The sequence below is a fragment of the Pseudoprimorskyibacter insulae genome (assembly GCF_900302505.1).
GTDB classification, from domain to species: Bacteria; Pseudomonadota; Alphaproteobacteria; order Rhodobacterales; family Rhodobacteraceae; genus Pseudoprimorskyibacter; species Pseudoprimorskyibacter insulae.
Genome location: NZ_OMOJ01000005.1, coordinates 112,652 through 298,126 on the forward strand (window position 1 = coordinate 112,652; position 185,475 = coordinate 298,126).

General features: G+C 60.6%; 179 protein-coding genes, 1 tRNA gene and 1 pseudogene (1 of these 181 running past the window's edge). 77 read left to right on the plus strand and 104 right to left on the minus strand.

Annotated features, from left to right (window positions below; genetic code table 11):
• The 3 genes from mmsB to PRI8871_RS12815 form a co-directional block, all read left to right on the plus strand.
• Window positions 1-474 carry the 3' portion of a 3-hydroxyisobutyrate dehydrogenase gene (mmsB, locus tag PRI8871_RS20180; RefSeq protein ID WP_306418460.1) on the plus strand. Its footprint begins 399 nt before the window's first position, so the window shows 474 of its 873 coding nt (coding positions 400-873); its start codon lies beyond the left edge, outside the window; it ends in the stop codon at window positions 472-474.
• The gene (locus PRI8871_RS12810; RefSeq protein ID WP_108886629.1) at window positions 474-1,121 is read left to right on the plus strand and encodes a Crp/Fnr family transcriptional regulator; all 648 of its coding nucleotides are present in this window, start codon (window positions 474-476) and stop codon (window positions 1,119-1,121) included. Before mmsB ends, PRI8871_RS12810 begins: the two co-directional genes overlap by 1 nt.
• A gap of 93 nt (window positions 1,122-1,214) precedes the next feature.
• Window positions 1,215-1,418, plus strand: coding sequence for a YgaP family membrane protein (locus tag PRI8871_RS12815; protein ID WP_108886630.1), 204 nt, complete (start codon window positions 1,215-1,217; stop codon window positions 1,416-1,418).
• On the opposite strand, the gene PRI8871_RS12820 is transcribed toward PRI8871_RS12815, so the two are convergent.
• Both PRI8871_RS12820 and uvrA read right to left on the minus strand, forming a co-directional pair.
• Entirely contained in the window at window positions 1,419-2,366 is a 948-nt protein-coding gene (locus PRI8871_RS12820) for a hypothetical protein (RefSeq protein WP_108886631.1), read from the minus strand. It abuts the gene before it with no gap.
• Between the two features lie 116 nt (window positions 2,367-2,482).
• Window positions 2,483-5,341 carry an excinuclease ABC subunit UvrA gene (gene uvrA, locus PRI8871_RS12825; protein WP_108886632.1) on the minus strand — a complete coding sequence of 953 codons (2,859 nt, stop codon included), beginning with the start codon at window positions 5,339-5,341 and terminating at the stop codon, window positions 2,483-2,485.
• 154 nt (window positions 5,342-5,495) lie between these two features.
• Here uvrA and PRI8871_RS12830 point away from each other — a divergent pair, with 154 nt between their 5' ends.
• Entirely contained in the window at window positions 5,496-5,855 is a 360-nt protein-coding gene (locus tag PRI8871_RS12830; RefSeq protein WP_245897862.1) for a rhodanese-like domain-containing protein, read from the plus strand.
• Window positions 5,856-5,981: 126 nt separating this feature from the next.
• Window positions 5,982-7,664: a VWA domain-containing protein gene (locus tag PRI8871_RS12835; RefSeq protein WP_181389463.1), complete on the plus strand. Its 1,683-nt coding sequence runs from the start codon at window positions 5,982-5,984 to the stop codon at window positions 7,662-7,664.
• Window positions 7,665-7,721: 57 nt separating this feature from the next.
• Here PRI8871_RS12835 and PRI8871_RS12840 read toward each other — a convergent pair whose 3' ends face one another.
• From PRI8871_RS12840 to PRI8871_RS12860, 5 genes are all read right to left on the minus strand, one after another.
• The gene (locus PRI8871_RS12840; RefSeq protein WP_108886634.1) at window positions 7,722-8,804 is read right to left on the minus strand and encodes an ABC transporter ATP-binding protein; all 1,083 of its coding nucleotides are present in this window, start codon (window positions 8,802-8,804) and stop codon (window positions 7,722-7,724) included.
• 20 nt (window positions 8,805-8,824) lie between these two features.
• The gene (locus PRI8871_RS12845; RefSeq protein WP_219929023.1) at window positions 8,825-10,456 is read right to left on the minus strand and encodes an alpha-glucosidase; all 1,632 of its coding nucleotides are present in this window, start codon (window positions 10,454-10,456) and stop codon (window positions 8,825-8,827) included.
• 69 nt (window positions 10,457-10,525) lie between these two features.
• Window positions 10,526-11,671 carry a carbohydrate ABC transporter permease gene (locus tag PRI8871_RS12850; protein WP_108886635.1) on the minus strand — a complete coding sequence of 382 codons (1,146 nt, stop codon included), beginning with the start codon at window positions 11,669-11,671 and terminating at the stop codon, window positions 10,526-10,528.
• Window positions 11,672-11,698: 27 nt separating this feature from the next.
• Window positions 11,699-12,700 carry a carbohydrate ABC transporter permease gene (locus PRI8871_RS12855; RefSeq protein ID WP_108886636.1) on the minus strand — a complete coding sequence of 334 codons (1,002 nt, stop codon included), beginning with the start codon at window positions 12,698-12,700 and terminating at the stop codon, window positions 11,699-11,701.
• 80 nt (window positions 12,701-12,780) lie between these two features.
• Window positions 12,781-14,049 (minus strand): ABC transporter substrate-binding protein, encoded by a 1,269-nt coding sequence (locus PRI8871_RS12860; protein WP_108886637.1) that lies wholly within the window; start codon window positions 14,047-14,049, stop codon window positions 12,781-12,783.
• Window positions 14,050-14,288: 239 nt separating this feature from the next.
• On the opposite strand from PRI8871_RS12860, the gene PRI8871_RS12865 reads away from it, so the two are divergent.
• From PRI8871_RS12865 to mnmH, 4 genes are read left to right on the plus strand one after another with little or no spacing between them, the layout of a single operon-like run.
• A complete protein-coding gene (locus tag PRI8871_RS12865) occupies window positions 14,289-15,320 on the plus strand; it encodes a LacI family DNA-binding transcriptional regulator (protein WP_108886638.1) in 1,032 nt (343 codons plus the stop codon).
• A 10-nt stretch (window positions 15,321-15,330) separates the two neighbouring features.
• A complete protein-coding gene (locus tag PRI8871_RS12870; RefSeq protein ID WP_108886639.1) occupies window positions 15,331-16,653 on the plus strand; it encodes a GH1 family beta-glucosidase in 1,323 nt (440 codons plus the stop codon).
• A 3-nt stretch (window positions 16,654-16,656) separates the two neighbouring features.
• A complete protein-coding gene (locus PRI8871_RS12875; protein WP_245897863.1) occupies window positions 16,657-17,655 on the plus strand; it encodes a glucokinase in 999 nt (332 codons plus the stop codon).
• An 8-nt stretch (window positions 17,656-17,663) separates the two neighbouring features.
• A complete protein-coding gene (gene mnmH, locus PRI8871_RS12880) occupies window positions 17,664-18,704 on the plus strand; it encodes a tRNA 2-selenouridine(34) synthase MnmH (RefSeq protein ID WP_108886640.1) in 1,041 nt (346 codons plus the stop codon).
• On the opposite strand, the gene selD is transcribed toward mnmH, so the two are convergent.
• A complete protein-coding gene (gene selD / locus PRI8871_RS12885; protein WP_370742039.1) occupies window positions 18,701-20,851 on the minus strand; it encodes a selenide, water dikinase SelD in 2,151 nt (716 codons plus the stop codon). The two genes, mnmH and selD, sit on opposite strands and share 4 nt — an antisense overlap.
• Window positions 20,852-20,961: 110 nt before the next feature.
• Between selD and PRI8871_RS12890 the strand changes: the two genes are divergently transcribed.
• Entirely contained in the window at window positions 20,962-21,831 is an 870-nt protein-coding gene (locus PRI8871_RS12890; RefSeq protein WP_108886641.1) for a DMT family transporter, read from the plus strand.
• Between the two features lie 146 nt (window positions 21,832-21,977).
• Window positions 21,978-23,252, plus strand: coding sequence for a phosphopyruvate hydratase (gene eno / locus PRI8871_RS12895; protein ID WP_108886642.1), 1,275 nt, complete (start codon window positions 21,978-21,980; stop codon window positions 23,250-23,252).
• Window positions 23,253-23,303: 51 nt separating this feature from the next.
• Here eno and PRI8871_RS12900 read toward each other — a convergent pair whose 3' ends face one another.
• Window positions 23,304-24,011, minus strand: a complete 708-nt coding sequence (locus PRI8871_RS12900; RefSeq protein WP_146188687.1) for a hypothetical protein — start codon at window positions 24,009-24,011, stop codon at window positions 23,304-23,306.
• 219 nt (window positions 24,012-24,230) lie between these two features.
• On the opposite strand from PRI8871_RS12900, the gene PRI8871_RS12905 reads away from it, so the two are divergent.
• From PRI8871_RS12905 to PRI8871_RS12915, 3 genes are all read left to right on the plus strand, one after another.
• A complete protein-coding gene (locus tag PRI8871_RS12905) occupies window positions 24,231-25,220 on the plus strand; it encodes an alpha/beta fold hydrolase (RefSeq protein ID WP_108886644.1) in 990 nt (329 codons plus the stop codon).
• A 15-nt stretch (window positions 25,221-25,235) separates the two neighbouring features.
• Window positions 25,236-25,658, plus strand: a complete 423-nt coding sequence (locus tag PRI8871_RS12910; protein WP_108886645.1) for a cupin domain-containing protein — start codon at window positions 25,236-25,238, stop codon at window positions 25,656-25,658.
• Between the two features lie 111 nt (window positions 25,659-25,769).
• The gene (locus tag PRI8871_RS12915) at window positions 25,770-26,270 is read left to right on the plus strand and encodes a DUF1097 domain-containing protein (RefSeq protein ID WP_108886646.1); all 501 of its coding nucleotides are present in this window, start codon (window positions 25,770-25,772) and stop codon (window positions 26,268-26,270) included.
• A gap of 59 nt (window positions 26,271-26,329) precedes the next feature.
• Here PRI8871_RS12915 and pgi read toward each other — a convergent pair whose 3' ends face one another.
• From pgi to zwf, 3 genes are read right to left on the minus strand one after another with little or no spacing between them, the layout of a single operon-like run.
• On the minus strand, window positions 26,330-27,907 hold the full coding sequence (gene pgi / locus PRI8871_RS12920; protein ID WP_108886647.1) for a glucose-6-phosphate isomerase: 1,578 nt from the start codon (window positions 27,905-27,907) through the stop codon (window positions 26,330-26,332).
• A gap of 4 nt (window positions 27,908-27,911) precedes the next feature.
• Window positions 27,912-28,589, minus strand: a complete 678-nt coding sequence (pgl, locus tag PRI8871_RS12925; RefSeq protein ID WP_108886648.1) for a 6-phosphogluconolactonase — start codon at window positions 28,587-28,589, stop codon at window positions 27,912-27,914.
• Complete coding sequence (zwf, locus tag PRI8871_RS12930) at window positions 28,586-30,040, minus strand: glucose-6-phosphate dehydrogenase (RefSeq protein ID WP_108886649.1); 1,455 nt, start codon at window positions 30,038-30,040, stop codon at window positions 28,586-28,588. The genes pgl and zwf overlap by 4 nt, the downstream gene beginning before the upstream one ends.
• Before the next feature lie 189 nt (window positions 30,041-30,229).
• On the opposite strand from zwf, the gene PRI8871_RS12935 reads away from it, so the two are divergent.
• The gene (locus tag PRI8871_RS12935) at window positions 30,230-31,180 is read left to right on the plus strand and encodes a radical SAM protein (protein ID WP_108886650.1); all 951 of its coding nucleotides are present in this window, start codon (window positions 30,230-30,232) and stop codon (window positions 31,178-31,180) included.
• A gap of 30 nt (window positions 31,181-31,210) precedes the next feature.
• On the opposite strand, the gene PRI8871_RS12940 is transcribed toward PRI8871_RS12935, so the two are convergent.
• Window positions 31,211-32,305, minus strand: coding sequence for an anhydro-N-acetylmuramic acid kinase (locus tag PRI8871_RS12940; RefSeq protein ID WP_108886651.1), 1,095 nt, complete (start codon window positions 32,303-32,305; stop codon window positions 31,211-31,213).
• 62 nt (window positions 32,306-32,367) lie between these two features.
• Here PRI8871_RS12940 and tyrS point away from each other — a divergent pair, with 62 nt between their 5' ends.
• A complete protein-coding gene (gene tyrS / locus PRI8871_RS12945) occupies window positions 32,368-33,618 on the plus strand; it encodes a tyrosine--tRNA ligase (RefSeq protein ID WP_108886652.1) in 1,251 nt (416 codons plus the stop codon).
• A 553-nt stretch (window positions 33,619-34,171) separates the two neighbouring features.
• Window positions 34,172-34,555, plus strand: a pseudogene (locus PRI8871_RS20220) (GNAT family N-acetyltransferase); the annotation flags it as partial.
• A gap of 131 nt (window positions 34,556-34,686) precedes the next feature.
• On the opposite strand, the gene PRI8871_RS12960 reads toward PRI8871_RS20220, so the two are convergent.
• Window positions 34,687-35,649 carry a DUF3179 domain-containing protein gene (locus PRI8871_RS12960; protein ID WP_108886654.1) on the minus strand — a complete coding sequence of 321 codons (963 nt, stop codon included), beginning with the start codon at window positions 35,647-35,649 and terminating at the stop codon, window positions 34,687-34,689.
• 87 nt (window positions 35,650-35,736) lie between these two features.
• Window positions 35,737-36,159 (minus strand): PaaI family thioesterase, encoded by a 423-nt coding sequence (locus PRI8871_RS12965; protein WP_108886655.1) that lies wholly within the window; start codon window positions 36,157-36,159, stop codon window positions 35,737-35,739.
• Between the two features lie 20 nt (window positions 36,160-36,179).
• On the opposite strand from PRI8871_RS12965, the gene PRI8871_RS12970 reads away from it, so the two are divergent.
• From PRI8871_RS12970 to gluQRS, 4 genes are read left to right on the plus strand one after another with little or no spacing between them, the layout of a single operon-like run.
• Window positions 36,180-37,004, plus strand: a complete 825-nt coding sequence (locus PRI8871_RS12970) for an enoyl-CoA hydratase (protein WP_281258635.1) — start codon at window positions 36,180-36,182, stop codon at window positions 37,002-37,004.
• A 32-nt stretch (window positions 37,005-37,036) separates the two neighbouring features.
• Window positions 37,037-38,398, plus strand: coding sequence for a methylenetetrahydrofolate--tRNA-(uracil(54)-C(5))-methyltransferase (FADH(2)-oxidizing) TrmFO (gene trmFO, locus PRI8871_RS12975; protein WP_108886657.1), 1,362 nt, complete (start codon window positions 37,037-37,039; stop codon window positions 38,396-38,398).
• Window positions 38,395-38,592 carry a hypothetical protein gene (locus PRI8871_RS12980; RefSeq protein WP_108886658.1) on the plus strand — a complete coding sequence of 66 codons (198 nt, stop codon included), beginning with the start codon at window positions 38,395-38,397 and terminating at the stop codon, window positions 38,590-38,592. The genes trmFO and PRI8871_RS12980 overlap by 4 nt, the downstream gene beginning before the upstream one ends.
• Entirely contained in the window at window positions 38,589-39,500 is a 912-nt protein-coding gene (gluQRS, locus tag PRI8871_RS12985) for a tRNA glutamyl-Q(34) synthetase GluQRS (RefSeq protein ID WP_108886659.1), read from the plus strand. Before PRI8871_RS12980 ends, gluQRS begins: the two co-directional genes overlap by 4 nt.
• Before the next feature lie 92 nt (window positions 39,501-39,592).
• On the opposite strand, the gene hisI is transcribed toward gluQRS, so the two are convergent.
• Window positions 39,593-39,952 (minus strand): phosphoribosyl-AMP cyclohydrolase, encoded by a 360-nt coding sequence (gene hisI, locus PRI8871_RS12990; protein ID WP_108886660.1) that lies wholly within the window; start codon window positions 39,950-39,952, stop codon window positions 39,593-39,595.
• 67 nt (window positions 39,953-40,019) lie between these two features.
• Between hisI and PRI8871_RS12995 the strand changes: the two genes are divergently transcribed.
• The gene (locus PRI8871_RS12995; protein WP_108886661.1) at window positions 40,020-40,472 is read left to right on the plus strand and encodes an iron-sulfur cluster assembly scaffold protein; all 453 of its coding nucleotides are present in this window, start codon (window positions 40,020-40,022) and stop codon (window positions 40,470-40,472) included.
• 54 nt (window positions 40,473-40,526) lie between these two features.
• Window positions 40,527-41,933, plus strand: coding sequence for a methyl-accepting chemotaxis protein (locus PRI8871_RS13000; RefSeq protein WP_108886662.1), 1,407 nt, complete (start codon window positions 40,527-40,529; stop codon window positions 41,931-41,933).
• A 171-nt stretch (window positions 41,934-42,104) separates the two neighbouring features.
• Here the strand turns inward: PRI8871_RS13000 and PRI8871_RS20135 are convergent, their stop codons facing one another.
• From PRI8871_RS20135 to sciP, 5 genes are all read right to left on the minus strand, one after another.
• Window positions 42,105-42,227 carry a hypothetical protein gene (locus tag PRI8871_RS20135; RefSeq protein WP_281258636.1) on the minus strand — a complete coding sequence of 41 codons (123 nt, stop codon included), beginning with the start codon at window positions 42,225-42,227 and terminating at the stop codon, window positions 42,105-42,107.
• Between the two features lie 95 nt (window positions 42,228-42,322).
• Window positions 42,323-44,413, minus strand: a complete 2,091-nt coding sequence (recG, locus tag PRI8871_RS13005) for an ATP-dependent DNA helicase RecG (protein WP_108886663.1) — start codon at window positions 44,411-44,413, stop codon at window positions 42,323-42,325.
• On the minus strand, window positions 44,410-46,530 hold the full coding sequence (gene ligA / locus PRI8871_RS13010; RefSeq protein WP_108886664.1) for an NAD-dependent DNA ligase LigA: 2,121 nt from the start codon (window positions 46,528-46,530) through the stop codon (window positions 44,410-44,412). Before ligA ends, recG begins: the two co-directional genes overlap by 4 nt.
• 80 nt (window positions 46,531-46,610) lie before the next feature.
• Window positions 46,611-47,327, minus strand: coding sequence for a response regulator transcription factor CtrA (gene ctrA / locus PRI8871_RS13015; protein ID WP_108886665.1), 717 nt, complete (start codon window positions 47,325-47,327; stop codon window positions 46,611-46,613).
• Window positions 47,328-47,420: 93 nt separating this feature from the next.
• On the minus strand, window positions 47,421-47,696 hold the full coding sequence (gene sciP, locus PRI8871_RS13020) for a CtrA inhibitor SciP (RefSeq protein ID WP_108886666.1): 276 nt from the start codon (window positions 47,694-47,696) through the stop codon (window positions 47,421-47,423).
• 118 nt (window positions 47,697-47,814) lie between these two features.
• Between sciP and mnmA the strand changes: the two genes are divergently transcribed.
• Window positions 47,815-48,957 (plus strand): tRNA 2-thiouridine(34) synthase MnmA, encoded by a 1,143-nt coding sequence (gene mnmA / locus PRI8871_RS13025; RefSeq protein ID WP_108886667.1) that lies wholly within the window; start codon window positions 47,815-47,817, stop codon window positions 48,955-48,957.
• Between the two features lie 189 nt (window positions 48,958-49,146).
• On the opposite strand, the gene PRI8871_RS13030 is transcribed toward mnmA, so the two are convergent.
• Both PRI8871_RS13030 and PRI8871_RS13035 read right to left on the minus strand, forming a co-directional pair.
• Window positions 49,147-49,704 carry a peptidylprolyl isomerase gene (locus PRI8871_RS13030; protein ID WP_108886668.1) on the minus strand — a complete coding sequence of 186 codons (558 nt, stop codon included), beginning with the start codon at window positions 49,702-49,704 and terminating at the stop codon, window positions 49,147-49,149.
• Window positions 49,697-50,203, minus strand: a complete 507-nt coding sequence (locus tag PRI8871_RS13035) for a peptidylprolyl isomerase (RefSeq protein ID WP_108886669.1) — start codon at window positions 50,201-50,203, stop codon at window positions 49,697-49,699. Before PRI8871_RS13035 ends, PRI8871_RS13030 begins: the two co-directional genes overlap by 8 nt.
• 128 nt (window positions 50,204-50,331) lie before the next feature.
• Here PRI8871_RS13035 and PRI8871_RS13040 point away from each other — a divergent pair, with 128 nt between their 5' ends.
• The 3 genes from PRI8871_RS13040 to PRI8871_RS13050 all read left to right on the plus strand — a co-directional run bounded on the left by PRI8871_RS13040 (window position 50,332) and on the right by PRI8871_RS13050 (window position 52,756).
• Window positions 50,332-51,507, plus strand: a complete 1,176-nt coding sequence (locus PRI8871_RS13040; protein WP_108886670.1) for a phosphoglycerate kinase — start codon at window positions 50,332-50,334, stop codon at window positions 51,505-51,507.
• Window positions 51,508-51,696: 189 nt separating this feature from the next.
• On the plus strand, window positions 51,697-52,239 hold the full coding sequence (locus tag PRI8871_RS13045; RefSeq protein WP_108886671.1) for a chloramphenicol phosphotransferase CPT family protein: 543 nt from the start codon (window positions 51,697-51,699) through the stop codon (window positions 52,237-52,239).
• A 214-nt stretch (window positions 52,240-52,453) separates the two neighbouring features.
• Window positions 52,454-52,756 (plus strand): FtsB family cell division protein, encoded by a 303-nt coding sequence (locus PRI8871_RS13050; RefSeq protein ID WP_108886672.1) that lies wholly within the window; start codon window positions 52,454-52,456, stop codon window positions 52,754-52,756.
• 8 nt (window positions 52,757-52,764) lie between these two features.
• Here PRI8871_RS13050 and PRI8871_RS13055 read toward each other — a convergent pair whose 3' ends face one another.
• On the minus strand, window positions 52,765-53,151 hold the full coding sequence (locus tag PRI8871_RS13055) for a DUF6924 domain-containing protein (RefSeq protein WP_108886673.1): 387 nt from the start codon (window positions 53,149-53,151) through the stop codon (window positions 52,765-52,767).
• A 165-nt stretch (window positions 53,152-53,316) separates the two neighbouring features.
• Between PRI8871_RS13055 and pdhA the strand changes: the two genes are divergently transcribed.
• The 3 genes from pdhA (at window position 53,317) to PRI8871_RS13070 (ending at window position 57,076) form a co-directional block, all read left to right on the plus strand.
• Window positions 53,317-54,312 carry a pyruvate dehydrogenase (acetyl-transferring) E1 component subunit alpha gene (gene pdhA, locus PRI8871_RS13060; protein ID WP_108886674.1) on the plus strand — a complete coding sequence of 332 codons (996 nt, stop codon included), beginning with the start codon at window positions 53,317-53,319 and terminating at the stop codon, window positions 54,310-54,312.
• 27 nt (window positions 54,313-54,339) lie between these two features.
• The gene (locus tag PRI8871_RS13065; RefSeq protein WP_108886675.1) at window positions 54,340-55,716 is read left to right on the plus strand and encodes a pyruvate dehydrogenase complex E1 component subunit beta; all 1,377 of its coding nucleotides are present in this window, start codon (window positions 54,340-54,342) and stop codon (window positions 55,714-55,716) included.
• A gap of 76 nt (window positions 55,717-55,792) precedes the next feature.
• Window positions 55,793-57,076 (plus strand): pyruvate dehydrogenase complex dihydrolipoamide acetyltransferase, encoded by a 1,284-nt coding sequence (locus PRI8871_RS13070; protein WP_108886676.1) that lies wholly within the window; start codon window positions 55,793-55,795, stop codon window positions 57,074-57,076.
• A 172-nt stretch (window positions 57,077-57,248) separates the two neighbouring features.
• Here the strand turns inward: PRI8871_RS13070 and cysE are convergent, their stop codons facing one another.
• The 23 genes from cysE to fabD all read right to left on the minus strand — a co-directional run bounded on the left by cysE (window position 57,249) and on the right by fabD (window position 77,128).
• Window positions 57,249-58,064: a serine O-acetyltransferase gene (gene cysE / locus PRI8871_RS13075; RefSeq protein WP_108886677.1), complete on the minus strand. Its 816-nt coding sequence runs from the start codon at window positions 58,062-58,064 to the stop codon at window positions 57,249-57,251.
• A 110-nt stretch (window positions 58,065-58,174) separates the two neighbouring features.
• Entirely contained in the window at window positions 58,175-62,071 is a 3,897-nt protein-coding gene (locus tag PRI8871_RS13080; protein ID WP_108886678.1) for a baseplate multidomain protein megatron, read from the minus strand.
• Window positions 62,071-62,502 (minus strand): C40 family peptidase, encoded by a 432-nt coding sequence (locus PRI8871_RS13085; RefSeq protein WP_108886679.1) that lies wholly within the window; start codon window positions 62,500-62,502, stop codon window positions 62,071-62,073. Before PRI8871_RS13085 ends, PRI8871_RS13080 begins: the two co-directional genes overlap by 1 nt.
• Window positions 62,499-63,383, minus strand: a complete 885-nt coding sequence (locus tag PRI8871_RS13090) for a phage/gene transfer agent baseplate hub protein (protein ID WP_108886680.1) — start codon at window positions 63,381-63,383, stop codon at window positions 62,499-62,501. Before PRI8871_RS13090 ends, PRI8871_RS13085 begins: the two co-directional genes overlap by 4 nt.
• A 2-nt stretch (window positions 63,384-63,385) precedes the next feature.
• Window positions 63,386-64,018, minus strand: coding sequence for a DUF2460 domain-containing protein (locus tag PRI8871_RS13095; protein WP_108886681.1), 633 nt, complete (start codon window positions 64,016-64,018; stop codon window positions 63,386-63,388).
• 10 nt (window positions 64,019-64,028) lie between these two features.
• Complete coding sequence (locus PRI8871_RS13100) at window positions 64,029-64,682, minus strand: RcGTA-type gene transfer agent tail tape measure protein (protein ID WP_108886682.1); 654 nt, start codon at window positions 64,680-64,682, stop codon at window positions 64,029-64,031.
• Entirely contained in the window at window positions 64,669-64,875 is a 207-nt protein-coding gene (locus PRI8871_RS13105; protein ID WP_108886683.1) for a rcc01693 family protein, read from the minus strand. Before PRI8871_RS13105 ends, PRI8871_RS13100 begins: the two co-directional genes overlap by 14 nt.
• On the minus strand, window positions 64,865-65,194 hold the full coding sequence (locus PRI8871_RS13110; RefSeq protein ID WP_108886803.1) for a gene transfer agent family protein: 330 nt from the start codon (window positions 65,192-65,194) through the stop codon (window positions 64,865-64,867). The genes PRI8871_RS13105 and PRI8871_RS13110 overlap by 11 nt, the downstream gene beginning before the upstream one ends.
• Window positions 65,194-65,607, minus strand: a complete 414-nt coding sequence (locus PRI8871_RS13115; RefSeq protein ID WP_108886684.1) for a phage major tail protein, TP901-1 family — start codon at window positions 65,605-65,607, stop codon at window positions 65,194-65,196. Before PRI8871_RS13115 ends, PRI8871_RS13110 begins: the two co-directional genes overlap by 1 nt.
• A gap of 17 nt (window positions 65,608-65,624) precedes the next feature.
• On the minus strand, window positions 65,625-66,023 hold the full coding sequence (locus PRI8871_RS13120; protein ID WP_108886685.1) for a DUF3168 domain-containing protein: 399 nt from the start codon (window positions 66,021-66,023) through the stop codon (window positions 65,625-65,627).
• Window positions 66,020-66,358: a head-tail adaptor protein gene (locus PRI8871_RS13125; RefSeq protein ID WP_108886686.1), complete on the minus strand. Its 339-nt coding sequence runs from the start codon at window positions 66,356-66,358 to the stop codon at window positions 66,020-66,022. The genes PRI8871_RS13120 and PRI8871_RS13125 overlap by 4 nt, the downstream gene beginning before the upstream one ends.
• Window positions 66,355-66,948, minus strand: a complete 594-nt coding sequence (locus tag PRI8871_RS13130; protein WP_108886687.1) for a head-tail connector protein — start codon at window positions 66,946-66,948, stop codon at window positions 66,355-66,357. The genes PRI8871_RS13125 and PRI8871_RS13130 overlap by 4 nt, the downstream gene beginning before the upstream one ends.
• Before the next feature lie 154 nt (window positions 66,949-67,102).
• Window positions 67,103-68,281 carry a phage major capsid protein gene (locus PRI8871_RS13135; protein ID WP_108886688.1) on the minus strand — a complete coding sequence of 393 codons (1,179 nt, stop codon included), beginning with the start codon at window positions 68,279-68,281 and terminating at the stop codon, window positions 67,103-67,105.
• 38 nt (window positions 68,282-68,319) lie between these two features.
• On the minus strand, window positions 68,320-68,868 hold the full coding sequence (locus PRI8871_RS13140) for an HK97 family phage prohead protease (protein WP_181389464.1): 549 nt from the start codon (window positions 68,866-68,868) through the stop codon (window positions 68,320-68,322).
• Window positions 68,869-68,887: 19 nt separating this feature from the next.
• Entirely contained in the window at window positions 68,888-69,112 is a 225-nt protein-coding gene (locus PRI8871_RS13145; protein WP_108886689.1) for a GTA head formation protein, RCAP_rcc01685 family, read from the minus strand.
• Window positions 69,105-70,292: a phage portal protein gene (locus PRI8871_RS13150; RefSeq protein ID WP_108886690.1), complete on the minus strand. Its 1,188-nt coding sequence runs from the start codon at window positions 70,290-70,292 to the stop codon at window positions 69,105-69,107. Before PRI8871_RS13150 ends, PRI8871_RS13145 begins: the two co-directional genes overlap by 8 nt.
• 100 nt (window positions 70,293-70,392) lie before the next feature.
• Complete coding sequence (locus PRI8871_RS13155; RefSeq protein ID WP_442439592.1) at window positions 70,393-71,736, minus strand: DNA-packaging protein; 1,344 nt, start codon at window positions 71,734-71,736, stop codon at window positions 70,393-70,395.
• Window positions 71,684-72,013 carry a hypothetical protein gene (locus PRI8871_RS19620; RefSeq protein WP_181389470.1) on the minus strand — a complete coding sequence of 110 codons (330 nt, stop codon included), beginning with the start codon at window positions 72,011-72,013 and terminating at the stop codon, window positions 71,684-71,686. The genes PRI8871_RS13155 and PRI8871_RS19620 overlap by 53 nt, the downstream gene beginning before the upstream one ends.
• Window positions 72,014-72,222: 209 nt before the next feature.
• Window positions 72,223-73,374: an endolytic transglycosylase MltG gene (mltG, locus tag PRI8871_RS13160; protein WP_108886692.1), complete on the minus strand. Its 1,152-nt coding sequence runs from the start codon at window positions 73,372-73,374 to the stop codon at window positions 72,223-72,225.
• Window positions 73,374-74,633 carry a beta-ketoacyl-ACP synthase II gene (gene fabF, locus PRI8871_RS13165; RefSeq protein ID WP_108886693.1) on the minus strand — a complete coding sequence of 420 codons (1,260 nt, stop codon included), beginning with the start codon at window positions 74,631-74,633 and terminating at the stop codon, window positions 73,374-73,376. Before fabF ends, mltG begins: the two co-directional genes overlap by 1 nt.
• Window positions 74,634-74,976: 343 nt before the next feature.
• Window positions 74,977-75,210, minus strand: coding sequence for an acyl carrier protein (locus PRI8871_RS13170; protein WP_108886694.1), 234 nt, complete (start codon window positions 75,208-75,210; stop codon window positions 74,977-74,979).
• A gap of 214 nt (window positions 75,211-75,424) precedes the next feature.
• The gene (gene fabG / locus PRI8871_RS13175) at window positions 75,425-76,162 is read right to left on the minus strand and encodes a 3-oxoacyl-[acyl-carrier-protein] reductase (protein ID WP_108886695.1); all 738 of its coding nucleotides are present in this window, start codon (window positions 76,160-76,162) and stop codon (window positions 75,425-75,427) included.
• 24 nt (window positions 76,163-76,186) lie between these two features.
• Window positions 76,187-77,128, minus strand: coding sequence for an ACP S-malonyltransferase (fabD, locus tag PRI8871_RS13180; RefSeq protein WP_108886696.1), 942 nt, complete (start codon window positions 77,126-77,128; stop codon window positions 76,187-76,189).
• 145 nt (window positions 77,129-77,273) lie between these two features.
• Between fabD and PRI8871_RS13185 the strand changes: the two genes are divergently transcribed.
• A complete protein-coding gene (locus PRI8871_RS13185) occupies window positions 77,274-78,461 on the plus strand; it encodes a cytochrome b/b6 domain-containing protein (RefSeq protein WP_108886697.1) in 1,188 nt (395 codons plus the stop codon).
• 63 nt (window positions 78,462-78,524) lie between these two features.
• On the opposite strand, the gene PRI8871_RS13190 is transcribed toward PRI8871_RS13185, so the two are convergent.
• Window positions 78,525-79,103, minus strand: coding sequence for a YceI family protein (locus PRI8871_RS13190; protein WP_108886698.1), 579 nt, complete (start codon window positions 79,101-79,103; stop codon window positions 78,525-78,527).
• A 510-nt stretch (window positions 79,104-79,613) separates the two neighbouring features.
• On the opposite strand from PRI8871_RS13190, the gene rpsF reads away from it, so the two are divergent.
• The 4 genes from rpsF (at window position 79,614) to PRI8871_RS13210 (ending at window position 81,412) form a co-directional block, all read left to right on the plus strand.
• Window positions 79,614-79,970 carry a 30S ribosomal protein S6 gene (gene rpsF / locus PRI8871_RS13195; RefSeq protein WP_108886699.1) on the plus strand — a complete coding sequence of 119 codons (357 nt, stop codon included), beginning with the start codon at window positions 79,614-79,616 and terminating at the stop codon, window positions 79,968-79,970.
• 25 nt (window positions 79,971-79,995) lie between these two features.
• On the plus strand, window positions 79,996-80,223 hold the full coding sequence (gene rpsR, locus PRI8871_RS13200; RefSeq protein ID WP_009805008.1) for a 30S ribosomal protein S18: 228 nt from the start codon (window positions 79,996-79,998) through the stop codon (window positions 80,221-80,223).
• 12 nt (window positions 80,224-80,235) lie between these two features.
• The gene (gene rplI / locus PRI8871_RS13205; protein WP_108886700.1) at window positions 80,236-80,844 is read left to right on the plus strand and encodes a 50S ribosomal protein L9; all 609 of its coding nucleotides are present in this window, start codon (window positions 80,236-80,238) and stop codon (window positions 80,842-80,844) included.
• Between the two features lie 133 nt (window positions 80,845-80,977).
• Window positions 80,978-81,412, plus strand: coding sequence for an acyl-CoA thioesterase (locus PRI8871_RS13210; RefSeq protein WP_108886701.1), 435 nt, complete (start codon window positions 80,978-80,980; stop codon window positions 81,410-81,412).
• 68 nt (window positions 81,413-81,480) lie between these two features.
• On the opposite strand, the gene tig is transcribed toward PRI8871_RS13210, so the two are convergent.
• From tig to PRI8871_RS13235, 5 genes are all read right to left on the minus strand, one after another.
• Window positions 81,481-82,812 carry a trigger factor gene (gene tig / locus PRI8871_RS13215; protein ID WP_108886702.1) on the minus strand — a complete coding sequence of 444 codons (1,332 nt, stop codon included), beginning with the start codon at window positions 82,810-82,812 and terminating at the stop codon, window positions 81,481-81,483.
• Window positions 82,813-82,986: 174 nt separating this feature from the next.
• A complete protein-coding gene (locus tag PRI8871_RS13220) occupies window positions 82,987-83,937 on the minus strand; it encodes a class I SAM-dependent methyltransferase (RefSeq protein WP_108886805.1) in 951 nt (316 codons plus the stop codon).
• A gap of 188 nt (window positions 83,938-84,125) precedes the next feature.
• Window positions 84,126-84,210: transfer RNA gene (locus PRI8871_RS13225), tRNA-Leu, on the minus strand.
• 70 nt (window positions 84,211-84,280) lie between these two features.
• The gene (locus PRI8871_RS13230; RefSeq protein ID WP_108886703.1) at window positions 84,281-85,984 is read right to left on the minus strand and encodes an NAD(P)H-hydrate epimerase; all 1,704 of its coding nucleotides are present in this window, start codon (window positions 85,982-85,984) and stop codon (window positions 84,281-84,283) included.
• A gap of 56 nt (window positions 85,985-86,040) precedes the next feature.
• Window positions 86,041-86,583, minus strand: a complete 543-nt coding sequence (locus tag PRI8871_RS13235; RefSeq protein ID WP_108886704.1) for a DUF2314 domain-containing protein — start codon at window positions 86,581-86,583, stop codon at window positions 86,041-86,043.
• 321 nt (window positions 86,584-86,904) lie between these two features.
• On the opposite strand from PRI8871_RS13235, the gene PRI8871_RS13240 reads away from it, so the two are divergent.
• From PRI8871_RS13240 to PRI8871_RS13260, 5 genes are all read left to right on the plus strand, one after another.
• Window positions 86,905-87,243: a P-II family nitrogen regulator gene (locus PRI8871_RS13240; RefSeq protein ID WP_108886705.1), complete on the plus strand. Its 339-nt coding sequence runs from the start codon at window positions 86,905-86,907 to the stop codon at window positions 87,241-87,243.
• 64 nt (window positions 87,244-87,307) lie between these two features.
• Window positions 87,308-88,714: a type I glutamate--ammonia ligase gene (gene glnA, locus PRI8871_RS13245; protein ID WP_108886706.1), complete on the plus strand. Its 1,407-nt coding sequence runs from the start codon at window positions 87,308-87,310 to the stop codon at window positions 88,712-88,714.
• Window positions 88,715-89,445: 731 nt separating this feature from the next.
• Window positions 89,446-90,954 carry a hypothetical protein gene (locus tag PRI8871_RS13250; RefSeq protein WP_108886707.1) on the plus strand — a complete coding sequence of 503 codons (1,509 nt, stop codon included), beginning with the start codon at window positions 89,446-89,448 and terminating at the stop codon, window positions 90,952-90,954.
• 258 nt (window positions 90,955-91,212) lie between these two features.
• On the plus strand, window positions 91,213-91,971 hold the full coding sequence (locus PRI8871_RS13255) for a hypothetical protein (RefSeq protein ID WP_108886708.1): 759 nt from the start codon (window positions 91,213-91,215) through the stop codon (window positions 91,969-91,971).
• Window positions 91,972-92,069: 98 nt separating this feature from the next.
• Complete coding sequence (locus PRI8871_RS13260) at window positions 92,070-92,912, plus strand: hypothetical protein (RefSeq protein ID WP_108886709.1); 843 nt, start codon at window positions 92,070-92,072, stop codon at window positions 92,910-92,912.
• On the opposite strand, the gene PRI8871_RS13265 is transcribed toward PRI8871_RS13260, so the two are convergent.
• The 3 genes from PRI8871_RS13265 to PRI8871_RS13275 form a co-directional block, all read right to left on the minus strand.
• Window positions 92,896-93,636 carry a heme-dependent oxidative N-demethylase family protein gene (locus PRI8871_RS13265; protein WP_108886710.1) on the minus strand — a complete coding sequence of 247 codons (741 nt, stop codon included), beginning with the start codon at window positions 93,634-93,636 and terminating at the stop codon, window positions 92,896-92,898. The two genes, PRI8871_RS13260 and PRI8871_RS13265, sit on opposite strands and share 17 nt — an antisense overlap.
• A gap of 89 nt (window positions 93,637-93,725) precedes the next feature.
• Window positions 93,726-94,325: a biotin transporter BioY gene (locus PRI8871_RS13270; protein ID WP_108886711.1), complete on the minus strand. Its 600-nt coding sequence runs from the start codon at window positions 94,323-94,325 to the stop codon at window positions 93,726-93,728.
• A gap of 132 nt (window positions 94,326-94,457) precedes the next feature.
• Window positions 94,458-94,889 (minus strand): DUF6314 family protein, encoded by a 432-nt coding sequence (locus tag PRI8871_RS13275; RefSeq protein WP_108886712.1) that lies wholly within the window; start codon window positions 94,887-94,889, stop codon window positions 94,458-94,460.
• 143 nt (window positions 94,890-95,032) lie between these two features.
• Between PRI8871_RS13275 and purB the strand changes: the two genes are divergently transcribed.
• The 4 genes from purB to PRI8871_RS13295 all read left to right on the plus strand — a co-directional run bounded on the left by purB (window position 95,033) and on the right by PRI8871_RS13295 (window position 98,679).
• Window positions 95,033-96,340 carry an adenylosuccinate lyase gene (purB, locus tag PRI8871_RS13280; RefSeq protein ID WP_108886713.1) on the plus strand — a complete coding sequence of 436 codons (1,308 nt, stop codon included), beginning with the start codon at window positions 95,033-95,035 and terminating at the stop codon, window positions 96,338-96,340.
• A 108-nt stretch (window positions 96,341-96,448) separates the two neighbouring features.
• On the plus strand, window positions 96,449-96,601 hold the full coding sequence (locus PRI8871_RS13285) for an adenylosuccinate lyase (protein ID WP_108886714.1): 153 nt from the start codon (window positions 96,449-96,451) through the stop codon (window positions 96,599-96,601).
• Window positions 96,602-96,663: 62 nt separating this feature from the next.
• Window positions 96,664-97,725, plus strand: coding sequence for a flagellar motor switch protein FliG (locus tag PRI8871_RS13290; RefSeq protein WP_108886715.1), 1,062 nt, complete (start codon window positions 96,664-96,666; stop codon window positions 97,723-97,725).
• 66 nt (window positions 97,726-97,791) lie between these two features.
• Complete coding sequence (locus PRI8871_RS13295; RefSeq protein ID WP_108886716.1) at window positions 97,792-98,679, plus strand: lysophospholipid acyltransferase family protein; 888 nt, start codon at window positions 97,792-97,794, stop codon at window positions 98,677-98,679.
• 2 nt (window positions 98,680-98,681) lie between these two features.
• Here PRI8871_RS13295 and PRI8871_RS13300 read toward each other — a convergent pair whose 3' ends face one another.
• Window positions 98,682-99,350: a DUF1223 domain-containing protein gene (locus tag PRI8871_RS13300; RefSeq protein ID WP_245897866.1), complete on the minus strand. Its 669-nt coding sequence runs from the start codon at window positions 99,348-99,350 to the stop codon at window positions 98,682-98,684.
• A gap of 277 nt (window positions 99,351-99,627) precedes the next feature.
• Here PRI8871_RS13300 and acnA point away from each other — a divergent pair, with 277 nt between their 5' ends.
• Window positions 99,628-102,315 carry an aconitate hydratase AcnA gene (acnA, locus tag PRI8871_RS13305; protein WP_108886718.1) on the plus strand — a complete coding sequence of 896 codons (2,688 nt, stop codon included), beginning with the start codon at window positions 99,628-99,630 and terminating at the stop codon, window positions 102,313-102,315.
• Between the two features lie 315 nt (window positions 102,316-102,630).
• Here the strand turns inward: acnA and PRI8871_RS13310 are convergent, their stop codons facing one another.
• The 10 genes from PRI8871_RS13310 to yajC form a co-directional block, all read right to left on the minus strand.
• Window positions 102,631-103,170 (minus strand): DsbE family thiol:disulfide interchange protein, encoded by a 540-nt coding sequence (locus PRI8871_RS13310; RefSeq protein ID WP_108886719.1) that lies wholly within the window; start codon window positions 103,168-103,170, stop codon window positions 102,631-102,633.
• The gene (gene ccmD / locus PRI8871_RS13315) at window positions 103,163-103,309 is read right to left on the minus strand and encodes a heme exporter protein CcmD (RefSeq protein ID WP_108886806.1); all 147 of its coding nucleotides are present in this window, start codon (window positions 103,307-103,309) and stop codon (window positions 103,163-103,165) included. Before ccmD ends, PRI8871_RS13310 begins: the two co-directional genes overlap by 8 nt.
• Window positions 103,309-104,055, minus strand: coding sequence for a heme ABC transporter permease (locus PRI8871_RS13320; RefSeq protein WP_108886720.1), 747 nt, complete (start codon window positions 104,053-104,055; stop codon window positions 103,309-103,311). The genes ccmD and PRI8871_RS13320 overlap by 1 nt, the downstream gene beginning before the upstream one ends.
• 36 nt (window positions 104,056-104,091) lie before the next feature.
• On the minus strand, window positions 104,092-105,180 hold the full coding sequence (gene amrS, locus PRI8871_RS13325) for an AmmeMemoRadiSam system radical SAM enzyme (protein ID WP_108886721.1): 1,089 nt from the start codon (window positions 105,178-105,180) through the stop codon (window positions 104,092-104,094).
• Window positions 105,177-105,833, minus strand: coding sequence for a heme exporter protein CcmB (gene ccmB, locus PRI8871_RS13330; protein WP_108886722.1), 657 nt, complete (start codon window positions 105,831-105,833; stop codon window positions 105,177-105,179). The genes amrS and ccmB overlap by 4 nt, the downstream gene beginning before the upstream one ends.
• A complete protein-coding gene (ccmA, locus tag PRI8871_RS13335) occupies window positions 105,830-106,441 on the minus strand; it encodes a heme ABC exporter ATP-binding protein CcmA (protein WP_108886723.1) in 612 nt (203 codons plus the stop codon). The genes ccmB and ccmA overlap by 4 nt, the downstream gene beginning before the upstream one ends.
• Before the next feature lie 73 nt (window positions 106,442-106,514).
• Window positions 106,515-106,868 (minus strand): Mth938-like domain-containing protein, encoded by a 354-nt coding sequence (locus PRI8871_RS13340; RefSeq protein ID WP_108886724.1) that lies wholly within the window; start codon window positions 106,866-106,868, stop codon window positions 106,515-106,517.
• Between the two features lie 19 nt (window positions 106,869-106,887).
• A complete protein-coding gene (locus PRI8871_RS13345) occupies window positions 106,888-107,625 on the minus strand; it encodes a sulfite exporter TauE/SafE family protein (protein WP_245897868.1) in 738 nt (245 codons plus the stop codon).
• Window positions 107,626-107,632: 7 nt separating this feature from the next.
• Window positions 107,633-110,251, minus strand: coding sequence for a protein translocase subunit SecD (secD, locus tag PRI8871_RS13350; RefSeq protein ID WP_108886726.1), 2,619 nt, complete (start codon window positions 110,249-110,251; stop codon window positions 107,633-107,635).
• 20 nt (window positions 110,252-110,271) lie between these two features.
• Window positions 110,272-110,559: a preprotein translocase subunit YajC gene (gene yajC, locus PRI8871_RS13355; RefSeq protein ID WP_108886727.1), complete on the minus strand. Its 288-nt coding sequence runs from the start codon at window positions 110,557-110,559 to the stop codon at window positions 110,272-110,274.
• Window positions 110,560-110,723: 164 nt separating this feature from the next.
• On the opposite strand from yajC, the gene PRI8871_RS13360 reads away from it, so the two are divergent.
• The 3 genes from PRI8871_RS13360 (at window position 110,724) to serS (ending at window position 114,230) form a co-directional block, all read left to right on the plus strand.
• On the plus strand, window positions 110,724-112,223 hold the full coding sequence (locus tag PRI8871_RS13360; protein ID WP_108886807.1) for a pentapeptide repeat-containing protein: 1,500 nt from the start codon (window positions 110,724-110,726) through the stop codon (window positions 112,221-112,223).
• A complete protein-coding gene (locus PRI8871_RS13365; protein WP_181389465.1) occupies window positions 112,220-112,861 on the plus strand; it encodes a trypsin-like serine peptidase in 642 nt (213 codons plus the stop codon). The genes PRI8871_RS13360 and PRI8871_RS13365 overlap by 4 nt, the downstream gene beginning before the upstream one ends.
• Before the next feature lie 76 nt (window positions 112,862-112,937).
• Window positions 112,938-114,230 (plus strand): serine--tRNA ligase, encoded by a 1,293-nt coding sequence (gene serS, locus PRI8871_RS13370; protein WP_108886729.1) that lies wholly within the window; start codon window positions 112,938-112,940, stop codon window positions 114,228-114,230.
• Window positions 114,231-114,272: 42 nt separating this feature from the next.
• On the opposite strand, the gene PRI8871_RS13375 is transcribed toward serS, so the two are convergent.
• On the minus strand, window positions 114,273-114,458 hold the full coding sequence (locus PRI8871_RS13375) for a hypothetical protein (protein WP_108886730.1): 186 nt from the start codon (window positions 114,456-114,458) through the stop codon (window positions 114,273-114,275).
• Window positions 114,459-114,500: 42 nt separating this feature from the next.
• Here PRI8871_RS13375 and PRI8871_RS13380 point away from each other — a divergent pair, with 42 nt between their 5' ends.
• Window positions 114,501-115,202: a TspO-related membrane protein gene (locus PRI8871_RS13380; protein WP_108886731.1), complete on the plus strand. Its 702-nt coding sequence runs from the start codon at window positions 114,501-114,503 to the stop codon at window positions 115,200-115,202.
• A gap of 76 nt (window positions 115,203-115,278) precedes the next feature.
• Here PRI8871_RS13380 and der read toward each other — a convergent pair whose 3' ends face one another.
• From der to PRI8871_RS13395, 3 genes are all read right to left on the minus strand, one after another.
• The gene (der, locus tag PRI8871_RS13385; protein ID WP_108886732.1) at window positions 115,279-116,733 is read right to left on the minus strand and encodes a ribosome biogenesis GTPase Der; all 1,455 of its coding nucleotides are present in this window, start codon (window positions 116,731-116,733) and stop codon (window positions 115,279-115,281) included.
• Between the two features lie 84 nt (window positions 116,734-116,817).
• Window positions 116,818-118,152, minus strand: coding sequence for a PQQ-like beta-propeller repeat protein (locus PRI8871_RS13390; RefSeq protein ID WP_108886733.1), 1,335 nt, complete (start codon window positions 118,150-118,152; stop codon window positions 116,818-116,820).
• Window positions 118,153-118,182: 30 nt separating this feature from the next.
• Window positions 118,183-118,839: a tetratricopeptide repeat protein gene (locus tag PRI8871_RS13395; protein ID WP_108886734.1), complete on the minus strand. Its 657-nt coding sequence runs from the start codon at window positions 118,837-118,839 to the stop codon at window positions 118,183-118,185.
• 283 nt (window positions 118,840-119,122) lie between these two features.
• Here PRI8871_RS13395 and PRI8871_RS13400 point away from each other — a divergent pair, with 283 nt between their 5' ends.
• The gene (locus tag PRI8871_RS13400; RefSeq protein WP_108886735.1) at window positions 119,123-120,427 is read left to right on the plus strand and encodes an efflux RND transporter periplasmic adaptor subunit; all 1,305 of its coding nucleotides are present in this window, start codon (window positions 119,123-119,125) and stop codon (window positions 120,425-120,427) included.
• Window positions 120,424-124,113 carry an efflux RND transporter permease subunit gene (locus PRI8871_RS13405; RefSeq protein WP_108886736.1) on the plus strand — a complete coding sequence of 1,230 codons (3,690 nt, stop codon included), beginning with the start codon at window positions 120,424-120,426 and terminating at the stop codon, window positions 124,111-124,113. Before PRI8871_RS13400 ends, PRI8871_RS13405 begins: the two co-directional genes overlap by 4 nt.
• A 357-nt stretch (window positions 124,114-124,470) precedes the next feature.
• Here PRI8871_RS13405 and PRI8871_RS13415 read toward each other — a convergent pair whose 3' ends face one another.
• Complete coding sequence (locus PRI8871_RS13415) at window positions 124,471-126,276, minus strand: ABCB family ABC transporter ATP-binding protein/permease (RefSeq protein ID WP_245897869.1); 1,806 nt, start codon at window positions 126,274-126,276, stop codon at window positions 124,471-124,473.
• A gap of 78 nt (window positions 126,277-126,354) precedes the next feature.
• Here PRI8871_RS13415 and PRI8871_RS13420 point away from each other — a divergent pair, with 78 nt between their 5' ends.
• Window positions 126,355-126,705: an ArsR/SmtB family transcription factor gene (locus PRI8871_RS13420; RefSeq protein WP_181389466.1), complete on the plus strand. Its 351-nt coding sequence runs from the start codon at window positions 126,355-126,357 to the stop codon at window positions 126,703-126,705.
• Here the strand turns inward: PRI8871_RS13420 and PRI8871_RS13425 are convergent.
• Window positions 126,681-128,216 (minus strand): LysM peptidoglycan-binding domain-containing protein, encoded by a 1,536-nt coding sequence (locus tag PRI8871_RS13425; RefSeq protein WP_245897870.1) that lies wholly within the window; start codon window positions 128,214-128,216, stop codon window positions 126,681-126,683. The genes PRI8871_RS13420 and PRI8871_RS13425 overlap by 25 nt on opposite strands.
• 292 nt (window positions 128,217-128,508) lie before the next feature.
• On the opposite strand from PRI8871_RS13425, the gene PRI8871_RS13430 reads away from it, so the two are divergent.
• Window positions 128,509-129,060 carry an LOG family protein gene (locus PRI8871_RS13430; RefSeq protein WP_108886740.1) on the plus strand — a complete coding sequence of 184 codons (552 nt, stop codon included), beginning with the start codon at window positions 128,509-128,511 and terminating at the stop codon, window positions 129,058-129,060.
• On the opposite strand, the gene PRI8871_RS20185 is transcribed toward PRI8871_RS13430, so the two are convergent.
• From PRI8871_RS20185 to PRI8871_RS13475, 11 genes are all read right to left on the minus strand, one after another.
• A complete protein-coding gene (locus PRI8871_RS20185) occupies window positions 129,003-129,218 on the minus strand; it encodes an EamA family transporter (protein ID WP_306418457.1) in 216 nt (71 codons plus the stop codon). The two genes, PRI8871_RS13430 and PRI8871_RS20185, sit on opposite strands and share 58 nt — an antisense overlap.
• Window positions 129,219-129,221: 3 nt before the next feature.
• Window positions 129,222-129,542, minus strand: a complete 321-nt coding sequence (locus PRI8871_RS20190) for an EamA family transporter (protein WP_306418458.1) — start codon at window positions 129,540-129,542, stop codon at window positions 129,222-129,224.
• A complete protein-coding gene (locus tag PRI8871_RS20195; RefSeq protein ID WP_306418459.1) occupies window positions 129,494-129,907 on the minus strand; it encodes an EamA family transporter in 414 nt (137 codons plus the stop codon). The genes PRI8871_RS20190 and PRI8871_RS20195 overlap by 49 nt, the downstream gene beginning before the upstream one ends.
• Before the next feature lie 22 nt (window positions 129,908-129,929).
• Window positions 129,930-130,799: a metallophosphoesterase gene (locus PRI8871_RS13440; protein WP_219929024.1), complete on the minus strand. Its 870-nt coding sequence runs from the start codon at window positions 130,797-130,799 to the stop codon at window positions 129,930-129,932.
• A gap of 18 nt (window positions 130,800-130,817) precedes the next feature.
• Complete coding sequence (locus tag PRI8871_RS13445; RefSeq protein WP_108886742.1) at window positions 130,818-131,417, minus strand: superoxide dismutase; 600 nt, start codon at window positions 131,415-131,417, stop codon at window positions 130,818-130,820.
• A gap of 127 nt (window positions 131,418-131,544) precedes the next feature.
• On the minus strand, window positions 131,545-131,925 hold the full coding sequence (locus PRI8871_RS13450) for a hypothetical protein (RefSeq protein ID WP_108886743.1): 381 nt from the start codon (window positions 131,923-131,925) through the stop codon (window positions 131,545-131,547).
• A gap of 74 nt (window positions 131,926-131,999) precedes the next feature.
• Window positions 132,000-132,569, minus strand: coding sequence for a sarcosine oxidase subunit gamma (locus tag PRI8871_RS13455; RefSeq protein ID WP_108886744.1), 570 nt, complete (start codon window positions 132,567-132,569; stop codon window positions 132,000-132,002).
• Window positions 132,562-135,579, minus strand: a complete 3,018-nt coding sequence (locus tag PRI8871_RS13460) for a sarcosine oxidase subunit alpha family protein (protein ID WP_108886745.1) — start codon at window positions 135,577-135,579, stop codon at window positions 132,562-132,564. Before PRI8871_RS13460 ends, PRI8871_RS13455 begins: the two co-directional genes overlap by 8 nt.
• A gap of 85 nt (window positions 135,580-135,664) precedes the next feature.
• Window positions 135,665-135,994 carry a sarcosine oxidase subunit delta gene (locus PRI8871_RS13465; RefSeq protein ID WP_108886746.1) on the minus strand — a complete coding sequence of 110 codons (330 nt, stop codon included), beginning with the start codon at window positions 135,992-135,994 and terminating at the stop codon, window positions 135,665-135,667.
• Window positions 135,988-136,707 carry a hypothetical protein gene (locus PRI8871_RS13470; protein WP_108886747.1) on the minus strand — a complete coding sequence of 240 codons (720 nt, stop codon included), beginning with the start codon at window positions 136,705-136,707 and terminating at the stop codon, window positions 135,988-135,990. Before PRI8871_RS13470 ends, PRI8871_RS13465 begins: the two co-directional genes overlap by 7 nt.
• A complete protein-coding gene (locus tag PRI8871_RS13475) occupies window positions 136,707-137,951 on the minus strand; it encodes a sarcosine oxidase subunit beta family protein (protein ID WP_108886748.1) in 1,245 nt (414 codons plus the stop codon). The genes PRI8871_RS13470 and PRI8871_RS13475 overlap by 1 nt, the downstream gene beginning before the upstream one ends.
• A 180-nt stretch (window positions 137,952-138,131) precedes the next feature.
• Between PRI8871_RS13475 and ccmI the strand changes: the two genes are divergently transcribed.
• From ccmI to PRI8871_RS13490, 3 genes are all read left to right on the plus strand, one after another.
• The gene (gene ccmI / locus PRI8871_RS13480) at window positions 138,132-139,367 is read left to right on the plus strand and encodes a c-type cytochrome biogenesis protein CcmI (RefSeq protein WP_108886749.1); all 1,236 of its coding nucleotides are present in this window, start codon (window positions 138,132-138,134) and stop codon (window positions 139,365-139,367) included.
• Window positions 139,368-139,491: 124 nt separating this feature from the next.
• Complete coding sequence (gene ruvX, locus PRI8871_RS13485; protein WP_108886809.1) at window positions 139,492-139,968, plus strand: Holliday junction resolvase RuvX; 477 nt, start codon at window positions 139,492-139,494, stop codon at window positions 139,966-139,968.
• The gene (locus PRI8871_RS13490; RefSeq protein WP_108886750.1) at window positions 139,965-140,210 is read left to right on the plus strand and encodes a DUF1289 domain-containing protein; all 246 of its coding nucleotides are present in this window, start codon (window positions 139,965-139,967) and stop codon (window positions 140,208-140,210) included. Before ruvX ends, PRI8871_RS13490 begins: the two co-directional genes overlap by 4 nt.
• Before the next feature lie 64 nt (window positions 140,211-140,274).
• On the opposite strand, the gene PRI8871_RS20140 is transcribed toward PRI8871_RS13490, so the two are convergent.
• The 4 genes from PRI8871_RS20140 to dusA all read right to left on the minus strand — a co-directional run bounded on the left by PRI8871_RS20140 (window position 140,275) and on the right by dusA (window position 144,370).
• Window positions 140,275-141,513, minus strand: coding sequence for a calcium-binding protein (locus tag PRI8871_RS20140; protein WP_181389467.1), 1,239 nt, complete (start codon window positions 141,511-141,513; stop codon window positions 140,275-140,277).
• Between the two features lie 158 nt (window positions 141,514-141,671).
• Complete coding sequence (locus tag PRI8871_RS13500; protein WP_108886752.1) at window positions 141,672-142,442, minus strand: phytanoyl-CoA dioxygenase family protein; 771 nt, start codon at window positions 142,440-142,442, stop codon at window positions 141,672-141,674.
• Window position 142,443: 1 nt separating this feature from the next.
• Window positions 142,444-143,268: a sulfite exporter TauE/SafE family protein gene (locus tag PRI8871_RS13505; RefSeq protein ID WP_108886753.1), complete on the minus strand. Its 825-nt coding sequence runs from the start codon at window positions 143,266-143,268 to the stop codon at window positions 142,444-142,446.
• 79 nt (window positions 143,269-143,347) lie between these two features.
• Window positions 143,348-144,370 (minus strand): tRNA dihydrouridine(20/20a) synthase DusA, encoded by a 1,023-nt coding sequence (dusA, locus tag PRI8871_RS13510; RefSeq protein ID WP_108886754.1) that lies wholly within the window; start codon window positions 144,368-144,370, stop codon window positions 143,348-143,350.
• 509 nt (window positions 144,371-144,879) lie between these two features.
• Here dusA and PRI8871_RS13515 point away from each other — a divergent pair.
• Entirely contained in the window at window positions 144,880-145,524 is a 645-nt protein-coding gene (locus PRI8871_RS13515) for an exopolysaccharide biosynthesis protein (protein ID WP_108886755.1), read from the plus strand.
• Entirely contained in the window at window positions 145,524-147,392 is a 1,869-nt protein-coding gene (locus tag PRI8871_RS13520) for a potassium transporter Kup (RefSeq protein ID WP_108886756.1), read from the plus strand. The genes PRI8871_RS13515 and PRI8871_RS13520 overlap by 1 nt, the downstream gene beginning before the upstream one ends.
• A gap of 58 nt (window positions 147,393-147,450) precedes the next feature.
• Here the strand turns inward: PRI8871_RS13520 and PRI8871_RS13525 are convergent, their stop codons facing one another.
• Genes PRI8871_RS13525 through PRI8871_RS13540 form a run of 4 tightly spaced genes read right to left on the minus strand, consistent with a single transcriptional unit; the run spans window position 147,451 to window position 151,389 of the window.
• Window positions 147,451-148,260, minus strand: a complete 810-nt coding sequence (locus tag PRI8871_RS13525) for a sugar phosphate isomerase/epimerase family protein (protein WP_108886757.1) — start codon at window positions 148,258-148,260, stop codon at window positions 147,451-147,453.
• Window positions 148,261-148,269: 9 nt separating this feature from the next.
• Window positions 148,270-148,881, minus strand: a complete 612-nt coding sequence (locus PRI8871_RS13530) for an NIPSNAP family protein (protein WP_108886758.1) — start codon at window positions 148,879-148,881, stop codon at window positions 148,270-148,272.
• Window positions 148,868-150,574: an FAD-dependent oxidoreductase gene (locus PRI8871_RS13535; protein ID WP_108886759.1), complete on the minus strand. Its 1,707-nt coding sequence runs from the start codon at window positions 150,572-150,574 to the stop codon at window positions 148,868-148,870. Before PRI8871_RS13535 ends, PRI8871_RS13530 begins: the two co-directional genes overlap by 14 nt.
• A complete protein-coding gene (locus tag PRI8871_RS13540) occupies window positions 150,571-151,389 on the minus strand; it encodes an IclR family transcriptional regulator (protein WP_108886760.1) in 819 nt (272 codons plus the stop codon). The genes PRI8871_RS13535 and PRI8871_RS13540 overlap by 4 nt, the downstream gene beginning before the upstream one ends.
• Window positions 151,390-151,537: 148 nt before the next feature.
• Here PRI8871_RS13540 and PRI8871_RS13545 point away from each other — a divergent pair, with 148 nt between their 5' ends.
• From PRI8871_RS13545 to PRI8871_RS13590, 10 genes are all read left to right on the plus strand, one after another.
• Window positions 151,538-153,205: an FAD-dependent oxidoreductase gene (locus tag PRI8871_RS13545; protein ID WP_108886761.1), complete on the plus strand. Its 1,668-nt coding sequence runs from the start codon at window positions 151,538-151,540 to the stop codon at window positions 153,203-153,205.
• Entirely contained in the window at window positions 153,202-154,101 is a 900-nt protein-coding gene (locus tag PRI8871_RS13550) for an NAD-dependent epimerase/dehydratase family protein (RefSeq protein WP_108886762.1), read from the plus strand. The genes PRI8871_RS13545 and PRI8871_RS13550 overlap by 4 nt, the downstream gene beginning before the upstream one ends.
• A gap of 205 nt (window positions 154,102-154,306) precedes the next feature.
• Window positions 154,307-155,107, plus strand: coding sequence for a shikimate dehydrogenase family protein (locus PRI8871_RS13555; protein WP_108886763.1), 801 nt, complete (start codon window positions 154,307-154,309; stop codon window positions 155,105-155,107).
• 36 nt (window positions 155,108-155,143) lie between these two features.
• Entirely contained in the window at window positions 155,144-156,271 is a 1,128-nt protein-coding gene (locus tag PRI8871_RS13560) for an ABC transporter substrate-binding protein (protein WP_108886764.1), read from the plus strand.
• Window positions 156,272-156,354: 83 nt separating this feature from the next.
• Window positions 156,355-157,233 carry a branched-chain amino acid ABC transporter permease gene (locus tag PRI8871_RS13565; protein WP_108886765.1) on the plus strand — a complete coding sequence of 293 codons (879 nt, stop codon included), beginning with the start codon at window positions 156,355-156,357 and terminating at the stop codon, window positions 157,231-157,233.
• Entirely contained in the window at window positions 157,230-158,204 is a 975-nt protein-coding gene (locus PRI8871_RS13570; protein ID WP_108886766.1) for a branched-chain amino acid ABC transporter permease, read from the plus strand. Before PRI8871_RS13565 ends, PRI8871_RS13570 begins: the two co-directional genes overlap by 4 nt.
• Window positions 158,201-158,947 (plus strand): ABC transporter ATP-binding protein, encoded by a 747-nt coding sequence (locus PRI8871_RS13575; protein WP_108886767.1) that lies wholly within the window; start codon window positions 158,201-158,203, stop codon window positions 158,945-158,947. Before PRI8871_RS13570 ends, PRI8871_RS13575 begins: the two co-directional genes overlap by 4 nt.
• Window positions 158,948-158,950: 3 nt before the next feature.
• On the plus strand, window positions 158,951-159,679 hold the full coding sequence (locus PRI8871_RS13580; protein ID WP_108886768.1) for an ABC transporter ATP-binding protein: 729 nt from the start codon (window positions 158,951-158,953) through the stop codon (window positions 159,677-159,679).
• Window positions 159,679-160,110 carry a type II 3-dehydroquinate dehydratase gene (locus PRI8871_RS13585; RefSeq protein WP_108886769.1) on the plus strand — a complete coding sequence of 144 codons (432 nt, stop codon included), beginning with the start codon at window positions 159,679-159,681 and terminating at the stop codon, window positions 160,108-160,110. Before PRI8871_RS13580 ends, PRI8871_RS13585 begins: the two co-directional genes overlap by 1 nt.
• A gap of 67 nt (window positions 160,111-160,177) precedes the next feature.
• Complete coding sequence (locus tag PRI8871_RS13590) at window positions 160,178-160,585, plus strand: hypothetical protein (protein ID WP_108886770.1); 408 nt, start codon at window positions 160,178-160,180, stop codon at window positions 160,583-160,585.
• 42 nt (window positions 160,586-160,627) lie between these two features.
• Here the strand turns inward: PRI8871_RS13590 and PRI8871_RS13595 are convergent, their stop codons facing one another.
• Window positions 160,628-161,404, minus strand: a complete 777-nt coding sequence (locus tag PRI8871_RS13595; protein WP_108886771.1) for an SDR family NAD(P)-dependent oxidoreductase — start codon at window positions 161,402-161,404, stop codon at window positions 160,628-160,630.
• Complete coding sequence (locus tag PRI8871_RS13600; RefSeq protein ID WP_108886810.1) at window positions 161,401-163,122, minus strand: FAD-dependent oxidoreductase; 1,722 nt, start codon at window positions 163,120-163,122, stop codon at window positions 161,401-161,403. Before PRI8871_RS13600 ends, PRI8871_RS13595 begins: the two co-directional genes overlap by 4 nt.
• Window positions 163,123-163,235: 113 nt before the next feature.
• On the opposite strand from PRI8871_RS13600, the gene PRI8871_RS13605 reads away from it, so the two are divergent.
• The 4 genes from PRI8871_RS13605 to PRI8871_RS13620 all read left to right on the plus strand — a co-directional run bounded on the left by PRI8871_RS13605 (window position 163,236) and on the right by PRI8871_RS13620 (window position 167,529).
• Complete coding sequence (locus PRI8871_RS13605; protein WP_108886772.1) at window positions 163,236-164,141, plus strand: helix-turn-helix domain-containing protein; 906 nt, start codon at window positions 163,236-163,238, stop codon at window positions 164,139-164,141.
• 90 nt (window positions 164,142-164,231) lie between these two features.
• Window positions 164,232-164,810 carry an NIPSNAP family protein gene (locus PRI8871_RS13610; RefSeq protein WP_108886773.1) on the plus strand — a complete coding sequence of 193 codons (579 nt, stop codon included), beginning with the start codon at window positions 164,232-164,234 and terminating at the stop codon, window positions 164,808-164,810.
• Between the two features lie 20 nt (window positions 164,811-164,830).
• Entirely contained in the window at window positions 164,831-166,006 is a 1,176-nt protein-coding gene (locus PRI8871_RS13615) for an acyl-CoA dehydrogenase family protein (protein WP_108886774.1), read from the plus strand.
• On the plus strand, window positions 166,003-167,529 hold the full coding sequence (locus tag PRI8871_RS13620) for an acyl CoA:acetate/3-ketoacid CoA transferase (RefSeq protein WP_108886775.1): 1,527 nt from the start codon (window positions 166,003-166,005) through the stop codon (window positions 167,527-167,529). The genes PRI8871_RS13615 and PRI8871_RS13620 overlap by 4 nt, the downstream gene beginning before the upstream one ends.
• Here the strand turns inward: PRI8871_RS13620 and PRI8871_RS13625 are convergent.
• Complete coding sequence (locus PRI8871_RS13625) at window positions 167,526-168,287, minus strand: IclR family transcriptional regulator domain-containing protein (protein WP_108886776.1); 762 nt, start codon at window positions 168,285-168,287, stop codon at window positions 167,526-167,528. The two genes, PRI8871_RS13620 and PRI8871_RS13625, sit on opposite strands and share 4 nt — an antisense overlap.
• Before the next feature lie 111 nt (window positions 168,288-168,398).
• On the opposite strand from PRI8871_RS13625, the gene PRI8871_RS13630 reads away from it, so the two are divergent.
• Genes PRI8871_RS13630 through pcaF form a run of 3 tightly spaced genes read left to right on the plus strand, consistent with a single transcriptional unit; the run spans window position 168,399 to window position 171,000 of the window.
• Complete coding sequence (locus tag PRI8871_RS13630) at window positions 168,399-169,118, plus strand: 3-oxoacid CoA-transferase subunit A (protein ID WP_108886777.1); 720 nt, start codon at window positions 168,399-168,401, stop codon at window positions 169,116-169,118.
• The gene (locus PRI8871_RS13635; RefSeq protein ID WP_108886778.1) at window positions 169,118-169,795 is read left to right on the plus strand and encodes a 3-oxoacid CoA-transferase subunit B; all 678 of its coding nucleotides are present in this window, start codon (window positions 169,118-169,120) and stop codon (window positions 169,793-169,795) included. Before PRI8871_RS13630 ends, PRI8871_RS13635 begins: the two co-directional genes overlap by 1 nt.
• Entirely contained in the window at window positions 169,795-171,000 is a 1,206-nt protein-coding gene (gene pcaF / locus PRI8871_RS13640; protein ID WP_108886779.1) for a 3-oxoadipyl-CoA thiolase, read from the plus strand. The genes PRI8871_RS13635 and pcaF overlap by 1 nt, the downstream gene beginning before the upstream one ends.
• 17 nt (window positions 171,001-171,017) lie before the next feature.
• Here pcaF and PRI8871_RS13645 read toward each other — a convergent pair whose 3' ends face one another.
• The 8 genes from PRI8871_RS13645 to PRI8871_RS13680 all read right to left on the minus strand — a co-directional run bounded on the left by PRI8871_RS13645 (window position 171,018) and on the right by PRI8871_RS13680 (window position 177,589).
• Window positions 171,018-171,500, minus strand: a complete 483-nt coding sequence (locus PRI8871_RS13645) for a MarR family winged helix-turn-helix transcriptional regulator (RefSeq protein ID WP_108886780.1) — start codon at window positions 171,498-171,500, stop codon at window positions 171,018-171,020.
• 78 nt (window positions 171,501-171,578) lie between these two features.
• Window positions 171,579-171,902, minus strand: a complete 324-nt coding sequence (locus tag PRI8871_RS13650) for a 2Fe-2S iron-sulfur cluster-binding protein (protein ID WP_108886781.1) — start codon at window positions 171,900-171,902, stop codon at window positions 171,579-171,581.
• A gap of 9 nt (window positions 171,903-171,911) precedes the next feature.
• Window positions 171,912-173,144: a cytochrome P450 gene (locus PRI8871_RS13655; protein WP_108886782.1), complete on the minus strand. Its 1,233-nt coding sequence runs from the start codon at window positions 173,142-173,144 to the stop codon at window positions 171,912-171,914.
• Window positions 173,141-173,854: an ABC transporter ATP-binding protein gene (locus PRI8871_RS13660; RefSeq protein WP_108886783.1), complete on the minus strand. Its 714-nt coding sequence runs from the start codon at window positions 173,852-173,854 to the stop codon at window positions 173,141-173,143. Before PRI8871_RS13660 ends, PRI8871_RS13655 begins: the two co-directional genes overlap by 4 nt.
• Window positions 173,847-174,593, minus strand: a complete 747-nt coding sequence (locus tag PRI8871_RS13665; protein ID WP_108886784.1) for an ABC transporter ATP-binding protein — start codon at window positions 174,591-174,593, stop codon at window positions 173,847-173,849. The genes PRI8871_RS13660 and PRI8871_RS13665 overlap by 8 nt, the downstream gene beginning before the upstream one ends.
• Window positions 174,590-175,516 (minus strand): branched-chain amino acid ABC transporter permease, encoded by a 927-nt coding sequence (locus tag PRI8871_RS13670; RefSeq protein ID WP_108886785.1) that lies wholly within the window; start codon window positions 175,514-175,516, stop codon window positions 174,590-174,592. The genes PRI8871_RS13665 and PRI8871_RS13670 overlap by 4 nt, the downstream gene beginning before the upstream one ends.
• Window positions 175,516-176,376 carry a branched-chain amino acid ABC transporter permease gene (locus PRI8871_RS13675; RefSeq protein ID WP_108886786.1) on the minus strand — a complete coding sequence of 287 codons (861 nt, stop codon included), beginning with the start codon at window positions 176,374-176,376 and terminating at the stop codon, window positions 175,516-175,518. Before PRI8871_RS13675 ends, PRI8871_RS13670 begins: the two co-directional genes overlap by 1 nt.
• 49 nt (window positions 176,377-176,425) lie before the next feature.
• Window positions 176,426-177,589 (minus strand): ABC transporter substrate-binding protein, encoded by a 1,164-nt coding sequence (locus PRI8871_RS13680; protein ID WP_245897871.1) that lies wholly within the window; start codon window positions 177,587-177,589, stop codon window positions 176,426-176,428.
• 368 nt (window positions 177,590-177,957) lie between these two features.
• Here PRI8871_RS13680 and PRI8871_RS13685 point away from each other — a divergent pair, with 368 nt between their 5' ends.
• Both PRI8871_RS13685 and PRI8871_RS20225 read left to right on the plus strand, forming a co-directional pair.
• Complete coding sequence (locus PRI8871_RS13685) at window positions 177,958-178,875, plus strand: substrate-binding domain-containing protein (RefSeq protein WP_108886788.1); 918 nt, start codon at window positions 177,958-177,960, stop codon at window positions 178,873-178,875.
• Between the two features lie 4,204 nt (window positions 178,876-183,079).
• On the plus strand, window positions 183,080-184,282 hold the full coding sequence (locus PRI8871_RS20225; protein WP_370742058.1) for a calcium-binding protein: 1,203 nt from the start codon (window positions 183,080-183,082) through the stop codon (window positions 184,280-184,282).
• A gap of 126 nt (window positions 184,283-184,408) precedes the next feature.
• Here the strand turns inward: PRI8871_RS20225 and PRI8871_RS13695 are convergent.
• On the minus strand, window positions 184,409-185,475 hold a 1,067-nt coding region (locus tag PRI8871_RS13695), incomplete at its 5' end, for an IS3 family transposase (RefSeq protein WP_245897872.1).

Below are 185,475 nucleotides of genomic sequence, written 5' to 3' on the forward strand. Positions count from 1 at the left end.
GCCTTCGCCATCGCCAAGCCCCTGTTCGATATCATGGGCCAAAAGGCCGTGCATTGCGGCCCCTCGGGCAATGGTCAGGCGGCCAAGATCTGCAACAATATGATCCTTGGTGTCACCATGATCGCCACCTGCGAAGCCTTTGCTTTGGCGGACAAATTGGGCCTCGACCGCCAATCGATGTTCGACGTGGTCAGCACCTCGTCGGGCTATAGTTGGACGATGAACGCCTATTGCCCCGCCCCCGGCGTTGGCCCCAACAGCCCCGCCGACAATGGCTATAAACCGGGCTTCGCGTCTGAATTGATGCTGAAGGATCTGGGCCTCAGCCAACAAGCCGCCGAAGCCGCCGACGCGGATACCCCCATGGGCCAACGCGCGCTGGAGCTGTACAAGCAGTTCGTCGAGGCCGAAGACGGCAAAGGCATGGACTTCAGCGCCATGCTGCCCCGCTTCGAAAAACGCGGACGCGGTTGATGACCTGGCTCGCCGAGGCTCCGCAATTGTCCGGCCTCGGCGCCGAGGCGAAGGCCGTTCTGGCTCGCCTCAGCCCTGTACAGGTGCCTCAGGGCACCGCGCTGTTTCACCCCGGCGATGTGGCGCAGGGCTTTGTGGTTGTGCTGCAAGGCCGGGTCGATGTGTTCATGACCGGATCAACGGGGCGCGATATCTTGCTGTATTCGGTCGAACCCGGTCAAAGCTGCATCCAATCCACGCTGGGCCTTCTGGGCGGTGAGGCCTATTCCGGCGAGGCGATCACCTGTTCAGACTGCCGCCTTGTTCTGGTGCCGCGCCCGCAGTTCATGAGCCTGATGAATTCTAGCGCGGAATTTCGCGGCATCGTCTTTGCCGCCTTCGCGCAACGAATGCAGTCGATGATGACATTGCTTGATCGGCTGGCATTTCAGAAGGTCGAAAGCCGCCTCGCCCGCCTATTGCTGGAACGCGCCGAGCATGGCCATCTGCACGCCACCCAAGCCGAAATCGCCGTGATGATCGGCAGCGCCCGCGAGGTGGTGACCCGCCGCCTTGACGCCATGGCCAAACGCGGGCTGGTTCGGCTGGAACGTGGCACCGTGCATCTTGTGGCTTTGGAAGACCTTCAGGCGCTGGCCGAAGAGTAATTCCGCCCCCATGTGACCACGTCACAGACAGACCCCTATCTGACGTGGCATTCTGTATCCATCGACACCACTGGAACAGAATCGGGGGTTCCCATGTTCGCAAAGAATGAAGGCGGTCTAGACCGCGCACTTCGCATTATCGTTGGCCTTGCCCTGCTGGCGGGCTTCTTCATGAATACCGGCGCCACCTATGGCTGGCTCTACCTGATCGGCATCGTGCCGCTGGCCACTGGCTTGCTTGGTTCCTGCCCGCTGTATTCCATTCTGGGCATCAACACCTGCCCGATGAAGAAATAACTAGCGGACTTCGCAATTGTCGAACCATTCAAACCGGCTCCATCGCCCGGTGAGAGAGGCCACGACAGGCGCGAAAACCACAGGAATTTCAAGCTCCTGTATCAGGTAATCAAAATAGCTGTTGCGGTGTTCGCGGCAGCTAATCACCGCGCGGTTGGTGCTGGGATCATAGGGATACGCGCGGGCCTCATAGCGGCCCGGTTCGATCCGAATGGGCGCAGCGCCATTGATCGACACCGACACGTCATAGGGGTGCGGCTGGCGTTCCCATCCGCAGGGGCGACGGTCGATGATTTCGATGGTGCGGCCTGCGCCTTCCTCCATGAAGAAACTGCGCGTCAGCTCGTATCCAGCGCGGATCGGCAACAAAGACCCCGCGTTCGGCTGCGGCACCTGCGCGGCCTCAATTCCCAGCCCCGGCTTGGCCTCAAGCACCAGCATTTCGTCATCGCGGATATTGCGGGCGCGATTGCACGCCTGCGTCGTCGGCAGGTACGCGCCCCGATCATTGGCCAATGACAGCAGACGCGGCGCGGTCTCAATCAACGCTTTGGCGCGGCCCACTTCATCAGAATACATGTCCTCTTCCCACTGAAGACGGTGGGTCCGAATGAAGGCCCAATAGCCCCCGTCTGACAGAACCAGAACGCGACTGGGATCGCCCGAAGGGTGCAGATCGGGGAAGGCGGCAAAATAGGTGCCGGGTTTAAAGAATATCCCCGCGCCGAAATAGATCACTTCGCGCTGCTGATTGGCCAGAAAACCGGGCGCACCTTCGGGGGCATAGGCCAGCTTGGCCAACAACCGGCCTTTGTCCAGAATTTCGAAAAGCTCTGTTTCCGGCTGCACAGAATGATCTGACGACCAGTAAATCCGGGTGCTGTCGGCATGGGCCATGCCAGTGGCTGCGCCCAGCAGAACAGCGAATAAAAACAATTTCTTAAGCATAAAGCCAAAACCTATCTCACGATGCGCGTGACAGGCGTAGCCTACACCAGTGCGGGGCAATCTGCCAAGGCAGAGCCTGCCACGCCAACGGGCGGCGTGACAGTTGCGCCATGGGCCTATTCGGCCGCCTGTCGGCGCGCGTCCAACATGGGTTTCAGATAGCGGCCCGTGTGGCTGCCCTCGACCGCGGCCACCTCCTCGGGGGTGCCGGTGGCGACAATCTCGCCGCCACCATCGCCGCCTTCCGGGCCAATATCAATGATCCAGTCGGCGGTTTTGATGACGTCAAGGTTATGTTCGATTACCACGACAGAATTGCCCTGCTCGACCAGTTCGTGCAGCACTTCCAGCAGCTTGCGAACGTCTTCGAAGTGCAGGCCCGTGGTCGGCTCGTCAAGGATATAGAGCGTGCGGCCCGTGGACCGACGCGCCAGTTCCTTGGACAGTTTCACCCGCTGCGCCTCGCCACCCGACAGGGTCGTCGCCTGCTGGCCGACCTTGATATAGCCAAGGCCCACCCGCACCAGAGCGTCCATCTTTTCGCGGATGCTGGGCACGGCTTTGAAGAACTCTTGCGCGTCCTCGACCGTCATATCCAGCACATCGGCGATGGAATTGCCCTTGAACTTGATCTCAAGCGTTTCGCGGTTGTAGCGCTGACCTTTGCAGGTCTCGCAAGTGACATACACGTCGGGCAGGAAGTGCATCTCGATCTTGATCACGCCGTCGCCCTGACACGCCTCACAGCGCCCGCCCTTGACGTTAAAGCTGAAGCGGCCGGGCTTGTAGCCGCGCGCTTTGGCCTCGGGCAGACCGGCGAACCAGTCGCGGATCGGGGTAAACGCGCCAGTATAGGTCGCGGGGTTTGATCGCGGCGTGCGGCCAATCGGACGCTGGTCAATGTCGATGACTTTATCGAGCAGTTCCAACCCCTTGATCGTATCGCAGGGCGCAGGCGTCTGCCGCGCGCCGTTCAGCCGCATTGAGGCCGTTTTGAACAGCGTTTCAATCGTCAGCGTAGATTTCCCGCCGCCCGACACGCCCGCCACGCAGACGAACTTGCCCAGCGGGAATTCCGCCGTCACATTTTTCAGGTTGTTGCCGCAAGCGCCCTCAACGCGGATCACCTTGCCATTGCCCGCCCGCCGTTCCGCCGGAACGCTGATTTCGCGTGACCCAGACAGGTACTGACCGGTCAGCGAGGCCGGATCATCCGAAATCTCATCCGGGGTGCCTTTGCTGACGACCTGCCCGCCATGCACGCCCGCACCGGGGCCGATGTCGAACACATAGTCGGCTTGGCGGATCATATCCTCGTCATGTTCGACCACGATCACAGTATTGCCTTGATCACGCAGGTTTTTCAGCGTTCCGATCAAGCGGTCGTTGTCGCGCTGGTGCAGGCCGATGCTGGGTTCATCGAGTACATACAGAACCCCCGTCAGGCCCGAGCCGATCTGGCTGGCCAGACGGATACGTTGGCTTTCCCCGCCCGACAGAGTGCCCGCATTGCGGCTGAGGGTCAGGTAATCAAGGCCGACGTTATTGAGGAACCCCAGACGTTCGCGGATTTCCTTCAGGATCGCTTTGGCAATCTCGTTCTTTTGGTTCGTCAGGCTGGCAGGCACGGTTTCGCACCATGCATAAGCCTCTTTGATCGACATCTGAACGACTTGGCCCACATGCAAGCCCGCGATCTTCACCGCCAACGCCTCGTCCCGCAGACGGAATCCGCCGCACGATCCGCAGGGGCGGTCATTCTGATAGCGTTCGAATTCTTCGCGGATCCAGTTGCTGTCGGTTTCGCGATAGCGGCGTTCCATGTTGGGGATCACACCCTCGAAGACGCGGCTGACCTGATAGACGCGCCCGCCTTCGTCATAGCGGAATTCGATCTCTTCCTCGCCCGACCCATAAAGGAAGATCTTCTGGATCTTCTCATCCAGGTTCTTCCACGGGGTCGAAGGTTTGAAGCCGTAATGCTTGGCAATCGACTGGATGGTTTGCAGGAAATAGGGCGATTTGCCCTTGCGCCACGGGGCCAGCGCGCCATCGGCGATCTTAAGCGTCACATCGGGCACGACCAGACGTTCGTCAAAAAACAGCTCTTTGCCAAGGCCGTCGCAGACCGGACAAGCGCCAAAGGGCGCGTTGAACGAAAACAGCCGCGGTTCGATCTCGGGGATGGTGAAACCACTGACCGGACAGGCGAAATTCTCGCTGAAGGTGATACGCTCGGGCTCGCCCTCGCTGGGCGCGGTTTCCAAAATGGCAATGCCATCGGCCAGATCCAGCGCGGTTCGGAAACTGTCGGCAAGGCGCGTTTCCAACCCGTCGCGGACCACAAGACGATCGACCACCACGTCGATATCGTGGCGGAATTTCTTATCAAGGCTGGGCGGCTCATCAAGTTCGTAGAACTGCCCATCGACCTTGACGCGCTGGAAGCCCTGCTTGCGCAGCTCCAGCATTTCCTTTTTGTACTCGCCCTTGCGGTCGCGCACGATGGGGGCCAGCAGATAGGCGCGGGTGCCCTCCTCCATGCCCATCACGCGATCGACCATGTCCTGCACCTGCTGCGCCTCGATCGGCAGGCCGGTGGCGGGGCTATATGGCGTGCCCACTCGCGCGAACAACAGGCGCATGTAGTCGTAAATCTCGGTCACGGTGCCAACGGTCGAGCGCGGGTTCTTGCTGGTGGTCTTCTGCTCAATCGAGATGGCGGGCGACAAGCCGCTTATGTGATCCACATCGGGCTTTTCCATCATATCGAGGAACTGCCGCGCATAGGCCGAGAGCGATTCCACATAGCGCCGCTGCCCTTCGGCATAGATCGTATCGAACGCGAGGCTGGACTTGCCCGAACCGGAAAGCCCCGTAATCACAACCAGTTCATCGCGCGGAATGTCCACGTCGATGTTCTTGAGGTTATGTTCGCGCGCGCCGCGCACTTCGATATGCTTTAGCTCAGGCATGATGACCCTTTCTGGCAACGGTTAAGACATAGTTTACCCGTGCGCCAAGGCCAACCGAAAAATGAGAACAAGAGGCGAACATTCAACGCACCCCTTTACATTCTACTTTTAGAATGTATATTCCTCTCAAACCCCTCAGACTCAGGTGAACCCAATGTTCGCAATGTTCTCAAATACCCCCGCCCGCCCGACCTACACCGCTGCCGACGCCGTTCGTGACGCAGCAGACGGCAAAATCGAGCTGATCGACATCCGTGACCCGATGGAACTGGCCGGTGGCCGCGCCGAAGGGTCGGTCAATGTGCCTCTGGCCACACTGTCCATGCGCGCCGATCCGCGCAGCCCCGAATGTATGGCCGCGTTCAAATCTGGTAAGCCGATTGTTCTGTACTGTGCCTCGGGCGGTCGCGCCTCGATGGCGCAGGGCATGCTTGAACAGATGGGCCATGCTGAAGTTCATAATATCGGCGGGCTGGCCCACTGGTATCAGGCTGGCGGCCAGATCGCCCGCTAACCCTTCGTCCCTGTCGTCACCAGTATGCGGGTCCGGTTTTCCGGACCCGTTTGTTTTTGCGCTGGAACGGTGCAGAGCCTTGTGGAAGACTTGGGCCAACAGGTTTTGATTACTCGGATTTTCCACATGAAACGCACCGCTATTTCCGCGTTGGCCTTTGCCGTGGCCACCCTGCCCGCCTTTGCCCAAGAGGCCCCGAACACCATGCTGGTTCTGGATGCCTCGGGCTCGATGTGGGGGCAGATCGACGGGGTGAACAAGATCACCATCGCCCGCACGGTGCTGGATGATCTGCTGGCCACCCTGCCCGAAAACCAGAACCTCGGGCTAACGGTCTATGGCCACCGCACCAAGGGCGATTGCAGTGATATTGAAACGCTGGTCATGCCCGCGCCCGGCAACCGGGCCGATATTGCGGCCAAGGTGGCGGGCCTGAACCCCAAGGGCAAAACGCCCCTGTCGGCCGCGGTGATCGAAGCCGCCCGCGCCCTGCGCCACACCGAAGAGGCGGCCACCGTGATCCTGATTTCCGACGGGATCGAAACCTGCGAGGCCGATCCCTGCGCTGTCGGGGCCGAGCTTGAGGCCTCGGGCGTGAACTTTACCGCCCATGTGGTGGGCTTTGACGTGGCCGATCCGGTGGCGCAGGCGCAATTGCAGTGCTTGGCGCGCAACACCGGCGGCACCTATCTGCCCGCCAAGAACGCCCGCGAACTCTCGGATGCTTTGGCCACAGTGACAAAGGTGGTGGAGCCTACGCCAGTCAAGATCGGCTTTTCGGCTTCCGAGACCTTCGGCACCGCCACCCGCGCGGTCGATGTGGTGTGGGAGATATACGCCGATAGCGGTGATATCGTGATGGACGCCACGCAAACCGACAGCGGCACAATCACCCTGCCCGCTGGCAGCTATGTGGTGAAGGCCCTGCGGCTGAGTGATGAGACGCAATTGGAAAAGGCCGTCACCCTGACCGACACGGATAAAACCGTGCATCTGGACTTTGACGAACCTCTGCCGGAGGTCACGCTGGGCGCGCCCGATAGCGGCCCTGCGGGAACCGTGGTTCAAGTTACATGGGACGGGCCGAACGGCGATGGCGACTATCTGGACACCGCCGTTCCGGGGGCCGAAAGCGGCCAGTATCTGACCTATACTTACACGATGGATGGCAACCCTGCCGCGTTGCGCCTGCCCGCCCAGCCCGGCATCTATGACATCCGCTATATCGCCGCCGATGGCTTGCAGGTTCTGGCAACGCGCCCTGTGACCGTGACAGAGCATCAAGCCGCGCTCTCGGCCCCTGCCTCGGTGCAGATCGGCGCGGTGTTTGCGGTGGTATGGCAAGGTGCGGGTCAGGCTGGCGATTATCTGGATATCGCCCTGCCCGGTGCTGCCCCGCTGGATTATGTCAGCTATGCCTATGTGGCCGATGGCAACCCGTTGCAAATAAAGGCACCTGTCACGCCGGGCGAGTACCAGATCCGTTATATCGTCGATCAGGACAGCAGCGTGTTTGCCTCGATCCCGCTGACCATCACCGATGTGCCCGCCACCCTGATCGCCCCGGCCGAGGCCACCGCTGGCCAACCCGTGACGATCGCTTGGACAGGCCCCGGCAATGCGGGCGATTGGCTGACGATCACCACGCCCGATGACGGCCCGCTGGGCTATGTGACCTATGGCTATACCAACGATGGCAACCCGCTGACCTTCAACGCCCCGGACACGCCCGGCAGCTATGTGATCCGCTATATCGCTGACGGACCGGAAAGCCGGGTGCTGACCGAAGTGCCGCTGGTGGTGAAGTAATCAAAAAGGGCCGGTCATCGCGACCGGCCCAAACTCGTTACCTCCCCCACGTTCCGCTTAGCGATAGAGCAGCGATACCCCATCGGCGAACAGATGCACCTTGGACGGATCGGCCGTCAGGCGCACGGTCTGGCCGCGCATACCCTGATGGATGCCCGCCAGCTTGGCGATCACCTGCCCGTCGCCGTGACCGAAATAGAGCAGTGTCACTTCGCCCAAAGCCTCAGTAATCGACACCGCGCCCGTATAAATCGCATCGCCCTTGGCCGCGACCATATCTTCGGGACGGACGCCGACATTAACCTTCAGGCCCATATCCGCATCGGTCGTGGGATAGTCGGACACGGCGACACAACCATCCGCCAGCTTGACCTTGGTCTGCGCCCCGGTTTCCACCACCTCACCGGGCAACAGGTTCATCGCGGGCGAGCCAATGAATTGCGCCACGAATTCACTGTTAGGCCGCTCGTAAAGCTCTAGCGGAGTGCCGACCTGCGCGATGCCCTTGTTGGCCAGAACCACAATCCGGCTGGCCAGCGTCATCGCTTCGACCTGATCGTGGGTGACGTAGATCATCGTGCTGTCGGGCATCTGTTCCTTCAGCTGGGCGATCTCGATCCGGGTGGCCACGCGCAGCGCTGCGTCAAGGTTCGAAAGCGGCTCATCGAACAGATAGACCTTGGGGTCGCGCACGATGGAGCGGCCAATCGCCACCCGCTGACGCTGCCCGCCCGACAGGGCCTTGGGCAGACGGTCCAGATAAGGTTCTAGCTGAAGGATACGCGCGGCCTTTTCGACGGCGGCGTCAATCTCGGCTTGCGATTTTTTGGCGATCTTCAGCGCAAAGCTCATGTTATCGCGCACCGTCATATGCGGATAAAGCGCATAGGACTGGAACACCATGGCGATGCCACGCTTGGACGGCGGTACATCGTTCATCCGTTCGCCGTCGATGTCCAGCGTGCCGCCGGTGATCTTTTCCAGACCCGCGATCATCCGCAGCAGCGTGGATTTCCCGCAGCCCGAAGGCCCGACGAACACAATCAGTTCGCCGGTTTTGATGTCGAGGTTGATGTTCTTCAGAACATCGACCGTCCCGCCATAGGTCTTGGCGACATCCGTCAGTTTCAGATCGGCCATATCCTCCCCCTTCGCTTTGCTTATGCCTTGAGTTTCAGGCTGGGCTGCCACGGGCCCAGATGCAGTTTGCCGTCGGGCGCGACGGGCGCGCTGCCCAGCTCCAGCCCGATGTCGTGCCATGTGCCCGCGGGCATATCCATCACCGCCGGTTCGGCGCTTAGGTTAAACGCGCAGAAGATCACCTCATCCCCTTCAGTGCGGGTGAAATACAGGATCGAGCCTTCGGCCTGAACCGCGTCATGTGCCCCGCGCACCAGCGCAGCATGCGACCGGCGGAAGGCAATGGCGCGGCGGTAGTGATGGACCAGCGCAGTCGGGTCGTTTTCCTGCACGGCGACGGACCGGTTCACATGGTCATGGCTGACCGGCAACCACGGCTGGCCGGTGGTGAACCCGCCGCTTTGGTTGGACTTTTCCCAAACCATCGGCGTGCGGCATCCATCGCGGCCTTTGAATTCGGGCCAAAATTCGATGCCATAGGGGTCTTGTAGATCGTCAAAGCCGACCTCAGCCTCGGGCAGGCCCAGTTCCTCGCCCTGATAGAGGCAAACCGACCCCGGCAGGCACAGAAGCATCGTGGTGAACAGGCGCTGCGCGGCAGGCGTCAGATCCCAGCGCGAGGTGTGGCGCACCACGTCATGGTTCGAAAACGCCCAGCAGGCCCAGCCTTCGCTGGCCACGCGGTCTACATGGTCGAACACTTCGGACACGAACTGCGCCGTAGGCCGTTCGCCCGACAGCAGTTCAAACGCATAGCACATGTGCATCAGATCATCACCGGCGGTGTATTCGCCCATGATCTCAAGCCCGCGCTGCGCATCGCCCACTTCGCCCACGGCAGCGGCGCCATAAGGCTCCATCACCGCGCGCAATTTGCGCAGGAACGCAAAGTTCTCGGGGCGGTTCTTGTCGTAGAGGTGTTCTTGGTGGTTATAGGGGTTCACGCTGGGCGCGATTGTGGCATTGCGCAGCTCGGGCGCCAGGGGCGGGTTCGATCGGAGCTGTTGATCGTGGACGTAGAAGTTGATGGTATCGAGCCGGAACCCGTCGACACCCCGGTCCAGCCAGAACTTCGCCACGTCCAAAAGCGATGCCTGCACATCCGGGCAATGGAAGTTCAGGTCGGGTTGCGACACCAAGAAATTGTGCAGGTAATACTGTTCGCGTCTTGCGTCCCACTGCCAAGCCGAGCCGCCAAAGATCGACAGCCAATTGTTCGGCGGTGTGCCATCAGGCTTGGCATCGGCCCAGACGTACCAATCGGCCTTGTCGTTTGTCTTGTTGCTGCGCGATTGCTGGAACCATGCGTGCTGATCCGAGGTGTGCGACAGAACGAGGTCGATCATCACCTTCAGGCCCAGCTTATGCGCGGTCTGGATCAACACGTCGAAATCGGCCAGCGATCCGAACATCGGATCAACGTCGCAATAATCGCTGACGTCATAGCCGAAGTCCTTCATCGGCGAGGTAAAGAACGGCGAGATCCAGATCGCATCAACACCAAGCGAGGCCACATGCGGCAGGCGCTGTGCGATGCCCAGCAGATCGCCGATGCCATCGCCATTGCTATCCTGAAAGCTGCGCGGATAGATCTGATAGATCACCGCACCGCGCCACCAATCTTTTTGCCGGGACTCGATCGCTTCACTCATCTTGTTGTTTACCATATTCATACGCGTTTCCTTTATGGGGCCGGAGGGAGGCCCCGCTCGTATTCGTTGTTATTTCACCGAGCCGGCCAACAGACCGCGCACCAAGTAGCGTTGCATTGCAAAGAACACCACCAGCGGCACCGAGATCGACACGAAGGCCGCCGTGGCAAGGATTTCCCAGTTGCCGCCGCGCGTGCCCAGCAGTTCGACGATTTGCTTGGTCATCACCGTGGTCTGGCCGGTGGAATCGATCAGGAACACCAGCGCCACCAGCAGATCGTTCCACGTCCAGAGGAACTGAAAGATTGCAAAGCTGGCCAGTGCCGGGAAGGACAGCGGCAGGATGATCTTGACGAAGATCTGGAAATCCGTCGCGCCGTCCACACGGGCGTTCTCGATGATGTCGCGCGGCAGACCGACCATGTAGTTGCGCAGCAGATAGATCGCCAAGGGCAAACCAAAGCCGGTATGCGCCAGCCAGACGCCGAGATACCCTTTGCCGATGCCAATGCCCAAGTGCAGCTTGAGCAGCGGGATCAGCGCCAGTTGCAGCGGCACCACCAGCAGGGCAACCACAAAGGCCACCAGCAGCGCACGGCCCGGAAAATCCATCCACGCCAGCGCATAGGCGGCGAAGGCAGCGATCACGATAGGAATGATCGTGGCAGGGATCGTCACGGTCAGCGTGTTGAAGAACGCCTTGGCCAAGCTGTCAGTATTGTCGCCTGAAAACAGCACCTTGCTGTAGTTTTCAAAAGTGAATTCAGGCGGCAATTCGGCGGTGACAAACACCCGCTGGCCGCGCGATCCGGTCATCTCGGTCGGGCTTTCCATACGGTAGGCCCCATCTGCCTGCACGGTGATGGTGCCCTCTTTCAGCTCAGCCGTTTGGCCGGGCGTATAGGCGTCGATCTCTCGCGATGAGGTGCCCCAGACGCTGATCACGGCGGGGCTGCCCTCTTCGAACAATTCGCCTTCGATCACAAACATCCCGCCCGTCTGCACCTGTATTGCCGGGTCGGCGGTGCGCAGCGTCAGGTTCTGTTCCGACGGGAACATCGACTTCCACCAGCCACTTGTCGCGATCTGGTCGGCGGTGCGGAAGGACGACACCAACAGGCCCACGGTTGGGAACAACCACAGCGCCACCAGCACAGCCACCGAGATATGAACGGCCCATGTCAGCGAAGATTTGGTTCCGGCGATATTATCCATGACGTGCTCCTTCATAGTCGCGGGCCATCAGCGCATCTCCTTGCGGGCGTTGTAGACGTTCCAGACAAGGATCGGCGTCACCAGCAGCATGATCACAATCGCCGCAGCCGACCCGACGCCCCAGTCATTGGCGCGGAACAGTTTGTCGTACATGTAATTGGCCAGAACTTGCGTTTCCCACTGGCCGTTGGTCATGGCGAAGACGATGTCAAAGACCTTCAGAACCACGATGGTGATCGTCGTCCAGACCACCACGATGGTGCCCATGATCTGCGGCACCTTGATCTTAAAGAAGATCTGGAACGGGTTCGCGCCATCGACGATGGCCGCCTCGACCGTTTCTTCGGGAATACCGCGCAGGGCGGCGGACAGGATCACCATGGCAAAGCCGGTCTGGATCCAGATCAGCACCGCCATCAGGAAGAAGTTGTTCCAGATCGGCAGGGTCAGCCATTGTTGTGGGTCATTGCCGGTCAGGCCCACATAGATCGCGTTCAGAATGCCGATCTGTTCGGTGCCCGGCGGACGGGCGTCATAGACCAGTTTCCAAATCACCGCCGCCCCGACGAAGGAAATCGCCATCGGCATAAAGATCAGCGACTTGGCGATATTGCCCCAACGGATGCGGTCGGTCAGCTGCGCAGCCAGCAGGCCAAACGCGGTCGAGGCCGCAGGCACCACAACCAGCCACATCATGTTGTTGCGCATGGCTTCCCAGAACTTCGGCTCGCTCAGCATCTGGCTGTAGTTCGCCAGCCCGACAAAAGCGCCGTCCTGATCGCGGTCGGTTACGGACATGCGCAGCGTCTCAAACACGGGATAGGCCAGATAGAGGCACAGCGCGAACAGCGCCGGAAACAGGAACAGCCAAGGGCGAATGATATTGGCGCGGTTGATATTGCGCCCCGCATGCGGGCCTTTGGCCGGGAAAAGAACTTTGTCGAGGAACTGATTTGACAGGTAGAAATATCCCACACAGGCCCCAACGCCTATGACAATGGTCAGCAGCCCCTGAATGGCCGGATGCATGGTGTCCCCTCCCTGACAACAGATCGTTTAGAAACAGTTGGGGCGACCGGTTTGCACAGGTCGCCCCGAAAGGTGGCTGATTATTTCAGCGCATCCCAGGATGCTTGGATCGCTTGGCCAACTTCTTCGGCCGATTTGCCGCCAGCATAGTCAACCATGCCGGTCCAGAACGACCCTGCGCCAACGCCGCCCGGCATCAGGTCAGAGCCGTCAAAGCGGAAGGTGGTCGCGCCCAGCAGGATTTCGTTCATCTTGCGCAGGGTCGGATCGCTGAACGCATCGGGGTTCACGCCCTTGTGCGGGGTCAGGAAGCCCTTCTGAGCCATCCACGCTTCATGCGCTTCGGTGGTCTTCAGGAATTCGATGAACTGATGCGCTGCGGGCGAGTCGTTGGTGATCGCCCAAAGGGTGCCAGCGCCCAGAACCGGTGCGCCCAGATCCTTTTCAGCATAGGCCGGGAAGTAGAAGAAATCTGCATCTTCACCAACCGAAGTGCCTTCGGGGAAGAACGCCGGAATGAACGAGGCCTGACGGTGCATGTAGCACTGCGGCGGCGAGGCAAACAGACCCTTGGGGCTGTCGCGGAAGTCGGTCGAGGCCACAGCACCAGCGCCGCCCGCAACATAGGCGTCGTTGCGCGCGAACCAGCCAAATTCATCAATGGCGGCGGTGACTTTGGGATCGTCGAACTTCAGGTCGTTCTTGACCCACGCGTCGTAGTCGGCGGGCGACTGCGTGCGCAGCATCATGTCTTCAACCCAGTCGGTTGCCGGCCAGCCGGTCGCGCCGCCTGATCCCAGACCGATACACCACGGGGTGCCGCCATCGGCGACGATCTGTTCGGTCAGGGCCTTCAGTTCCTCCATCGAGGACGGGATTTCATAACCCGCATCTTCGAAGTTTTCAGGCACGAACCACACAAGCGACTTCAGGTCGACTTTGTAGAAGAAGCCATAGAGGTTATCGGCACCGTCTTTGCCAGCATAAGTGCCCAGATCGACCCAGGACTGACCAGCGGCGTAGTTTTCGCGTACCCAATCACCCGTGCCATCGGCCAGCGGGGTCAGGAAACCGCGCTTGGCCATATCGGCGGCAAGGCCAGGCTGCGGGAAGACGGCGATGTTCGGGGCCGAACCGGCCTCGGCGTCGATGACGATCTGCTGCTCAAAGCTGTCGGAACCGACGTAAGCCACATCAAGGCCCGACTGCGTGCGGAACACGTCCAGCACCTTTTGAACCATCGCTTCATCCGCACCCAACCACGGGCCAGCGATCGTCAGATCGGCTGCATTGGCCCCACCCGCGATCAGCGCGGACAGTGCCACACTCAAAGTAAACGATTTCTTCATGAGATTTCCTCCCCAAGCCGCGCTGATGCGCGTGTTGACTACCATACACTTTGAGAATCAAATCAAAGCGCTTTGGATGCTTTAAAAATACGCAAGCGGATCGTTCTGTCAACAAGGCATCCGTATATTTTATTGGAGATTTCGCTGCAGTGCAGCTAAAATCATGCCGCCAAAAAACTACTTTCCAAACCCCGCTCAATGTGGATTATGGAGGGAATATTAAAGCGCTTTGGGACCACATGGCTGTAAATCTTAAACAACTCTCTGAGCACTTGAAGCTCTCTCAAACCACGGTCAGCCGCGCCTTGAACGGCTATCCCGAGGTCAATGAAGAGACGCGCAAACGTGTTCAGGCCGCCGCCAAAGCGATGAATTACAGCCCCAACATCCGCGCCAAAGGTTTGGCCACGGGCCGCGCCATGGCGATTGGCCATGTGATCCCAGTGTCAAACAAACATGAGATGGTGAACCCGGTTTTCGGCGACTTTATCGCAGGCGCAGGCGAGGCTTATTCGCAAGCTGGCTACGAAATGGTTCTGACGCTTGTGGCCGATGACAACGAAGAACGCGCCTACCGCAAGATCAAAGCCAAGGGCAATGTGGACGGGCTGATCGTACATGGCCCGCGCATGATCGAACCCCGCATTCCCCTGCTGACCGATCTAGAGATCCCATTTGTCGTGCATGGCCGCGCATCTCAGGCCGACACGGGCTATGCTTGGGTCGACATCAACAACAAGCGTGCCTTTCAACGGGCCACCGCCTATTTGGCCGATCTGGGCCATCGCCGCATTGCGCTGATCAATGGGCTTGAGGACATGGATTTCGCCTATCGCCGCCGCGCGGGCTATACCGACGCCATGGCCAAAGCGGGGCTGGAGGTGGATCCCGCCCTGCTCTTCTCAGAGGAAATGACCGAGATTTACGGCTATCGCACGGCGCAGGATCTGCTGGCCCGTGACAACCCGCCGACCGCTTTTCTAGTGTCCTCGATGATCACCGCCATCGGCGTGCGCCGCGCCATTGATGCCGCCGGGCTGAAAATGGGGCGCGATGTGTCGATCATCACCCATGACGACGATCTGAGCTACCTGCAAAACGGCGATTCCGTTCCGATCTTCACCGCCACCCGGTCCTCGGTACGCGAAGCCGGGTATCTGTCGGCCAAAATGCTTCTGGGCATGATTGACCAAAAGCCCGAAACTCCCCCAACCCGAATGCTGGAGGCCGAGTTGATCATCGGCGATTCCACGGGCCGCGCGCCCAGCTAAGGACCATTCTATGCAGTTCAAACGCAGCGATTTTCCCGAAGGCTTCCTCTTCGGGACCGCCACTTCCAGTTATCAAATCGAAGGCCACGGGTTCGGCGGCGCAGGCCCCACCCATTGGGACAGCTTTGCCGCCACACCCGGCAACGTCGTTCGCGCCGAAAACGGCAGCCGCGCCTGTGACCACTATCACCGCTACGAAGAAGACCTTGATCTGGTCGCGGCGGCGGGCTTTGATTGTTACCGGTTTTCAACCTCTTGGGCGCGGGTTCTGCCCGAAGGACGCGGCACGCCCAACCCCGAGGGCCTTGATTTCTATGACCGCCTGACTGATGCCATGCTAGAACGCGGGATCAAGCCCTGCGCCACGCTCTACCACTGGGAATTGCCGCAGCCGCTGGCCGATCTTGGCGGCTGGCGCAACCGCGATATCACCAATTGGTTCGCCGATTACGCCGAGGTCATCATGGGCAGGATCGGCGACCGGATGCATTCCGTCGCCCCCATCAACGAACCGTGGTGCGTGGCCTGGCTCAGCCATTTCCTAGGCCATCACGCCCCCGGCCTACGCGACATCCGCGCCACCGCCCGCGCCATGCATCACGTCCTGCTGGGCCATGGCCGCGCGATTGAGGCGATGCGCGGCTTGGGGATGAAAAACCTTGGCGCGGTGTTCAACTTCGAATGGGCCACCCCCGCCGATGACACCCCCGAGGCGATCCGCGCCGCTGAGTTGTATGATGGGTATTACAACCGTTGGTATCTGGGCGGCGTGTTCAACGGGGCCTATCCGCAGATCGTTCTGGACGGTCTGGAACAGCATTTGCCAAAGAACTGGCAAGACGATTTCCCGACCATCTCGACCCAGGTAGATTGGTGCGGGCTGAATTACTACACGCGCAAAGTCATCAAACCCAACAATCAGCCATGGCCCAGCCACGAAGAGGTCGAAGGCCCCCTGCCTAAAACCTTGATGGGATGGGAAATTTATCCCGAAGGACTGTACAACTTCCTGAAACGCACGCAGGCCGAATACACCCGCGATCTGCCGCTGATAGTGACGGAAAACGGCTTGGCCAGCCCGGATGTGGTGGCAAATGGCGTGGTCGATGACCCTGCCCGCATTGACTACATCAACCGGCATCTGGCCAAAGTTCGGCAAGCGATCGACGAAGGCGTGCCGGTCGATGGCTATTTTGTCTGGTCGCTTTTGGACAATTACGAATGGGCCTTGGGCTACGAAAAACGCTTCGGCCTGGTGCATGTTCACTTCGAAACACTGGAACGCACACCGAAAAACTCTTATCACGCGCTAACATCAGCGCTCAAAGGGTGAATCATGCAACAGGCGACCGACACGATCAGCAGCGACAAAGTTAGCGCTATCGTTGCCGATATCGGCGGCACGAACACTCGTGTTGCGCTGACTCGCGGCGGTGAGGTCTTGATCGACACGGTGCAGCGCTATCGCAATGCCGATCATTCCAGCATCTACGAGGTGCTGACCGACTACTTGTCTGACAAGGATGTCCGTCCTGATGCGGCCTGCGTTGACATGGCCGGGCCGGTGTTCAATGGGGTTGGCACGCTGACCAACCTCAACTGGCAAGTCTGCCGCGATGAGATCGCCGCCTGCACGGGCGCCCATACGGTCGCGGTGCTGAACGACTTGCAGGCGCAGGGCCATTCCTTGGCGCATGTGCCCGCCGAAAACCTGCACACGGTGCGCACCGGCAACGCTTCCGGCGATCATGCCGCGCGTCTGGTGCTGAATGTCGGCACAGGGCTGAACGCGGCACTGGTGTATCGGATAGACGGGCAAACCCTTGTTCCTCCGTCGGAATCCGGTCACGTCACCCTGCCCGTCCATACGGATGCCGACCTGCGCCTGATGCGTTATCTGGCGGGTGATCATGGCATGGCGGGTTGCGAAGAGGCGATCTCGGGGCGTGGGATCGGCAAGATTTACGATTGGCTACATGTGGAAGATGGCCTGCCTGCCCCGCAGGCGGAAATCCCGACGATTGTTGAGGCCGCCACCGCTGGCACCGATGCCCTAGCCGTGGCCACCATGCAGACTTTCATCCGCATCATGGCGCATTGGGCGAGCGATCTGGCGCTGATTCAACTTCCCTTCGGCGGGATTTATTTCGTCGGCGGCGTCGCGCGCCACATCACGCCCTTCCTTGATCCGATGGGGTTTGAGCAGCACTTCCTCGACAAGGGCCGTTTTTCGGCCTTCCTGGCGCAATTCCCCGTGCATGTGGTCGATGATGACTATGCCCCGCTGCGCGGATCGGCCAGCCACCTAATGGACTTGCTTGCGCAACGCGGATAAACGGGGCCATGGCCCTAGAGTTCAAAACCCTTCCCGACTTATATTCCCACGGATTTGACACGATCATCGACGTGCGCAGTCCTGCAGAGTTTGCCGAGGATCGCATCCCCGGTGCGATGTCCTGCCCGGTTTTGAACAACGAAGAACGGGCGCGTGTTGGCACGATCTACAAACAGCAAAGCCCGTTTCTGGCCCGCAAGCTGGGCGCAGCTTTGGTGTTCCGCAATGCGGCCGACCATGTGGAAAAGCGCCTGTCGCATCACGAAGGCGCATGGCGGCCCTTGGTCTATTGCTGGCGCGGCGGGCAGCGGTCTGGGTCGTTCACATGGATGCTGCAACAGATCGGCTGGCGGGCCGAGGTCATCAAGGGCGGCTATCAGACCTATCGCCGCTTGGTCTTCGCCTACCTCTATGAAACGCCCCTGCCGCATCAGGTGATCCTGCTGGATGGCTACACCGGCACCGCGAAAACCGATGTGCTGCGCAAGCTGGCGGGTTTGGGCGTGCAGGTGCTGGATCTTGAGGGGCTGGCCAATCATCGCGGCTCGCTTCTGGGGACAATGGGCGACCAGCCCAGCCAGAAGGCGTTCGAAAGCGATCTGGCCCACGCGCTATGTGCGCTGGACCCAACCCGCCCGGTGATTGTTGAGGCTGAAAGCTCCAAAATCGGGCAGCGGATCGTGCCGCCCATGCTGTGGGACTTGATGAAAAAAGCCCCCCGGTTTGAGATTGAGGCCCCGATTGAGGCCCGCACCGATTATCTGGTGACGGCCTATAACGACATCCTGTCCGACACCGTTGGACTGCGCGATAAGCTCAGCCCGCTGAAGGCGCATCGCGGCGGCGCGGTGATTGACGGCTGGATGGCGCAGATTGATGCGGGTGACAAACCCGGCCTGACCCGCGCCTTGATGGAACAGCATTACGATCTGGCCTATGCCAAATCGCGCCAGTCCATCGGCTCGGACACGCAAGCGGTGTTCGCCACCGATACGCTGGATGAGGCCGGGATCGCCGATCTGGCGATGCGCATCAAAGCCGCGCTTTAATCCAGCCCGTACCAGCCCGGTTGATCGGTGATCCGGCCAATGATCGCCGCCTGATATCCGCTTTTCTTTAAATCACTTAGAAGGCGCTTCGCATCTGCCGCATCAACCGCCGCCAAAAGCCCGCCGCAGGTTTGCGGATCGAACAACAGCCGCGCTCTTTTCTTGTCCGGCAGGCCCGGAACCAAGGCGCGGTTGTCTTCGAACAGGCTGCTTTCGATGCCCTGCGCCAACAGCTCCACCGCCCCGTCCAGCACTGGAATATCGGCCAGCCTCAGCACCGCGCCCGTGCCCGACGCCTCGCAAATCCCGGCCAGATGGCCCGCAAGGCCAAAGCCGGTGACATCGGTCATGGCATGCGCCTCGGCCAAGATGCGCGCCGCATCCGACTGCGGGCGCACCATACTGGCAAAGGCATTGGCCACCCAAGCGCCCTTGGCCTTGCCCGCCATTTCAGCCGCCATCAGCACACCGGTGCCAATCGGCTTGGTCAGGATCAGCGCATCCCCCGGCTGCGCCCCGCTCAGGGCAATCGGCTGACGATCCAGCAGGCCAGTGACGGTAAAGCCGATGGTCATGCCCGCGCCCATGGTGGAATGGCCGCCGATGATCTCGGCCCCAGCGGCCTGCATGACGCGGCCCGCGACCTCCATGATTTCGCTCAGCGTGCGTTCCTGCAACGCAGGCGACATGCGCGGCACCACGATCTGGGCCAAGGCGGCTTGTGGTTGCGCGCCCATCGCCCAGACATCACCCAGCGCGTGGATCGCCGCGATCTCGGTCATCAGGGCCGGATCATCGGTCAAGGCGCTTAGATGGTCGACGGTGACAACCTGCCGAATGCCCTCCATCCACAGCATCGCAGCATCGTCCCCCGGCAAAGGATGCACATCGTGCCGCCATTTGGGCAGGCCCGCCACCGCATTGGACAGCGCCGCTTTCCCCAGCTTCGAGCCGCACCCAGCGCAAAGCGGCTTGGCCAGCGCCTCGCCCCCGGCGGCACGGATCTTGGGCAGCGTGGGCGCGTGCATCGAAGGATAGTCGCGGAACATGCGCATGAACTTCTGGTCGATATGGTTCTTCCACGTCCACATCAGCGGCCCAGCCAGCGGCAGGCCCTTCTTTTCGGCCAGCGCCTCTCGTCCGCCAAGCGAGATCAGCTTGAGGTAGTCCTTTTGCGGGCGATACGGTTTCATCCGCCCGGCCCCCAGCGCGGCTTTCAGGTTGTTCAACAAAACCGGCGCTTGACGCACGGCAAAGACGCCCGCCTTGGGGCGGGGGCTTTCGGTCAGATGCGCACAATCGCCCGCCGCAAAAACGCGCGGGTCCGAGCTGCGAAGCTGGGCATCGACCTTGATGAACCCCTCATGCAGATCAAGCCCCGTGCCGCCGATCCAATCCCAAGGCCGCGCTCCGGCGGCGCCATTGATAAACTCGCCCTCAATCCGGCGACCATCGGCCAGCAGAACCGCGCCCGGCTCAATCGCCTGCACCTCGGCATTTTCGATCACGTTGACCCGCAGCCGCGCCAGCGCCGCCAGCGCCTTGGCCCTTGGCCCCGCCCCAAGCACCGACAGCACCTTGCCTTGATCAATCAGCGTCACCGCCTCAAACCGCCCGCGATGGTGCAGCGCATGGGCCATCGCCATCGCCAGCTCGGCCCCCGCCACACCGCCGCCTATGACCGCCACCCGCGCCGGACCTTTGCCTTGGCGGAACGCATCCCACTTGGCCGCGAACGGGCCCAAGGGCTTGGCCGGAATGGCGTGATCCATGAACCCCGGCATGCTGGGCATTTCCGACGAAATCCCCACATCAACCGAGGCCACATCGAACCCGATCGGAGGCCGCCCCAGCACATGCACCGTGCCAGCGGACAGGTCGATCCCATCCACCGCGCCCAAAATCACCCGCGCCCCGGCAAACCGCGCCAGCCGCACCAGATCAATGTCCAGATCATCGCGGCCGTAGTGCCCCGCCACGAACCCCGGCAGCATCCCCGAATAGGGCGCGGATGGACCGGGGTTGATCACCGTCACCCGCGCACCGGGCAAGGGGTTCATCCCCCACATCCGCAGCACCAGCGCATGGGCATGGCCGCCGCCTATCAGGACAAGATCTTTGGTCAGGGGAAGTGTTTGCATCGTCATAGCAAATAGATACCGCGCCGCCGCGACCAGCGCCACGCTTTGTTGCGGTACAATTCAACGCTGGCACAGCACGGCCCGACCCCATACCACTACCCCTAGGAGGACCGGCAATGGATAACGTCAAAGGCATCTTGTTCATGGTGCTGGCCATGGCCAGTTTCTCGGTCGAGGATTTCGCGATCAAACTGGCCACCCAGCATGTGCCCTATTCGCAGATCACGCTGGCCTTGGGCGGTGTGGCGACCCTGCTGTTCGGGCTGATGTGCTGGCGGTATCGGGTCAAGATCCTCTCACCTATCCTGCGCCACCCCGCCATGCTGATCCGCATCGGGGCCGAGGCCGTGGGCTTTTCAAGCTTCATCGTCGCGCTGTCGCTGGTGCCTTTGGCGGTGGCCTCGGCCATTGTGCAGGCGACGCCTTTGCTGATCGCTGCCGGGGCCGCGCTGGTCTACGGCGAACGGGTCGGGCCGCGCCGCTGGTTTGCGGTGATTGCGGGGTTCGTCGGCGTGTTGATCGTGCTGCGCCCCGGAACCGATGGGTTTGACCCCAATGCCATGTTTGCCGTGGTCGCCGCCATCGGGCTTGCGGTGCGCGATCTGTGCACCCGGTCCGTCCCGCGTGAGGCGCATACCCTGTTCCTGTCGTTCTGGGGGTTTGCCGCGATGCTGCCCTCGGCGCTGATGTTCATGGTGATTGGCGCCCCGCCGATCTGGCCATCAGCCCAGGCCACAGGCCTTTTGGCGCTGATCGTGGCGACGGGCATGGCCGGGTACGGCGCGATCACCATTTCGCTGCGCAGCGGAGAGATGTCAGCCATCGCCCCCTATCGCTATTTGCGGCTGGTCTTCACGCTGATCATTGCGGCAGTCATCTTGGGCGAACGCCCTGACGGTCCGGTGCTATTGGGCGCGATTTTGATCGTCGGATCGGGGCTTTATTCCATCTGGCGCGAATCTTTGCGCCGCACGGCCCGCCGCTGATTCCGCATCCGCAGCATTTTGGCGTAACGACCCCGAATGATGACGCTCACATTGGCACTGTTAGCGATAACAATCGCACGTTTACTTTCCCGCCCAACCTGCTATGACAAGCCCGAAATATATTGGCCATCCGAGGGACCTGCCCCATGAGCACCATTATCGACATTCACGCACGCGAAATTCTGGACAGCCGGGGCAACCCGACCGTCGAAGTTGACGTCATTCTGGACGACGGCACCATGGGCCGCGCCGCGGTTCCTTCGGGCGCATCGACCGGCGCGCACGAAGCCGTGGAAAAGCGCGACGGCGACAAGTCGCGCTATATGGGCAAAGGCGTGCTGGAAGCCGTCGCCGCCGTGAATGGCGAAATCGCCGAAGCACTGGTTGGCTTTGACGTGACCGAACAGGTTGCCATCGACATGGCGATGATCGAACTGGACGGCACTCCGAACAAGGCCCGCCTTGGCGCAAACGCCATCTTGGGCGTGTCGCTGGCCGTGGCCAAAGCCGCCGCCGATTTCACCGCGCAGCCGCTCTACCGTTATGTTGGCGGCACCTCGGCCCGCGTTCTGCCGGTTCCGATGATGAACATCATCAACGGCGGCGAACATGCAGACAATCCTATCGACATTCAGGAATTCATGATCATGCCCGTGTCGGCCGCGAACATCCGCGACGCCGTGCGCATGGGCTCAGAGGTGTTCCACACGCTGAAAAAAGAACTGACCGCTGCGGGCCTGTCGACCGGTCTGGGCGATGAAGGCGGCTTTGCCCCCAACATCGAAAGCACCCGCGCCGCGCTGGATCTGATCCTGTCGTCGATTGAAAAGGCAGGCTACAAGCCGGGCGAAGACATCTATCTGGCCCTCGATTGCGCCTCGACCGAATATTACAAGAACGGCAAGTACGAAATGGTTGGCGAAGGCAAGTCGCTGACTTCGGAAGAAAACGCCGACTATCTGGCCCAGCTCTGCGCCGACTACCCGATCATCTCGATCGAAGACGGCATGAGCGAAGATGACTGGGAAGGCTGGAAGATCCTGACCGACAAACTGGGCGACAAGGTGCAGCTGGTCGGTGACGATCTATTCGTGACCAACCCCGCCCGTCTGGCCGATGGCATTGCCCAAGGCGTTGCCAACTCGATGCTGGTGAAGGTCAACCAGATCGGCTCGCTGACGGAAACGCTGCGCGCCGTCGATATGGCGCACCGCGCCCGCTACACCAACGTGATGTCGCACCGCTCGGGCGAAACCGAGGATGCCACCATTGCCGATCTGGCGGTGGCCACCAACTGCGGTCAGATCAAGACCGGCTCGCTGGCCCGTTCGGACCGGCTTGCCAAGTACAACCAGCTGATCCGCATCGAAGAGCAGCTGGGCGAAACCGCTGAATACGCAGGCCGCTCCATCCTCAAGTGATCGTGGCGCTTGCCGACATACCAAAGCCCCGCCGATCTGGCGGGGCTTTTTTCATTTCAGGTCAATCCTTGTGTAAGGATCGCAAGATGGCGCGGACATATCATTGAAACAGGCCCGCAAGGCCCGTGCATAGACGCGGAACCTATCCGCCCCCTCGCCCTTATACCTATCGGTAAAGGCCAACAAACGGCGCGCCTTCTCAACCTCGCCCGAGCGGGCCTGAATATACGCCGCCGAGGCAACAAACCACGGCTGTTGATCTTTGGGAAAATCCTTAAGCACCGCATTGGCGGCGTCTTTGAACAGCTTCAGATAGGCGGGGTCAGAGTAGGTCTTGTTGCCCTCGTGGAAATACCCGTCGCGCAGCATAATGAACCGCTGCTCAGGGTTCAGGCGCTGCAATGTGTCGTCGATATAGGCGGCCCGTTCAAAACGCGTTTTGTTCAACAGGGCCTTGTAGCCTTCGGTTTTCACGATCTGCCGCAGCAGTTTGGCATCGCCCTTTTTGAACGAAGTATAAAGCGGCACCCCGTGTTTGGAGCACAGCGGCAGCACCGTCACGAATTCGCAGCTAGAAGGCTGTTTGCCGCTGATATAGATTCTTCCCCCAAATGACGAGCAGGACAACGTCGCAGTATAGGTGGCTTTGCCGAACCCGAACGGGCATTGGCGCGTCACCTTTTCCGGAATGCCGGCCTGTACCGCTGAGGTCAAACCAAGACCCAAGGCCAAGGACGCTAGAATTGTCTTGAGTTTCAAAATGCCCTCCTGAAAATATCAGGAGGATATGCAACTTATGCGGGAATCTCAAGCCCCGGTCAGATCCACCCGCACGCGGGCCGAGCCTTCCATGCGCATGATCGCTGAGACGCTGACTCTATCGCGGGCGCCCTTACCCTTTCTGTTTGGCCCGGCGCGGTTGCACCATCGGCTTTGCTTTCCTAACTTGAGCCTGTTTGGTTCAGTTGGATTGATTTGATGCGACTTTTGAAATGGGCCGCTATTGGCCTTGGCGGACTTGTTGGCGTGGCGGTGGTTCTGGTGGCAGGGATCTGGCTTGTCTCTGACCCCGCGCCGGTGCCGCCGACGGTTTCAAACGACAAAACCCTTCCCCGGCGCAGCGTGGACGGTATTGCGCTTCACCTGACCACCTCCGGCGCGGCAGAGGCCCCGCCGATCATCGTGTTGCATGGCGGTCCGGGCGGCGATCATCGGTCGCTGCTGCCCTTGTCGGCGTTGTCGGGCACGCATCACGTTCTATTCTATGACCAACGCGGCGCGGGCCTGTCGGAACGGGTGCCTGCCGAGCGTTTGACCCTGCAAGGCTACATGGAGGAGCTGGACGCGCTGGCCTCAAGCTTTGACCAGCCGGTCACGCTGATCGGCCATAGCTGGGGTGCTATGCTGGCGCATGCGTACCTAGGGGCGCACCCCGAAAAGGTCGCCAGCGCCGTGCTGATCGAACCGGGGTTCCTGAACGCGGCTGAGGCCGCAGCATGGCAGGCCCGCGCCAAGAGCTATATGTCAGGCCCTAGTTTTCTATGGGATGCCCTGACCGCCGGGATCGAAGCGTTCAAGCTGACTCCGGTCGATCATGACACCCAGAAAGACCATATCTGGGGCCAAATGGTGCATCGTTTCGCCAATGCCCCCGGCAACCCATATCACTGCAAAGGCGATCCCTTTGACAGCCCCGCGTGGCGCTTCGGGGCCGTGGCCAGCCAGACCGCATCGCAGGCCCCCCCGGCAGATTTTGACACCCTCGCCAAAGGCACTGCCTATCAAGGCCCGATCCTATTTATGACCGGAGCCTGTGACACTTGGATCGGCGCCGCGCTGCAACGCACCCGCCTGCCCCAATACGCCGATGCGCGACTTGTCGATATTCCCGGCGCGGGCCATGATGTGATCGACGATCAACCCGAGGCCGCGCTTACCGCGATCCGGGCCTTTCTTGCCGCGCCCTAGCCCACAGGACAGCCCATGACCGCAGATGAGTTAATCGCCCATTTCGACCTGAGCCCTCATCCAGAGGGAGGGCATTACCGCCAGACGTGGATCGCCGATGAGGATGGCCGCCCCTCAGGCACTTGCATCTACTTTTTGTTGAAGAAGGGCGAGCGGAGCCATTGGCATAAAGTCGATGCGACCGAGATCTGGCACTACTATGCAGGCGCCCCGCTGATCCTGCACATTGCCCCGCCCGAAGGCGGCAAGGCCCATCAACACCGGCTGGGAATCGGCTTTGGGCAGGGCGAGGCACCGCAGGCGATCGTTCCCCTAAGCCACTGGCAAGCGGCTGAAACCACAGGGGAATTCACTCTGGTCGGCTGTACCGTTTCGCCCGGATTTCAGTTTAGCGGCTTCACCCTCGCCCAGCCAGACTTTGATCCTACGGTCTTATAGACTGCGCCACCAAAGTTTCAGAAACCATGGTCTAGTTCTCAGATTTCGCGCCTCAGCCTAACGTTTCAGCGTCGCGGTCCTCATCTGCCGCGACCGAAAAGGGAGGAGTAGATGAATCTGATTAACGCATTGGCCATCTCAATCGGCGCATTGGCGGCCGTGGCCACTTGGCTGTGTCTTGGCACCTCGTTCGGGCTTCAGGTCTGGGCCTTGTTCATTGCATGGGGGAGTTTTTACCACACCGGCGGCGGGGCCGACGGTTTGACGAAATCAGCCATCAACCACGTTTGGGGCGCAGTTGTCGCCACTGTCGCGCTGGTGATCGTTGGCATGGTTGGCGGGTCGGTCATCGTGACCTCGGCGCTGGTTGGCGCATCGGTGGTCGTGCTGGTTCTGGGCGCGCATCTGCCGTTTCTGGCCACCATCCCGGCGGCGGTCTACGGCTATGCCTCAACAGCGGCCTTCTGCCTGCTGACCGGCGTTGCGATTGGTGACTTTGCCGCCGTGGCCAAAGCGGCAGGGGTGGTCGTGATCTCGATGATCCTTGGCAATATCTTTGGCTTTGTCAGCGAAAAGATCGCAGGCGCACTGGCGGCGAAATCGGACGCCTGACCTGCGCAAAAAAAAGGCGACGGCCATCACTGGCCGCCGCCTATAGCACCTTGGAACACTTAGAGGAACGAACGGACGTACTGAACGAGTTGCGCAGTCGATCCGTCTTTGCCATCGGTGCCGGTTTCACCCGTCACCAGTGGCCCCAGAGCGGTTGCAAGTTCCTTGCCAAGCTCAACCCCCCACTGATCGTAGCTGTTGATGCCAAGGATCACCCCCTCAACAAACACGCGGTGTTCATAGAGCGCGATGATCTGGCCAAGCATCTGCGGCGTCAGCTTTTGGTAGGCCAAAGTCGTTGTGGGCCGGTTGCCGGGGAAGACGCGGTGACGGGCCTGACGCTCCAACTCATCGCCTTCGAACTTATCCGCCACTTTGCCGCGCGCCTCATCCAGATCGCGGCCACGCAGCAGCGCTTCGGACTGGGCCAGACAGTTGGCGACCAACAGCGCGTGATGATGCGCCAGATCGGGTTCATGCCCTTCGGCGGCAACAAGGAATTCGCAAGGCACAACACGAGTGCCTTGGTGGATCAGCTGGTAAAACGCGTGCTGGCCATTGGTGCCGGGTTCGCCCCAGACCACCGGGCCGGATTGACAGGTCAGATCCGCGCCGTCCATGCTGACACCTTTGCCGTTGCTCTCCATCTCAAGCTGTTGAAGATAGGCAGGCAGACGCGCCAGACGGTTGTCATAGGGCAGCACCGCGCGGGTGGCATAATCCAACACTTGGTTGTGCCACATGCCGACAAGCGCCAGCATTACCGGCATGTTCTGGTCAAACGGCGCGTTGCGAAAATGCAGGTCCATCGCCTGACCGCCCACAAGGAAATCACGGAAATTGTCCGGGCCGATGCCGATCATCAGCGACAGGCCAATCGGCCCCCACATCGAATAGCGCCCGCCGACCCAGTCTTCGAAGCCCAGAACGCGGTCTTCGGGGATGCCCCACTCCGCCGCCTTTTCCTTATTCGAGGACAGCGCAATAAAGCGCCCGTCCGCCGACAGCCCGGCCTTTTCCAGCCACGCCAGCGCGGTGCGGGCGTTGGTCATGGTTTCAATCGTGGTGAAGGTCTTGGAGGCGACAATAAACAGCGTCTTGGCCGGGTCCAGCCCCGCCAGTGTGTCGGCAATATCCGCCCCGTCGACGTTGGATACGAAATGGCAGCGCGGGCCGGAATGATACGGCGACAGCGCGATATAGGCCATGGCCGGACCAAGGTCAGACCCGCCGATCCCGATGTTCACCACATCGGTAAAATCGCTGGCACGCACATTTTCGGCGACGGCAGACATCTTGTCCAAGGTGGCCAGCACCTCGGGCATGACGTCTTGCCCGTCCACCCCGACCGGGGTGCCGTTCAGATTGCGCAGGGCGGTGTGCAGCACGGCGCGGCCTTCGGTTTCGTTGATCTTGGCGCCACCGAACATGGCATCGCGGCGCGTCGCCAGATCGGCCTTTTCCGCCACAGCGATCAGACCTGCGCGGATCTCATCATCAATCTGCGTCTTCGAATAGTCGAACAACATGTTGCAATCTTTGACAGAAAACGCCTCTGCCCGATTGCCGTTTTGAAAAAGATCGAGGATGTGGCGGTCGCCATATGCGTCCGCCAATGCCTTCAATTCAGTCCACATCAAATTACTCCGCCCAATGAACGGTCGCGCCAGACAGGACAGACGCAACCGGTGCCTGTTGTTTGTCGAACCGCGCAGCGGCTTCCAGTGCATTACGCTTTTCGGACCCGAAGATCACGATATGTTTTTGTAACGCTTGGTCCAATACACGCGCGGTCAGGGTGATGCGCGGCTCAGGCGCGCCGGGGGCACGCATCGGCATCAGGACCGGCGCATGTGCATCCAACGCCTCAGCCAGCTTATCCGCGCCGGGAAACAGCGACGCAGTGTGCATATCCGCGCCCATTCCCAGCAGAACCACCGTCAGCGGCAATTGTGGCACGATCAGGCTTTCAAGCTCGGCCAGCACCTCTTCGGGTTCGTCCGCCTTGGCGTAAAGCGGCAGGTATCGCGCCGCCGCCGCCCGGTTGACCAAAAGCCGTTGCCGCAACAGCCGTGTGTTCGACCGCTCGCTATCTTCGGGCACCCAGCGTTCATCGGTCAGCAGCACATCCACCCGAGACCAATCCAGATCGGCGGCGCAAAGATCGTCAAAGATCGGCCCAGGCGTCGTGCCGCCCGGCACTGCCAGTGTGACCCGATCTTCGTGATCCAGCGCCGAGGTCAATTCCCCCGCCAGTTTGTTCGCCAGATCAATCGCCAGCATTTCGCGGTCGGCGTATTCAATCAGCGTATAACTCATGAGCGGATCTCTCTCCATTTGCGGCCATCGCGGTGCATTAGCATCAGGGCATCATCCGGCCCGGTGCTGCCCGAGTCATAAGGTTTCGGCACTTCGCCGCGACGGGTCCAGCCTTCGATGATCGGATCGGTCCAGGCCCATGCCGCCTCAACCTCATCGCCGCGCATGAACAGCGTCTGGTTGCCGCGGATCACATCCATGATCAGCCGCTCATAGGCGTCCGGCACTTCCTCGGCCTCGGGGCCAAGCGCATCGGCAAAGGTCATATCAAGCGGCACGTCGATCAGGCGCATCCCGCCCGGCCCCGGCTCTTTGATGGTCACGCCCAGCGTGATTCCTTCGTTCGGCTGCAACTGAATGGCCAGCACGTTGCGATGGCGGCCCGCGTCCTCTTCAAAGATCGAATGCGGCGTGTCCTTGAACACCACCACGATTTCCGAGCTGCGCGATTTCAGCCGCTTGCCCGTCCGCAGGTAAAACGGTGTCCCTGCCCAACGCCAGTTTGAGATATGGCATTTCAGCGCCACGAAGCTTTCCGTGGTCGAACGCGGGTTTTCCACGTGGTCACGATAGCCCGGTTGCGTGTCGGTCGCGCCATATTGGCCGCGCACGATGTGATGATAATCCACCGGCTCCAACGCACGGATGACTTTGAGCTTTTCATCGCGCACTGCGTCCGGTTCGAACCGTGCGGGCGGCTCCATCGCGATCAGGCACAGCAGCTGCATCAGGTGGTTCTGCACCATATCGCGCATCGCACCCGAAGTGTCATAATACCCGCCGCGTCCGCCAACGCCCACGGTTTCGGCCACGGTGATCTGAATGTGATCGACGTATTGGCTATTCCATAGCGGCTCAAACAACATATTGCCAAAGCGCACCGCCATCAGGTTCTGAACGGTTTCTTTGCCAAGATAATGGTCAATCCGGTAGATCTGCGTCTCGTCGAAATGCTGCGCCAATGTTTTGTTCAGGGCGCGGGCAGTCTCAAGGTTCTTGCCGAACGGCTTTTCCACCACGATCCGGCTTTCGGGGGTCGCCAGCCCATAATTGTGCAGCCGTTCCGCAATATCGCCAAACAGCGCCGGTGCGACCGAGAAATAGAAGGCCCGCACGATGCCATCGCGCATCCGACCGGCCAGATCATCCCACCCGCCAGTGCCACGCGCATCAATCGTGACATAGCCAATGTGCTTAAGGAATTCGTCCAGCGTGCCATCTTCGCAATGACGCCCGCCCCCAAATTCCACGATCGCCTCGCGCACGAAGGTGCGATAGCTGTCGTCGTCCATTTCGGACCGGGCCGCGCCAACAATCGTGGCTTCCCCCGGCATTTGCCCAGAACAGAAACGCCGGAACAGCCCCGGCAGAATTTTTCGCCGCGCCAGATCGCCAGTGCCGCCAAAAATCACAAGGTCGAACGGATCGACAGGAATAACGCGTGAGACCATGGACCAAATGCTCCGTATTGTGTGATCTGCGCCCGTTAGCGCTAACGAGTGTTGCTTTAAACCAAGCCGATCCGAATGTCTAACACTGATGCCATCATCACAATGGCGTTTTGCCAAGGCATCAGCACTGGTTGGGCAGGACAGGCCGCGCTAATTATCTCTCGCAGAGACGGCAAAGGCAAAACTTTGATGAAAGATTCGACGCAGCACACCGCGAATGCGGGTAAATTTCGGGATCCGCTGAAAACCGCAGCAGGCGAAGACCGCGCCCGCGTGGCCTTGACCCGGCCTGAAACGCTTTGGTTCAACACCGGCACGCTGTGCAACATCGAATGCAGCAACTGCTATATTGAAAGTTCGCCCGAAAACGATCGTCTTGTTTATCTGACCGCAGATGAGGTGGTGGGCTATCTGGATCAAATCGCCGAACGTGGCTGGCCGATCCGCGAAATCGCCTTCACCGGGGGCGAGCCGTTCATGAACCCCGACATTATCGCCATGCTGCGCGACGCCTTGCAGCGCGGCTTTGAGGTGTTGGTGCTGACCAATGCCATGCGCCCGATGATGCGGCCCCGCGTACAGGCCGGGCTTGCGCAATTGGCCGCCGAATTTGGGCAGCACCTGACGCTGCGCGTCTCGCTCGACCATTGGCGGCGCGACTTTCACGACAAAGAACGCGGCGCGGGCAGCTTTGACAAAACCCTTCGCGGCATGCGCTGGCTGAAGGAAACCGGACTTCAAATGACGGTGGCGGGCCGCAGCCTTTGGCACGAGGATGAGGCCGAAACCCGCGCCGGATTTGCCGAGTTGTTCATGGCCGAAGACTTTGCCATCGACGCCCTAAACCCTGCGCAAACGGTGATTTTCCCCGAGATGGATTTGACCGTTGAAGTGCCGGAAATCACCACGGCCTGTTGGGGCATTCTTGGCAAAACGCCCGACAGCGTGATGTGCGCCTCCTCGCGGATGGTGGTCAAACGCAAAGGGGCCGCTCCATCGGTCGTGGCCTGCACCTTGCTGCCCTACGACACCGCGTTTGATCTTGGCGCCACCTTGGCTGAGGCCGAAGCCGACGTGCCACTCAACCATCCCCATTGCGCCAAGTTCTGCGTGCTTGGCGGGGCAAGTTGTTCTGCCTAGATGGTCCTGCTCCACCAGCCGTGCGCGTTTTTAACTCGGACGACTGATTGTGCCCCCCGCAACGGCAGCCCGAACTCCGGTCGTGCTGGGTGCAGAAGTCGGAAGCCCCCGCGCCACACGCACCGCCAGATAGGCAAACGCCTGCGCCTCAAGCATATCGCCGTCCAGCCCGATCGCCTCAACCGGTTCCACCGGGCAATCCAGCCCGGCGGCCAGCATTTGCATCATCACCGGGTTGTGCCGCCCGCCGCCCGTGACCAGAACGCGTTCCGGCTCGCTCGGGCAATGTTCAATCCCGATCATGACGGCGGTCGCGGCCATTGCCGTCATGGTCGCGGCGGCGTCGGCATCGCTCAACTCTCGCACCAGATCCAGCATCAACGCGAAATCGTCCCGGTCGAGCGATTTCGGCGGAAGTTTGCGAAAATAGGCATCGTCCAAGAACAGCTCCAACGCGCCTTCTTCTACCTTGCCCTTTGCCGCCAAAGCCCCGTCCTTGTCATAGGCCCGCCCCAGCCGTTCCTGAAGCAGATCATTCAGCGGCGCATTCGCCGGCCCTGTGTCAAAGGCCAGCAAGGCATCGGGTTTTTCCGGCCTATCAATGCTCGGGTCGACCCAGGTCAGGTTTCCAACGCCGCCAAGGTTCAAAAATACGACCGGTGCGCGCAGCTTGGCCCAACGGGCGCAGGCGTGATGAAAGAATGGTGCAAGCGGCGCCCCTTCCCCACCAAGCGCGACATCCGCACTGCGAAAATCCCAAACCACTGGTTTTTGCAGTGTTTCGGCCAAGGCCTGCCCATCGCCCAATTGATGCGTTCCCCTGCCCTTTGGGTCATGCGCCAATGTCTGACCGTGGAACCCGACGATCTGCGCCGCCTCAAATGGGTTTAAAACCTCAGCGTGGACGGAATGGGTGACATCCAGCGCGGCGTCCAAATCATCGCCCGGCCATTTGCCCAAAGCAGCCCGTAAAATTGCCCGCTCCTCTGGCCGATATTCGCGATAAGCCGTCGCGCCGAAGGTCAGAACATCGCGCCCGTCGGTCTGCACCATAGCAGCATCGACACCATCCAACGAAGTACCGGACATCGCGCCCACCGCCCAAACAGGATCTGGCCCCAACATTCTCTTCCCCTTAGCGGTCAGCCACCTTATAGGTGCGGACGCAATCATAAAGGGGAACGCCCATGACCTACCATCCCAAATCGGACTTCCTGCATGTCATGATGGAACGCGGCTATCTGGCCGATTGTACCGACTATCAAGGCCTGGACGATGCGCTGACCAATGGGGTGGTAACGGCTTATATCGGGTATGATGCCACGGCCAAATCCCTGCATGTCGGGCATTTGCTGAACATCATGATGCTGCGCTGGTTGCAAAAGACCGGTCATCGCCCGATTACCTTGATGGGCGGCGGCACCACAAAGGTCGGTGACCCGTCGTTCCGATCGGACGAACGCCCCTTGTTGGGCCCAGAGCAGATCGACGCGAACATTGATGGCATGAAACAGGTTTTTGCCAAATACCTAGCCTATGGCGATGGGCCGTCCGACGCCCTGATGCTGAACAATGCTGAGTGGTTGGATGGTTTGAACTACCTCGAATTCCTACGCGACATCGGGCGCCATTTCAGCGTCAATCGCATGTTGTCGTTTGAGTCGGTCAAGTCGCGTCTGGATCGCGAGCAATCGCTTAGTTTTCTTGAATTTAACTATATGATCCTCCAGGCATATGATTTCCTTGAACTCAATCGCCGTTACAGCTGTGTCTTGCAGATGGGCGGCTCCGATCAATGGGGCAATATCGTTAACGGCATTGACCTGACACGCCGCGTTTTGGATCATCAGATCTTTGGTCTAACCTCGCCATTGCTTACCACAAGCGACGGGCGCAAAATGGGCAAAAGTCAGGGCGGAGCAATGTGGCTGAATGCCGATATGCTGAGCCCATACGAGTTTTGGCAATTCTGGCGAAATTCAACGGACGCCGATGTCGGGCGTTTCCTGAAACTGTACACGGAATTGCCGGTCGATGAATGTGATCGCCTTGGCGCTCTTGCCGGTTCGGAAATCAACGACGCTAAGATCATATTGGCCAATGAAGTCACCGCGCTCTGCCATGGTGCCGATGCCGCTAGAACGGCCGAAGCCACGGCGCGCGAGGTGTTTGAAAAGGGCGGCGTTGGAGATGATTTGCCGACGCTAGAACTAACCGCCGACGAAATTGGTGACGGCATTTCAATCGTGCAGTTGATTGTTCGCACGGGCCTTGCAAAGTCCGGTAAAGATGCCAAGCGCCTGATCGCCGAAAGTGGTGCACGTATCGACGACGCTCCGCTGACAGACTCTGGCATGATGATTGACCAAGCGACGCTAGCCTCTCCGATAAAGCTGAGTGCGGGTAAAAAACGGCATGCGCTTGTAAAGATTGTGTGATTTCTTGGCACAACTTGCAACTGCAAACCAATTCGGGCCCGCGTGCTGAGCTGGCCCGATTTTCGCTGCCCCTTTTCAACCGGGCAAACAAGCAGCCATACCAGCGACGCGAACGATATGAAAAGCAAAAAGATCATGCACAAAATATCAACGCGACTCGTTTCCAAACTGTAAACGCACAAAATTAATTTCGTTTACTTGGTGTTAATGTAGCGCCCGTCATCATGCTGACATGTCGCAGTCTTTGTTTCAGTCTAACGAATTTGCGCGCAGCATGGCGCATTGTGGGGCGCAGCCATTATGGCTCCCTCACCCGCAAACAGGTTCCTGTCTCGCTATTCAACGGCGGTTTCCGCTATTGGGGCACGTCACGCTAATTTCCAGAATCCACTCTATTTCAGATGACTGGATCACTGACGCACAAGATTCAATCGATGGGACAATCATTTTGAACCCAATTGGAGACGGCGCAGTAAGATCACTCTCTGATCGATGGCTGCGCATTAAAGGGCCTCAAAAAATTGCGACACTTCGCCTAGATAGACCCCAAACAATGCGATCAAATTTGCACCAAAAATGGCGCAACCGACTAAACAAAGCCACGCGAAACGGGCTTTCGATACAGGTCTGCAAAATCAAAGACCCCGAAAATATTTGGTTGATGGAACAAGAAAAAAAGCAACAAAAACGTCGCCGATACAGCAATCTGCCAAATGCTTTTCTAACCCTATTCGATCAAATCAATCCCGGATCCGCATGGCAAATAACAGCCCATGACAAAACCGGCCCTGTTGCGGGAATGGTGTTTCTATCACACGGAAACGGCGCAACATATCAAGTTGGCTACACTTCTGCGGAAGGGCGCAAATTAAACGCACATAACCTGATCCTATGGTCAGCAATGCGAAGCTTAGCCGGTGCCGGCATCGAATCCATAGATCTGGGAATGGTGAACCTGAAATCAAATCGAGGCCTTGCACGGTTCAAACTGGGCACTGGCGCAGATATTCATGCTACCAGCGGATCCTGGGTATATGTTCCATTTCTCTCCAAGCTGCGAAGATCTTCTCAATCGCCCAGCATCCAAACGCCGCCTGGCCAAAACGCATGGAAGGCGAAGGCAAACAGCACATCATGCGGCACGTCCTTTCCGTCAGGGCCTTGCACACGAATGGAACCGACATCTCGACCCTTTGCTATCTCGGCCGTATCCAGAGCAGAAGATTGGCCGCCTGTCCAAGTAATGCGCCAGCCCGCTTCTTCTATACTGCCCAGATTTCTCAAGCGCTCCAAAGGCCAAGCTCGCCCATCAATGGCGACCACACGCTCCAATGGCGCAATGCCATGTGGCGGCAGATCACCGTTGTACAAAAATGGACGATGCGAGCTGTCGTATTTTGCATAAGGGTTTTGACCATATGGGCGGTCATGTTGCGGCGTTTGCATAACCAATCCATCAGCGTGTGCGGCGGAAAATTGAGCAAAGCTTTCCGTCCACACAGGCAATTGTTCAAGCCGTTGGCCAGTCATTTCGCCGACTATGCCCACGCCCAAGGCCTGTTGCCACCAGCTTTCTGTCTGGTGATCGTACATGATCATGTCCGAATTTCTAAGCTTACCCGTGACGCCAAACGTCAGGGCGCGGCCGCCTACCACCCCTTTGAAAACTATCACGGAATTGCACAAAGGGCAGAACGTTACTGTAACGGGAGTGTTTGCCACAACATCGTTCACGATTTCGTGCCAGATCAAGTAGCGGATTGGATAGGCCCGCGCTGGATAGTCAGTGATCTTAAGCACTATCACCGGTTCAGACGGCTTGATCTCTGCCGCCTCTTGTACCGTTCGAAAACGTGGGTTGGTCAGTGCAGGAATGCCATCTTTTGGCGGCCCGCCCGACAGAATTTCGACCCAGCTCGCGATGGATTTGTTCGAAAACTCGGTATTTGGCCATTCGTGTCGCCAAAAAGAGGGATCCGCCGAAGACGTATAGGGCAATATCATAGCGATCAAAATGGCAAACAGGCGCATGTGACGTCCTCCTACTTGGGATCGTGTACCGGAAAGCGCCGGGAACCAACCCAAAAGGATGTGATCAGCCGTTCGTCAAAACCGCACCTACCGTTTTGGCGGCAAGGAATAGGTCAAGCTGGCACGGGCGACTGGGGCATCCATCCCTTCGGAAAAGAGCAAGACATCCGTCACGCTCAGCGCGCGCCCAAGTTTCAACAGACGTGCATGGGCCAAAAGATCGCGGCCAGATTTGGGTTTGCGCATAAAATCGATGGAACAATTGGTTGTTACGGCCAAAGCCTCTCGTCCGATGCGCGACATGGTCACAACATAGGCCGCGACATCGGCCAAGGAAAACATCGCCGGGCCAGAGACGGTCCCGCCAGGGCGCAAGTGCCGATCGTCCGCAAACAGGCGCATGACCAACATGTCTTCGTCCAATCTGTCGATCCCGAACATGCCTTTCACCTGTGGAAAGACCTCATCCAGAAAGGGTTCCATCTCTTCTTTTGGCAAAACGATCTGCATGCTTTCCTCCGCTTTCGACGATGGCTAGAGTTGCCTCAGCCAGTCGGGAGGACAAGATGGGAATTCTGGAACGTTGCGACACAAATGCGGTGGCACATTTGCACTTGAACAGCCCCGAAAGGCTGAACGCGCTATCCGATGAAATGCTTGCGGCTCTGCAGTCAGAATTTGACAAGGTGAAAGACGACCGCAGCATTCGCGCCATCGTTCTTTCCGGCGCAGGCAAGGCATTTTGCGCAGGGCACGACTTGAAACAGATGACAGCCGGCCGGCAGACAGAAGATGCTGGCAAGGCCTATTTCAAGGATCTGTTCGACCGATGCGCCAAAATGATGCTGACAATCCGGGCGTTGCCGCAACCGGTGATCGCTCAGGTCCATGGGATCGCGACCGCAGCGGGCTGCCAGTTGGTGGCATCATGCGACATGGCGGTTGCGGCGCAGGGCACGCGGTTTGGGGTAAACGGGGTGAACATCGGACTATTTTGTTCAACACCTATGGTCGCGCTCAGCCGCAACATCCCGCGCAAACAAGCGTTTGAGATGCTAACAACAGGCCATTTCATATCAGCCGAAAAGGCCGAGGCGCTGGGGCTAATCAACAAGGTTGTCACGCCCGAAGAATTGGCTGGGGCAGCGACCGAACTGGCCGAAACCGTTGCCGCGAAATTGGGCGCCGCCGTCGCCATCGGCAAAGAGGCGTTCTATAACCAGATCGAGATGCCCATGGCGCAGGCCTATGATTATGCGGGCGATGTGATGGTGCAGAATATGCTTTATCGCGACACTGCCGAGGGCATCGCGGCATTTCTGGAAAAACGCCCGCCGGATTGGCAACAGTCGTGACAAAGCCGTGAAGGCGGATTAAATGCCGCCTCATGACACAAGAGCTTCATATCGTCGGCGGCGGCATGGCCGGATCCGAGGCAGCCTGGCAGGCGGCCAACATGGGGGTGCGCGTGGTGATCCACGAGATGCGCCCCAAAGTCGAAACCTTTGCCCACAAGACCGGCAATCTGGGCGAGATGGTGTGCTCCAACTCGTTCCGCTCGGACGATAGCGAGCAAAATGCCGTTGGGCTGCTGCATTGGGAAATGCGCCGCGCGGGCGGGATCATCATCACCACCGCGCATGAACACCGCCTGCCCGCAGGGGGCGCATTGGCGGTGGACCGAGATCCGTTCGCCGAAACGATCACGCGCAAGCTGACCAGCCATCCGAATATCTCGGTCAGTTATGAAGAAGTCACCGAACTGCCAACCGAGGGCCAGTGGATCATCGCCACCGGGCCGCTCACTTCGTCCAAACTTGGGTCGGCCATTCAGGCCGAAACCGGGTCAGATGCGCTGGCGTTCTTCGATGCGATTGCGCCCATCGTCTACACCGAGTCGATCAATATGGATGTGGCGTGGCTGCAGTCGCGCTATGACAAGGGCGAGACGGAGGCCGAGCAAAAGGCCTATCTCAACTGCCCGATGACCAAGCCACAGTATGAGGCTTTCATCGACGCGTTGCTGGCCGCCGACAAGACCGAATTCCATGAGGGCGAAACAGCCGGCTATTTCGACGGCTGCCTGCCGATCGAGGTGATGGCAGAGCGGGGCCGCGAAACCCTGCGCCATGGCCCGATGAAGCCCGTTGGCCTGACCAACGCCAATGACCCCGAGAATAAGCCCTATGCGGTGGTTCAGCTGCGCCGCGATAACGCGTTGGGAACGCTCTATAATATTGTCGGTTTCCAGACCAAGATGAAATACGGCGCCCAGACCGAGGTGTTCAAGATGATCCCCGGCCTGGAGGATGCCAGCTTTGCCCGTCTGGGCGGCATTCACCGCAACACCTTCATCAACTCGCCCACGTTGTTGGACAACCGTTTGCGCATGAAATCGCGCCCAAATGTGCGGTTTGCTGGCCAGATTACCGGTGTTGAAGGCTATGTGGAAAGCGCCTCAATGGGGCTCGTGGCGGGCCGGATGGCGGCGGCAGAGATGCTGGGCCTTGATCTGCCCGACGTGCCACAAGACACCGCCCATGGCGCGTTGATCCATCACATCACCGGCGGGGCCGAGGCCAAGACCTTCCAACCGATGAACGTAAACTTCGGCCTGTTCCGCCCGCTCGAAGGGCTGCGCGGGGGCCGCCGTGGCCGCAAGGATCGCTACAAGGGCTACACCGACCGCGCGAAATCCGATTGGCAGGGCTGGCTAGAGGCGCAATCGCTCCCCATATCTGAGGCATGAATTACGTCCTTGCCCTCTTCCTGCCGCCGCTCTCGATCCTGCTGACGGGGCGGATTGTCGTTGCCATTGTCACGTTCTTTATCTGGGTGCCCGCGATCATTTTCTCGGGCGGCCTAACCCATCCGATGTTCATCCTTCTGGCGTGGATCTTGATTTTTCAGGCCCGCGAAGATCGCCTGCGCCGCGAAGGATGATCACGCGCTTTGCCCCTTCGCCGACAGGGCCGTTGCATCTGGGCCACGCCTATTCGGCTCTGCTGGCCTTTGATGCGGCCATGGCAGCGGGCGGCACGTTTCACCTTCGCATTGACGATCTGGACCACACCCGCAGCCGACCCGCGTGGGAGGCGCAGCTGAAGGACGATTTACGCTGGCTGGGTATTGATTGGCCCGAGCCCTGCCGTCGCGAGTCGGACCATATGTCCGAGTATGACGCCGCACTGGATCGGCTCTGGCAAATGGGCCTGCTGTACCCCTGCACCTGCACCCGCCGCGACATCCGCGAGGCTGTCTCGGCCCCGCAAGAAGGCGCGCCGATCCACGGGCCGGACGGCTTGATCTACCCCGGCACCTGCCGCGCGAACCGCCCGTTTGAGACCATTTTTGCCGGTGCCCACCCGCGCCCGCGCGATGTGACCCTACGGCTCGATATGCAAATGGCCATGGGTCACCGCGATCTTTTCCGCCGCCAGATCGATGAAACCGGCAGCCATGACTTGGCCGAGTTCACGGAAACCGGTGCAGGGCCGACCGGGCAAACCGGCCTCGTCACTTTCACCCCAGACGACATGATCGAAACGGTGGGTGATGTGGTGCTGGCCCGCAAGGATTTCGGCGCGTCCTATCATCTGGCCGTGGTCGTTGACGACGCCGCCCAAGGCGTGACCCATGTCATTCGCGGCCAAGATCTTTTCGAAGCGACGAAAATCCACGTCCTGCTGCAACGCCTGCTAAAACTACCGACGCCAGAATACCATCACCATGCACTGATCCGCGACGATCAAGGCAAACGCCTCGCCAAACGCGACGATGCCCGCGCCATCGCAACGTACCGCGAAGACGGCGCGGCCCCGCAAGACATCCGCGCGATGGTCGGCATTTAACCTTACTCTTTCATCTTTCCGGCAAATACTCGGGGGTGAATTGGGCCAAAGGCACAAGAGGGGGCAAAGCCCCCTTCCCTGCACCGCCCCGATCAAACCTCGGGCGCCATCAACTCGACCTCACCGCCATCCCGAACCGCCGTGTAAAAACACGTCCGCCGATTGGTGTGGCAGGCCGGCCCCGTTTGATCGACCAGAACCAGCAAACAATCCCGATCACAATCAAGACGGAAATCCACCAACCGCTGCGCATGGCCCGAGCTTTCGCCCTTCACCCAAAACGCCTGACGCGACCGCGACCAATAGGTGACTTTGCCCGTCTCCAACGTCCGGGCAACGGCTTCGGCATTCATCCAAGCCATCATCAAGACGTCACCGCTTTGATGATCCTGCGCAATCGCAGGGATCAGACCGGCGTCGTTATAGACCAAAGTCGAAGGATCGAAGGGCATGGACAAAAACCTTTTGCAGTGCGGGCAGCAGGCCCTAAATATGAGGAACACGGCCAAAGGAAAACCCATGTCCACCGACAATGATCTCATCAAGCTCTATTCGTCCCGCATTCTGGCGCTGACCGCCGATATTCCGCGGCTCGAACGGCTTGAGGCACCGGATGCGACGGTCAAGAAACGCTCGCCCCTCTGTGGCTCGACCGTGACCGTCGATTTGGTTGTCACCGATGGGAAGGTTTCGGACTACGGCCAGGACGTCAAAGCCTGCGCCTTGGGTCAGGCTGCGGCCTCGGTGGTGGGCGGCGCAATTGTTGGCTGCACCCCCGATCAGATTCGCACCGCGCGGGATCAGCTCAAAGCCATGCTAAAAGAAGACGGCCCAACCCCGGACGCCCCCTTCGACGGACTTGAGGTGCTGCGCCCCGCCGCCAGCTACAAAAACCGCCATGCCTCGATCCTGTTGACGCTTGAGGCCTCGGTTGAAGCGCTGGAAAACATCCAGAAGACAGAAACAGCTTAACCAAGCCTTGGGGAATCGACCGCTATAACACCTCCCATATGCCCGGAGGTGCCAATGCAAATCGATCCAAACCTGACTGCCCCGAAACAAGAAAACGAAGTTGGCCTTCTCAACGCCGCCGCGTCTGAGATGAGCAAGGAAGTCGTTGATGTTGGCGGGTTTCTTGATTCGCTGAAGTCAGAATGCGACGAACAGATCATCGCGCTTGAGGCGGTCAAATTCGGCGCGCAGTCAATCAACGAATCCAACAGCGCCGTTTTGGCCAATGTCGAAGAGGTCGCGCGCACGGCCGAAGAAACTCTCAAAAGCGTGAATGCCTCGGTCGGGTTCATATCTGAGACTTCGGAACATTCGGTGGAATTGGCGGGCTGGGTTCGCGCGATCCATGAAAAAAGTTCTGAGATTGAGGAAATGCTCAGCGAGGTGCGCAAATCCAACGATCAGATCGCTTCGATCGCGGCGCAGGTCAACGTCTTGGCGATGAACGCCAAGATTGAGGCTGCGCGCGCCGGTGTGGCAGGCAAAGGCTTTGCCATCGTCGCCGAAGCGATCAACGATCTGTCGCAGAAAACCACCAACGCGGCAGAAGATATTTCAAGTTCTATCCAAAACATGGCCAATTGGATGAGCCAGCTTCAGCAAGGGGCCGAAATTTCGGCGCAACGTGCGACAGCCCTGCTGGAACGCAGCGCCGAAAGTGACCGGGCGCTGATGTCGATCGAAAACCAAGTTGCCGAAACCCATACCGCCACACAGGAAATCAACCGCCGCGTCGCCGATGCCGACCAGACAATCGAACGTTTCGCGCCCTCGATCCTTGAAATTGAAACATCGGTCAGCGAAATCACCGAAGGCGTCAAAACCGCATCTGACCGTTTGCAGAACCTCATCGACCGCTCCGAAACTGTTGTCCAAATTAGTGTTGGTTTTGGGGGCGGCAATGCCGATGACAATCGCATGATCACTTACGTGCAAGACCTGGCCGGGCGCATTTCGCAAGCGTTCACGGCGGCCGTTGAGTCGGGCAAAATCCACATGGATGACCTGTTCGACACCCATTATGAACCGCTGCTCAACACCGACCCGCGCCAAGTGGTTACGAAATTCACCCGCTTTGCCGACCGCATCTTGCCCACCTATCAAGAAGAGGCGCTGACCTTTGACAAACGCGTGGTGTTTTGCGCCGCGATTGACAGGAACGGCTATCTGCCCACCCACAACCTGAAATTCTCAAAGCCGCAGTCGGTTGATCCGATTTGGAATGCCGCCAACTGCCGGAACCGCCGGATCTTCGACGACCGTGTTGGTCTAAAGGCCGGGCGTAGCGAACGTCCTTTCCTATTGCAGGTGTACCGCCGCGATATGGGGGCCGGAAAATTCTCAATCATGAAAGACCTGTCGGCCCCGATTCACGTCAAAGACCGTCACTGGGGCGGGCTTCGACTGGCCTACGCCTTCTAAAGAAAAAGCCGCCGCTCATATGAGCGGCGGCAAGTGGCGCGTTTGATAGGTGCAAGGCTGGCCATCTGGTTGGGGACAAGATCGCCGGGGACAGAACAGGCAGTGTTCTTGATGGGATGTGCCAGTTGGGACAGGGCACATCCGGCCTTAGAAAAACGCGCAGGCAGGTCGTCAGAAGAATGCGGGCATGTGCAGGGACACGACAAAAATCACTCCAAGCGCAATGGCACCAACGGCATCTTGTACCAGCGTGTCACTACAACGGGCGGCGGTTTTTGCAATGTCTCGGATCATGGCGTTGCCTCACTGCTTAATGTTTTGTTACCCTTTTGTTCTCATGAGTCGCGACCAAAATCAAGAACTTTATGAGAACAAAAGAGAACAAAATATTAACCGACCGACAAATACCGGAACGCAACATCCTGACGCATCAACCAAAGCAGGCTTCGCGCCGCCTGCCCTCTCGGCGATTTCAGTTCAGGATCAAGGGTCAAAAGCGCCCTTGCATCAGACTGTGCCAGCGCCATCAATCCCGCCTGGGTTTCTAAATCGGCAACCAGAAACTTGGGCAGGCCAGATTGCGCCGTACCGATCAGATCGCCAGCCCCGCGCATTTCCAAATCGACCTCAGCGATGCGGAAACCATCCTCGGTATCACGCAACGTCACCAACCGTTTGCGTCCCGTCTCCGACAACGGCGGCTGATAAATCATTAGGCAAGTGGATTCCACCGATCCACGCCCGACCCTTCCGCGCAGTTGATGCAATTGCGCAAGCCCAAAACTCTCAGCCCGTTCAATCACCATGATCGTCGCGTTGGGCACATTCACCCCGACCTCAATGACGGTCGTTGCAACAAGAACCTTGGTTCGACCGGCAACAAAATCAGCCATAGCCGCATCTTTTTCGGCAGCGGGCAATTGACCATGCACCAGCCCAACCACCCCTTCGCCCAAAGCCGCGCGAAGAAACTCAAACCGTTGTGATGCCGCCGTCAGATCGACCGCTTCGCTTTCCTCAACCAAGGGGCAAACCCAATAGGCTTGCCGCCCTTCACTCACGGCAGACCGCAAATGCTCGACAACGTCCTCCAACCGCTCTGCCGAAAGAACTGCAGTTTTGATCGGCTTTCGACCCGGCGGTTTTTCATCCAAGATCGAAACATCCATGTCGCCGTACTGCGCCAGCGACAGGGACCGGGGAATCGGAGTTGCTGTCATGACCAAAACGTCGCTGGCCGCCCCCTTTTTCCCCAACTCCAACCGCTGCCGCACACCAAATCGGTGCTGTTCGTCCACTACGGCCAGACGAAGATCTCGGAAAACCACGTCATTTTGGAAGACAGCATGAGTGCCAACCAAGATCTGGATCCGGCCTTCTGCCAAGTCCGACAGTTTTTTCCGCCGATCCGCACCGTGATCCCGTCCGGTCAACAATGCTAGATTAACGCCAGCCATTGCCGCAAGATCCGACAATGCTTCATGATGCTGGCGCGCCAAAATCTCCGTGGGGGCCATCATTACCCCTTGGCCTCCCGCCTCAACGGCGATCAACAACGCCATGAACGCAACCAACGTCTTACCAGCTCCGACATCCCCCTGTAGCAACCGGTTCATTCGCTGCGCAGACCCCATATCTGCAGCGATCTCTTGAACCGCCCGCGTTTGCGCAGCAGTCGGCTGATATGGTAATGTGTCCAGAACCTTAGCCCGCAACCGCCCATTGCCAGACGACGCGACACCTGCCGCAGCTTTCCGGTTTTGCCGCGCCAAGGCCAATGTCAACTGATGGGCAAACACTTCATCATAAGCCAATCGACGCCGCGCCGGTGCAGTCGGGGTCAAATCAGCGGCCGATTTCGGAGAATGCGCTTCTTTGAGCGCCGACAACCAACCCGGCCACGCTTCGGCCTCCTTCAAAGGGGGATCGATCCATTCGGCCAAATCCGGTGCCAATTTCAACGCCGATGTAACCGCCTTCTGCATCGTCTTTCGGGCAATTCCGCCGTGAAGCGAATAAACCGGTTCATACTCCGGGATATGTGCCGCATCGCCTGAGGCGACCACATGGTCAGGATGCAACAGCTGAACCATTCCGTCAAAATACTCTGCTTTGCCAGACACGATTCGCCGTTCACCCATTGGCAAAAGCCGCTTCAAATAGTCAGGCCGCGCGTGAAAAAACACCACCTGGAAGGTCGTCCGACTGTCTTGGACGGTGATCCTATAGGCTCCGCCGCGTCGCGATGGAGCCCGATGTTCCAAGACCAAAACGTCAACCGTTACAACGCCAGGCAAATCTGCGCCCTGGACGCTATCCAAAACCCGGCGGTCTATGCCAGAATATGGCAATGAAAACAACATATCCCGGGGGGCTACCAACCCTGCCTGCGCAAGGCTTTCCGCGATCTTGGGGCCGACCCCGTCAAGCGTGGTCATCTCCGCAAACAGCGGAAATAATGCTTCGGGCCGCCCTGTCATGACTGTTCAATTAAGCTGAGCCAGCCATCCTCATCCAAAACAGTCAGGCCAAGATCTCGGGCCTTTTTCTCTTTCGAGCCAGCCCCCGGTCCGGCAACGACGATATCCGTTTTGGCCGATACCGAGCCCGATACTTTCGCGCCGAGCGCCTCGGCCCGCGCCTTGGCTTCGGCCCTTGTCATTTTTTCAAGCGTCCCTGTGAAAACCACTGTTTTCCCGGCGACAAGGCTGCCTTCTGTAGAAGGTGCAGCGACATCTTGCACGTCCAAGTGTTTCAAAAGACTTAAAATCGACGCCGTTTCAGCGTCTTGCGAAATACTTGTCACCAATGAACGGGCCATGACCTGGCCAACACCGTCTATGGCGTTCAGCTCTTCCCAAGCCGGGCCATCGAAGGTTTTCGCCTGGTTCATTGCATCGAAAAATGCCGTCCAAGATCCATAGTGACGGGCCAACAAATTGGACGCCGCCTCTCCGACATGTCGCAGCCCAAGCGCGAATATCAATCGATTTAACGGAACGGCACGCCGTGCGTCGATTGCATCAAACAATTTCGAAGCAGATTTTTCGCCCCAGCCTTCACGGTTTTTCAACTGTTGCAAGCCACTGCCAAATTTTTCTTTAAGGGTAAAAATGTCGGCTGGCCCCTTGACCCAACCATCTGCGTAAAACTGTTCGACTTGTTTGGCACCCAAACCATCAATATCGAAGGCAGCCCTACCGACGAAATGCTTCAATTTTTCAACGGCCTGCGCGGGGCACGCCATACCGCCAGTACAGCGCCGAACTGCATCTCCTTCTTCGCGGATCGCGTCGCTTTCGCAGGCCGGACAGACCGTTGGAAAGACGAACGGCACAGCATCTGGTAAACGCTTGGACAGATCGACATCAGCGATTTTCGGGATCACGTCGCCTGCGCGGTAAACCTGAACCCAGTCGCCAACGCGGATATCGCGCCCACCGCGGATTTCATGGCCCGATGCATCACGGCCCGCGATATAATCTTCGTTGTGAAGTGTCGCATTCGACACGACGACCCCACCGACCGTAACTGGTGCCAAACGCGCCACTGGAGACAGCGCACCCGTGCGCCCGACTTGAATGTCGATTCCTTCAAGCCACGTCCAAGCCAATTCAGCCGGGAATTTGTGGGCGATGGCCCATCGCGGTGTCGTGGACCGAAACCCAAGCCGTGTCTGTAGCGCAAGATCGTTCACCTTGTAGACGACACCATCAATGTCATAATCCAAAGTCGAGCGCTGCGCTTCAATCGACCGATAATGCGCAAGCATATCTTCCGTCGATTTGCACAATTTCATCAATGGGTTGACGGAAAATCCGAATTTCCGAAACCGCTCTATCGCCAATGCTTGTGTCTCGGCCAACGGCTCCGACAAATCCCCCCAAGCATAGGCGAAGAACCGCAGAGGACGGGCTTTAGTAATCGCCGCATCCAATTGACGAAGCGATCCTGCCGCCGCGTTGCGCGGGTTGGCAAACAATTTTCCCCCGACAGCCGCCTGACGTTCATTCAAAGCCAAGAAGTCAGACCGGCTCATATAAACTTCGCCGCGCACCTCCAACACATCGGGCGCACCAGCGACTTCGCCGGGGATATCCTCAATGCAACGTGCGTTATCCGTTACATTTTCCCCAACCGCGCCATCACCGCGCGTCGCAGCCTGTACCAATTTGCCGTTTTCGTAGCGCAGACTTAGCGACAGGCCATCAATCTTTGGCTCCGCCGTGAAGTCCAACTCCGCATCATCCGCGAGACCGATATATCTGCGAACCTGACCAACGAAGTCCGAGATATCTTCGTCCTCGAACCCGTTCGACAGGGACAACATCCGCACCTTATGGGTGACTTTGCCAAACCCGTCCGTAGGTGCGGCCCCGACCTGCGCTGACGGGCTATCGTCGCGAACCAGTTGGGGAAACAACGTCTCAAGCTCAGAATTGCGGGCCTTCAGCCCATCGAACTCCGAATCCGACATGACCGGCGCGTCATCACGATGATAGGCATCATTCGCCTGAGACAAAATTTGCGCCAAACGCGCAAGCTCTGCCTTTGCTTCCTGCTCTGACAGGTCCTTCACAGGTTTTTCTGACGCCACCGTCCGCTCCGTTCATCAGTTGCGCAATGCTGGTGACCGAAGTGATAGGGCGCAGGCCGCCCGCCGTCCAGTGCAGGCGATCAGGCGCCGACCGCAACCTGATCCGCTGGCTCTTCCTGCGGCTCCGGGTCACGTAAAACATATCCGCGCCCCCAAACGGTTTCGATGTAGCTGGTATCCCCCGTCGCTTCGCACAATTTCTTACGCAATTTGCAAATGAAAACGTCGATGATCTTCAACTCTGGTTCATCCATTCCACCATAAAGGTGGTTTAGGAACATTTCCTTGGTCAGCGTCGTCCCCTTGCGCAACGACAGCAATTCCAACATCTGATATTCCTTACCAGTCAGATGGACCGAGCTTCCGCCCGCTTCCACCGTTTTAGCATCCAGATTGACCGAGATTTTGCCCGTCGTGATGATGGATTGCGAATGCCCCTTGGACCGCCGAATGATGGCATGGATTCGGGCAACCAATTCGTCCCGGTGAAACGGTTTGGTCAGATAGTCATCCGCGCCAAAGCCAAAGCCTTTGATTTTATTATCAGTATCGTCGGCACCCGACAGGATCAAAATAGGCGTTTCAATCCGTGCCAACCGCAGTTGGCGCAGCACCTCATGACCTGACACATCGGGCAAGTTCAAATCAAGTAGCACCAAATCATAGTCATATAGTTTTGCCAGTTCGATCGCCTCTTCCCCTTGGTCGGTGGAATAGACGTTCAGGTTGGCATGCGACAGCATCATTTCGATGCTTTTGGCGGTTGTTGGATCGTCTTCGACCAAAAGAATACGCATGGATTACATCCCCAGTTAGCCTCTGTTCACTGCACAATGACGCCACAATGGTTAATTACATCTTACCATATTCAATTCTATCGATTCCGCAACTCAAGGTTGTTTTCGATTTCGAGCCGTAACTTTCAAGGCCTCAACCCCATTGGTCGACATCGCAGACACCCATTCCGTCAGTTCCTCGGCGCTCAGCGCATAGACCTCCCGCGCTTGATGGTTTGAAATCAAACCATAGGCCACGGCCCGCACCACCGCCGCCTTACGTGACGCAACCCAGCGTCGCGTTTCGGGAGGCGGCAAATCCGCACGTGTCATTATGGTTCCATCTGGCAGCGTGACGGCCCTTGGCCCGTCGATTTTTTTGAGATACATGGCGTCTTCCGATCTGGTCTGCCGCCAAGGTTGCCCCTGCGTCTTAATCCTGCGTGAACCCACGCCTTGTGAGTATTTCGGATTTTCCTATATTCCTTGGCAAATGAAGGAACCCGCCATGGCCCTCGACACTCATCCGCTGAACTCCCTCGGCTTTGCCAAGCCCCCGTCCGAAACCCGCGTTGTCGTTGCCATGTCCGGCGGCGTAGACAGTTCGGTCGTGGCCGCGCAGCTGGCAGAAGAAGGCTATGATGTGGTCGGCGTGACGCTGCAACTTTATGACCATGGCGCGGCTTTGGCCAAGAAAGGCGCGTGTTGCGCAGGCATCGACATTCACGATGCCCGCCGCGTTGCTGAGGACATGGGTTTCCCCCACTATGTGCTTGATTACGAAAATATTTTCCAAGACGCCGTGATCAACGAATTCGCCGAAAGCTATCTGGCGGGGGCGACCCCCGTTCCCTGCATCCGCTGCAACGAACGGGTGAAATTCAAGGATCTTCTGGAAACCGCGAAAGACCTAGAGGCCGACTGCATGGCCACCGGCCATTACATTCAACGCAAGATTGGCGCGAACGGGCCGGAACTGCATTGCGCCACCGATGCGAACCGCGACCAAAGCTACTTCCTGTTCTCAACCACGCCCGAGCAACTGTCTTTCCTGCGCTTCCCCTTGGGGCATCTCGCCTCCAAGGCAGAAACACGTAAACTTGCGCAGAAATACGGGCTTCCAGTGGCGGATAAGCCCGACAGCCAGGACATCTGCTTTGTGCCGAACGGCAATTATGCCAGCGTGATCGAAAAACTGCGCCCCGGCGCGGCGGAACCCGGCCAGATCGTGCATGCCGATGGCCGCGTGCTGGGCGAGCACAGCGGCGTGATCCATTACACCATCGGTCAGCGGCGCGGGCTCGGCATCGGCGGGCTTGCAGATCCGCTTTATGTCGTGCGCCTCGACGTGGATGCCAAACAGGTGATCGTCGGCCCGAAAGAGATGCTCGCCACCCGCACCATCCCGGTGCGCGAAATCAACTGGCTGGGTGATACCCCCCTCACCAGCAGACCTGAATGGCATGTCTCGGTCAAGGTCCGCTCCACCCGCCCCCCGCGTGAAGCGATCATCCGCCCCATCTCGGCCACTGAGGCCGAGGTTGAACTCCTCACCCCCGAAGAAGGCGTTTCACCAGGTCAGGCCTGCGTTTTCTATGAAAGCGAAGGCAGCCGCATCTTGGGCGGCGGCTGGATCTGGCGCGGCTATTGACGGCACCTACTGAGCCCTCTTTTTGAGTATTTACAAGAAAGATGAAAGGCATGGCGCGCCCTGCCGCTTCTTCTCTTTTTAAATATGCCGGGGGAATGCGCCGCAGGCGCAGGGGGCAGCGCCCCAAACTGGCAGGCCGCAGGGCCTGCAAAACAAGCGTGCCGCCCCGAAGGGCGGCACTCAATTGGATCACTCGATCACTGTGACCTTGGTCATCCGGTCAGGCTCGCCGTGAACCTCACCGTTCCGGCCTTGCCCGCGCTTGATCGCATCCACAACGTCCATCCCGCCGGTCACACGTCCAACAACGGTGTATTGTCCGTTTAGGAAATAGCCTTCGTTGAACATAATGAAGAACTGCGAATTGGCACTGTCGGGGTTCTGCGACCGCGCCATCCCCACGATCCCGCGATCAAACGGCACATCCGAAAACTCGGCCTTAAGATCCGGCTTATCCGAGCCACCGCGGCCCGCCATGCGCATATCGAAATCCGGCTTGTTCGAGTTGCCGAACATCACATCACCGGTCTGCGCCATGAAGCCCTCGATCACGCGGTGAAACACCACGCCATCATAGGCGCCCTCATTGGCCAGCGCGGTGATCTGCGCCACATGGCCCGGTGCGACATCGTTCAGCAGCTCAATCGTGATGGTGCCATTGGCCCCTTCGCCGGCAACCTCGATCTGCAAATCGGTGGCCAGCGCAGGGGTGGCCATCAGGCTAAGCGCCAGCGCCAACTTACGCATCTGCGGCCACTTTCACGCTGATCATGCGGTCCGGCTGCGCAGGCGGCTCGCCGCGTGTGATCGCATCCACGTGCTCCATCCCTTCGATCACGCGGCCATAGACCGTGTACTGACCGTTGAGGAAGCTGTTGTCCTTGAAGTTGATGAAGAACTGCGAGTTGGCCGAGTTCGGGTTCATCGAACGGGCAGCCCCCAGCGTGCCACGGTCATGCGGCAGCTTGGAGAATTCCGCCGGCAGATCCGGCAGGCTCGACCCGCCCGTACCAGCACGGCGCAGGTTGAAGCCATCTTCCATATCGCCATGCTCTACATCGCCGGTCTGGGCCATGAAGCCGTCGATCACGCGGTGGAACGCAACATTGTCATACTCGCCCGCACGCGCCAGCTCTTTCATCCGCTCGGTGTGCTTGGGGGCCACGTCCGCCAGAAGCTCGATGACAACGGTGCCACCTTTCAGTTCCATCAGGATCGTGTTCTCGGGGTCTTTGATCTCAGCCATGGGCTATCCTTCCTGTGTCGTTGCATCGACATGTAAAAGCCAACTGCCCAATTGCCAAGAGAGCGCATTGACCTGAGCGGGCCGGACCGTCATGAACGGGGCAAAATGCATTTCTTTCGGAGGACAGCATGGCCTGGAAAACGCTTGACGCAATGGATTTGAACGGCAAGCGCGTGCTTACGCGCGTCGATATCAACGTGCCGGTCGAAAACGGCACCGTGACCGACGCCACCCGGATCGAACGGATCGTGCCCACCATCACCGATATTCTGGCCAAGGGCGGCACGCCGATCCTGCTGGCCCATTTCGGCCGCCCCAAGGGCCAACCGAATCCGGACATGAGCCTACGCATCACCCTGCCCGCGCTTGAGGCCGCGCTTGGCCGCCCCGTCACCTTCATCGATCGCCCCGACCGCGCGCAAATCGACGCGCTGCCGATGGATGCCGTGGTGCTGGTGGAAAACACCCGCTTCACCCCGATGGAAGAAAAGAACGACCCGCAGATGGCGCAGTTCCTCGCCTCACTGGGCGATGTCTATTGCAACGATGCCTTCTCGGCCGCCCACCGCGCCCATGCTTCCACCGAAGGCGTCGCGCATCTGCTGCCCTCCTGTGCAGGCCGCCTGATGGAAGCCGAACTCAAGGCGCTCGAAGCCGCCCTAGGCGCCCCCCAGCGCCCCGTGGTCGCCGTGGTTGGTGGCGCCAAGGTCTCGACCAAGCTCGACCTGCTGGGCAACCTTGTCGATAAAGTCGACATCCTGGTGATCGGCGGCGGCATGGCCAACACCTTCCTTGCCGCCCAAGGCATCGATGTGGGCAAATCACTGTGCGAACACGACATGACCCCGACCGCCAAGAAAATCGCCGAAAAAGCCGCCGCCAAAGGCTGCGAAATTCTGCTCCCCACCGATGTGGTCGTCGCCCGCGAATTCAAGGCCAATGCCGCCAATGAAACCGTGGCGGCGGACACTTGCCCGGCTGACGCAATGATCCTTGACGCAGGCCCCGCCTCGGTTGAGGCCATCACAGCGGCCTTCGCCCGTGCAAAAACCCTGATCTGGAACGGCCCCCTTGGTGCGTTCGAGATCGAGCCCTTCGACACCGCCACCAACGCCGCAGCCGCCGCCGCCGCCGAGGCCACCAAGGCCGGCACGCTGATCTCGGTCGCCGGTGGCGGCGATACCGTGGCCGCCCTCAACAAAGCAGGCGCCGCCGAAAGCTTTACCTATATCTCGACCGCAGGCGGCGCATTCCTTGAGTGGATGGAAGGCAAAACCCTACCCGGCGTCGCCGCCCTCGGCTAACCAAACGACCATGGCCCCCGCCTTGTTGCGCGGGGGCTTCCCCTTCGGTGCCCCGCGCTACCCCAAAGCGCATAGCGCTGCCCCAACCCCTTTCATCTTTCCATAAATCCTCCGGGGAGCGCGAGGGGCAGCGCCCCTCACCACCACCTAAAGCCCCTCCCCGCACATCGCCCGACAGGAAAGCCCGCCATGCCCGGACAGATCATCTTCCTGCACGGCCCCTCCTCCAGCGGCAAAACGACCCTTGCCCGCGCCCTCCAAAACCGCATCGAAGCGCCCTTCTGGCACGTCTCCATCGACCATTTGCGCGATAGCGACACCTTGCCATTGGCCCGCGTCAAAGCGGGTGATTTCCAATGGAAAACGATGCGCGCCGCAGTCTTTGATGGCTTTCACGCCTCGCTGGCCGCCTACGCGCGCACTGGCAACAACCTGATTGTCGAACACATCCTCGACACCCCCGGCTGGGCGGACGACCTACACCGCCTCCTCGCGCCGTTCGATGTCTTGTTCATCGGCCTTCACTGCCCACTGACAACGCTCAAACAACGCGAAAAAACCCGCAGAGACTGGCCATTGGGCAGCCCAGAACAGGATTTCAACACAGTCCATGAAGCGCGTATCTACGATCTCACCCTCGACAGCACGCAACCCGCCACCGAAAACGCGGAAAAAATCTTGACCCTTTGGCGGTCCGGGAAGCGTCAGTCGGAATTCGCGCCAAACGTCTGACAACCGCACCGCCTTCCCCCTTCATCTTTCCGTAAATCCTCCGGGGAGCGCGAGGGGCAGCGCCCCTCGCACCGCCGCCAGACGCTTGCGCAGACATCGAATCATACATGTCACAGTCGCGAAAAAATCCTCTCGAAAGTCTCCTGCCCCTTTTCCGCAGCCCGCCAAGCATGCATAGTACTCTCAAAGGCCCGCAGAGGTCAGAGAGGCAGTCATGAGCAAACCTTCCAGAAAACCGGCCTTCAGTGGCCTGCTGTTTTTCGCGATCGTGTTCAGCGCATCGGTGTATTTCACCTTTGCCGCCGTTCAAGGCAATTACGGCGTCTTCCGCCGTGCCGAGATCGAATTGGAAGCCAAGAAACTGCGCACCGAACTGGCGGAGCTGACCGCCGAGGCCGAGCGGATGGAGAACCTCACCCGCCGCCTGTCCGATGACTATCTGGACATTGACCTGCTGGACCAACAGGCCCGCGACATTCTGGGTGCGATCCGCCCCGATGAAATCGTCGTCAACTAAGCCGCGCGTCAAGGCGCGGGCTTGAACCGGCCATCTTCACCCACCATTGCCAGCGCTTCGTCAAAGTTGATCTCGCCCAAGGTCAGGTTCAATTCGGCATACCACGCCACGCTGATCGGCAGGCGAAAACTCTCGCCCGTTTCAGGATCGGCGCACAGGATCGGATGATCCGCCCCCTGATGGGTCGCCTCGTCGACGATATACAGGATCGGTTCAGATCCGAAAATCTCGGCCAATTCTTCGATGCTGGCCCCGTCCAAGACCGGATCGGAATGCGGAGTGAACTCAGCCGCCTCGCCCTCGGGGCTTTCCGCGCAGGCCAGTTCGCTGATCTTCACCCAAAGCGCATCATCGCCAAAATAGGTGCGGATCAATTTTGCGGTATCGTCGCTCATCTCGGCCTCCTGCCATTTGCCCACCGATGCGCCGCGCTACGGTCGGCGTCAACCACCTATTGCCCATAGGTCGCCCAAAGCGCAGGCTTTACGGCCCGCATTACGCGCGTTACGCTGGTTGAAAACAAGTTCAACGCTAAACTACCTGTCAGGGAGGAGCCCGCAATGGCAGCCAGAAAAGGCGCTGCTCCGGCGAATATATCCGCCGATGAGCTGACCAAGTATTACCGCGACATGCTTTTGATCCGCCGTTTCGAAGAAAAAGCGGGCCAGCTTTACGGCATGGGCCTGATTGGCGGGTTCTGTCACCTCTATATCGGCCAAGAGGCCGTTGTGGTCGGCCTTGAAGCCGCCGCAGAGGAGGGCGACAAGCGCATCACCTCCTACCGCGACCACGGCCATATGCTGGCCTGCGGCATGGATCCGAACGGTGTAATGGCTGAATTGACCGGGCGCATTGGCGGCTATTCCAAGGGGAAAGGCGGCTCGATGCATATGTTCTCCAAGGAAAAGCATTTCTACGGCGGGCATGGCATCGTCGGCGCACAGGTGCCGCTGGGCGCGGGTTTGGCCTTTTCGGACAAGTACAAAGACAATGGCCGCGTGACCTTCACCTATTTCGGCGATGGCGCGGCGAACCAAGGCCAGGTCTATGAGACCTTCAACATGGCCGCCCTCTGGCAGCTTCCGGTGATTTTCGTCATTGAAAACAACCAATACGCCATGGGCACCGCGCAGTTCCGCTCCACCTCAACCCCTGATCTGCACACCCGTGGCACGGCCTTTGGCATCAAAGGCGAAGCGGTCGACGGCATGGATGTGCTGGCCGTCAAGGCGGCCGGGGAAAAGGCCGTGGCCCACTGCCGCGCGGGCAAAGGCCCCTATATCCTTGAGATCAAGACCTATCGCTATCGCGGCCATTCCATGTCGGACCCGGCCAAGTACCGCACCCGCGAAGAGGTGCAGAAGATGCGCGAAGAACGCGATCCCATCGACCATGTGCGCGACCTGCTGCTGCAAGGCAAACACGCCACCGAGGAAGATCTGAAGGCCATCGACAAGGAAATCAAAGCGGTCGTCAATGCCAGCGCCGATTTCGCCCGTGAAAGCCCTGAGCCGCCGCTGGATGAGCTGTGGACCGACATTTACGCTGACGCATAACCCACCGGGACTCTGGGAGAAAACACAATGGCAACCGAAATTCTCATGCCCGCCCTGTCCCCCACGATGGAGGAAGGCACGCTGGCCAAATGGCTGGTCAAGGAAGGCGACACCGTGCAATCGGGCGATGTCATCGCCGAGATCGAAACCGACAAGGCGACGATGGAATTCGAAGCTGTCGATGAAGGCATCGTCGGCAAGATCCTGATCGCGGAAGGCACCGAAGCGGTGCAGGTCAACACGCCCATCGCGATCCTGCTCGAAGAAGGCGAATCCGTGGATGCGCCCGTTGACACCTCGATGTCGCAACAGCCCGTCCCGGTGAACAAGGCGCAAAGCTCCGAAGACAGCCCCGCCGCCGCGATCCACCATCCCGCGCCCGCCGCCGCTAAGCCCGAACCGGCATGGCCCGAAGGCACCAAGACCAAAAAGCAGACCGTGCGCGAAGCGCTGCGCGATGCCATGGCCGAAGAAATGCGCGCCAACCCCGATGTCTTCCTGATGGGCGAAGAGGTGGCCGAATACCAAGGCGCCTATAAGATCAGCCAAGGCCTGCTGGACGAATTCGGCTCTAAGCGCGTGATCGACACGCCAATCACCGAACACGGGTTTGCCGGCATCGCAGTCGGCGCAGCCTTTGGCGGCCTGCGCCCGATTGTCGAGTTCATGACCTTCAACTTTGCCATGCAGGCGATTGACCACATCATCAACTCGGCGGCCAAAACGCTCTATTTGTCGGGCGGCCAGATGGGTGCGCCCATGGTCTTCCGAGGCCCCAACGGCGCGGCAGCCCGCGTCGGCGCGCAGCACAGCCAGGATTACGCCGCGTGGTATGCGCATATTCCCGGCCTGAAGGTCGTGATGCCCTACTCGGCCTCGGACGCCAAAGGCCTGCTGAAATCGGCCATTCGCGACCCCAACCCGGTGATCTTCCTCGAAAACGAAATCCTCTATGGCCGCAGCTTCGACGTGCCGGTTCTCGATGACTACACCGTGCCCTTCGGCAAAGCCCGCGTCTGGCGCGAAGGCACGGATGTCACGCTCATCAGCTTTGGCATCGGCATGACCTATGCGCTGGAAGCGGCGGAAAAGCTCGCGGCCGAGGGCATCGAGGCCGAGGTGATCGACCTGCGCTCGCTGCGCCCGATCGATTATCCGGCGATCCTGGCCAGCGTGCAGAAAACCAACCGCTGCGTCACAATCGAAGAAGGCTTCCCTGTGGGCGCCATCGGCAACCACCTCAGCGCCTATATCATGGAACATGCCTTCGACTACCTCGACGCGCCCGTGATCAACTGCACCGGCAAGGACGTGCCCATGCCCTACGCGGCCAACCTTGAACGCCACGCGCTGATCACAACCGCCGAAGTCGTCGCTGCCGCCAAAAAGGTCTGTTACCGCTAAGCCTTTCATCTTTCTTCAAATACTCCGGGGAGCGCGAGGGGCGACGCCCCTCGCACCCGGATCAAGGAGACACCCGATGCCGATAGAAATCCTGATGCCCGCCCTCTCGCCCACGATGGAGGAAGGCACGCTGGCCAAATGGCTGGTCAAGGAAGGGGACACCGTCCAATCCGGCGACGTCATTGCCGAAATTGAAACCGACAAAGCCACGATGGAATTCGAAGCCGTCGACGAAGGGATCATGGGCAAGATCCTGATCGCCGAAGGCACAGAGGCCGTCAAGGTCAACACTCCCATCGCGGTCCTGCTCGAAGATGGTGAAAGCGCCGATGGTATCGCGGCGCCCTCTGCCGCCGCTCCGGCGGCGCAGCCCGCCGTGGCGGCTGAAACGGCCCCGAACGGGGCCTCTGAGGCCGCCACCCCAGCCCCTGCCAAATCCGGCGCGCGCATTTTCGCCACGCCCCTGGCCCGCCGCATCGCCGAACAAAAAGGCCTCGACCTCAGCACCATAGCAGGCTCTGGCCCGCATGGCCGCATCGTCAAAGCCGATGTGGAAAACGCAACTGCGGCCCCAAAACCCGCCGCGGCGCCAGCCCCCGCACCTGCCGCAACCGCACCCGCCCCGGCCCCTATGGCCCCCAGCGCTGTGGCGAAACTCTACGAAGGCCGCGAGGTCACGGAAATCCCGCTCGACGGCATGCGCAAAACCATCGCAGCACGCCTGACCGAGGCCAAGTCGACCATCCCGCATTTCTACCTGCGCCGATCGGTCAACCTCGATGCGCTGCTCGCCTTCCGCGCCCAACTCAACAAACAACTCGAAAGCCGCAGCATCAAACTGAGCGTCAATGACTTCATCATCAAAGCCTGCGCAAATGCCCTGCAACAGGTGCCCGCCGCCAATGCAGTCTGGGCAGGCGACCGCATCCTGCAGCTTACCCCGTCAGATGTGGCTGTGGCTGTCGCCATCGAAGGCGGGCTCTTCACCCCGGTCCTCAAAGATGCGCACACCAAAACCCTGTCGGCCCTGTCGGCTGAAATGAAAGACCTTGCCACCCGCGCCCGCAACAAAAAGCTCGCCCCGCATGAATACCAAGGCGGAAGCTTTGCCATTTCCAACCTTGGCATGTTCGGCATTGAAAACTTCGACGCAGTCATCAACCCCCCCCACGGTGCCATTCTGGCCGTCGGCGCGGGCGTGAAAAAGCCAATCGTGAACGCCGCAGGCGATATCGAGGCGGCCACAGTCATGTCCCTAACTCTCAGCGTGGATCACCGTGTGATCGACGGGGCCTTGGGCGCAGAGCTCCTCTCGGCCATCGTGGACGGCTTGGAAAACCCCATCGCCCTCCTCGCCTAATATGCAGTAGCCCCGCCAAGATCCAAGGCGGGGCCATTTCGTAACTGCAATCCACAACACAGTATTTTCTGACCGAAAATATCCCGGGGGTTTGGGGGCAGCGCCCCCAACAAACAAAAACGGCGCGCCGAAGGCGCACCGCTCAAATCCTTGAAACCCTGACCTTTAACGATCAATCCGGGACACGGGCCGAAAAGCAATGGTCCATTTTGACCGCTGGCTGATCGCAGCCCGCTTCTCCAACCACCTTGGCCGGAATGCCCGCAACAGTGGTGCAGGGCGGGACATCTTTCAACACGACGGAACCCGCAGCGATCCGGGAACAATGGCCAACCTTGATGTTGCCCAACACCTTGGCCCCGGCCCCGATCAAGACACCATCCGCAATCTTCGGGTGACGGTCCTCATCTTCCTTGCCAGTCCCGCCAAGCGTCACCGAATGCAGCATAGACACGTTGTCGCCAACAATCGCCGTCTCGCCGATTACGATGGCATGGGCGTGGTCAACCATGATGCCCTTCCCGATCCGGGCCGCCGGGTGAATGTCCACCCCGAACATCTCGGACGTTCGCATCTGAAAGAAATACGCCAAATCCCTGCGCCCGGTTTTCCAAAGCCAATGGGCGACGCGATAGGCCTGGATCGCTTGATAACCTTTAAAGAACAGCAGCGGCTGCAAGAAGCGGTGGCAGGCCGGATCACGTTCATTCACCGCGACGATATCAGCGCGGGCCGACATGGCAATCTCGGGCGAGGCCGCAATCGCTTCGTCGCAGATTTCGCGCAATATCTGCTCTGTCATCTCGGCATTGGCCAGCTTCAGCGAAATCCGATAGCTCAGTGCCCGCTCAAAGCTGGGATGATGCAGAACAGAGTAGTGAATCATCCCACCAAGCAACGGCTCATCAGAAACAGCGCTTTCGGCTTCCTTTAGAATACGGGCCCAAACGGGATCAAGCTCAGCGATTTTCGCGCGGGTCTCGGCCATGTCGTGTCTCCTTTGAGAGCTTTTATAGCAGATAGTGCCCGCAAGAAAAAACGCAATTCCGTGAACCGGTCCATTTGCAAACGCGATCAATGGACCGGCAGGCTGATTTATCAGATCGTTAACGTCATCTGCGCTACAGGCCCGGCCCCGACCGTGGCCGAGATTTGCGCCACCTCGACAAGAACGATCCCGGGTCCGTCTTGCGAAATATCTGCCGCCGAATAAAGCCATTCCGGCGCCCCGACAATCGTTTCGCGCAAGAGCACGCCGCCCCGAGTGACCCGGATCAAATACCGCTCATCCTGTTCGCCAAGCGGCACTTCCAAGCCATCCCAGCCATCACCTTCAATCCGGGTGCGCCGCATCCAGCGAAGCTGTTCGCCCCCATTGTCACGCATCGCCCGCAAATGCACCGGTCGGTATGGGCGCAATCCAACCCCTGAAAACACCTCAGATCGGTGTCGATAGACCGGATCATCATAGCTCAGCGCTGCGGGACCAATTCGGAAATGGCGTTCCACCCCGCGCAGCACGTCGCCCTCGGGCAATTGACGCGGCACCCCGTTCAGCGCGACAACAATCGAACCTGCTGGCCAGACGTCTGGCATATCGGCATCTGTGCCAAGCTGACCACGCAGAAAATGGCTCAGACGCCAGGTGCGCGGGGCGATCAGTTCTGCATCACGGGCCTGAAACACCTCCCATCCCTCAGCCGAGCCTGAGCCAATGGCAAACAGGTTCCCACCGCTTAGAAACGCTGTGTCAGTGACCGATTCAAGCTGACCGCTGGTCAGTTTAACCTCCAACACGCTACCCCGGTCGATCCGCCCCATGGGCGCGCGCAGCATCTCGGACTGGGTCACACCGATGGTCGATTGCGCCGTGACGGTCGAGGACAACGTATAGCCGCCGTCCTCGGACGCCGAATAGGCCGCAACGCGCCCCGGCCAGGGCCGCGCCGTCACCGCAAGATGCGGCGCAACCGGATCATCCCCTTCGGACATCAGAGGCAGACCCATCAGAACTGGAAAAACCGGGCCTGCCGGGCTGACGGGGGCGACCGATGCCGCATCATCTGGGAAGTCGGCAGGCGTATAAAGCCCGGTCTCCACCCGAACGGCCTCAACCTGCAGATGGTCCGAAAGCTCCACCCGGTCGACCCGCGCTAGAACCTGTTCGCCCTCGTGCGGCAGGCGCACCAGATCCCCGGCACCCAAATCCATCCGCGACGCGGGCAACGCGAAACGCAGCGTGTCACGTGCAACGCGGGCCTCACTCAGCCAGCGTTCTGCAGTCTGCCGCGCCTCAGCCCGTGTCAGCGTCAATGGCACCTCACGCGCGGAGACCGCATGCGTGCCTTCATCCGGCAAGACCGCCTCTTGGGTGGCAACGGCGTGATCGCCGTCCGCCTCGACATAGCCAATGCGCACGCGGCCCGACAGATCGACATCGCCCGCACGGCGCAGCTCCAGATCGCCCTTGATTTCGGAATCAACGGCCAAATCGGCAAGCGCCAGTACCGTCGGAGCCTGACCGGGGCGCATACGGAACACCAACGTGCCGTCACGCTCAATTGCCTCAAACCCATAGGTCATCATCAGCGGCTGAAGGGCGGCGCGGGCATCGGCCATATCCGGCAGGACATAGCCCCGCACAACGCCGTATAGCCCGCTGACGTCAATTGATGTCAAACCCGAAGCCTCGCAAATCTCGCGCACCACAGAGGCAAGGCTACGCGCCCCCATCCGGCCCGAAATCCAGTGCCCACGTCGATAATTGTCCCCGTCCGTCCAAGCGCCGCTGCTGGGGAACCAAGGATAGGGCCGTGCATCCCAGGCCCAAACGAACGCCTTGGACATGTCAACCATCGCCCCGCCGAACACATCCGAGACCGGGTTATTTCCTTCTTCCGACCAATGCGCATGCATCGCCCTTAGGTACTGCCACTGGATGAAATCATCCCGCAACCCGTTAGAATAAATCGGCAATCCACCTTCGGAGGAGGTATCGTCGACGAAGATGTTCGGCTGGTTCGTCGCCTTGTCGACCGCAGCACAGCCGAGTTCGGTAAACCAGAAGGGCTTGGATTGCGGCACCCAATCGGTCGGCTGCCCTTGTCGCACACCTGCAATTCTGTCGTGATGCGGCTGGCTCCACCAGTTGCGCAAATCCTTGTAACGAAAGACCCAGTCTTCGCCATGGGCCAGGTCTTCAATCGGAACTCGGCGCTGTGCAGCGCGGGCTTCAGGGCTGGGATAATACCAGTCATGCCCCTCACCGCCTGCAATATTGGCGCGCAGATAATCCAGATCGTAAACCGCGCCCGCCGCAGCATCAGCATGATCATCGCCATCACGCCAATCGGACAGGGGCATGTAGTTGTCGATGCCCATGAAATCGATGTTCGGATCAGCCCAAAGCGGATCAAGATGGAACAGCACATCGCCCGATCCGTCTTGCGGATGATAGCCGAAATATTCCGACCAATCAGCGGCATAACCGATCTTGGTGGACGGGCCCAAGAGGCTGCGCACCTCTGCCGCCAGATCGAGCAGCGCTGCAACCGCAGGAAAGCCATTCGCTCCCCGAATTTGCGTCACACCGCGCATTTCAGACCCGATGCAAAAGGCATCAACCCCGCCCGCCGCAACGCACAGCGCCGCCTGATGCAGAATGAACCGCCGAAAGCCCCAGTCCGCCGGACCGGAGTAACTGACCTGACCATCGACAACCGAAAAATCCGACGCGCTGGCCGTGCCATAGAACTGCGCGACCTCGGCATCGGCGCTCGCGCTTTGATCCGGGCTGCCGTTTTGCCCCGGCGCTTTCGACAGCGTGATCCGCCCACGCCACGGAAGCACCGGCTGCCCGACATCACCGCTATAGGGATCGGGCAAACTATTCCCATCCATTTGATCCATCAGGATAAACGGATACATCATCACCGATTTTCCACGATCGCGCATCCGCGCAATCGCCTGAATGACCGAAGCATCGGCGGGCGTTCCGCCATAGACCGGCCCCTTGTCACCCGTTGGCACCAGCGCCGCCGTGCTACGGGTCTGACCGCAGACAGACCACGGCATTGTCGCGGCGTCCTCCTCGGCCTGTTCGACCTTGGGCTGGATCTGGCACGACCCGCAGCGCAAATCATCGCCGAACCAGCTGACCACCAAGGACACCGAACCGCAATTGGGCAACTCATCGTCCAGCGCCTCAAGCGAGGTCACGAAATCGGCCAGGCCAGACGGGCTGTGCACATTGGCCAAGGCGGTATCACCCGCGCCGCGATCGAATTGAACCGGATCCGTCGCCAAGGCATATTCGCCGCTCCCCGGCAGCATCGCCACACCGCGCACGGCGCGCGGCAGATCATCGTCATTTCGGAAATTCCGAACCACTTCGAAACTGAACTGCGGAACACGATTGCCAAACTTGGCAAGCGACAGGTCTTCAATGACCACGTAGGCGGTGCCGCGATAGGCTGGCACCATCCCCGGCCCTTCGATTGCCTCCATCTTGGGGTCGGGCAACTGGGTGTGATCGCCTTTGTAAATGCGGATATTCAGATCACGCATCGCAACCTCGGCCCCGTCCGCCCAAACGCGGCGCACCCCGGCGATTTCGCCCTCGCACAGGGCCAGCGCAAGGCTGACCGAATAGCTGTAGCTATGCACCTCAGGCCCGCGCGGCGCGCCTTTGCCGCCGCCACCAGACACCGTGACATGTTCTTCGAAGTTGCTGGCCCAGATCACCTGCCCGCCAACCCGCACGCGTCCGAACAGCCGTGGCACCGCTTTGCCCTCGCCCGCGCCCGACACCCGCAGACGGTCGAGCCGCCCAGCCTCAACCGCGTCCGATCCGCGCCCCATGATACGCTGATCCAGCGCCCGGCCCAGCGTCGCCCCAGCGAATTGCCCGATGGCAGCCGCCGACAGGCCCAGAACCGTACCGCCAACCGCGCCGCCAATGGCCGCCCCGGCGGCAGACAACAAAATCGTAGCCATTATGCAATCTCCTCTGGAAAGGCAAAACGGGCGACGATCCTGCGTCGCCACGGCAGGCTTAGGGGGCTCTCGACCACGCCATGCCCGCTATAGGCGTGGATGAAACTGTCACCGGGCTTGGCCTCGATCCCTAGGTGTTTGGCAATCGCGCCATCGCGCATTCGAAACAGCAGAACGGACCCAGCCTCGGCCTCTGACACAGGCCGCGCAATCAAATGACGCTGGCCGGCGGCCCAAAGCCGTTCATCGCCCTGCGGCTCGGCCCAATCACGGCTGTAATTCGGCGGCACTTCTGGAATCGCGCCAAAAGCGTCACGCCAAATTCCGATCAACAGGCCCAGACAATCGCACCCCGCCCCCCGAACCGAGGCTTGATGCACATAGGGCGTGCCGATCCAACGACGCGCCAGTGCAACAATTTCATCGCTCATCGTCTGCTGCCCCCGTCACGAACTGCGGTACTGGAAGGCGAAACCGCCACCCAATCGTCGGATGGAATGTCCGGGAAACCCTGAAAGTTCAGCGTATTGGCAAACTTCAGGCGGCACGTTTCGAACCGCTTGTCGCAACCTGCGGTCACGCGCACACTGTCACCCGCCGTCAAAGGCGCGCGCAACTCTTCCCAAAGCTGAACGCGCCGCAGCCCATCGCCAAGCGGCTCATCACGCTTGATCGCCCGCGTCAGCCCTTCGGCCGCACCGCTCAGAACCGCGCAGGCCCCACGCTGAAACCACTGTGGAGGCTGCGCACTGACCGACTGGATGACGAAACGATCGGCGCTTTCGATCTCCATCACCACGCCATCGGCAAAGAAACCGTCCCCCGACAGATCAAATCCGCATGACGCATCGCCAAGCACCGCTGAACAAGGGGCCTGAAACACTCGCCCGACAGGCCGGTTCAGAAATTCGGTCAGCCCGCGCAATTCCGCACGAAAGGCCGCGCCTTCGCGGATGATTTCACCGATATGCCCGCGGAACAGGATCTTGCGCTCTGACGTATCGGCCCAATTGACCAACCACGCCACAACCTCGGCGCCATCATAGCGCCCTGCGGCGATATCGGCTTCGGTGATGGCGGTGGCGCTCAGGGCACCGACGGCTTCGGAATTGTCCACCGAAAGCCCCGTGCCTTGCTGAAGCGCCGCCGCACTCAGACCGCTATCCGCCCGGAACAGCATGTCATCAAAGCGCAAATCCCGGTCGTGATCGGTGAACCCCTGTGCCACGCCATCCTTACGCACAACGGCCCAAGCATGGGACACCGTCGTCAACCCGGTTTTCATATGCTGGTGAAACCCATCCACATTCATCGTCACAGGCGCACCTCCACCACAGGTACATCTGGCGCCTGCCCGGCCTGAAAGCTGGCGACGCTGGTTTGAATGCGGTTGGTGTCAAACCGAACCGGCACATCAAATTCGAACCCAGCCGTCACCACCGATCCTTCGGGCGGCGCGGTGTCCAGGCTCACCAAACCCGTCGACGTGTCGATCTCAAAATGGACACCTTCGCGCATCGGGGTCGATTGCACGGCAACAATCACAGTGCCTGCGACGGGCTTCACGATGGGCCGGGCGTATTCCGCCGGACCAGACCGATACCGTTTCACCAGCTGGAACTGCGTTTTCTGCCCGTCGCCGGTACCGATCACCTGATCGTCTTCGCCCGGCTTTTTGGACGGCCGGCAAGATTTGAAATCCGACCAATCTTTCCAGCGAAACCCATAAAGCTGACCCTGACGCGCCTCAAAGAACGCCACCAACGCCTCTAGATCATCAAGCGAGCGCATGCCGACACCCGCGTCATAACGGCGGCGCGAATGGGCCCAAGGGGTGTTGCGCTCTTCGTGGCCGCTGGTCAGAGAAACAATATCTGTGCGCCGTTCCGGGCCACCGACCGATCCAAAGCTCAGATTGGCGGGAAAGCGAATGTCGTGAAAACTCATGATCTTATCCTCAGCGGTTGCGTTGGCCTTGTGCCAAGGCACGGCTCATCTGCGCGGCAATCTGGCTTTGGGAACGGCGGAAACTGTCGGCATCAGGCGTGCTGATATTCATCACCACATTGACAGACGCCCCCGTCCCGGATCGCACGCCCAACTTGCCATCAGGCCCGCGCGCCAAGGGCATAATCGCTTCCGGCCCGGCCTCGCCCATCAACCCGGTCGCCCCGCGCATTGGAAAGGTCGTCGGGCCGCTGACGATGCCGCCATTGGCAAAGGGCATCACACGGCCTTGCGAAAACGCCGCCCCATCCGCAAAGGCCCCGCCAAACAGCGATCCGACGCCTTCGGCAATCATTGTGCCGAAATGATCGGTAACCGGCTTGACCGCCGCCTTGTAGGACGCCGAAATCATCGACTGCGCCACGACTTTCAACGCGTCCGACAGGCGCATTCCTTCAAACACCACACCATCAATCGCCTTGCCCAATCCACGGCTCATCGACCGTTCCAGCCGCGCCATACCGGCATCGGACACCGCCAGACTGGAACTGACGCGGCGCAGCTCGGCATCAAAGCCCGCCGCCATGCCCGCCGCCCCGGCAAGGCTGGTTTCCAGCGCATCTACCTGCGCCTCAAAGGCGCTTAGGTCTTCATACTCCGCCATCTGGCGATCCTTTCTTCGTATCAGGATAGGCCCGCATCAGGTCGGCCAGCCGGTCCCGGTTCATCCCGGCATCACCGCCCTGCTGACCCAGCATCACCCGCAGCTCTGCCGGGGTCAGCGACCAGAACACCTCTGGCGTCAGTCCCAGCCCATGCAGCCCCAGCCGCATCAGCATCGGCCAATCAAACCCCATGGCCGTCCTCAGGCAGGGCAAAAGACCGGGCCAGCAATTCGGCCGCGGCGCGGCTGGCCTCCATCGGCCCGCCGCCAATTTCGGCCGAGGCCAGATCGACCGCCGACCCTGCCCAGCCACCACCGCGCAGACCCGCAACCAATAGCGCCAGAACGTCCCGCGCCCGAAACCGGCCCGCTTCGAACCGCTCGACCAAGGCCACCAGCGAATCCTCGCGCAGCCCGGCCTCAAGTTCGGCCAAAGCGCCAAGCGTCAGGCGCATGACCCGCCGCTGACCATTTAGGACAATGGCCACATCCCCCCGCCAAGGATTGCCCATCATGCCGCGATAAAGCTCAGCTGCCCCGCCGAGGCGAGCGACACCTCATAGGTCGCCTCGCCATTGTGCGACCCCGCATATTCCAGCGCCGTCACCATGAACGCGCCTTCGACAGTGCCAAAATCGGGAATAATCACCTGAAATTCCGGCGTTTCACCGTCGAAAAAGATCTGCCGCGCGCGTTCATCGGTGGTGTCATCACGGAACACACCCGATCCCGAGATGTTGGCCGATTTCACCCCGGCCCCGCCAAGCAATTCACGCCAGCCGCCCGCGCTTTCCAGCGAGGTCACGTCCACGCTTTCGGCGTTAAAGCTGATCCGCGTGGCACGCAGCCCCGCCATGGTCTGAAACGACCCGCTTCCGGTCAGATCCACCTTGATCAAAAGGTCTTTGCCGTTCTGAGCACCCATAGTCTCACTCCTTCAGGTTATTGGCTGTCCACGCGTGCGCGGAATGTCAGGTCGATGCGGCGCAAACCGCCGGTTTCACGTCTGGCGCGGGCGCGGCGAAAGTTCAGGCTGACAAGCCGGCCCGCACTGAGCGAAAGCCCCGGCGCCTCAAGCGCGGCGCCAACATCGGCGGCCACCTGCTTGGCCCCGGAAAACCCCGCACCATCCGTGACAATTGAAATTTCCAGATCGTGCCACGCACCCAAGGCCGTCTGATCCGACGCGTCCTTGACCGTTTCCGCGCCGATCATCACGTAAAGCCCCGGCAAAGTGCCTTGCGGCGCAGCATCGAACACGGGAACCGTCGACAAGGCCGACCAGGCGCTCAGCCGGTCATAAATGGCCGTTTGCAACGCCAATGATTGCGCATAGCTCATGCCGAGACCTCCTCATTTGCGAAACACGTCAGGTATCGTCCGGCCCGATCCGCCTCGGATACGGCAATGATGCGAAACAGCCGCGCACCTTCGCGAAACCGCTGCCCCGGCTTGGGCCGGTTGGTTGCACCCGCAGGCGCTGCGCGAACGGTGATCCGGTAGCTCGACAAGGCCAATAGCCCCGCGTCCGTACTCCGCTCGCGGCCAGAACCGGGCCGCAGCTCGGCCCACATCGTCCCAAGAACGCCCCAAGCCTCAGTCGCGCCGCCCGCGCCGTCCGGCACTTGGCTTGCCGCCTCAAGCACCAGCTTGCGGTTCAAAACCGGCGCGCTCATCGTGCCAGCCCCAGACGCATTGGCCGATACCGCGCCAAAAGCGATGTCACACCGAACGGCATGCAACCATCCCCAAGGGCGGTCTCATCCCGGTATTCGTAGTAATGCGCCGCCAAAAGCAAAACTGACTGCTGAAGATCGGCGGGCAATCCACTGAAATCGGTCGAAAAACCTGCGGCAAATGTAACCTCGATTGCGCCGCCAGATACCGGCTCAGGCAGGCGGCCAGCGCGCGCGGCGATCTTGGGCTGATGGGCATCCGGCACCAAACGATAAACCGTGTCAGCCACCGTTGACGCCGCACCGTCCCCATCCAGCAACACGACCGATGTCACCGATTGCACCGGGGCCAACGGCAGGATTTCCGCCACACCATCGCGCCACGCTTCAAGCCGCAGCGTAAAGCCGCGCTCGATCAAAACCTTGCCGGTTCGCCCCTCTACCGCCGCCAGGGCCGCACGCAGAAAAGACGCCAGAACCTCGTCCTGAACCGCATCCTCCGCAAACCCCGAGCCCATCCGCAAATGCGCCTTCAACGCATCGACCGGCAGGGCCAACAGGGGAACCTGGCTATCCTCGTTCACCATCATCGACTGTCTCCGAAATCCAGAAATTCGACCCGCGGGCCCGAAGTCGGGCGCGCACCACTCACGTTGCTCGGACGGAGGGGAGCAGCTAGACAACGCAAGCTCTCAACCCGGTGCGCGCCCTATGAAGGCGGGTCGCCCCGCCCTCATCCCGCGCTTAGCTGACCGCGCATTTCAGCAGTTTGATCGCGGCAAAGTCGCTCACATCGCCGCCAACGCGCTTGGTCGCATAGAATAGAACATGCGGCTTGGCGCTGAACGGGTCGCGCAGAACACGCAGGTCGGGGCGTTCGGCAATGGTGTAGCCCGCACCGAAATCACCAAAGGCAATCGGCGTGGCATCGGCAGCCACATCCGGCATGTCCTCGCAGATCATCACCGGATAGCCCAGCAAACGCGCAGGCTCGCCCGCCGAAAGACCATCCGACCACAGATGACGGCCATCGGCATCCTTCAGCTTGCGCACGGCACCGGCGGTTTTCGAATTCATCACGAAGGTGCCATTGGCGCGGTACTGCGCCCCCAGCGCATAGACCAGATCAATGATCGCATCGCCCGACGCATCCAGCGCCGCCGCCGCGCCCGAGGCCACATAGCCAAGGCTGCCCCAGCTCCAGCTGTCATTGGCAACCGCCGAATAGGTCAGGAAACCCGTCGGTTTATCGGTGCCATCACCACTCACAAAAGCTGCCGCTTCGGCGCGGGCGAACTTGTCGGCGATACGGCCCGCCAGCCAACCCTCAATATCAAACGCCGCATCATCCAGCAGGCGCTGCGAGGCTTTCGGCAGCGCGTTCAGCTCATAGAGCGGGATCGAAATGCGGTCGATGCTGGGCGTGCCGGTCTCAGCGGTCGAACCGGTCTCAGTGGCCCAGCCCGCACCGGCATCGGTGTGGTCGATCAGCACGTCAAACGACGTGGCCTCGACCTGCACCACATTAGCCACGGCACGCAGCGATGCAGTCGACGACAGAACCGACTGAATACGGTCCGAGGTCACCGGATCCACCAGAAACCCGCCATCTGAATTGACAGCCGTGGACATCGACTTGGTGTCCAGTTCCAGCCCGCGCAGGGCATCATCATCGCCCGAACGCAGGTAGGCGTTAAACGCCTTCTGATGTGGCGCGAAACCTTCCGCAGCGGCGGCAAGCGCGGGGCGCGAAGCAATGGCAGTTTTACGATCAAGCATGGTCAGTCGCTCTTCCTGTTTGTGAAGTTTTGCATCCAATTCAGCCCGCAGGCCTTTGATATCGCCAACCAAACCGGCAAAGGCCGCAGTCAGACGAGAGGCCGAAGACAGATCTTCTCCGGCCCGAGAACGGATCTCGGTCATGTGATTTTCCCTTGGTTCAATGGTCCTTGCGGCGCGCGTCAGCCGCTCGCCAAATCGCGGCGCGCCGCTTCTACGGCCTCCGCAAGATCGCGCAGCACAGCGTCCTGGGGCTGCTCGCCCTTGGCAGACACCCGCGCACTGGGCAGCATCGGAAAGGTCACCAGCGACACCTCCCAAAGCTCCAGTTCCGTCAAAAGCCGCTGGCCTTTGTCATTCTTCGCCGCCTTGATGGTGCGATACCCAATCGACAGCCCGTCAATCGCCCCGGCGGCAATCAGCTCTGCCGCCTCGCGCCCCTTGGCCACTGTATCGAGCAGTCGCCCCTTCACGAACAGCCCGCGGGCGTCCTCTCGCACCTCGTCCCAGACGCCGATGGGCTGGGCCGGATCGTGCTGCCACAGCATCTTGACCGCACGGCCCTCTGCCGTCAGCCGCGCCAAGGACGCCGCATAAGCCCCGGCAGACACCACATCGCCGCCCTGATCGCAGGCCCCGAAAATCGAAGCATAGCCCGCAATTACGCCGCCTTCTTTGACCGACAATTCCGCCTCAAACCGGCAGAATTTCTGTTCCAATCCTGAAGTCATCCTGATCCCTTTCTTCGCGCTACGGCGCGACCCGCAAAAGCCCCTCAAAGGCCTGTGCCAAAACGGTCGCGACGACGCCATAAACCGTCAGCCAAAGACGCCGCTCCAGCCGTTCAATCAACGCCTCGATCCGCTCAAGCCGGTCCGTCAGACCCGCGATTTGCAGACCGGCCACCCGCTCATGCGCTTCCAGCCGCAACCCCGGCGCACATTCGAACCCGTCAAATCTGGGCCGCTCACTCATCGGCCATGCTCCCGGTCAGGGGCGGCAGGCCCAGCAGCCCGCGCTTTTCAGCATCCGTCAGAAAGCCCGCATCCGAAACGCGCCGCCATTGCGCGTCACGCTCCGAACTCAGGGCGGGCACTTGGTCCAGATCGGGGCGCAGCTCCAGCGCCTCACCCGAAAAGCGCCCAAGCCAGGCCGCAATCGCTGTGGCGACGCGAGTCACCAGTGGCAGCACCGTTAGGCGATAAAACGCACGGTTGGCCTCTTGGTAATTGGCATAGGTCGCCTCGCCGGGAATCCCCAGCAGCATGGGCGGCACGCCAAAGGCGATGGCAATCTCACGCGCGGCGGCATCCTTGGTCTTGTGGAACTCCATGTCCGACGGGCTGAAACCCATCGGCTTCCAATCCAGCCCCCCTTCCAGCAACATCGGCCGCCCGGCATTGCGCGCGCCCTGATGATAAGTCTCCATTTCATGGCTCAAACGCTCAAATTGCTCAGCGCTCATGCTGCCCGACCCATCGGCACCCTTATAGACAATGGCCCCGGACGGACGCGCCGCATTGTCCAGCAAGCCCTTGCTCCAGCGGCTGGCGCTGTTGTGCACATCCACCGCCCGCGCCGCCGCCTGAAGCGGCGACAGGCCGTAGTGATCGTCCTGTGGGTGGAACATGCGGATATGGCAGATCGGCGGCAGAGGCCCCGTCATGTCAAACCGATGCTTGCGCCCGCCCACGGCATATTCATAGGCAACCGGCCACCCATCGGCCCCAGGCACAATGCGCATCCGATCGGATCGCAGCACATGCAACTCAAGCGGCATAGCGTCCGTGCCGACCGCCTCCAAATAGGCGTCACCCGACAACAAAAGCTGACCAAACAGCGCTTCCAGCAATTCGGCCCGCCCCTGCGCCGGGTTCGGCGCGGCCAGCAAGGACAGCACGGGGTGCGATTTGTAGCGCGTGTCGTCGTCTTGCAGAACCAATGGCATGGCAGCCGCCGCCTCAGCAATCAGCTTGACCGCGCGAAACCCAACCGGATTTCCGGTGAACCCCGCCTTGGTCAGCGACACGGTATCCCGCGCCGTCCAGGCCACCCGGCCTTGCGTGGTATATCCCACCAGAGGCCCGGTGGCGCTGGCTTTGGCCTCGGGGGCCGGGCCGTTGTCTTGTCGGCGTAGAAACTCGAACACCCGCATCTCCTCATTCAGTCAGCCGGAGCATCCCGGCGCTTGAGAGGAATTTGCCGTATCAAAGTTAACAGCCGTTAAGGCCAGCGCCCGCCCCCGCGCAACACCCCTAGAGCGACCGAACGCGCGGCCTGCGCCACGCGGCGGCAGGCACCAATAGCGCCTCGGTCAAAGCCCAGACCAGCGCATCCACCCGGTCGGGGCTGCCTTTGCCCGCAAAGCCCTGCAAGGTCATCGCGCCCATCTGGTCCTCAAGCTCGGACAACCCCGGCAAATGCCCGACCCGGCCCTGTTCGTACAGCGCCGCCACCGGCTCGGCCCGCGCCGCCTTGCCGCGCGTGGCCCGCACCTTGGTGACCGGAATCAACGGATCGACCTGTCGCAAAACGGTCTCCACCAGATCACCGCCCTGATTGACCTCGGCGACGATCCTGTCGCCGCCCCATCGCTCCATCGCGGCAATCGCCGCCTCGGCCCAGCCCACGGGGCTCGCCCCCTGCACGCTGGCATCCTCTAACACAACGGCACGCCAATCCTGCGGCGGCCCCTCCATATAGGCCCCGACCACGACGATCCCGCAGGCGTCAGACCCAGAATGACCCGTGACCGGCGGATCAATCGCCACCAAGACACGGTCCAGCCCATCCGCCGCCTCGACCCGCGCCGCCTCGATCAAGGCCGCAGGCCAAAGCGCGCCATCGACCTCAGTCAACAACTCACCGTCCAATTCTTGTCGGCCAAGCCGCGTCCCGGCATAGCGGGCGCGAACCTCGGCCAAAAACGACTCCGCCAGATTGGCGCGGTTGGCTTCGGTCGGGGCATGGGTCGCTGCCGTAGACGGCAGCTCCAACAAGCGTTTCAGCGCCCCCACATTGCGCGGTGTCGTCGTCACGCAAACGCGCGGATCTTCCCCGAGGCGCAGCGCGAATTGCAGCATGTCCCACGTGTCCTGCGCCCGCTTCCACTTGGCCAGTTCATCCACCCAAGCGGCATCGAATTGCGGCCCGCGCAACCCCTCGGGATCATGCGCCGAAAAGGCCATCGCTTCGGCCCCATTCGGCCACACCAAACACTTGCGCGTCGCCTGCCACACCGGCCTGCGATCCGGCGGCGAGCAGGCCATAATCCCGCTATCGCCAAAAATCATCACTTCGCGCACCTGATCAAAGGTCTCGCCCACCAGCGCCACGCGCTTGGCCCGGCCCGCATCCAGCGGCCGCGCGCCTTCGACCATCGATCGCACCCATTCGGCCCCGGCCCGCGTTTTACCAGCCCCGCGACCGCCCAGAATGACCCAAGACCGCCAATCGCCATCCGGCGGCAACTGGTGCGGCATGGCCCAAAACTCGAACAAAAAAGGGAGAGCCAGAAGCTCTCCCTCAGTCAGTGTATCCAGGAACTCAGTCCTGATCGTAGCATCGGCGGAGGCGAGCCAATCGGCACCCGACCTCAAATCTGGCTTGCTCAAGATCGAGCCCGTAGCCTCCGACAATGCCGCATCGTTTGCGACGTTCCGCATGTAATTGCGCCTCCGTTTCCCGCGCCGTTTTCAACCAGGCACGCATTTCAAGAAGTTTCTTTCCCACATCATCCTTTGAGCACCCCTCCCCGGTCCGGACCCGTTGCATCAGGTCGCGTAGTTCAATGGAAATATCCGCCAATTGCTGCTCACAATCTGCGGCGATGGCCTCCAGCGAAGAAGGCCCCGTATCCGGGGTAATCAAAGTCATGACTGCTCGTTGCCTTTCCCGAGTTTCTCCGTCCGGGTGAGCGACATGAAAAAACGGCCATCGGGTCGCCCCGTGGCCGTTCAGACATCTCGTCTAGCATGACACAATCTATACGTGCATCCGTTCGGCCTGTCAAGGACACACGCAACGGGACGCACCGTTAACCATCTGGCAATAAAAGAAAAAGCCGGATTAACCCCGGCTTCCCCTCAATTCCCTTGATCGGCTTCGATCTTGCGCCACTTGGCAACGTTGGCGTTATGCTCGGCCAAAGTCTCGGCAAAGGCATGGCCGCCCGTTCCATCTGCCACGAAGAACACATAGTTCGTGTTGGCCGGATCAAGCGCCGCTTCAATCGAGGCTTTACCGGGGTTGGCGATGGGGGTCGGCGGCAACCCGTCGATCACATAGGTGTTCCAAGGTGTCTCGCGGCGCAGCTCGCTCTGACGCAGACCGCGGCCCAAAACGCCCTCACCCTTGGTGATGCCATAAATCACCGTCGGGTCCGTTTGCAGGCGCATGCCCCGCTCAAGGCGGTTCACAAACACGCTGGCCACCTGACGCCGTTCTTCTGCAACGCCGGTTTCCTTCTCGATGATCGAGGCCAAGATCAACGCTTCATCCGGCGTTTGCAGCGGCAAGCCATCAACACGGTTCGCCCATGCCTCAGACAGAATACGCTCTTGCGACGACTGCATCCGATCAAGGACCGAAGCCACAGTATCCCCCACACGCACCTCATAGCTGTCGGGCGCGAGCGAGCCTTCGGCCGGAATGGCATCTGCCGTGCCAGTCAGCACATCAACGGCCTTCAAGCCGTCAACAACGTGCCAGCTGGTCACGCCTTCGGCCAGTGCAATCCGATACCGCGTGTCGTTCTGCGAACGGACACGGGTGTAATCCTCAGGCACCTCGTCGACACCCGGCACAAACTCGGCCTTCTCGACAAAGCGCTCCGTCGCCGGATCCAGTTCGCGCACCTGAATGCTCGCCCGGTTGATCCCGATGCGGTAAACCACTTCGGTCCCGCAGGTGCTGGCCCCGCCGCGCGTGACGATATCCACGATATCGGCCATCGACGCGCCTTCCGGCACCAGATAGCTGCCCGCCTTCAGATCCTGCGTCTTACCCGCGTAATCCGCACCCACGCGGAAAATGGCACCGTTCGAAACGGCCCCCTGATCGGCCAGATCATTGGAAACCTTACGGAAGTTCGTCCCGCGCTCCACCTTTACGCAGATCGCGCCGGTCAATGGCCCCTGCCCGGTGTATTGGTTCTTCGCCCAGATCAGCGCACCGCCGAACAGGAAAACCAGCACCACCAGAAAGGTCAGCGCATTAGAGGCGATATGACGCCACATCAATCGACCTTTCCAAAGATCACACTGGCATTGGTCCCGCCAAAGCCAAAGCTGTTGGACAGCGCATAGTCGATCTTGCGTTCGCGCTTGGCATTGGGTGCCAGATCAAGCGACGTTTCCACCGCAGGCGTATCAAGGTTGATCGTCGGCGGTGCCACCTGATCGCGAATCGCCAGGATCGAGAAGATCGCCTCAATCGCGCCGGCCGCGCCCAGCAGGTGACCGGTCATCGATTTGGTCGAGGACATGGTCGCCGTTTTCGCTGCATCGCCCAGCAACCGCTCAACCGCGCCAAGCTCAATCGTATCGGCCATGGTCGAGGTGCCATGCGCGTTGATGTAATCAATCTGACCCGCCGTGATGCCCGCGCGGTTCAGCGCTGCGGTCATCGACCGGAACCCGCCATCGCCATCTTCGGACGGCGCGGTGATGTGATAGGCATCGCCCGACAGGCCATAGCCACAAACCTCGGCATAGATCTTGGCGCCGCGCGCCATGGCGTGATCGTAGTCCTCAAGAACCACAACGCCCGCGCCCTCGCCCATGACAAACCCATCACGGTCCGCATCATAGGGGCGGCTGGCCGATTTCGGATCATCGCCGCGCTTGGTCGACAGAGCCTTGCACGCGTTAAAGCCTGCAATCCCGATCTCAGAAATCGCCGCTTCCGCGCCACCCGCAACCATCACATCGGCATCGCCAATGGCAATCAAACGGGCCGCATCGCCAATCGCATGCGCACCGGTCGAACAGGCGGTCACGACCGCATGGTTCGGCCCCTTGAAGCCAAAACGGATAGACACCTGACCCGAGATCAGGTTGATCAAAGCGCCCGGAATAAAGAACGGCGACACACGGCGCGGGCCCTTTTCCTTGATCAGGATCGCTGTCTCGGCGATCGAGTTCAGACCGCCAATGCCCGATCCGATCATAACGCCGGTGCGCAAACGACTTTCTTCATCCTCGGGCTTCCAGCCCGCGTCGGTGACAGCCTGCTCAGCCGCGGCAATCCCATACAGGATAAAATCATCCACCTTGCGGCGCTCTTTCGGGGCCATCCAGTCATCGGAATTGAACGTCCCATCCGTGCCGTCGCCATGCGGCACTTCGCAGGCATAGGTGGTTGCCAAATGGCTGGCGTCGAACCGGGTGATGGTTCCAGCACCAGATTGCCCGTCCAGAATACGTTTCCAGGTTTCCTCGACCCCGCAGGCCAGAGGGGTGACCAGTCCAAGACCTGTGACCACAACGCGACGCATACTGCTGCCCTTCCTCGGTTTCATTCTGTGCTGCTCTTACCCCGCGACAGGCCCAAGGGGCAAGAGGGCGAGGCACCGAGGCATCCACAAACCGGGCGCAACCTGCGCCAGTTTCGGCCCGCGCCCCTGCTTCTTCTCTTTCCAAATACGCAAATTTTCGCCGCCTGCCGCCTTCCAGCGACCGGGCGAAAGGCCATCCCCAGCCACCCGCGCCGGGGCGAGCGCGGCCGGAACGGTCGCGCTCGCCCCCTCGGGCGACGCAGGCAAAGCCTGCGGCGCAATACCTCAAACGCAAAACGGCGCCCCTAGGGGCGCCGTCCGAATTTCGCGATACTCGCAGAAATTACTGAGCTTCGGTGATGAACTTAACTGCGTCACCAAAGGTCTGGATGGTTTCGGCCGCGTCGTCCGGGATCTCGATGCCGAACTCTTCTTCGAAAGCCATCACCAGCTCAACGGTGTCCAGGCTGTCTGCGCCCAGATCGTCGATGAACGAGGCGTTTTCAACAACCTTGTCCTCTTCAACACCCAGGTGCTCAACCACAATTTTCTTCACGCGATCTGCGACGTCGCTCATATCTCTTCCTCACAGTTGCCTCGGGCCGCTCGACCCGGTTCTTGCCCTCGCCCCAGCCGAGAGGCGTTCTAGATGCCCCTAAGGGCGGCTCTTTGCCCCAGTACGGGGGGCTGACCAATCAACGTCACCGACGCCCAGAGGCCAAAAATCTTGATGGGCCTATATCACAGGCTCAAGGGATAGCAAGCGCTTTCCCGCCACCGGCCCACCTCGATCACAACATGGCCATGCCACCGTTGACGTGCAAGGTCGCGCCCGTCACGTAGCCAGCCTCGGGGCTGGCCAAATACAGCACAGCCGCCGCGATTTCCTCGGGCGTGCCCATACGGCCCGCCGGGATCTGGCCCATGATCGCGCCTTTCTGATCGTCGTTCAGCTTGTCGGTCATGGCCGTGGCAATAAAGCCCGGCGCCACGGCATTCACCGTCACACCCCGGCTTGCCACTTCATAGGCCAGCGATTTCGACATGCCGATCATTCCCGCCTTGGCGGCGGCATAGTTGCCCTGACCGGGGTTGCCCGTGGCCCCCACGATCGAGCTGATGTTCACAATCCGGCCCCAGCGCGATTTCATCATCCCGCGCAGCGCCCCTTTACACAGCTTGAACGTCGCGGTCAGGTTCACGTTCAAAACCTGCTCCCATTCCTCATCGGACATGCGCATGAACAGGTTGTCACGGGTGATCCCGGCATTGTTCACCAGAATGTCCATCGACCCCATCGCGGCGATGGCCTGTTTCGGCAAGGCCTCAACGGCTGCGGCATCGCTCAGGTTGCACGGCAGAACATGCACCCGGTCGCCCAGCTCGGCGGCCAGCGCCTCAAGCGGCTCTACCCGCGTGCCGGAAATGCCAACCGTCGCGCCCGCGCCGTGCAGTGCCTTGGCAATCGCGCCGCCAATGCCGCCCGACGCACCAGTGATAAGGGCCGTTTTGCCCGTCAAATCAAACATCTGAATGTCCTTCCTGAACCTGGATCAACCTGCCAGCGCTTCGGCGGCAGCGGCCACATCGGCCGCCGTGCCAACGGCGCGGGTGGCCATGGATTTCTCGATACGGCGCACCATGCCAATCAGGGCCTTGCCTGCGCCAAGCTCCCAAACTTCGGTCACGCCGCGGCTGGCCATAAACTCAACGGATTCGCGCCAGCGCACCGACCCGGTCACCTGATCCACCAACAGCGAACGAATGGTAGCCGGATCGTCAATCGCCTCGGCGACAACATTGGCAATCAGCGGCACGCTTGGGGCGTTGATATCAACTTGATTGAGCGCCTCTGCCATGGCTTCTGCCGCAGGGGTCATCAGTGTGCAATGGAACGGTGCGCTGACCGGCAGCATCAGCGCTCGCTTTGCACCCGCTTCCTTGGCCAGAACCGTCGCCCGCTCAACCGCGTCCTTGTGGCCTGACACAACAACCTGCGCCGGGTCGTTGTCATTGGCGGCAGCGCACACCTCGCCCTGTGCGGCTTCAGCGGCGATCTTGCGAACCGTCGCCAGATCCAGCCCCAGAACGGCGGCCATCGCGCCCACGCCTACCGGAACCGCGTCTTGCATCGCGCGGCCACGGATGCGCAGCAAACGCGCGGCATCTGCCACCGACAAGCTGCCCGCAGCCGTCAGCGCCGAATACTCGCCTAGCGAATGGCCCGCCACGAAACCCGCAGCGTCCATGCCAACGCCTTCCGAGGCCAGCGCCCGAACAACCGCCATCGAGGTCGCCATCAACGCAGGCTGCGCATTTGCGGTCAGGGTCAGATCGGCAATGTCGCCTTCCCAGATCAACTGCGACAGCTTTTCGCCCAAGGCCTCATCAACCTCATCAAAGACGGCACGAGCATCGGGATAGGCCTCCGCCAGATCCTTGCCCATCCCAATGGTTTGGGCACCTTGGCCGGGGAAAACGAAAGCGCGGGTCATGCGGGTCTCCTGTGAAAACTGTTGCGCTTCCTTAGCGATACTGACCGCTTCGCGCAACGGCGCACTGGCTCTGTGCATTGAGTGAGGTTGAATCAGGGGCCCGCATATCGCTTCTCTGGTCATGTCCCACTATCAGGAGTCGCACATGCCCCTCTCCAACACGCAGGCCCGGTTCGGATCTGTGTCCAAGGTCTTTCACTGGATTGTCGCGCTTGGCATTTTCATTGCCTTCCCGCTTGGCATCCTTGCCACTGACGCACCCTATGACACGGCCGAGGCACTGGCCCACAAAGCGCAGCTGTTTTCCTTCCATAAAACGCTTGGCGTGATCGTGTTCTTTGTCGCGCTTCTGCGCATTTCTTGGGCGCTGTCCCAGCCAAAGCCCGCCCCGCTTCATCCCGAACGTCGGCTTGAAACTTTCGTGGCCGAGGTGGTGCATTGGGCGCTTTATGGCGCGATGGTTCTGGTTCCGCTGTCCGGGTGGGTGCACCATGCCGCAACCGTCGGCTTTGCCCCGATCCTTTGGCATTTCGGTCAGGGCCTGCCGTTTGTGCCGACCTCTGATCTGGTGGCCGAAGCCGCATCGGCGGTGCACGATACGTTCAAGACGGTTCTGCTGATCACGGTGGTTCTGCATGTCGCTGGGGCCATCAAGCACCATGTCATCGACAAAGACGCCACCCTGCGCCGCATGCTGCCGGGCCGGACCGAGGCCGGACAGCACACCGCCACCTCGCACGCCCTGCCCGCACTGCTGGCCGCCGCGATCTGGGCCGTGGCCGGTGTCGGCACTTTGGCAACCCAAGACCACAGCGCCGCCGCCAACGCCCCAACACTCGCCGCCGCGCCCAGTGATTGGACGGTCCAAAGCGGCACGCTCGGCATCTCTGTGCAACAATTCGGCAAGCCCGTGACCGGCAGCTTTGCGGACTGGACCGCCGCAATCGCGTTTGCGCCGCGCGACACGCCCGGCAAAGCAGGCGAAGTCACCGTCACCGTATCAATCCCGTCTTTGACGCTTGGGTCGGTCACGTCGCAGGCACTTGGCGCGGATTTCCTGAACGCCGAGGCAAACCCAACCGCAATCTTCACAGCCGATATCATGGCAACCGAAACCGGCTATCAAGCCCCCGGAACGCTAACCCTGCGCGGTGTCGAAGTGCCTGCAACCCTGCCCTTTGACCTGACAATGGACGGGGACACGGCCACAGTCAGCGGCCAACTCATCCTAGACCGCCGCGCCTTCAACGTCGGAGACAGCATGACCGACGAAGGCCAGCTTGGATTTGCCGTGCCTGTGACGGTCGATCTGACGGCCAGTAAGTCGCAATAAGCCAAACAAAAACCCCGCCAGCCATTAGGCTGACGGGGTTACTTTTTAACGAACGACTTAAGATCAGTCGGCTTTCATCGCCTCGATCGAAATCATCACATTCACTTCGTCGCTGACGTAGGGGGCGAACATACCCAAACCATAGTCAGACCGGATCAGCGTGGTGGACGCATTGAAACCGGCCCAGGGCTTGCCCGCCATCGGGTGATCGCCCTTCTGGTTCATCACAGCATCCAGTACGACCGATTTGGTCACGCCGTTCAGGCTCAGATCGCCGGTGATTTTGGCGGTGGTCTCACCGGTTACTTCGATCGCGGTCGAGGTAAAGGTCACCATTTCTTCGTCAGTGGCGTCAAAGAAGTCAGCCGACATAAAGTGGCCAAAACGCTCTTCCCAGCCGGTCAGCATGGTTTTTACCGGGAAGGACACGGTCACGGACGAATTCGCCGGATCTTCCTGATCGAACTGGATCTGGCCGTCAAAGCCCGAAAACATGCCATAGGTCGTCGAGAACCCAAGGTGGTTATAGGTGAAAACAACCTGCGAATGGCTGGCGTCCAGCACGTAGGCTTCGGGGGCGGCAAAGGCAGCAGCGGGGCTCAGGGCAAGGGCAAGCGCTGCTACGCGGGCAAATTTGGTCATGGAAGGCTCCATAGAGTTTGAACTGATCGCCCTTTAGGTGTGACAGAACTTTGGCGCGCTCAATTGCCGTTCTGCCAACAGCCACTGTTGGAAAATGAACATACCCCGGCCCTAGAACAGACAAAGGCGCCGGACCACGCGCCGACGCCTTCAGTGAAGCCTTTGAAACATATAAACTAATTACTCGTCGTTTCTCTCCCTCGATACCTGATACAAAACCGCGTCACTTGTTACATACTCGTTACAAGCGCAGCATTTGCCCGCCGGTCATGTCCAAATTTTAGCCAAAATGTGGCGACAAAGTGAAAAATACCCCAAAGGAATAGGTTTCTTCATATTGTACAATATTTACGCATCCAAACAGCCTCCCCTCAATGCTTGCATCACCGGTCAATCCGTGTATACGAGGCCATCCTTCCGCAAACGGTTGAACTGCGCGGACTCTCGTGAATAGGGGCGGAAGGACTTTGCCCTGTTCGTTGAAACGCGCCAAACATGAACGGAGAGCACATGCCGCTATATGAGCATGTTTTCATCTCGCGCCAGGATTTGTCCAACGCGCAAGCCGAAGGCCTCATCGAACATTTCAGCACCGTCCTCGCGGACAACGGCGGCAAAGTCGTTGAGCACGAGTACTGGGGCGTCAAAACGATGGCCTACAAGATCAACAAAAATCGCAAGGGCCATTACGCCTTCCTGAAGACCGACGCACCGTCGGCCGCCGTCCAGGAAATGGAACGTCTGATGCGCCTGCATGACGACGTCATGCGCGTGATGACGATCAAGGTCGAAGAACACGAGGAAGGCCCCTCGGTTCAGATGCAAAAGCGTGACGACCGCGAAGGCCGTCGTGAACGCCGCAACTAATCACCTGAACAGAGGACGCTAACCAATGGCTGCAAAACCGTTTTTCCGCCGTCGCAAAGTGTGCCCCTTCTCGGGAGAGAACGCACCGAAGATCGACTACAAAGACACCAAGCTGCTGCAGCGCTATATCTCGGAACGTGGTAAAATCGTTCCGTCGCGCATCACCGCAGTGTCGGCCAAGAAACAGCGTGAACTGGCCCGTGCCATCAAACGCGCCCGTTTCCTGGCTCTGCTGCCATACGCTGTGAAGTAAGGAGACCGAGCAATGCAAGTTATCCTTCTCGAACGTGTGGCCAAGCTGGGCCAAATGGGTGACGTCGTAGACGTCAAGCCGGGCTACGCTCGCAACTACCTGCTGCTGCAAGGCAAAGCACTGACCGCCTCGAAAGAGAACATCGCTCAGTTCGAAGCCCAGAAAGCACAGCTGGAAGCGCGCAACCTGGAAACCAAAAAAGAAGCCGAAGCTATGGGCGATCGCCTCGATGGACAGCAGTTCATCGTGATTCGTCAGGCATCCGACGGCGGCAGCCTCTACGGTTCGGTCACCCCGCGTGACGCCGCAGACGCAGCAACCGAAGCTGGCTTCACCGTGGACCGCAAGCAGGTCGTCATCCCGCACCCGATCAAAGAACTGGGTCTGCACAAGGTTGACATCACGCTGCACCCCGAAGTTCAGATCCAGATCGAACTGAACGTTGCTCGCTCGCCCGAAGAGGCCGAGCTTCAGGCATCGGGCAAGTCCATCCAGGAACTGGCCGCAGAAGAAGAAGCCGCAGCAGAATACGAAATCGCCGAACTGTTCGACGATCTCGGTGGTGCGGCGTCGGACGACGACGACGACGCTCCTGCCGCTGCAGAGGCAGACGAGCAGTAAGCTCGCCTTCCGTTACAAATTGGAAAGCCGCGTGGATCCCACGCGGCTTTTCTTTTGTCCGGCATTCGCGCGGCGATGTTCATTCCGCCCACGGCTGGTATGATCGCGGCACAGTTCACCGCAGGACACCGCCATGACCAATACCCCCGACGACAGCCTAAAACGCGCCACAGAACGTGCCTCTCATGGCCGCCAGCAGCCCGAAGGCGTTCTGGTCATCCGCACCATCGCCATGCCCGCCGACACCAACCCCGCAGGCGATATTTTCGGCGGCTGGCTGATGTCACAGATGGATCTGGCGGCAGGCAATATCGCGGGCCGCGTGTCCCAAGGCCGCAGCGCCACAGTCGCCGTTGAAGGCATGCAATTCCTCCGCCCCGTCAAAGTCGGCGACGAGGTCACGCTCTACGGCACGCTGAAAAAAGTGGGCCGCACGTCCATGCACATCCACGTAGACGTCTGGGCCCGCGCCCGCTTCGCCAAATCCGGCGCCAAAGTGACAGCGGCCGATTTCGTGTTCGTGGCGCTGGATGAGGACGGCAACCCGAGGCCGATTGAGGAGGAGTGAAAGCGCCTCCGCCCAAACCAAAAAGCCCCGCCAAACTGGCGGGGCTTTTCGTTAACCTTGGGTGAAGATTACTCTTCGTCCAGTGCGTCCACGGCCGCTTGCAGATCGTCTTTCGAGATTTCTTTCTCGGTGACGGTGGCCTGCTCGGCGATGTGGTCCACGACCTTGTCTTCGAAGATCGGCGCGCGCAGCTGCTGTTGCATCTGCTGGTTCTGCTGGACGAACTCAAAGAACTGGCGTTCCTGACCCGGATACTGGCGGGCTTGGTTCATTACGGCCTGAGTGAACTCGGCATCCGAGACCTGAACTTCGGCCTTCTGGCCCAGTTCGGCCAGCAGCAGGCCCAGCTTCACGCGGCGGTTGGCCAGACGGGTGGCTTCTTCCGAAACTTCGATCTCACCGTGGTTGTGATCGTGCACTTCGGGGTTTTCCTCGTGCCACAGCTGGTGGGCGATCTGCTTGGCTTCAGCGTCAACCAGCGACGGCGGCAGCTCAAACGTCACCTGCTCGTCCAGAACGTCCAGCAGGCCGCGCTTCATGACCTGACGGGCCGCACCAGCGTATTCGCCTTCCAGACGGTCACGGATCTGCGCTTTCAGCGCGTCCAGATCGTCCGAGCCGAATTTCTTGGCCAGTTCGTCGTCCAGCTCAGCCGCTTTGGCCTTCTTGACGGCTTTGATCTTGCACTCGAACACAGCGTCTTTGCCAGCCAGATTCTCTGCGCCGTACTCATCGGGGAATTTCACCTCGACGTTCTTTTCGTCGCCGGCTTTCACGCCGACCAGCTGATCTTCGAAGCCCGGAATGAACGAGCCCGAACCCAGAACCAGCGGGTAATCTTCTGCTGCGCCGCCTTCGAAGGCCTCGCCATCAACTTTGCCCAGGAAGTCGAACACAACCTGATCGCCATCTTCGGCTGCGGTGCCTTCGTCGGTGTCTTCGAACGACTTGGCGGTTTCGGCCAGGTTGGCCAGCGCCTCATCGACATCGGCGTCGTCAGCTTTGACAACCAGACGCTCCAGCGCGATGCCTGCCAGATCCACTTCGGGGATCTCGGGCAGCTTTTCGTAGGACATTTCGACGTTTACGTCGTCGCCTTCTTTCCAGTCTTCGTTGGTCATTTTGACCTCAGGCTGGAGCGCCGGACGGTCGCCCGACGTTTCGAAGTGCGAGTTCATTGCGCCGTCGATGGCTTCCTGCATCGCTTCGCCCAGCACGCGCTGGCCGAACTGCTTCTTGAGCAGCGCCATCGGCACCTTGCCCTTGCGGAAGCCCTTCATTTCGATCTCAGGCTGCGCTTCAACCAACTTTTCGTTGACCTTCGCGTCCAGCTCAGCGGCCGTCACGGTGATCGCATAGGCGCGCTTCAGACCTTCGTTCAGGGTTTCGGTAACTTGCATTCTTCCCTCATCATCTCGGGCAGGGCCTAGGCCCGCTATATCGAATTTGCGCCCTTCTAAGCATCGTGTCCGGCCCGTGCAAGACGAATCCGCCATTCATGGCCCATTGAGCAAGCCATACGCAGCGTTTCCGTGTCGCCCTTGCCCGTTCGGGCGGGTTCGGGCCGGGTTCCGTCAGGCTGGAATGGCGTCTTCGCCGTCGCCCATCCGGTCCAGCATGCCGCCGCTCCGCGACGCGATCACACATAGCCCGACCACGTCCTGCCCCCGGTCGCGCCGCAACACAACGCGGCTGAGCGAAGCGCGGGCGAACCCAGCATCGCGCAACAACGTGCGCACATAGGATTCGGAATGGGTAAAGCGGCGGCAGTCTTGCAGCATCACGCCATCATCGCCCAGCTCCACCGTAAAGATCAGCTGCCCTAGCGGCGCAATCGCCCCGGCGCACCAGCCAATCACCTGTTCGAGCGCGCCAATATAATTGAACACGTCGGATGCGATGATCAGGTCATAGGGGCGATCCGGGATATCCAGCGTCGCGATATCGACCTTTTCCAGCCAGTCATAGACTTGTTTCACCGATGCCTCAGCCAGCATGCCCGACGAAATATCGACCCCTTCCAGCCAGCCGCACAACGGCCGCAAGACATCGCCCAGCAAGCCAGTGCCACAGCCCAGATCCATCGCCCGCGCCACATGGCCCACATCGCAACGCGCCAGCGCGTCCGCTACGATGGACGGGCCGCGATACTCCAGCTTGTTCAGTAGCGAGGTTTCAAACCGCGGCGCGTATTGATCGAACAGCAATTCCACAAAGGCAGGCGGCAGCGTTTCCACGATCGACACTTTGCGCAGCAAATCGCGCTTCACGCCCGCGCCGAACGGATCGGCCGGATCAATCTCAACCGCGCGGGTCCACGCCTCGACGGCGGCTGCCTCATCGCCAGCGGCCTCATGCAATTCGCCCAGGCGGAACCAACCCGCGCCCCAGTCAGGCACCAGATCCAGCGCCCCGCGCAGCACTTCGGTGGCCGCAGGCGCATCGCCCGACAACATCAAGGTTTCGGCAAAATCCGCACGACGATCAGCCGCTGGATACCCCGAGGAAAAACGGTGTCCCGCCATATCCGTCTCATTGTTCTGGGGTCCGCTCATTTGCCACAAGAAGGCCACGCGGCGGACAGCACGCTGCGCCCGAAATTGACGCATCAGCGGCGCGATTAGTGCGGAAATCGCGTTCCGTCAACGGCAAGCATCACCACCCCATGCAATAATGCACGCGCCGTTTCGCCAACCAAACCTGAAGGATTAAGTGGTGCGGGTAGAGGGACTTGAACCCCCACGCCTTGCGGCGCCAGAACCTAAATCTGGTGCGTCTACCAATTTCGCCATACCCGCGACCGCTCTGCCGTAGCAGAGTGCGGCGTATCTAGCAAACCTCTCGCGGGGATGCGAGAGGGAAATTCAACTATTTTACAAGCGCCTTCACGACGGTCGGAATCTGCTCGGGCAAGTCTTCGGCGATCAGTCCGGGGCCAAAGGCGCGGGCGCATTCGGTATGCATCCATACGGCCCCTGCGGCGGCCTGAACCGATGTCTGCCCCATAGCCAGTAGCCCGGTCATAATCCCAGCCAACACATCCCCCGACCCGGCAGTTGCCAGCCACGGCGCGGCCCGGTCATAGACGGCTGCATGGACCACCGCCGCGCCCTCTGGTCTGGCAATCACCGTATCGGCCCCTTTCAACAGAACCGTGCACCCTGCCCGCTTGGCGGCCTCGCGCACAGCATCGACCTTGGAATAGGCTGGGCCGGTTTGCGCGGCCAAGGCCGACCGATAGGCGTTATGCGCGGCCAAATCGGCGCTTTGACTGTCCGAAGGTTTGGGCAAACGCGGCGCGGTCAGTTTGGCCGCGATATCTGGGAACAATCGGGCGAATTCACCGCCATGCGGGGTCAGAATACATCCATCGTGCAGCAGATCCCGCAGCTCCTCATGCTCGGCCAGCAAGGTCAGCGCGTCGGCATCCAGCACCGTTGGCCGCTTTGCCTGAAGAACGGCGCGCACCAGATCGGCCCGCGCAGGCCCAAAGCCAAGCCCCGGCCCGATGCACAGCGCGTTCAGCCGCTCATCCTCTAGCACCGTGTCCAAAGCGCGGGCGTCGCTGATCTCGCGCATCATCACCGCAGTGATCTGCGCGGCAACCTCGGGCATGGCAGGCCCCGGAACGGCCAGTGTCACCAGCCCCGCCCCGATCCGCAGCGCCCCCCGCGCCGCCAACCGCGCAGCGCCGGTGTGCCCTTCGCCGCCGGTCACAACCATGGCATGCCCATGCGAATATTTATGCGTCTGACCGTGATGCGCGTGCCAAGCCTGTTTGACCGGCAGTGTCACGGCCCGCGCGCCCAGATCATCCGGGGTCATTTCGGCCAGCCAAACGCTCTGCGCGGCTTTGCCCACCACATACTGGCCGCGCCATTTCTGGATGCCGATGTCCACCACGGCCAAGCGCCCACACAGCCCCGGCCCATCCGCCAGATAATGCCCGACCTTGGGGCAATCGAATGTCACCGTCAGCGCTGCGAATTGATTGAGACCCCAGGCATAGGCCCCTTCGGCCCCGAGCAATCGCCCGCTGTCCATGCACAGACCCGACGGCGCATCAACCGCGACGACGGGACCAACGCCCATGCCCTGCCCCATGCCAACCAAACGGCCCAGCACCTCCCACGCGTCACCAGTGACGGGCCGCGTGATGCCCGTGCCGAACAGGGCGTCTATATACAGGTCCGCAGGGCCATGCGCGTCAGAATACGCATCGTAATTGGCAAGGGTCAGCGGCGCCACCCGGCCCGTCTCAACCCAGCGATTGTAGTTGGTCAGAGCGTCGGGCGGCAGGCGCTCGGGATCGCCCAATGCGAAAACCGTCACATCCCAATTCAGATCGCGCAGCAACCGCGCCACAACATAGCCGTCGCCGCCATTATTGCCCGGTCCGCACAGGATCACGGCCCGATGCGGGCGCTGACGGTAGGTCCACCAATGTTCGAAGATCGCATCGACCACCCCGCGCCCGGCGCGCTCCATCAGCTCAAGCCCTGTCACCTCGCCCGAGGCAATCGCGGCATGTTCATTGGCACGCATCTGCGCGGATGTCAGAAGCTCAGTCATAAGGGCACTCCGGCGCGGTCTGGAACACGCCGGAGTGTGTCATGCCAAGGGCCGGATCACCAGCCCCGTGGCAAGGGTTGATCGGCCAGAAAGCCGCGCATGATATCAGCCCGCGCCGATGTCATGCTGGGCAATTCAGCCCGCACAGAAAAGTACCCATAGGCCCGGCCATTTTGCTGGAACGACCAGTCATAGACCTGACCCTGACGAAAGGTGACAACCCGGCCTTGGGCCATTTCGTCGATGGTTGCGCCATCCGACACCAGCGTTCCGCGGAACAGATCGCCCTGAACGCGGGTGAACTGCTCCACCCAGATCCGTTCGACATCCGGCCCGTCAGCGAATTCGACCTGCAGGGCCATATTGTTCCAACCATCGGGGCGCTGTTCGGCTTGCGCCACAAAGGCATTCAAGTGCTGCCGCGCCATGGCTTCGGCCTCTGCGAATGTACCGTCTTGCACCTCCACCTGGCCGCTAGCCTGTGCTGGGGAGTCGAGCCCCAGAAGCGAGTCGAGTACACCAACCTGATTCAACACCAACACAGTCGCAGCCAACCCGCCCCAAACCAATGAGCGGGTCGGCGAAAGGGAATAAACCATTCGCTCTTTGACCTCATTTTATAATTTTGACCTACACGCAGGACGTGCAGCTGCCCATTTGCCTAGGCTCAAAAGGCGAGAACGTGGCGCTTCAGGGCTAAAATTTTGACGTTTCCGCTATCGGTCGGTATGCCGAGGGGCGAAAAACATGCCCGACCAACAGGCTTTCTTCAAACTGCACAAATTTCAGGCGAATTGACTAAATTTTGCACGCGACCGCTTGGATTCCCGACCCTCCCCGCGCTATGAGAGACGAGAATATTGTCCAGACTGCCGATAAGTGGTCTGAGCGGACCGACACCGAACGTGAGGAGACAGGGCGTGAAAAAGATCGAAGCGATCATCAAGCCATTCAAGCTCGACGAAGTTAAAGAAGCACTTCAGGACGCTGGCATTCAGGGTCTGAGCGTTGTGGAAGTAAAAGGGTTCGGCCGCCAGAAGGGTCACACCGAACTCTACCGCGGCGCAGAATATGTCGTAGACTTCCTGCCCAAGGTCAAAATCGAAGTTGTTCTGGACGACGATCAGGTTGATGGCGCGATTGCTGCCATTGTTGACGCGGCCAAGACCGACAAGATCGGCGACGGCAAAATCTTCGTCAGCCCCATCGAACAAGCCATCCGCATCCGTACCGGCGAATCCGGTTCCGACGCGCTGTAAAATTCTGTGTCCCGCCTTCGGGCAGTGACGCAAGACAACCCCAACACAGAAAGGGATGAAGGGAATGAGCAAGGACGCAGTTCTCAAGACAATCAAGGACGAGGATATCGATTACGTCGACATCCGTTTCACCGACCCGCGCGGCAAGTTGCAGCACGTGACGGTCGTGTCCGACCTGGTCGATGAGGATTTCCTCGAGGAAGGCTTCATGTTCGACGGTTCGTCCATCGCAGGCTGGAAATCGATCGAAGCATCGGACATGAAACTGATGCCCGACACCGAAAGCGCCTATATCGATCCGTTCTATGCCGAGAAAACCCTCTGCATTCACTGCTCGGTTGTGGAACCGGACACCGGCGAAGCCTACGATCGTGACCCGCGCGGCACCGCAGCCAAGGCAGAAGCCTACCTGAAGTCCTCGGGCATCGGCGATGTGGCCTATTTTGGCCCGGAAGCAGAATTCTTCCTGTTCGACGACGTGAAATACGCTGTTAAGCCGAACAAAGTATCGTTCGAAGTTGACGCCGATCACGCCGCTTGGAACACCGACGCCGAATTCGAAATGGGCAACCTGGGCCACCGTCCGGGCTACAAAGGCGGCTATTTCCCGGTGAACCCGTCGGACGACGGCCAGGACATCCGTTCGGAAATGCTCTCGACCATGAAGCGTCTGGGCATGAAGGTCGACAAGCACCACCACGAAGTTGCGACCTCGCAGCACGAACTGGGCCTGATCTTCGGAACGCTGGTTAAGCAAGCCGACGAGCTGCAGAAGTACAAGTACGTGATCCACAACGTGGCTCAGGCGTATGGCCGTTCGGCAACCTTCATGCCGAAGCCGATCAAAGGCGACAACGGCTCGGGTATGCACGTGAACATGTCGATCTGGAAAGACGGCAAGCCCCTGTTCGCTGGCGACAAATACGCAGATCTGTCCGACGAAGCCCTGTACTTCATCGGCGGCATCCTGACCCACGCCAAGGCTCTGAACGCCTTCACCAACCCGGCGACCAACAGCTACAAGCGTCTGGTTCCGGGCTTCGAAGCCCCCGTTCTGCGCGCCTACTCGGCACGCAACCGCTCGGGCTGCGTTCGTATTCCGTGGACCGAATCGCCGAAGGCAAAGCGCGTCGAAGCTCGCTTCCCCGATCCGGCAGCAAACCCCTACCTGTGCTTCGCGGCCCTGCTGATGGCTGGCCTCGACGGCATCAAGAACAAGATCCACCCGGGCGAAGCGTCGGACAAGAACCTGTACGACCTTCCCGCAGAAGAGCTGGCCGGCATTCCGACCGTCTGTGGCTCGCTGCGCGAAGCGCTGGACGAACTGAAGGCCGATATGGACTTCCTGCTGGCCGGTGACGTGTTCACCAAAGACCAGATCGAAGGCTACATCGACCTGAAGATGGAAGAAGTCATCGACTTCGAAACCACGCCGCACCCGGTTGAGTTCGTGAACTACTACAGCTGCTGATCTTAGCACTGTGTAAAAATAGAAACGGCGCCCCCTTCGGGCGCCGTTTTTCTTTGGCCTGAATCCTTGGTCAGACGATGCCGAAAACACGCATGATTCCGGCAGGCAGGACGCCTCCAAAAGATATCTCTTTGGTTAGCGCTAAATCCCCTTAGATAGTCCAGATTGTTTCTACCCAAGGTCGATTGCGTTAACCAATTCTAAACTTCCACGAAGTTTCGACACATTCCAAACATGATTCCCCCCGAGATTGGCCACGAAATGCTAAAGGGGACAGGGCATTGTACGACACCGCCACAGCACAAACAGCTGACCAGACGGGGCCTGCACATCGTTGCAGCCATGTCGCTCAGCTGACGCGGCAATCGGTTCACCGCGTCCCCCGACAGGTTTCCCATCCACTCCTCCAGATGCGGTCACAGCGGCTCCAGACGCTGTTGGCCCCCTCTTATTCATCCTGTCGGCCCAGACGCATTCAAACGCATCGTGCACACGGGATGAATAGGCGCCGGTCTTCCTTTTGTTTCGGGAAGTCGGCCCAACCGGGCTGTGTATCAGGCCCGGTTCGGTGTCTCCTCACCGGTGCATTCGCTCACGTGCAGTGGCGAAAGTTAGCTAAAACGCGCCTTTCGCCACTGCATTAACACAATTTTCGACGTCCGAGCCTGATTGTTGCCAGAATCGAGGGTTAACAATTGATCAACGTCACACATCCCGAAGGAACAGAGGCAATGGACGTACAGGCAACACTTCTTTATCGCAGCTTGCGGTCGCTGGACTTCGCCGCAATGGTCGCAGCCGTGAACGAATTGATCGGTGCGCCGGACATGCAGCTTCAGATGACCCAGCCGGGCGCGGACGGATCAATCCTGTTCACGAACCCGCAGTTCCATGTGCTGGTCACGGCTCGCAACGAAAAATTCCCGTCTTCCTTGCTGCAAAGCGCACTGGACGCGCCGATCACGCAGATCAAGGACTATGACTTCCCGGATGCCATTCAGGCCCACCGCCAGTTCCTGACTGTCACGGTCGGCAACGGCCCGGTTCAGGTGAACAACAACATCCGCGAATGGATGGGCCGTATGGGCACCGCCGCGGCGGACGCCCCCTATCCGATTGAAAACAAGCTGGTCATGCTGAATGCATTCGTTCAGTTCCTGGTCGATCATGACACCCCCGAATGCGTCCACTGGGCCCAGTCCGATATGATTTTCTCACCGCAGGAAATCATGGAAGCCCGCGACATGCCATTCCCGCTGCCACTGGTGGTCCGTCCGACCCCGATCATCGACACCGACGACATGGGCCTCGACATCATCGGCCTGCGTCTGGAACAGTCCGAGGTCTTCCTTGGCCGCACCATGGTGTGCGAACCCAGCACCCTGCCCTTCGGCGAGGTCATGGGCATCACCATGTGGCTGATGAGCGAACGCATTCAGGATCGTTTGTCGCTGCACCACGGCGCCACGCTGGAAACCCCCGGTTTCCCGACCCTGTACCTGCGCCACGAAGCGCCCGACGCCGCTGACGCGCAAGGCCGTGTGGTTCTGACCCAGGTTCAGCCGATCAGCGAACGCGAAAACACCAAGTTCAACTTTGCTGGCGCCCGCTGGAACACCCCGCGCCCGTCCGAGCAAGGCCACGAACATATTCCGGCCCGTGTGATCCATGCGCACCCGGCACCGGTTGCCACATCCGCCCCCGACTTTGTGTCGGACCGGGTTCAACAGGCCCCGGCCTATGCGGCACCGGCAGCACCTGCTGCTCCGGCGCTGGAAGTTGTCGAAGCCAAGGCTGAACCTGCCCCGGCAGAGGCTGCGCCCGTCGAAGCGGCAGTCGAAGTCGTCGCCGAAGCACCGAAACCGGCGGCACCCCAGGCTGGCAATTCGATCGCATCGGCCCTGAGCAAAGCCGCAGCCACCCCGCCGCGCACCGCAGTCGCCGCCGCACCGGCACAGCCTTTTGCCAAACCTGCCGCGCAACCGAGTGCTGCAAGTCTGACCGCTCCGGCCGCATTGACCGCCGCAGCCGAAGACAAGACCAAGCGCAAGTCCGGCATCGCGGGTCTGATCCCGATGCGCGCGATTGCCAGCGTGGCCGCAGTCTGTCTGGTACTGGCCGCAAGCCTGACCATGCTTCCCAAGATCATCGGCGACGACGTAACCGTCGCCGATATCACCAAGCTGAAAAGCAACAGCAGCCTCACCGTTCTGGCGGGGCCGCGCAGCGCCGGCAACTAAGTCTCTTATTTATTATCCGGCACGTAAGCCCATTGGCGCAGATCGCATCTGATTGATGTGGCTGCGCCTGATCTTTTTTAAGCACCCAATTTTTGGTATCGACATATCCTCAAGGAATAGTGCGTCACAAACAATTAACCATATGAGCGTATTTCTGCCGCATTAACCTATTGGATACCATTTTCCGCCCCATTTGCCACAATTTTACCAAACTTCAACTTTAGATCACCGATACCCCCTTCGATATCGGTTGAAGCAATGCGAAACGCCAAAGCAATATATGCCTCTATTATTTTCCCATCAGCTGGGGAAATGGATCCCAATGCCTATCGCGCAACGGTCCGCAATGCTTTGATCCGCAATGACATGCGTCTTGGCGCTTTGCCCATCGGCTCAGAAGACGGAAAAATTTGGAAATCCGACAGCCTTGCCGTACACATCCAGCCTGACCCGTTCAGCGACTACGGCCCAAAGGTCACCTTCCGCGTTTGCCAGTTGGACGAATCAGAACTGGCAATGTCCAAAAAAGCCCTGAAAACGCTTAAACAAATCATCCTGACCGCAATCGTGCGCACAGATGCCGACCTGGTTGAGTGGCTAAGGCCGCGGACATTGCTACTTAAAGATGAACTTTCGGGCCTTGAAATATTCAAGTCGGCAGAGTCCGAACACCAAAAGGAAACAAAGCGGGCGTCACTGCCCGATTTATCAAACATATTTGAAACAGAAGATGTTGACGCTACTTCGCATAACAATTATCAAAAGATAGTTGACTTTAACGTCAACGAGCGTCATAAGAAGGCCGAGAGTCGAATAAAAGCGGCAGCTTGGTTAATTACTGGGACAACCAGTTTTCTTTCCCCCGCTGTCGCTGGCGCACTTGCCGTTACAAACGCGCGCAGTGCTGATTTCAGACTTTCAACCCAGGCGTTAAGCTTGGCCGGGACATATTCGGCACTACAATCCCATGGCTACATGGACGTTGTTACCAATCTGTTACTTCACGGCCATGTTTAATCCTTAATATTTTCTTTAAAACGTCCTTTCGACGCGCATTTTGCGCCCCAATTGCACCTCATGGTAGAGCGTACTAGAAATGCAATCGGAGTGAGAAAATGACTTCAGGTCTACAGTCCGGTAACGAGGTTGCAATTTTGTTTAACGGTGACGCTGGGCAGGCACGTGGTCTGTTTGACGTCAAAGAAATGCTCTGCGAGCTGCGCCGCGATCTGGCGCTGCTGAAACGCCCCCTGCGTATCCTGCGCCACATTCCCGGCTGCTATGTCGAGTTTGCGAGCGGTGCGCTGCGCGGTTCGGTCGTCTATATGGATGCCAAGGCACCCACACGTCTGTTCGACGTTCAGATGATCGTTGGTCGCGGCCAGATGACTCAGGCAAAGCGCCAGATGGTGCAAAGCCACAAGTCGCATCTGTCGGTGACCGTGGATGTCGATCGTGATGACGATGACAAGCGCCCCCCAATGAGCGCCCTGTCCGCCCTAAAGCGGATTGCGCAATCGGTCCTTGGCCGCATGACCCACAAAGATCCGGCGATTGTGTACTGGGGCCCGTCTGTCGAAACCTTCGACCGCCCCCAGGCCTTGGCCTTCTTCGGTAGCAAAAGCATGATAACCGCCAGCCGCTTTGCCGATCTTGCCCCCGCGCAGGAACCGCGCCGCAACAAGCCGCTCCATGCACGCCCCAATGGTGACGGCCCGCTGATGGATGACATTGCCAAGCAAATGCGCGAACGTCCTGCGCCGATCTATCGCCGCGACCCGTCGCAGCTGATCAAGCAGGCTTGGTTCGGGTCGATGGAACTGGCCAATAGCGGCTATGGCAAAGTCGCCGCAGGTCTGGCGCTTGGCATTCTGCTGCACGCATCACTCAGTGAAACGGTCCGCGTCGAAGAAGCCATGGCAGAACCCGCGCAAGCGCAGTTCATCGCAACGGAGTAACGCTCCAACCCGGCCGCAGCACATAGCTGTGGATTGAAAAGACGACGGCCCCGCTTTTGGGAAGCCGCTTTAGCACCTGTCGTTCTGAACGCATGTATTTCGTGCCTTCAACTGCAGGCCGTCTGGGGGCTGCTTCCAACCGGGGCTGGAACAAGGAAGGATCGCTGTACCACATCGCGTTGTACCGCCACAGCGGCGCATCATCGCGAAGGCAATCGAACAGCCGCCCCACCCGGCGCGCCATGGTAGGATCGTATTCGTCCACCGGCGCGTGGATGGCCGTCATCGGCCGCCCTATTTTCTCAGCCAGCGTCCAGCTCGCCGGAAAACAAAGTATTGCCGCCACCAGATTATATTCGCCGTCCGACGTCGGACGCAAAAGGCACAGGTCTTCTTGTACCAGTCTTCCCGCTGTCTCTAGGGGGGACGTGTTGGTCAGGTCGATCCAAGCGCCATCGGGTCGCTGGCACCGCTCATCAGCGACCCGATAGCCTTTTGGCAAATGCGTCAGGACGTGCTGTAAAAGCTCCGCGGCGGCGTCTTCGGCGCCCGGTTGCTGCGCTTTGACCAAGTCCGGCGTTTCGGTCAGCAGGCTATCGCGCAGGGCCATCTGGCCCGCGTGCGCCTCATCCGCGATCAACCACGGCAAATTGCCCAAAGGGCGGATACCGGGCAACCGGTGCCGTGTCAGCGGGTCGTAGGGGATGTTGGTTTGTAGGATCATACGCCGGTTCTAGGCCCGCGCCGCCCTGCCGCCAACGAAAAAGGCGCGAGCCGAAGCCCGCGCCCTTAGGTCAATCAGATCGATTTCAATCAGCCGCGTGCGCGACCGACGAATTTCCATGCCATCGGCAGAACCAGTGCGGCCAGCGCCAGCTTGATCACGTCGCCAACCAGGAACGGGGTCAGACCCCACTGAAGGATCGGCTTGTCCCAGCCATACAGCATGCCCAGCCAGATCAGGCCCGGAACGTAAATGATGACGTTGCCCAGCAGCATCGCACCGGCCATTTTCACCGGCGACCGGTCCCAGCCCTTGCTGGCCAGAACGCCCAAGGCAACGGTGGCCAGAACGTAGCCAACCAGATAGCCGCCCGTGCCGCCCATCATGTACTCAAGGCCAAACTTTTCAGCCGACGATCCGGCGAAGACGTCAAAGCCAAGCGCACCAACCAGCATGTAACCAAGGATGGTTGCCAGACCAAGGCGCGCGCCATAGGCGGCGCCAATGCTCAGAACGGCGAAGGTGCCCATCGTGATCGGGACCGGCCACATCGGCACTTTGATCTTTGCGGCAACGGCCAGCGCCAGAATGCCGAACACGACCAGAGCGACCTGCTTGATACGCAGCGCGGCGCCTTCATTGGCGCCAAAGGCGTCTACTAGAACACCACGGTTAAGAGCCAAGCTCATCGGGAGATCCCCTTTCACATATGTTGCGTTAGAAGCTGTTTTGCCCCAACTGCCCCTGTCTCGCAAGGTGCATCTGCGGTGCAGCATCGGCTTTCGCGCAAAGCTGCATAGTGCGCGACCCACTTTGCAAAGTCATTTCTCCAAAAACTTTGCAAACTTTGTAGCCATGACATAATCCTTGCGCGGGCCTTTCACCGTCCAAGTTGCCGACCAGTTTGGCCAGTCCTCAAAGTCATATGACACCGCATATTGATCGGGGTCGCACCAGTGATCGGCGCTGACTGACGGCTCTAGCGCGAAGTCATGGAAGAACCGGCCATCCTCAAAGAACACCGCAATCGTTTGGCCAACCTGCCGCCAAAGATATTGCCGTGTGCCCGCCATCCGCCCCCCATCCGGCAGGGTCATATGCCCCTCTTCGCGGTAAAGCCAATCACCGCCGTCCTTAGTTTGGGCAATCTCGCACAGCCCGTCGAAAGTCAGAACCTGCCCCGCCTGCGCATCGTCAATCCTGCGCGACAACTGCCAGCGCCCTGCGAAGTCGGCGATATGCTCAGGCGTCATGCGATTTCCCCCAGTTTGGCTTGCCGCGCTGTTACCGCGCAGGCCCCCGCGATGACAAGCGGCGCAACGCCGCCTTGAGCATACGCCGCGTAAGGTATAAAGCCCGCGCTCAAAGCTCCTTCCGATGATAAAAAGGTCCGCCGATGATCCCTCGTTATGCCCGCCCCGATATGGTTGCCATCTGGTCGCCCGAGACCAAGTTCAAGATCTGGTACGAGATCGAGGCCCATGCCTGTGACGCGCAGGCCGATCTGGGCGTGATCCCGCGCGAAAACGCCGACGCGGTCTGGAAAGCCAAGGACGTGGAATTCGACGTCGCCCGCATCGACGAAATCGAAGCCGTCACCAAGCATGACGTCATCGCCTTCCTTACGCACCTTGCCGAACATGTCGGCAGCGAAGAGGCGCGATTTGTGCACCAGGGCATGACCAGCTCGGACGTGCTGGACACCTGCCTGAACGTGCAGCTTGTCCGCGCCGCTGACATCCTGATCACCGACATGGAAAACCTTCTGGCCGCGCTGAAAAAACGCGCGCTGGAACACAAGATGACCGTTCGCGTTGGCCGCAGCCACGGCATCCACGCAGAACCCACCACAATGGGTCTGACCTTTGCCCGCTTCTACGCCGAGATGGACCGCAACCTGACCCGCCTGAAACTGGCGCGCGAAGAAGTGGCCACCGGCGCGATCTCGGGCGCGGTTGGCACCTTTGCCAACATTGACCCGCGCGTCGAAGAACATGTCTGCGCCAAGTTGGGCCTCAGCCCCGAGCCAATTAGCACGCAGGTCATCCCGCGCGACCGTCACGCGATGTTCTTTGCCACGCTGGGCGTGATCGCATCGTCGATCGAGAACGTCGCGATTGAGATTCGCCACATGCAGCGCACCGAGGTTCTGGAAGGCGCGGAATTCTTCTCGATGGGCCAAAAGGGCTCGTCGGCGATGCCGCACAAAAAGAACCCGGTTCTGACCGAAAACCTGACCGGTCTGGCCCGTCTTGTCCGCATGACCGTGATCCCGGCGATGGAAAACGTCGCGCTTTGGCACGAACGTGACATTTCGCACAGCTCGGTTGAACGTGGCATCGGCCCGGACGCGACCATCACGCTGGACTTCGCGCTGAACCGTCTGACCGGCGTGATCGACAAGATGCTGGTGTTCCCGCAGAACATGCTGGACAACATGAACAAATTCCCCGGTCTGGTGATGTCGCAGCGCGTGCTTCTGGCCCTGACCCAAGCGGGTGTGTCGCGCGAAGACGCCTATTCGATGGTGCAGCGCAACGCGCTGAAGGTCTGGGAAGACCGCGTCGATTTCCGCGAGCTGCTTCTGGCCGATGCCGAGGTTGTGGCCGCATTGGGCGAAGAGGCGATCAACGCCAAGTTTGACATGGAATACCACACCAAACACGTCGACACGATTTTTGCCCGCGTTTTCGGCGAAAGCTGATTGCTTGCACAGTAAGTTTAGGGGGCCGTCCATCTGGGCGGCCCTTCTTTTTTGGTTTGGCCCATTTTTGTGGTAGATTGATCGGATCACACTGGGAAAGGGCCCGCTATGACACTTGCCAGACTGCTTCTGTTAGCCGCCGTTTTGACCCCCGGCGCAACGCTTGCCCAAGAAACGCAATGTTCCGACCATACGCCCACCTGCGCAGCGGGGTCGGTCTATGACGCGGAAACCAATAGCTGCAAGATGGTGACCGGTTAAGTTTAACCGACTGGAAACCTTGGGACGCTATCCGTTGAGGAAACTTGAACGGAGCGTCCGGTATGGAACACTTGCACTCACTCGCGGCCCTGCCCGCGCCTGCCGCCGCTCCGGCGACGCGGAAACCCTTGTCGCGCAAGGCCAAGGCCGCGATTGTCGTGCAGTTTTTGCTAAACGAAGGCGCCGAAATCCCGCTGACCACCCTTCCGGATGATTTACAGGCCGAACTGACCTTTCAAATGGGCGCGATGCGCTATGTGGACCGCGACACGCTCAACGCCGTCATCGCCGAATTCACGGCTGAGCTTGAGGCGGTGGGCCTGCGCTTTCCCGGTGGGATGGCCGGGGCACTACATGCGCTGGATGGCAAGATCAGCCCAAAAACCGCCCGCCGCCTGCGCAAAGAGGCCGGGGTGCGCCAAGCAGGCGATCCTTGGGTGCGCATTGGCGGCTTGCCCCAGGAAAAACTGTTGCATTTCGCCTCCGCCGAAAGCATCGAAGTTGCCGCCGTGATGGTGTCCAAGCTGGATGTGGCCAAGGCCGCGCAACTGCTGGGCCAATTGCCCGGCGAACGGGCGCGGCGGATCACCTATGCCATGTCCCTGACCGGCAATATCACCCCCGACGCGGTGGACCGCATCGGCCTTAGCCTTGCCGCGCAACTGGATGCCGAACCCAGCCGCGCCTTCGATGCCGCCCCCGTGCAGCGCCTTGGCGCGATCCTGAACTTCTCCAACACCGACACGCGCGAAGATGTCCTGACGGGGCTGGACGAATCTGACGCCGAATTTGCCGATGCGGTGCGCCGGGCCATCTTTACCTTCGCCAATATCCCCGACCGTCTGCGCCCGCAGGACGCGCCCAAGATCACCCGCGACGTCGATCAGGCGGATATCGTCAACGCCTTCGCCGGCGCCGCCACGCCCGAAGAACAAGCCGCGGTGGAATTCCTGCTGCGCAACATGTCCAAACGCATGGCCCAAACCCTTCAGGACGAAGTGGCCGACCGGGGCAAAGTGCGCCCCCGCGATGCCGAGGCCGGGATGTCCGCCATCGTCGCTGCCATCCGCGATATGGAAAAATCCGGCGAGATTGAGCTGAAGCAGACTGACGAAGACGAATGACACGCTTGAGCTTTGCAGCCCATCCGCCTATCTCGGCACGGCAACAGATGCTGCCAAGCGGAACCGATGACCGACACGCCCGACACAGACGCCCCGAAAGGCACCCGCGCCCAATGGCTGACGGACCGCGTTTTGCGCGGGCTGATCGGTCTTGCGCTGGCGCTGCCGTACCGGATGCGCGTGCCCATGATGGGCTGGGTTGTGTCGCGCGTGGTGTCGCCATTGGCCGGATGGCCAAAACGCATCCGCGCCAATCTGGCCCATGCCTGCCCCGACCTGCCCGAGGCCGAGGTCAAGCGGCTGTGCCGCGCCGTGCCCAACAACGTTGGCCGCACCATGATCGAGATTTACTCGGGCCAAGAATTCAAGGACCGCGCGATTGCCGCACCGATTTCCGGGCCGGGGCTCGACGCGCTCGAATCCGCCCGCGCCGAGGGTCGCCCGGTGATCCTTGTGACCGCGCATTTCGGCAATTACGACGCGGCCCGCGCCAATCTGATCGCGCGGGGGCACCATATGGGCGCGCTCTATCGGCGTGCCTCAAACCCGTGGTTCAACGACCATTACGTGCGCGCGATTTCCGCCATTGGCACGCCGATGTTCGAACAGGGCCGCAAAGGCATGGCGCAGATGGTGCGCCACATCAAATCGGGCGGCGTGCTGGGCATTCTGACCGATCTGAACGCCTATGGCGGCGAACGGCTGGATTTCTTTGGCCAGCCTGCGCTGACCTCCACCATCACGGCGGAATTGGCGCTGAAATACGATGCGGAACTGATCCCGGTCTATTCTGTGCGCCAACCCGACGGGCTTGGCTTTCAGATCTTGGTGAATGCCCCGATCCCGCACACCGATGCCGTCACCATGACCCAAGCCGTCAACCACGACCTAGAGGCGCTGGTGCGCGAAAACATGGGCCAGTGGTTCTGGATTCATCGCCGCTGGAAGGCGTAAGCCTATTCGATACGGGCCGCCGCCAGCATCGGACCATAGCCTTCGGCCTGAATCAAAACGACGACCGGCGCGTCCCCATTCGCAGGCACCGACGCCGTGTAGGCACCCTGCCCGCCCCAATGGCCAACCAACTGCCAATCGGTGACAATATGCGAATAGGTCAGGGTTTTCCCGGCATTTTCGCCGCGCAGAATATTGACCACTTCGCTGGGCGAATAGCGCACAAGATAGACATCGGCCCCCGTCGGCAAGGGCTGCGCAGCCTCGGCCGAAATCGACACGATACCGCCCGTCCGCCCGATGGTCAGATCCACCGGATCCCGCCCCGGCGCTTTGGCGCGTTTGGCAATCAGATCGGCCACATCCATGGGCCGGTTGCCGACAACTTCGTCCATACCGTCAATGATCATCTGCGGGGTATAGACCATGTTGCGCCCACCGCTGCGGGCATAGGCCTTCTGACGATGGGTATAGACCGGATCGGCAAAGGCATCCTTCCAGCCGATGTAATCCCAGTAATCAATGTGCAGCGCCAGCGGGATCACATCATCGCGGTCCGCAAGCATCGCAAGCAGCTCATCCGCGGCGGGGCAAGACGAACACCCCTGCGAGGTGAACAATTCGACCACAACCGGGTCGGCCTTGGCCGCACCAAATGACGCTGCCGCCATACACGCGGCTCCGACCCACTTCATACCCTTGTTCATCTTGCGGTGATCCTGAATTTCGCTGTTGCCTCCAACATGTAATGAAACCCTTATGAAATAACCAATCAACCATTTGCGAGACTTGGTGAGACGTGTCCATTTGGCCATGTTCGCGCAGGGCATTAAAATTTGTGTACATCGGTATACAAATTCACCCTCTCCCCTTGAACGGTAGACTGGAAAACAACAGATAACGGATCAGCTATACCTTAGACCCGTATTTCATAAGAAAGGTACGCCCATGCCCATTTCCGTTGGCCAGGACACCGCCAAAACCCGCAAAACCCTGTCGGTGAACGGCCAGTCCATCAATTATTATTCCATCCCCGCCGCGCAGGAGGCAGGACTTGGTGATTTTTCCAAGCTGCCCGCCGCCTTGAAGGTGGTGCTGGAAAACATGCTGCGCTTCGAAGACGGCAAGACCGTTTCGGTGGACGACATCAAAGCCTTTGCCGAATGGGGCGCGAATGGCGGGCAGAATCCGCGCGAAATCGCCTACCGCCCTGCCCGCGTGCTGATGCAGGATTTCACCGGCGTGCCTGCCGTGGTGGATCTTGCCGCCATGCGCGACGGGATCAAGGGCTTGGGCGGCGACGTGCAAAAGATCAACCCGCTGAACCCGGTGGATCTGGTCATTGACCATTCGGTCATGATTGACGAATTCGGCAATCCGCGCGCCTTCCAGATGAACGTGGACCGCGAATATGAACGGAATATGGAACGGTATGAGTTCCTCAAATGGGGTCAGACCGCGTTCAACAACTTCCGCGTTGTCCCACCCGGCACGGGCATTTGCCATCAGGTGAACGTGGAATATCTTGCCCAGACCGTCTGGACCGACACCGACCAAACCGGTGCAACCGTCGCATATCCTGACACGCTGGTCGGCACTGACAGCCACACCACCATGGTCAACGGTCTGGCCGTTCTGGGCTGGGGCGTCGGCGGGATTGAGGCCGAAGCCGCGATGCTGGGGCAGCCGATCTCGATGCTGATCCCCGAAGTCGTTGGCTTCAAGCTGACCGGCGAAATGGTCGAAGGCACCACCGCGACCGACCTTGTTCTGAAGGTCGTCGAAATGCTGCGCGCCCATGGCGTGGTTGGCAAATTCGTTGAATTCTATGGCGAAGGTCTGGACAAACTGCCGTTGGCCGACCGCGCGACCATTGCCAATATGGCACCGGAATACGGCGCGACATGCGGCTTTTTCCCGATTGACGATGAAACCCTGCGCTACCTGCGCCAAACCGGCCGCGATGAGGACCGCATCGCGCTGGTCGAAGCCTACGCCAAGGAAAACGGGTTCTGGCGCACCGCCGATTACGATCCGGTCTATAGCTCGACGCTGGAGCTTGACATGGGGTCAATCGTGCCTGCCATTTCAGGCCCGAAGCGCCCGCAGGATTACCTGCCGCTGACCAATGCCAAATCGGCCTTTGCCCATGAAATGGAATCCACCTTCAAGCGCGATATGGGCAAAGAGGTGGCCGTGGCTGGCGAAGATTACACCATGTCCTCCGGCAAGGTTGTGATTGCCTCGATCACCTCCTGCACCAACACCTCGAACCCCTATGTGATGGTTGGCGCAGGCCTCGTGGCGCGCAAAGCCCGCGCGCTGGGTCTGGATCGTAAGCCATGGGTGAAAACCTCGCTCGCGCCGGGATCGCAGGTCGTGACCGAATATCTTGAGGCTGCGGGCCTGCAAGAGGATCTGGACGCCATCGGCTTCAACCTTGTTGGCTATGGCTGCACCACCTGCATCGGCAACTCTGGCCCGCTCCAGAAGGAAATTTCGGACGCGATTGCCGAGGGCGATCTGGTGGCCACGGCGGTTCTGTCGGGCAACCGCAACTTCGAAGGCCGCATTTCGCCGGACGTCCGCGCCAACTATCTGGCCTCGCCGCCGCTGGTTGTAGCGTACGCGCTGGCCGGGGACATGAACATCGACCTGACGACCGAACCACTGGGCCAAGACAAAGACGGCAAGGACGTCTTCCTGAAAGACATCTGGCCGACCAATCAGGAAATCGCGGAACTGGTCGATCAGACCGTGACGCGCGACGCCTTCCAAAAGAAATACGCCGATGTGTTCAAAGGCGATGAGAAATGGCAGGCCGTGCAGGTGAACGGCGGCGAAACCTACGATTGGCCCGCAGGATCGACCTATATCCAGAACCCGCCCTATTTCCGTGGCATGGGCAAGGACGCGGGTAAGATCACCAACATAGACGGTGCCAAGGTCTTGGCGATCCTCGGCGATATGGTCACCACGGACCACATCTCGCCCGCTGGGTCGTTCAAGGCCGAAACCCCCGCCGGTCAATACCTGACCTCGCATCAGGTGCCTGTGCGCGAATTCAACTCTTATGGCTCGCGCCGTGGCAACCACGAAGTGATGATGCGCGGCACCTTCGCCAATATCCGCATCAAGAACGAAATGCTGGACGGTGTTGAAGGCGGCTATACCAAAGGCCCCGATGGCGAGCAGACTTCGATCTATGACGCCTCGATGGCCTACCAAGAGGCGGGCACGCCGCTGGTTGTGTTCGGCGGCGAACAGTATGGCGCGGGGTCTTCGCGTGACTGGGCGGCCAAAGGCACCAACCTGCTGGGCGTCAAAGCCGTGATCGCCGAATCGTTTGAACGAATTCACCGCTCGAACCTGGTTGGCATGGGTGTGATCCCGTTTGAATTCACCGCCGGCGACACGCGCAAGTCGCTGGGCCTGAAAGGGGATGAGACGATCGCAATCAGCGGCCTGGACACGATCCAACCCCTGCAAGAGGTGCCCTGCACCATCACCTTTGGCGACGGGTCCGAAAAGACGATCCAGCTGAAGTGCCGGATCGATACCGCGATTGAGATCGAATATATCGAACACGGCGGCGTTCTGCATTACGTGCTGCGCAATCTGGCCGCAGGAACCTAAGCCCGGCGCATCGCTGACAAAACGGCCCTCCGCCTTGGCGGGGGGCTTTTGCATTTCAAGAGGGGCCAAGCGTCAGGAATTCATGACCTATCCACAGGAGGCGACCTGTGGCACCTTTATATCATTGATTTGACCTGACCTTTTGAGTGCAAAATGACAAAGATGACCCTTTTTCAGGCGGGTATCCTGATCGCATTGGCGATTGCGGGTGTCGCCACGCAGGCCCCCGGCGATGCCGAGGCGCCGATGTCCATCGCTTACAGGAACTAAAAAGCGCCCCTTGGGGCGCTTTTTACATTGTCCTATCTGGTGAACTTACTTGGCCTGTGCCTTTTGCAGTTCCGGCAAGAACCGCTGTTCATAGTCCGACCCGACCAGCGGCCCGGCAAAACGGTACAGCACCGTGCCTTCGCCATCCAGAATGAAGGTCTCTGGCGGGGCGGTCACGCCCCATTCAATCGCCGTGCGGCCCTGCGGATCAAAGGCGACCGCGTCAAAGGGGTTGCCTTCGTCGGTCAGGTATTTGGTGGCGTTCGCCTCGTCGTCTTTGAAGTTCACACCGATCAAATGCACGCCTTGTTCCTGCATTTGCAGCAGGATCGGATGCTCGGCCCGGCAAGGCGGGCACCAGCTGGCCCAGAAGTTCACCACCGTCACTTCATCCGCCGCAAGATCGGCAGGCGTGATCGCCGCAAAGCCCGGCAGCGCGACCTCAGTCACCGCAGGCGCAGGCTGGCCAATGCGGGTGGACGGCAGGCTATCGGGGTCTTCGCGGAACATGCCGACATAGAACAGCCCCGCCAGCCCGGCAAAAATCAACGGCGGCAGAACCATCAGCGGGGATACTTTAGCCATCGGGGTTCTCCACCTTCGCAAGCGCGGCTTTCACCTTTCGGGCCCGGCGCCAACTGGCCGCCACAAGCACGACCAACAACACAATCGACGCCCCATAGGCCGACAAAACCGTGCCTGCATATTTCCCAAGTTCGGGCATCATGCCTGACGCTCCCGTGCCAATAGCGCACGCATCCGGCGCGCGCGAATTTCGGTTTGAGTGCGCAGGAACACCAGCGCGATGAACAGCAGGGCAAACCCAGCAATCGAGATGAACAGCGGCACGGCAAAGACATTGCTGACCCGTTCGGTCGTATCGCCGGTAGCAGCGCCTGCCCGCATCACGGACGACCCTTGGTGCAGCCCTTGATTCCAGAAGTTCACGGCATAGCGGCTCAGCAGCGCAAAGACCGACCCGACCAAACACAGGATCGAGGTCAGATCAGCGGCGGTGTCGTCATTCTCAATCGCTTCCCACAGGGCCATATAGCCCAGATAGAACAGAAACAGGATCAGGAACGAGGTCAGGCGCGGATCCCATTCCCACCATGTGCCCCACATCGGCTGGCCCCAGATCGCCCCGGTGATCAGCGCGATCAGCGTCATCACCGCGCCCACAGGCGCCGCCGCCCGCGCGGCCAACGCACTGACATGGTGCCGCCGCACAATCCAGATCAGCGAGGCGACAAGCATCATCAGCCAAGCATTGATCGCCAGAAAGGCGCTTGGCACGTGGATGTAGATGATCTTGACGGTCGAGCCCTGACGGTAATCATCGGGCGTGAAAAAGAACCCCCAGCCAAGCCCGATAACCAAGGCCACGGCGGCGAGACCAGCAATCCAAGGCAGCACCTTATCGGTGGTGCGAATGAATTTCACCGGGTTTGCATATTCCCAAATCGACATGTCTGTTCGTTATCCCGCTTGGTGGTTCGGTTCAAATCAAATATCGGTTTCCAACTGGATCCGCAGTGAGACCGGTTGACGCTTGCGCCCCCAATCGCCCGGCGGGCCATCAAACCGCCCCGGAAAGCGTGTCTTGCAGGCAGTGCAATGGCCCGTGTCATCCAACGCCCAGCCGGTCAGTTGATGCCAATCGCGCTCGATCACCCGCGCGCCGCAACCGTGGCAATAGCTCGACTGTGCCTCAACATGGTTCACATTGCCGACATAGACATGCCGCAGCCCCCTGCCCTTGGCGATGTCGCGCGCGGCCAGAAGCGATTCAAGCGTGGTCTTGGGCCGGTCCATCAGGCGGTAATGCGGGGTGAAGGCGGTGAAGTGCAGCGGCACATCCGGCCCGCAATTGGCCAAAATCCAATCGGCCATACCGGTCAGTTCCTCGGGGCTGTCGTTTTCGCCGGGGATGATCAGTGTCGTCAACTCGACCCAGCAATCGGCCTCATTCACCGCATAGGCGATGCTGTCCAGAACGGGGCCAAGCTCGGACCCGGTCAGTTTGCGATAGAAGATTTCGGAGAACGCCTTGAGGTCGATATTGACCGCATCCATCGCCCCAAAGAATTCAGCCCGCGCGCAGTCGCTGATATAGCCCGCCGTCACGCCGACATTCTTCAGCCCGCGCTTGCGGCACTCATCGGCGGTGTCCAGCGCGTATTCCAGAAAGATGACTGGATCGTTGTAGGTATAGGCCACTGACAGCGCCCCTGCGCAGGCAGAGGCCGCCGCAATCAGCGCAGGCGGCGCGGGTTCGGCGCTGCGGTCCATGTCCTTGGATTTGGAAATGTCGTGGTTCTGGCAGAACTTACAGGCCAGATTGCAACCAGCAGTGCCAAAGCTCAGAACCGGGGTGCCGGGGTAGAAGTGGTTCAGCGGCTTCTTTTCAATCGGGTCGATGCAAAACCCAGACGACCGCCCATAGGTGTCCAGCACCAGCGCATCGCCCTGCCGCATCCGGACGAAGCACATGCCCCGTTGCCCATCGCGCAGGGCACACAAACGCGGGCACAGGTCGCAGACAACGCGCCCGTCCTCGGCCATGTGCCAATGGCGTGCAAGATGCGCGGTCATCGGATGTTGATACGCAGAACAGCGGCGGATGCGAAGGGCAATAGCGCGATCACGCCAAAGCTGATTCCCGCCTCCATCAGCAACGCTGTTTTCACCGCCAGACCATCGGCCCCGCGCCGCGCCACCTCGGCCCCGAAAATCAGCGTTGGCACATAAAGCGGTAGAACCAGCAGCGACATCAGCAGCCCGCCGCGTTTCAGCCCCACGGTCAGCGCCGCGCCAAAGGTGCCGATCACGCTCAGCGCCGGGGTGCCAATGGCCAGCGACACCACCAGCCAGCCATAGCCCTGCACCGGCAGGTTCAGCAAAACGCCCAGCAGCGGCGCAACCAGCACCAAAGGCAAGCCGGTGGTCAGCCAATGCGCCAGCGCCTTGACCGACACGACCCCCTCCATCGGCAGGGGCGCTGTGGCCAGCAGATCAAGCGATCCGTCCTCCCAATCCAGTGCAAAGATCCGGTCCAGCGACAACAGGCACGCCAGCAGCGCCCCGATCCACAGAACGCCCGGCGAAATCGCCGCCAATAGCTGCGTCTGCGGGCCAACAGCAAAGGGCACCAGAACCACGACAATCAGAAAGAACGCCAGCCCTAGGCCAAAGCCCCCGCCTGCACGCACCGCAAGCCGCAAGTCACGGATCAACAGCGCAATCACAGGAACGCCTCATCCATTGCGGCCGCGCGGGGTTTCGCCTTGAAGGGGCCAACGTCGAACACCTCGGCCTCGGGGATGCCCAGATCGATATGGGTGGCCATCAGGGCCGAACCGCCCTGCGCCAGATGCCCGCGCACCGCATCAGCGAACAGCGCGACCGAAGCCGCATCCAGCGATACCGTCGGTTCATCAAGCACCCAAATCGGACGGCCCGTCACCATCAGCCGCGCCAGACCCAAGCGGCGCTTTTGCCCCGCCGACAGGGTGCCGGCCATCCGGTCCTGAAGGGTGACAAGATCGAACGCCTTCAACGCGTCATCCACCCCGCCCGCATCGAAGACCGAGGCCCAGAAGGCCAGGTTTTCGCGCACGCTCAGCATCGCTTTCAAACCGTCGGAATGGCCCGCATATGCGATCGCTTCGCCGCCGCCCGAAATCTCTCCGGCCTCGGCAGGTTGCAATCCGGCAACCGTGCGCAGCAGCGTGGTCTTGCCCGCGCCATTTGGCCCGCGCAGCACCAAGGCCCGCCCCGCCGCCAATTCGAACGACACGCCCTCAAGGATGGCCAGCCCGCCACGGGCCACGCAAAGATCGGTAACAGTCAACATAAGCAAAGCCTTACCGCAGGACGCCCCATCGCAAAAGGACTATTGCCGCGGCATTTCCAACCGCAGGCCCGCATCACACCGGCAAAGCCGCCAAAGCAACGCGCCGCCCTTCGGACAACAGGATGTTATAGGTCCGGCAGGCCGAGGGCGTGTTCATAGCCTCAACCCCGATGCCCGCCGCCTCAAGCGCGTCGCGCAGGGCACGCGGCGCATAGGCGGTTTCGGCCCCGGTGCCAAAGAACAGCACATCAACTGACCCCGCCAAGGCCAAAAGCGGCGCGGGATCGTCGCTGCCCGCCCAAGGCTTGGCCCCCGTGGCGGTCATCAGCAGCGGCCCTTCCAGAGCCTCGCCCGCGACGCGGAAAAATCCGGGACCATAGCCATCGACAGGCTTTGCATCGGTGAACTGGATCTCATTCAGGCGCATGGCCCCGCTCCTTTTTCGTTTAATGCCAGATCGGCAGGCCAAGCAAAATGGCGCAACCGATCAAACCGTAAGCCACGGTGCGATACAGATATTCCCGGTCAGGGCGGAACATCCGCGCCCCGATCCAACAGCCCAAAGCATAGGGCGGCAACAGCAGAAGGCCAAGCGCGACCGCATGGCCGGGCAAGGCCCCTTGCACCGCCATCAGCGGGATCATCAGGATCGACAGCAGTGTCAGAAAGGTCGCCAGCGTGGCGCGGCTGCGTTCGACACTGTCACGGCTGGACAATTGGAACAGCACCAGCACCGGACCGGTTAGCCCCGTCGTGCCGCCAACGAACCCGGTCGCCGCCCCCAGCAAGGCGCGGTTGCGCGACGTCGGCGGTGTGGCATGACGCCAGCCGCTGACAAGCGCAATCAGGGTGATCGTGCAGACCGCAATAACCGCCCAACGCAGCGCGACAACATCGCTATGGCGCAGCACCAAGATGCCAAGCGAGACGGATACAATCGCCGCGCCCAGCATAATCGCCATGGGCCTGCGTTGGACCAAAGGCAGTGTCTTGGGCAGCACCGTCGCCGCCGAGGCCAGCCCGCCAAGCGCAAATGCGCCAATGGCCATCTCAACCGGGATGAACCGGCTGGCGACAGGCATAAAAATTAAGGCCGCCCCGAAACCGGCGAAGCCATAAACGACCCCGGCTGCGAAGACGGCCAATAGAATGAATGCCAGCCCCTCAATTTGAAGGGCCAGCATAAAGGTTTCAGTCATTTGGGACGGTCGGATCAGAGGCCGAAGCCTTCGACCAGTCACGTTTTACACCCAGCATAAGCACGATGTTCTTGGCCACATAGACCGACGAATAGGTGCCGACGATGATGCCCCACGTGATTGCAAAGACGAACCCGCGGATCACGTCGCCGCCCAATGCCAGCAAGGCAATCAGCGCCAGAAGCGTGGTGCCCGAAGTCATCAAGGTCCGGCTCAGGGTCTCGTTGACTGTCAGGTTCATCAATTCGCGCAGGTCCATCTGCTTGTATTTGCGCAGGTTTTCGCGAAGGCGGTCAAAGATAACCACGGTATCGTTGATCGAATAGCCGACGATGGTCAGAAGCGCCGCAATCGTGCTGAGGTCAAACCTGATCCCGGCGATGGCGAAGATGCCGATGGTGATCGCAACGTCATGCACCAGCGCCGCCACAGCGCCCACGGCGAACTGCCATTCGAACCGCAGCCAGATATAGACCAGGATCGCCGCGACAGCCGCCGCCAGCGAATAGATCGCCGTCATGATCAATTCGCCCGAGACCTTCGGCCCAACGCTTTCAACGCTGGTGAATTTGACATCGGGCGATGCCGCCTGCAACGCGGACTCTACCTGCGCGATGGCTTCGGGCGACATGGCCTCATCGCCGTCCTGCGCCTGAATGCGGATCATCGCCACGTTCTGATCCGGCCCAAAGGTCGGGTCAAAGACTTCGGTGATGGTCACATCGCCAAGGCCCAGCGGCGCGATCGAGTCGCGATAGGCGCCCACATCAATCGCCTGCGCGCTTTCGGTTCGCAGGGTCGTGCCGCCGCGGAAGTCGATCCCGAAGTTCAGGCCGATCGTCCCCCACGCCGCAAGCGACATGACAACCGCCACCGCAGATGCGCCGAAGGTGAATTTGATCCAGCGGAAGAAGTTGATCTTGGTGTCATCGCGCACAATCCGCATGCCGCGAATGGTGAACTGACGCGGACGCGCCCGTTCAAACCACATCACGATCATCAGACGGGTCAGCCAGATCGCCGCAAAGACCGAGGTCAGAATACCAAGGCCCAGCGTGATCGCGAAGCCCCGCACCGGGCCAGAGCCAAGCGCGAACAGGATCACTGCAATGATGAAAGTGGTGATGTTGGCATCCAAAATGGCCGACAGCGCCTTGTCATACCCCAGCGCAATCGCGCGCGACGGGCCTTTGGCGGTCCGCAGCTCTTCTCGGATACGTTCAAACACCAGCACGTTGGCATCGACCGCCATACCGATGGTCAAAACGATACCGGCAATCCCCGGCAAGGTCAGCGTGCCGCCAATGGCCGACAGAACGCCAAAGATCAGGCCGATGTTCAGACCCAGCGCGATGGTCGCGAAAACGCCAAACAGCCCGTAGCTGAGGATCATGTAGACAACCACCAGACCCAGACCAACAAGGCTGGCAACTTTGCCCGCCGCGATGCTGTCTGCGCCCAGTTCCGGCCCAATGGTCCGTTCTTCAAGGAAGTTCAGACCAGCCGGAAGTGCACCAGCCCGCAGCAGAACCGCCAGATTGGTGCTTTCTTCGACGGTGAAGCTGCCGGTGATGATGCCCGACCCGCCCGCGATATGGCTTTGGATGACCGGGTCGCTGATGACCTCGTCATCCAGAACGATGGCAAAAGGGCTACCGATGTTTTCAGCGGTGTAATCGCCAAATTTCCGCGCGCCCGAAGCGTTGAACCGGAAGCTGACCGCCGGGCGGCCGTTCTGGTCAAACGACGGCTGCGCATCCACCAGTTCCTCGCCCGTCACAACAGGCGCGGATTCCAGAATGTCATAGCTGCCCTCACGGCCCACAACCGGCAGAACCTCTTGGCCCGATTGCACGGATTGGTCGGGGTTGTCGGTGCGCCCAACAACCGGCTGGAAGGTCAGTTGCGCCGTGGTGCCTATGATCGCCTTCAGTTCAGATGCCGATCCAATGCCCGGCACCTGAATCAAAATGCGGTCTTCGCCCTGACGCTGGATCGTGGGTTCGCGCGTGCCAACCTCATCGATCCGGCGGCGGATGATCTCAAGCGACTGGCGCACGGTGCGGTCGTCCATCGCCTGACGCTCGGCCTCGGACAAGGTCACCACCAGCGTATCGGCCTCGGCCCGCACTTCCAGATCGGTCGAACCTGCCCCGGTGAGCGACGCAACGGGCTGCGCCAGACCGCGCACCAGTTCCACCGCACGCGGCATGCCTTCGGGCTGAGAAATCTTGACCCGCAATTCCAGCGGATCGCTGTCTTGCAGGCGGATCGTGCCGACCGTCGCGCGTTCCGGGCGCAGCAGGTCACGCACTTCGGGCCACAGGGCCTCCATCCGCGAGGCATAGACATCGGCGACCTTCACTTCGGCCAGCAGATGCGCACCGCCGCGCAGGTCAAGCCCTAGATTAACCAGAGTTGACGGCAAGTAAGACGGCCAATCGGCCGCCTTTGCCTGATTTTCGGGTGTATCGGCACCCGCCTCAATCGCGGCGACGGCATCATTGTGCCCTTCAACGCGACTGTAAAAGGCGTTCGGCACCGCAAAGGCCAACCCCGCCACCACCAGCATCCAGACAAGGATGCGCTTCCATAGCTCGATTTGCAGCATCAGGGGGCCTTTCGACTGGATCAGGCGCTTGCCGGTTCGGACTTCGACAAGACCTGAGCGATGGTCGACTGCACGACGCGCACTTTCACGCCTTCTGCAATCTCGACCTCTACCTCGTTGTCTTCACGGACTTTTACGACTTTGCCGATCAGACCGCCCTGGGTCACGACACGGTCGCCGCGGGTCAGGGCCTGCACCATTTTCTGGTGGTCTTTCATTTTCTTCTGCTGCGGACGGATCAGCAGGAAATACATGATCGCGAAGATCAGGATCAGCGGGACGAATTGGGCAAAGGCGTTGCCTTCCATGGGATGCTCCTTGAGTGATTGCGGGGCACCCCCGCAGATGTCGCGCGGAACCTATGCGCCGCAAGGCCGATTTGCAAGCCACGCCAGCCCATTCGCCCCACCCCGATTGAAGCGCCCCACGATGCGGGTTAGCGTCATGGGCAAGTGATTTGGATGAGTGATTGATGATGCAGACGACGATTACCATTCCGGTGGCCCCAGAAACCCTTATCACGGCGGCAGGATTGGCCACGCTTTGCCTTATCCTGTGGTTTGCCCTACGCGCCCAACCCGAGGGCGAGGACCTAGACGCGCCATGGCTCGGCCGCGTGCAGGCCACGATGGGCATGGACAAACTTGGCAGCGGCGTCTTTTTGCCCGTCGCTATGCTGTGGCTTGTGGTCTTCTTGCTGTTGTCGCTGGGCCTCTTCTACCTGATCGCCGATACGATCACCCGCCCCCTTCCGGTCGGCAGTAATGTCGAGGACGGCGACCGTGCCTTCCGCTTTCACATCACCCAGCTTGCCGCGCTGACAACTGTTCTGGGCGCGGTCATCGCCTTGCCGGTTACGCTCCTAAGGCTCGGACATTCCTCTCGCCAAACCGACGCAACCGAACAACGCCTGATCACAGAACAGATCAATAAGGCAGTTGAGGGATTGGGGGCAGAGAAAAAAGTAGACCGTATCGGGCGGATTGTTAGCTACATAATGCCAGAAACCGTCCGCTTTGATGCAATTAACGAAAGAGACGCCCTGCAAGATTTGGAACGACACTTGGAAGGAACCGAGCAACACTGGGGTTATCGCTTCAATGGAGTAAAAAGCGCCCGCGAAGACCAAGACACCGGCGAAATGTACTTGGGCTATGACTATGACATATGGAATGTAACCAACTCAGAAATTCAATGGTTTCAGGAAGATGCAAATATTCCACGAAATGCCAAAAATCCTAAGCACAAAGAATGGCAAGTGTTTTCAGAAACCGTTCCGAACCTCGAAGTGCGGATTGGAGCGATTTATGCTCTCGAACGTATCAGCCAAGCAAGCGACCGAGACCATGTCCGAGTTATGGAAATACTGTGCGCTTATGTCCGCGAGACGTCGCCGAAAGCGTCAACAAGACTTCAAAGGCTTAAAAACCGCAATAAGATGGAAGCTAGAGCTGATATTCAAGCGGCAATTGACGTAATTGGCCGAAGAGGGCGGAAAAGCATCAGCTTAGAGCGTCAAAACAATACCCGGTCCGAACATGGTTATCGCCTCGATCTAAGATTTGCAAATCTACAAAATTATGACCTTAGCAAACTCAATTTAAGCAACGCTCGTTTCAATGGCGCAAACTTGAATGGAGTCGACCTATTCCAAACAAATTTGGATTCGGCGGACTTCCGAAAAGCAACATTTGGCCTAACAACTAAGATGATGGACACCTCGATTTACGGAGCAGCTTTTCCTGAAACCGACCTTGTCTTGCTCAAGCTGACACATGATCAAATCGAAAAAGCATTCGGCGATCGAACCACATTGTTATCGGACGACACACGCGCGGCGTTTGGTGAATACGGCCAACCTGCCCATTGGCTCGACAAGAAAGCTGGCTGGAAAGAATTTGACGCCGCATGGCGCAAATGGCAGCGCGAGGTGCTCAAGATGAACCCCAACGGCACCAAACCAGACGAATGACCCGCCTTCTCGCCCTCCTCCTCGCCCTCGCAGGCCCGGCCTTTGCCGATCCTTTGCCGCCGCTGGACCCTGAGGCACGGGGGGAGTGGCTGGCCGTGGGGCGGGTGAATATTGCCGGCTACAGCCAAACGGGCATGTGTACCGGCACGCTGATTGCGCCGGATCTGGTGTTGACGGCGGCGCATTGTGTGATGCGCGGGGGCGCGATGGCGCGGCTGAGCGATCTGCACTTTGTCGCCGGATGGTTTGGCGGGCGCTATGCCGGGCATGGGCTGGTGCGCGAGGTCACGCTCCACCCCGAGGCGGGCGATCCGCCGCGCCTGCCCTATGATCTGGCGCTGATCCATTTGGCCGCGCCGCTGGACATCGCGCCCCTGCCCGTCGCCGCCCCTGCGGACGGCCCCTGTGCCATCGTTGGCTATTTCGACCTGCGCCCCAATCGTTTGTCGGCCCGGTTCGACTGTGCGGGCATGGCGGCGCGGGGCGGCTGGCAGATCACCTGCCCGACCCGCTGGGGCAATTCCGGCGGGCCGATTTTGCAGCGGGGACCGGATGGCTGGCAGGTGATTGCCGTGGTCTCAGAGGGAAATACCACCTTCACCGTGGGCGCCTTGGCCGCAGAGTTCGTCAATCGGTAAGTCGAGCCTACACTCGCCCGCAGATCTGGTGCATAAGGCCCGCGACGTTTCAACGACTCGAAGAAGGATCAGTCCGATGCATGACATTCGTGCCATCCGCGAAAACCCCGCCGCGTTCGACGCAGCCCTTGCGCGCCGTGGGGCCTCGTCGGTATCGCCCGAGATCCTAAAGCTGGACGAAGCGCGCCGCGCCGCGATCCACGCCGCCGAAACCGCGCAGGCCGATCAGAACAAGGCCAGCAAGGAAGTGGGCCGCGCCAAGGCCAGCGGCGACGAGGCCGAGTTTGAGCGCCTGCGCGCGCTTGTGGCCACCAAGAAGGCCGAAGTGGCCGAGATGCAGGCCAAGGCCAAGGATCTGGACGCCCAGCTCGAGGCGCTGCTGATGGGCATCCCGAACCTGCCGTTCGACGATGTGCCCGAAGGCGCGGATGAGGCGGACAACGTGGAAATCCACCGCTGGGGCACGCCCAAGGATTTGGATTTTGCGCCGAAAGAGCATTACGAACTGGCGGGCGTCATCCCGGGCATGGATTTTGAAACCGCGGCCAAACTGTCGGGATCGCGCTTTGTGGTGCTGTCTGGCGCCGTGGCCCGCATTCACCGTGCGCTGGCTCAGTTCATGATCGACACCCATGTCGAGGAAAACGGCCTGACCGAGACCTGGACGCCGGTTCTGGTCAAAGAAGAAATGATGTACGGCACGGGCCAGCTGCCCAAGTTCGGCGAAGACAGCTATCAGACCACCAATGGCTGGTGGCTGGTGCCGACGGCCGAGGTGCCGCTGACCAATATCGTCAACGGCATGACGGTGGAAGAAAGCTATCTGCCCCGCCGTTATGTTGCACATACCCAGTGTTTCCGGTCCGAGGCCGGCAGCGCAGGCCGCGACACCGCCGGGATGCTGCGCCAGCACCAGTTCGAAAAGGTCGAAATGGTCTCGGTCACGCATCCTGACAAATCGCGCGACGAATTGGACCGCATGACCGGTTGCGCCCAAGGCATTCTGGAGCGTTTGGGCCTGCCTTATCGCACCGTGGTTCTGTGCACCGGCGATATGGGCTTTGGCGCGCGCCGCACCCATGACATCGAGGTCTGGCTGCCCGGTCAGAACATGTACCGTGAGATCAGCTCGGTCTCGGTCTGTGGTGATTTCCAGGCCCGCCGGATGAACGCCCGGTTCAAACCCGCCGAGGGTGGCAAGCCCGAGTTCCTGCATACGCTGAACGGGTCGGGTCTGGCCGTGGGCCGTTGCCTGATCGCTGTGTTGGAGAACGGCCAGCAAGCCGATGGGTCGGTTATTCTGCCCGAGGTGCTGCACCCCTACCTGCGCGGCCGCACCACGCTGACCGCAGACGGCACATTGGCATGAGCATTCCCCCGCGCGGCACTGCCTCGCGGGGATTTCTTTGCCTCATTCTTGACCCGTGCCGGATCGCAGCACGCCAGAAATCAGCGTCGCGCGGATTGCCGCACCACTATCTGCCCCTTTGGTGCTTGATTCATCCCGCTCAAGGCTTTGATTATGCCTGAGCCTTTCGTTGAACCAATCCGCCGCACCGCACGTTGACCCATAGCCGAACAGATTTGCCAGCCCCATGATCCGCCCGTCCCAGACCCCTTCCCGCGCCGAGGCCCAAGAATGAATAAACTCCTATCGGGCCTAGTGTTGATCGCCGCGATCGCCTTTGCCGCCTCGCCGATCTTTTCGACAGGGTTCAGCGGGTTCACCGCCGATCAATTCCCGGTGCCGCAAGAAAACCCGCCGGTGCAGCCTGCGGGCTATGCCTTTGCGATCTGGGGTCTGATATATCTGTGGCTGATCGCCGGGGCCGCCTTTGGGCTGATCAAACGGGGCGATGATCCCGATTGGCAGCCGATGCGCCTGCCCTTGCTGGTCAGTCTGGGCGTCGGCATCACATGGATTCCGGTCGCCAATCTTAGCCCGGTTGCGGCGACGGTGTTGATCTGGCTGATGCTGGGCTCGGCCCTCTTTAGCCTGTTCAAGGTCGGCGACACTGACCGTTGGTGGCAATTGTCGCCGGTAGCGGTCTATGCCGGCTGGCTAACGGCGGCCAGTTCGGTGTCCATTGGCCTTCTGTTGGGCGGGTACGGTTATCTGAATGGCACGCTGTCGGCGCTGGTTGGCCTTGGTATTGCGCTGGCGATTGCGATGGTCGTGCAATACCGCCTGCACCGCGCGCCGCTATATGGGGTCACCGTGATCTGGGCGCTGGTCGGGGTGATCGTTGCCAATTGGCAGCCGTTCAACGTGGCGGTGGCAGGGCTTGCCGGGGTCGGGATCTTTGCCATTCTGGCGCTGCGCGGCACCGATACCGAATGACGCCGTAGGGTGGGTTTTCAACCCACCGCCCCATCGGCCCAAAACAAAAACGCCGCCTCAACCGGGCGGCGTTTTCTTATTTCTTGTGGCCTTTTCCAAGGTGCTTGGTCAGCGCCCCGGCATTGGTCTTGCGACGCCCCTTAAAGGGGTTCTTGTCGCTATTGCCGCGCATCGTCAGGCGGATCGGCGTGCCGGGCATGTCAAAGTCGGCGCGCAAGCCATTCACCAGATAACGCGAATAGGCCTCGGGCAGTTTGTCGGGGTGCGAACACATAACCACGAATCCCGGTGGGCGGGTCTTGGCTTGGGTCATGTAGCGCAGCTTGATCCGCTTGCCGTTCGGCGCGGGCGGCGGGTGCTGTTCCAGCATCCCAATCAACCAACGGTTCAACTGCGCGGTCGGCACACGGCGGTTCCAGACGTCATAGGCCTTGAGGATCGCGTCATGCAACTTATCAAGGTTCTTGCCCGTCTTGGCCGAGACCATGATCAGCGGCGCGCCACGAAGCTGCGGCAGCAAGCGTTCAAAGGACTCGCGCAGCGCCTTTGCCTTGTCGTTCTTTTCTTCTTCGATGTCCCACTTGTTCACCGCCACCACAACGGCGCGGCCTTCACGTTCAGCCAGATCGGCGATGCGCAGATCCTGCTGTTCGAACGGGATAGCGGCATCAAGCAGAACCACCACGACCTCGGCAAACTTGACCGCGCGCAGACCGTCCGAGACCGACAGTTTTTCCAGCTTTTCCTGCACCTTGGCGCGTTTGCGCATCCCGGCGGTGTCAAAGATGCGGACGGGCGTGCCGTCCCATTCGGTCCGAACCGAGATCGAATCGCGGGTGATCCCGGCCTCGGGGCCTGTCAGAAGGCGGTCCTCGCCCAAGATCTTGTTGATCAGCGTGGATTTGCCCGCGTTCGGGCGGCCCACCACGGCGATTTGCAACGGCTTGGCAGCGGTGGGAACGGGAACCGCGTCCTCATCTTCATCGCCGACATCGGCCTCAATCTCGGGGGCTTCGGCGGCGGCACGTTCGGCATATTCATCGGCCAGCGGCATCAGCGCCAGATAGAGATCGTGCATGCCTTCGCCATGTTCGGCGGACAGGCGCACAGGTTCCCCCAGCCCAAGCGAGAAGGATTCCAAATACCCCGCCTCGCCCGCGTGGCCTTCGGATTTGTTCGCCGCCAGAAAGACGTTCTTGGCCCGCTTGCGCAGGATCTCGGCGAACATTTCGTCCAGCGGCGTCACGCCTGCACGGGCGTCGATCATGAACAGACAAATGTCGGCCATGTCCACAGCGCGTTCCGTAAGGCGGCGCATCCGGCCTTGCAGGGATTCGTCGGTGGCCTCTTCCAGACCAGCGGTGTCGATGACGGTAAAGCGCAGATCGCCAAGACGCCCTTCGCCTTCACGCAAGTCGCGCGTCACCCCCGGCTGGTCATCGACCAGCGCGAGTTTCTTGCCGACAAGGCGGTTGAACAGCGTGGACTTGCCCACATTGGGCCGCCCCACGATGGCGATAGAGAACGTCATATCAGTCTCCGAACGGGATCAAGCCGCCCAGATACAAGATTTCACCGCCGCATGAAAGGGGGCATTACGCTGCCCCACAATGGCTTAGCGGAAGGCGTGCAAAACGCCCTTGGACGAGACCACATAAAGCGTGCCATCCACAACGATCGGCGCAGTGGTCGCCCCGCCCGCGATTGGCACGGATGCGGTCAAAGCGCCGGTTTCCGGGTCAAACAGTCGGATCAGCCCATCGGAGGAGGCCACGACAACACGCCCGCCCGCCACAATCGGCCCCAGATTGGTATAGCTGGTTTCGCGGCGCGCATGTGGGCGGCGCTTGGGCACATAGCCCGGCAGATCCGTCGACCACAGCGTCGCGCCGGTTTTGGCGTCCATTCGGACCAGCTCATTCAGATCGGTGACCATGTAGATCGAATCGCCTGCGGGCCATGCCGGGCCTGCGGCACCATGATTGGCTGTCCAGATCCGTTCGCCGTTGGCCGCATCGAATGCGGCCGAGCGGCCCGCGAAGTTGCCCGCATAGACCACATCGCCCACCACGACCGGATCGCCGGTGATGTCATCGACCACAGACAAGGCGCGACCAGTCCGTTCCCCCGCCAGCGACGAGGTCCAAAGCGTCAGGCCGCCCCGGCGGAAGGCCGCCTGAACATCGGCTGACCCGAATGAGAAATAGACGCGCTGGTCGGTGATCGCAGGCGATGCGCCCCCTGCCACGTTATGCACATCGGCCACGCCGTCGATCTGCCAGCGGACACGGCCATCCTTGGCCTCGATCGCCCAAGCGGTCGTGTCGCCTGCCACCAGATAGACCAGACCGTCGTAATAGGCCGGGGCCCCGGTGCCGGTTGCGCCCAGATCCTGTTGCCAGATCTGCTGGCCCGTGGCCGGGTCCAGTGCGGTGACGGTGCCAAAGGCCGAGGTGACAAACAGTTTGCCATCGCCAATCGCCAGACCGCCGCCCGCGGTATCATCAGACCGGTCGCGCACCGGAGTCAGGTCGGCCTGCCAAAGCGTTTCGCCATTGGTGGCCGTCGCGGTGACCGTCGCGGCGCTGTCCATGGTGAAGATGCGCCCGTTTGAGGCCACCGGATCTGCAATCAGACGCGCCCGGCGTTTGTCGCCCTGCCCGATATTCGCCGCCCAGATCTGGGTCGGCTGCACCGACAGCATCGGATGGGCCACACGGGTCGTCGGGGTCACGTGGCTTTGAAGCCAAGCGCCATTGCGCTGCGCCGGGGCCAGACCAGCCGCACGGGGGCCAATCGCCTCGGCCGACATGGGCGGCACCTGTTCGGGCTGTTGACCCAGAACTTCGCGCAGGCCTTCACGCTGGCCCGGTAGGATCAGGTCATCCTTTTCGCACGCGGTCAGTGCGACCAAAGCGGCCAGTGCGGCTAGGCGGATGGTAGTCTGCATGGCGTCCCCCCGGTTCGGTGCAGTCGCGGCTTAACCCTGTTCGGGTGTGCCACCAAGTGCAACAATCAACTGTGTCACGCGGCGACGCAACCCATTGGAAACCTCAGCATCTGCAAGAATGGCTTGCAAGCGGGTGATTGCCGCCTCGCCGTTGCCTGCTTCGATCTCAATCAGGGCCAATTGTTCCTCGGCCAACAGGCGCAGCGCCGATCCGGGCGCGGCCAGCGCCTCCAGCTCAATCCGGCGTTCGTCAACCGTCAGGGCGTCGCCCGCGCGGGACAGAGCCTTATAGTTGGCGATCTGGCGATAGATCTTCGGCGCATCGGGCGAGGCCGCGATCTGGCGCAGGGTCGCAACCGCCGTTTCGTTCTGATCATTCGACGCCTGTTCCGAGGCGACCAACATATCCAAAACCGCCTGACCGCCCGCATTCGGGGCCGACAAAGCATCAAGCGCCGCGATCCGCTCTTGCGGTTCCTTGCCGGTCAAGGCGTCAAGAATGGAATCGCCAAAGGCCTGCGCAGCGGCGGCATCGCGGGCTTGGCTGTATTCGCGCCACGCCGTTCCGCCGACGATCACCAGAACCACAACGCCCCCGATCCAGCCGTATTTGCGCAACTTCTGGAACAACCGGTCACGGCGGACTTCTTCGGTTACTTCGTCGATGAAACTGTCGGTATCGCTCACGCCGCTCTCCGGGATATTGATTTCAGCCTGTCATATCGTGACCATCCAAGGCTGCCAAGGCGTGATCTTTAGGCGACAGCTGTCAGAATGCGTCACCAGAGCGCACATTTTCCCAAACTAAACGATCCAGTTTACCTTGAATGACGTAAACTGGATGCCTATTAACTGAACCAATCAGTTCACCGCCCCGGTCAAAACACGCCGATGCCATATTCAAAGCGCCTCGGACAGCTAACGGGACAGCGGACCCATAACGGGACAGACAAGGAATAAAGGGTTAACGATGCGCATCATTCCGGTGATTACCGCCATTCTGGTTGCAGCGCTGCTGTACGGGTTGATTATTGAGCGCGACAAGGTTCTGACCTTCGCCAAAGAGCTCAGCCCGGTTCAGACCGAAGGTGCCGATGCCCCCGACACCCCCGTGGCCGAGGTGGCCCCCCCCGCCGAAGCACCTGCCATCGACGGCGTGCGCGTCTTTGCTGTCCATTCCGAGGCGCAGGAGATCGACAGCGCGGTTGTTCTGCGCGGCGAAACCGAAGCCATGCGTCAGGTTGATGTACAGGCCGAAACCTCGGGCAGCGTGATTTCCGACCCGATCCGCCGCGGCTCGTTCGTTGAGGCCGGTCAGGTGCTGTGTCAGATCGACCCCGGCACCCGCACCGCCACCTTGGACGAAGTGCTGGCCCGTCTGGCCGAAGCCGAGGCGCAGCGCCCGCAGTTTGAAGCCCGCATCCCCGAGGCGCAGGCCCAACTTGCCGGAGCGAGCGCGGCTTTGGAAGAAGCGCAGATCAACGCCAACGCGGCCAAGCAACTGTCAGCAGATGGCTATGCCAGTGAAACCCGCGTCAAGGCCACCCAAGCCGCCGTGCGCAGCGCCGAAGCCAGTGTCAGCAGCGCCGAGGCCGGTTTGAAATCGGCCGCCGCCGGTCTGGATAGCCTTGAGGCCAGCATTCAAAGCGCCCGCGCCGCCGTGCTGCGGGCCGAAACCGATATCGAACGTCTGACCATCCGCGCGCCTTTCGCGGGCGTTCTGGAAAGCGACACCGCCGAACTGGGCAGCCTGCTGCAAAGCGGTATGGGCAGCGCAACCTGCGCCACGATCATCCAGCTCGACCCGATCAAGCTGGTGGGCTACGTGCCGGAAACCGAAATTGGCCGCGTCACCCTTGGTGCCCGCGCCGGGGCGCGGATGACCGATGGGACGACCGTTGTGGGTGATGTGACCTTCGTGTCGCGCAGCGCCGATCCCCTGACCCGCACCTTCCGCGTCGATATCACCGTGGACAATTCCGATCTGGCCATTCGTGACGGCCAAACCGCCGAAATCGCCATCGCCGCCGCCGGTGCCAAGGCGCATCTGCTGCCGCAGTCGTCCCTGACGCTGAACGACGAAGGCGAATTGGGTGTGCGGACGCTTGAGGCCAACAACACGGTGAAATTCATCCCTGTCAACCTTCTGCGCGACACGCGTCAGGGGGTGTTCGTGTCGGGCTTGCCCGACCGGGTCAATATCATCACCGTGGGCCAGGAATATGTGATCGACGGCGTGACCGTCGCCCCGACCTATGAGGAGGTCACACAATGACCGGAATAGTCGATTGGGCCGCCGAACGCGCGCGGATGGTCCTGGCATTCATTGTATTGTCGATTGCCGTTGGCTGGGTCGCCTATACCGGCCTGCCCAAAGAAGGAGAGCCGGATATCGAAATTCCGGCTCTGTTCGTTTCAGTGCCCTTCCCCGGCATTTCGGCCAGCGATTCCGAAACGCTGCTGGTCAAACCGATGGAAACCGAACTGGCCGATATCGACGGGCTGAAGACCATGTCTTCGACCGCCGCCGAAAACTACGCCGGTGTTGCGCTTGAGTTCGAATTTGGCTGGGACAAAACCAAGGTCATGGCCGATGTGCGGGACGCCATGACCAAGGCCGAAGGCCAGTTCCCCGATGGCGCTGATCAGTATTCGATCAACGAAATCAACTTCTCGGAATTCCCGATCATCATCGTCAACCTGTCCGGCCCTGTGCCGGAACGGACCATGGCGCGGGTGGCCAAAGACCTACAGGACAAGCTGGAATCGCTGGATGCGATCCTAGAGGCAGGCATCGCAGGCAACCGCGATGAAATGCTTGAGGTGGTGATCGATCCGCTGCGGCTTGAATCCTACAACGTCACCGCGGGCGAGCTGATCAATGTTGTGCGCAACAACAACCAGTTGATCGCGGCGGGCGAAGTGGAATCGAGCCAAGGTTCGTTCAGCGTCAAGATCCCCTCGTCCTTTGACGATCCGCAAGACGTCTATAACCTGCCGGTCAAAACCAACGGCGACCGCGTGGTCACGCTGGGCGATCTGGCCACGATCAACCTGACCTTCGAAGACCGCACCGGCACCGCACGCTTCAACGGTGAAAACACCGTTGCCCTGCAAGTGGTCAAGCGCAAAGGCTTTAACGTCATCGACACAGCCGAACTGGTCCGCGCAACCGTGCAAGAAGCCGAGGCCGAATGGCCCGCCGAACTGCGTGCCGTGGTCAATGTGGGCGCGTCCAACGACCAGTCGAAACAGGTCGCCTCGATGGTGGAACAGCTTCAGGGCTCGGTTCTGACGGCCATCGCACTGGTGATGATCGTGGTTCTGGCCTCACTGGGCCTGCGGCCTGCGCTGCTGGTGGGCTTTGCGATTCCGACCTCGTTCCTGCTGTGTTTTGCCTTCCTTGCGCTGATGGGCGTGTCCATTTCCAACATCGTCATGTTCGGCCTGATCTTGGCCGTGGGGATGCTGGTGGACGGGGCCATCGTTGTTGTGGAATACGCCGACAAGCGCATCTCTGAAGGCTCTGGCCCGATGCACGCCTATGTTGAGGCCGCCAAGCGGATGTTCTGGCCGGTCGTGTCCTCGACCGCGACGACGCTTTGCGCCTTCCTGCCGATGCTGTTCTGGCCGGGCGTTCCGGGCCAGTTCATGGGCATGCTGCCGGTCACACTGATCTTCGTTCTGTCCGCATCGCTTCTGGTTGCGCTGGTCTATTTGCCGGTGATGGGCGGGGTCTCGGGGCGGTTTTCCCGCATTCTGGACCGTGCCACCGCACGGCTGCGCGCCCGCACCCCTTGGCTGGTCCGTCTGGCCTTAGCGGGCGTTGCGCTGGTTGGGCTTTATGTCGGCGCGATGATGCTGCTGAACCCCAACTTCCTGTTCGTGAACCCGGCATCTGGCCTTGGGGCCTTCCTGCCCGGCGTTGTGGTGTTCCTGCTGTTTTCGGTCATGGCCTCGATTGTGCTTGATTCCGTCAAGATCCAGCGCCGCCGCGATCACATCGACACCCGCAACCGCCGCACTCTGTTCGGCTGGGTGATCTATCTTATCGCAGGCAACCCGATCATGCCGATCGTCACCGTTGCCGCCGTCATCGCCTTTGTCGGGACCGTCTTTGTGACCTTCCAAAGCAACAACAACGGCGTCGACTTCTTTGTTGAGACCGAACCGGAACAGGCCATTGTCTATGTCCGCGCGCGCGGCAACCTCAGCCTTGAGGAAAAAAACGCGCTGGTACAGCGGGCCGAGGAAATCGTGCTGGCCCATCCCGGCATCGACAATGCCTTTGCCTTTGCCGGTGAAGGCGGGCTTGGCAACAACACCGGCGGCGCGCAGCCGCCCAAGGACACCATCGGCCAAATCCAGATCGAAACCATCGCTTGGGAAGACCGCAAGGACGACCCGGCGCTGGACGGCGATGTTGTGCTGGCCGATCTGACCCGCAGTCTGGAACAGATCCCCGGCATCAAGATCGAGATCCTGAACCTTGCCATGGGCCCCGCCAATGGCAAGCCGGTGCACCTGCGCCTGAAGGGCAACAACTGGGATGCCCTGCTGGCCGCGACAGATGCCGCGCGCCAGAAGTTCGAAGACACCCCCGGCCTGACCCTGATTGAAGACACCCGCCCCCTGCCCGGCATCGACTGGCAGATCGACGTGGATGTCGAAAAGGCGGGCCGGTACGGGGCGGACGTGGCCACCGTTGGCGCCATGGTGCAGCTGGTCACGCGCGGCATTTTGCTCGATACAATGCGGGTCGACAGCTCGGACGAGGAAATTGAAATCCGCGTCCGCCTGCCCGAAGAATACCGCGTCCTCAGCACGCTTGATACGCTCAAGCTGCGCACCGCCGATGGGCTGGTGCCGCTGGCCAACTTCGTCACCCGCGAACCCGTCGCCAAACTGGCCGAAATCAACCGCGTGGACCAAAGCCGTTATTTCGACGTCAAAGCCGATTTCCTTCCGGGGCTGATCAGCTTTGTGAAAGGCGCAGGCGAAGCGGCTGAAATCGTTGGCTATGGCCATGCCGAGCAGACCGGCGACCAAGCGGCCTTTACCCTGAACGCCAAGACCTATGGCGTGGCCCCCGCCGATCTGGCCGCTCTTCAAGCCGAAGACGGTCTGCGGGCCGTGCCGGTCAATGGCAACGAACGGATCGCGCTGCTGACCCAGTGGTTGAACACCAGCCCCCTGCCCTCGGATATCGCGTGGGAATGGACCGGCGACCAAGAGGATCAGGCCGAAAGCCAGGCCTTCCTTGGCCAAGCCTTCCTTGGGGCGCTGTTCTTGATGTTCATCATCCTGCTGGCGCAGTTCAACAGCTTCTATAACTCGCTGCTGGTTCTGCTGGCGGTGGTCCTGTCGACCACCGGCGTTCTGATCGGGATGATGGTCATGGGCCAAAGCTTCTCGGTCATTATGACGGGCACCGGGATCGTGGCCTTGGCCGGGATCGTGGTGAACAACAACATCGTTCTGATCGACACCTATCAGGAATATTCACAATACATGCCGCGCGTCGAAGCCATCGTCCGCACCGCCGAAAGCCGCATCCGTCCGGTGCTGTTGACGACGATCACCACGATGGCGGGTCTTGCGCCGATGATGTTTGGCCTCAGCCTCGATTTCTTTGGCGGCGGCTACACCATCGACAGCCCGACCGCCCTGTGGTGGAAACAGCTGGCAACGGCGGTGGTCTTTGGCCTTGGCATCGCGACCGTCCTGACGCTGATCCTGACCCCCGCCATGCTGGCCATGCGGATCTGGTTCATGACCTACGTGGGCCGCATCCTCAGCCTCGTGGCCATCCTGTTCGGCGGACGCGGCAGCCGCATCGCCCGCGACTGGGCCCTGCGCCGCGCGGCCCGCAAGGTCAAATCGCCCGAGATCATCTGGACCGATGACGCCAACGGCGCCGAGCCAAACTCAGGCCCCAGCCATCTACGCGCTGCCGAATAAGCCGCCGAATAAGCGACAAAAAATGACCGCCCCCACAGTCACCTGCGGGGGCGGTTTTCTTTTGCGCAAAGGTCAGCCGTGGCTACAGCCCTTGGCCCCTTTCAACTGCGCTTGCGCCGCTGGAGACAGCGAAACGCTGTCCGCCCCGCGATTTGATGCACCAGCAGGCTCGACCGCTGGAGCCGCAGGGTTGACCCCGGCCGCCGCTGCGATTTTCGCCGCAGGGGTGCTTGCTGAAATGGCGTTTGACATTAAGGCTCCTCTTGCTGAAACGGACAGCCCCCGGCACGTTTCCGTGACCGGGGGCAATGCCCTTATCCAAGGGAACGGAGCAATTCAGGCGATGTTTACATCGCGCTAGGCTGCATCCTCCTCCGCCTGTTGGCGGGTCCAGAGGTGGTGGTATCGGCCTTTGGCGGCCAATAGCGCCTCGTGCGTGCCTTCTTCGACCACATGGCCGTCTTGCAGCACGACGATCCGGTCGGCGTCGGCGATGGTGCTTAGGCGGTGGGCGATGGTGATGACGGTGCGCCCCTCGCCCGCGCGGGCCAGTGCGTCTTGGATCGAGGCTTCGGTATCGGTATCGAGCGCCGAGGTCGCCTCATCCAGCAGAAGGATCGGCGGGTTCTTCAGCAAGGTCCGGGCGATGCCCACGCGCTGCTTTTCGCCGCCCGACAGTTTCAGCCCGCGTTCGCCTACCATGGTGTCATAGCCTTCGGGCAAGGACTGAATGAAGTCATGGATCTGGGCAGAGCGCGCGGCCTCTTCGATCTCGGCCTGAGAGGCGCCATCGCGGCCATAGGCGATGTTGTAGCGGATCGTGTCGTTGAACAGCACCGTGTCCTGCGGCACCACCCCGATGGAGGCATGCAGGCTGGTTTGCGTCACATCGCGCACGTCCTGACCGTCGATCAGCACCGCGCCATCCTGCACATCGTAGAACCGGAACAGCAGCCGCCCGATGGTCGACTTGCCCGACCCGGACGGGCCAACCAGCGCGATGTTCTGACCGGCAGGGACATGGACCGACACGCCCTTCAGGATCGGACGCTCGGCCTCATAGCCGAAGGCGACATTGCGCAGCTCAACCTCGCCCTTGCGGACCTCAAGGGCCTTCGCGCCGGGCTTGTCCGAAATCTCGGCGGGTTGGTCCAGCAGGTTGAACATTTCGCCCATGTCCACAAGGCTTTGACGGATTTCGCGATAAACCGAACCAAGGAAGTTCAGCGGCATGGTGATCTGGATCATATAGGCGTTGACCATGACGAAATCGCCCACGGTCAAGGTGCCGTTCTCAACGCCCATGGCTGCCATGGCCATTACGATCACAAGACCCGTCGTGATGATAAAGGACTGCCCGGCATTAAGGAACGCCAGCGAGGTGCCGGTTTTCACCGCCGCCGCCTCATAATTGGCCATGGATGTATCGTAGCGCTTGGCCTCACGTGCCTCAGCGCCGAAGTATTTGACCGTCTCAAAGTTCAACAGACTGTCGATGGCCTTTTGATTGGCATCGGTGTCTTGTCTGTTCATCTCGCGGCGCAGTTTCACCCGCCACTCGGTCACGGCAAAGGTAAACCAGACGTAAATGGCGATGGTGACGACCACCACGATCATATACCAAATGTCGAACAAATAGGCCAAGACCACCGAGGTCAGGATCAGGCTCAGGAACAGCGGCCCGATGCTGAACAGCATAAAGCGCAGCAGGAAATCCACGCCCTTCACACCACGCTCAACGATCCGGCTTAGGCCCCCGGTCTTGCGCGAGATATGGTAGCGCATCGACAGGCGGTGAATATGGCGGAAGGTTTCCAGCGCCAGTTTGCGCAGCGCCCGCTGGCCCACCTTGGCAAAGACCGCATCGCGCCCTTGGTTCATCGCCACGGTCATGAACCGCGCCATACCATAGGCCACAGTCAGGCCAATCGCTCCAAGCGCCATCGCAGGCACATCGCCATCCAGCGCGTCGACGGCCTTTTTGTACAGGATCGGCGTGTAGATCTCGACCACGCGGGCCAGAAATAGAAAGGCCATGGCGATGACCACACGCCGCTTCACCCAGCCTTCACCTTCGGGCCAAAGATAGGGCCAGACCCGACGAATGATGCCCCAACTGTTTTCGGGCATATCGGTGGTGGTTATGGTGCGATGTCTGCTCATAATGGCCTCAGATTGCTGGCTTGCCGTATGCGGGCTTGGGCGCTAAAAACATTTCAACGATGCTTGAATAGTAGAGCCATGGAACAGAGTCGAGTCCTTGCCGCGCTTTCCGCGATGGCCCATGACAAACGCCTTGAGATCGTGCGGCTTCTGGCCTCGCACGCGCCGGTTGGTCTGCATGCAGGCGACATCGCGGCGCAAACGGGTTTGGGGGCCTCGGCCCTGTCGTTTCACCTAACGGCCCTCACCGATGCGGCGCTGGTCAAGCCTAGCCGCGAAGGGCGGCACATCCGGTATCGGCTGTGCCTTGGCCATGTGGGCGCGGTGTTTGCCTATCTGCTGAACGATTGCTGCGGCGCGGCCCCGGAAATCCGGGACCGGTGCCTGCATCACGGCTGCGCCGATCAATCGGGGATCGCAAAGACCTGACCGGGATAGATCAGATCGGGATTGCGGATCTGATCTTTGTTGGCTTCAAACACTTTCACGTAAAGAACGCCTTCGCCATAGCGGTCCCGCGCGATGGCCCACAGCGTATTGCCCGGCTGAACCGTCAACGCCTTGACCGGAGCGCTGGCCACAGCGGAATCCGCCGCCGCAATTTGTGCCGGATCTTCGCGTTTGAACGGGCTTTCCACGCGGGATGTCACGGCCCCGCCCGCATCGACCTGATCGACGCGCAGGGTGAAAACGCCGGTGTCCACTTCGGGCAGATCCGCGCGCCAGCTTCCGTCGGCTGCGATCCGCGACGTGGTGACAGGTTTGTTGTCCAAGTAGACGCGCACAAACCCTTCGGTGCTGCCGCGTCCGCTTAAGGCGACCTCGCCCTCATCGTCATAGGCTATGGTGTCCAGCGCGATCGACGACACCACAGAAGGCGCGGCCCCGCCTTGGATCACCTTCACCCCGTCGCGGTTGGCAAGGATGACCGTCGGCAATGCAGGTTCCTGCGCGGGCTCGGGCGCGGCTGTCGGGGCCTTGGCGACCGATGCCACCTGTTCGCCGCCCGCGGGCGGGGTGACGGCATTGGGGGTGTCTTGGCTGGCTTGCGGCTTGGCCCCTGCCAGATCGACCGAAGGCTGCGGCGCGGCGGTTGCCGCCTCAGCCAAAGCGGCGGCAGGTTTTTGCGTCTGCGGGGCCTCGGCGGTTTCCGCCGCCGGGGCGACGGGCGTGTCTTGGGCGGAAGGTTCTGCCGGTGCGGCAGCAACTTCCGTCGTGGGCGCTTGCGGCGCTTCTGCCGGGGCCTCAGCGACGGTGTCTTCGGCGGGCGCTTCTTCGGTGGCCGGGGCGTCGGCAACCGGCTCAGCCGCTGGGGGTTCAACCGCGGCCACTTCGGCAACGGGGTCTTCCGCAGGGGTTTCCGCAACAGCGGTCTCTGTCGCAGGTTCTTCAACCGGCGCCTTGGCAACTGGTTCAGAAACCAGCTCCTCAGCTGCGGGGGCCGGTGTGGCGGCAAGGATCACCTGATCTTCGGAATCGATCGTGTCATCCCCTGCAAACATCCGCAGGGTCAGAATGCGCGGCGCGGCACTGCTGCCAAGCTCTAGAAAGCTGACGAACCGGCCACTGTTGTCCGCCTCGGTCGACGACTGTTCCGCGCCGTCCAGCAAAATCGCCACGCGGGCGCCCGATGCAGCCGACCCGGCGACCAGCGTCGCGCCATTGGGTTCCAACCGGACCACGTCAAAACTGGGCGGTTTGGGCAGATAGGCAGGCACCTCCGCCGGGGCGGGTTTGGCCGTGGCTACCGGCGCAGGTTCGGCCTTGGCCGCAGGCTCTGGCGCGGCCACAACGGGCGTGACCGACGCGTCTTGCACGGCGGTCTGATCCTTGGGGCCAAAGGTGCCGGACACATAAAGCCCAGCCACCACAGCCCCCGCCACTGCGACGCCTGCAACAACAATACCGTTCGATCCGGCCAAGCCAGCGAGTTTGCTCATTCTTTGTTCACATCCCTTGGCACGCCGCATTCAGAATGCGGCAGCCACCCCCATAGACAGCAGACAGTCAGATGACTGTGTATAACAACAGCCCCTAGTTCGGTCAAAACGGCAAATCACCCCCGTTTTTCATTCAGATGTGGCAAATTTAGCAGTTGTGGCCGCATAAGCGCAACTTTTTGGGTGCTTGGACTAAAGTCGCGACCCTCGTGGCAATACCGCGCATCCGGTGGCCATGGCCCCCGCAAAGGCTTACCGCTAGGGTGTGGCCGACCAACAAACGGACAGTCCCATGACCAAACATTCGATCTGCGTCTATTGCGGCGCACGACCCGGCAACGACCCGATCTACATGGAAACCGCCGCCGAAATGGGCCAAGCCATCGCCGCCGAACAATGGCGTCTGGTCTATGGCGCGGGCGATGTGGGGCTGATGGGCGGCGTGGCACGGGCCGCGCAATCAGCCGGGGCCGAGACCTTTGGCGTGATCCCCCAGCACCTTCTGGATTGGGAGGTCGGCAAACGCGACCTGACCCGCTTTGTCGTCACCGAAACCATGCATGAACGTAAGAAAGTCATGGTGATGAACTCTGACGCGATTGTCGTGTTGCCGGGCGGTGCGGGCACGCTGGACGAATTCTTCGAGGTGCTGACATGGCGCCAGTTGGGCCTGCACAACAAGCCGATCGTGCTGATCAATGTCGGCGGCTATTGGGACCCGCTGCGCGCCCTGCTGGCCAATGTCATCGACACCGGCTTTGCCGCCGAGGACACCGCCAGCTACATTCAGTGCATGCCGGATGTGCCAAGCGCGGTCACGTTCTTGCGCCGCGCCCTGTCCTGACGCAGGGCGGCGGCAGAGTAAATCGCCAAGGCCGCCCAGATCAGTCCAAAGGCCACCGCATGCAGCAGGCCAAAGGGTTCGCGGAACACCACAACCGCCAGCAAGAATTGCAGCGTTGGGTTCAGGTATTGCACCAATCCCAGCTTTGCCAAGGTCACGCACTACGAGGCGTAGCTGAACAGCACCAGCGGCAAAGCGGTCAGCAGACCCGACATCGCCAACAGCAAATCGGTTTCACCGTCCCGCCCCCAGGCGCCCTGCCCTTGGGCCTGCGCTATGGCCAGCCACACCACCGCAGGCGGCACCAACAGCAGACATTCTGCCGTGACTGAAACCACCGGATCGGCGGGCAGCCGTTTCTTGATCGGCCCATAAAGCCCGAAGGTCGTCGCCAAAACCAAAGACAGCCACGGGAACAGCCCAAGCCCCAGCATCAGCACGCCAACCGCCACCGTTGCCAGCGCAACCGCCAGCGCTTGCAACGGCTCAGGCCTTCTTTCAGCACGAAGACACCCAGCAGAACCGACACCAGCGGAAAGATGTAATACCCCAGCGACGTTTCGGTGGTGCGGTCATTCTGAATGGCGAAGATGAACAAAAACCAGTTGGCCGAAACCATCAGCGCGGCAATCGCCACCCGGCCCAGCATCGGCGTGTTGCGCAACAGCCGCCACAACGCGGGCAGCTTGCCCTGCATCGCCGTCAGCGCAAAGAAGGTCACGAAAGACCAAAAGGTCCGATGCGCCAAAAGCTGTTCGGCAGGCACCATCGACAGATGTTTGTAATACAGCGGCGACAGCCCCCAAATGGTGCAAGCCGCGACAATCGCAGCAACGCCCGAATTCACTATTTGCGCAGCCCCTCGGTCACTACGAAAGCTCAACCACGGTGATTTCTGGCACCATGCCAAACCGCACCGGATAATCCGAACAGCCGATGCCGCCGGACACGATCAATACCTGCCCCGCATCGCGGTCATAGCGGCCCCAAGAATAGGTCTCGGTCTCGGCGACCATGATGACGGGATGAAACCCGAAGGTGCGGATTTGTCCGCCATGGGTATGCCCCGACAAGGTCACCAGAACGTTGTCAGGCACCTTGGGGAAAATGTCAGGCTCATGCGCCAACAGAACAACCGGCGTGTCTGACGCAACGCCGTTCAGCGCCGCATCCAGATCGTCAAAACCGGGAACCTCTGGATCAAGGCTTTGTGGCCGTTGGTCGGCCAAACCGGCCAGAACAAACGCATCAGCCCCGTCCCGCAACCGGACATTGGCGTTTTCCAAAAGTGGGATTCCATGCTGATCCAGTGCTTTCGCAGCCTCCGGCAAGGTTTTGTTTTTCAGCGACTTTTCGTCCTGCCACCAGTCATGGTTTCCCAACACGGCATAGCAGCCCAAAGGCGCAGTAAAGGCCTTGAGGCGTTCGATGATCTGGAACTTGTCGGTGCCACCCGTGGTAAAGCGGTGGGCCGCGCTATAGTCGCCCAGCAACACTGCCACATCAGGATTTAGCGCATTGGCCCGTCGCACGATCCGGGACACCCGGCGCAGCGGAATATGCGGCGCACCGGCATGAAGATCTGAAATAATGACGATCCGCAGCGGCGCCCGATCCCCCCAACCGGGGTGCCGGACCTGATGGCGCACCACGCGCAAACGCATGGCCGGTTCGATCCAAAAGGCGTAAACCAAAAGGGCCAGCAGCAGCGCTGCCAGCCCAATTGCAAGTATGGCCAAAACTGCCATATCCGTCGATCAGAGACGCGACGCGACGTTGTCCCAGTTTACCAGGTTGTCCAGGAAGTTGGTCAGGTAGGCGGGGCGCTTGTTGCGGAAGTCGATGTAGTACGAGTGTTCCCAAACGTCACAGCCCAGCAGCGCGGTCTGACCAAAGCACAGCGGGTTCACGCCGTTTTCGGTCTTGGTGACTTTCAGGCCGCCATCGGTGTCTTTGACCAGCCATGCCCAGCCCGAGCCGAACTGACCTGCGCCAGCGGCGGCGAAATCGTCCTTGAACTTCTGAACGCTGCCAAAGCTTTCTTTGATCGCAGCTTCCAGCTCGCCCGGCATTGCCGCGCCGCCCGGCCCCATCATTTCCCAGAACTGGGTGTGGTTCCAATGCTGCGATGCGTTGTTGAAGATACCGTTCTGCGCAACCGCGCCGGCCTGATAGGTGCCTTTTACGATCTCTTCGACCGACTTGCCTTCCCACTCGGTGCCAGCGATCAGCTTGTTGCCGTTGTCGACATAGGCCTTGTGGTGGATGTCGTGGTGATATTCCATCGTCTCTTGGCTCATGCCTTTGCCGGCCAGAGCGTCATGTGCGTAAGGAAGATCGGGAAGTTCAAAAGCCATTGCAGTTACCCCTTGTTGGTGTGGCAAAATCTCTGCTTTCTTAACTGAGGCGAGACCCGTGAAACGTCAAGCCTACGATGCGTTTTTCCCTGCACATACGATACATCATTTCATGACGGCCCGTGCTTTAGGGCGTTTCTGTGCACCGGCCCAAGACCACCTGCTCGCGGGATGCCCAAAATGCCGTCAGCTCGGCGATGCCGTCGCCGCGCATGATTTGGGCGACATATTGCACGTCTTGCCCGCCCGCAGCGGCAACGCCCGGAATGATCCACTGGAACACCGCCTCGGACTCGCTGGGGTTGGTCATAAATGCATAGCTGGGGCTGCCATGATCGGCCACCAACCCGCCGCCCACGCTGACCTGCCGCGCGGCGCGGTCCACCGACACCGAGACAGAGGGCGACATTGGCGCAGAGGCCCCATCGAAGGCGCATTGATAGGTTTCTGCAAGTGCAGGCCCGGAAAACAGGGCAAACCCAAGGCAAAAATGTCCGAATTTTGACATAGCAATATCTCCTCACGAAAGACAGGCAGCGCCCCCTTTCGTGAATATTGCACGATTTGCCCTAGGATTTCGCGTCAGTAATACCCGACCTCACCGCCCAGTTCGGCGGACGTGGTCAACAGGCCGTAGACATACTCAGACACCGACCGGAAACACATGATCTGCACGGTGCTGCTATCCGTCATCCAGATCGCCGCAGGCACCTGCGCAAGCCGCGACCGGCGCACCATGCCCGGACCAAAGGCGCTCGGTGCCATATCCACCGGGGCCAGCTTGGCGATGATTTCGCGGGCATTGCGACCCTGCACCTGAAATAAGCTGCGCGCGTCCGAGACATTGGCCACCAGCGCGTGCTGGCCCTTCAGTGCCTCGGCCAATTGATGCGCGGTGCGATCCGCCGCGCTATAGGCGCAGATCAACAACAGCTCATCCGGCGACATCCACAGCAGGCCCTTGCCCCCCGTCAAACGGGTTTCGCGCACGCCCGGCAATGCCTCAACGCCCGCAGCGGCGCAAACGGCCTTGCCAAAACCAGCATCGCTGAAAGTGCCGCGAATGGTGATCATGCCGGTTGCGGGCAAAGCCTCGACCTTGGCGATGCCTTCGAATTGGGCTGCGCCCATGGCGGTTTTCACATCAGACATTCTGCTTCTCCCCTTCGGGATCATAGAAAACGGGGCTGACGATCTTGGCCGCGATCGGCTCGCCCTCGGTGTTGGTGAAATGCAGCACCTCGCCCATGCGATCCGGCCCGTTCAGCACAAGGCCCATGGCAATACCACGGCCTAGGGTCGGCGAATGGTAGGTCGAGGTGACGCGCCCTTGGGTGTTGCGCTGACCATTGGCGTTCTTGCCCGAGGCATAGGCCAAGGCCCCATCCGGCAGAACCGAGCCATCGACCGTTTCCAGCCCGACAAGCTGCCAGCGGTTCGGGTCGGTCATGTGGGTGCGTTCCTGCGCGCGTTTGCCCAGATAGTCGGCCTTCTTCTTCGAGATCGCCCAGCCCAGCCCTAGATCCTGCGGGATCACGGTACCGTCGGTTTCATCGCCGATCATGATAAAGCCCTTCTCGGCGCGCATGACGTGCAGCGCCTCGGTGCCATAGGGGGTGATGCCGAACTCGGCCCCAGCGTCAATCAGCGCCTCCCACAGGGCAAGGCCCTGATTGGCGGGCACGGCGATTTCATAGCTCAGCTCGCCCGAGAACGAGATGCGATAGACCCGCGCTTTGATGCCGCCCAAGGTGCCGTCGGCCCAGGTCATGAACGGCAGCGCTTCCTTGCTGACATCCATCCCGCCCAGCTTCTCCAGCACCTTGCGGGCATTTGGGCCAACCACGGCGATCTGGGCAAATTGCTCGGTCACGTTGGCGGTATAGACCTTCCAGTCCCACCATTCGCACTGAAGCCAGTCTTCCATATGGGCATGGATGCGATCCGCGCCGCCGGTGGTGGTGTGGCACAGGAACGTATCTTCGTCGATCCGCGCGACCACACCGTCATCCGACAAGAAGCCGTTTTCGTTGCACATCAGCCCGTAGCGACATTTGCCGGGGGCCAGAGTGCTCATCATGTTGGTATAGAGCATATCAAGGAATTTGCCCGCATCAGGCCCCTTGACGATGATCTTACCAAGCGTGGAAGCATCAAGCATTCCAATACTTTGCCGGGTTGCGTTAATCTCGCGCGCGACGGCGGCGTGCTTGTCTTCGCCCGCCTTGGGGAAGCAATACGGACGGCGCCAATGGCCAACGGGTTCCCATTCGGCACCGTGCGCCTCATGCCAGCCGTGCATCGGTGTGCGGCGCAGCGGTTGGAAAATCTCGCCCCGCGCTTCACCTGCAATCGCGCCCATGGAAATGGGCGTATACGGCGGGCGGAAGGTGGTGGTGCCAACCTGTGGGATCGGCTCTCCGAGCGCATCAGAAAGGATCGCCAAACCGTTGATGTTGCTAAGTTTACCCTGATCTGTCGCCATGCCAAGCGTGGTATAGCGCTTGGTGTGCTCAACGCTTTCATAGCCCTCGCGCGCGGCAAGCTGCACGTCCGAGACCTTGACGTCGTTCTGATAGTCGAGCCATGCCTTCATACGCAGGCCGTAATGGGCGCTTTGCGGCATCAGCCAAACGGGCATCAGCGGTTTGACGGCGGCATCCTCGCCCATGGGCGGCGCGTCTTTCGGCGCGTCGAACCCAAGCGCATGGGCAGCCATTTTTCCTGCCACATCAGCATCTTGCAGAACATTCTGCAAGCGGCCAAAGCCGTTCGCGGCCCCGGCAGCCAGAACATTTGCCTGACCATCGGCCCCAATCGGTGCACGGGTGGCATCAGGGCGGAAAGCGGCCTGATCGGCATCCCACGTCAGTTTGCCCCCGCAATGCGACCACAGGTGCACGACAGGCGACCAGCCGCCCGACATGGCGACGGCCTCGCAGGCGATCTCTTCGACCAAAGCGCCTTCGCCGACCATGTTGCACAGCACCACGCCCGTCACCCGCTTGCCGCCCAGAACCTTGGCAATGCCCCGGCCCGTTTCAACGCGGATACCGAGCGCCTTGGCTTCCTCCATCAACGCGCCGCCGCCCAAGGGACGCGCGTCGATGATACACGGCACCGACAGGCCAGCCTTGGCCAGCACAATCGCGGTGCGGTAAGCATCGTCATTGTTGGTGACAACCACGGTACGGTCGCCAACGCTGACGCCGTAGTTGACCACATAGTCGCGCACGGCCCCGGCCAGCATCACACCGGGAATATCGTTGCCCGCAAAGCTGATCGGACGCTCAATCGCCCCCGTCGCGGTGATGACGCGGCCAGCGCGGATCTTCCACAGGCGGTGACGCGGGCCGTCGGTGCCGGGGCGTTCATCGGCCACACGTTCATAGCCCAGCACATAGCCGTGGTCATAGATCCCGGCGCCCATGGTGCGGGCGCGGATCGTGACGTTCGGCATGGCGTTCAGCGCGGCAAGGGTCTGATCGACCCAAGCGCCCGGTTCCTGCCCGTCGATCGTGCCGCCATCGACCGGCGCACGGCCACCCAAATGGGCGGTCTGTTCGATCAGCATTACCTTCGCGCCCGAGCGGCCAGCGGCCAGCGCCGCCTGAAGCCCCGCCACACCGCCGCCGATCACCAGCACATCGGTGAAGGCGTAGAAATGTTCGTACCGGTCGGAGTCTTTGGTTTCGGCGTCGGGCGCTTTGCCAAGGCCCGCCGATTGGCGGATGAACGGCTCATAGACATGTTTCCACAGAGGGCGCGGATGGATGAACATCTTGTAGTAAAAGCCCGCCGTCAGGAACCGCGCGAAATGGGTGTTCACCGCACCGATGTCGAAATCGAGGCTGGGCCAGTGGTTCTGGCTCTGGGCGGTCAGACCTTCAAACAGCTCGGTCGTGGTGGCGCGTTGGTTCGGTTCAAACCGCGCGCCCTCGCCCAGCCCGACCAGCGCGTTGGGTTCCTCCGCGCCCGAGGCCACGATGCCGCGCGGGCGGTGGTATTTGAACGACCGGCCCACCAACATCTGGTCCGACGCCAGCAAAGCCGAAGCGAGCGTATCGCCCGCATGGCCCTTCAGGCGCTTGCCGTTGAAGCGAAAGGTGATCGGTTTGGTACGGTCGATCAGACGACCGCCAGAGACAAGACGGGTGCTCATGTGGTTTGGCCTTTCACATGTGGCAGGCGGTGGGGGGCTGTCTGCCCCCCACACCCCCCGAGGATATTTCGGGTCAGAAAATACATCAGGCGAGGTCTCGCCATTGGAAGCCGGGGCGCTTGGCGCGGATCGCCTCAAGGATCGGTTCGGGCGGGCGCGTGGTTTGCGCAGGATACGTACCGAAAACCTCAAGCGTGTTGGTACAGCGGGCCGCCAAGAACCACTTACCGCAGCCATTGGCATGGCGCCAGCGTTCAAAATGCACGCCTTTGGGGTTTTCGCGGTGGAAGAGATAGGTCTCGAAGTCCTCGTCCGACGATCCGGGGCCGAAACGCTTTACATGCGCCTCGCCGCCAGCGGTCAGTTCGGTTTCTTCGGCCATGACGCCGCAATAGGGGCATTCAAAGATCAGCATTTTCCGGCCCGCTCCATTTTGAAAGATGGGAAATCGTCGCCGAAGTAGTCTTCAGCGGCCTGCTTAAGGGAAATCATCACCTTCCAACAAACATCAACGTCCGTTTCAAGAAACTCTAATATCGTACCCAACACACTTTGAGCTGCGCCGGCCTTTGCACTGATGATAAACTCGTCCTTAGGATCGAATCCGGCTTGAACCAAGTTCCCTTCAATAACTTCACCTTTTGATTGTTTTTGCTCCATGTAAGACAGCAGATCTGAACGTAGTGAGTTGTAGGCTACGACTGCTTCGGACAAGTTTAGAACGCGAGATTGAACGTATTTGACTTCGCTAAGAAGAGGAGCCTTCTTTGCGTCGATGAGGAAAGAAATCTGCGAAACGCTCACAATAGCTTGCTGATAGTCGCTGTGGATAATTCCTAGAACTTTTTGCCATGGCTCAAAATCAGCATGACCTTCATTGGCGGCACGCGTAAATTGTTCGTTAAGGTTGATTTGTATGTTTGCGAGATACTCAAAGTCAGAAAACAAGGTCCACACAGCCTCAAGAGCCCGCTGAGCTTCATTCTTTTTTTGTGCCCTTTGTTCGCGCGACAATTCATGTGCCAACTGGGCCTTCATTACCAACATCGCCCCACCTGAGGCAATTAACCCACCAACCACCGCTGACACCAAGGGAATAACAATTTCTTGCACGGTAGCTGTTTCCATCAATGCGCCACCCCTGCCGCGACGCTTTCGTCGATGAAGCGGCCTTCGACAAAGCGGTTCAGGCCGAAATCCTCGGCCAGCGGGGAATGGCCCTTGGCCATCAGCTCGGCCATGGCCCAGCCGCTGCCGGGGATGGCCTTGAAGCCGCCGGTGCCCCAGCCGCAGTTGATGAAGATCCCGCCGACGGGCGTGGATGAGATGATGGGCGAGCGGTCGCCAGTCATATCGACGATACCGCCCCACTGGCGCAGCATTTTCAGGCGCGACAGCATCGGGAAGGTCTCGATCAGGGCGCGGACGGTTTCCTCGATATGGTGGAAACTGCCGCGCTGGGTGTAGTTGTTGAACCCGTCGGTGCCGCCGCCGATGACCATCTCGCCCTTGTCGGACTGGCTCATATAGCCGTGTACGGTGTTGGCCATCACGACCACATCCATGCAGGGCTTGATCGGTTCGGACACCAGCGCCTGAAGCGCAAGGCTCTCGATCGGCAGGCGGAAGCCGGCCTGCTCGGCCAGCACGCTGGAATGACCCGCGACGACCAAGCCTAGCTTGTCGCAGTCAATCGGGCCAAGCGTGGTTTCCACGCCCTGTACCTTGCCGCCTTCGGTGCGCACGCCGGTCACTTCGCATTTCTGCAAGATATCCATGCCCATTTCCGAGCATTTGCGCGCATAGCCCCAAGCCACCGCATCATGGCGGGCTGTGCCGCCGCGTGGCTGCCACAGCGCGCCCAGCACCGGATAGCGCGGCCCGTCGATGTTCATGATCGGGCAGAGTTCCTTGACCTGTTTGGGCGAAATGAACTCAGTCTCAACGCCTTGCAGGCTATTGGCATGGGCGGTGCGCTGATAGCCGCGCACCTCGTGTTCCGTCTGCGCCAGCATCATCACGCCGCGCGGGCTGAACATCACGTTGTAGTTCAGATCCTGACTCAGCGTTTCATACAGGCCGCGGGCCTTTTCATAGATCGCCGCGGACGGGTCTTGCAGATAGTTCGAGCGGATGATCGTGGTGTTGCGGCCCGTGTTGCCGCCACCCAGCCAGCCTTTTTCAAGGATCGCGACATTGGTGATGCCGAAGTTCTTGCCAAGGTAATAGGCGGTGGCCAACCCATGCCCCCCGGCCCCGACGATGATCACGTCATAGCGTTTCTTCGGCTGGGCCTTGTGCCAGGCACGGCCCCATCCGGTGTGATCGCGCAGCGCCTCTCGGGCAACGGCAAAGGCAGAATAGCGTTTCATGCGTATCGAATCCCAATCTCTGGCCTGCTGGTTTTCTGAACTGCAACATGAGGTAAGCCCCGACTACAACCGTCACAATGCCGTGCAGTTGCGACATCGCGACCCGTGCGCGGGGATTTGCCCTTTTTTCACCCTCGCACAAGAGATACATCCAAGGTCAACCATAACCTCGGAGAGCCTATGACCCTGTTCTGGATCCTGACCGGCGCGCTGACCTTGGCCCTTGGGCTGCTTTTCACGCTGGCCATGCTGCGTGGGCGCACCGATGCCGCCCCGGCCGAAAGCTTTGACCTGAAGGTCTATCGCGACCAATTGGCCGAGGTTGACCGCGATGTTGCGCGCGGCGTGATCTCTGAGGGCGATGCCGAACGGGTCCGGGTTGAGGTGTCGCGCCGCATTCTGGCCGCCGATGCCAAGGCCGCGCAGGCCGCCAAGGGCGGCAGCCAGCCGCGCCGCGTGACGCTGGCCATGGCCGCGATCCTGACGCTTGCCCTTCTGGGCGGCGGCGCCGCGCTCTATTGGCAGCTTGGCGCGCCGGGCTACGGCGATCTGGCGCTGAAAGACCGGATTGCCATGGCCAAACAGGCCCGTGACACGCGCCCCAGCCAGGCCGATGCCGAAGCACAAACCCCGGCCTTCACCGCCACCGACGTCAGCCCCGAATACCAGCAACTGGTTGAACGGCTGCGCGGCGCGATCAAGGACCGCCCCGAAGATCTGCAAGGCCAACAACTGCTGGCCCGATCCGAGGCCGCGCTTGGCAATTACAAGGCCGCCTATCAGGCCCACCAGCGCATTGTCGCGATCAAAGGCGATGCTGCCAGTGCCGAAGACTATGCCGATCTGGCAGGCACAATGGTGCTGGCGGCAGGCGGTTACGTTTCGCCCGAGGCGCAGGTCGCGCTAGAGGCCGCCCTGACCCGCGACCGCGACAATGGCGCGGCCCGCTACTATGGCGGATTGATGATGGCCCAGACCGGACGCCCGGACATTGCCTTCCGCATGTGGCGCGAATTGCTGAGCGACAGCACCCCCGACGATCCCTGGACCATGCCGATCCGCGCCCAGATCGAAGAACTGGCCTTCCGCGCCGGGGTGAATAACTTCACCCTGCCGCCGCTTGACACGCCCGCCCTGCCCGGCCCCAGCCAGGAAGACATGGCCAATGCCGCCGAGATGTCCGAAGGCGACCGCGCTTCAATGATCCAAGGCATGGTCGAACGCCTGTCCGACCGGCTCGCCACCGAAGGCGGCACGCCCGACGAATGGGCCCGCCTGATCAATGCGCTTGGGGTTCTGGGTGATGCGGACCGCGCCCGCGCCATCTACCTCGAAAGCCAGACGGTGTTCGCCGGAAACGCCGCCGCGCTGGCCGCGCTCGCTGCTGCTGCGCAAAACGCCGGAGTGGCTGAATGACCCCCCTGCTTCTTCTCTTTCCAAATACCGCCGGGGGTGAATGGGCGCGCAGCGACCAGAGGGGGCAGCGCCCCCTTCCCGCGCGATGCGCAGCATCGCGCGCCCCCACCGCCGGAGCAAACGCATGATCCACGAAGACGTCGCCGGTTTTGCAACCGACCTGCCTTTTGGCCGGGCAATCATGGGGCTGGACCTGGGCACCAAGACCATTGGCGTTGCCGTCTCGGACGGGCTGCGCAGCGTGGCCACCCCGCTGGAAACCGTCAAGCGCACCAAGTTCACCGCCGATGCCGACCGTCTGCTGTTCCTGATCAAACAGCGCGACATTGCCGGGCTGGTGCTGGGCCTGCCGCGCAATATGGACGGCTCTGAAGGCCCGCGTTGCCAATCCACGCGCGCCTTTGCCCGCAACCTCAGCCGTCTTTGGGATGGCCCGATCACCTTCTGGGATGAACGCCTGTCGACCGTGGCCGCCGAACGGGCGCTGCTAGAGGCGGATACGTCTCGCAAACGTCGCGCCGAGGTGATCGACCACGTCGCCGCCTCCTATATCCTGCAAGGGGCGCTGGACCGGTTGCGCCATATCGGAGACACCGCATGACCGACAGCGTTTGGAAACGGGACGAAGTTGAATCGCCCTGCGTAAAACTATGCGTCGTGCATCCCGAGGCGCGGATTTGCACAGGCTGTTATCGGTCGATCGACGAAATCACCGCATGGTCGCGAATGACGCCAGAGGTCCGGCGCCAGATCATGGCCGACCTGCCCAGCCGCAAACCGCTACTGACCCAGCGGCGCGGCGGACGTGCGGCCCGCCTGGCCCGAGGCGATACCAGCCAATAATCCAGACATGAAAAAGGCCGCGTCCCCCGCGGCCTTCTTTATTTTCAAGGGCTTGGTGCTTGGATCAAGCCGCTTGCGTTTCCGCCGCGATCACCATGGCCACGTTATCAACGGTGAACCCGTTGGTGATGCCGTTCTTGATCAGCGCCACATCAAACGTGCCATTGGCCGTCTGAACCTGCACCATGGCATCCGCCGCATTGGTTCCAGGCGTGATCACAACCGAGGTCGTATCCGCATTCGGATCAATGCCAGCCGGCAAGGTCACACCCAGAATTTCAGCACCTGCACCCGTCGGAACGAAATCTTCGATCGTCGGAATGAAGGTCGAATTCTCGCCACTCAGGAAGATCTCAAACCCGTCAACACCGTCGCCGCCAACCAGAGTCGCATTGGCGGGCAGTTGGTCCAGCAGCCAAAGAACATCATTCCCGGCACCGCCGTTCATGTAAACGCCATTGATCAGACCGTCGTCGCCTTCGCCACCGCGCAAGGAATCCGCCCCCGCTTGACCGTCCAGCGTGTCGTTTCCAGTGCCACCATACAGCGTGTCATTGCCTTCGCCGCCTAGCAACACATCGGCACCATCACCACCGCCCATGCTATCATTGCCTTCGCCGCCGATCAGCCCGTCATCGCCGTCATCGCCCGACATGGTGTCATTGCCACTTCCCCCGAGCATCAAGTCATCGCCCGGACCGCCCGACATGCTGTCATCGTTCTGGCCTCCGTCCATGCTATCGTTGCCGAAGTTGCCTTCCATGCTGTCGTTGCCAAAGCTGCCCAACATGGTGTCGTCGCCGTCTTGGCCAAACATATCGTCGTCGTTGGAACCACCGTCCATGAAATCGCCGTCAGCGGCACCGATCAGTGTGTCTTCACCATTGCCGCCGTACATTTCATCGCTGCCGGACCCACCGTTCAGCGCGTCGAACCCATCACTGCCGTACATGGTATCATTGCCATCACGGCCCAACAGCACGTCGTTGCCGGTATCGCCGATCATGTGATCAGACCCGGTCGAACCAATCAAACGGTCCGCCCCTGCACCGCCGCGCAGCACATCGTCGCCCGCGCCGCCATCCAGCGTATCGTCGCCCGACAGGCCGCGCAGCACGTCGTCGCCCTTCAGACCGTTGATCAGGTCATTGGCCGCTGTGCCCAGCAAATCATCATTGCCGTCGGTGGGAATGTTCTCTTCTTCGGGATTGGGTTCGGGGTTAGGTTCCCCGGTTGAATCGTCGCTATCGCCGTCGAACAGGCCAATCAGTCCGCCCAACAGCCCGAGCGTGAGTAATGCCATTAATGCAAACATGACGTCCCCCAGAACTTTTTGCAAATTTAGACTAGATTGCATCTAAAAAGTGGCAAAAACCAGACAAATCTTAACTTTTGTGAAATCTGGGTCGCTAATTTTCTGTTTTAAATCAAACTGTTTCGCTTATGCGAACAGTAAAAGGGTTAAAGCCACTCTTTCCACTGGCCGGATCCAAACATCGGACGAAAATAGGCGACCATCCGCCCCCGCGGCAGGTCATCTGGCCCCGTCCATGGGGCGATTCCATGCAGCAGGTGACGGTGAATCAACGCCGCCTCGCCGCGTTTCAGGGGCAGTTCAACGCGGGGACATTGGTCGAACGCGATGCGCCGCGCCTCAGTATAGGGCGCTGTCAGATCAACGTCTTTCCAACGCTCTGGCGGATGGTCTTGCAGCGCTTCGGCCAAGGCTGCGCCGATGATCCGGTGACTGCCCGGCCAAACCACCAAGGGGCTGGCTCCGGGGGGCGGCGTGTCGAGCGCGATGCCCAGAATGAAGGCGTGCGGTTCATCCAAGTGGCGGCGGTTGTCCGGCCCGGCCTTCAGCCCGTCCACATGCGCGGCGTCCCGTTTCAGGCGATAGCGGAAAGCGGCCTCGGTCTCGCCGTCGCGCGGCTGCGGATAGCCCGGCCACACGGCCGACACCTGCGCAGGGTGCAGCGCCATCGCGCGGCCCATATGGTCGAAAGCCGCTGTGATTGCAGCGCCCAAAGGCACGCCCCCAACCGCCCCGGCGGCATCATTGGCCAGCGCATCGACCCCAACGAACCACGTGCCTCGGCAGGTCAGCCACCGCGCGCGCATCGCAGGATCGGCAATCGCCGCGCGGGCCATGGGCGCCGCGGCAGCGGCCCAATCCAGCATTGTGGGATCGGCGGGAAACAGGCGATAGCCGTCCCGCTCCATCCCGGTCATGTCAGAGACCCATCGCCTTGCGCAGCATGTTCAGCGCGACCAGCGTCAGGAAGACCGCAAACACCCGCTTCAGCGGTTTGGGATCCATCGCATGGGCCAGTTTCACGCCCCAAGGCGCGGTTGTCAGCGTCATGGCGATCACCACGAAGAACGCTGGCAGGTTCACCGCCCCGATCGAATACGGCGGGCGCGACGACGGATCGACATCCAGCAGCAAAAAGCCCATGACCGACGGCACAGCGATAATTACGCCAAACCCCGCAGCCGTCGCGACCGCGCGGTGAATGGGCGTGTTGTACAGGCTCATCAGCGGCACGCCAAAGCTGCCGCCGCCAATGCCCATCAGCACCGACAGAAAGCCGACGATGGGCGAAATCACGGCGCGGCGCAGACCGCCCGGCATCGCCTCGCCCAAACGCCATTCGCTGCGGCCAAAGCCCATGTACAGGCCGATCACAATGCCAAGGCAGCCAAAGATCCCCTGCAGCACGGTCGAGCGCAATTGCGATGCGACCGACACGCCAATCACCGCGCCGATGGCAATGCCAATGGCCCAGCCGCGCAGAATATGCCAATCGACCGCGCCTTTGCGGTTGTGGCTAAGAACCGACCGGATCGAGGTCACGATGATCGTCGCCAAAGACGTGGCCAGACAGACCTGCATCAACTGCGGCCCTTCATAGCCAAGCGTTGAAAAGGCATAGAAAAACGATGGCACCAGAACGATGCCCCCGCCCACGCCAAGAAGGCCCGCCAAGACCCCGGCGATCCCGCCGATGACAATCAAAAGGGCAAGCATTTGCACCAGCAACGCGGTTTCGGGCATGGGACCTCCTGTCTTTGTTGGGCGGAGCGTTACACAGCCGCCGCACAAAGGGAAAGAGCGCATTCGCGTGCCGCTGCGGTCAGGCGGCGCGCAGAACGCCCTCTAGGGCGGTGTCGATCAGGTCAGGCCCGGCATCGGGTTTATGAGCGTTTTCCGACAGAACCCGCCGCCAGTGCCGCGCCCCGGCCTGCCCGGCGAACAGCCCCAACATATGCCGCGTGACCTGCGCCAGCTTGCCGCCGCCGCTCAGGTGCGCCTCAATATAGGGCTGCATGGCGCGGGCAATTGCCACCGGATCGGCATCAGCCGCGTCTTGGGCATAGATCACCCGGTCTGCCCCGCAGAGCACGTCCATCGGCTGGTGATAGGCCGCGCGGCCAATCATCACCCCGTCAAGCCCTTCGTCCAGCAGGGCCTTGGCCTGCGCCAGCGTCATGATCCCGCCGTTGATCGACAGATGCAGATGCGGGAACCTGGCCTTCATCGCATGGACCAGCGGATAATCCAGCGGCGGGATATCGCGGTTTTCCTTGGGGCTGAGCCCCTGTAGCCATGCCTTGCGCGCATGGATGGTGAACCGCTGGCAACCCGTGGCAGAAACTGTTTCCAGAAACGCGGGCAGGATGTCTTCTGGCACTTGGTCGTCCACGCCGATCCGGCATTTGACCGTCACCTCGACATCCACCGCGTCCTGCATCGCCTTGATGCAATCGGCCACCAGATCCGGCGAGCGCATTAGTACCGCGCCGAAAGTGCCGGATTGCACCCGATCCGACGGACAGCCGACATTGAGGTTGATCTCATCATAGCCCGCCTGCGCGCCGAACTTAGCCGCCTGCGCCAGTTCATCCGGGTCCGATCCGCCAAGTTGAAGCGCGACGGGATGCTCCTCGGGGCTGTAATCCAGTAAATGCAGCGCCCCGCCCCGCACCAAGGCGGGCGAGGTCACCATTTCTGTGTAAAGCAGCGTCTGACCACTGATAAGCCGATGAAAATACCGACAATGCCGATCCGTCCAATCCATCATCGGTGCAACGGACAGGCGGGCAGCCCGGTGCAGGTTGGACCGGGTCGTGTTTGCTGGCACTGCGCGATCGGGCATCGGGGCTGTCTTTCTTGACGATTGGGGCCTGCAACAGGATGCGGCACTGTCTTTGCGACGTCTTCAGGATCATCGCACCTTCACACGTGGGGCGGCGGGGGACTTTGCCCACGGCAAGAAGATACGGGCTGTGGACATACAAGAAGTCTTGGGCAAGTCCAAGACCGTAGATCCCACCATCACGCCACGGCGCAAGACAGGCCCCTGCCATTGGCGAAAATTATTTTCGCCGGGGCTTGTCCTTTGGTGGCAAATGCACATCTGAGCCAAGCCGGTCCCTCGATCCATCACTCCCTTCGGCGTGACGAGCCTTTTCCGGCATAGGCCGGAGCTACTCCCACAATGGTTTCCACGCAGTTCTTAGCCAAGCCCCACTGGGCCGGGTGCGCTCTGCTGTCTTGGGCATGGGCACGAGGTTCGGACATCCGGCACAGCGGCAACCAATGCCATGGCCCTGCGTGCCAAGCCCATCACGCCCCGTCTTATTTTGTGCAAGGACGGCATCTGATATGACCGCCCTTAACCGCCCCGCACCCTTGCTGGCGGCCATTCCGGGGCGACGTTTAAGTCAGGTTCTGCGTGACCTGTCCAGCGCCGCACCCGCCCAATGCAGCGAACGGGTGTCCGTCGGCTACATCGTCTCGGCCTTGGGCAACCGCAGCTTTGCGCCATTGATGGTGATCTTTGCCGCGCCGAACGTGTTTCTGTTCATCCCCGGATCATCGGTCATGACCGCGATTCCACTGATCATGTTGGCGGTCCAGTTGCAGGCCGGGCGCCCAAGGGTCTGGCTGCCGGGCCTGATCACCAACCGATCCATGACCCGCGCCGATTTTGACCGGCTGGTCGCCGTGACCATCCCGTATGTCGAACGGATCGAAACATTGGCCAAGCCGCGCATCTGGCCGGGGTCTGGCCTTTTGACCGAACAGGTGATCGGCCTGTCTACGCTGGTTCTGGCCACGATCCTTTTGCTGCCCATTCCCTTTGCCAATGGTCTGCCTGCGGCGGCCATTGTGATGCTGGCCATGGGCCTGTCCGAACGCGACGGTATCTGGTTGATCGCCGGTCTGTCACTGGCGCTGATCTCGGTCGCGTTTGTTTGCGGCATGGCCTTCGCCGGAGGGCTTGCCATTCTCAATTTGGTGTTCTGATGAGCCATTTCGAAACCCCGAACTCTGGTCGCCTTGCCCTGACGGTGGGGGCCGTTGGCGTTGTGTATGGCGATATCGGCACCAGCCCGCTGTATGCTTTCCGCGAAGCGCTGCGCCCGGCCATGGCCGATGGGCTGGACCGGGCCGAGGTGCTGGGCGTTGTGTCCTTGCTGCTTTGGGCGCTGGTGCTGGTGGTGACGTTGAAATACGTGCTGTTTCTGCTGAGGGCCGACAACCGCGGCGAAGGCGGCATTCTGGCCCTCTATGCGCTGGTCTTGGGCTATTCAGGCCGCACGACTGCGGTGTTCTTTCTGGGGATCATCGGGGCTGCGCTGTTCTTTGGCGATGCGATCATCACCCCCGCGATCTCGGTTCTGTCGGCGGTCGAAGGGCTAAAGCTGATCACGCCGATCTTTAACCCCTACGTCGAGGGAATCTCGATCGGGATTCTGTTTGCGCTGTTCATCGTGCAAAATCGTGGCACCGGCCCGTTGGCGCGTTATTTTGGGCCGATCACGGTTGTCTGGTTTCTGGCCATGGCCATCGCCGGACTGGTGCAGATCATTGCCCTGCCCGAGGTGCTGGCCGCACTTCACCCCGGTTATGCGCTGGGGTTTCTGGCCGGGCATGGGGTGACCGCCTTTATCGTGCTTGGCGCGGTGTTCCTTGCCGTAACCGGGGCCGAGGCGCTTTATGCCGATCTGGGGCATTTCGGGCGCGGCCCGATCCAACTGGCGTGGTTTTCCCTGGTGCTGCCCGCGCTGACGCTGAACTACCTTGGTCAGGGGGCCTTGGTGCTACAACACCCAGAGGCAATTTCCCACCCGTTCTTTTTGCTGGTCCCCGAATGGATCCTGCCCGGAATGGTCGCGCTGGCCACGCTGGCCACTGTGATCGCCAGCCAAGCGGTGATCACCGGGGCGTTTTCCATGACCCGGCAGGCGGTTCAACTGGGCCTGATGCCCCGGTTTGAAATCCGCCACACCTCCGAGACCGAGACCGGGCAGATCTTTTTGCCGGTCATCAATATCCTGCTACTGACGGGCGTTCTGATCCTTGTGACCGAATTCCACTCCTCCGAAGAATTGGCCGCCGCCTATGGCATCGCGGTTTGCGGCACCATGGTTGTGACGACCCTTCTGGCGTACCGGATGCTGCATCGCGCATGGCGCTGGCCGCGCGGACTGGCCATTCTGGTCACCTTGCCGCTGCTGACAGTTGAGACCGCATTCCTTTCGGCCAACCTGTTGAAGATCCCCGATGGCGGCTATGTGCCGTTGCTCATGGGGGCGACGCTGGTTGTCATGATGTGGACCTGGCACAAGGGCACGAAGCAGCTTCAGGAACGGACCCGCAAACTGGTGGTGCCATTGGCCGAATTCATCCCGCGCATCGAACGTGGATCGGCGCTGCGGGTGTCTGGCACGGCGGTCTTTCTGACCAGCGACCGCGAAGCGACCCCGCCCGCGCTGCTGCACAACCTCAAACACAATGGCGTTCTGCACGAACATATCATCGTCGTGACGGTCGAAACCACCGACACGCCGCGCGTGCCCGAGGCCGAACGCGCCACGATTGAACATCTGTGCGACCGGTTCCAAAGCGTGCAACTGCGCTTTGGCTTTATGGAGACGCCAAACGTCAACCGAACCCTTGGATCGCTGCGCCGTCACGGGTTGAATTTTGAAGGCCGCCGGACCTCGTTCTTCCTCGGGCGGCGGAAACTGGTGTCGAACCCGCAGGTGGGAATGCCCGTCTGGCAGGATCGGCTGTACATCCTGCTGGCGCGTCTTGCGGCCGATCCCAGTGATTTCTACCACCTGCCCCGCGACCGCGTTGTTGAGCTGGGCGCGCAGGTATCGGTCTAGGGACCATTCGCGCTGGGTGGCATCTGCCCACGCGGGCGGCGGGCAGATGCAGCCGGGGTTATTGACCGTCCAACACAGCGCGTGTTGCCGCCAAGGACCGCCCAGCCACGGCCTCGGCCCCGAGTTCCGCGGTCATGGCGTGGTTCGGCACTTCGACGCTGATCGGCACATCGCCGGGCAGCGCCGCCAAGAACCCCGCCAGATCAATGTCGCCCTCACCGGGGATCATCCGGGCCGTCCGGGCGATGGCGATCAAGCCTTCGACCGACCGATCATAGGGCTTGGGACCGTCGCACAGCTGGACATAGTTCAGCATCTCGCGCGGCAGGGCGGCCAGTTCTTCATGCGTGCTGCCGCAGCGGTCAAAATGCAGCGCATCGACCAAGATCGCCGCCGCCGGATGGGCGACCGCCTCAACCAGATACCGTGCCTCGGAGATGTTGCGCACGGCGGTCCATGGCATAAACTCCAGATCCGCAGTCAGATCATAGCTGTGCAGAAGATCGCACAAACGCCCGTAAGTATCTGTGATTCGTGCCAGATCCGTGTCATCGCCTGCCACCAGAACATGTTCTGCCCCCAAGGCGCGGCTGCGGTCCAGGAACGGGCGCAGCGCCTCAAGGTCGGTGTCGGCGTTCATGCGGATCATCTCGGCATCGGCGACGCGCATATCATGATCGGCCAGCGCCGCTTTGACCTGCGCATATAGCGCGTCATCACCCAGTAGATCGGGCGGCACATCGCCGGGGCCTGCGGGCAGCATCCGAAAGCTGATCCGGTCATAGCCCAGCCGGGCGGCCATCTCGACCGCTTGAACAGGCGACGTGCCATTGGCTGTCAGATAGGCCATTGAGAAATATCGGCTCATGTCTGTACCTCAGGTTAGCGGGGAAAAGCCCATGGGCATGGCGATGGTCGACCGCATATCGGGGTCAAGCCAATCCGGCCCGCCCTTTGGCGGCCATTTGCCATCAGCCACCGATTGGCCCCGCGCCTTGCTACGCGCCTCAAGCGTGGGATAGGGCCAGATCTGCGTCAGGCGCGGTGCCCCATCAATGCCGTACATCGCCAGAATACAGGGCGAATAGGCATCGCGATCAGGCAATGCGGACTGCCATTTTTCCATCGTCGGCATCAGCCCGTTCAGCTTCATCTTATAGGTGCGGATTTCATAGACCGGGCCAAGCTGCCCGCTTGGCACCGCGCCCATGAAATCCAAGGGACGGTAGCTTTGGACATCGTAGGATTTCAGCACATCCGAACAGCCAAAAGGATCGGCGGCGCGGATCAGGCGCTCCCGCTCGGCCAACATGGCATCGGCGTCGTCGTATTCACGCAGCAGATACACCTCGTTCAAGGCCCCTATGTCGGAGAACCACGCGCCCCGCAGCGTTCCCGCCCCGGCGTCGATCCAAGCCTCTAGCCCGTCGGCGGCCTTGCCCGCGCCGAAAATCTCGGTGTGCAATGTGGTCAGTTCATAAAACGGCATCTGATCCCTCCTGATCGTCAATCCCGGTGACGGGACGCCCTGCCAGCACGAGGCCGGCGATATATCCAAATGTCATTGCAGGCCCCAGCGTGATCCCGCCGGATGGGTAATTGCCCCCCATGATCGAGGCCGCATCATTGCCCACGGCAAATAGCCCCTCGATCGGCATCTCGTCCGCGCCCAGCACCCGCGCCTGCGCATCGGTGCGCAGCCCGTCGAAGGTGCCGAGCGAGCCCGGCACCAATTTCACCGCGTAGAACGGCGCTTTGGTCAGTGCGCCCAGCGTCGGGTTTGGCCGGTTGCGCGGTTCGCCCAACACGCGATTGTAGGCGCTGTCGCCACGGCCAAAGTCCGGGTCTTTGCCTTCAGCCGCATGGGTGTTGAACCGCCGAATGGTTCGCTGCAACGCATCCGCAGGCACGCCAATCTTGGCGGCCAGTTCGGCGATGGTTCGGGCTTTGACCAGATAGCCAGACCGCAGATGCGCCGCGTCGGGAAAGGGGAACGGCTTGACCGCGCCAATCCCGAACCGCGACCGCGCCCGCGCGTCGGCAATCATCCAGGCATGGGGCGCTTTGGGGCAGAGACGGAACAGGCCGCGCATGAAATCGTGATAGCTGTTCGCTTCATTGGCAAAGCGCTGGCCATCGGGGCCGACGGCGATGAAGCCGGGCTTGCCACGATCCACCAGATGCGGGAAATGCGCCCCGCCCTTGCCATCGGGCACCACCGACACAGGCGCCCAAGCGCCGGGATCCATCAGATCACCCGCTATCGCGCCGCCGACGCTTTCGCCCAATCGCAACCCGTCGCCGGTGTTTTCGCGCGGCGCGGCTGACCGGTGCGGCGCATCCTCAGTCACATGGTCAAAGCTACGGGCAATACGGGCCACGTCATGCGGGAAACCGCCCGCTGCCAAAACCACACCGCGTGTGGCGTGAATATCGCGCCCGGCGACCTGCGCGCCGACGACGCGCCCATCGCGAACAATCAACCCGGTCGCGGGGGTATCCACCAGAACGGTTACCCCCAGATCAAGCGCCGACCGCAGCAGCCGCGCCACCAGCGCATTGCCATTGACCAGTTGCGCCCCGCGCCCTGATCGCAACAGATCAAGCCCGTGCCGCCCCAGCCGCCGCGCCGCATAAAGCGCATCGCGCGGGCTGGATTTTGCGTTGAAAAACCGGGCCATATCCTGCCCAGCCGCAACGCCCATCCCCCAGACCGAAGCGACGGGCAACGGCCCGCGCAGCTTGCCCGCCCACTCGCCCAGCAAGCGCCCGTCAAATGGTGCCGCGCAAACGGACCGCCCGCCCGTCGCCGCGCCGGGTGTTTCGTGAAAATCGGGCATGCGATTGCCGTCGATCCAGTCCATCGCCGTATGATCGCGGAAAAAGCCGACCATTTCAGGCCCGTTGGCCAGAAAGGCCCCGATGCGTGGATCATTGATGCGATTGCCGATCTCGCTACGCAGATACTCCAACGGCGCATCAGGCGCTTCGCAAATCCCGGCCTCAATCGCCAAGGGATTGCGCGGAATCCACAGCCACCCGCCAGACCATGCCGAAGTGCCGCCCAGTTGGTGGTGCTTTTCCACGACGGTCACGCGGCAGCCGAAATGCGCCGCTGTCACCGCCGTCGCCAGCCCCCCAGCGCCTGAGCCGACGACAAGGACATCGCAGCTGTCCGTCATGCCATCTCGGGCTCGCTCAGAATACCGGCGAAATAGTGCGAGGCCGGGGCCGCCGCGCCAATTTCCGCCGCTGCATCGAACAAGGCCGGGGCCAGTTCCTCCATCCGTTGTTCGGGGAAACGCACAGCGGGACCAGCGATAGACAAACAGCCCAGCACCTGCCCATCTGCCGTGCCGCCCGCGCGCACGGCCACCGCCATCGCGCCCATGCCTTCGATGTAGGAATTGACCGCCACCGAATAGCCGCGCACCCGTGTCGCCTTTAGGGCGTTCATCAAATCCTCAATGCTTTTGGGGGCTTGCGAAGTGGCGGGCATGCCTTCGGGCTTCAGCCCGGTGCGCCCGACCAGCGCCAGAACCTCTTCGTCGCGCATCGCGGCCAGCAGCGCATGGCCGCCCGCGGTCGAGGCCGGATGCACCCGCATCCCCTGTTCCCGGCCCGGATCATAGCGCAGGCCAACCGTCGCGCCCTGCGCCACGGCGACCCATGTCAAACCATCGTCATCCAGCACCGACAGACGGATCAGTTCGCCCGACATGCTGGCCAGGCGGTCCAGAATGGGCTGGGCAATATCGGTCACCCCGGACAGGCCCAGAAACCCAAGGCCCAGCGCCGCAAGTCGGATGGTCAGGGCATAGTCCCCCTGATCGCGCAACTGACGCACATAGCCAAGCCGCGCCAATTCCCGCAATTGCCGATGCACCCCCGATACGGGCTGATCAAGCAGCCGCGCCATGGTCGAAACCTGCATCCCGCTGGGGTGTTCCACCAGCAATTCCAGAAGGGTCAGGGCTTTTTCGACTGCGCTCGACATGGGGGCCTCATCTTGTGACTCGGGGGGAAGCTATGTCAGCGGATCAAAAATTGAAAGTATTTTTAAAAGTTGAAAGTTTTTCCATTTTTGAGATGATGCCTGCAAGAATCGGGTTACACACCATCCCGAAACAGGGGGACGCCGCCGCATGTCAGAGGTTCAGGACTATGATGTCGCCGTTATCGGCTCTGGCGCGGCGGGGCTGTCTGCTGCAATCTTTGCCGCATTGGCGGGCGCACGGACGGTTCTGATTGAGCGGACAGACTATATCGGCGGAACAACGGCTTATTCGGCAGGCACCACATGGGCACCGAACACCCGGCTTGCCGCAACGGTTGGGGCGACGGATAACCCAGATAAAGTGCTGGGCTTTCTAGATCGTGCCGTTGGCAACCGATCCCCGCGTGCCATGCGCGAGGCGTTCGTTGAAAATGCGCCCAAAGCCATCCATACGCTGATGGACAGGACCGAGGCGCAATTCCGCGCCTGCCCCCGCCATCCCGACTATCTGTCCGAGATCGAGGGAAGCACGCTCAATGGCCGCGCATTGGAGCCTGTGCCGTTCAACGGATCGGCGCTTGGGGCCGATCTGGCCTTGGTGCGCCCCCCTATCCCTGAATTCACCATTCTGGGCGGGCTGATGGTCGACCGCACGGATATCGCCCATCTGCTGGGTATGACCAAATCGCTGAAGTCCTTGGCCTATTCGATCAAACTGGTGTCAGGGTTTCTGCGCGACAAGCTGCGGCACGGTCGTTCGGCCCGGCTGGTGATGGGCAACGCGCTGATCGGGCGGCTGTTGTTATCGGCGCGTCAGGCAGGCGTGACGATCCGCACCCAGACCACTGTGACCGATATACAGACTGGCAGTGAAACGTTGCTGAGCCTGAAAAGCGGCGAGACGCTGCGCATCAAAGGCGGCGTCATTCTTGCGACAGGCGGGTTTGGCCGCCATCCAACCCGCCGGGCCGAGATGTTGCCCACCCCTACGGCTGAACATAGCCCTGCGGCCCCCGGCCATACCGGCGAATTGCATGATATTGCCCTACGGCTTGGGGCCACTTACGGCGACGGGGCGCAGACCAATGCCTTTTGGGCGCCTGTATCGACACGTCAGCGCCCGGATGGCACTTGGGCCGTCTTCCCGCACTTCGTCTTTGACCGGTCCAAGCCGGGGATCATCGCGGTGGGCAAGGATGGCAAGCGCTTTACCAATGAAAGCCGGTCCTACCACGAATTCGCCCAAGCGCAGCAGGCCACCGGCACCCTGCCCGCCTATCTGGTGACCGATGCCAATGGGCTAAAGACCTACGGGCTTGGCATGGTGCGCCCCGGCGGCATGGGGGCCAAGGCCCTATTGAAAGATGGATATCTGACCGAGGCCCCGACGCTGGATGCGCTCGCCCAGCGCCTTGGGATTGATGCAGCCGGCCTGAAAGACACCGCCCAGCGCATGAACCGCTTTGCCGAAACCGGCGTGGATCAGGATTTCCACCGGGGCGAAACCGACTATGAGCGACACAATGGCGATGCCAACCACGGGCCGAACCCGACTTTGGGCAAGATCGGCACCGGGCCGTTCTATGCGGTCAAGCTGATGCCGGGCGATATTGGCGCGGCGACGGGTCTGCGCACTGATGAAACCGCGCGACTGCTGGATAAAGACGGAACGCCCATTCCCGGCCTCTACGCAGCAGGCAATGACATGCAGTCCATCATGGGCGGCGTCTATCCCGGCCCGGGCATCACCATCGGCCCGGCAATCACCTTCGGCTTCATCGCCGCAACCCACGCATCCGAAAGGGCAAAGGCATGAGCCGTTATCTGATCACCGGTGGTACGGGTTTTATCGGCCGTTGGGTCGCCGCCATGTTGCTAGAGCTTGGGCATGAGGTGCGGATCTTTGATGCGCGGCCCAACCCGGCCAATCTGGATGAGATCACCCCCGGCCTATCCGCCAAGGTCGACTTCGTGACCGGCGATATCGCGGATGGGTCCGTTGTTGAGGCGGCCAAGGGCTGTGACGGGATCATCCATCTGGCGGGCGTTATGACGGTCGATGCCGCGCGTGATCCGCTGCGGGCCGCGCAGATCAACGTCATCGGCTCGCTTCATGTGTTTGACGCCGCGCGCCTGCACGGCATTGGGCAAGTGGCCTATCTGTCCAGTGCGGGCGTCTTTGGCCCTGACGATGCCATCAACCCCCGGCCTGCCACCCATTACGGCACCCATAAGCTTGCCATTGAAGGCACAGCACGCGCCTATCTGCGCGATCATGGGATCGGGTCTGTCGGGTTCCGGCCCTATATCGTCTATGGGGCGGGTCAAAGCTCGGGCATTGCGTCGGGACCGTCCGTGGCGATCTATAGCGCGGTACAGAACACGCCTGCCACCATCCGCTTCTCGGGGCGGGTTGGTTTTGTTCTGGTGCAGGATGTGGCCGACCTTTTGGTGCAATCGATCCTGACGCCCATGCAAGGGGCCGAGGCCTATACCCTATGTGGCGAGACGGCAGATATGACCGATTTCGTGGATGCCCTGAGCGCCCGCATCCCACAGGCGCAGATTACCATCGAGGGCGCACCTATGCTTATTCCCGGCGATCTGGCCACCAGCGCCCTGCCCCCGCATCTGGCACAGCGTCCCGTTACCTCGATGCAGGACGGCATTGACCGAACTTTGCAATTCTATCGCGAAAGGATGCCGGGATGAGCGCCCTGTCCCGAATGAATTGTCCAATCTTTACTCTGATACATCCATTTCCAAACGGCGCCCCTTTGCGCACTAAATTTACCCAAGGACATCCGGTGCAAGCCGCGTTTGTCGGTAACGTGGGCCAACGGAAGGAACAGCGCAGCGCATGGCAACCACGACCCAGAAAGTGCAATCAATCGCCCAAGGTGCAGGAGGACCGTCAATGACCCCGGCACTGAATGGTGAAACGCAGGTCGTGTTCATCATCGGCGATCCGATTGCGCAGGTAAAATCCCCCAGCCTGCTGTCGGCCCGCTTTGCGCGGCAAGGCCAGAACACGCTTGTCGTGCCGGGGCATGTGGCCCCTGCCGATATCCCTGCCTTTATGGCCGGGCTGGACACGCTTCAGAACGCGCCGGGGCTGGTGATCACTGTTCCCCACAAACAGGCTATGGTTCCCTATTGCGCCAAGATGACCGACCGGGCGCGCTATGCCGGGTCGGTCAACGTGATGCGCCGCACCGCAGCGGGTTGGATGGGCGACAACACCGACGGGATGGGCTACGTTGAGGGGATGAAAGAACGCGGCGCTCAGATTGAAGGCAAGCGCGTACTGCTGGTCGGGGCTGGCGGGGCCGGATCTGCCATTGCCTATGAGTTTCTGGCCCAAGGTGCATCAATGCTGGCCGTGCACGATGTGGATGCATCCCGCCGCGACGGGCTGATTGACCGCCTAGGCGCGGCCTTCCCCGGACAGCTGGCCATTGGATCCGGCGATCCAACCGGGTTCGACATCATCGCCAATGCCACGCCCTTGGGCATGCGCGATGGCGATCCCCTGCCCGTACAGGTGGACAATTTGCAACCAGAGATGTTTGCCGCCTGCCCGATCACCAAACCTGAAATTTCGCCCTTCATCGCCGCAGCTATGGCGCGCGGCTGTGACACCATGCCGGGCATCGGCATGTTCACCGCCCAAGAAGGGCTACTGGTTGAGGCATTGAACACGCTCTCGGCTGACTAAGAACGACCCAAGGACATCAAATCAGGGAGGATAAAGATGATCCGTAAAGCTACACTACTCACAGCAAGTGCTCTGTCGCTGATGGCAGGTCTGGCCAGCGCCGATGTGCGTATCGCCAGCGTTGCCGAACTGTCGGGCGCAGGCGCGGCCGCCGGTGCCGTATGGCATGACGGCATCAAGATGGCCGTGGAAGAAATCAACGCAGCAGGCGGCATTCTGGGCGAGCAGATCGATCTGGTCGAATACGACAGCCAGACCGACCCGCAGAACAGCCGCGCCATGGTGCAAAAGGCCATCGACGAAGAAGCCTTTGTTCTGATGGGCACCGTCTATTCGTCCTCAACCGTGGTGAACATGCTGGTCGCCATGCAGAACGGCGTGCCGCAGATCACCGGTTCGGAAAGCCCGACCATCACCGCCAAGGGCAACCCCTATATCTTCCGCACTGCATTCGGCGCACAAAAGGGCCTGCCGAAGCTGGGCAGCTACATCAAGGACGATCTGGGCGCATCCAAGGTCGCCGTGATCTGGGCCAACACCGAATTCGGCAAGGGTGGCCATGACGCGTTCGAAAACGTCGCGGCAAGCAACGGCATCGAGATCGTGTCGGACATCCCGACCGAACAAGCGCAGGTCGATTTCGCCGCGGACGTCGCCAAGCTGAAGTCCTCGGGCGCTGAGGCCGTCTTTGCCTACATGACCGAAGAAGAATCCGCCCGCTTCCTGATCGAAGCCGAAAAGCAGGGCCTTGGCCTGCCGATCGTCGGTGACACCGTGATCGCATCGCAAAAGGTAATCGACCTGGCCGGGTCTGCCGCCAATGGCGTATCCAGCCACGTTGGCCTGACCGCCGAAGCGCCGATCCCGGCAATTCGGGAAATGGCCGCCAAGTTCGAAGCCAAATACGGCTACGGCGCGGACCATAACGCAATCAAAGGCTACCTTGGCGCCTATACCGTCAAGTACGTGACCGAAGCCGTCGGTTCCTTCGACCGTCAGGCCTTTGCCGACAAGATGCACGGCCTGTGCCTCGATGCGGCAACCCATCCCGGCATCCTGATGGACGCCTGCTGGGACGACACTGGCGAGCTGTCGCGCGAAAGCTTCCTGGTTCAGGTTGTTGACGGCAAGCAGCAGATCACCAAGACGCTGCCCGCCAACTGATCCCTACCGGGCGGCGGGCCTGTCCTGCCGCCCTTCCCCTACATCGCAATCCCCTTGCAAGCGCTGACCACGAGGTACACCGCATGGCGGAATTCATCCAAATCCTGATATCCGGTTTATCTGCGGGCTCGATCTACGCGCTTGCGGCTGTCGGGTTCACGTTGCTTTGGCAGGCATCGCAGACGATCAACTTCGCCCAAGGCGAATTTGTCATGCTGCCTGCGTTTTTTGTATTGGCCCTGACCGTTAAACTGGGCCTGCCATTGCCCTTGGCCATCATTCTGGCAATCTTCCTGTCTGTCCTGCTGCTTGGCGCTGTGTTCAAGAAGCTGGTGGTCGAGCCGATGATCCAACACGGCACCTTGCCGCTGGTCATTGCGACCATCGCGCTTGGGCTGCTGCTGAAAGAGGGCGTCAAGGAATTCTATTCGCCGCTGGGCCAACCCTTCCCCAGCCTGTTCCCGCAAGATGTTCTAAGCGTCTTTGGCGCGGCTGTTTCGATCCCCGATATCGCGAACTTCGTGATCGCCATGGGCACGATCATTGGCTTGCAGCTGTTTTTGGCCCGCACCCGCACCGGGCGCTGTATGCAGGCCACCGCACAAAACCCCGATGTCGCCCAGATCCTTGGCGTCGATATCAAGAAAATGGTTCTGTACACCTTCCTGATCAACGGGGCGCTGGCGGCCATCGCATCGGTTCTGATCACCCCGATTTATCTGGCGAAATTCTCAAACGGTGAAGTGCTGGGCCTTGTGGCCTTTATCGCGGCCATCGTTGGCGGCTTTAACCAGATCCGCGGCGCATTGGTGGGCGGTTTGTTGATCGGCGTGATCGACAACCTGTCCGCCGGCTATGTTTCGGCCGAATACCGTCAGGCTGTTCCAATGCTTCTGTTGATTTTCGTCATCCTGGTGCGCCCGCAGGGCCTGCTGGGCACATCCGAGGGACGCGCAGTATGAAACGGGCTCATCTCATTCTCGCTTTGATCGGCATTGCTGTGCTGATCCTCGCCCCCATCGGGCAGAAGAACTACATCATCTACGTGCTGTGTTCTTGGCTGATGTTCTCGATCGCTGCGATGGGCCTGAACCTGACGCTTGGCTATGCCGGGCAGGTCAGCCTTGCACAGGCCAGCTTTATTGGCATCGGGGCCTATATCACCTCGCTTCTGACGCTGGCCGGGTATCACTGGGTGTTTGGCTGGCTGGCCGCCATGGGCGCGACATTTGTGATTGGCCTGTTGCTGGGGTATCCCGCGCTTAGGGTACAGCACCATTTCCTGGCCTTCGTCACACTGGCCTTTAACACCATCGTGTTTCTGGTCCTGCGCAACGAAGAAGAGATCACCGGCGGATCCTTTGGTCTGGTCGGCATGCCCCGGCCCGAATTCTTCGGCATCAAGACCATGCCGCAGCTGAACTTCTATTACTTCGTGCTGGTCCTGTTCGTCATTTCGGCCTTTGTCTTCTGGTGGATCGTGCATTCCCCATGGGGCCGCGCCTTCAAAGCGCTGCGCGAAAACCCGATCCGCGCCGAGAGCCTTGGCGTCGACACCCGCCGCATCACCCTGTTGGCCTTTGCCATCGGGTCGGCCTTTGGCGGCGGCGCGGGTGCGATCATGGCCCCATTGGTGCAATTCATCGAACCGGGCAGCTTTGCGCTGATCCATTCGCTGAAAATCCTGCTGATGGTCGTCGTGGGCGGCGCTGGCTTCTTCTATGGGCCGATGCTGGGCGCGGCTGTGGTCATCATCCTGCCCGAGTTCCTGCGCTTTACCGAAGGCTACTACCTGATCATCTATGCCTTCCTTGTCATCGTGCTGATGGTCTATTCGCCATCGGGTCTGATCGGGCTTGGCAGCAAGCTGATGGCCCGGTTCCGCCCGAAACAAGAGGTCCGCAAAGATATGGCCAAGGGGGCGCAGCTGTGACCGATACTGTACTGTCCATCCGCAACATCTCGAAATCCTTTGGCGGCATTCACGCCGTGCGCGATGTCAGCTTTGATGTGCAAAAGGGCGAAGTTCTGGGCCTGATCGGCCCGAACGGGTCTGGCAAATCCACGCTGTTCAACTGTGTTCTGGGCCAGCTAAAGCCCGACACAGGCGAGGTGCGGGTCAACGATCAGACCGTGGCGGGCATGCGCGCCGCGGCCCTGAACAAGCTGGGCGTCGGGCGCACCTTTCAGCAACTGTCGGTTTTCCCGCAGATGAGCGTGCTTGAGAACATCATTCTGGCCGGTCAAGAACACCAGGGCACCATGGCCACGCGCCTGTTTGGCCCCTCAGATGCGGGGCTGACCGCCGAAGCCGACCAGATGATCAAGTTCTTCCGGCTGGAACATCTGCGCGATGAAATGGCCGGCAGCCTGTCCTATGGCCAGCAAAAGCTGGTCGATGCGGCGATGGCCTTTATGGCGGGGCCAAGCCTTGTTCTGCTGGATGAACCGGCAGGCGGGGTGAACCTGACCATGCTGGCCAACCTCAAAGACCGGCTGAGGGCCTATAACCGCGAACACGGCACCACCTTCGTCGTGATCGAGCACAATATGGAATTCGTCATGAGCCTGTGCACGCGGATCATCGTTCTGGCCGAAGGCGCGATCATCGCCGAAGGCACGCCCGATGAAATCCGCAGCAACCAGCAAGTCATTGACGCATATCTGGGGGGCTGAGCCATGCTTGAACTCAAAGACCTACACGGCGGTTACGGCAAGATCCAAATCCTGAACGGCACCTCCTTCAAGATCCCGCCTGCGTCGATCACCACGGTTATTGGCCCCAATGGGGCGGGCAAGTCGACGGTCTTCAAGGCGGTGTTCGGGCTGCTGAACATCACCTCGGGGCAGATCCTGATGGATGGTCAGGATGTCACCCGACGCACGCCGAAACAGATGATCGATGCCGGTGTCACCTATGTCCCGCAAGGGCGCAACGTGGTGCCGCAGCTCTCGGTCTATCACAACCTCGAACTGGGCGGCATCACCTCGAACAATCAGGCGCGGGTGCGCGACCGGATCGAACAGGTGATGGACCAGTTCCCGATGCTGCGCCAATTCAAGGACCGCAAGGCGATCGAACTGTCAGGCGGCCAGCAAAAGCAGCTAGAGGTGGCGCGCACGCTGCTGTTGGACCCCAAGCTGATCTTGATCGATGAGCCGTCCATCGGCCTGTCGCCCAATCTGGTGCAAGAGGTGTTCCGCACCCTGCAAGCGCTACGCGATCAAGGCGTCACCATTCTGATGGTGGAACAGAACGCCAAATCCGCGCTGGCCATGTCAGACTACGGTCTGGTGCTGGAACTGGGCCAAACCCGGATGCATGACGCCGCCGACAAACTGCTGGCCGACCCGCGCGTCGGGCATCTGTTCCTTGGCGGTCACATCGAAGAAGAGGAAACCGCATAATGGTGCGTCCGATCCACGTGCTCAATGGTCCAAACCTGAACCTTCTGGGCCTGCGAGAGCCGCATATCTACGGGCACACCACCCTTGCGCAGATCGAAACCATGTGCCGCGATGCGGCGCGTGGGGATCTGTTCTTTGGCCAGACCAACCACGAAGGCCAGATGGTGGATTGGATTCACGAAGCCCGCGAAACGGCGGGCGGGATCATCATCAATCCGGCCGGACTGTCGTTTCATTCGGTGGCCGTGCTGGATGCGCTGAACACCTTCGAAGGCCCAAAGATCGAGCTACACATCTCGAACATCCATGCCCGCGATGAAGCACACCGCCATTCCCTGCTGTCACAAGCCGTCACGGCGGTGATTGCAGGGCTTGGGGCCAAGGGCTACCCCGTGGCGGTTGGCGCGATGTACGGGGCGATGGGCGATTAGAGGCACCGACTGTTACACGCGCCGGAATTCATGCTAGGCACTCCGATACCATAAATCGGGGTGCCTTATGCATTGGGACGATGTGTCAGAGCTTTTTGCGGCTGATGGCAGCCTGCGCGATATCCTTGTGTCCGGCACCACGTCGGCGGATTGGGATCGTATGATCCACCTGGCCTCACAGCTTGGCACGCTGTCCTACCAATGCGACGGACAAAATGCGGCGCGGCCTGCCATGGGCGACCTGCTGCGCGACACGGACCACGCCCATTGCCTGAAGATTGACTTGGGCGGACCTGTCGCAATCACGCATTTCCTCTCGGCAGATGACATTGATCTGGATATCGACCCGCGCGAAATCCAAACCCAAGACGCCTTGGACAAGGTGCTGACCTTCTGCGCCCAATTGGGCCGCGCGCTGGGGCGCGATGTGGTCATCACCGAAGAAAACGACACCAAGGCCGAATTGCTGCGCTAAGCACACGCCCGACATTCGAGGCAGATCACCGGCCGCTAAGCGTCAGTTATAGCCCGGCCTTGGGACGTGGCTCATCAGGGTCTGGGCATATCCGCCGTCGACAATGATTTCCTGCCCGCTGACATAGCTGGCCCGGTCGGACGCCAGAAACAGCACCGCCTCGGCGATGTCCTCTACCCGGCCAATTCGGCGCATGGGCACGACGGCCTCTCGGGCGGCTTTGGTCTTGGCATCGGCATAGAACGCCTCCGACAAGGGGGTGCGGACCAAGCCGGGGGCAACCACGTTGGACCGCACTCCTTGCGGGCCCCATTCATAGGCCAATTGCCGCGACAGCATCGACACCGCCGCCTTGGATGCAGAATAGGCGTTGGAAAAGGCCTGCTGATGATTGCCCGAGATCGACCCGACGTGCACCAAGGCCCCCTGCCCGCGCGCCAGCATCGGACGCCCGAAACACTGGGCGCAGCGCAGATAGCCGGTCAGGTTGACGTCGAGCATCTTTTGCCACGCGGCGATATCCACCTCGGCCAAGGCGCCGGGGCTTAGGAAGGCGGCGTTGTTGACCAGAATATCCACCGGGCCAAGCTGCGCCTCAATCGCGGCGGCGGCGTGGCCCAAACTTTCGTCCGAGGTCACATCGCACGCCAGACCCAAGCCGCCCATTTCTTGGGCCGCAGCCGCGACCGCATCGCCGTTCAGATCCAGCAGCGCAACCTTGGCCCCTTGCGCGACCAATGCCTCCGCAATCGCCTTGCCAATGCCGCCGCCCGCGCCGGTGACAACCGCGCAGCGCCCGTCCAGACCAAGCCAGCTCATGCCGCGCCCCCTTTGGTGATGCCTGCAAGATGCCGCCCGGTGATATAGCCAAACACCATCGCCGGCCCCAGGGTGATGCCCGCGCCGGGGTAATTGCCACCCATGATCGACGCGCGGTCATTGCCCACGGCAAACAGACCCTCAATCGGTGCGCCCGCCTCATTGAGCACTTGGCCAGATACCGTGGTGCGCAGCCCGTCAAACGTGCCCAGATCGCCCATGATGATCTTCAGCGCGTAGAATGGCCCTTTCTGGATCGGACCGACGCAGGGGTTGGGCTTATGGTCTGGGTCGGCCAGATAACGGTTGAAGCTGGTCTTGCCACGGCCAAACTGCGGATCTTCGCCGCGTTCGGCAGGACCGTTATAGGCCACGACCGTCGCTTCTAGCTCTTTGGGGTCAATGCCGGTTTTCGCCGCCAATTCGGCCAGAGTCGCGCCCTTTTGCAAGTACCCGTTGGCGATATATTTGGCCAATGGCACCGGCGCGGGTTTGGCATAGCCCAGCCCGTATTTGCGGATCGTCGGGTGATCGCAGATCAGCCAAGCCGCCGTTTCCGTCTGCCCTTCGCAAGCCCGCATCAAGGCCGCGCCCACGTCGTGATAACTTTCGCTTTCGTTGGTGAACCGCTTGCCCGATTTCAGCACCGCAATGATCCCCGGCTTATACCGGTCAAGCAAATGCGGAAATGCGCCGAACTTGCCCTTCCCCATCGGCACCTTCGACACCGGCATCCACGCCGATGTGTCGTTAAATTCAATCGGGGCATGCCCGCCCACCGCCTCCGCCAGCCGGATACCATCGCCGGTATTGCCTTCCGGCACCGGGCTGAAATGTTCGCCGCCGCGCCGCAAATGCGGATAGGCCTGTTTCAGCTTTTCCACGTCATGAGCAAAGCCGCCGGTGGCGATCACCACACCCTTGCGCGCGGTCAGCGTCACATCACCCGCAGCCCCGGCCACCCGCACGCCCGAGATCTTGCCGTCGCTGACAAGCAATTCCTTGGCAGGCGTGTCGGTGAAAATCTCAATCGCCAGATCAAAGGCCGATTTGGCCAGCCGCGCCGCCAGCGCATTGCCGCTGGTCACCTGCACACCGCGCCCATGCTTGGCCACTTCGGCAAAATGCTTGGCCATGCGTTTGGTCACATAGGCAAAGCTGCGGGCGCTTTTGGTGGCGTTGAAGAAATGTTTGATGTCCGCATTGGAGGAGTTGAACATCATGCCCATGAACGTGATCGTCGCCAAAGGCGGGCGCAGCCGTTTCAGGTTCTCGCCCAAGCTTGAGGTATCAAAGGGTGCCGCCAACACCGACCGCCCCACATCCACACCGCCCGGCACATCCGGGTGATAATCGGGGTAAAGCGTGGGGATGAACTTCACCTCGGTTTCGCGTTCGAACCAATCGATCATTTCAGGGCCGGTGTCGATGAAGGTCTCGACCATATCGGCGTTGTAGAAATTGCCGGTCTCTTCCTTCATGTACTGGATCGCAGCCTCGCGCGTATCACTGACCCCAGCTTCCCGCGCATGGCGGTTCATCGGAACCCACAGAACCCCGCCCGAAAAGGCGGTGGTGCCGCCAAAGACCGGCTCCTTTTCGATCACGACAACGGAAGCGCCATGCTTTTTCGCGGTGATGGCAGTGGCAAGCCCGCTGGCCCCCGACCCGATCACGATCACGTCATAAGTTTCATTTTGATCCGGCTTTGTACGCATGGTCTCCTCCCCTTGCGGCGTTGGGGAATTAGGCGCATCGGGGTGGATTTCGCCAATGGACAGGCTTGCAAATTTATTGGACAATTCGTTTCGTTCCTGAAACACAAGGCCCCATGTCCAATTCACGCGCCGCGGCGATCCCCACCTTTTTCCTGTACGGAGATGAACAGCAAGACGTCGATCTGGACGCGTTGCATGTGGAACCTATCCGTGAACGATCCATGCGGCATGATTGGACAATTCACCCGCATGTGCACCCCGATCATACGCAGATCCTGTGGTTTTCCGACGGCGGCGCGACCTTCACAATTGAGGGCAAAACCTATGAGGCTGCGCCCAATTGCTTTGTGGTTCAGCCTGCTGGAATGGTGCATGACATCCGGTTTCACCCCGGCACCGAAGGCCGCGTCATCACCGCCGCCGTCAGCTTTGTCGATGCGGTGGCCAAGGATGACCCGCGCCTGATCGAGGCCACCCGCCTGCCCGGTGCCTACCCGGTGGAAACCTCTGCCGGGCGCGATGCCATTCGCCATGCAATGGAACAATTGCTGTTTGAAACCAACACGCTTGATCCCGGTCGCCGCATGGCACTGCGGTCGCATTTCCTATCAGTGCTGGTTTGGTTGATGCGCGTATCGGCAGGTCAGGCTGGTGCTGGCCCCGCCCATCGCGGCAAGGATTACGATCTGGTCAACCGCTACCGCGCCGTGTTGGAGCGCCATTTTCACACCGAAAAAACGCTGGCCTTTTACGCCGACAAGCTGTGCATTTCACCCCAACGCCTGAATGCCGCCTGCAAAGCCCGCGCTGGGCGCACCGCGTCTGAGGTGCTCTATGATCGGATCATCGTCGAGGCCAAGCGCTGCCTGTTGTACACCGAAATGACCGTGGCCGAGATTGGCCATGCCATCGGCTATGATGACCCGGCCTACTTCAACCGGTTCTTTTCCCAGCGGGTCGGATGCCCACCCGGAACCTTCCGCAAAGACGCCGCCACAACGCGCCGCGTCGGCTCCTGACGGATCGTCCAACACAATTTCCAAATCGTCCATTTCTTTGCGCCCGGCTTCTCTGCACCTTCATGCCACGAGGGCGAAAGGAGGACGCCGTTGCTACTTGAGTTGCGCACCTATGACATGAAACCGGGCAAGGCCCCGGCCTATCTGACGCAGTTCAGAACCCAAGGCGTCGGGCTGGTCACAAGGCATTTGCCGATGCTGGGCTATTGGCTGGTGGACACCGGCCGCCTGAACCGGATCGAACACCTTTGGGCCTATGCCAGTTTCGAAGAACGCGACGCCTGCCGGGCCAGTTTGGCGCAGGATGCCGAGTGGATGGAGGGGTTCATTCCCACCGCCTTTGAACATGTCGTGGCGCAATCCAACCGGTTGATGCAGATCGAAAAATCCAGCCCAGCGCTGAAGGACGCAATCGCCCAGCGCAAGGCCCATCACGCCAACCAAGCGGCAGATAGCCCGATGCTTGCGCAGTCGCTGCACGCGTTGGAAGTTGGCGCAAATCCAGACAATGGCGTGGGCCTGATCGGCCAGTTCCGCGTGGTGTCGGGCGACTGCCCCGGCCAGATCATCTCCCTGCGCAGCGGTGCATTTGCCGATCTGTGCACCGCCGCAACCGGCAGCTTGTCGCAGGAAATCCTGCGCCCCCTTAGCCTTTCCCCATTGCGTTGACGCAACCCAAGGACAGCCAAATGACTTTCGAAATTTCCTATGAACAGCGCATGCTCGTGGACACGGTGCGCGGCTTCATCAAAGACGAACTTACCCCGCTGGAAGAGATGATCGAACAGACGGGCGCTCTGCCCGATGACACCGCCCGCGCGGTGTTCAAAAAATCCTCGGCGCTGGGGCTGTATGGTATGAACATCCCCGAAGAGTTCGGCGGCGGCGGTCTGTCCTGCCTTGATCAGATGATGGTCGAAGAACAGTTCGGCCACACCACCGATATTCTGATCCGCCGCGCTTTTGGCAACGTCTATGAAGTGCTTTTGTCCTGCACCGGCGCGCAAGTGGACCGCTGGCTGACCCCGGCGGTCAAAGGCGAACGTGTCTGTTCCATCGCCTTTACCGAACCGGGTGCCGGATCGGACGCTGCGGGCATCAAGACCAAGGCCGTGCGCAAGGGCGACAAATGGGTGCTGTCTGGCATGAAGCACTACATCTCGGACGGGTCGTTTTCCGATTTCTTCGTGGTCACCGCTGTCACTGACCCCAGCAAGGGCCATCGCGGCATTTCGATGTTCTTGGTCGATAAGGGCATGCCCGGATTCAGCCTTGGGCGCGATCAGGCGATGATGGGCATTCGCGGCACCTCGCATCTGGATCTGCACTTTGATGAGGTCGAGCTGACCGACGACCACCTGCTTGGCACCGAAGGCGAAGGGCTAAAGCTGGCGCTGTCGGTTCTGGGCCGCGTGCGTCTGGCACAGGTGGCGGCACGCGCCATCGGCAAATCGACCAAGATCCTGCAAATGACGCTGGATCACGCCCGCGACCGGCACCAGTTCGGCCAATCTTTGGGCGATTTCCAGATGGTGCAGCAAATGCTGGCCGATAGCGCGATTGAGATCAACGCCGCCCGCGCCGCCCTATGGGACTGCGCCGCGCAACTGGATGCAGGCCAAGACGTGCGGACCAAAATCTCGGCCTTGAAGGTGCAAGGGGCAGAAACGCTGGGCCGTGTGGTGGATCGCGCTGTGCAGATCTATGGCGGCATGGGCTTTTCCAAGGATCTGCCGATCGAGCGCTATTACCGCGACGCCCGGATCTATCGCATCTTTGACGGCGCCAGCGAGGTGCATCGCAGCGTGATCGCCAAGACCATGCTGAAGGGCTCAACCTCTGTTTTTGATCCGTGGAGCGCATGATGCAACCCAAGTTCATGAGCGCCGCAGACGCGGTTGCGCTGGTGCCCGATGATGCGACGATCACCATCACCGGGGGCGGCGGCGGTCTGTGTGAGGCGATGCTGTTGCAGCAAGCCATCGAGGAACGGTTCCTGACAACCGGCCATCCGCGCAATATGACGCTGGTCCATTCGCTGGGCATCGGCAATCGCAAAGACACCGGCGTGTCGCGCTTTGCCCATCCCGGCATGGTGCGCAAGGTAATCGGCGGGCATTGGGTCTGGTCGCCGCGCATGCAGCAAATGGCCGCCAACAATGAGATCGAGGCCCATGTCCTGCCCGGCGGCGTGGCCATGCAATTGATGCGCGAGATCGCCGCCAAACGCCCCGGCCTGATCACCCATGTCGGGCTTGGCACCTTTATCGACCCGCGCGTCGATGGGGGCCGGATGAACGAGGCCGCCAAAGACCCGCTGTGCGAGGTCATGCAGATCGACGGGCGCGAATACCTGCGCTACCTGCCCTTCCCGGTCCATGCCTGCCTGCTCAAAGGGTCGATCGCCGATGATGACGGCAACATCAGCCTTGATGAAGAACCGGCCAACGTCGACACCTACGCCGTCGCGGCGGCTGTGCACAATTCCGGCGGCAAGGTGATCTTTCAGGTGCGCGACCGCGTGGCATCTGGAACGCTTGGCGCACGGCAAGTGCGGGTTCCGGCGGCGATTGTCGATGCGATTGTCGTCGATCCGAACCAGACCCAAGGCTATGAGATCACCTATGATCCGTCGATCTCGGGCCAGTCGCGGCGCGACCTGCCTGCCCCCGCCGACCCCGGCTTTTCAGCGCGGCGCATCGTGGCCAACCGCGCCCGGCAAGAACTGCGGGATGGCGCGATCATCAACTACGGCTTTGGCATCCCCGATGAGATCGCGACCATCGTCGCCGCACGCGGGGAACAGGGCCGTTATTACCAGACCATCGAACATGGCACCTATGGCGGGCGGCTGCTGACCGGCACTTTGTTCGGCTATTCGCAAAACGCCAGTTGCATGATCGACGGGCCGTCGCAGTTTGATTTCTACGCAGGCGGCGGGTTGGACATCGCCTTTCTGGGCTTTGGACAGGTGGACAAGGCGGGCAACGTCAACGCCTCCAAACTGGGTGGTATGCCGGTCGGCCCGGGCGGGTTTATCGACATTGCGCAGAACGCCCGCACGGTGGTCTTTGTTGGCACGTTTGACGCCAAGGGCACCAAGGTTCAATCCGGCAAGGGCGATCTGACGATTGAGCGCCACGGCGACGTGCAGAAGTTCGTGGATCAGGTAGATCAGATTACCTTCTCGGGGGCGCAGGCGCTGCGGCAAGGGCAGCGGGTGCTATACGTGACAGAACGCGCGGTGTTCCGTTTGGACAGTGACGGGCTAACCCTGATCGAACTGGCGCCGGGCGTGGATCTGCACCGCGATGTGCTGGACCGGATGGCCTTTGCGCCAGACCACGGCGACGTGGGCCTGATGTCGCAAGACTGCTTTATCGGTTAACGCAGCATATTGCGCAGCCCGTCCTGCGCCTTCAGCAGTTCGGGCAGGCAGCGGGTCGACAGGTCTGCGGTCGGCATCTGCGCCGCCGCGACGCCTACGTTGACCGCCGCCACCACCCGCCCGGTGGCGGATATCAGCGGCACGGCAATCGACCGCAGCCCCAGTTCGATCTCTTGGTCGACAAGGGCATAACCGTTCGACCGCGCCGCAGCGATGGCGGCCATCACGTCATCGGGCGTTGTGCGGCTGTTGGGCGTGCGCGGCGACAGGTCGGACCGGGCCACCACATCCCGCGCCTGATCCTCGGGCAGTTGCGCCAGCAGAACCCGCCCCATCGAGGTGCAATGCGCAGGCAGGCGCGATCCCGGCATCAGACCAATGGTCATCACCCGCCGCTGCGCCGCGCGGGCGATATAGATGATCTCCAGATCGTCAAGCACCGACACAGACACCGATTGCTGAAGGCGTTCTGACATCTGATCCAGCCATGGCTGCACCACCTGCGTCAGCGGAAAGGCCGACAAAGCGCCATTGCCCAGCCGCAGCACCTTGGGCGTGGGGGTAAAGAACTTGCCATCATAGCTGGTGTAACCCAGTTCGGTCAGGGTCAGCAGGCAGCGCCGTGCGGCGGCCCGGTCCAGCCCGGTTTCGACGGCCGCCTCAGACACCGACAGGCGCGGATGACGTTCGCCAAACGCCTCTAGCACGGCCAGCCCCTTGGCCAGAGATCCCAGATAATCCGTTGGTTTGATCGGCATGTGAACACATCTGCGCGTATAATGAACAAGGGTCGATATACGAACATTCTACCTATGCGGACAAGTCGAAACCGCCTAGACCTAGGCCCAAACCCAAGAGAGGCGCAACCCATGGACAAAACCTGCCCTACGCTGGCCGACGCTGTCGCAGGCATCGAAGACGGTGCATCGGTGATGATCGGCGGCTTTGGCGGATCTGGCGCGCCGATTGAACTGCTGCACGCGTTGGTGGACCGGTTCCGCGCGACGGGATCGCCCAAGAACCTGACCATCGTCAACAACAACGCAGGCAATGGCGGGATTGGCATCGCCGCGATGATTGCCGCCGGGATGGTGCGCAAGGTGATCTGCTCCTTCCCCCGCACCTCGCAGCCGCATGCGTTCAACGAAAAATACGCCTCGGGCGAATTGGAGCTGGAACTGGTGCCGCAAGGCACGTTGGCCGAACGCATCCGCGCAGGCGGCGCGGGCATTCCGGCCTTCTACACGCCAACGGGCTATGGCACCGATCTGGCGGCAGGCAAACCGGTGGCCGAATTTGACGGCAAACATTACATTCAGGAACGCTGGCTCAAGGCCGATGTGGCGCTGGTCAAGGCCGAGCATGGCGATGCCTATGGCAACCTGACCTACCGCTTGGCCGCGCGGAACTTCAACCCGCTGATGTGCATGGCCGCGATGCACTCAATCGCGCAGGTCACCCGCATCGTGCCTTTGGGCGAGATTGCCCCGCAAGACGTCATCACCCCCGGTATTTTCGTCAATACTGTGGTCGAGATGCCAACCCCGAGACAAGAAGAAACCCGCGTGCGCGATCAGGAGGTGTACTGATGACCCTTCCCAAACTGACAAACGCGCAAATCGCGTGGCGTGCGGCGCAAGACATCGCCGATGGGGCCTATGTGAACCTTGGCATCGGCCTGCCTGAGCTTTGCGCCCGGTTTCAGCCCGAAGGCCGCCGCGCGATGTTCCACACCGAAAACGGCATTCTGGGCTTTGGCCCCGCGCCTGAGGCGGGCCAAGAAGACTGGGACGTGATCAATGCCGGGAAAAAGGCCGTCACCCTTAGCCCCGGTGCCGCGATCTTTCACCATGCCGACAGTTTCGCCATGGTGCGCGGCGGGCATCTGGACATGGCCATTCTGGGCGCGTTCCAAGTGGCCGCGACCGGCGATCTGGCCAATTGGCGGCTTGGGGCCTCGGGCGTGCCGGCGGTGGGCGGCGCGATGGATCTGGTGAACGGCGTGAAACAAGTCGTCGTTCTGACCGATCACGTCACCAAGGACGGCAAGCCCAAGCTGGTGGACACCTGCACCTACCCCCTGACGGGCGTCGGCTGCGTGACGCGCGTCTATACCTCACTTGCCGTGATCGACATTGACCCGCGCGGCTTTGTCCTGCGCGAAAAACCTGCTGGCATGAGCTTGGACGAGCTGCAAGCCGTGACCGGCGCCCCGCTTCACACCGATGGCCCTGTGGCCGATTTGACTGCACCGAAGGTAGACTGATGACCGACGCTTATATCTGTGACTACATCCGCACCCCGATTGGCCGCTATGGCGGCGCATTGTCCAGCGTGCGCGCCGACGATTTGGGCGCGGTGCCGCTGCGGGCCTTGGCCGAGCGCAATGCCGCAATGGATCTGGCCGCGATTGACGAGGTGTATTTCGGCTGTGCCAACCAAGCGGGCGAAGACAACCGCAACGTCGCGCGAATGTCGGTTCTGCTGGCGGGCTATCCCGACAGCGTGCCGGGCACGACCCTGAACCGGCTGTGCGGGTCGGGCATGGATGCCCTGTTGGCCGCCGCCCGGTCGATCAAGGCAGGTGAGGCGGATCTTGTCATCGCAGGCGGCGTCGAAAGCATGAGCCGCGCGCCCTTTGTCATGCCCAAGGCCGACACCGCCTTTTCGCGCAGCAATGCGGTCTATGACACCACCATCGGCTGGCGCTTCATCAACCCGGTTCTGAAGGCGCAATATGGCGTGGATTCCATGCCGGAAACCGCCGAGAACGTGGCCGAGGATTTCAACATCTCGCGCGAAGATCAGGATGCCTTTGCCATCCGGTCGCAGCAAAAGGCAGGCGCGGCCATGGCCAACGGTCGCCTTGCCCGTGAAATCACGCCCGTGTCGATCCCGCAGCGCCGGGGCGATCCGATTGTCGTCTCAGAAGACGAACACCCCCGCCCCGACACCACGCTGGCCGGGCTGCAAAAACTGAAGACGTTTGTGAAGGCCGATGGGTCGATCACGGCCGGCAATGCCTCGGGCGTCAACGACGGGGCCGCGGCGCTGATCGTCGCCTCTGAGGCTGCGGTCAAAGCCCATGGCCTGACGCCCATCGCCCGCGTGCTTGGCGGCGCGACGGCAGGCGTTGCCCCGCGCATCATGGGTTTTGGCCCTGCGCCCGCATCCAAGAAACTGATGGCCCGCCTTGGCCTGACGGCTGGCGATTTCGACGTGATCGAACTGAACGAAGCCTTTGCCTCGCAAGGATTGGCCACGCTGCGCGATCTGGGCATTGCCGATGATGACGCCCGCGTGAACCCCAATGGCGGCGCGATCGCGCTAGGTCACCCCTTGGGCATGTCGGGCGCACGGATTGCCGGTAGCGCCGCGCTAGAGCTGCAATTGACCGGCGGCAAGCTGGCGTTGGCGACGATGTGCATTGGCGTGGGCCAAGGCATCGCCGTGGCCTTGGAACGGGTCTAACCCCCTGCTGGGCGACCTTATTCGCTTAGGTTGCCCAGCATCGCCCGCATGACCTTCAGAAAGGTCTCATACTCGGCGGGTTCAATATCGCCGATCATCGCGGCCTCACACTCAAGCGCGATATCCAGAAGCGTGTCGTGAGTGGTCAGGCCCTTTTCGGACAGCCACCAGCGTTTTTTACGCGCGTCGGCCTCATCCGCCTCAAACCGCAAATAACCGCCATTATCCAGCACCTTCAGCGTGCGGCTAGCCGCCGCTTTATCCAGCCGGATCACCGCGCAGATGCGGTTGGCCGTGATGCCCGGTTCGATGTTCAGCATGGCAATGATACGCCATTCGACAATCCCCAGCCCGAAGCGATCCCGATAAATCGCAGCCGTCTTGCGTTGCCAGGCGCTGCTGACCGCGTTGAGCAAGAACGGGGCGTAATTGTCGATGTCCAGAATGGTCACGCCGTCGCGTGTTTTGACCGGACTGGACAGGCGCGTAGACTGCGGCATGTGGAATTCCCGTATTCTGAATCCGCGCCGGTCTAACGGCTTTGCCCCCGCCTGTCACGGGGGCAAAGCGGCACGGGGCTAGGTCTGGCTTTCGGGCAGATGCACCACCAGCCCGTCCAGATCAGGCGTCAGGCGGATTTGGCAAGACAGGCGCGATGTGTCCTGCATTTCAACCGCCGCGCAATCAAGCAAGTCTTCCTCGCCGTCCATGCGCGTACCGGTTTTGTCCGTCCACGCCTCATCTACAAAGCAGTGACAAGTCGCGCAGGCCATCGAGCCTCCACATTCGCCGATGATGCCATCCACACCGCTGTTCAGCGCGGTTTGCATCACGCTTTCACCGACATTTCCAGCCACGGTCTGGCGGCTGCCGCTCGCGGCCACATAGGTTACGTTCACCATATCTTTCCCTTACTTTCCAATGAATTGCATCGGCAACTTGTCCAGCGCGCAGATCGCATTGTTGGGCCGCCATTCGGGCGCTCCGGTAAATTCAATGCGGTCCACCTTGCGAAGCATGACCGACAGAACGGCCTCCAGCTCGCCCCGCGCGATGTTCTGGCCAACGCAGCCGTGGATGCCCGCGCCAAAGGCCACATGGCCCACCGGCTTGCGATCAATGCGGAACACCTCGGGGTCGCCCCATTTTTCAGGGTCCGAGTTTGCCGCGCCCAGCACACAGATGATCTTGGTTCCGGCCTCGATCTTGGTGCCCGCGACCTCGGTATCCACGCCCGCCGTGCGGCCAAAGGTGTGTACGGGCGAGGTAAAGCGCAGGATCTCTTCGAACGCCGCGCGGATCTGGGTCGGGTCGCGCTTCAGCGCTTCCCACTGATCGGGAAATTGGCCGAAGCAATACATCGCGTTGCCGATGCCAGTAACGGTCGTATCCACCCCCGCCGAGAAGAACGACCGCACCAGCATCCCGGCCTCATCCTCGGTGATCTCGCCCGCATCCGCGGCCTGATAGACCAGCGCACCAAGCCCGTCTTTGCTCAGCGCGTCGCGCTGGCAGGCACGGGTGACGATTGGCACGATTTCCTCGGCCGCTTTGAACGCCGCCTGACGCAGCGCGTTGTTCGGACCGACCGCGTTGAAGACCATCGCGCCGTAATCGACCAGATGGCGCGCGCTCACGTTGCTCATGCCAACGGCGATGGGGAAGACCGATGTGGGGAACACCTCGGCGAAGTCTTCGACGCCTTCGAACGGGCCGCGCGCGATCAGATCGTCGATCAGCGGCTCGGCGGTGGCAAGGAACATGTCCATCAGCCCCCGCACCACCTTTGGCGACAGCGCCCGCGTCAGGATCTTGCGGGTTTTTGTGTGATCGGGCGGATCGACCTCAAGAATGATCGAGGGCGGGCGATAGGGCGGGATCAGCTTGTAATCATCCAGCCCCACCCCGTGCGAGGACAGGAACCGCGTGTGATCGCTGAACACCTCGCGGACGGTGCTGAACCGGCCCATAGCCAGCACGGAATACTTTGGAATGTAAACGAAATCCCCCAAACGGCGCAGTTCGGCGTAAAAGGCATGCGGGTCACGTAGGATCGCCTCGTCATAGGGGTCTACGTCCCAGACGGGCACGCCCGGCGGCGGGTCAATCTTGCGGTGGCCTTCGATGATCTCGACTTGTGTCATGTGTCCTCCTCACTCGTCAGGGCCAGACCGACATGGCGGTGCAGCAAGTCCGGCGCTTGTTTTAATTCATCGGAGGGGCCGTCATGGACGATCGCCCCATTCGACATCAAAACCGCGCGGCTGGCAAAGCTCAGCGCGGCCTCGGCATGTTGTTCGACAAGAAGGAGTGTCCGGCCCGATTGGGCCAGCTTGTCGAACACGTCCATCAGGTGTTCGCAAATGACAGGGGCAAGGCCCTCAAGCGGTTCGTCCAGCAAGATCACCTGCGGTTCTGTCATCAGCGTGCGGGCGATGGCCAGCATCTGCTGTTCCCCGCCCGACAGTTGCCCGCCCCCGTTGCGGCGGCGTTCCTTGAGGCGCGGGAACAGGGCGTAAGCCTCCTCCAGCGCCATGGTTCCATTGGCAGCCAGAAGGTTTTCCTCGACCGAAAGGGATTTGAAGATATCGCGGGTTTGCGGCACCAGACCCAGCCCCAGCGCATTGCGTTTGAACGGCGGCAAACGGTCGATGCGCTGGCCGTTCAGGGTGATCTGCCCGCCATGCATCCGCGTCAGGCCCATCATGGTGGCCATCAGCGTGGTCTTGCCCGCGCCGTTGCGGCCGATGATGGCCAAACGCTCGCCCTTATGAATGCTCAGCGACACGCCGCGCAGCACATGGGTCGGGCCGTAACCAGCTGTCACATCGGTAAAAGTCAGGATCTCAGTCATGGCCGCCCCCTAGGTATAATTCGCGCACCTGCGCATTGGCGGCGATCTCGGACGGGGTGCCTTCGGTCAGAATGCGGCCCTGCACCAGCACCACGATCTTGCGCGCGACGCGGAACACAAGGTCCATGTCATGTTCGATAATCAGCACCGCCAGATCCTGCGGCAGCCGTTCAATCGCGCGGGTGATCAGGCTGGTTTCTGACGAGGGCACGCCCGCCGCCGGTTCATCCAGGATCAGGATGCGCGGCTTCAGCGCCAAGGTCAGCGCCATTTCCACCAGCCGCTGCTGACCATAGGCCAGATCGCGAACGGGCTTGTCGGCCAGATCGCCCAGTTCGAACTGGTCAATCAGGCTTTGAACCTCGGCCTCGATCCCGGCCTCGCCGTCGGCGCGGCGCAGAAGGCGATAGCCCCTGCCCTCACGCTCAAGGATCGGCATGCGGATATTGTCGCGCACGGTCAGACGGGGGAACAGCGTGGTGATCTGGAACGTCTTGGCGATGCCCAATTTCACGCGATGCGCCTCGCCCATGCGGGAAATGTCGCGCCCGTCCAGTCGGATTTCCCCGCCCGAGGGCGCCAGAATGCCCGTCACCAGATTGGCAAAGGTCGATTTCCCCGCCCCGTTCGGCCCGATCAGCGCCTTGCGGTCGCCGGGTTTCAGGTCAAAGTCGATATTCTCGGACACCACCAAACCGCCAAAGCGTTTGGATAGGCCGCGCACCTCTAGCCCGGTCATTTGCGGCCTCCTTTCAGGGCGTGGCCCAGCGAAATCAGGCCTGAGGGAAGGAAAAAGACCATCGCCAGAACCATGCCGCCAATGACGAACAGCCAGTTGAACGGATCATTCGCGGCGGCCAGATGGTGCACGGTCATGAACAGAACCGTGCCGATGACCGCGCCGTACAGCCGCCCGGTGCCGCCAAGGATCAGCATGATCAGCGCCTCTGCCGAGAGCGTGAAGCTTAGTGTTTCAAGGCTGACAAGCTGGGTGATCTGCGCGGCCAAGGCACCGCCGATGCCCGCCACAGCGCCGCCCAGCGTATAGGCCAGCACCAGACGCCAATAGACAGGCGCACCGATGGCCAGCATCCGGTCGCGGCTTTCGTGGATCCCGCGCAGCGACATCCCGAACGGCGCACGGCCAATCACCGCCAGCGCGGCAAAGACGACGCACACAACAATCAGCGCATACCAATACCCGGTCTGCCCGATGAAATCGAAGGCAAATAGGCCCAGCACAGGCTCCATCCGGATGCCGCGCAGCCCTTCGGCGCCGCCGGTGATGTCGCGGGCGCGGTTGGCGATCTCAAGGCAGATCTGCGCCACGGCAATCGTCAGCATGATTGCGGTCAGCCCGTGGGTGCGCATGACGATCAGGCCCGACACAAATGCCAACGCGGCCCCGGCCAGCCCGCCGATGATCAAACCGGCCACAGGATCGGCCCAGACGTGGATGGCAAACAGCCCCGCCGCATAGGCCCCCGCGCCATACATGGCGGCTTGGCCCAATGTGGGTACCCCCGCATAGCCAAGGATCAGATCAACGGACAGAACCAGCACGATCATAATCAAAATGCGCGTCAGGAAGGCCAGATCATAGGGGAAGACAAAGAAAGCAGCAGCCGCAAGGGCGACGAAAACGAGGGGTAGAAAACGCATCAGACCCTCCCCAGCAGGCCGTTGGGCCGGATAACAAGCAGCAGCGTGACAAGGCCAAGGAAAGTGAGCGTGGCCAGATCGGGGGCCAGATAGCGCGCCGCGGTTTCCAGAAGCCCCAGCCCCAGCGCGGCGGCGAATGATCCCGCGATAGAGCCCATACCGCCCACAGCCACGACGATCAGAAACAGCACCATGTAGCGCAGCGGGTAATAGGCATCAATCGGCAGCAGTTCGGCCCCCAGAACGCCGCCCAAAGCGGCCAGACCCGCGCCAAGTGCAAAGGTCGCCATATAGATCAGCCCTGTGTCGATCCCTAGCGACGAGGCAATGTCGCGGTTGTCGACGGCGGCCCGCAGACGGATACCAAAGCGCGTTTTATCCAGCAGCGCCCAAAGCCCCAAGGCCACCAGCGCCCCCGCCGCGATCACCGCCAAACGATGTGCGGGCAGCGTGCGGAACCCCAGATCAACCACGCGGTTCAACCCCTCGGGCAGGCCAATCGTCAACAGGGCCGAGCCTTGCCACAGGTTGACCGTAGCGATCATGAGGAAGGTCAAACCGATGGTTGCCAGAACCTGTTGAAGCTCTCCGAAGCCGTAGATGCGGCGGTAGATTACGCGCTCAAGCGGCAGGGCAATCGCCATCGTGCCCGCCAGCGCCACAGCCAGCCCGGCCCAGTAGCCAAGCCCCAGATCCTGCGCGGCCCAATGGGCCAAGGTGCCGCCGATCAGGGCAAAGCCCCCATGGGCCAGATTGACCACGCGCATCAAGCCCATCGTCACCGATAGCCCGACCGCGATCATGAACAGGATCATGCCATAGGCGACCCCATCCACGAGGATATTCAGAAATAAATCCATCTGCTTTTTCCGATGCGGCGGGCCAGCCAAAGCCAGCCCGCCTGCCCCATCACTTGCCCCAGCCCAGATCGCCAACCGTGGCAATCACGCCGGTTTCGGCATTCTCCAGCAGGCCGGTTTCGGCATTGCGGGCAACCTCACGCAGATAGACGTTCTGAACCACGGTGCGGGTTTCAGGATCCATCTTCAGCGGGCCGCGCGGGCTTTCCCATTCCAGACCAAGCGCCGATTCAACTGCCTTGGGGCCATCGGCGCCCGCCACCTCAACCATGTGGTAGATCAGGTGCACGCCATCATAGGCCCCAACCGAGGCCCAGTTGGCCACCGCTCCGGGGTGCAGTTCCTCAAGCTTGGCAAGGAAATCGCGGTTCATTTGGGAATCATGCGCCGCCGAGTAGTGGTAGGCGGTGGTCAGGCCAATCGCCATATCGCCAAGGCCCTGAAGGTTGCTTTCCTCAGTCTCAGCCGTGCCAAGGAACTTGATCCCCGCGTCGCGCAGACCGTTTTCGTTATAGGTTTTGGTGTAGGTGAAGGTAGGCGGGCCACCCGGCAGGAAGGTAAAGACGGCCTCGGGGGCCCGATCCTTCACGCGCTGCAAGAACGGCGTGAAATCCGTGGTCGAGAGCGGCATCCGCAGGCTTTCCAGAACCGTGCCGCCCTTGGCCTCAAACGCAGCCTTAAAGGCGTTTTCAGCGTCAATTCCGGGGCCGTAATCGGTGACAGTGGTGATCGCGGTCTTGATCCCCTGATCATAGGCCCAATCGGCCAAAGGCGCGGACACCTGCCACAGCGTATAGCTGGTGCGCAGGTAATAATCGCTTTGCGCGTTGATGGCCGAGGTCGCGGCGTTGAAAATCACCGTCGGCGTTTGCGTCTGCTCAATCGCCGGGGCGACGGCCAAAGCGTTGGGCGTAAAGGTGAACCCGGCGAGGTAGTCAACCTTATCCTTGATCAGCAGCTCTTGCGCCAAGCTGCGCGACTGATCGGGGTTCGGGCCGCCCACGTCTTTGTAGATGAACTCGATGTCATGGCCGCCCGCGCTGGTGCCGTGCTGCGCCTGATAGACGTCAATCGCGTTTTGATAGAGCGTGCCATAGATCGCGAACGGCCCCGAGAACGGCGCGATGACGCCCACCTTGATCGTATCGGCACCGGCCTGCGCGGCAATCATACCTGCGGCAAACGCCACCGTTGTTGTCAACTTCATTGTCATGCGTTCCTCCCTTGCATGTGTGAAACAGCCAGTCGTGCACATAGAGGCATCGGCCCCTGCCCCAAGCCACGGGACAAGGCCGGCGCGATCCGCGCCCGACAGGTTGTTTCGGGGTGTGTCGATCCCTCCCAAGACTCGACAGTTGATTCCTCAACTATGCATCATTACGCATGTCGAAGGTTGATTTGTCAACCAATTTTGACACAACCAGACGAAATTCCAACTTTTGCGAATACCCGCAATCCTTCGCGTAACATCCCGCACAAAGGAACCAACTGTTAAGGCTAACTGCCTAGAGTGGCGTTCCGTTATCCTTTTCAGGACCGGCCAGTTTGCCGACCCGCCCTCTGTCACAACTGTTAGGTCACATGCTTCGATCCTTGATCCTTTGGTCGGCTGCGGCGCTTATGTTCGCGATGTTCGGCCCCTTGTCGGCCAGCCCACGGTTGGCGGCGATCGTGGTGACCGACGCCCACACGCCCATTTCGGAACCAATGATCACGGCTGCGCTGCGTGAAATGACCGATGCGGGGTATCAAACGCTGGTGCTGGAACATCACGGCGATCTGTCATCAGAAACCGCGATCTTGGCCGGGCTGGTCCAAACCGGCACATCGGCCATCCTGATGGAACCCGCCGATATTCTGCGATCCTCTGATACGGTGGAAACCCTGCGCCGGTCAGGGGCGTCTGTCGTTATTGTTGGCACCCCTTTGAAGAATGACGGTTTTGCCAGTGCACAGGTCTATGCCGACGAAGTCCGGTGCGCCCGCATGGGCGCCGCCGAAATGGCGGATCTGATCGGGCAAGGCACTTATTTTGAACTGTTCGGATCCCCCGATGACCCGCAGGCTGAGGTGCGATCAGGCGCGTTTCGCGAAGAAATGCAGCAGCACAGTTTGATTGATCGAACCGGGTTCGAAGTGGCTGATGGGTCATACGAAATGGCCCGCCTGTTGACCTTTAGCATGATGTCCACCGATTGGACGGTTGAGGGGATCCTGGCCGCTGACGATCCGATGGCCTTGGGCGCTGTGGACACCCTACGCGAATTGGGGCAACTGGATCAGGTCGCCGTAGGTGGCTTCGGCGGCACCGCCGACGCCCTGCTTGCGGTACAAAACGGGGATTTGGCCTTTACCGTCATCCTGCCGCAAGCCCAGATCGGCACCATCGCAGCCAAGGCGGCAATCTCGGTCGCCAAGACGGGCAGCACCGGCCTGATCCACGAACGTGAAATGCTGGACTGCACGCTATTTGCCCGCAGCGAAGTAACCAGCCCGTAGCATTCCCTCAATTCTGGTATTGGCGGTTGGCCCAAAGGGCATATCGCGGTACAATTTCAGCAATCAAATTCCTCAGAATGAAAGTTTAACAAAACGGGGGACAACGCCAGGACGGCACATAATCGCGATCATAGTGACATACTGGCCTGCAAGCCATTGATGCTGCTATGACATTCGGCCACTTGATACAGTTCAAACGCCCGTTCGGACAATGATCCTGACACCCAACCAGACGCGCCGCATTCGGTGAATCATCGGCTGGCAGCGTTGCAGGGTGCTTTGGCGGCACCGCAATCACACCAATGACTTTGCCGCATTCCCCCGACTTATTTCAACATTTTCAACGTTTTTGCAGACACCAATTCCTATGACCCAAACCGACGCCAAACAAATCAGCCCAATCGCTTCTGCATTTTTGATTGACGATGGCCGATCATCCTATGGACCCCGGATCGCAGCGCTAAATGGCGGGACTGTGGTCGCCGTTTGGGAAGAGTCGATTTCTTATGAGACCATCCTGAAAGCCCAAATGTTTTCCCAAGATGGGACAGCAATTGGATCAGAATTTATCGTCGGCGATATCGGATCTGGCACCCCTTGGAGAGAAGACGGCTGGGCCGAGGTTGTCGCCCTGTCAGATGGCGGGTTCGTGGTCACATGGGCCCGCGAAGACGGGCAAGGCACCGATTTGGGAATTTTCGTAGCCCGCTACTCGGCCTCAGGGCGTCAAACCGGCACGACGACCCGGATTGATTCAGTCGACGGGTTCTACGAATACGACGTGTCGGTCGCAGCGCTTTCGAACGGTGGTTTCGCGTTTGCGTGGTCCCGGTTTGGCGCGGACGCAACGGGCGACAACGATGTGCACCTGCGTATGTTTTCTGCTGGTATGGCCCCCACAACGCCGGAAATTCTGGTCAATCAATACGTCGACAATACGCAGAACTTTGCCAATGTCACCCAGTTGACCAACGGCAATGTCGTCGTCACGTGGCGCAACTATCGTGACCCCGACGGCAGCAGCGACGCAATTTACGCGCGTGTGTTTGACCCTGCCGGGCACCCCGTTACGGACGAGGTTCGGGTCAATACGGTTGGCCTTGGCGCGTCCTACCCTGAAATCATTGCCTTGGCTTCGGGCGGGTTTCTTGTGGCATGGGCCCGTCCCGGTGCCGGTATGGTTGGGCAGATATTCGACGCCGATGGCACCGCCACCGGAGATCTGCTGACCCTTTCCGCAGGGTCGAGCTTTCACACGCCCGTTATCACGCCATTGCGGGACGGTGGGTTCGCCCTGATGACCCGAACCGGATCAACATACCACGATGACAGCGTTCGCCTGCAAAGGTTCAGCGATCTTGGAGCAGAGATCGGCACGACCAAGATCCTGAGCGATGGGCCAACTGTGTACGAACATCCCCTTGATTTGTCGCAAAATACCAATGGTGATCTTGTGGCGGTCTGGCGATCCGGTTCAAGCGGCGGGGCCAACCCAACCTATGCCCAAGTCTTTCGGGTAAATTCGACGCCGGACGGGCAGATCGACATCGGCGGCGTCTTTGAGCAGGGCCAAACCCTGGCCGCCACGGCGCAGATCACCGACGATGACGGGATGTCGACCAGCACACTGCACTATCAATGGCTGCGCGATGGGGCCGCCATCGACGGGGCCACGGGCACAAACTATGCTTTGGTTCAATCAGATGTTGGCCACGCGATCAGTGTGGCGCTGCAATACACCGATGATCTTGGAACGCCCGAGACTGTCACCTCGGCCTCTGGCGTCGTGGCGAACGTCAACGACCCGGTTGTCGGGGTGCCGGTCATCTTTGGGACCGCGGTTCAGGGTCAGACCATTTACGCAAGAACAACCGACATCGAAGACCCCGACGGGGTTGGCGAGATTTCGTTTCAGTGGCTGATGAACGGCGCCGTATTGACCGATAGGACCACCTCCGGCCTGCGCCTGACCCAAGACCACGTGGGCCAGACCATTTCTGTTCGTATTGCCTTCGTTGACGGAGGCGGCACGCAGGAAACGGCGACAAGCGAGGGTGTGCCGGTCAGCAATCTGAACGATCTGCCCGAAGGCAAACCCAGTCTTGTCGGCGACGCGCAAGAGGACTCCGTCCTGCTCATTGATGCAGGCGGCATCGCGGATGAGGACGGGCTTGGCCAATTTTCATACGAATGGCTGCGGAATGGAGTGGCCATTGAGGGTGCAACAGGCACGCAAATCACGCTGGGCGACGCCGATAGCGGCCAGATGATCTCGGGCCGGGTTCGCTACACGGACAAATTTGGCACCGAAGAAACGGTTGAAAGCGCATCGGTTTCGATCAGAAATGTCAACGATCGCCCAACCGGCTTGCCGGTTTTGGAAGGGACTGCGGCAGTCGGCTTTGAACTGCGTGCCGATACTTCGGCGATTGGCGACAACGATGGCCTAGGCCAGTTTTCCTATCAATGGCTTCGAAATGGCAATGACATTCTGGGGGCCACCGAAGAACGATACACGCCCACGGCCTCTGATCAGGACGATTTAATCGCGGTGCGCATTCGCTACACCGACGCGCATGGCACTGTTGAAACACTGCAATCCGCGGCTTCAACCATTGGTCGGATCAATATTCCGCCTCAGGGCCTTCCAACTGTCACGGGCACCGAACGGCTCGGATCAACGCTGACCGCTCAGACCGATAGCATTGATGATCCCGATGGACTTGGGACGTTTCAATTGCAATGGCTGCGCAATGGGCAGCCGATCGTTGGGGCCACCGGCGACAGCTATACGCTTGTCGCGCTGGATGACGGGGCCTTGCTGACGTTGCGGGTGCAATATGTCGATGGGCAGGGCACACAAGAGACCGTCACCTCATCCCCCAAGACAATTCAGTTTCCGCAAAACTCTCCGGCACAGGGCGCAATTACGATCACCAGCGCGGGGCCCTATTACGTTGGCGACATTCTTTCGATGATTGAAACCATCGACGACCCCGATGGCTTTGCCAGCGCCTTCAGCCGCCAATGGCTGCGCAACGGCGAACCAATTCTCGGGGCGACCAACCAATCCTATCGTCTGACTGAAGACGATGTCGGCCAACAGATTTCGATCAGGACCAGCTATACCGATGGGCTGGGCCACCAAGAGGTTGTCTACAGCCGAAACTCAGTAACGGTGACCGAAGTTTTGGCACCCCCTGCCCCGACGAATTTCTCAGACCAGTTCTGGGTTCTGAACGACAAGACCCATACTCCGGTCGACCCATTCATAGCCGCGCTGACCGGTGGCGGCTTCGTGGCGGTTTGGGACCGCAACTTGGAAGACGGGGCCGGTTTCGGGTCATACGGGCTTGTCCTTGACGCAAACGGCGGGGCCGTCGCGCCTGAATTTCGGATCAATGATCTGGTCGATCAGCATGAGGCAAACTCCGAGGTCATCGGGCTGGCTGGCGGTGGGTTCGCGGCCACCTTTTACCGGGATTCCAACGGATACTACCCGGATAAAGAAGGGGTTTTCGTCCAGATCTACGACAAGACGGGCGCGCCTGTTGGCGACAATATCACCGTGTTCGGCGGTCGCATGAACATCGGCAACAGCTTTGGTCCCACTGTGGATGGCCCCAAAATTACGGCGCTCGACGATGGCAGTTTCGTTGTCATCTGGCCGAATACTGGCGTGTTTTTTCAACGCATCTCGGCCAGTGGCCAGCTATTGGGCCCAATCGTCGAAATCACCTCTGAGGCCGGAGATAACTTCCGCCCGGCGATCACCCAAAATGCAGACGGTGGTTTTACAGCCTTTTGGTGGTGTTTTACCGACGATTACAAACTGGGCCCGGCGGTTTTGGGGCAGCGGTTCGATGCCAATGGCAATTCCGTCTCCGATCAGTTTTGGGTGTGGTCCGCCAACAAAACCTCAGGGCCCGGCAACCTTGCCGTTATCAACTCTGCAACGCATGAAAATGGTCAAACGGCGGTGGTCTTCTCAACCGGTGTCTGGAGCAGCTCAGTTGCAGCCCATTACGACACATTCGTGCGAATTTACGATCCCGATGGGACACCCGTGACGACTAGCGCCATTCGGGTCCATGAACTCAACAGTCATAACCAGTTCGGTGCCTCGGTGACGGCCGTCGAAAATGGGTTCTTGGTGGTTTGGGAAACCGGCGGCGTGTCTGACAGGCTTGCCGAAGCAAACATCATGGGCCAATTGTACGATTTTCGAGGATCGACAACCGGCGATCCTTTCCAATTGAACCTGAATGAAGCCGACCAATTCGCCCGGCCATCTGTGGCCAGACATGGCGACAACATCCTTGTCACGTGGTTCGACGATGAACCCAACATCGGCAGCGGCATCACCGGACGCGCGTTCAAAATCGGCAGCGGAACGCCCAATCCGAACTCCCCCACCGACAATTCAGACAGCCTGACGGGCACCAATGGCAACGATACGATATCGGGCCTGAACGGGGATGACACGCTGATTGGCCTCAATGGCGATGACGAGCTGAACGGCGATGGCGGCAATGACTCTGTCGACGGCGGCGCCGGCAATGACTCTGTCTCGGGCGCTGAGGGCGATGACATGCTTAGACTGGGGTCCGGGTCCGACCAAGCGGGCGGCGGCCCCGGCAATGATACGATTGAGGTCGGCGATGCCGCTGTGACCGACCTGAACCGCATCTGGGCCGGGCCGGGCAATGACCTGTTCACCGGCGCGCAATCGCGCGATAATGTCGATGGCGGCGACGGCGCAGACACGCTGCGCGGCGAAGGTGGCAATGACACTCTGTCGGGCGGCGATGGCAGCGACACAATCCTTGGCGGCGACGGCGACGATTTCATCTATGGCGGCGCAACCGAAGCGGATCTGCGCGATGTGGTCTATGCGGGCAACGGCAATGACGTGGTTGACGGCGGCTACGGCAACGATGAATTACGCGGCGACGCAGGGAACGACACGATGGAAGGCGGCTATGGCGCCGACACCTTGATCGGCGGAGACGGCAACGACCAGCTCAGCGGATCGGCTTGGGGGGATGTGCTCTATGGCGGTGCCGGCGATGATTTCCTGAACGGAGGCTTCGGCTTTGACCGCCTGAACGGCGGATCAGGCGCTGATCGGTTCTATCATGTGGGCGTTGCCGGGCATGGATCGGACTGGATTCAAGACTACGATCCCACACAGGGCGATCTACTGGTCTATGGCGGCGCGGCGACCTTGTCTCAGTTTCAGGTCAATCTGGCCAATACCCCAAATGCCGGGTCAGCCAACCAGTCCGAAGCCTTTGTGATCTACAAACCCACCGGCCAGATCCTCTGGGCCCTGGTTGACGGCGGCGCACATAGCGCCCTGCAATTGCAGATCGGCGGCGTGACACAGGATTTGTTGGTGTATTGAAGTGGTGCCATCTTTTCGGACAGGTTCGCAGCGTTTCTAAGGTGTATCGGATTGTCCGTCGTCAGAGTTTTTGGAACCAATGGGTGCTTAAGCTAAGAGAGGGTTTGGCTCATCTGGTTGGTTTGATTATGCGGCGCGCTGGCTGTGATGCAAGCGTCGCGTTTCGAGCGTCTTTTGTTTGATCCTTTCTCGTTGTTCCAGAATGGCTTTGTCACGGCCGAAGTAGACATCGGCTGGCGTGACGTTGTTCAGGCTCTCGTGATAGCGTTGGTGGTTGTAGTGATCGACAAAGGCTTCGATCTGAGCTTCGAGATCGCCGGGCAGAAAGTAGTTTTCCAGAAGGATGCGGTTCTTCAAAGTCTGATACCACCTCTCAATTTTACCCTGTGTCTGGGGATGATAAGGTGCGCCCCTGCTGTGCTTCATTCCTTTGTCCTGCAACCATTCCGCCAGATCGCCAGAGACGTAACTTGACCCATTGTCGCTCAGCAGACGCGGCTTGTGAACGACGTGAACCTGGTCGCAGCCGGAAGCCTGCAAGGCCAAGTCCAGGGTGTCCGTCACATCTTCGGCCCGCATGTTGGTGCAGAGTTTCCACGAGATAATGTAGCGGCTGTAATCGTCCAGGATCGTGCTGAGATAGAACCAGCCCCACCCTAGTACTTTGAGATAGGTGAAGTCGGTCTGCCAAAGCTGGTTGATGGCCGTTGTCTTGTTTTTGAACTCGTTTGCAGCCTTGATCACGATGAAGGCCGGGCTGGTGATTAGATCGTGTGCTTTCAATATCCGATATGTCGAAGCCTCTGAAACAAAATAGCTTTGTCGGTCCGTGAAGGTCACCGCCAACTCCCGTGGTGACAGCTCCGTCTCCTTCAAGGCCAGCTTAACTACCTTGCGCCGCGCCGCGTCAGGGATGCGGTTCCAGACATGCTTTGGCTTGGGAGATTGATCTTGCAACCCGGCCTCGCCGCGCTGCCGGTATCGGTAATACCAACGATAGAACGTGGTGCGCGGGATACCCAGTTTGGCCAGCGTTTGGACTTGCCCTGAAAAAGTGGAGAGCACCTGACCTGCCACGGGATTTTTCCTCCACCGTTGATTAGAGTCCGATCCAACTTGAGGACGGACAATGAAGCGAACGAGATTCACGGACGAACAGATCATCGGCATCCTGACCGAGCACGAAGCAGGCG

Bases quoted from the DNA above. Each gene is read 5' to 3' on its own strand.
- PRI8871_RS12810 (WP_108886629.1), top strand. From the start codon at position 474: ATGACCTGGCTCGCCGAGGCTCCGCAATTGTCCGGCCTCGGCGCCGAG.
- PRI8871_RS12815 (WP_108886630.1), top strand. From the start codon at position 1,215: ATGTTCGCAAAGAATGAAGGCGGTCTAGACCGCGCACTTCGCATTATC.
- PRI8871_RS12820 (WP_108886631.1), bottom strand. From the start codon at position 2,366: ATGCTTAAGAAATTGTTTTTATTCGCTGTTCTGCTGGGCGCAGCCACT.
- uvrA (WP_108886632.1), bottom strand. From the start codon at position 5,341: ATGCCTGAGCTAAAGCATATCGAAGTGCGCGGCGCGCGCGAACATAAC.
- PRI8871_RS12830 (WP_245897862.1), top strand. From the start codon at position 5,496: ATGTTCGCAATGTTCTCAAATACCCCCGCCCGCCCGACCTACACCGCT.
- PRI8871_RS12835 (WP_181389463.1), top strand. From the start codon at position 5,982: ATGAAACGCACCGCTATTTCCGCGTTGGCCTTTGCCGTGGCCACCCTG.
- PRI8871_RS12840 (WP_108886634.1), bottom strand. From the start codon at position 8,804: ATGGCCGATCTGAAACTGACGGATGTCGCCAAGACCTATGGCGGGACG.
- PRI8871_RS12845 (WP_219929023.1), bottom strand. From the start codon at position 10,456: ATGAGTGAAGCGATCGAGTCCCGGCAAAAAGATTGGTGGCGCGGTGCG.
- PRI8871_RS12850 (WP_108886635.1), bottom strand. From the start codon at position 11,671: ATGGATAATATCGCCGGAACCAAATCTTCGCTGACATGGGCCGTTCAT.
- PRI8871_RS12855 (WP_108886636.1), bottom strand. From the start codon at position 12,700: ATGCATCCGGCCATTCAGGGGCTGCTGACCATTGTCATAGGCGTTGGG.
- PRI8871_RS12860 (WP_108886637.1), bottom strand. From the start codon at position 14,049: ATGAAGAAATCGTTTACTTTGAGTGTGGCACTGTCCGCGCTGATCGCG.
- PRI8871_RS12865 (WP_108886638.1), top strand. From the start codon at position 14,289: ATGGCTGTAAATCTTAAACAACTCTCTGAGCACTTGAAGCTCTCTCAA.
- PRI8871_RS12870 (WP_108886639.1), top strand. From the start codon at position 15,331: ATGCAGTTCAAACGCAGCGATTTTCCCGAAGGCTTCCTCTTCGGGACC.
- PRI8871_RS12875 (WP_245897863.1), top strand. From the start codon at position 16,657: ATGCAACAGGCGACCGACACGATCAGCAGCGACAAAGTTAGCGCTATC.
- mnmH (WP_108886640.1), top strand. From the start codon at position 17,664: ATGGCCCTAGAGTTCAAAACCCTTCCCGACTTATATTCCCACGGATTT.
- selD (WP_370742039.1), bottom strand. From the start codon at position 20,851: ATGACGATGCAAACACTTCCCCTGACCAAAGATCTTGTCCTGATAGGC.
- PRI8871_RS12890 (WP_108886641.1), top strand. From the start codon at position 20,962: ATGGATAACGTCAAAGGCATCTTGTTCATGGTGCTGGCCATGGCCAGT.
- eno (WP_108886642.1), top strand. From the start codon at position 21,978: ATGAGCACCATTATCGACATTCACGCACGCGAAATTCTGGACAGCCGG.
- PRI8871_RS12905 (WP_108886644.1), top strand. From the start codon at position 24,231: ATGCGACTTTTGAAATGGGCCGCTATTGGCCTTGGCGGACTTGTTGGC.
- PRI8871_RS12910 (WP_108886645.1), top strand. From the start codon at position 25,236: ATGACCGCAGATGAGTTAATCGCCCATTTCGACCTGAGCCCTCATCCA.
- PRI8871_RS12915 (WP_108886646.1), top strand. From the start codon at position 25,770: ATGAATCTGATTAACGCATTGGCCATCTCAATCGGCGCATTGGCGGCC.
- pgi (WP_108886647.1), bottom strand. From the start codon at position 27,907: ATGTGGACTGAATTGAAGGCATTGGCGGACGCATATGGCGACCGCCAC.
- pgl (WP_108886648.1), bottom strand. From the start codon at position 28,589: ATGAGTTATACGCTGATTGAATACGCCGACCGCGAAATGCTGGCGATT.
- zwf (WP_108886649.1), bottom strand. From the start codon at position 30,040: ATGGTCTCACGCGTTATTCCTGTCGATCCGTTCGACCTTGTGATTTTT.
- PRI8871_RS12935 (WP_108886650.1), top strand. From the start codon at position 30,230: ATGAAAGATTCGACGCAGCACACCGCGAATGCGGGTAAATTTCGGGAT.
- PRI8871_RS12940 (WP_108886651.1), bottom strand. From the start codon at position 32,305: ATGTTGGGGCCAGATCCTGTTTGGGCGGTGGGCGCGATGTCCGGTACT.
- tyrS (WP_108886652.1), top strand. From the start codon at position 32,368: ATGACCTACCATCCCAAATCGGACTTCCTGCATGTCATGATGGAACGC.
- PRI8871_RS12960 (WP_108886654.1), bottom strand. From the start codon at position 35,649: ATGCGCCTGTTTGCCATTTTGATCGCTATGATATTGCCCTATACGTCT.
- PRI8871_RS12965 (WP_108886655.1), bottom strand. From the start codon at position 36,159: ATGCAGATCGTTTTGCCAAAAGAAGAGATGGAACCCTTTCTGGATGAG.
- PRI8871_RS12970 (WP_281258635.1), top strand. From the start codon at position 36,180: ATGGCTAGAGTTGCCTCAGCCAGTCGGGAGGACAAGATGGGAATTCTG.
- trmFO (WP_108886657.1), top strand. From the start codon at position 37,037: ATGACACAAGAGCTTCATATCGTCGGCGGCGGCATGGCCGGATCCGAG.
- PRI8871_RS12980 (WP_108886658.1), top strand. From the start codon at position 38,395: ATGAATTACGTCCTTGCCCTCTTCCTGCCGCCGCTCTCGATCCTGCTG.
- gluQRS (WP_108886659.1), top strand. From the start codon at position 38,589: ATGATCACGCGCTTTGCCCCTTCGCCGACAGGGCCGTTGCATCTGGGC.
- hisI (WP_108886660.1), bottom strand. From the start codon at position 39,952: ATGCCCTTCGATCCTTCGACTTTGGTCTATAACGACGCCGGTCTGATC.
- PRI8871_RS12995 (WP_108886661.1), top strand. From the start codon at position 40,020: ATGTCCACCGACAATGATCTCATCAAGCTCTATTCGTCCCGCATTCTG.
- PRI8871_RS13000 (WP_108886662.1), top strand. From the start codon at position 40,527: ATGCAAATCGATCCAAACCTGACTGCCCCGAAACAAGAAAACGAAGTT.
- PRI8871_RS20135 (WP_281258636.1), bottom strand. From the start codon at position 42,227: ATGATCCGAGACATTGCAAAAACCGCCGCCCGTTGTAGTGACACGCTG.
- recG (WP_108886663.1), bottom strand. From the start codon at position 44,413: ATGACAGGGCGGCCCGAAGCATTATTTCCGCTGTTTGCGGAGATGACC.
- ctrA (WP_108886665.1), bottom strand. From the start codon at position 47,327: ATGCGTATTCTTTTGGTCGAAGACGATCCAACAACCGCCAAAAGCATC.
- sciP (WP_108886666.1), bottom strand. From the start codon at position 47,696: ATGTATCTCAAAAAAATCGACGGGCCAAGGGCCGTCACGCTGCCAGAT.
- mnmA (WP_108886667.1), top strand. From the start codon at position 47,815: ATGGCCCTCGACACTCATCCGCTGAACTCCCTCGGCTTTGCCAAGCCC.
- PRI8871_RS13030 (WP_108886668.1), bottom strand. From the start codon at position 49,704: ATGCGTAAGTTGGCGCTGGCGCTTAGCCTGATGGCCACCCCTGCGCTG.
- PRI8871_RS13035 (WP_108886669.1), bottom strand. From the start codon at position 50,203: ATGGCTGAGATCAAAGACCCCGAGAACACGATCCTGATGGAACTGAAA.
- PRI8871_RS13040 (WP_108886670.1), top strand. From the start codon at position 50,332: ATGGCCTGGAAAACGCTTGACGCAATGGATTTGAACGGCAAGCGCGTG.
- PRI8871_RS13045 (WP_108886671.1), top strand. From the start codon at position 51,697: ATGCCCGGACAGATCATCTTCCTGCACGGCCCCTCCTCCAGCGGCAAA.
- PRI8871_RS13050 (WP_108886672.1), top strand. From the start codon at position 52,454: ATGAGCAAACCTTCCAGAAAACCGGCCTTCAGTGGCCTGCTGTTTTTC.
- PRI8871_RS13055 (WP_108886673.1), bottom strand. From the start codon at position 53,151: ATGAGCGACGATACCGCAAAATTGATCCGCACCTATTTTGGCGATGAT.
- pdhA (WP_108886674.1), top strand. From the start codon at position 53,317: ATGGCAGCCAGAAAAGGCGCTGCTCCGGCGAATATATCCGCCGATGAG.
- PRI8871_RS13065 (WP_108886675.1), top strand. From the start codon at position 54,340: ATGGCAACCGAAATTCTCATGCCCGCCCTGTCCCCCACGATGGAGGAA.
- PRI8871_RS13070 (WP_108886676.1), top strand. From the start codon at position 55,793: ATGCCGATAGAAATCCTGATGCCCGCCCTCTCGCCCACGATGGAGGAA.
- cysE (WP_108886677.1), bottom strand. From the start codon at position 58,064: ATGGCCGAGACCCGCGCGAAAATCGCTGAGCTTGATCCCGTTTGGGCC.
- PRI8871_RS13080 (WP_108886678.1), bottom strand. From the start codon at position 62,071: ATGGCTACGATTTTGTTGTCTGCCGCCGGGGCGGCCATTGGCGGCGCG.
- PRI8871_RS13085 (WP_108886679.1), bottom strand. From the start codon at position 62,502: ATGAGCGATGAAATTGTTGCACTGGCGCGTCGTTGGATCGGCACGCCC.
- PRI8871_RS13090 (WP_108886680.1), bottom strand. From the start codon at position 63,383: ATGAATGTGGATGGGTTTCACCAGCATATGAAAACCGGGTTGACGACG.
- PRI8871_RS13095 (WP_108886681.1), bottom strand. From the start codon at position 64,018: ATGAGTTTTCACGACATTCGCTTTCCCGCCAATCTGAGCTTTGGATCG.
- PRI8871_RS13100 (WP_108886682.1), bottom strand. From the start codon at position 64,682: ATGGCGGAGTATGAAGACCTAAGCGCCTTTGAGGCGCAGGTAGATGCG.
- PRI8871_RS13105 (WP_108886683.1), bottom strand. From the start codon at position 64,875: ATGGGGTTTGATTGGCCGATGCTGATGCGGCTGGGGCTGCATGGGCTG.
- PRI8871_RS13110 (WP_108886803.1), bottom strand. From the start codon at position 65,194: ATGGGCAATCCTTGGCGGGGGGATGTGGCCATTGTCCTAAATGGTCAG.
- PRI8871_RS13115 (WP_108886684.1), bottom strand. From the start codon at position 65,607: ATGGGTGCTCAGAACGGCAAAGACCTTTTGATCAAGGTGGATCTGACC.
- PRI8871_RS13120 (WP_108886685.1), bottom strand. From the start codon at position 66,023: ATGAGCTATGCGCAATCATTGGCGTTGCAAACGGCCATTTATGACCGG.
- PRI8871_RS13125 (WP_108886686.1), bottom strand. From the start codon at position 66,358: ATGAGCGCGCCGGTTTTGAACCGCAAGCTGGTGCTTGAGGCGGCAAGC.
- PRI8871_RS13130 (WP_108886687.1), bottom strand. From the start codon at position 66,948: ATGATGGTGAACGAGGATAGCCAGGTTCCCCTGTTGGCCCTGCCGGTC.
- PRI8871_RS13135 (WP_108886688.1), bottom strand. From the start codon at position 68,281: ATGACCGAGATCCGTTCTCGGGCCGGAGAAGATCTGTCTTCGGCCTCT.
- PRI8871_RS13140 (WP_181389464.1), bottom strand. From the start codon at position 68,868: ATGACTTCAGGATTGGAACAGAAATTCTGCCGGTTTGAGGCGGAATTG.
- PRI8871_RS13145 (WP_108886689.1), bottom strand. From the start codon at position 69,112: ATGAGTGAGCGGCCCAGATTTGACGGGTTCGAATGTGCGCCGGGGTTG.
- PRI8871_RS13150 (WP_108886690.1), bottom strand. From the start codon at position 70,292: ATGCGGGTGTTCGAGTTTCTACGCCGACAAGACAACGGCCCGGCCCCC.
- PRI8871_RS19620 (WP_181389470.1), bottom strand. From the start codon at position 72,013: ATGACTTTGATTACCCCGGATACGGGGCCTTCTTCGCTGGAGGCCATC.
- mltG (WP_108886692.1), bottom strand. From the start codon at position 73,374: ATGTGGCGTCATATCGCCTCTAATGCGCTGACCTTTCTGGTGGTGCTG.
- fabF (WP_108886693.1), bottom strand. From the start codon at position 74,633: ATGCGTCGCGTTGTGGTCACAGGTCTTGGACTGGTCACCCCTCTGGCC.
- PRI8871_RS13170 (WP_108886694.1), bottom strand. From the start codon at position 75,210: ATGAGCGACGTCGCAGATCGCGTGAAGAAAATTGTGGTTGAGCACCTG.
- fabG (WP_108886695.1), bottom strand. From the start codon at position 76,162: ATGTTTGATTTGACGGGCAAAACGGCCCTTATCACTGGTGCGTCGGGC.
- fabD (WP_108886696.1), bottom strand. From the start codon at position 77,128: ATGACCCGCGCTTTCGTTTTCCCCGGCCAAGGTGCCCAAACCATTGGG.
- PRI8871_RS13185 (WP_108886697.1), top strand. From the start codon at position 77,274: ATGCCCCTCTCCAACACGCAGGCCCGGTTCGGATCTGTGTCCAAGGTC.
- PRI8871_RS13190 (WP_108886698.1), bottom strand. From the start codon at position 79,103: ATGACCAAATTTGCCCGCGTAGCAGCGCTTGCCCTTGCCCTGAGCCCC.
- rpsF (WP_108886699.1), top strand. From the start codon at position 79,614: ATGCCGCTATATGAGCATGTTTTCATCTCGCGCCAGGATTTGTCCAAC.
- rpsR (WP_009805008.1), top strand. From the start codon at position 79,996: ATGGCTGCAAAACCGTTTTTCCGCCGTCGCAAAGTGTGCCCCTTCTCG.
- rplI (WP_108886700.1), top strand. From the start codon at position 80,236: ATGCAAGTTATCCTTCTCGAACGTGTGGCCAAGCTGGGCCAAATGGGT.
- PRI8871_RS13210 (WP_108886701.1), top strand. From the start codon at position 80,978: ATGACCAATACCCCCGACGACAGCCTAAAACGCGCCACAGAACGTGCC.
- tig (WP_108886702.1), bottom strand. From the start codon at position 82,812: ATGCAAGTTACCGAAACCCTGAACGAAGGTCTGAAGCGCGCCTATGCG.
- PRI8871_RS13220 (WP_108886805.1), bottom strand. From the start codon at position 83,937: ATGGCGGGACACCGTTTTTCCTCGGGGTATCCAGCGGCTGATCGTCGT.
- PRI8871_RS13230 (WP_108886703.1), bottom strand. From the start codon at position 85,984: ATGACTGAGCTTCTGACATCCGCGCAGATGCGTGCCAATGAACATGCC.
- PRI8871_RS13235 (WP_108886704.1), bottom strand. From the start codon at position 86,583: ATGGTTTATTCCCTTTCGCCGACCCGCTCATTGGTTTGGGGCGGGTTG.
- glnA (WP_108886706.1), top strand. From the start codon at position 87,308: ATGAGCAAGGACGCAGTTCTCAAGACAATCAAGGACGAGGATATCGAT.
- PRI8871_RS13250 (WP_108886707.1), top strand. From the start codon at position 89,446: ATGGACGTACAGGCAACACTTCTTTATCGCAGCTTGCGGTCGCTGGAC.
- PRI8871_RS13255 (WP_108886708.1), top strand. From the start codon at position 91,213: ATGCGAAACGCCAAAGCAATATATGCCTCTATTATTTTCCCATCAGCT.
- PRI8871_RS13260 (WP_108886709.1), top strand. From the start codon at position 92,070: ATGACTTCAGGTCTACAGTCCGGTAACGAGGTTGCAATTTTGTTTAAC.
- PRI8871_RS13265 (WP_108886710.1), bottom strand. From the start codon at position 93,636: ATGATCCTACAAACCAACATCCCCTACGACCCGCTGACACGGCACCGG.
- PRI8871_RS13270 (WP_108886711.1), bottom strand. From the start codon at position 94,325: ATGAGCTTGGCTCTTAACCGTGGTGTTCTAGTAGACGCCTTTGGCGCC.
- PRI8871_RS13275 (WP_108886712.1), bottom strand. From the start codon at position 94,889: ATGACGCCTGAGCATATCGCCGACTTCGCAGGGCGCTGGCAGTTGTCG.
- purB (WP_108886713.1), top strand. From the start codon at position 95,033: ATGATCCCTCGTTATGCCCGCCCCGATATGGTTGCCATCTGGTCGCCC.
- PRI8871_RS13285 (WP_108886714.1), top strand. From the start codon at position 96,449: ATGACACTTGCCAGACTGCTTCTGTTAGCCGCCGTTTTGACCCCCGGC.
- PRI8871_RS13290 (WP_108886715.1), top strand. From the start codon at position 96,664: ATGGAACACTTGCACTCACTCGCGGCCCTGCCCGCGCCTGCCGCCGCT.
- PRI8871_RS13295 (WP_108886716.1), top strand. From the start codon at position 97,792: ATGACCGACACGCCCGACACAGACGCCCCGAAAGGCACCCGCGCCCAA.
- PRI8871_RS13300 (WP_245897866.1), bottom strand. From the start codon at position 99,350: ATGGCGGCAGCGTCATTTGGTGCGGCCAAGGCCGACCCGGTTGTGGTC.
- acnA (WP_108886718.1), top strand. From the start codon at position 99,628: ATGCCCATTTCCGTTGGCCAGGACACCGCCAAAACCCGCAAAACCCTG.
- PRI8871_RS13310 (WP_108886719.1), bottom strand. From the start codon at position 103,170: ATGGCTAAAGTATCCCCGCTGATGGTTCTGCCGCCGTTGATTTTTGCC.
- ccmD (WP_108886806.1), bottom strand. From the start codon at position 103,309: ATGCCCGAACTTGGGAAATATGCAGGCACGGTTTTGTCGGCCTATGGG.
- PRI8871_RS13320 (WP_108886720.1), bottom strand. From the start codon at position 104,055: ATGTCGATTTGGGAATATGCAAACCCGGTGAAATTCATTCGCACCACC.
- amrS (WP_108886721.1), bottom strand. From the start codon at position 105,180: ATGACCGCGCATCTTGCACGCCATTGGCACATGGCCGAGGACGGGCGC.
- ccmA (WP_108886723.1), bottom strand. From the start codon at position 106,441: ATGTTGACTGTTACCGATCTTTGCGTGGCCCGTGGCGGGCTGGCCATC.
- PRI8871_RS13340 (WP_108886724.1), bottom strand. From the start codon at position 106,868: ATGCGCCTGAATGAGATCCAGTTCACCGATGCAAAGCCTGTCGATGGC.
- PRI8871_RS13345 (WP_245897868.1), bottom strand. From the start codon at position 107,625: ATGCTGGCCCTTCAAATTGAGGGGCTGGCATTCATTCTATTGGCCGTC.
- secD (WP_108886726.1), bottom strand. From the start codon at position 110,251: ATGCTGCAAATCGAGCTATGGAAGCGCATCCTTGTCTGGATGCTGGTG.
- yajC (WP_108886727.1), bottom strand. From the start codon at position 110,559: ATGGAAGGCAACGCCTTTGCCCAATTCGTCCCGCTGATCCTGATCTTC.
- PRI8871_RS13360 (WP_108886807.1), top strand. From the start codon at position 110,724: ATGATGCAGACGACGATTACCATTCCGGTGGCCCCAGAAACCCTTATC.
- PRI8871_RS13365 (WP_181389465.1), top strand. From the start codon at position 112,220: ATGACCCGCCTTCTCGCCCTCCTCCTCGCCCTCGCAGGCCCGGCCTTT.
- serS (WP_108886729.1), top strand. From the start codon at position 112,938: ATGCATGACATTCGTGCCATCCGCGAAAACCCCGCCGCGTTCGACGCA.
- PRI8871_RS13375 (WP_108886730.1), bottom strand. From the start codon at position 114,458: ATGGGGCTGGCAAATCTGTTCGGCTATGGGTCAACGTGCGGTGCGGCG.
- PRI8871_RS13380 (WP_108886731.1), top strand. From the start codon at position 114,501: ATGAATAAACTCCTATCGGGCCTAGTGTTGATCGCCGCGATCGCCTTT.
- der (WP_108886732.1), bottom strand. From the start codon at position 116,733: ATGACGTTCTCTATCGCCATCGTGGGGCGGCCCAATGTGGGCAAGTCC.
- PRI8871_RS13390 (WP_108886733.1), bottom strand. From the start codon at position 118,152: ATGCAGACTACCATCCGCCTAGCCGCACTGGCCGCTTTGGTCGCACTG.
- PRI8871_RS13400 (WP_108886735.1), top strand. From the start codon at position 119,123: ATGCGCATCATTCCGGTGATTACCGCCATTCTGGTTGCAGCGCTGCTG.
- PRI8871_RS13405 (WP_108886736.1), top strand. From the start codon at position 120,424: ATGACCGGAATAGTCGATTGGGCCGCCGAACGCGCGCGGATGGTCCTG.
- PRI8871_RS13415 (WP_245897869.1), bottom strand. From the start codon at position 126,276: ATGAGCAGACATCGCACCATAACCACCACCGATATGCCCGAAAACAGT.
- PRI8871_RS13420 (WP_181389466.1), top strand. From the start codon at position 126,355: ATGGAACAGAGTCGAGTCCTTGCCGCGCTTTCCGCGATGGCCCATGAC.
- PRI8871_RS13425 (WP_245897870.1), bottom strand. From the start codon at position 128,216: ATGAGCAAACTCGCTGGCTTGGCCGGATCGAACGGTATTGTTGTTGCA.
- PRI8871_RS13430 (WP_108886740.1), top strand. From the start codon at position 128,509: ATGACCAAACATTCGATCTGCGTCTATTGCGGCGCACGACCCGGCAAC.
- PRI8871_RS13445 (WP_108886742.1), bottom strand. From the start codon at position 131,417: ATGGCTTTTGAACTTCCCGATCTTCCTTACGCACATGACGCTCTGGCC.
- PRI8871_RS13450 (WP_108886743.1), bottom strand. From the start codon at position 131,925: ATGTCAAAATTCGGACATTTTTGCCTTGGGTTTGCCCTGTTTTCCGGG.
- PRI8871_RS13455 (WP_108886744.1), bottom strand. From the start codon at position 132,569: ATGTCTGATGTGAAAACCGCCATGGGCGCAGCCCAATTCGAAGGCATC.
- PRI8871_RS13460 (WP_108886745.1), bottom strand. From the start codon at position 135,579: ATGAGCACCCGTCTTGTCTCTGGCGGTCGTCTGATCGACCGTACCAAA.
- PRI8871_RS13465 (WP_108886746.1), bottom strand. From the start codon at position 135,994: ATGCTGATCTTTGAATGCCCCTATTGCGGCGTCATGGCCGAAGAAACC.
- PRI8871_RS13470 (WP_108886747.1), bottom strand. From the start codon at position 136,707: ATGGAAACAGCTACCGTGCAAGAAATTGTTATTCCCTTGGTGTCAGCG.
- PRI8871_RS13475 (WP_108886748.1), bottom strand. From the start codon at position 137,951: ATGAAACGCTATTCTGCCTTTGCCGTTGCCCGAGAGGCGCTGCGCGAT.
- ccmI (WP_108886749.1), top strand. From the start codon at position 138,132: ATGACCCTGTTCTGGATCCTGACCGGCGCGCTGACCTTGGCCCTTGGG.
- ruvX (WP_108886809.1), top strand. From the start codon at position 139,492: ATGATCCACGAAGACGTCGCCGGTTTTGCAACCGACCTGCCTTTTGGC.
- PRI8871_RS13490 (WP_108886750.1), top strand. From the start codon at position 139,965: ATGACCGACAGCGTTTGGAAACGGGACGAAGTTGAATCGCCCTGCGTA.
- PRI8871_RS20140 (WP_181389467.1), bottom strand. From the start codon at position 141,513: ATGGCATTACTCACGCTCGGGCTGTTGGGCGGACTGATTGGCCTGTTC.
- PRI8871_RS13500 (WP_108886752.1), bottom strand. From the start codon at position 142,442: ATGACCGGGATGGAGCGGGACGGCTATCGCCTGTTTCCCGCCGATCCC.
- PRI8871_RS13505 (WP_108886753.1), bottom strand. From the start codon at position 143,268: ATGCCCGAAACCGCGTTGCTGGTGCAAATGCTTGCCCTTTTGATTGTC.
- dusA (WP_108886754.1), bottom strand. From the start codon at position 144,370: ATGCCCGATCGCGCAGTGCCAGCAAACACGACCCGGTCCAACCTGCAC.
- PRI8871_RS13515 (WP_108886755.1), top strand. From the start codon at position 144,880: ATGACCGCCCTTAACCGCCCCGCACCCTTGCTGGCGGCCATTCCGGGG.
- PRI8871_RS13520 (WP_108886756.1), top strand. From the start codon at position 145,524: ATGAGCCATTTCGAAACCCCGAACTCTGGTCGCCTTGCCCTGACGGTG.
- PRI8871_RS13525 (WP_108886757.1), bottom strand. From the start codon at position 148,260: ATGAGCCGATATTTCTCAATGGCCTATCTGACAGCCAATGGCACGTCG.
- PRI8871_RS13530 (WP_108886758.1), bottom strand. From the start codon at position 148,881: ATGCCGTTTTATGAACTGACCACATTGCACACCGAGATTTTCGGCGCG.
- PRI8871_RS13535 (WP_108886759.1), bottom strand. From the start codon at position 150,574: ATGACGGACAGCTGCGATGTCCTTGTCGTCGGCTCAGGCGCTGGGGGG.
- PRI8871_RS13540 (WP_108886760.1), bottom strand. From the start codon at position 151,389: ATGTCGAGCGCAGTCGAAAAAGCCCTGACCCTTCTGGAATTGCTGGTG.
- PRI8871_RS13545 (WP_108886761.1), top strand. From the start codon at position 151,538: ATGTCAGAGGTTCAGGACTATGATGTCGCCGTTATCGGCTCTGGCGCG.
- PRI8871_RS13550 (WP_108886762.1), top strand. From the start codon at position 153,202: ATGAGCCGTTATCTGATCACCGGTGGTACGGGTTTTATCGGCCGTTGG.
- PRI8871_RS13555 (WP_108886763.1), top strand. From the start codon at position 154,307: ATGACCCCGGCACTGAATGGTGAAACGCAGGTCGTGTTCATCATCGGC.
- PRI8871_RS13560 (WP_108886764.1), top strand. From the start codon at position 155,144: ATGATCCGTAAAGCTACACTACTCACAGCAAGTGCTCTGTCGCTGATG.
- PRI8871_RS13565 (WP_108886765.1), top strand. From the start codon at position 156,355: ATGGCGGAATTCATCCAAATCCTGATATCCGGTTTATCTGCGGGCTCG.
- PRI8871_RS13570 (WP_108886766.1), top strand. From the start codon at position 157,230: ATGAAACGGGCTCATCTCATTCTCGCTTTGATCGGCATTGCTGTGCTG.
- PRI8871_RS13580 (WP_108886768.1), top strand. From the start codon at position 158,951: ATGCTTGAACTCAAAGACCTACACGGCGGTTACGGCAAGATCCAAATC.
- PRI8871_RS13585 (WP_108886769.1), top strand. From the start codon at position 159,679: ATGGTGCGTCCGATCCACGTGCTCAATGGTCCAAACCTGAACCTTCTG.
- PRI8871_RS13590 (WP_108886770.1), top strand. From the start codon at position 160,178: ATGCATTGGGACGATGTGTCAGAGCTTTTTGCGGCTGATGGCAGCCTG.
- PRI8871_RS13595 (WP_108886771.1), bottom strand. From the start codon at position 161,404: ATGAGCTGGCTTGGTCTGGACGGGCGCTGCGCGGTTGTCACCGGCGCG.
- PRI8871_RS13600 (WP_108886810.1), bottom strand. From the start codon at position 163,122: ATGCGTACAAAGCCGGATCAAAATGAAACTTATGACGTGATCGTGATC.
- PRI8871_RS13605 (WP_108886772.1), top strand. From the start codon at position 163,236: ATGTCCAATTCACGCGCCGCGGCGATCCCCACCTTTTTCCTGTACGGA.
- PRI8871_RS13615 (WP_108886774.1), top strand. From the start codon at position 164,831: ATGACTTTCGAAATTTCCTATGAACAGCGCATGCTCGTGGACACGGTG.
- PRI8871_RS13620 (WP_108886775.1), top strand. From the start codon at position 166,003: ATGATGCAACCCAAGTTCATGAGCGCCGCAGACGCGGTTGCGCTGGTG.
- PRI8871_RS13625 (WP_108886776.1), bottom strand. From the start codon at position 168,287: ATGCCGATCAAACCAACGGATTATCTGGGATCTCTGGCCAAGGGGCTG.
- PRI8871_RS13630 (WP_108886777.1), top strand. From the start codon at position 168,399: ATGGACAAAACCTGCCCTACGCTGGCCGACGCTGTCGCAGGCATCGAA.
- PRI8871_RS13635 (WP_108886778.1), top strand. From the start codon at position 169,118: ATGACCCTTCCCAAACTGACAAACGCGCAAATCGCGTGGCGTGCGGCG.
- pcaF (WP_108886779.1), top strand. From the start codon at position 169,795: ATGACCGACGCTTATATCTGTGACTACATCCGCACCCCGATTGGCCGC.
- PRI8871_RS13645 (WP_108886780.1), bottom strand. From the start codon at position 171,500: ATGCCGCAGTCTACGCGCCTGTCCAGTCCGGTCAAAACACGCGACGGC.
- PRI8871_RS13650 (WP_108886781.1), bottom strand. From the start codon at position 171,902: ATGGTGAACGTAACCTATGTGGCCGCGAGCGGCAGCCGCCAGACCGTG.
- PRI8871_RS13655 (WP_108886782.1), bottom strand. From the start codon at position 173,144: ATGACACAAGTCGAGATCATCGAAGGCCACCGCAAGATTGACCCGCCG.
- PRI8871_RS13660 (WP_108886783.1), bottom strand. From the start codon at position 173,854: ATGACTGAGATCCTGACTTTTACCGATGTGACAGCTGGTTACGGCCCG.
- PRI8871_RS13665 (WP_108886784.1), bottom strand. From the start codon at position 174,593: ATGACCGGGCTAGAGGTGCGCGGCCTATCCAAACGCTTTGGCGGTTTG.
- PRI8871_RS13670 (WP_108886785.1), bottom strand. From the start codon at position 175,516: ATGCGTTTTCTACCCCTCGTTTTCGTCGCCCTTGCGGCTGCTGCTTTC.
- PRI8871_RS13675 (WP_108886786.1), bottom strand. From the start codon at position 176,376: ATGGATTTATTTCTGAATATCCTCGTGGATGGGGTCGCCTATGGCATG.
- PRI8871_RS13680 (WP_245897871.1), bottom strand. From the start codon at position 177,589: ATGACAATGAAGTTGACAACAACGGTGGCGTTTGCCGCAGGTATGATT.
- PRI8871_RS13685 (WP_108886788.1), top strand. From the start codon at position 177,958: ATGCTTCGATCCTTGATCCTTTGGTCGGCTGCGGCGCTTATGTTCGCG.
- PRI8871_RS20225 (WP_370742058.1), top strand. From the start codon at position 183,080: ATGGGCCAATTGTACGATTTTCGAGGATCGACAACCGGCGATCCTTTC.